This is a genomic window from Jannaschia seohaensis, assembly GCF_900116765.1.
Classification (GTDB): domain Bacteria; phylum Pseudomonadota; class Alphaproteobacteria; order Rhodobacterales; family Rhodobacteraceae; genus Jannaschia; species Jannaschia seohaensis.
In genome coordinates this window covers 283,828-474,792 of the sequence record NZ_UETC01000003.1, presented here as the reverse complement: position 1 = coordinate 474,792, position 190,965 = coordinate 283,828, and the positions used below count along the sequence as shown (strand labels likewise).

Genomic DNA, 190,965 nt, shown 5'->3' with positions numbered 1-190,965 from the left:
ACGCGCCGCCGCAGCCCTCCCGCTCATCCCCTCCCCGATCAGACGCGCGAAGCGACGCCGCACATCCATCGACAACGTTCTCGCCATGACAAGACACCCGACAGAGGGAGCCACGGGACCGCCGCCAACGCAAAATGTGACTCGGAGATAACGTCCGGTGCTTTAGCGGCGTGATAGCCGAGCGGGCCGCGCGCCGTATCTCCGTCGAAAGCGGCGTCGCCGCGATCCTGAACGCGCTGTGCGTCCTGGGCATCGCAGAGACGTAACCGGTCGCGACCGAGCCAGCCGAAGAGGTCGCAGCGCTGCCCTCTCTCGTGCAAGGGAGCAGGGCGTGACCCGACGACGCCGGACCAGCGTGATGTTGTCCGGATCGCTGCCTCAAGTCCCCATGCTTTGGCGCATTCAGTGCCGGCGACGGGTCAGGACGCTTCGGCCGCGGTCTCGCGGGGTTCGATACGGGTTCCATCCTCGATGGAGGAGCCGGGATAGGCGATCACCCGCGCGCCTTCCGGGACGCCCGAGACGATCTCGGCCCAGTCGCTGGACATATGGCCGACCTTCACGGACCTTTGAGCCGCCCGCCCGTCCTCTTCCACGAACAGCGCCCATTCGCCCGCCGAACGGAACAGCGCGCTTTGCGGCACCTGGAGCACGTCCTTCCCCTCCCAGGTGACGAGGGTCACATAGACGCGGTAGCGGTCGCCGAGGCCCACGCGCTCTGTCGCCGGTGACAGGATGTCGAGGACGACCGGCACGCGTTGTTCCTCGATGCCAAGGGCCGAGACGCGCGTGAAGGCCGAGGGTTCGATCTGCCGGACTTCGGCATCGAGCACCGTGTCACCGCCCCAACGCTCGACGCGGGCGCGGGTCCCGAGGACCACGCCGATCGCGTCGTTCGACAGAAGGTCGACATGGATTTCGAGATCCTCCGGATCGCCGATCATCAGGAGGGTTTCGCCCGCGGTGACCAGCCGCGCGCTCTCGTCCACGAGGTCGAGAACAACGCCGGTGCGCGGCGCGGTGATCTCGACGCAGCAATCGGCGGACCCGTCGAACGCGAGCGTCTCCGGTCCTTCCAGTTGCGCCTCCATCCGAGCAAGCGTGGCGCGCCGCATGTCGAGATCGGACTGAGCCACGTCCCGCGCCGCGCGCGCCGAGAGCGCGGCCTGCTCGGCATCCTCCAGCATCGCCTGCGCGAGCGTGCCGCGGTCGGTCAGCGCGCGGGCCCGGTCGAGTTCGGCCTCGAAATGCATGAGTTCGGTCTCGGCCCGGAAAAGGCTCGCCCCGGCCAGACGCACCGCGGCCTCGGCCTCCACAACGGCGGCCTCGGCCAGCCTGCGGGCGCGCGCATCGAGGAAAGGCGGCTCGGCCGGCTCGATCGCCGCGACGACGGTCTCGCCCGCCGTCACGGCGTCGCCGACATGGACGGGTGAGCGCCTTGCTTCACCGGTGACGGGCGCAGTCACAAGCCAGGTGTCGCGGACGCGGGTGATCCCTTCCGCCGAGACGGTGACCTGCATCGGCCCCCGCCGCACGGCGACAAGATCGACGCGCACCCGCGCGGGCAGCAGCGCCCAGATTAGCCCACCGGCCACCAGGGCGGCGATCAGCGCGACGGAGACGGTTCGGGCGGATCGGAACACGGTTATTCCTTCTGCTTGAGCGAATGAACGATATCGATGCGGTCCAGCCTGCGCCGCACAACGAGGACGGAGGCAAGCGCCGTCAGGATGACGATCAGGGTGGCAACGGCGTAGGTCCGGCGGGTGACCACCACCGGGATCGTGACCACCTCGGTGGAAAATCCTTCCGCCATGAGCATGCAGAACCCGTATCCGAAGAGCCAGCCCGCCGGAATGGCGGCGAGGGTCAAAAGCATCTGCTCGGCCATGAGCACATAGGCCACTTCGCTGCGGCGGAACCCGAGCACCCGGAGAGACGCCAGTTCGTAGGCGCGTTCGGCCAACTGGATCCGGGCGGCATTGTAGACGACGCCGATGGTTATGAGCATCCCGAGCGACGCGAAGATCACGGTCATCGTCGCCAGGCTTTCGTCGAGCGTCTCCTCGAACTGCCGCCGTATTTCACTCCAGAGCGTGAAGCGCGCGATGGTGGGTGTCTCCTGCACCTTGGCCTGAAGCTCGGGCAGCCTGTTCCGGTCGATGGCCAAGTGGAGCATGTTGACCTGCGGCGCCTCTCCAATCAGCTGGAAGAACGCGTCCCGGTTCATATAGGCGTCCTGTCCCAGGCTCTGGCGGATGACGGCGGAGACCGGGATCTCCCAGGTTCCGCGTGGGGCACTCAGGAGATCTACCCGGATCCGGTCGCCGGGCTCCACCGCGAGGGCATCGGCCAGACCCGCCGCAAGCGCGAGGCCGGCCGTGGGCATCTGCAAAGCCTCACCATCGGCATCGAGCAGCCGCGAGAGCCGGGCGTCCGGCGCGCGCGCCTGCAGGCTCACCAGCCGCGAGCGCGTGCCGTTCACGAGCCGGACCGGCGCGGCGTAAAGACCCTCGACCGCCATGACGCCTGGCAGAGCAAGCGCATCGAGCTCGGCGCGCGCATTGACCGGATGGGCAAGCGTTACCGTCGCATCCTGCCGGTTGGCGCGCTCGAACAGCTCGTCGAGGATCAGGTCGATCGCGTCGAAGGTAAAGAAGGACGTGACCAGCACGGCGACCGATCCGGAGACACCAAAGAGCGTGACGGCCGCGCGTCCCGGCCAGCGCACCAGCGAACGCAGGATCATCATCGTCGTTTGCCGGAACCGAAGCCGTCCCCCCAGCCGGTCGAGCCAGCCGCGATGGTAGACCGGGGGGGCCGCCGGCGACATGGCGACCGCCGGTGGAAGACGCGTCGCGGACCGCACCGCGCGAAGGCCGCCGAAGACCGCCGCCGCCATCCCGAGCAGGCCCGAGATCGCCATCGGCGCGGCACCCGGCCGATAGAGCAGGCTGGGGAAGCGGAAATAGCGCGTGTAGATTTCCGTCAGCCCGTGTCCCAGCCACCAGCCGAAGGCCCAGCCGAGCAGGATGCCGACAAGGCCGATTCCGACTGTCATCTTCGTGTAATGCGCCGAGATCGCCCGCGTCTTGTAGCCGACTGCCTTGAAGAGCCCGATCTGTCCCCGGTCGAGAGCCACGAGCCGCCCGAGGACCATGTTCACGAGAACCGCCGAGACGGCGAGGAAGATCGGCGGGAGCACCGTCGCCATGGCGCCGAGCTGCTTCAACTCGCCCTCGATGAACACGTTCGAGGGCTGCCGGTCGCGCCCGTAGGCGCCGGTTCCGCCATAAGGCGCAAGGAGGCGGTCGACGCCCGCAATGACCGCCCTTTCGTCGGCACCGCGCGCCAACGTCAGCGTCAGGTCGTTGAACGCGCCCGAAAGGTCCTTGGCCGAGGCTGCGGCGCGTTCGCTGAGCCAGAGAATACCGAAATTCTCGTCGTCAGGCTCGATCGCACCGGACCCGACCGTGTAGATGTATTCGGGCGATATCACCAGCCCCACGACCCGCAGGGGCCGCATCTGGCCGTTCAGAACGGCGCGGAAGCTGTCGCCGGGCCGCAATCCGTTGGCTTCGGCGAAGGCCTCCGAGACGGCGACCTCCTCCAGATGGTCGGGCCGGGGCATGCGCCCAAGGCGCACCACTGGCACATTCAGCACCGGCTCGCCGCTCGGCGGGACGGAGATGACGATGGCCGCAGCGGGCTCTGGCTTGCCCTCGAGATCGATCATGGCGGTGAACACGACGCGCCCTTCGACCCGGGCCACGCCATCGAGCCGCGCGATCTCGGCCAGCAGGCTGCGGGGCGCTCGGGTGAGGGTCGCGAAGACGTCGGCAAAGCGGTTCTGCTCGTAATAAGCCGCCCGCGTGGCTTCGAGCGACCGCTGCGTCCCGGTCGCCAGGATCAGCACCATGATCCCGCACCCCAGCACCAGTGCGATGGCGAGGCACTGCACCCAGATCTGCCGCAAGTCGCGCAGGAGCTTGCGGTCCAGCATCCGCATCACCAGCTCACCTCCGAAGGCGCCACGCGGGCTTCGTTCTCCTCAACACGGGTGATCCGACCGTCCGCCATGTAGACGACGCGGTCGGCGATGCGCCGGATCTCGACGTTATGCGTGATGAGCGCGGTGGCCGTCCCAAGATTGCGGTTGACCTCGATCAGCGCGTCGAGAACCGTTACGCCGGTTGTGCTGTCCAGCGCGCCGGTCGGCTCATCGCAGAGCAGGATCTCGGGGCGCTTGGCGATGGCCCGTGCGATCGAGACGCGCTGTTGCTCACCCCCCGAGAGTTCCGAGGGGAAATGATCGAGCCGCGCCGAAAGGCCTACCTGCTCCAGCGCCTCTTCCGGGCGCATCGGGTTCTCGGCCACCTCGGTCACGAGCGCCACATTCTCGCGCGCCGTCAGGCTGGGCACGAGATTGTAGAATTGGAAGACAAAGCCCACATGCGCGCGCCGGAACTCGGTCAGCTCCTCGTCATCGAGGTTCGTGAGCTCGCGGTCACGGAAGAAAATGCGACCGGATGTGGGACGGTCGAGCCCTCCGAGGATATTCAGCAGCGTCGATTTTCCCGATCCCGATGCGCCCAGAAGGGCGACGACTTCGTGGGGATAAAGGGCGAAGTCGATCCCGCGTAGTGCGTGAACGGCGACCGCACCCGTGCGGTAGACTTTCGTGACCGCTGCAGTGCGCAGGATCGCTGGGTGTCCCGAGGCCTCTTCTGACATGCGGAAAGACTAGCGACAGCGGCGTGGCTTGCGCCTTGATCGTTGGCAATCGCAGTCAATTACCTGGCCCGCGGGCCATGGACCGCGGGCGCGCCTCCTGTCTCCGCTTCCCGCGACAACTCGATCCGGGTCTTGGCGATCCCTGATCGATCCTGTTCGCCGGGTTCCCATCGAGACCGGAGAACGTCCGGCCCCGGCCTGCTCTCCTGTCCCACCTGTCCTCGTGAACCGGGCCGCGTGCAATCCGGCTGCGGCCAGATTTGTGGGGTCCCTTTTCATGTTGATCCGTGCGGAGGCCCCTCTGCGTCCTTCGACCGTCTCGTTGGTGAACGCGGGCGCGAGACTCTTCTTGAACGCCCGGCGAAGGCCCCGCGGAGCGTTCTGGTTGCCAGCCGGCGGTGGCAGTCGTGCCTGCGCCCTGCCCCCGCCGGCGCGCCGGTCACTCGCCCCGGAACCGTGGCTGCCGCTTTTGCAGAAAGGCCCGGACGCCCTCGGCGTAATCGGATGTCGCCCCGGCCTCCGCTTGCGCGCGGGCTTCCGCCGAGATTTGCTCGTCGAGCGACGCCCCGGCGGATGCCAGCAGCGCCTCCTTCGTGAGGCCGAGGGCGCGTGTTGGACCCGCCGCAAGCGAGGTCGCGAGCGCCCGCGCCTCTGCCGCAAGATCCGGATCGGGAACGGATTTCCAGATCATACCCCAAGCTTCGGCCTCCGCCGCCGTGACCGGGCGGCCCGTCAGGCAGATCGCCCGCGCCCGCGCCAGACCGATCAGCCGCGGCAGCACCCATGTGCCTGCGGCATCCGGGATCAGGCCGACCCGGGAAAAGGACTGGATGAAGCGCGCAGTCTTGGAGGCCAGCACGATGTCGCAGGCCAGCGCAAGGTTGGCCCCTGCCCCGGCCGCCACGCCGTTCACGGCACAGACCAGCGGCTTGGGAGAGCGCAAGATGGATTTGATGAGCGGGCCGTAGACCGTCTCGACACTGGCGCTCAGGTCCGGCGGCCAGTCCGGCCCATCCGGATTCCGGCGCCCGAGATCCTGACCCGTACAGAAGGCGCGCCCCGTCCCGGTCAACAGGATCGCCCGCACCTCCGGATCCGTGCTGGCCTGTTGGATCGCATGGGTGAGCCCCGTCACGGTCTCCGTCGTCAACGCGTTGAGCTTCTCCGGACGGTTCAGCGTCAGATGCAGACAGGCTCCGTCCTGTCGGACGAGCAGATGGTCCGCGCCGCTCATGCGGTCACCGAATCCAGCATGGTCGAGAGCCGCCATTCGCCGGGCGCGCACCGCGTGACAGCTTGCATCCACTCCGCCACTATGTCGTTCCCTACTGTCTCCGCGTAATGGATCGGACCGCCCCGCCACCGCGGGAAGCCGAAGGCCCTGACGGCGATCACGTCGACCGCGGCGGCGCCTCTCACCTGCCTCTCTTCGACACAGCAGGCACATTCGTTGGTGAGCACCGCGAGAAGCCCTTGCAGGACCGGTCCCGGTTGTGCCGCGGGGTCGGGCAGACCAGGTTCGAGGCCGCCGGAGACCTCCGGCGGCGCGATAAGGGCATTGTCCTGCCCGCCGAAACGACGCCACGCCTCGGCGATGTCCGCGGCGGTCGTGCCGCAGGCCGCGCGGTGGCGCGCAACCGCCTGGGCGATCCGCGCCATCACCAGGCCCGGGCCAGGGACGGAGAAGACCGGCGTGAGGCGAAGCCGCCTTGCCAGAGCGAGCGACAGAGCGACGGACGCGGGCGGCGCATCGGGGCCGGCTGCGATCTCCATCGCCTCTGCGCCCGATGGCCCCAGGCAGAGCACGACATCGGACCCACCCCCTGCGAGCGCGGGCGCCGTCCCGGGCTCCAAGGCCCGAAGCACGGGCACATCCGCCAGATCGGCCTCCGCGACGACATCCTCGGATCCGGTCAGCAGGATCAGGTTCGGGCGGGGCGCCTCGGGGCGCGGCGCCTCGATGACGTCAACGCCCGCGCGCGCCAATGCGCCGCGAATCCGGTCCGCGAGGCGGTCGGTCCCGGGCAGCAGGACGGAAGCGAGCGCGGGCCGGGCCAAGGGCAGCGGGACGGGCGGCCGTGCCGCCGCGCGTTCGGCGAGGAAAAGATGCCGCAGCGCCCGTGACTGCGGGGCGACCCGAAGCGCCAGATGACGCGCACGCTCAAGCGGCTGCCCCTCTTCGAAAGGGAGATCGGCGGCTTTTGCGATCAACTGGAAATTCTCCAACGGCCCGACGGCGCCGCCGGCCTCTTTCGCGATCGTCTCCCTCTGATCGGCCCACCACGACGGCGGCATCGGCGCGACCGTCCCGGACCGGACCGGAGCCGGGCGCGTGTTCAGACCACGCGCGAAATTGAGCAGTGTCGGGTCTTCGAGATCGGGCAGCAGGGCCGTCAGCCCGCCCGCCTCGTGGAACGTCTCGCCCGTCACCGGCGCGCCGCTGCTTGCCATCCGCAGCGCAAGTGCCGCGCCCACGAGGCGCGGCAGCCGCTGGGTTCCGCCCGCCCCTGGTACGATGCCCAGCGTCACCTCCGGAAGCGCGAAGCAGGTGCCGGGAACGGCGACCCGCCACGCGCAGCCAAGCGCGATCTCCAGACCCCCGCCGAAGACGCTGCCATGCATCGCGGCGATCCACGGCACCGGACAATCCTCGATCGCGCGGATCACGTCGGGCAGGTCCGGCGGGACCGGCGGCGCGTCGAACTCGGTAATGTCCCCCCCGGCCACGAAGGTCCGCCCCGCGCATCGCAGCACGGCGGCGGCGACCGGCATGCGTCCGACCGCATCCACGGCCTCCGCGAGCGCCTGCCGGACGGCAGCCGATATGGCGTTGACGGGCGGGTTGTCGATGGTGACCCAGGCCAGCCCTTCGGATTGCGCAATGTGGACGGGCCCCTTCACCGCTCGCCCGCCTCTGCGCGTTCTAGGACCAAGGCGATCCCCTGCCCGACACCGATGCACATGGCGCAGAGCGCATACCGCCCGCCCGTCCGGCGCAGCTGGAACGCCGCCGTCAGCGCGAGCCGCGCCCCGCTGGCGCCGAGCGGATGGCCGAGCGCGATCGCCCCCCCATTGGGGTTCACCTGCGGGGCGTCGTCGGGTAGCCCGAGCGCGCGGGTGACGGCCAGCGCCTGCGCGGCGAAGGCCTCGTTGAGTTCGATCACGTCCATCTGCCCGATGCCGAGCCCCGTCATGGCCAATACCTTGCGGATGGCGGGCACGGGGCCGATCCCCATCACACGTGGCGGCACGCCGGCGGTGGCCATCGCGACCACGCGCGCAAGTGGGGTGAGCCCGTGTTTCGCCGCAGCCGCCTCGCTGGCGAGGACCAGCGCGGCCGCCCCATCATTCACGCCCGAGGCGTTGCCGGCCGTCACGGTCTTGTCCGCCCCGTTGAGCGGGCGCAGGTTGCCGAGTTTCTCCACCGTCGTGCCGGCGCGGGGATGCTCATCGACCGAGAACAGGATCGGGTCGCCCTTTCGGACGGGCACCTCCACCGGGACGATCTCTTCGGTGAAGACCCCGGCTTCGGCGGCGGCGGCATAGCGCGCCTGCGACCGTGCGGCGAAAGCATCCTGGTCGGCGCGCGCGATGCCGTGTTCCTCGGCCACGTTATCCGCCGTCTCCGGCATCGAGTGGGTGCCATGCGCGGCAGCCATCGCCGGGTTCACGAAGCGCCAGCCGATGGTCGTGTCGTATATCTCGGCCGTCCGCGCGAAGGCCGCCGAGGCCTTGGCCATGACGAAGGGCGCGCGGGTCATGCTCTCGACGCCGCCGGCGATCAGGAACTCTGCGTCCCCCGCGCGGATCGCCCGGGCCGCCGTGCCCACCGCGTCCAGGCCCGAACCGCACAGGCGGTTGATGGTGACGCCCGGCACATCCACCGGCAGCCCGGCGAGCAGCGCGGACATGCGCGCCACGTTGCGGTTGTCCTCGCCGGCCTGGTTGGCGCCACCGTAGATCACGTCGTCGAGCGCCGCCCAGTCGGCCCCCGGCGCCCGCGCCATGAGCGCCCGGATCGGCAAGGCGCCAAGGTCGTCGGGCCGGATCCCGGCAAGCGCTCCGCCATAGCGGGCAAAGGGCGTGCGCTGTCCGTCGCAGATGAATGCGTGCATGTCTGCCTCCTCCCTCGGTTCGTCTCAGCGCCGGATGAACGGGTTGGCGACCGCTCTCGGTTCGGCCAGCCACACGGATTTGGGCTGTAGATACTCCATGATCGCCTGGCTGCCATTTTCCCGGCCCAGCCCGCTCAACTTGTAGCCGCCGAATGGCGTCGTGTAGCTGGTGGAACGGTAGGTGTTGACCCAGATCGTGCCCGCCTGAAGCCGGCGCGACATCGACAACGCGCGGTGCAGGTCGTTGGTCCAGACACCCGCCGCGAGGCCGTAGAGCACGTCGTTGGCGATCGCGACAGCTTCGTCCTCGTCGGAAAATGGCATGATCGACAAGACCGGGCCGAACACCTCTTCCTGCGCGATGCGCATGTCGTTGCGCACGTCGGTGAAGATCGTGGGCTCGACGAAATAGCCCGGCGCGCCGCCGGGGCTTGCCGCCTTGCCGCCAAGCACGCAAGTCGCGCCCTCGGCCTTGGCGATCTCGATATAGTCGAGGATCTTGCGGTGCTGCGCTTCGGTCGCGACCGGCGAGATGTTGGTATCCGCCTCCATCGGATCGCCGAGCTTCGCCGCCCGAGTCATCTCCAGCAGGCGTTCGAGAAAGGCGTCGTAGATGCCATCATGGAGCAGGAGCCGCGAGCCCGCGATGCAGGTCTGGCCGGAGGCGGCGAAGATGCCGGAGATGGCGCCGGGCACGGCCGCGTCGAGATCGGCGTCGTCGAACACGATGTTGGGCGATTTGCCCCCCAGCTCCAGCGTCACCTTCTTGAAGTCGCGCGCCGCGGCCTCGTTGATCGCACGGCCCGCCGCCTCGCCGCCCGTGAACGCGACCTTCCGCACCAGGGGATGCGTCACCAGCGGCATACCCGCCTCGTCTCCAAAGCCGGTGACGACATTGACCACGCCCGCCGGAATGCCTGCCTCCTCGACCAGCGCCATGAGTTCCAGCGTCGAGGCGGAGGTGTATTCCGAGGGCTTGATGACGACGGTGTTGCCGGCGGCCAGCGCGGGCGCGAGCTTCCATGCGAGCAGCAGCAGCGGCGAGTTCCATGGCGTGATCAGCGCGCAGACGCCCAACGGCTCGTAGGTCACCATGTTGAGCACGCCGGGCTTGTCGATCGGCGGCACGAGGCCTTCGACCTTGTCGGCCAGCCCGCCGTAATAGGCATACCAGTTCGCCATGTAGCGCGCCTGGTTGGACATCTCCGCGAAAAGCTTGCCGTTGTCGCGCACCTCGATCTCGGCGAGCCGGTCGGCATGTTCGGTCACGAGCGCCGCGAGGCGGACAAGCGCCGCGCCGCGCGCACTGGCGGTCCAGGTCGGCCAGTCTCCATCGGTGAAGGCCGCGTGGGCGCTCCGGACCGCGTGATCGACATCATCCGCCGAGGCGCGGGGGAACCGCGCCCATTCCTCCCGGGTGTAGGGATTGGTCGAGGTGAAGCGCGCGCCCGACGCCGCCTCGCACGGGGCGCCACCGATCCACATGTGGTAGTCCTTCATCGCGCTATCCTTTCGTCTCACCGAGGCTCAGACCGAGTGTCGCGCGCTGGCGCAGCCATTGGCTCGGCCGGTATCGCGGGTCTCCGGTCAGCGCGGAGAGCCGGGTCAGGATGTGCATGATCCGCGCCGGGCCCACGGCGTCGCCGAAGGCGAGCGGCCCCTTCGGATAACCGAGGCCAAGCCGCACGCCGTCGTCGATATCGGCGGGGGTGGCGATCCGGAGTTGGGCGATCTCGCAGGCGATGTTCACGATGACGGCGAGGATACGCTGCGCGATGAAACCGGGGCTGTCCCCGATCGCCGTGACGTCCCGCCCGGAGGCGCGCAGCGCGGCATGAACCCCGTCCAGCAGCGCCGGGTCCGTGGCGGGCGTGCCCATCAGCGTCACCCGGTCCGCCGCCTGGGTCAGCGGGTCGATCGCGATCACGCGCGCGGCATCGAGGGCCAGCCGTTGCGCCGTCTCCGTGGCGTCGTCTCCCCATGGCGCCACCAGAAGCGCGCCGTCCGGGGGCGCGTCGGCGCTCTCGTCGATGGCACAGCCCGCTTCGCCGAGCGCGGGCAGGATCGCCGACAGGTCGTCGCGCATCCGGGGTGGAACCCAGACGCGCTGGGGCGGCTGGCCATCTGGCGCCGCTTCGTCCGGATCGCGCCGCACCCCGTCGGGATAGGCATAAAATCCCTCGCCGGATTTGCGCCCGTAGAGTCCCGCGGCCACCCGCGCGGCGAGATGCACACCGGGCCGATAGCGCGGATCCTGGAAGAACTGGTCGTAGATCTGGCGAAAGACCGGCAGTGACACATCGAGCCCGGTCAAGTCCAAGAGCTCGAACGGCCCCATGCGAAATCCGAGGCCCTCGCGCATCACGCGGTCCACATCGACCTCGGCCGCCAGCCCCTCCTGCACGATGCGCAGCCCCTCGGTCGTCAGCCCCCGTCCCGCGTGGTTGATCAGAAAGCCCGGCGCGTCCCGGCACTGGATCGCGCGATAGCCCATCTGCGCCGCCACCGAGAGCGCGGCTTCGGTCGCCGCCTGCCCGGTCTTGAGGCCCGCGATCACTTCGACGACCTTCATCAAGGGAACCGGATTGAAGAAATGCAGGCCGACGACGCGGTCGGGATCGCGCATGCCCGCCGCGATGGCCGCGATGGAGAGCGAGGAGGTGTTCGTCGCGAGGACCGCGTCGGGGGCGAGCAGCTCTTCCAGCCGGGCGAAGAGCGCCTGCTTGACGTCGAGCATCTCGGCCACGGCCTCGATCGCCATGGCTGCCGGGGCGAGATCCTCCAGCGCACCCGCGACAGAGATGCGCCCCTGTGCGGCCTCTGCCGCCACCGGATCCATGCGGCCCTTTTCGGCCGCCCGCCCGAGCATGCGGATCGCGAAATCCGCGCCCGCCCGCGCCGCGTCGGCGCTCTGGTCGTGGACCAGCACGCGGAAGCCGGCGGAGGCCAAAGCCTGCACGATCCCGCGCCCCATTGTGCCCGCGCCGATGACGGCGATTGTCGCGCCGGCCTCCATTACGCCGGCGCCTTCGGCGCGCGCTGCGAGAAGCGGCGCTCGAAGATCCCCTCGGCGATGCGGTTGCGCATCATTTCCAGCGATCCGCCCGCGATCTGCCAGCCGCGCGACTTGCGGAAACAGAATTCCACGAGGGACTCGTCGCAATAGCCGAGCCCACCCATGGCCTGCATCGCCTCGTTGCACGCCTCGAACCCGGCCGTGTTGCAGGCCAGTTTCGCCAACGCGGTCTGCTGCCCGTCGGGCAGGCCCCGGTCGGCGCTTACTGCGGCGCGGTAGAGCAGCAATTGCGCCGCCTCCAGCTTCATCAGCATGTCCGAGAATTTCCATTGGAGACCCTGGAACTCGGCCAGCGGGCGGCCGAACTGGGTGCGCTCCAGCGCGTAGTCCCGGGCGGTGTTGAAGGCGAAGCGGCCCAGGGCCTGCGCCCGCGCGGCATTGCCGATCCGCTCGGCGTTGAACCCGGTGATCTGCTTCTTGAAGCCGCCGGGCCCGAGCAGCACGTTCTCGCGCGGCACATAGACATTGTCGAAATAGAGCGCGCACCACCGCTCGCCGTTCATGTAGGTGCTCGGCTCCCCGAAGGAGAAGCCGTCCATGCCGCGCTCCATGATGACCGAGCCGATCCCCGAGAGCCCCGGCCCGAAGCGCAGGTAGACGAGGAAGGTGTCGGCCTCGACGGAATGGCTGGTGAAGACCTTGCCGCCGGTCACACGGTAGCCGTCGCCGTCCTCGCGCGCCTCGGTGGTCAGATCCGTCACCGCGGAACCCGCACCGGCCTCGGTCATGCCAAGGCCGATCACGCTCTCGCCGCGCAGGAGCGGCCCGAGATATTTCTCTTTCTGGGCGGGTGTGGCGTATTCCGCGAAGGTCCGGATGGCGCCGAAATTGCCCGCCTGGATCGCGTCGGCGCTTTTCGGACAGACGAGCGCGACCTGCTCGATGGCGAGCACCGCATCCATGAGCGTGCCGCCCATGCCGCCTTCGGCCTCGGGGATCGTGATGCCGAAAAGCCCGTTCTCGGCCATGAGCTTTGCCGCATCGAAGGGAAACTCGGCCTTCCGGGCGCGCTCGAGCGCGCCGACCCGGAGGTGCCGGTCGGCGAATTTGCGAACGGTGTCCTGAAAGAGCTGGCGTTCCGGTTCGAGTGTGAAGTCCACTTTTCGTTCCTGGGTCTGTTTGATGTCTGGCGTGATCTTTGATCGGGGAGAGACCTCTCCCCGATCCTGCTTCAGTCGGAAAGGTCGATGACCAGGTTGCCGTGCACATCCGGCACGGCCACGGCATGGGGCGGCACGATGATCGTAGACTCGCGCTCCTCGAAGAGCGCGGGCCCGTCGATCCGCGCGCCGGCTTTGACGCGGTAGCGGTCATAGACGGGCGTATCGACGAAACCGCCGGCTTCGCTGAAATATACCGCGCGATGGCCCTTGAGGGCCGGCCCCTCGCTCAGCGCCGCGGTCGGCTCGAGCACCGGCTTGGGGCCGGAGACGAGCACGCGCCAAGAGATCACCTCGATATCCATCGCTTCCGTCCGGCCAAAGAGCTGCGCGTATCGGGCCTCGAAAAGGCGGGCGATCTCGCCCGTGTCCCGCGCCACAACGACGCTGCGCGGCACCGACACCTCGACCTCGTAGCCCTGCCCGACATAGCGCATCAGCGCGCCGACCGAAGTCGTCGCATCCTCGGGCGCCACACCGGCGGCGGTCACCAGCCGCCGCCCCTCTTCCTCGAGTTCGCCGATCATCGCGTCGATGCGTTCGAGATCGAGCGCCGCGACCGGTTCGATGGCGGCGCGCACGAATTCGAAGGAGGTCGGGGAGGCGAGGAAGCCGAAGGCCGAGGCCACACCGGCCCCGAGCGGACAGATCACCCGCCGCACGCCCATCCGCCGCGCGAGGTTCGACGCATGGACCGGACCGGCCCCGCCGATGGCCAGCAGCGTGAAGTCCTGAACCTTCCGGCCGCTTTCGAGAGCGTGGATCGTCGCCGCCTGCGCCATGCTTTCGTTGACGGTCTCGTAGATCCCCCAAGCGGCATCGACGACCGAAAGACCCAGCGGCTCGGCCAGCTCCCGGCGGATCGCATCCTCGGCCGCCTCCTTGCTGAGCGCCATGTCGCCGCCGAGGAACGACGCCGCATCGAGATAGCCTAGCACGAGATCGGCATCGGTCACCGTCGGGCGCGCGCCGCCGAGCCCGTAACAGGCCGGGCCGGGCTTGGAGCTGGCGCTTTCGGGGCCGACGCGGATCAGGCCGAGCTTGTCGACCTGCGCGATGGAGCCGCCTCCGGCGCCGATCTCGATCATGTCGATGACCGGCACCTGTAAGGGAAGGCCGCTGCCCTTGGCGAAGCGGAACACCCGCGCGACCTCGAAATTGTCGGTCTTGAGGGCCTCGCCGTCCTGGATCAGGCAGGCCTTGGCGGTCGTCCCGCCCATGTCGAAACACAGGATGTCGGGCTCTCCGGCGAGCCGCCCGAACACCGCCGCGGCCTGCGCGCCCCCGGCCGGGCCGGACTGAACGAGGCGGATCGGATAACGCACGGCCGTGTCGTGATGCACGGTGCCGCCATCGGCCAGCATCAGGAACAGGTCCTCGGGCAGTTCCAGCCGCGCCATCTCGGCGACGAGCCGGGCGATGTAATTTCCGAAGATCGGCTGGACGAAGGCGTTGGCGACGGCGGTCGAGGTCCGTTCGTATTCGCCGATCTGGGGCATCACCTCGAAGGAGGTGCAGATCGTTACGCCGGGGAGCGCCTCGGCGAGCTGCGCCTTCACGGCGCGCTCGTTTTCGTCGTTGCGGAAGGCGTGCAGGAAGACGACCGCCACCGCCTCCACACCGGCGGCCCGCAAGTCGTCGGCCAGCGCCGACACGGCCGTAGGATCGGGCGCTCGCAGAACCGTGCCGTCGCTCGTCATGCGCTCATCGATCTCGAAGCGCAGGCTGCGCGGCACGAGGGGCGTCGGCGTGTCGATGAAAAGATCGTAGATCGAATAGCGCAACTCGCGCCCGATCTCGAGTACGTCCCGGAAGCCCTTGGTCGTCACGAGGGCGGTCTTAACCCCTTTGCGCTCGATCAGGGCATTGGCCACGAGCGTCGTGCCGTGGATCACGGTCTGGACCGACGACGCCTGCGCCGCGCCCGTGGACAGAATGCGCGTCACCCCGTTGAGCACGCCCTGCGACGGATCGTCGGGCGTGGTGAGGACCTTTTCGTTCAACAGCTTGCCTGTTGCGGGGTCGAGCATCACGACATCGGTGAACGTGCCGCCGATATCGACTCCGATCCGGTAGGATGCGGCGATGGGCGCATCTGGGTTCTGAATATTCATGCTTCGTATCCGTAGTGCTTTTTGGCGAAGGCCGGGGTCACGAGACCGCTGGCCAGATCCGCACGGATCGCGTCAGGGGACCGATCCGCGGGCGAGCCCATGCCGCCGCCGCCCGGGGTCTGGAAGGTCACCGTGTCGCCCTGGGCGATCACGTTGCGGGATTTGGCGGGGATGCGTTCGCCGTTTATCATGTCGATCCCGCCCGCGCCGGGCTCACCACCCAGCAGGCCGCGCGGCGGGTTGTCGACGCGCTCGTGGCGGATGGTTACGGTGATCGGCGCCTCGCCCAGATTGCGGAAGGTCAGGCGCTGCGCGTTGCCGCCCCGGAACCGTCCCGCGCCGCCGGTATCGGGGACGAGCGTCTTTTCCTCCACCAGCATCGGCACCTGGTTCTCGAACTGCTCGATGGCCTGGTTCGACACGTTGGAGGGAAAGCTCAAGCAGCCCGGTCCGTCCTGGTTCGGGCGCGCGCCATGTCCGCCATTCATGAAGAACATCTTCACGAACGGCCGGTCCGCGTCCTTGCGGCGGCCCTTGAAATAGACGTTCCAGAGCGGCGAGCCGCAATCGGCGATGACCTTGTCGGGCGCGACCTGGCTCAGGGCGCCGTAGATCGCGGGCGGCATGTAATGCCCCGACAGGTGCCGGCCCCAGACCGGCGCGGGGCGCTTGGGGTTCACCAGGCACCCCTCCGGCGCCTTGACGGTGATCGGCCGGAACGCCCCGTCATTGATCGGCGTGCCCGGATCGAGCGCGCATTTGATGGCGTAGCAGCTATAGGCCTGCGTGAAGGTCAGCGGCGAGTTCACCGGGTGCTCGATCTGGTCGGTCGTGCCGGCGAAATCGACCTCGATGTCGGAGCCGCGGATCGTGACGCTGACATGGATGTCGAGCGGATGGTCGAAGCCGTCGGCGGTCAGAACGTCGGAATAGGTTCCGTCCGGGATCGCCGCGATGGCGCTGCGCAGGCTCGCCTCGGAGCGGTCGAGCACATCGTCCGAGAAGGCTTCGAGATCGGGCAGCCCCTCGTCGTCGAGCAGGCGGAAGAGCCGCGCCGCGCAAGCGTGATAGGCGGCGAAGCCCGAACGGATATCGCCCAGCGTCTCCTCGGGCTCGCGCAGGTTGGCCTCGAGAATGTCGACGAGGATCTGGTTTTCCTCCCCGGCGATCAGGATCTTCGAGACGGGGATATTGAGCCCTTCCTCGTAGCAATCCTTCGCCGCGGGCGACGGCGCGCCGCCGATATCGACGGTGTGGAAGATCGACCCGATGAAGCCGATATGCCGCCCGTCCCGGAACAGCGGCTTGATCATCGTGATATCGTTGAGATGCCCCGTGCCGAGCCAGCCGTCATTTGTGATCATCACGTCACCGTCCGACAGCGTATCGATCGGGAACTTTTCGAGCATGGCCGTCAGCGTGCGCGACATGGTGCCGATGAAGGAGGGCACGCTGCGCCGGCTCTGCGCGATCTGCCGGCCGCGCTTGTCGAGCAGGCCGATGGCGAAATCGTAGTTCTCGCGCACGACGGAGGAAAAGGACGTGCGCACGCAGGTCTCCCCGACCTGGTCCATCAAGCCGCTCAGGCGCTCCCAGACGACGCCGACCTTGACCGGGTTGAGTGTTGCCGGGTTCCGCTCCGTCATTGCGGTGTCTCCTTCAAGTCGGGGATCGGGCTGAGCCATTGCGCGGGTGCGTCCCGCCCGCCGCGGACGATGGCGAAGTAATCGTCTTGCAGGGCCCGGGTGATCGGGCCGCGTGCGCCGGAGCCGACGGTCAGGCGGTCGATGCCGACGACGGGCACGACCTCCATGCCGGTGCCGACGAGCATGACCTCGGACGCGGCATACAGCTCGGTCCGGTCGACCGGACGCTCCACCACATCGTCCACGATCCCAAGCGCGCGGGCGCGCCGAAGGATCGTGTCTCGCGTCAGGCTTTCGAGGATGCCCGAAGTGACCGGCGGCGTGATCAGGACGTTGTCGCGCACCATGAACAGGCAGGCGCCGGGCGCCTCGGACACGGTGCCGCTCTCGGTCAGGATCAGGGCGGTATCATAGCCGTCAGCCTTGGCCTGCAACCCCGCGAGACGGCTGTTGAGATAATTGGCGGCGGCCTTCGCACGCACCGGGCTCGCATTGTCGGTGTTGCGCCGCCAGCTCGACACCTGGCAGCGAATACCGTTGGCGAGCCGGTCGGCCAACTGCGGACGCGGGCGGGCGAGGATCGCCAGCCCGGTCGGTCCCCGCGCCGTCATCTCGCCATCGCCGCCGAGATAGACTTGGATGCGGATATAGCAGTCCTCCCGCACCCCGTTTCGCGCCATCAGGCCAAGCGTGACCTCCCCCATCTCCTCGGCCGAGGGGATATCGTCGAGACCCAGGATCTGCGTCGAGCGCACGAGCCGCTCCATGTGTTCCCCGAGCCGGAACAGGTTCACTCCCTTGCCGGCATGGTCGACATAGCCGCGAACGCCTTCGAAGACCGAGGCGGCGTAGGTGACGCCCGGCGCCAGCAAGGGCAGCCGCACGTCTCCGGCCGGGATGTAGGCACCGTCGAGATAGCCCACCGGATAGATCGCTCCTCCCGCCATGTCAGCCGCCGCTTCTCAGTCCGGCCGCCCGGGCGGCCTCCCGGTCCCGAAGGATTCGGCGCATGACCAGCACGAGCAGCAGGAACATCACGACCAGCAACGTGACGAAGGCGGGCCGCCCGAGGAAATAGGCAAACGGGTTGGGAACCGAACCCGCTATGAGCATCGATACCCGCAGGTTCGATTCCAGGATCGGCATCAGGATGAAGCCGATGAGCAGCGGCACGGTCGGAAAGGCGAGCTTGGTCAGCCCCCAGCCCAGCAGGCCGAACAGGAACACGAGCTGCACGTCGAAGATCGAGCCGCGCATGGCGTAGGCGCTCGCCGCCGCGATCACCAGGACGACCGGGAACAGGATCCGCTTCGGAACCGTCACCACGCGGCGCGCCATCTTGATGAGGCCGTGACCGAGGATGAGGTTGAAGAAGTTGGCCAAGAGCAGCGCCGTGAAGATCGCATAGATCGGCTCCGGATTGTCGCGGAAGACGACCGGCCCCGGGGTGATGCCCTGGATCAGCAGCGCCGACAGGATCAGCGCAGCGGCGATGTCGCCGGGGATGCCGAAGGCCATCAGCGGGATCAGGTTCGCGCCGGAAACGGCATTGTTGGCGCTCTCGGGGGCCGCGATGCCGTTCAGCTCGCCCTTGCCGTATTTCTCGGGGTTCTTCGAGGAGCGCTTGGCCTCGTTGTAGGCCAGGAAGGCGGCAACGGTCGCCGAGATGCCGGGCAGTGCCCCGACCGCGGTGCCGAGCGACGAGGACTTCAGCAGGGTCGGCAGCACGCCCTTGAACTCGAGCCACGAGACGCGGCGGTCTGCGGGATCGTCGGAGAAGGACACGGTGCTGGTGGCGAGATGTTTCCGGGGCAGTTCCATCTGCCGCATGACCTCGGCCACGGCGAGAAAGCCGATCAGCATCGGGATCAGGCCGATGCCCTCCTCGAGTTCGAGGAAACCGAGCGTCAGCCGCGGGCTCGCGGTGACCGGATCGAGCCCGACGATGCCCAGCAGCATCCCCAGAAGCATCGCGAAGAGGCCCTTCCAGATCTTGGCGCCCGAGACGAACCCCATGGTCAGCAGCGAGAAGGCAACCAGGAGCGTGTATTCCGCCGGGCCGAACTTGAGCGCGATCGCCGCGAGGAAGGACGCGCCGAAGATCAGCACGATATCGGAAAAGCTGTCACCGAAGACAGAGCTGTAGAGCGCCATCTTGCACGCCTTTTCGCCCTTGCCCTGCTGCGCCATCGGATAGCCGTCCAGCACTGTGGCGGCGGCGGCTGGCGTGCCGGGCGTCTTGACGAGGATCGCCGTCACCGAACTGCCGAACAGCGAGCCCTTGAACATGCCGACCAGCATCGGGATGCCGACCCAAGGGTCGAGATAGTAGGTATACGGGATGAGCAGCGCGACCGTCATCGTCGCGGTCAGGCCCGGAATCGCGCCGAGAAGCTGCCCGGCCACGATGCCCGCGAGCACGGCCAAGATGGATTGCCACGTGAGCGCGAGCGCTACGCCCGCGAGAATACTATCCATGGTCTCCATGGTCTCAGCCCTCCAGGGCGTCGCCGAGCAGCCCGTCGGGCAGGCGCACGCTCAGCAGTTGTTCGAATAGAAGATAGGTGAAGGCTGCCGCCGCGACGGCGATGACCGCACAGACCCAGATCCGGCTCTCGCCCAGCCTGCGCACGAGGTAGGTCACGAGGCAGATGCTCGCGATGTAGAAGCCCAGGACCGGGATCAGCACGAAGGCGTAGAGGTTCGACACGAAATTCAGAACGCCGCCCCGCCGGGTCTCTTCGGCCGTGCCGAGTTCGCCGATCAGATCATCCGCGAGATCGTCGACGGTGCCGCGCATCATGGCGATTCCGATCTGGAGCAGGCGCCCGATCATCGCGGCGGCCATGAGGCTCGCGAGCAGATAGGGCGCGAACCGCGGCGATATCTCGCTATCCGCACCGAAGCCTTGCGGCGCGTCGATCGACAACGGCACGAACCAGAATGCGAAGAGCGCGACTGCTGGCAGCAGGATGGCGATCAGCCATAACTCGAGGCGCACATGGGCGGGCATGGTCGGTTCCTTCGGACGTGCAGGAGGTCGGCCGGCAGCGCCGAGGCTGCCGGCCGCGTTTCAGGGTGTGGGATCAGTTGGCGAGGCCGTAGGTCTGGGTCGCCTCGCCCATGGCCTCGAAGTCCGCGCGCACCCTTGCGGTAAAGTCTGCGGAGTTCAGGTAGGCGCCCTGCCCCTTGATCCGGTCCATCAGCGTCTTGAATTCTTCGCTGTCGGTGATCTGCTTCATGGTGTCGTCCCAGGTCGCGATCACCTCCTCGGACAGACCCGCGGGGGCCGCGAGGGCGAAGAAGGACGCCAGTTCCAGCGGATAGCCCAGCTCGCTCAGCGTCGGCGCGTCGGGCGCTTGCGGGTTCCGTCCAGGGCTCGTCTCGGCCAGGATCTTGATCTCGCCATTATCGAGCGCGGGGCCGTAATCCGAGATCACCGCCAGATCGATCGTGCCCGAAAGCAGGTTCGCCAGCTCCACCGCGCCGCCCTTGGACGGCAGGAAGGTAGTCACCGCATCCTCGGCGCGGAACATCGCCTCGGTGGCGAGATGCGGGCCGCCGCGCGGCACGGCCGCCGACCAGCGCAGCTGTCCGGGGTTTTCCTTGGCGAAGGCGATCACGTCGTCGATTGAGTTGAATTTGCCGTCGTCCCGCACGATGACCGGCTGCTTGGACAGCATGAACTGGCCGAGATAGGTCAGGTCGGTCATGGGATCGTAGGGCGCCTCGATAACATGCGGGCGCACGGTGATCGGGCTCGTGGAGATGAAGCAGATCGTGTAGCCGTCCGGGTCGGCATTGGCGCAGCTGTTGATGCCGATGAAGGCGCCGCCGCCCGCGCGGTTCTCGACCACGAAATTCACGCCCATGATGTCGCTCGCCTTGTCGGCGATGAAGCGCGAGGTGATGTCACCGTTGCCGCCGGGCGAATAGGGCACGATCAGCGTGATCGACTCGGAGGGATACTCGTCCGCATGCGCAAGGCCGGCGGTCAACGCGAGCGCCAACGCGCCCTTGACAAGGTGTTTGATCATGGTTGCTCTCCTGTTGAATGCGCTTTCTGCGCGGCGAATGCACCCATCCTTGCGAGGCGGAGGTCACGGCCGGTCAAGCGACCGGAACCGAACCCTGCCGTCGGGGCGGAATGGATGCTTTTGCGATGCCTTGCGTGCCTTTCCGGGCACGCGGCAGCATCGAAAAGGGAGGGATCGGCGTGGCCGACGGAGACGTTCTGGACGTAAGGGAAAGCCTCGAAATGGCCTCGGCGGCCGAGGTGCGGGGCGCGATCCGGAGCGGCCGCTGGCGCGGCACGACGCATGGTCTCGCCAAAGGGCACGTCCAGGCGAACCTCGCCATCGTCCCCGAGGAATTCGCCCTCGATTTCATGCGCTTCTGCCACCGCAACCCGAAGCCCTGCCCGCTGCTCGACGTCACCGATACGGGCGACCCGGAATTCCGGCAGATCGCGCCCGGCTCGGATGTGCGCACCGATCTTTCGGGCTACAGCGTCTATCGCAACGGCGCGCTCAGCGCGCAGGTGGGCGATCTGCGCGATCTCTGGCGCGACGATCTCGTGGCCTTCGCGATGGGATGCTCGCTCTCCTTCGATGCGGTGCTGCTCGCCAACGGGCTCGACGTGAAGCATCTGCGCGCCCCCGGTGGACGGATCGCGGTCTACACCTCGGGCCTCGCCTGCGCGCCCGCCGGTCCGTTCGCCGGACCGATGGTCGTGTCCCTGCGGCCGGTGCCGAACGACCAGGTCGCGCGCGTGACCGAGGTCACCAGCCGCTATCCCGCGACCCATGGCGGCCCCGTTCACATCGGCGACCCGGCCGAGATCGGGATCACCGACGTGGCCGCCGTCGATTGGGGCCTGCCGCCGGAGATCGGTCCGAACGAAACCTGCATGTTCTGGGGATGCGGCGTGACCCCACAGGCGGTGGCCATGGCGGCGAAGCTGCCCTTCATGATCACGCACACCACAGGTCATATGTTTCTCTCTGACCTGAAACTGGAGGACATCACTCTATGACCGCCCCGCTTCGCGAAAGGCTTGAGAGCCGGCCCTGCTTCGGCGTGAGCTGCCGGCTGACCCGCACCACCGATATCGCGCCGATGCTGCGGGATGCGGGCTATGACTGGATGTTCCTCGACCTCGAACACGGGCCCCTGAGCTTCGACCAGATCACGCAGATGGCGCTGGCCGGCGTCGAGGCGGGCGTCACGCCGATGGTGCGGATGGCGGACGCGTCTCCCGGGCCGATCCATCGCGTGCTGTCCAACGGCGCGATGGGCGTCATCGTCCCCCATGTCGACACGCCCGAGACCGCCGCCGCCGTCGCGCGGCAGTGTCGCTTCCCGCCGCTGGGAGAGCGCTCCGTGCCGGGGCTCGTGCCGCAGCTGGGCTACACGCCGCTGAGCTTTGCGGAAGCCGCCAAGCGGCTCGATCCGGTCACGCTCTGCGCGGTCATGATCGAGAGCGCCGCCGCCGTGGACGCGGTCGACGAGATCGCCTCGGTCGACGGGGTGGACATCCTCTTCGTCGGCGCCTCCGACCTGACCTTCCAGCTTGGTGTGCCGAGCGTCTACGACGACCCGAAGGTGGTGGACGCCATGAAAAAGGTCGCGCAGGCCGCGCGGCGCCATGGCAAGATCGCGGGCTTCGGCGGCGTGGCCGATGCCGGAATGGCCCAACGCTATATCGGTCTGGGCATGCATTTCGTTCTCGCCGGCAATGACGTGACCATGTTCATGGCCGGCGCTCGGGCGCGGCTGAGCGCGCTCAAGGGAGACTAGAGACATCGCCCTCACCCCCGCATCGCCTTGAGCTGCGCGGCGTAGCCCTTCGGGTCGAGCACCACGTCGATCAGGGACGGCCCCTTCGTCTCGCGCGCCGCCGCAAGCGCCGCGTTATACTCCTCGACGGTGGAGACCCGCCATGCCGCGCAGCCGAAGCCCCTGGCGACGGCCGCGAAATCCGTGCGGGGCCAGCGGACGCCAGCCGGCGCGAGGCCGCGGCTCTGCTGCTTCAGATCGATCATCGTGAGCGCGCCGTCGTTGAACACGATGACCGTGACATCGGCCTCGTATTGCACGGCGGTCGCGAGTTCGCCGATGCACATCTTGAGCCCGCCATCGCCGGTAAAGGCCAGCGCCCGCGTGCCCGGCTCGGCCAACGCGGCCGCGATGCCGGCCGGCAAGGCGAAGGCCATGGAGGCCAGCCCGTTGGAGATCTGCACATCGTTGGGACGCATCGCGGGCCAGAAGGCGGTGGCGCTCAGCATGTGGGCGCCAGCATCGACCGTGATCCGCGCCTCGGGGCCAAACGCCTCGGCCGCCTGCTCGACGATGGTCTGCGCGGTGATCCCGGTGCTGCCTGGAAACCCGATCTTCGCCCGCTGCCCCTCGCGCAGCGCGGCGATCTCGTCCATCGACCAGCCGCCCGACGCGTTGCGCCCCGCAAGCGCCGTGAGAACCGGCGCCAGAGGCCCGTGCAGCTCGGCGGTTGCCTCGACATAATGCGGTCTGTGGCGGTTCTTGGCGATGTCGAGCACCGGCACCTCGTAGCGCCAGGGCTGAAGGATCAGCTCGACCGGATCTAGGCCCACAAGCACGATCAGATCGGCTTGGTCGATGGTCGGCGCCTCGGCCGCGCCCCCCGTGAAGAGACCGACGCGCGCGGGATGATCGTCCGGGATGATCCCCTTGGCCTTGTAGGTCGTCAGGACGGGGCAGCCCAGGGACTCGACGAAGGCGAGGGTTTCCGGGGCCTCGCCGCGGGCTTCGAGCCCGACCACGACGACCGGCCGCTTCGCCTGCGCGAGAAGCGCGTGCGCCTGCGAAAGATCCGGCAGCGCGGCCGAGTCCTCCGGGCTGGACGGGCGCGCGGCGACGGGCACCACGCGCCGCGCCGCCGCCCCCGTCAGCTCGATATGCACCGGCCCCTGTACGCCCGCCTGCGCCGTGTCGATCAGCGCCGCGATCTCGCCCGCCGGGTCGTCGCTTTCGAGCCGGCTATAGCCTTTGACGACCGGCGCGCTCATCGCCTTCTGGTCGAAGACCTGATGCGTGACGTAGCGCGCCAGCGCCTCGGAAAACCCGTCTGTGATGACTACGACCGGCGCGCGATCGAGCGCGGCATGCGCGATGCCGTTCATCGCCTGGGCGAGGCCGGGCCCCTTGGTCGTCAGCACCGCGCCAGGCGCGCCGGTCAGGTCCGCATCGGCCGCCGCCATCATCACCGCGGCGTTCTCGGTCCGGGTGAGAACGAAGGTCATACCCAGGGCCTCGGCCGCCGCGATCAGGTCGAGGCTGGAGCCGCCACCGGGCACGCCATAGATGCGTTGCGTGCCCCGCGCATGCAGCGCACCGATCAGGACCTCGGCAAGCGTTTGCTCTGTCGCCACGGATATGTCTCCACCCTTGTTCATCGCAGGCTCGGCGCCAGACCGGCGCAGAGATGCGCCAACTGCGGACCGAGTTCCTGTTCGAGCTTCGCGCGTTCGACGCGGAAGGCCGGCGCACCGCACATCATCGACATGACCGCGCTGCCATTGGAGGCCACGAGGGGGGTTGCCACCGCGCGCATGCCGCGGTGCCATTCGTCCTCCACGTAGCAGTAGCCCCGCTCGTCCACCTGGGCGATCGCATCCTCGACGCGCGGCCGCAGATCGGACCATGCCTCCTTGCCGAGCCGCTCCTCGAAGCGCTCGAAGAAGAAGGCGCGCTCATCGCCGGTCACGCCGGCGAGGAAGGCCCGACCCACAGCGGTCGAGGGCATCGGCACGCGCGAGCCGACGTCGAGATGCAGTGTCGACAGGAGCCGGCTTTTGCAGACATCGACGAAAATCATGCTGAGCCGGTCGCGGGAGGCGAGCCCGACCGAGACGTCATGCTCCAGAGCCAGCTCCATCATCGGGTCATGCGCCACCTGCCGCACCACGAGGTTGGAGATCACCGAATAGCCGAGCGCGAGGATCGCCTCGGTCGGCTCGTATTTTCCCTCGGGTTTGAGGTGCCGCAGGTAGCCCAGCTCTTCGAGCGTGTGAGTCAGCCGCGTGACGGTCGCCTTGGGAATGCCGGTCGCGACCGAGAGCTCCTGGTTGCCGAGCGCGCCGCCGCCCGGCTGGAACGCGCGGAGGATCTCGAAGCCGCGCGCGAGCGCCGTGATGAACTTGCGATCCCCGGAGGGGTCCACAGCCGTCTCCTGCAACTCACCCGCGACTTTGCTCATCCGTGTCTCGCTCCACAGCTGCTACGGCATGTCGCAGAGTGTTGCGCGGAAAATCCGTTCTGGCAATTCAAAAATGATTTCGTAAAACCGTTCTGCGGAACACGGGATCGCGTTTTGACCATCTTCGCGCATGTTTCGGCCTAGTCTTGAACCGGAACTCGCTCAGCAAAGCGCTATCATCTTTCTGCTTTTGAACGGGAAAAACGATGTCAATTCTTCTTTTGTCCTGCTGGGCCCAGCCAAGGCCGTCGCGCATCCGCGCGCCGGCGCGCCGGCGATGAGCGGCTCCGGCGTTGTTGAGGCGCGGCCCGTGCTCGGCGCGGTGGCGATTCTCGCGAACACGATCCTCGTCCCGATCATCGGCGTCGCGGTGAAGATGCTGGCCGAGCTCGGCGTCGGACCGCTCGAACTTCTGGCGGGTCGCGGCTGGCTGACCTTCCTGCTGCTGCTGCCGTTTCTGGCGCTCGGGGCGAACCGACGCGCCGTGCTCCGGGCCGACCTGAAAGCCCATGCGATCCACGCCGCCTTCGCCGTGACGACGATGGCGTGCTTCTACTATGCGCTGCGAACCCTGCCGCTGGTGACGGTCACGGCGATCAACTTCACCTCTCCGGCCCTGACGGTCCTGCTCGCCGGTCTGCTGTTCGGGGACCGCGTCCGACCGCTCGGCTGGGCCGCGCTGATCCTGGGTTTCATCGGCACCCTGCTGGTGCTTCGACCGGGCGTGGAGGAGATCGGGCTCGACATGGTCGTCGTCTTGATCGGCTCGATCCTCGCCGCCGGCATGAACCTTGCGGTGCGGCGCATCCCGGCGCGCAGCAGCAACTATGCTGTCCTGTTCTATTTCAGCCTCGCCGGCGCCGTGATCTACGGGGCCATCGGCGCGTCGAGTGTCACGGTTCCGACGCCGACCGAGGCGCTGTGGTTTCTCGTGCTCGCCGCGACGGCGATCCTCGTACATGGCTGCATCGCGCTGGCCTATCGTGTCTCCTCGACCGTGCTGGTCGGCGGGCTGGATTACGGCCGGATCGTCGGCGCGGCGCTGCTGGGTTATGTCCTCTTCGCCGAAGTGCCGACGCTTCTCGATAGCGTAGGGATCGCGTTGATCGTGCTGAGCGGCGCGATCGTGCTCCGGGTCAGCACCACCCGCGTGCCGGCCAAGAGCCCGGCATAGATCAGGCCGGACCAAGGTCGAAGCCGGGGGTGGCGGTCTCGAAAGCATGCGCGATCCGCAGCGCGAGGCCGTCGCAGTCTCGCGCCGCCATCACCTGGAACGCCATCGGAAAGCCCGCCGGCGACCGGCCGCATCGCACGCTGGCCGCCGGGAACCCCGCGACATTGGCCGGTGTCGTGAACATCGGCGCCTTGCTGTAGTCCAGCGGCCTGATGCCGACGCGGCGCGGCGGATCGCCTGCGGCCACGGGCAGTAGCACGGCATCGACACCAGCCATCGCCTCGGCGGTGCGGCGGGCGAGCGCCTCGCGCCAAATCCGCGCCTCCGGCAGCAGGGCGACCCTTGACGCGCCTGCCCGGATCCGGGTCCGGGTGATATGGCTGATCCTGTCGGGGTGCCGGTCGATGTCGCCGCCGAGAAAGGTGTAGGCCTCTCCCAGCATGAGCGTCAGCGCGCAGTCGAAATAGGCGCCGAGCGGCGGCAGGGCGATCTCCGCGATGACCGCGCCGAGATCGCGGAACACGGCCAGCGCATCCTCCAGCACAGCGCGCCACGCCTCCGGCGCGAGCGCCAGCATGGCGGGATCGACCGCGAGGCGGAGCCCGTCGAGCAGGTCGGTGAGACCGGCCGCGTGGCCCCCTACCCCGGAGAGCGCATCCATCAGGATCGCACAGTCCCGACTGGTGCGGGCCATCGGGCCGACCTGATCGAGCGACGGTGCCAGCGGGCTGACGCCGCTCGCCGGCACGCGGCCATCGGTCGGCTTGAGACCCGCCACTCCGCAGAAGGCGGCCGGAAGCCGGATCGAGCCGGCTGTATCGGTGCCGAGCGCCGCCGGGAACAGGCCCGCTGCCAATCCCACGGCCGAGCCGGAAGACGACCCGCCCGGGCTGTGATCGGGGTGAAATGGGTTCACGGGCCAGGGAAAGGCGTCGTCCGGGCCGGGGGCGCCGAGGCACAGCTCGGCGCAGTGCACGAGGCCCAGCGGGATCGCGCCCGCCCGGCGCAGACGCGCCACCGCCGCCGCGTCATCGGTGGCGGGACTCGCCGCGCGAAGGCGGGAACAGGTCGTCGTGACGCAGCCCTCGACATCGATGGCAGCTTTTACGCCGAAGGGAATGCCGTGCAGCGGTCCGCGCCAGTCCCCGGCGGCGATCTCGCGGTCGGCCTCCCGCGCCGTGGCCCGCGCGGCCGCGAAGCACGGGGCGACATGGACGTGAGGCGCGGCGTCGGCCCGCTCGATCAGCGCATCGACCAGCTCCAGCACGCCGAGCTGGCGGCTCTGCAACAGCCCCGCAAGCGTCGCGATATCGAGCCGATGCAGGCCGCTCATTCCCCCCCCGACATCAGCTCCGCCGCACGCTCCGCCACCATGATGGTCGGGGCCGCCGTGTTGGTCGACGGGATCGACGGAAACACCGAGGCATCGGCGACGCGCAGCCTCTCGATACCGCGGACCCGCAGCTCGGGATCGACCACGGCGCCCGGATCGGTCCCCATCCGGCACGTGCCGCAGGCATGGTGCACCGTGTCCGCCGTCTGCCGCACCCAGTCGGCGATGGCCCTGCGTCCCCGGACCGCCTCGCCCGGCCCGACCTCGCGGCGGCGATAGGGATCGAAGGGCTTGCGGGAGAAGACGTCCCGCAGGATCTCGACCCCGTCGACGAGTTGGTCGATGTCGCGCGGGTCCGAGAGGTAGTTGAACCGGAGGTCCAGTGGATCGCCCGGCCCCGCGCCGGTCAGCCGCAGCCGGCCCCGGCTGGCCGGGCGCATGATCGATGCGTTGGCCATGAAGCCCGCGCGGAGGTTCGGCGGCGGCGCGAACGGGTTGAACCGCACGGTCGCGCTGGTGAGCGCGGGCAGGAAATGACTTTGAAGGTTCGGCCCGTCGGCCCCAGGCCCGCGCAAATACGCGCCCGCCTCCAGCGGGAAGATCGACATCGGCCCGGTGCCGAGAAGCCATGCCCGCAGGAAAGCCAGCCCGGCCCGGTCGGCCCGGGTCAGGCCATGCAGCGTGGCCTCGGGCGGCGCCTCGTGACCCACTCGGATCAGGACGTGGTCGTGCAGGTTCTCACCCACGCCGGGGCGGTCCGCGACGACCTCGACGCCCACCGCCCGGAGATGATACGCCGGACCGATCCCGGAGCGCATCAGCAGCGCGGGCGAACCGAAGGCGCCGCCACAGAGAACGATCTCTTCGCTCGCATGATACGTCGCGCCTCCGGCCGGGCCGGAGACATCGACCCCGACGGCGCGCCCCGCCTCGACCCGGACCCGGCGGACGGACACCCCGGACAGGACGGTCAAATTGCTCCGCGCGCGGACCGGATCGAGAAACGCGGTCGCCGCACTTTCGCGCCGCCCCTGGCGGATCGTGAAGTGATACCGCCCGAAGCCCTCCGCATCCGGCGCGTTGAAGTCGGCGCAAGCCGGATAGCCGGCGGCCAGCCCCGCCTCGAGGAAGGCATCCGAGAGAGGGCTCGGCACGACCGGCGGCCGCGACACTCCCAGCGGTCCGTCCTGGCCATGCCCCTCCGGGTCGCCCGGTCCGGCGAAGCGTTCGGATTTGAGAAACAGCGGGCGCACCTTCTCCCAGGACCACCTCGGCATCCCGGCCTGCGCCCAGCCGTCATAATCCCGCGGCAGGCCGCGCACATAGACCATCCCGTTGATCGCCGTGGACCCGCCGACGACCACCCCGCGCGGCAGATCGACCCTCCGGCCGCCAAGCCCCGGCTCCTCCTTGCTGCGAAACCGCTCCGTGTGCCGGCGGCCGCGCAGCAGAATGGCCGACATCATCGGGACCTTGAGCATCGGGTCGAACCGCGGGTCCGCCCCCGCCTCGATCACCAGCACCCGGAGATCGGGGTTCGCGGAGAGGCGCGCGGCCAGCACGCAGCCCGCCGCGCCGGCGCCGACGACGATATGCGTATGACCGCCCGTCTCGGTCACGAGACGCCGGATGCTTCGTCGAAGCCGCCCTGCCCGCTCAGCCGGGCCCAGGCCGCGAAGGCGTCGCTCGCCTCGACCTTGCCGTCGAGGATCAGGGTCTTCCAGATATCGCAGGCATCGACGAAATTCGGCACGCCGCCGGGGAACATCGCGAGCGCCAGCCCTTCGGCGATCGCCCGTTCCGTGGCCCCGGCCCGGTATGCGCCCGCGATATGCTCGCCGACCCATTCCCAACGCCGGTGGCACTGATGCGCGGCGGCAAGGCCGATCTCGGCGACCCAGGGCTCGACGGGATGGCGCTCCATCAGCGCCGCGAGGCCCGACCGATAGCTTGCGACCGCGTCGAACCCGTCGAGATGGGCCGCCCAATGGGTCTGCACGAAACGGTGGCGGCTCGCACCATCGGCCCAGGCCGCCAGCGCCAGCGCCGCCGCGACCTCGGCTTCGCCACCGCCCGCCTTGCGCAGCCGGTCGATGTGATGGGTCGCGATGGCCTCGCCGGTCGAGACCAGGATGATGAGCCAGATGACCTCTTTTTCATGGAGCGTCAGCACGCCGTCCTTCAGGGTCAGCTCCGAATAGAGCGTGTCATAGGCCGAGAGCAGCGCGGGATTGGCGACCGCGAGCAGGCCGTGATGCGGCAACAGATAGCCGCGCTTGTCGCGGATCGACGTGAGCCGCTCCTCGACGTCTGCGACGGTCTTGGGCGGGGTCGTGTCTGCCATGCTCGGCTCTCCTGCTAGGCTCCCCGGTCCGCCGCTTGTGCTGCCTCGCACAGGCTCCTATCGACGACGGAAACGCGGAGGAGGGATGGGTCAATGGGTCGTCTGGAGGGAAGGATTGCATTGGTGACCGGCGCCGGTCGGGGGATCGGCAAGGCCATCGCGGACCGGTTCGTGCAAGAGGGCGCGACGGTCGTCCGGCTCGACCGGGAGGCGGGGGACGGCATCCTCTGCGCCGACGTGACCGACGAGACCGCGGTGGAGCGCGCCGTGCAGGACGCGGTCGCCGCGCATGGCCGGATCGACGTGCTCGTCAACAATGCGGCGGCGTCGAACACCAAGGCGGCCTTCGCCGATCTGACGCTCGCGGACTGGCGGCTCAGCATGGGGGTCAATCTGACGGGCGTGTTCCTCGTCAGCCGCGCCGTGATCCGCGCGATGCGCAAGACGCAGGGCGGTGTGATCGTGAACATCGCGTCGCAACTCGGCAGCGTCGCCGTGCCGGGCCGGTCCGCCTATTGCACCACCAAGGGCGGCATCCTGCAAATGACCCGCGCGATGGCGCTGGATCACGCGGAGGACGGGATCCGGGTCAATTCGCTCTCGCCCGGCGCGGTGCTGACGGAACGGCTGGTCGACACCTACGGCACGCAAGAGGCCGCGACGGCCGCGCTCGCCCCGAAACACCCGATCGGCCGGATCGGTCTGCCGCGCGACGTGACCGGCGCGGCGGTGTTTCTCGCCTGCGACGAGTCTGCCTTCATGACGGGCTCGGATCTCGTCGTCGATGGCGGCTATACGGCGCAATAGGCGCGGCCCGCGCGGCGCAGCGCGGTCAGGCATCGGACGGCATCCGCAGATCGTAACCCGCCTTCCACTGCGTCCCATCGAGCCAGGGCACGAGCCCCTCGCGCGAGGGCGCCGCGCCGGAGAGCGCGAGCGCGGTGCGCCAGGCAAGGGCCAGATTGGGGGTCAGGATCGGAACTGGCTTTCCCGCGAAGGCGAGCAGACAGCGCAGGGTCGGCAGACCCGTCCCGAGGATGACGATGGCGTCGAGCCCGTCCGCGCCCATCGCCTCGACGCCGCGGATCGCCGCATCGCTGCCCATGCCATAGATCGGGTGGAAATCCTTGTCGTTCCCCGAAAGCCGCTCGGTGCGGCGGATATCGAGCCCGCGCGACGCCCAGAACTCCATGCCCTGCCCGTGCAGCGGGTCGCCGTAGGGAGACAGGATGCCGACACGGCTGGCCTCCAGCACGTCGAGCGCGGCGAGGATCGAGGCGGCCGCCGTCAGGACGGGATAGCCGCGCGCCTGCTCGATCCGGTCGAACGCGGCCCGTTCGTGTTCCTCCGAGACAAGGTAGGACATCCCCGTACAGGCCAGCGCCACCGCGCCCAGCGGCGCATTGGCGAATTGAGTCACCGTTTCCTCGAGCCGGTCCACGTAATCGGCGAGCCGCGCCTCCATGCTGGGCTTGGTGCTGGTCATGCGCGCGGTGAGCGGCACCATGCCGGGCGGGCAGATCATCTGGATCTCCGGCTCGGCGGTGGTGTTCGCCTGGGGCGTCAGCAGGCCGAAGAGGCCCCGATACGCATATTCTGTCATTTCTCAGTCCCCTCGTTCTCGCTCAGAACCGCGGCGGTGTCGGCCCCAAGCGCTGGCGCCGGCCGCGCGGGCAGATCCGGGTGGCCGGTCATCCGAAAGGGCGCGCGCGGGGTCAGGACCGGGGCGACGCCCGGATGCGCGATCCGCTCGAACAGTGGGTTCGACGTGCTGGCTCTCGGGTCTTCGTCCAGCATCTGGCGCGCGTCGCGATAGGGGCTCCAGCAAACCGCGGTTCCCTCGAAGGCCCGCGCGACGGCTGCGAGATCGCGCGCGCCGGCCCAGTCCTGCACCAGCGCCGCGATGGCGTGGCGGGCGCGGTAGCGGCCCGTGTCGTCGTCGAGCGCCGTGCCGAAAGCCTCGCCGATCCGCTCCATCGCGGCCCCGAGTCTGGTCGCCTCAAGAAGCGCGCGCCACTGCTTGCCGGTCACCACCGCCAGCATGAACCGCCGGCCGCAGGCGGTCGAGAAATCCCGGCCGAAGCTGCCATAGATCCAGTTCCCCTGCCGCGCCCGGGCCTGGCCCGTCAGTTCGGCCTCGGGCAGGATCCCGACATTTGCCACGGCCTCCATCGCGATGTCCGACAAGCTCAGGGCGATGTGCTGCCCCCGGCCGGTTCGCCTGCGCTCCAGCTCGGCCGCGAGCAGGCCCATGGCGAGGCTGCGCCCCGCGATCACGTCCCAGAAAGGCACCGCGTTGTTGACCGGCGCGTCGAACGCCTCGGGCCCCGCCATGATGGCGGCGCCGCAGGCCGCATGCACGGTATAGTCGATCGCCGTGGCGCCGTCGGGGCTGCCGTCGAGCGTGACGACGATCGCGTCCTTGCGCCGCTCCAGCAGCGCCTCGGGGGCGAGCGCGCCGCGCGCGGGCAGGTTGGTGACGAAGATGCCGTCGCCCTCGCAGATCAGCCGCGCCGCCGCCTCGCGCCCGGCCTCCTCGCGCAGGTCCAGCGTCACCGACCGTTTGCCGCGGTTGAGCATGGTCCAGTAGAGGCTCGCCCCCTCCTCCGAGAGCGGCCAGCGTGTGTAATCCAGCCCGCCGCCCGGCGGGTCGAGCCGGATGACCTCGGCGCCCAGTCCCGCAAGGCTCATCGTTGCGAGCGGCGCGGCGATGAAGGCGGTGGACTCGACGATCCGCAAGCCGCCGAGCGGGCCCGCGCTCGGGGATGCCGTGGCCGCGCTCATCGGCCGCTTTCCAGCGTAGACATGCCCCGGCTCACACCGCCGCCGCCTGGGCGGACGGGGCGTAGCGCGCGTCGAGTTCGCGTGTGACATAGGCGAGGCTTTCGACATCGGCGAATTTCATGTCCATGTCGAAGAGGCTGCCCCTATGCGCCGCCGGGCTGCGGTCGCCCACCGCCTCCTCGACCACGATCACGCGGAAGTTGTGGGAAAAGGCGTCGGTCACCGCCGCCCGCACGCAGCCGCTGGTGGAGATGCCCACGACGACGAGCGTATCCACCCGGTCATATCGCAGGAACGACTCGAGCGGGGTCTGGAAGAAGCAGGAGGGCTTGTTCTTCTGAACCACGACATCGGCCTCGGTCGGCGCGTAGGCCTCCGGCCATTCGTCGGCGCGCGGATCGCGCGTGTAGCCGTGGCTTTCGGCGACCGACAGCTTGAGGTTCCAGATCCCACGGCGCACCGGGTGGCTGCGGTCGTCGCGGCGGCTGTAATAGATCGGCAGGCCGAGGCGCCGGAACTGCGCGGTCAGATCGGTGACCGCCTGCATCAGCTCCGGCATCTCACGTCCGCACATGTCAAAGGCGGGGTCGACGAACATCCAGGTCGTGTCGATATTGAGCAGCGCCACGCGCTCGCCGAACCCGATCCGCTCGCCGAAGCCCCCCTTGCGGTAGGTCGCGAGTTCCTCGTCGGGAACCTGCCCCTGCCATTTCGCCAGCTTGTCGTTCATCGCTGTCTCCCTGTCGGTTCGAAGCCCGGGGATGCGCGCCCCGGACCGGCGGCGCATCGCGGCCCCGCCGCGGCCAAGGCGGCTCGCCCGCGCATCCCCCGTGGCAAAGGGCATCCGCCGGACCGGCCGGCGGATGCGTGTCCTCAGTTCGAGACCGGCTCGATCAGTTCGTTGGTGAAGGCCGCGTCCAGGTCGAGGCCCTCGAAGCTGCGATCGGAGAAGGTTTCGAGGAAGGTGACCACGCGCTCCATCTGCTCGCGGCTGATCGCCGGCGAGGTCGGATAGGCCGGCACCACGGAGGTCCAGGCCCTGTCAAAAAGCGCCTTGTCGAAATTCTCGAAATAGGCGGCATGCACCTTGTCGCGCGCTTCGATGGTCAGATCGGGATCGTGCATCGCCTGCTGCGCCCGCTGGATCGCGGACATCATGCGCTTTGCCAGTTCGGGGTTCTCGTCGAGCCAGGCGCGGCGGGTGTTGACCGAGATATAGAGGTGGCCGTCGAGTTCCGGCAGCGCGCCGGCCGCCGTGTTGAAGAGAAGGAAGCCGTTATAGTCCGCGATCGCGGTGTCGCTGGTGGGGTTCGACAGGGTGAACACGTCGATCCGGTCGCGCGAGAACGCGGCGAGGATTTCGCGGCTGCCGCCGACGAAGACGACGGTGGCGTCGCGCTCGGGATCGAGACCGGCCTCGGTCAGCATGTAGAGGGCAAGCTGGTGCGTGCCGCTGCCCGCGCCGGTCACGCCGATACGCGCGCCTTCGAGCGCGGCGAGACGTTCCTCGATGGTGCTCTCCTCGGTGAGGCCCTTCTCGGCCGCGTATGCTCCGCGCATCACCACGTTCGAGGCGTATTGCGTCATCAGCGCGCCGGCGATCACCGCATTAGTGTCCTGCGAGGCCGCCCGCAGCGCCGCCGAGGCCGAGCCGATATAGACGTCCATATCGCCGCCGAGGACCGCCGCCATCGAGGTGCCGCCGCCGGCCTTGAAGACCTGAAGGTTGGCGTCGATGTCTTCGTCTGCGAAATAGCCCATCGTGTCGGCCACGTAGACCGGCAGATAGAGCATGCCGACGCTCGGCATGGCGAAGTTAATCCTATCAGCGGCCATGGCGCCGCCCGCCGCGAGAGCCAGCGCCCCCGCCGCGGCGACACGCACCGCACTCCGTCCGAACTTCTCTAGCAGAGTCATGATTTCAGTCCTCCCATTGTTGGAATGCGGCCTGCCTTCGCAGCCGCTGGCTGGCCCGTGCCTGGACGGCACGGGGACAGATCGGTGTCAGATCGACATCTCGCGCTTGGAGTTGGTTTCGCGCCACGGCATCGCCTTGATCTCCAGAAGCTTGACCGCGGCATTGAGGCAGAACGCCATTATCATGATGCCGATCAGCGCCGTGAAAACGCCCGTCGTGTCGAATTGCCCGGCCGAGTCCGCCAGCAGGTATCCAAGCCCGCGGTTCGAGGCGATCAGCTCGCCCACGATGGCACCGATCAGCGCATAGGGCACCGAGAGGCGCAGCCCGGTGAACACCCAGGTCACCGCCGAGGGCAGCACCACCTTGAAGAGCACGTGACGCTCGTTCGCGCCCATCAGCCGCAGGATGGCGATCTGCTCGCGGCTGACCGCGCGTACGCCCGTGTAGGTGTTCAGGAACACGAGGAAGAACACGATGGTCGCCGTCAGCAGGATCTTCATGTCGATCCCGATGCCGAACCACAGCACGAACAGCGGGGCGAGCGCGACCTTCGGCAGGCTGTAGAACATCATGATGAACGGATCGAGCACCTCAGCGACCAGCTCCGCCCGGCCGAGCCAGACGCCGATGATCATCCCGATGAGCCCGCCCAGCAGGAAGCCCGCAACCGCCTCCAGCAGCGTGATCGCACCGTGATAGAAGATCTTGCCCGAGACCACCCAGTCCCAGAACATCGCCGCGATGGCCGTCGGCCGGCTGATGAAGAATTCCGACGCCAGCCGCCCCGACGACAGCTCCCAGCTGATGAGGACGAAGGCCAGGAACAGCCCCCGCAGCACCCAGACCCGCGTTCTGCTCAACTCCTCCACGATCACTCCTCCATCGCGACAGCGGGCGCGAGAACGTCCCACAGGGTTGCGGTGATTTCCTGGTAGGCGCGATCCTTGCGCAGTTGCAGGATGTCGCGATCCGGTGGCAGCGGCACGTCCACCACGCGGTCGATCGTGCCCGGGCGGCCGGTGAACACCACGCAGCGGTCGCCGATCGCCACGGCTTCGTCGAGATCGTGCGTCACGAACATCACCGTCTTGCCGAGCTGTCGGCACAGCGTCCGGATCTCGATCTGCATGCGCATCCGCAGCATCGCGTCGAGCGCGGCGAAGGGCTCGTCCATCAGCAGCGTCTCGGGGTCATAGGCCAGAAGCCGCGCCAGCGCGCAGCGCTTGCGCATGCCGCCCGATAGCTGGTTGGGATAGCTGCGGCCGAACCCGCTCAGCCCGACCGTCTCCATCAGCGTTTCCACCCGGGCGTCGATCTCGCCCTTGGGCAGGCCCTTGATCTCAAGCGGGATGGCGATGTTGCCGGCGACATCCCGCCACGGCAGGAGGTGGTCGCTCTGGGTCATGTAGCCGACGGCGTGGTTATAGGGCTGCACCGGCGCACCGCGATAGATCACCTCGCCCGCGGTCGCCTCGAAGAGGCCCGCCGCCATGTTGAGCAGTGTCGACTTTCCGCATCCCGACGGGCCCACCAGCGTCAGGATCTCGCCCTCACGCACCTTGAGGTCGATATCCTGCACGGCTTGCAGCGGCTCGCCCTTTACCATGAAGCGCTTGCCGACCCCCCGGAATTCGATCAGCGGCGTCGTATCCGACGATCCGTCGCGATCGGTCATGTTGTCTTCCTCCCTGCCCCGCATCGGGCGCGCTCCATCCATCGGCATCTAATCGGCACGGCGCATGGCGAGTGCATCAAGCGCCCGCACGCCGCGGCCTTCCTCCAAAACCAGAAGCGGATTGATCTCCGCCTCGGCCACGTCCTCGCAGAGCGCCAGTCGAGACAGGCGCGTCACCGCCTCCGCCAGCGCATCCAGATCGCCGCTCGGGCGATTGCGGAACCCGCGCGCGGCGCGCAAGAACGTCACCGCGTCGAGCATTCGCAGCGCCTCGACCTTCGTCACCGGCGCGACGCGGATCGCGGTGTCGCGCATCACCTCGGCCAGAACACCGCCCGCGCCCAGCATGACGACCGGGCCGAGTTGTGGATCGCGCCGGAAGCCCACCAGCGCCTCCGCGACGCCGCGCTCCATGCGCTGAACGAGGACGCCGCGCAGCCGCGCCTCCGGATGCGCCGCGCGCTGGGCCTCCATCAGCCGGTCGAACGACGCCTCCACCTCCGCGCCGGTCGCGAGCCCGAGTATCAGCCCGCCGCTATCCGATTTGTGCGGGATGTCCGGCGACACGATCTTGAGCGCCACGGCCGCTCCGCCAAGTCGGTCGAAGGTCTCGCCCGCTTCGGCGGCGGAGCGCGCGAGCCCGCCCTCGGGGCCTTCGATCCCCAGCAGATCGCAGACCCGTCGGGCCTGCACCTCGTCGAGCGTCGTCGCTTCGGCTTCGTCGAAGACAGCGTGGACGGCCGTCGCAAGCGCCGGGTCGGGCGCGGCCTCGGGCGGCGGCGGGCGGCGCTCCAGCCGCGCGCGCAGCCCCTCGGCACAGGACTCGGCGGTGCGGAAGACAGCCAGCCCTTCCTCCGTGAGCAGCCGCCGGGAGTCCTCGGCCGCTGGCACGAGATACACACCGAGGGGCTTGGCGCTCTGGGCAAACCCGCGGAGCGGCGCGACCGCGAGTTCCGGGTGAAACTGCGAGGAGGACCCGATCACCATGGCGATCGCGTCCACCGCGTCGCTGGCCTGAAGGGCCTCGATCACCGCGCGGACAAGCGCCGGGCGCGTCCCGGCCAGGGTCAGGTCGATCAGGCCCGCCGGGCTGCCCCCCACGCCGTGCTCGGCCAGGATCGCGGCGACCTCCGGCAGGGGCGGCGCCATCTCCATCCCCAACGAGGCCAGCGCATCGACCACCATCGCCCCGCCGCCACCGGTCGTCGACACGACCGCAACGCGCCGGCCCTCGGGTTGCCCCGAGCCCAGAAAGAGCGGCGGCGCCTCGAACAGCGTCTCAAGGATCCGCACCCGCGCGATGCCGAGATGCGCCAGGAGCGCGTCGGCCTGCGCGTCATTGCCGGCAAGCGCGCCCGTATGCGTCGCCGCCAGCGCCTGCCCCGCCTTGGACCGGCCGAGCTTATAGGCCAGCACCGGCTTGCCCGCCGCCTCGGCCGAGCGGGCGAAGCGGGCCAGCGCGGCGCGGTCCCGGATCGCTTCGAGAAACAGCAGGATCGCCTCGCAGCGCGGATCGGAGAGCATCGCCTCGCCGATCTCCCCCACGGTCAGGTCGATCTCGTTGCCGACCGAAACGAGGCTGGAAAACCCGATCCCGCGCGCGGCCCCTTGCGACAGCAGCGCACCGATCATGCTGCCGCTCTGGGAAATGACCCCGTAGCGGCCGCGCGGCAGCGTCTCCATGGCGAGCGCCGCGTTGGCGCTGCACGCAAAACCCGCCGTGTCGATCACTCCGATGGAGTTCGGACCCAGAAGTCGGACCCCGCCCTCCCCCGCCGCGCGCGCGACCGCCTCCTGGCGGGCGACGCCCTCCGGCCCGGCTTCAGCAAAGCCGTCGCTGAGGATCGTGGCGCAGCGGATGCCCCGATCGGCGCAGGCGCGGACCGACTCCTCGACCGCGTCGGCCCCGACCATGATGAAGGCGTGGTCGATCTCCGCAGGCGCGTCGGCCAGCGAAGGCCATGCGCGGACACCGTCTATCACCTCGGCGCCAGGATTGATCGGGAAGATCCGCCCCTCATAGCCATGCTTGCGCAAGTAGCGCAGCGGCCGCGCCGTATTCTTCGCCGGGTTCGAGGACGCACCGACCAGCGCAACCGACCGAGGCGCGAAAATCGCCTGGGCCAGCTCCGTCGCCACAGAATCGCGCCTTGCGAACTTCACGGCCACGCACTCCGACGCAGACGCCCGGCTCCCGCAACATGCCGGCAGACCCGGCCACAAGCCTGGTGAGGCTGGAGCGCCATACAATCCTCCCCAATCGATAGGTGCTAATGTTAGGTTGACTACATCTTAATACCTTTGCAATAGTTTTTTCTGAGCCGGGTCTCGTTGCATAATATTTCGTAGCGCAGGTGAGGCTTGCCTTGATCCGGCAGCTCCTGTTCAGACCTCCGGGCGACGGGTCGTGAGGGAAAATGGAGTCAGTTGTCGATGATGGATCCCACACCGCTCTACCACCGGATCTACCTCGTCCTTCGGGAGCAGATACTCGACCGCAAGTTCGCACCGGACAAACCCATGCCCAGCGAGAACGAGCTCGCCAGCGCGTATAACGTCTCGCGCGTGACCTTGCGAAAGACCATGGAGCGGCTGGAACGCGAGGGGCTCGTCCTGCGCCAGCGCGGGCGTGGAACCTTCGCCGTGCCGCCCGCGTCTCAAACCTCGGTCCAGGCCGATGTGAGCGGGCTGGTGGAAAACCTGCTCGCCATGGGCCTGAGCACGACGGTGAAGGTGCTCGAATTCGAGTATACCGAAACCCCGCCCGACGCCGCCGCCGACATGGAACTGGAGCCCGGCACCGTTTCACAGCGCGCCGTGCGTCTGCGCAGCCTCTCGGGCCGGCCCTTTTCCTACGCGGAGACCTATGTCCGCGAGGATATCGGGCGCAACTTCACCGCCGAGGACATGGAGACGACCCCGCTGCTGAGGCTGTTTGAACTGGCGGGCGTGAAGATCGCGAGCGCGCATCAGAGGGTGACCGCCCGGGCCGCCGACAACGTCGTGGCCGATCTGCTGGGGGTCGAGGTCGGCACGCCGCTTCTGTGCATCAGGCGGGTCGTGCGTGACGACACGGGCGCGGTGATCGAACGCATCCGCGCGCTCTACCGCCCCGATATCTACGAGTTCGAGCTGAACCTGACCCTCGGGCAAGGGCCGGACGGCACGCTTTGGCAGCCGGTGCAGGGCACGCCATGACCGTCCCATTCTGCCGGCAACGGCCCGGCTTGCGATGAACGCGGCGCTTGAGCGCTTCGTCCTGCGCCGTCCGATCGTTGCCATCGCTGCTTTCCTCCACCTCGCGGGCGTGCTCGGCACGCGCCCGCTCGTCCCGCTCTACGCGACCGAACTGGGCATCGGCCCCTCCGAGATCGGTGTCCTCGTGGCGCTCTTCGCCGTGCTTCCCCTGTTTCTCTCGCTGGGAGCGGGACGCTGGCTCGACGTCTATGGCAGCCGCCCCATGCTTCTGTCTGGGACGCTGCTGGCGGGGCTGGGCTTGATGCTGCCCGACCTGCTGGCCGGGCGGGCGGGGCTCTATGCGTCGCAGGTCGTGACGGGCAGCGCCTCGACGCTGTTCGTGCTGGCCGCACAGCGCAGCATCGGCAGCCAGTCCTCCGACGCCATGTCGCGGGAGCGGAACGTCGCGGTCTTCAGCCTCGGCGTTGCCCTCGCCAGCCTGGCCGGCCCGGTCCCCGCGGGCTTCATCGCCGAGCGCTTCAGCTTCGAGACGGCGTTCCTGTTGCTGGGCGGCGTGACGCTGCTGTCGCTGCCGGTCTGCTCTGCCTTGGCGAAAGACCGCCCGGCCCCTGCAGAAACCGGCGGCACGCGCCCCGCCGGCAATCCGCTGCATGTGCTCGGCTACAATCCCTATATGGGCCGCGCCTTCCTGATTTCCGCGCTGATCCTGATGGCGAAGGACATGTATATCGCGTTCTTCCCGCTCTACGCGGCCTCTGCCGGGCTCTCCGCCGGGGCCATCGGCCTCATCATCGGGCTGCATAATGGCGGCGGCGTCGTGATGCGTCTGGCGCTACTGCCGCTGGTGAAGGCGTTCGGCAAAAACCGCGTGGTCCTGTCCTCGATATTGCTGGGCGGGATGCTCTTTCTCGTCCTTCCCGTCGTCGAGGGCGTCGTGCTGTTGACGCTGGCCTCGCTCGGCATCGGCATGGCGCTCGGGCTTGGTCAGCCGCTGTCCATCTCGACCACCATCGCGCTGTCGCCCTCCGACAAGCTCGGCCACGTTCTGGGTGTGCGTCTCGGCTTCAACCGCCTGACGCAGGCCGTGGCGCCGCTCGGCTTCAGCGCCGCCCTGCTGATGACCGGGATCGCGGGGATCTTCGTCCTCGTGGGCGCCGTGCTCTGCCTCGGCGCGACGCGGCTGGGCATTCCCGACGAGCAGAGCAGCTAGAGCGCGGTCGGTCGCGCCCATGATGACCACCTCCGAGAGGCTGGGCGCGCCGAACACCCCGCGCCGGACGCCCGGTCAGAGGCATTGCGTGCTGCCAATGCCACCTGCACAGGCTTGGGCAGGATGCTCCTCATTCGCATCACGGAAGGGCGCGACCAGCGGCAAGCAACTGAGACAGGACATCATCGACGAGCTGGACTTCGACCCAAGCATCGATGCCGACGAGATCGAGGGGCGTCCGCTCGGCATGCATATCACCGCCGCCGACGAAATCGCGCAGCGGGTCGTCAATCCGCTGAAAACGAAACACCTCGGCTCCCGGAGGGAAGGTGCATGTCACCGTTGCGAAGGGGCGCGCGCCGCCCTTTCGGGCCGCGTGGCCCACGGGCTGACTGACGCGCATATCGCGCGCTCCCACGGCCTTCCGCGCGACCTCGTGGCGGAGCTCGGGGCGCTTTGGCGCTTCCCGCCCGCGCCGTGACGGCTCACGCCGGCGATCCGTCCGCAGGCGTGGGCGCGCTGCCTTCGTCAGTGGCCACGTAGTATCGACGGCACTCGTCTTCGCGCCCGCGCACGACGCGCTTTCCGGCCAATGGGCCCTGTCGTTCGGTAACGACCGTCGCGCGGCCTTCGGGGTGGTCGTCCTGGTGGAAATAGATCACGACCCAGTCCTGCGTCCGGCCCAGGTCATGGGCTTGCGCGGTGTTCGAATAGAGCACGGTCAGGTGCCAGTCTCCGCGCCGGGCATGCAGGATCGGCAGCCAGGCCTCGCCGGTCGGGTTGAACCGTTTGGGGGCGATCCGCCGCAACTCACCGGCTTCGGCCTTGGCGCGGTAGAGCGCGTCCGCGTCGAGAAGGAGGGAGATCGGCGGTGCGCCAGGGGCGGACGCCGGTCCCGCCTCGCGCCGGAGCCGGGCAAGTCTCTGATCGAGCGTGGCGAGGATGGCCGCGCGCCGTCGCGGACCAATCCCGGGGACGGGCGTGTCGCCGAGCCGAAGCGCCGTTTCGAGATCCTCCAGGGACTCGACATCCAGCGTGTCGACCAGCCGCCGGGCGAGTTCCTCGCCGATCCCTGGAATGGTGCGGAACAGGGCCTCGGGGGTCAGGGTGCCCTTCAGCCGATCCAGCTGTCGCCAATGTCCCGTCGTCAGCATCTCGACAATCGCCGCGGCGATGCCCTTGCCGATGCCCGGCAGATCGACCAACGCGCGCGTGCCGCCGCGATCGAAGATCTTCCGCAGGGGCTCCGGCAGCGCGCCGATTTCCCGTGCCGCGTTGCGATAGGCCCGAACGCGGAAGCCATCCGCGCCCTGGACCTCGATGAGGTCGGCATATTCGTCCAGGCGCGCCGCAATCAGCCCGTCTTCGGCCGAGACGGACGGCACCTTTGGCGCCATCTCGTCAGACATAGCCTTCGAGCCTCGGCTGCGCCTGCTTGTCCTGTTCGTCCGAAATTTCGGCCATCGTCGCCTCGGTCAGCAGCAGCGTCCCGACAACGGAAACCGCGTTCTCCAGCGCAATGCGCACGACCTTCGTGGGGTCGATGATGCCGGCTTCCAGCAGATCGGTGAAGCTGTTCTTGGCCGCATCGAACCCCCACGCGCCGGTCCCCTTGCGCATCTCCGCAAGCACGACCCCGCCATCCACGGCCGAGTTCTCGGCGATCTGCCGGGCCGGCGCGCCAAGCGCCCGGGAAAGACACAGCACGCCCGTGCGCCGATCCCCCTCGGTCTGATCGGCCAGGGCCTCGATCGCCGCGATGGCCCGAACCAGCGCCAGACCGCCACCGGGAACAATGCCTTCCTCGACGGCCGCCTTCGTGGCGCTGATCGCGTCGTCCAGCGCTTCCTTGCGCGACTTGAGCTCGGCTTCCGTCGCCGCGCCCGCGCGTATGACGGCCACGCCTCCCGACAGCTTCGCGAGACGCTCGCGCAGCTTTTCGCGGTCGTAATCCGATGTGGTCTCCTCGATCTTGCGCTTGATCTGAGCGATACGCGCTTCGATCTCCGCAGCCACTCCGGCCCCCCCAACGATCGTCGTGCTTTCCCGGTCGACCCGCACCGAGGTCGCCCGGCCGAGATCATCAAGGGTCAGCTTCTCGACGTCCAGACCGAGATCGGGCGAGACCAGGCGGCAGCCGGTTAGAGCGGCGATGTCCTCCATTATGGCCCGCCGCCTGTCCCCGAAATCCGGCGCCTTGACCGCCACGACCTTGAGCGTACCCCGCAAGCGATTGACCACGAGCGTCGCCAGCGCTTCGTCGTCGAGATCCTCCGCGATGATGAGAAGCGGGCGCCCGGCCTGCATGACCTGTTCGAGCAGCGGAACGAGAGGGCGCAAACCGCTCAGTTTCTTTTCGTGCAGCAGGATCGCCGGATCCTCGAGACGTGCGGTCAGCGTGTCCGCGTCCGTAACGAAGTAGGGCGAGATGTAGCCGCGATCGAATTGGAGTCCCTCCACCACCTCTAGGACGGTCTCGGTCGTGCGCGAATCCTCGACCATGATGGCGCCGTCGTCGCCGACTTTCTCCATGGCCTCGGCCACGAGGTTTCCGATCTCCTGATCCCCATGGGCCGAGATTGCAGCCACCTGCCGCTTCTCCTTGACCGAGGCCACCGGCCGCGACAGATCGCGCAGGACCTCGACCGCGGCGGCCAGGCCGTCCTCGAAGCCGCGCCTCAGATCGACGGCCGACGCACCGGCGGTCACATTGCGCACACCGTCCGCGAAAAGCGCATGGGCGAGGATGGTCGACGTGGTCGTTCCGTCGCCCACGGCGTCGCCGGTCATTTCCGCCGCTTGGCGCAGCAGTTGCGCGCCCATATCCTCTTCGGGCACCTTCAGCCGGAACTGCTTCGCGATCGTCACGCCATCGTCGCAGACGAGGGGGGCGCCGAAGCTCTTCTGGATCAGAACGGACTTTGAGCGCGGTCCGAGTGTCAGGCGGACCGCATCCGCCAGCGCCCCCGTGCCCCGAAGAAGGCTCTCGCGGGCCTCCGAGCGAAAGAGCAGTTTCGTATAGGTCATTGTGCCCTCTCATTCGACTTCGTCCGACACGCGCTCCGCAACAGACGGACCGCTGAATCGCAGCCTTGTGCGGGCCGAACGCCAGTTCGGGATATGCTGTGATCCGACTTTAGGGAGGGCGGATTCCGCTTCATTGATGACGGTCAAGGAGACGGGCCGCCTCGCTATACGCCGGCACGCCCGACCATGCGCGCCTCAACGCGATCGCTTGGGGCCTCCCCGCGTGAAGACTTTGGCCGCCGGAGGCGCATTGCAGCGCCGCTTTGCCCTGGAGCACAGAAGAGCGGCCGTCGATTTCCGGCACCAGGCTGGCTCGCATGTGTCCGTCCCGCCTCGGAGGTTCAGCGAGAGATTGGGCAGAGACATCCGTGCCGAGTCGCCGCGGAGCCGCGACATCGACGCGGCGACGGCATTCGGGCCAAGCTGGCCCGTCAGCTTCGCGGCTCGCGGTACAGAGGTCCGCAAGCGGCGAAAGAGGTGCCCCGGCAGCGAAAATTACGGGGACGAGGCTGCCGGGGCGAGTCCGCGCCTCCTTGGGGCCGGAGGCGCCGGAACAATTGGGGAGACGCAGGGCTCAGGCGGCGGTACTCACCTTGATCTTGCGCTCCTTCTGTTTGGCTTCCTGGGTTTTCGGCAGCGTCACGGTCAGGACACCATTGGCGAATTCGGCCTTCACGCCGTCGGCATCGATCCCCGACGGCACGGAGAGGGTGCGGTGGAACGCCCCATAGCGGCGCTCGCTGACGAGATAGTCCTCTTTCTCCTCCTTCTTTTCTTCGGACTTTTCGCCGCGAACGGAGATCGTTCCGTCGCTCAGCTTGATGTCGATATCTTCGGCGGTCATGCCCGGCAGCTCGGCCGTCAGCCGATACTCGCCATCGCATTCCACGAATTCGGTCGCGGGTTGCAGCGGCCAATCCGCGCTGGCCGGCAGAAGCGCATGCATCCGGCGCGAAAGCGGCTCGCGCCAGCGACCGGCCCCGAAATCGTCGAACAGGCGGTCGATCTCGTTACGCAGCGAGGTCATCGACGGCCAGCCTTCGACAGACGCGGGCGCCGGCTCCTTGCGCACGTCAATTTCGGACTTCTTCTTGCTCATCGCTTGATGTTCCTCCGCTGAAAGCGCGCGCATGCGCGGACAAGGGGATCTTTTATGCGGTCAGGATATTCCGCGAAGGCTGCGCCGCATTGACGTTTGTCATCGCCATCCGGAATTTTTCGCCCCCGCAGGGGGGCACGGGCTTTCGGAGCGCTCTGCGGCGAAAACCTCCCGGCGGGGCGGCTCCACGCCCGCCAACAGAGCCAGCCGGTCCAGGTCGTGAATCCGAAATCGGTATTGCGCGAGGCTAGTGACGAGCGCTTTCTCTTCAAGATAGCGCAGCGTCCTGCTGATGGTCTCCAGTGCCGTGTTGGTCAGGTCCGCCCAATCACGGCGCTCGATCTTCATCGTCAGGTCGAGGCTACCGTCGGGCTGCGGCTCGGTCGGCAGGAATTCGGTTGCCATGACCAGGAAGACGATGATTCGCTCCCGGCTGCTCAAGGTGCCGTAGCGCCAGATACCGCCCAGAACCCTATCATGCTGGCTTTGGATTTCCCGCAGCAGCATCTTTCGGAACCGCGCATTCCCTGCGAGCTGTCGCCTCAGCAGAGGGGCCTCGTAGATACAGAACTCGAGATCGGTCAGCGCCTCCACGTCGCAAGCCGATCTCTGATCGGGAAATCCGCCGACGATGTCGCCGGGAACGGCAAGGCCGAAAAGGACGCGCTTGCCGTCGACCCGCATCTTCGCGCAGCAGGCATAGCCGCGGCGGATCACGCCGAGAAAGCCGACAGGCGCTCCCCGTTCGAGGATCAGCCTGCCCTTGCGATATTGGCGAACTGGCGGGGGGAAGGCGCCGGACGCGCCCTCGCCGCAAATCGCCTCGCAGAATTCGGCGCCGCGCAGATGGCAGTCCGGGCAATGTGCCGCCGTTTCAAGCGCCGAGGAGGACGGGCCGTCCCGCGCTGAATAGAGGTTTCGTTCGCCCTGGATCATGCCTCGCGTTCCTCCTGCAACGCGCCGATCACGGCATCGCGGAGCTCTGCCTCGGGCAGGTTGATCAGGTTCAGATCCCGTTCGAGGACGAGGACATCGCTGAGGGAGGCCGGCATTTTCTTGCGTAGAACCCCCAACATCTTCGGGGCGGCGAAGATCGCCAGCCGCGTCAGGTGTCCGGCCCGCAGTTCGGCTTCGAGGGTGTCCAGGGTCTCCTGCGCGAACTCTTCCATGTCGCTCAGAATCGGGTCCGATCCCGGTTCCATCGCCGAGCGGCGCCCGCTGGCATCCGATGAGAAACTGCGGCCCGGTCTGTCCGACAGGATGTCCCTGAGATGGGGGGACTCGCCCTTGGTGAAGAGCTCCATCCGATCGGCGATCTCGCCACCATCCAGCCCGCTCAACAGTCGCGCGTGAACGCCGTTGGTCACCAGAGCCCAAGTCTTGTGTTGCGCCATAACAGTCTCCAAGGATACGTCTTTCGGCCAGCATTGAACTCACCCCGTGAGGAAAGATCATTGATAACTGTCAACGCTGGTTCGTGCCGGACGGATGCGCGCCCGTTGACGATTCCTGTAGGCATTGCCGCCGACGGGCATGAACCTTTGGCCCGGCGCTCCCGCCCGGAAGTTCAGGAGGGCACACTGGATGACGAGAGACGCCGACAAAAAGGCCCAGGACCTCAAGCGTTACCTATCCGCCTTTCATGGGATTGACCCCCGCACGAGAGCCACGCTGGACGTCATGTGCCGCGTCCGGTCCTACCGGGCCGGCACCACGGTCGTCCGGGAAAGGGAGACCGCCGAAATCGTGGGATGCGTCCTGTCGGGCATATTGCGCATGCAAAAAACGCTCGTCGATGGCCGCCGGCACATCGTCGGGCTCCTGGTGTCGGGCGATCTGTTCGGTCGGGTTTACGAGGGCCCGGGGGAGTTCTCGATCGAGGCCGCGACGGAGGCCCATGTCTGCACGTTCCCCAAAGCGGAGTTCGAGGCGTTTCTGAAGCGGTCGCCGGATCTCGAACGGGCGGTGATGCTCAACATCCTCAACGAGCTCGACCGGGCCCGCGACTGGATGATCATCCTGTCCAACCAGAAGATCTCCAGCCGCATCGCCGGTTTCCTGCTGTTGCTGCGGTCGCGGTTCGCATCCCTCGATGACCTCGTCGAAGAGGCCATCGATGGAACAAAGGTTCGGATCCCGATCAGCCGGACCGATCTGGCTCAACTCCTCGGCACGAGACCGGAATCCGTCTCTAGAGCCTTGCACGCCCTGCAGGACGACGGCGACATTCGAATCCTGGAACCGAACCTCGTCTTCGTGCGCAACTTTCACGCGCTGGCACGCAAGGCCGGGGAACAAGATATCGGTGGCATGTCCAGCGTGAAGGACATCTTGCAGGAAGAAAAGCGGAAGCGCTGATCACGCGCGCTCGGCGATGGTCACGCCGGTGGCATAAGGCCCCTTCTCTCCGATCATCTCGCGGAACCTGAGACGGGTTCCCGTCTGCAGACGATCCCAGTCCTGCGAAGTCAGGCCGTCGCGCTGGAAATAGACCCGCCGCCCGTCATCGGCCTCCAGCCAGCCATGACCCAGCTCGGGCTCCAGTTCGACGATCGCGCCATGCAGCACCGGCGGGTGATGTTTGACCTCGATCCCGGCCATGACCTTCTTGCGCTTCTTCAACGCCTTCTCCGCCGCGCTGAACGCCCGGTTCACGGCGAGGATCAGATCGTCCTGCGCGCTGCCTTGCGAGATCTCGCGTGAGATCGAGAGATCGGGACCGGGCATATGAAGGTTGAGCCGGACGCGGAAGACGCGGCCATGCCGCATCTTCTTCTGCGGCGCCTCGAGGGTGACCTCGCAGCCCGTGATGCGGTCGTCGCGCTTTTCGAGCATCGCAATGCGCCGGTGCACAAGCTCGTCGACCGCCGGGGAGCGGTCGACATTGTGATAGGAGAGGATCGGTTCGATTTGCATTGGACCAGCCAGAGGTTATCGGTCAGCAGGGAGCGGTGAAATAGGTGCCGTCGCCGCGCGCATAGGCGCACCGGTTCGTCGCGGAATTCTGGGCCACGAGGGTTCCGGCGGCGGCTCCGGCCAGCGCCGCGATCAGGCGCCAGTCGTCATCGGCCTTGAGCGCGTCAGCCGTGATCAGGCCCGCCGCCGCTCCGGCCGTGACACCGACGACCGTGCGCTGTTGCGGTGTCAGGTTTTCGCAGCCCGCTGCCAGGAACGCTCCGGCGATGGCGACTGCTCCGATGGCTCTTTTGATCATGTTCGCTTCTCCTTCTGTTCATCCTCGAACGTGTCTCGCGGCCGGGCCTTTCACCGCGCGATCAGGGATGATGATCGGCCACCGCATGCAGAAGCTCGCCCGAAAGCTCCCGGCTGACCGTGTGGGAAATGTCGCCGAGGCTGAGCATGCCAACGAGCCGCTTATTGTCGTCGAGCACCGGCAGGCGACGGATTTTCTTTTGATCCATCAGGTGGATGGCATCCTCGACCGTCTCGGTCGTCCGGCAATAGACGAGGCCCTCGGTCATGATCTCCTCAGCCGTGGTCTTCTCCGGGTTGCGGCCCGCGGCCACCACGCGCAGCGCGATGTCCCGGTCCGTGATCATGCCGATGAGCCTGTCCTCCTTGCCCACCGGGACCGCGCCGATATCGTCTTTCTGCATCATCTTGGCGACTTCGCTCACCGGGGTGTCTGCGCTGGCCCAGTCAGCATGCGGATGCATTGCCTTCGCGATTTCCATCTAAGCGCCTCCTCCTGCACGGCTGTGCCCCGGAGAATTGCCCGCCGGCCGCGCGTTGTCATTGACGACCGTCAAGCAGCGCTGCGGGTGAGGCGCGGGGCGCGCGCTCCGGACGATGCAGCCGTGCGATTGCTTCGGCGATGAGGGGCACACATGAGACCAGGCGCAGCCGGTCGCCGAGCGCATCTTTTGCGGCCGCGACCGCCGCGACGCTGTCCGTAAGCGCGATGCTGTCGAGCACCGCGCTGTCAGCCAAGGACGCGATGGCGGCATCGGTGAGCAGGCCGTGCGTCGCGATGGCGTGGACCTCGGCGGCCCCGTGGGCGCGCACCGCCTCCGCGGCGCGCAGGATCGTCCCGCCGCCGCAGATCATGTCATCGACGACAAAGACGACCCGTTCCGCGACGTCTCCCGCGAAATGAGAGCCGGACACCACGCCCGCGCTGCGTCGCTTCTCCATGAGTCCGAAGCCGACGGGGCCGCCGGTCGCCTCCTCCAGCGCTTCGCGGACAAGTTGCGCCCGTTTCACACCGCCCGGGTCGGGCGAGACGATCGCCAGCGGCCGGTCCCGGACCCGTCCCGCGATATGAGCGGCGAAGAGCCGGTCGGTCGCAAGGTGCAGCGTCCGGCAGCGAAAGGCGTTCTGGAAGGCCATGAGATTGTGGACGTCGAGCGTGAGGACCATGTCCACGCCCGCCGCCTCGAACAATTGTGCGACGATACGGGTGCTGACCGGGTCACAAGGTTTCGTCTGCCGGTCCTTCCGAGAGTAGGCCAGATAGGGTGCAATCGCCGTGACGCGCGCCGCGCCATGTTCCCGGCATGTCGCCAGAAAGAACAGAAGACGGACGAGTTTGTCATTCGCCGACGCGTGCCCGTCGCCCTCGAGGGAGTGCATGACGAAGACATCGCGATCGCGGATCTCGACGAGCGGCCGCGCCTTGTGCTCGCCCCCGTCGAAGTCTCGCTCCTCGTGGGGCGCGCGGACGTATCCGCCGGCAGCGGCGACCCGATCGCCAAGCTCTTGCGAGCCCTGTAGTGCGAAGAACAGCATGGGTCAGGTCTCCCTGACCTCGCGGGAGCTGGCATTGACCCCGGTCAATGCATAGGGGCCGTCTACGCCATTAGCTAGGAGATGCCGTATTTCAATGAGGAAGGTCTCATGGCTGTCACTGGTATCAAGACCCTTGATCACGCGCCGCAGGTCTTCGCCGAATGGCTCAACGAACTCAGCGATGATCTGGGCTGGGATAGGGCGCGGACCTATCGCTTGCTCACGGAGACGCTTTATGCCGTTCGCGACTTCTTGACCGTGGACGAGGCGGCGGACCTCGCCGCCCAGCTTCCGGTTCTGGTCCGTGGGATGTTCTACGAAGGCTGGGATCCGTCGCGCACGCCGGTCAAGCCGCGCAGCAAGACCGACCTGCTGAAGCGGATCGAGGCGCGGTTCGAGACCGACCCCATGGAGGACCCGGAACGGGCGGTCGCGGCGGTCTTCGACCTGCTCCGGCGCCATGTGTCCTGGGGCGAAATCCAGCAGGTCAAGAATGCGATGCGCAAGCCGATCCAGGAGCTCTGGGACTGACGACGCTCCGAGGGAGCGCAGCATGCCGTCGGCCAAGGCGGGAGCCGAGGCAGGCCCCCTGCCCGGCTTCGCCGACAAGCGCGCGTTTCTCGAAAGCGGGGCTCCGTGGCCCGATGAGCCTCCGCCGGATTGCATCGAGACCCACGCCTCTATCGTCTGTCTCACCCGCGACCGGGCCTGGAAGCTCAAGAAGCCGGTGCGCCTCGTCCATATCGATCAGCGCGCGCTCGAGGACCGGGAACGGTTTTGCCGAGAAGAGCTGCGGCTCAACCGCGAATTGGCCGGAGAGGTCTATCGGGGCCTGACCCCATTGGTGCAACGTGCCGACGGCGGCCTGGCTCTTGGCGGAGAGGGCGTGGTCATCGACTGGGTGATCGAGACCCTCCGGCTTCCGGCGGACGAGATGCTCGACCGGCGCCTCGCCGCCGGCCCGGCGCCCACCACCGAGGAGATCGCCGTGCTGGCAGAGGTCTTGCTCGGCTTTTACGGGCGGCAACCCCGCCTGCGACGGGCGGGCGATGTGTTTTGGCGCCGTTTGACGCGCGACGCGGCGCTCTCGGTTCGGCATCTGCGGGAGATGGCAGCTCTTGCCGGTATCGCGCCGTCGGACCGCACGCTGGACTACGCGACACGCGCGGTCGAACAGGCCCGCGGCGAGATTCTGGAGCGGGCAGCCCGGGGGGAGTTGATCGAAGGGCACGGCGATCTTCGTGCGGAGCATGTCTGTCTCACCCGGCCGCCCGTCGTCTTCGACCGCCTAGAGATCGACGGCGCGCTCCGGCGGCTCGATCCGTTTTTCGAGGTGAACGCCCTCGGTCTGGAGTGCGGGCTTCTGGGAGGCGGATGGATCAGGGCGCAGCTTCTGGCCCGGCTCGCGCAAGCCTTCGCGCCTCCCTCCGAGCAGTTGCTGTCGATCTTCGGCGTGGTTGCCTGCGTCACGCGCGCGCGCATCGCCGCAGACCACTTCAGGGATGCCGAGGTCGCCAAACCCGAGAAATACCGCGCGGCCGCTCGCGCCTACCTTAAGCTCGCGGCGGATCTGGTTGACGCCGCCCAGGACAGATGAAGCGGCGGCCCCTCGGCGCCCGGACGTTCTCGCTTCGCATGCCGCTCGTTCCAACCCGCTATGTGTATGGCCTACTCGGGCGCGGCATGGTTCTGTGTCGCATGGCGATGGAGGATGGTCGCGACCTCCGCGTCTGTCACCTGCCGAAAATCACGGTAGTGCAGCCCCACCGCTTGGAAGAAGTCGGGGGTTTCCAGGCAGATCACCTCATCGCACTCGCGGCGCATCTCCTCGACCGTGTCTCTCGGCGCGACCGGCACGGCCGCGACGAGCCGCGCGGGACCTTCGTCCCGGATCAGGTGCAAGGCCGCCCGCATCGTCGCGCCCGTCGCGATGCCGTCATCGACCACGATCACGTTTTTCCCGGCGAGCGGCACCGGCGGCCGCCCTTTCAGATAAACCTCCCGGCGGCGACGGAGTTCCGGCAGTTCTCGCTCGGCGAGTTCCCGAATGGCCGCGTCGTCGAGCCGGGCCATGCGCGCGACGTCCTTGTTGACGGTGATCCTCGGATCGTCCCCATCGGTGACGGCCGCGACGGCGTATTCGGGCTGCGAGGGGACTCCGACCTTTCGGACGAGCGCGATATCGAGCGGCGCGCCGAGCCCCTCCGCGACCACATCCGCGACCGGCAATCCGCCACGTGGGAGCGCCACGACCACCACATCGTCGAGATCGAGCGCCTGCAGACGCGGCAGCAACCTCTCTCCGGCCTCTTTTCGATCGATGAACACGAGTAACCTCCCCTGCGACGCCGGGTGCAGCGGAGGCCGTGCCCGGTGCTTTCCCCAAACCCTAGCGCAACCGCGGCGCAGGACGCATTGCGCGGGGTCAATCCACTGTCCCGCTCGGGACGGCCTCCCTTCCCGCCGCCGCCCTCCCCTTGCGGGCGACGCGCCCCCGAAGTCGATAGGCGCCGGAACCGGGCCCCTACTGACAGCGGGCGTTCGCTGGCCGGTCGCTGTCGGACAGGGCCCTGGCAAACGCGGCCGAGAACCAGGACGCCGCCAGATCGACGACCTGCTCGAGGGCGCCCGGTTCCTCGAAGAGATGCGTTGCGCCCGGCACAACCTCCAGGCCCTTGCGGCAGTTCAGGCGGACGAAAGCCTGGCGGTTCAACTCAAGCACCTCGCGATCCGCCCCGCCAACGACCAGAAGCGTCGGGCATCTGACGCGGGACAGATGGTTTCCGGCCAAATCGGCGCGGCCGCCGCGGGACACGACTGCGGCGATGGCAAGCCGCGGGTCGGCGGCGGCCACGAGGGCCGCCGCGGCGCCGGTGCTCGCACCGAAGAGCCCGATCGGTATGCCGATGGTCTCCGCGTTTCGTCTTGCCCAGGCGACGGCCCCGGCGACCCGCTGTGCGAGCAGGTCGATATCGAAGACCCGGGCCCGGTCCCGAGCCTCCTCGTCGGTGAGCAGGTCGAAGAGCAAGGTGCCGCAGCCGCGCGCTTGGATCTCCGCGGCGACAGCCCGGTTGCGCGGACTCAGACGGCTGCTGCCGCTGCCATGCGCGAAGATCACAAGTCCGCGCGGGTTCTTCGGAAGGCCAAGGGTTCCTGGCAGGCGGAGGCCGTCGCTCAACACGATGACCTCCTCACGGGGAGTAGACGGAGTATCAGACATCACGGTTGCCGGTCTCCTTTAGCTGAGCGCTTGCGAGCGCCGCCGACAGAATGGACCGCGACAGGCGCAGCGTGCGTCCCCAGCGCGAGAGCGGGCGCCAGACCCCAAGCGCAAGGGCCGCGGCCGCTGACGCCGCGATCGCCGCGACATGCAAGGCGGTGGCCGCGCCACGCGGCGACTGGGGCGTCAGGACCAAAGGCGCCGCCACAGGCAGCCCGCCCGTCCACACGCAAGGCGATCCCATCTCGCAGGTACGATCGTTCCAATATCCCTGCCTCTCGACGTGATTTCATCTCGGGCCACAGTCCCGCATTGCGCCGGGTCTGCATTGACGATGCTCAATCCTGTCCATCCTGCTGGCCGTCATGCTCTTGGAAGTCGAAAGCGGCCGCTTGGGGCTGCCCCTGCCCGTCCACGCGTCGCTTGTCGGAATGCCTCGTCTACCTACGGACCGTTCGTCGCGTGGGTCACATGCGCGGCTATTCCGCCGTTGTCGGGGTCGGGGCCTCGGCGATCCTGGTGCACCCGCTCCTGGACCCGGTCGCCTGGTTTCCCTTGAGGTTCGTGCTCGACTTCTGCTTCGCGGCGGTCATCATCGTGAAGGAGAGCTGGCTCAAACGGGCGTCACCCACGCCGAGCGGGGCCTGACGCTCGGCGTCTACCTGGCCGATACCTGTATCGGGCTGAGCGGCGGGAAAATGCCGTATCCGGTCAAGCCATATGAGAGCTTCGAGCCGCTCACACTCGCGGCGGTCGCCCTCGCCCTGTCGGTCGTGCCGGTCGCGCTCGCCTATGCAACCCCGCCCGCGATCCCCGAGCATGTGGGAGCGCCTGGACGGCTCAAGCGGACGGCGCCGCTGTCCGTCGCGGGGTGTTTCGCAATCGGCCTCGCCAATGGCGCGTTCCGGAGCTTCGCGCCGATCTACGCCGACGCGACCGCCCCGACTCCTCTCATGGTGTGTCTTTCCATATCTGCCCGTATCGCAGGCGTGGCCCTCAGCCAGGGGCGATCGGAACCTGCGGCGCGCGGCCAGCCTTGCGGGGGTGAGGCTGGAATACGAGATACTGCCCCCGCTCGTCGCGACCGCCGTGTTCGATGCGCCCGCGCTTCGGTGCACACCGTCATGGCATTGGCGACGGGTGTCGCCTTGCTGCGAAAGCCTGCGGTTGCGGAAGAGGGGCGCGCGGCCTTCGCGGCACTCCCGCCGGTCGGGCATGACGCCCCGGCGCTTGCGGAACTTCGAGGCGCCTTAGCGGAAACTTGGCCGGAACCGCTGCCGGAGCCGAACGCGCATGGCGTGCCGTCCTGATCCGGCCAAGGCTGCGCGGCGGGCGCGCGGAAACTTGGCCTGCGGCTTCTGTTCCCGCGACGGCCATCGAACGCTGTCACCGGAAGCCGCGTCGCCCATGACCAAGTCCGGTTCGACCCGCATGCTCCATGGCATCGCGCGCGGCGGCGCGCCTCGGTCCTTCCCGGCGGACGGAGTCATCGCACCGTGACCGCCGCTCCGACGACGATCCGGGTGATCGGTTGGCGATGTGCCGAAGAGGCATTACAGCTTCTTCAACCGAGATCTTCGTCATGATCCTCGACACCATCTTTGCCGCTGGAGGCCCTACACTTCGATGCACGCGCTTGCCGAACTGCAGGACGTCGCCGACGCTCTGGAGCCAGTCGACTGGGCGGCGACCGAACTCGGACCGGTATCCGACTGGGACCTGCGGCTCAGAACCCTTGCGGGCCTGGTCCTTCGACAATCCGCGCCCGCCTGCCTGTTCTGGGGAGCGCGAGGCACGATGATTTTCAACGGTGCCTGGAAAGAGGCGCTTGGCCCCTTGCAGGCCGCGGCCTTCGGCCGGTCGGTGGACACGGCGTCGGAGGGCGTGGCGCACGTCTATCGGACGGCACTCTCCGGGGGGACGGACGAGACGTGCCTGGCCTTCGCGGATGCGCTGATGCCGATGATGTGGCGCCTTCTCGTGGATGCGGGGAGCGCCCGTCTCTCCTGCATCCCCGTCCCGGGCGCGGATGGCGCGGCCATGGGGTTGCTGGTCCAGCACAGCATCGAACGCCGGGGCGCAACGGAACCCGCGACCGGCGTGCCGGACCGTGTCGGGTTCCTTCTGCGCCTGAGCGACGCGCTGCGGCGTCTCAATGATCCCGAAAGGATCCAGACCGTCGGAACGCACATGCTGGACGAGGTCTTGCGCGCGGACTGGGCGACATTCACGGAGATCGACCCAGAGGAGGCCGGCCGCGCGAAAGCGCCGCCCGACGGCCGGGCCGTCTCCCCGACGCCTGCGGTTTTGGCCTCGCACGACCTTGGGGACGCGGGCTCGGCATGGAGGATGCTCGGAGAAGGCATGCCCCTTGCGGTTCGGGATGTCCGTGATCCGTCCGGCGTGCCTTTGGGCGCTCTCGGCGACGTGGTGGCCGATCCCGACCTTGCCTCGTTCCGTGCGCGCCTGACCGTTCCCGTCCTGCGCTCGGACAGGCTTGCCTCGGTCATGACCGTTTGCTTCGAGGATCCCCACGACTGGAGCGTGGATGAGATCGCCATTGCCCATGAGGCTGCCGTCAGGATCTGGGAGTCGGTCGAGCGCGCCCGGGCCGAAAGCAGCCTGCGTCTGAACGAGGCGCGCCATCGGGCGCTGTTCGAGTCGATCGACGAGGGCGTGTGCCTCTACGAGCGTCTGCCTCTGCGGCCCGACGGTTTGCGCGACTATCGCTACATCAACATGAACCCCGCCATGCAGGAGATGTTCGGCATCCCGGACCTCAGCGGGCAGTCGATCCGCGACAATTTCCCCGACGAGATTGAGGCCTGGTACGACGATTACGACCGCGTGCTCGACACCGGCGAACCGATCCGGGTCGTCCGGGAGTCCGACCCGCAAGGCATGGTCCTCGAGATGTTCGTAACACGCGTCGAGGACCAGTCGCGCAAGGTGCTGCTGGCCGTGATGCAAGAGGTCACCGCCCGGGTGCGGGCCGAAGCGGTGCTGCGGGCGGAGGAAGCCCGCAAGGCGTTTCTGCTGCGTCTCAGCGATGCGATCCGGCCGCTTCGGGATCCCCGGGAAGTGATGCATGTAGCCACGCAGCTGACCGGGGCTCATTTCGGAACCGCAAACGCAGAATTCGCTATGATCGAGCATCAGGACGGCGAAGACTGGTATGTGGTCGAGGGCAGCTATGCCGCGCCCGGCCATGCCAGCGTCGATGGGCGCTACCGGGTCGCCGACTTTCCCGGCGTGACCGATACGCTGCTCGGCGGAGAGAGCCTTGTCGTGCACGAGGTCGCCGCGGATCCTTTTTTGACGGAGGATGAAAAGGCCAGTTACAAGACGATCGGCGTGGCCTCCTTCGCCCAGGTGCCGCTGGTTGCTGACGGCCGGCTCGTGGCCCTGCTGACCGCGCATGATCCCGAGCCCCGAGACTGGACCGACGACGAGGTCGCGCTCCTGGAAGATATCGCGGGACGGACCTGGGGCGCGGTCGAACGTGCCCGAGCTGAGGATGCCCTCCGCGAAAGCGAGCGCCGCCTCCGGAAAGTGCTGGACGGCATGGGCGAAGCCTTTGGCATTATCGACCGCGATTTCCGGATCATCACCCAGAACAAGGCGGCGCTGGATCTCGACGGGCGGTCGCTGGACGAGATCCGAGGCCGGACCCACTGGGAGGTCTATCCCGGCACGGAACACTCCGAAGTCGGCGCGCTCTACCGGCGCGTGCTGGCCGAGCAGGTGCCGGTCACGCTCGAGCACCACTACACTTATCCGACCGGCGGAACGAGTTGGCTGGAGATGCGCGCCTTTCCGGTGCCCGAGGGGCTGGCCGTGTTCTGGCGCGATATCACCCCGCGGAAGAAGGCCGAGGAGGCGCTGCGGCAGTCCGAGCGTCGGCTGAGAATGGCCCAGAAGGCGGCGGGCGTCGCGACCTTCGACTGGGAGATTGGCAGCCACGCCGTCAGGTGGAGTCCCGAGGCCCTCTCGATGATGGGCCTGCGCCCGGGCGCCTTGGGCGGAACCTACGAGGACTGGATCGCGATGATCCACCCCGACGACTTGTCCCGTGCGACCCAGGAAATCGAATGGGCTCTGGAAGACGGCGAACTGGAGGGTGAATGGCGTATCGTCCGCCCCGACGGGAGCACCATCTCGGCGCTGGTGCGCGGCACGGTCGAACGGGACGACCAAGGCAGAGCCGTCCGCCTCACCGGCGCACAGCTCGATGTCACCGACATGAGGCTCTCCGAGGAGCTCACGCGCCTGAGGATCGACCATCTGAGCGACCTGATCGACGAGTTCCGCCGTCGTCTCGACAAAGGCAGCGCCTGAGGCGCGGCTCCGCCGGGTCGCTGGCGTCCGACAGGTCGCCAGCATCCACGCCCAAGAGCAGAATGCCCATCTCCGCGGGGTGTTCACCGGCCATATTGCCGTCTGTGTCGACGTAGAGAACGGTGTCCGCCCTCGCATTCGCCATGGCCGGGCGCATCCTGCGCGGCCTTGTAGACGAAGACGTCCGGTCCGTTGCCGCCGGTGAGCATGTCCGTCCCGCGTCCGCCCACCAGGATGTCGGCGCCATTACCGCCGCCATCGCTCGGGTCGAGGTGGCGGGAAGGCGCCGTCGTTGGCGTCGTCGAGCAGTCGGCACATGTTCGCGGCATTCATCGACGAGCAGGCCGCGAGGCTCAGCCCGTGGAGGTAGAGGCAGGGCCGCGCGTCCGAAGGGAGGTTCCTCCAGTGGGTGTGCACCACGTCCTGAAGCGCGGTCGCCTGTTCGAGATCGGCGCTTGTCTTGAGGATCTGGGCCAGCGGCGATTGCAGATAGGAAGAATGAGCATACACCGTCGCGACGTCGCCGCCATGCATGTGTTCGACCAGATCGTGGCAACCTGGATCCATCCAGCCGGTGCCGGTGGGTATCGCCACGATCAGAACGGCGGGCGCGAAGGTGCCCTGCCGGATCAGTTCGGCCCTCTCCTGCCGCGTGACGCGACTGGCGCGCCCGACATGGACGAGGATCGGACCCAGCGCCGGCGCTGGCCAGTGAAGGCCGCGATATCCTCGGCGGTGGGGCCGGAGACGTAGAAATCTCGCCCAGGCTTGCCTATCGCCGCCAAGTCAATCAGCGACCCCGCGCTGCCGGTCATGCGGGGGGTGCCTGGACGTGGCGGCGTATCCTGGAACAGCTCCTGGGCCGCCTCGTAGCTTTCATCGAGGCCGGTCACCGCATGCTCGACGTTCCCGTCGGGCGTCACCACGAAAAGGATCAGGACGACCGCGACGAAACCCGGCAGGGTCGCGCGCCGCAGCGGCATGATGCGATGGAATCTACGCCCGGATCAGGCGGAACAGCGTAGCGACGAGGCGTCCAAGGCCCGGGGCCCGCTCCGAGCACCCTGAGAAAGGACGCGAAGAGCGGGATCGAGACCACCGAAGTCAGCACCTAGACCGGCCGCCCGGAGACCCGCGGAAGATCGGCCGCCCGCCAGAGCAGCGCGACGATCTGCCCGATCAGATAACCGATCGCCACGGCCAACCCGCCGAGGAAGCCTTGCGTGGCCAGCCCCGCGTGGGATGAGGGGCGGTGTCAGCACCGCCGCAAAGAACAGCAGCCCGAGCTGGATGCAGGGCACGGAGAGCGTGCCGACGACCTTGATAAGGCGCCCGTTGTTCACGTCGCCCCTCCGCTCCCGTGTTTCTCCTCTCGGCCGCAGCGGCGTCGCATGGCGGTTCGACGCGTAAAGGAATTGCGAAACGCCGGACCCCTCTGTTTTTCTTCCGATGAATGAAAGAGTCGACCGCCCGCCAGATGAAGCGCCTGCACGAGACCCTCTGCTGTCGCGGCGAAGGCGCGGGGCGCAGACGCCGCGGCTCTGGCTTCGATGACCGCGCCAGCGTCATGTCGCGGGGCTGAAGATGTCCTCGCCGGCTTTCGCTCGATTGGTCCGCGCGATCCTCTGCGTCGCCGCGTCCTGCGGCGCGTTCCCCGCGCCGTCTACGGCCCAGACGGAGATTCAGACCTTGGAATTTCCCTATATCACCCTCCGCAACAGGACAGGCTCCGAAGATCCAAGCGCGTTCTACGGAGGCGAACGCAGCGATCTGAAGGCCGGTATCTGCCGGGTCGAGGAACTGGACCTCGGCGTTCTCGCCCCGCTTGCCGACGTGGCCCCGAATTTCCTGCGCGAAGAACTCCTCCGCGTGCAATCGGTGGAGGAAGCGGAGCCGGACGCCATCCTCGACGGGGTCGAAGAAACGGCCGGCGCGCGTGGCCCGGCCCTCTATGTCCACGGCTACTATATCGGGTTCGAGAAGGGCTGTCGCCGCGCGGCGCTCTTGCAGCAGAACGCGGACCTTGCGGGACGACTCCTTTGGTTCAGCTGGCCCTCGGACGGGGCTGCGGCCTCCTACACCCATGACGAGGCCGACCTGTATTGGAGCCTCCCGGACCTGGCGGACACGATCGTCGGCCTGGAGCGTCGGTTCGGCTCCGCGACGGTGGATGTGATCGGGCACAGCCTGGGCGCGCGCGGCGTCGTCCTGGCGCTCGCCGAGGTCGCGAACCGGCGTCCAGAGATCCGGCTTCGCCATGCCGTCCTGCTCGCGCCGGACATGGATGTCGGGATCTTCGAACGCATCCTGCCGCGGTTCCGGCCCATCCTGGAGAGCATAACGGTCTACGCGACGAGTGGGGACAGGCCGCTGGCGCTCTCGGCGCAGTTGCATGGCTACAGGCGTCTTGGAGAGGCGGGAGAGGAGATGACCGGCTTTCCGGGCGTCGAGATCATCGACCTCAGCGACCTGCCCAGCGAAGGTCCGACCGGTCATCTCTATCACATCTACAGCCGAGCCGTCGGCAACGATCTTCGCCGGCTCCTGCACTCGGGCGAACGCGCCGGGGCGCGTCAGCACCTTGTCGCGCAAGGCGACGGGATTTGGCGTCTCCGACCCGCGGCAGGCGAATGACCGCGCTTCGGGTCAGCGGCTAAAAAGTTTGACGACCGACAGAAGCCCGCCCTCGTGCCAAGAAATGGGAGAGGAGGTCGCCAAAGGCCTTGGACGGGGGGATTGCCCGCCCAAGCGAGAGGCTCAGCACCAGGAGCGCGCCATAGATCCTCCCGCAGGCCGCCCGTCTGTCGGCTTGTCGCGCGCCCTGCCCCGTCGCGACGCGCGACCAGGCCACCGCCGCGACAGGAAAGGCCAGAAGTAGCCTGGACATCTCGGGATCCCGTCCGATCCATCGCCGCGCAGCCCACCAACGACACGGGACAGGAACGGCAGGGCGATGAAGGCCGGGAGGACGATCCCGAGATCCAAGGCCGCCGCCCAGCCGCCGTCGGTTCGCATAGGCCCTGACCTGAAGACGATCGCGCACGCTCTACGGCAGGCGAGGCTGCGGCCGGATCGACTTGCTGCGAAAGCGCCGGGCCGGAAAGGAACGGGATGGGAGACACGCGAGAGCCGATGACGTGGTGCACATCGCCTGACATGAGGTGCCGCAGGCCGTCGAAACTGCTGCAAATCTCGATATGCAGCAAGATGTCGGGCTTGGGCCGACGGAACCCGTCGACCGTCCGACGGACAAGGAGCGGCCACCAGGCTTGGCCGCAGCCGATCTTCAGCGACGGCCGATCGAGGCGTTTCCGCGCCCGGATTTCCGCACTGGCAGGGGCATCCAGCCGCGCCATCACGCGGGGGGCGCGTAGAGACTCGGGCCGTATTCGGTCAGCACGATGCCGTGGGGCTGCGCTGGAACAGGACGACGCCGTGGGCCTCCTCCAGCTTGCGGATCTTCACCGAGACCGGCGGCTGGGACAGGTTCATCGCCTCCGCGGCGCGCGAGGCATTCCCGGTTTCGGCCACCGCCAGAACCTGTCGAAAGCTCCGGTCCATGCCTCGCTCCCGGAGGATTTCCTGATATTTTGAGCCTTCAATCGTGTTTCAATAATGAGTCCGCATTCGCTAGGCCGCTCCCGCAGAGGCGTGAAAACGCCCAAAGATGGGAAGAAGAAAGAGACCTCCAACAGGGCGACATGCACCGCCCTGATGATCGGACTTGCCGAGACGGCGGGCGCACAGAATGGCCTGCTTTTCCCGCCCGGAGAGGGGCCGTATTCCTGGGCCAGCATCAGGAAATTCGCCGCGGCGCATGACTATCCCTGGCAGGAGGTGACCCTCGCCTCGCCCAGGCTCTGCGGCGGTTCCGGCCTAATTCGATGGGGCCACCGGCGCCGTCATGCGCGGGAATGGGTCGGACGCCTTCGAGCGGCAGATCGTCATCGATGTCGAGGCGGGGTCGCCTCCGAATATCGCGGTGTCCCCGGAGCCCGGGCTGTTGTGCGACCCGGCCCTCCGGGGGCGATTGGCCGATCTGGGCGGCGGCACCGCGTCCTGGATGACCGAGACCGATGCCGCCGGATCCCCGTGGACGGCCTTGGGCCTCCATGCCGGCTTGGAGGCCTTCTTCGGCTCTTCCTATAACGTGAACGTAAGGCCGTTGGTCTGGTCCAGGTCAGAGACCTTCGACGATCTCGACTATGGCCTGCTTCGCTCGATGGGAGAGCGCCGCGCCTCGACCGAGCGGATGGTCGAGGACGAAGCCATGCCTCGGTGCATCGGGATCGGGTCCGGCGCGACCAGTGGGTAGTCCGGGACGGATGGGGTCGAGCAGATGTTGCTGCGCCCGCAGGCGCCCGAGGGCTATGACGCCTGGATCAGTAACCCGATCCCCTTCGACGCCCCGTGCATCGTCGCCGAGATCGAGGAATTCGGCTGGTTCGCCCGAAATGACGCCTTTCGTAAGCGGCGGCGCAAGCGCCATGTCGACGACCGATTTCCGCGACAGCCCGCTGGGGCTGTTCTCGGCCCCGCCGCAAGGCATGATGCACCGGCAGGCGTCGTTCATTCCGGCCTTCTTCTGCGAAGGGACGGGGGTCGGCGAAGATGTCGATTTCTTCTACGTTCCGTCATATGCCCATGAGGAGCTGGGTAATCCCGTCCTCGGGGCCGAGCATGCTGGTGTCGATCACGGACGACTCACGCGCGCCGCACGCGGCCTTATCGCGTTCCTGGAGACGCTGATCGCACATGAGCTTTGGATGGCATTCGAGACCCAGGGCTGTCTGCCCCCGTATGCCGGCGTGCCCCGTTCCAGATCGTCTTCCGCATCAAGGTGCCGCAGATCACCGGCACCATCGTGGTGGTCTGGACCACGATCACCTTCCTGGTGCTGAAGGTGCTCGACATCGTCTTCGCCATGACCAACGGCCATTGGGAAACCCCGGTCCTGGCCAATGACATGTATGACAAGTTCTTCCAGGCCGGCGCCGGGGGCGTTGGGTCGGCCAGGGCGATGGTGATCATGCTGATGGTCATGCCCCTCCTGGTCTGGCCCTTGCAGGTGTCGGCTCTGGAGCTGGTGGTGCCGCGCGTGTCGCCGACCCTGGAGCTTCTCGTCTCTTCGCTCCGAACCAATGAACAGATCCGATCCGCGGGCTGGCGGGCGACATTCTTTCCGGCGGCCCAGACCGAGATCCCGCGCAAGGGCCGATCCGGACACGGCCCGGGTTTCGACCGCCGAGGGGCTCTTCGCGGTGGAGGGCAACCCTTTCGCCGGGGGCGCCGCCGAGAGCGCCGCTCCCGCCGGAGCCGTCATCGCGTGGGGCGTGTCGTCGCGGGATGTCACGGCCTACGGCCCCGGCGAGCGCGCCGCTCTTCGGCCTGGCGAGACGCTCGCCGTGGGCCCGGATGGCGGCTATGTCTGGACCGGATCGGCCGATCAATTGACGGGCCGGAGGTAGCGCGTTTTCGTCACCGCGCTGGTACCGCTCAGCTTCACGCTCGACAATTACCGGAGCGTTCTGCCCGCCGCGAACAACCGCGAGCGCATGGCACGCGCCTCCTTCAACACGCTGACGGTCGCGATCCCGGCGACGGTGATCCCGATCCTGATCGCGGCCTTCCCGGCCTGTGCCCTGGCCTGGATGGAGTTCCAGCCCCCCCCCATCTCGTGGCGGCCATCGCCGCGTCGCTGGTGGTTACGCTCCTACTGAAGCTCGTTCCCCGGCTTAGCCTGCTGCACAACGCCGTATGGATCGGAAAAGGATATGTCGGAGTTTGGCTGGCCTATACGGCCTTCGGTCTGCCGCGCGAGATCGTCGACTGCGCGGGTCGACGGGGCGACGGAGTTCCAGATCTTCACCTGCATCGTGCTGCCGCTCTGCGTCCCGGCCCTCACGAGCTTTACTGTCTTTCAGTTCCTGTGGACCTGGCACGACCCGCTGGCGGCCATGGTCTTCCTGATCGACACAACCGGGCGAGACGACCGTCATGACCCGCCAGATCGTCGGACTGAAGGGCACCCGCGGCGGCGACTGAGAGATGCTCGCCACCTCGGGCTTCGTGTCGATCGTGGCGCCGCTGGCGGTGCTCCTCACCCTGCAGCGCGTTCTCGTCCGCGGCTCGCTTGCCGGGTCGATCAAATGAGCAGCCCAACCCTTCGCCCCAAGGCCGAGCCTGAGACCATCGGCCAAGACCAGATGACGAACGCCATGACCCTCTGGTGAGGAACCAGCACCGGCTACCCGATCCATCCGCGCAGCTTCCGCGACTGCAACGGCGACGAGATCGGCGGAATTCCCGCGATCATTTTGAGATTCGATCATCTCGCCGATCTGGAAAGAGGCCTCTTCTGGCTGTCGCCCGTCTATACGTCGCCCATGCGGGGCAATGGTTAAGACTTCGCCGATCACTATGCGATCGCACCGAAATTCGGAACCCATGCCGATTTCGACGCGCCGGTGGACGAGGCCAATCGACCGGCTCGACCAGTTTCAGGACATCGAGCCGCTGGGCCAACATGCCGAGATAATGCACGCGGGGAAGCGAGGAGGATTTCATCGCCGGAGCCAATGCGAACGCCTAGGACTATGCGCGCACGCCGATGCATTGGACGAGCAGCCCAGCGGGCAGCTTCTCGGATAGCAGGCCCTGGATGGCCATGAACCCGAACTATCGCCGGATCGGAGTGCGGGCGGATCGCATCGCCCCGAACGGAGTGTTTGCCGGGTGTCAGTCGCTGATCCGGCTTCGGCAGTCTCTTCCGATGACCACCGAAGGACAGTTCGAGATGCTCTTGCCCTAGCATCCCGAGATCTGTGCCTATGTCCGGCGCACGAGAAGGCCCGGCTTCTGGGGGTCGGATCCTACGGTGAGGCGCCGGTCGTCCTTCCGCCCGATGCGATCCCCGATGGGGCGTGGCGCAGCCTGTTCTGCAATATCGGCGATGACGTCGGGCCGGCGGACCATGCGACGCTTCCGCCGGTCATCGCTGGCGTCTGGATCGACGCCCTGAAGGTTGCGGGCCAAGGCCGGAAAACGGGGGGTGGGCGCGAAATGAAGGAGCTGAGACTTCTCTTGGCGCGGCAAGATGGCCTGATGCTTCTTTTCATCCGTCCCGTCAGCCCTGTGCTGCGACGGGTGGTCGGTCTGTCGTCGGTCTCCTGGCCGATCCTGATGCTGCCCCTCCCGATGCTGGCATAGGGGCCATCTGGCCCTCGGTCCCCGGGGCGCGCGCCAACGCCTTCGATGACGCCCTTGCTTCAGATGGCAGCCTTCGACGTGTCCGTGCTGGCCGTCGGCGTGGCCGGCGGTCTTCCATCCGCGTTCTTCTGGCCGGTGGGACTTGGGGAGCTCGCGGTCAGACTCATCGGAGACGGCCTGCTGCTGAGGGAACCCCCATAAGTCGGCGCGCTTTCGCTGACAGGAACCTGATCGGCCTCGCGGATCCCAGCCATGTCCTGATCCTCCGGGCTTTGACGCTGATCCCTGTCTTCGTGGCCAACCCGGATGTGCCCTTCGTCAACTTGCTTCCGCTGGCGGGCGTGCCGCTTCTTATGTCCCTTCATGTCCTCGGACTCAGGTATAAGCGCGGAACGCTCGAAACTGTCTGAGACGCGCTTCGGACGGAAGACCGGGGGGCCGTACGGCGCCGCTAAACTGGCCAGATCGCATGGGCTGGAGGCTGGTCGGCCTTTAAGCGCGGGCCGTGACCCGTGTGCCCGGACGTCCGCCAGCAGGCTCCATCCCGAGCGGGCCACGGCCCCTGCCCGCCCGCCCGGGTCGCGTATACCGAACCGACATCATCGCCGAGCCGAACGGCGCCACCTCAGCCCGCGTTCTTCATCGCGGGGGCGCCGGTCGACATATCCGTCCCACGATAGGGGAGGCCTGCTTGTTTCCACGCGGCCATGCCGCCCTCCATATGGGCCAGCGGCGTGATCCCCGCGTCCAGCGCGCGCGCTCCGACCTTGCCGGACCGGGCGCCGGAGCCACAATGCAGCACGATCCGCTTGCCCTCCTGCGACGGGAGGGCGCGGGGGTCGAAGAACGCCATCGGGAGCAGAAGCGCTCCGTCGATATGCTCCATCATGTATTCCTGAGGGGTTCTGACGTCGATCAGAACGATTGACCCCGCGTCGAGCGCCTCTCGGACGCGGTCCGGGCTCCAGTTTTCCAGCTCCGCCATGGCGATTCGTCCTCGATCTTGTTCCTCGGTCTTTCCAGCTAGCTTGGCCGATCCGCTTCCGCCAAGGGGGCATCGCCACCACCGAGGTCGAACCTCGCGGAGCGGCCGGCGCGGACTCCACTGTCCCCACGCGATCGATCGGCGCCGCCGGGCGCGTTTCCGCGTCGGGGCGGCTCGGTCGGCCCATGCCGCCCCCAGCCTATCGCCCTCAAGGACCCTCGGCCATCCAGAGCCGCGAGACACAGCTTCCCGGACCGCGCGAAACAGGTCACGGGGCCGGCTGCGCCGCTGCCTTCTCGACCGCCTGCGGCGCGGTCAGGGTCCGCCAGGCGTCGTATTGCGACAGGAAGACCTGACCGTTCAGTTCCTCCAGGAAATGCGACCGCTTGAGACGATCCATCACCGGGCCCTTCACTTCTGACAGGTGCAGCCCGACGCCCATGTCCTTGAGGCGCTGATTGATGGCTTCGAGGCTCTCCAGGGCGGAGTAATCGACCTCGTTCACGGCCGAAAACATCAGGATGACGTTCTGCACAGCGCAGCCGATGGTGACCCGCTTCTGGATCAGATCCTCCAGAAAGCGCGCATTGACGAAGTAGAGGCTCTCATCGACCCGCAGCGTCACCAGGGTCGGATCGGTCTCGACCTTGTGGCGATGGATATTGCGGAAGTGTTGGGTATCGGGAACGAGACCGACCTCGGCCACGTGGGGGCGCGACGTCTTGTAGAGATGGAGCAGCACCGAGATCGCCACGCCGGACGCGACGCCGATCTCGACGCCAAGACCCAGCGTCAGCAGGATCGTCGCGGCGACGGCCGTGAAGTCGGCCCGGCTATAGCCCCAGGTCTTCTTCAGGATCGACAGATCCACGAGGCTGAGCACCGCAACGATGATGGTCGCGGCGAGCGTCGCGTTGGGAAGGAAATGGACCAGCGGCGTCAGGGCGACCGCGGCGATGGCGAGACCGATGGCGGTGAAGGCCCCGGCGGCGGGGGTTTCGGCCCCGGCATCGAAATTCACGACCGAGCGGGCGAAGCCCCCGGTCACCGGATATCCGCCGGTGAAGGCGGCGCCCAGATTGGCGGCGCCGAGGCCGATCAGCTCCTGGTCAGGGTCAATCCGCTGGCGCTTCTTGGCGGCGAGGGTCTGCGCGACGGAAACGGATTCGACGAAACCGATGATCGAGATCAGGATCGCCGGGATCAGGAGCGCGCTCAGAAGGTCCGGCGCGAAGCCCGGTAGGGTCAAGGGCGGCAGGCTCTGCGGCACCTCGCCCACGATCTTCACGCCCCGGTCGGCAAGCCCGAGCGCCCAGACGGCGACGGTCGTGGCAACGACGGCAGCCACCGGACCGGCCTTGGTCAGGATGTCGGCCAGCAAGGGCGGCACGCCAAGCTTGCGGAGGGACGGCTTGAGGTTCTTGCGCACCCAGAACAGGAATGCCGTCGCGGTGACGCCGATCAGCAGCGTGATCCAGTTGACCTCGCCCAGATGCGCGAAGATCGACCCGAGCATCTCGGGGAGGGTGTGCCCATGGGCGCTGACGCCCAGGATATGCTTCAGCTGGCTCGTGGCGATCAGGATGCCCGACGCCGTGATAAACCCCGCGATCACGGGGTGGCTGAGGAAATTGGCCAGAAAGCCAAGCCTCAGAACGCCCATCAAGACCAGAAACCCCCCCGACAGGAACGCCAGCGTCAGCGCCGCCACCGCATAGCCCGCCGTGCCCTGCTCGGCGACCTGCCCCACCGCCGAGGCGGTCAGCAGCGACACCACCGCCACGGGTCCGACCGCCAAAGCCCGGCTCGTCCCGAAAATCGCGTAGAGGATGATCGGCGCGATCGACGCGTAAATGCCCGCCTCCGGCGGGAGCCCCGCGAGCAGCGCATAGGCGAGCGATTGAGGGATCAGCATGATCGTGACGATCACCGCCGCGATCAGGTCGTTGGACAGCGCTGACCTGTCATAGGTGCGGCCCCATTCGAGGATGGGAAAATACTGGCGGAGGCTGGGCATCGGCATATCGCAATCGAAGGTTTGCGCTCAGGGGCCGGGGCCACCGAGCGCCGGGTTCAGGGTCGGACAGGGCGGGACCGACCGCGGCGACGAAGGCGGACATGCCCGCCTCCAACGGGAGGTAAGCCGCGCTATTCGGCCGCGGCTTTGAGCTGTTCGGGCTTGGCCATCCATTCCTTCCCTTTCAGCATGGCCTGCCAATAGATCGGTGGGAGCATCTTTTCCTTCAGGAACCAGGCGGCCCGGCTCGGGGTGGCTCCATCGATCGCCCAAGCGGGGAACGAGGGCTTGAGCACGCCGCCATAGCCGAATTCGGCCAGCACGATCTTGCCGCGCTCCACCGTCAACGGACATGATCCATAGCCGTCATAGGCCGCCACGGGCGACCGGCCCGCGATGTCGGCGACGATGTTCTCGGCCACCGTCGGGGCCTGTTTGCGCGCCGCCGCAGCCGTCTTGGCGTTGGGGGCGTTCGTCACATCCCCCAGGGACCAGATGTTGTCATAGGTCTTGTGCCGCAGGGTGGCCTGATCCACGTCGACCCATCCCGCTGCATCGGCCAGCGGCGAGACGCGGATGAAATCCGGCGCGACCTGTGGCGGGCAGACATGGATCATGTCGAAGTCGACGGTGACATCGGTCGGGGCCGTGTCGGGCTTGGCCACCTTGAACGTGGCCGTCTTCGCCGACCCATCGACCGCGATGAGATCGTGGAAGAAGTTCAGCGTCGCGTCATACTTCGCGACATATTTCATGAGCGCGGGAACGTAGTCATTCACGCCGAAGAGGACGCCGCCGGCATTCATGAACTGGATGTCGATATTCTTCAGCACGCCGCGGCGGAACCAGGCGTCGCCCGACAGATAGAGCGCCTTTTGCGGCGCACGCGCGCATTTGATCGGCATCGGCGGTTGGGTAAAGAGCGCACGGCCGGACGTCATCTCCTGCACCAGTTGCCAAGTATAGGACGCGAGGTCGTAGCGGTAATTCGAGGTCACGCCGTTCCGGCCCAAGGTCTCTTCCAGCCCCTCGACCTTGTCCCAATCGAGCTTCAGCCCCGGGCAGACGACGAGACGGTCATATTTGAAGACGCGGCAGCCATCGAGGATGACGGCGTTGTTCTGCGGCTCGAAGGCAGCCACGGCGGCCTTGATCCATTTCACGCCGCTGGGGATCAGGCTGCCCATCGTCTTGGCGGTCTGTCGGGCCTCGAAGATGCCGCCGCCGACCATGGTCCAGCCGGGCTGGTAGTAATGGATGTCGGCCGGGTCGATGACCGAAATGTTGAGGCCGGGCTTTCGCGACTTCAGGCTGGCGGCGACGGAGATGCCGCCCGCGCCGGCGCCGACGATGACCACATCGAAGCTCGCATCCCCGGTATCCGTCGGCGTCTTGCCGCCATTGACGATGCGCCGCGCCACGCCGTTCATGTCGTAGCCCGCCGCCTTGGTCGCGGCGAGGATCTCCGGCATCGGCCGCTTCTTGGCCTCATGGAAAGACCAGAGCGTCGCCGAGCGGGTGCCCGTCCGGCAGTAGGCCAGGATCGGACGGGGCACGTCGCTCAGCGCGGCGCCGAACGCCGCCACATCGTCATCCGTCACCATGCCGGATTTCACGGGCACATAGCGCGCCTCGATGCCCGCGGCCTTGGCCGCGGCCTCGATCTCCTGGAAGCTGGGCTGATCCGCCCCCTCGCCGTCCGGGCGGTTGCAGATGATGGCGCGGAAACCGGCTTCGCTGATCGCCGCCATGTCGTCCGCAGTGATCTGCGGCGAGACCGAAACCTTGTCGGTAAGTCTCTTGATTTCCATGGTATATGCCTTCCTACAATCCCAGTCAGCGGCGCCCGAGCGCGCGTCCGACGATCCAGGTCGTGCCGCTAGACGGCTTGCCCTTCGGTTTGTGTCAGCGAAACGAGCTTCGCGCTGTAGGCCTGCTCCCCGATCCGCTCGATCAGATCGAGTTGCAGCTCTAGCCAGGCCTTGTGGCCTTCCTCGTCCACGGCGATCTTCTCGAAGAGCAGACGCGATCCGACATCGTTGGCCTCATAGGCTTCGCGCGCCGCCTGCGTGTAGAACACGATGGCGTCCTGTTCGTCGGCCAGGTCGGACTCGAACATTTCCTTTAGGGTTTCGGCACGCTTCGGCGGCTTCGCGAAAGCGATCTCGGGCGTCCCTTTGAGAAACAGGACGCGCTCGATGAAGAGGTCGGAATGCCCGACTTCCTCGGCCTGCTCCTCGCGCATCTTGTCGGCGAGCAGGTTGAGGCCCCAATCGTCAAGCACATGCGCGTGCAACTGGTACTGGTGTGTGGCGCTCATTTCCATCTGCAACGCCTTGTTCAGGTTCTCTATCGTTTTGTTGTTGGACAACGGAGCCTCCTAATTTCTGTGGCTGGGTGCCGGCGCTCTCGTGTCAGAGGCCGTTCACCGGAACCTTGAGCATCTGCCGCCCGTCCTTGTCGGTCGGGATCTCGCCTGCGCGCATGTTCACCTGAAGCGACGGGATGATCAGTCTCGGCATGGCCAGCGTCGCGTCGCGCTCGGTGCGGAACTTGACGAATTCTTCCTTGGTCTTGCCGCCGCCTACATGGATGTTGTGCGCCTTCTCTTCGCCCACCGTGGTCTCCCACTGGATGTCGCGACCGTTCGGGCCGTAATCGTGGCACATGAAGAGCCGCATCTCGTCAGGCAGCGCCAACACCTTCTGAATGCTGTCGTAGAGCGTCGCGGCATCGCCACCGGGGAAATCGGCACGGGCCGAGCCGCCATCGGGCATGAAGAGCGTATCGCCCACGAAGGCCGCATCGCCCATCACATGCACCATGCAGGCCGGCGTATGGCCAGGCGTGTACATGGCGAAGGCGGTCATATTGCCGACCTGATAGGTGTCGCCATCCTCGAACAGAGCGTCGAACTGGCTGCCGTCGCGCTGGAATTCGGTGCCTTCGTTGAAGATCTTGCCGAACGTGTCCTGCACGATCAGGATCTTCGATCCGATGCCGATCTTGCCGCCCAGCTTTTCCTGGATGTAGGGCGCGGCGCTCAGATGGTCGGCGTGGACATGCGTCTCGATGATCCATTCGAGCTTCAGCCCCCGGGCCTCCACCTGGCGGATCAGCTCGTCGGCGTGATCGTAGGTGATGCGGCCGGCGGCGTAGTCGATATCCATCACGGAATCGATGATGGCGCAGGCGTTCGAGCTGGGATCCTTGACGATGTAGCTGATCGTGTTCGTGGCTTCGTCGAAGAAAGCCTGAACATCGGGTTTGACGTCCATGTTGACGGGATAGGTGGTCATCGAAAAATCTCCTCTCAGATATTGGATCGCCCGTCAGTGACGGCGCTGCTGTTGCATCATCATGTCGTGAACCGCGGCCATGCCGCGGTCGGCCATGTCGGTCACTTCGGCCGCGTGAACCTGAAGCGCCTCGACCATCACGGGATTGTCCGACGTTTGTATCACAACGAGACCTTCGTCGGTCACTTCAACCTCGGAGCGGATTTCGTCGCCGCGCAGGAAGAAGACGTCGAGCGTCGGGCTCTGGATGAAGATCTTCGGATCGTCCTTGCGCCCGACCCGGTCGATCATGCCGACGGCATGGCTCACGAGCACATCCATCACCTCGGGGTCCGAGGAGCGCGTCACCGTGCGAATGCCGTTCGGCAGGTTCTCGACCTCGCGGGTGATGGTGTCGAAGTTGCGGAACATGACCGCCAGTTCGGCGCTCTCCTGCTGCGTGGCGTTTTCGCCCCGCAAGCCGGGCATGTTGGTCTCGTCATGCATCCCGAAGCCGTGTCCGTGGACAAAACCGTGGCCGGAGCCATGGGCAGGACCGTGCATGCCCTGAGCGAGGCTGAGACCGGCAAGCCCTGCAACGCCCAAGGTCGTCGCGAAGGCGGCCGCGTAGAGCAATCTCCTGGTCATGACGTCGACCCCTTGGGCGTGACCGTGAGCAGAACGCGGCGCAGGAAGAAGCCAACGACGACCGCAATGAGGAACAGCACGACTTCCCAACGGCCGGTGCCGAGCGCCGGGATCGCAGCACCGGGGCAGAAGCCCGCGATGCCCCAACCCACGCCGAAAAGCGCGGAGCCGCCGATGAGCTTGGCGTCCAGATCGGTGGAGGTCGGCAGCTGGAAGCGACCGCCAAAAAGCGGAGCCTCGCGGCGCCAGGCCAGCCGGTAGCCGACGAAGGTCACCACCAGGGCGCCGCCCATCACGAAAGCGAGGCTGGGATCCCAGGTGCCGGCGAGATCGAAGAAGTTCAGGACCTTGGCCGGGTCCATCATGCCGGAAATCGCGATACCGGTGCCGAACACGAGCCCGGTCAGGAGAGCGAATACCAATTTCATATCGTTACCCTCCGAAAACGTGACGGATCAGGAAGACCGTGATCGCAGCCGTCGCCATGAAGGTCGGCACTGCGACAAGCGAGCGGATGGACAGGCGCGACAGACCGCAGACCCCATGGCCCGAGGTGCAGCCGGAGCCGAGGCTGGCGCCGAGCCCGACGATGACACCGCCGATCACGATCATTGCCGGGCTGACCGGCACGTTGAGAGTCGGCATCGCGCCAGTCACCACGTAGATCAGGCCCGGTGCCAGAACCATGCCGAGGATCAGAGCGAGCCGCCATGCGAGTTCCTCGCGGTTCTCCACAAAGACCGTGCCGGACAGGATGCCGGTCGCACCGAAGATGCGTCCAAGGCCCAGCATCAACAGAACAGCGCCAAGCCCGATCAGCAGACCGCCACCGAACGACGTCAAAGGAGTGAAAGCCGTCTCCATCTCAGCACTCCCGGCAGGTCTTGAAGCCGAACAGGCTGTAGAGCGGGCAGGTCCGGAGCGCCGACGTCGCCAGCATGACGCCCCCTATGGCCGCCGCGCCATATTTGGCGAGCGATCCCTCGAATAGCGGCAGGCCGCTGACCAGCGCCAGGTAGAGCAGCCCCAGCCCCAAGGCCGCGCGGAGAATGCGGTCGATGGTTCCTATATTCTTCGTCATGGTGTCCTCCGTTTCCTCCGAGTCGGAAAGTTAACCATGAGGTATAAGTTCCGATCGCGCAGGTCAGTGATAATGTCACCCAATGAGCAAGAAAGCCGATGAGGCAGGCGTCCCGACGCACAGGACATATCGGCGGCTGTTATGGGCGCTTCTGATCGCGTCGGTGCTCGGCACCGCCCTTTTCGCTGTCCGCGGCATCGTCCAGCTTGTCTATTGGTCAGACCCCGCGCATCAGGATCAGGCGCTTGAGCCGTGGATGCCGGTCGGCTTCGTGGCGAGATCCTACGGTGTCGAGCGCGAGGCGCTCGCCGCGTCGCTCGGCCTTGACCCAGAGGCGAACAGAGGGCTGTCGCTGAAAGAGCTCGCCAAGATGCGCGGCCAGACCTTCGAAGAAACCAGCCGTGAGGTCGAGGCCGCCATCCAGGACATCCGGTCGCGATGACCGAATTGCTGCTGGATGCCCTGCCGACCTACGGGTTGCCCGCGCTCTTTGCGGCCATCGTCCTCGCATGCCTTGGCCTCCCCCTGCCCGCCTCGATGCTTCTTCTGCTGTCAGGCGCCTTTGTCGCGTCCGGCGATCTGCCTCTGGTGGCAACCGTGCTGACCGCGTTCGCATCGGCGGTGATCGGCGATAATGTCGGCTTTCTTCTGGGACGATACGCGTCGACATTTCTCGCCGGTCACACGGAAGCGACGGAGAAGGTTGGGCGTTATCTCCAGGAGCGCGGCACCTGGGCCATTTTCCTCAGTCGATGGCTGGTCGCGCCCCTGGGTCCGGCCGTCAACCTCGCGGCGGGGGCCGGTGCAACCTCCTGGCGCCGGTTCCTCCTGCCCGAACTGGCCGGAGAGGTCGTCTGGGTCGGCCTCTACATCTCGCTCGGTGCGGCCTTTGGGCACGCGCTGGCGATGATTTCCGACGCGCTCTCCACCCTCATCGGGTTGGCAACGTCGCTCACGCTGATGGCCGTCGCGCTCAAGCTGCTGTGGCGCCGCGGAACCAAGGACCGACCGTCAATCGGACTCAGCAAGGGCCCTTAGCTTGGGTTTGTCCAGAACCGCGATCCGTCCGCGCGACTGAGCGACCAGCCCCCGCTTCTGAAAATCGTTCAGAACCCTGGAGATGACTTCGCGCGCGGTCCCCAGCTCGCTGGCGATTTGCTGATGGGTCGCGGCGATTTCCTTGTCCCCGCCGGCGAGCGCGAGAAGCCGGTCGGCGAGCCGCACGTCGATCCGGCCGAAAGCGACATCGTCGACCACGCGCAACAGATCGATAAGGCGCCGGGAATAGGCCGCGAAGACGAAGTTCCGGAAGGCCAGCTCATCCGCCACGAGCGCGTCGAAGGCCAATTTCGGCAGCATGACGATCTTGATATCCGTCTCGGCAATGCCCTCCGCGTTATAGGCCTCCTCGGCCAGCATGCAGGCCGTGGTCAGAACGCAGCTCTCCCCGGCATCGACCCGGTAGAGGACGATTTCCCGTCCGTTTTCCGAGGATTGAGAGACCCGGATCGTGCCCTCGACGAGGAACAGAAGGCTGTCAGGTACATTGCTGGGACCGAAGACCTGATGCCCCTTGGGATAGGTTCGGACCTGTGCGACCTGCAACAGCCGATCCCGCACCTGGCGCGGCAGCGCTCGGGTCCCTTGAAACCGATCGGTCCAATCCTCGCCGCTCATCGGGCCAGCCGCATCGGAGCCACGATGCCCTCTTCGATCGGCGCGATCCGCGCCAGAAGCTCCCCCCGGTTCGCGGCGATATCGGCCAGCGTCAGATCATCGAGCACCGCCATGAACGCGTTGGTCGCCGCTTTCAGCGCCCGCGACAGCTTGCAGATGCCGATCAGCGGGCAGGTGTTCCGCTCGGGATTGAAGCACTCGACGATATCGAGCGGCCCCTCTGTCAATCGAACCACGTCACCGATCACGATGTCCTCCGCCGGTCTCGCGAGCCGAAAGCCGCCGCCCCTGCCGCGCACGGTTTCGAGATAGCCGGCGCGCCCAAGCTCGTGAACGATCTTGACGATATGCGGCCGCGCCAACCCGTGCACGCGCACAACGTCATCGACGCGGATCAACTCGGGCGCCTTGAGAGCCGCCAGCTGCAGCGAACGCAGCGCGAAATTGGAATAGGATGTCAGCTTCATACGGGCCTCCAGAGAATTCCTCTATCCCGCGTATAAGTTTTCCGCAACAAGGGGGATCTGGTCACTGCCGCGCGCAAGGGCAAGGGATGGCGCCTCGATCAGCCCTCGGAAATTGCGCCTGCCGTCAACTCTGCATCCCGCCCGCAGCCGACAGAACCAGCGACACGTTCGCCCCGCGAGACGGATCCAAAGGTTGCGAGAAAAGCCACGCCCCTCTCAACGCCCTTCTCAACGCCATCCCGAACTCAGGCGCGCCCCCGCTCCGCGCGCTGTCGCCAGGGCGGGAGCTTGAAGCGCGCGGCCAGCATGTCCAGCGCGGCACGCGTGCGCGCCGGAAGGCGCGGCGCGTCGCCATAGACGACATGGATGCCCCGGATGCCGGAGGGAAAGCCGGAGAGAACCCGCTCCAGCCGGCCGGCCGCGATGTCGGGCCCGACGATGTAGTCCGGGCACAGGCACAGCCCGTCCCCGCGCAGCGCCGACAGCCGGACGGCGGCCGCGCTGTTGACCCGCATCCGCGCCGTCACCGGGACCGCGCGGACCTGTCCGGCGATCTCGAACGGCCATGTCGGCCCGCCGCGGATATTCGCGTCGCGGATGCAGACATGGTCCCGCAGGCCGTCCGGATGCGCGGGCCGCCCCGCCCGCGCGAAATAGTCCGGCGACCCGACGACGATCAGCGCGGTCTCCCCGATCCGCCGGGCGCGGAGCGCGGAATCCTCCAAGGCGCCGATCCGCAAAGCCAAGTCGAACCCTTCGGCCGCGAGATCCACGAAGCGGTCGTTCAACTGCAAATCGATCGACAGCGCGGGATGTTCCGCCGCGAAATCGGAGAGCACATCGTGGAGATACAGCTCCCCGAACGCGACAGGCGCGGCGATGCGCAGCGTCCCGCTCAACCCCTGCTCTTCGGCGCGGGTCTCGGCCAGCAACTCGTCGAAATCCGCCAGCAGCGCCACCGCTCGGGGATAGACGCGCTCGCCGGACCGGGTGAGGCCCAACGACCGCGTCGTGCGGCTCAGCAACCGGGTGCCGAGCACCGTTTCGAGCTGACCCACATATTTGCTGACGAGCTTCTTGGAGATACCCAGCCGATCCGCCGCGGCCGTGAACGACCCGGCTTCGACAGCGGCGACGAATGTGCGGAGCCCTTCGATCCGATCCATGGATTTGGAACATATCCGCGAAAATCATTCGCCACTAGCGATATTTTTCGAACCAATCCGATGCGCCAAATGCGGGTCATCGACGGGACGGCCCGTGGATCGGGCACGAGGCCCGGTTCGACCGCCCGCGCCAATGACAGACCCCAAGGACCTCGACCCATGATCGATACCCGTACCGCGCCTTATGCGGCCCTCGCGCTCCGCGTCATCACCGGCGGCCTCTTTCTCGCCCACGGCCTGCTGAAAGTGTTCGTCTTCACCCTCCCGGGCACCGTCGCCTTCTTCGAAAGCCTCGGCCTGCCCGCTCTGCTCGCCTATGCGACGATCTTCGCCGAGATCTTCGGCGGCCTCGCGCTGATCGCCGGGGTCTATACCCGCGCGGTGGCTCTGGCGCTGATCCCGGTGCTGCTGGGCGCGACCTGGGCGCATGCGGGCTATGGCTGGCTCTTCAGCAACGAAGGCGGCGGCTGGGAATTCCCGCTGTTCTGGACGGTCGTGCAGGGCGCGGTCGCGGCGATGGGCCCGGGCGCCTATGCGCTGCTGCCCGAGGGGCGTCCGGGCCAGGCCGTCGCTGCCTGAAGCGCTTAACCCACCTCCAGACATCGGCCCCGGCCCGTGCAGCCTGCCCCGATCGGGCAGGCTGCCGCGCGCGTTTTGCGTCCCGGCCCGCGCCGGCCTTATCCGCGACGCGCCCGCGTCTCCCGCGTGGGGAGGATCAAGGTGCACCGCCGGTTCGGTCCTCGCCCATCCACAAGGACAGCAGCGCCGTCACCGTGTCCGAGCCGGAATCCGCATAGACCGCCGTCTCCAACGGCTCCGATCCGAACCTGTCGGCCAGCGAGACGAGCGCGCCGCGCGCCAGGTCGCGGCGGACCATGCTGCTCGGCAGCCAGGCCACGCCGATCCCGGCCAGCACCATCTCCCGGATTCCTGCCGAGAAGGCCGTCTCGCAGACCACCGAGCCGGCCTGCGCGGCGGTGCCATAGCGCCGCTCCCGCCGGGACAGCACCGCGCCGAAATAGCTCTCCTGCGGATAGACGATGGCAGGCAGGTCGTCGACATGCGGCGCATCGCGCAGCGCGCCCCCGACCACGGGGATCAGACCGTCCGTGCCATATTGCACCCGCCGCACGCCGGAACCGAAGCGCAGCGGCGCGGCATTGGCCGCTTCATGGCACAGGAGCATCTCGACATCGCCGCGCAGGAGCCGATTCACACAGTCGTCTAGATTCCCCGCGCGCACCCGTAGACGCAGCCCCGGAAAGGCCCGGCGCGCGCGATCCGCCATGTCGGGGAGCTGCGAGACGAGCGCGGCATGCTGGGCCGCGATCCGCAGAGTGGTCGCGTTCGGATCATGATGCACGATCCTTAGGCGTAGCTCCGATATTTGTGAGACCAGAGCCCGGATCTCCGCCTCGTTCGCCGCCAAGGCCGGGTCGATCTCGATCCGATTGGGGCCCCGACCGAGGATCGGCCGACCGAGCCAGTCCTCGAAACCTCTGATACGGCGGGAAAACGCGGGCTGCGTCACGTTCCGTCGCTCTGCGGCACGCGTTAGATTCCGCTCTTCCAGGAGGGTGAGGACGTCGTCCAGCCAGTTCGTTTCCATGTCCGATTCTCGCGTTGCCCATACCAATTGTATGGGCAGCCGTAGAAATCGGCACTTTGAATCCGCTCTGTCACGCGGGACGTCTTGGCACAGTTGCGGACCGGGGGGAGAGACCATGGCAGTGATGGATCATTTGGAACGAGAAACGACACCGGGATCGAAAGCGCGGGCCGCGCTGGCCGACGCGCTCGGCCGAGCGCCGCGGGTGAAGCTGGGGCATCTACCAACCCCGTTGGAGCCGATGGACCGGCTGTCCCAGGCGCTGGGCGGCCCCCGCCTTTGGGTCAAGCGGGACGACTGCACCGGGCTCTCCTCGGGCGGCAACAAGACCCGCAAGCTGGAATATCTGATGGCCGAGGCGCTCTCGCAGAAGGCCGACACGATCATCACCCAGGGCGCGACGCAATCGAACCACGCACGCCAAACCGCCGCCGCGGCCGCCAAACTGGGGATGGAGTGCCATATCCTGCTGGAGGACCGGACCGGCGCGACCGATCCCGACTACACGCTCAACGGCAATGTCCTGCTGGACCGGCTGCACGGGGCGACGGTGTCCAAGCGCCCCGGCGGCGCGGACATGGCCGCCGAAATGACCGATCTGGCGGAAAAGCTGACGGCCGAGGGGAAGACGCCCTACGTCATCCCCGGTGGCGGATCGAACCCGGTGGGCGCGCTGGGCTACGTCAACTGCGCGCTCGAATTGACCGACCAGGCCGCCGCGATGGACCTGAAAATCGACGCTCTGGTCCACGCCACCGGCAGTTCCGGCACCCAGGCCGGGCTCGTCGCCGGGCTCGCCGCGCTTGAGAGCGACATTCACCTGCTGGGCATCGGCGTCCGTGCGCCGCAGGAAAAGCAGGAGCAGATGGTCTTCGACCTGGCCCAGCGGACGGCAAGTCATCTGGGCCTGGGCACCGAGATCGCGCGCGAGACCGTCCGCGCCAATTGCGACTATGTCGGCCAGGGCTACGGCATCCCGACCGACGGCATGGTCGCCGCGCTCAAGATGCTGGCGCGGACCGAGGGGTTGCTCTTCGACCCGGTCTATTCGGGCAAAGGGCTCGACGGGCTGATCGACCAGATCGGCAAGGGATATTTCGACGGCATGGAGAATGTCGTCTTCCTGCACACCGGCGGCAGCGCCGCCCTATTCGGATACCCGGAGGCGTTCGACCTCCCGGGATACGTCGCGTGAAGAACGAAAAGAGGGAGAGACCCAAGATGACGTTCAAGACGAAGCTGCTGGCCGCCACGCTGCTGGCCACGACCGCCGCGCCCGCCTGGGCGGAAGAAGTCAAGATCGGTGTGCCCTCCTGGACCGGGGCGCAGGCCATCGCCCATGTGCTGGGCGAGATCGTCACCTCGCGCATCGGCGGCGAGGTCGAGTATGTGCCCGGCAACAACGCCACCATCTTCCAGGCGATGGACCAGGGCGAAGGCGATATCGACGTCCACCCCGACGTCTGGCTGCCCAACCAGGAGGCCTTCACCAACGAATATGTCGACGGCAAGGGGACCGTCACGCTGTCGTCGAACCCCTATCAGGGCAACCAGGGCTTCTGCGTGAGCCAGGACTTCGCCGCCGCGATGGACATCACCGACATCGCCGATCTGGGCCGCCCGGACGTGGCCGCGGCCATGGATAGCGACGGCAACGGTCTGGGCGAGATGTGGATCGGCGCGCCGGGCTGGGCCTCGGCCAACGTGAACGAGGTCAAGGTCCGCGACTACGGTCTGCTCGACTTCATCGAGCCGATCCGCGCCGAAGAGGCGGTCAAGACCGCGCGCATCAAGGACAGCATCGCCAAGGGCGAGGGCTATGCGTTCTACTGCTACGAGCCGCACGCCGTCTGGTTCATGTTCGACGTCGTGATGCTGACCGAGCCGGCCTACGACCCCGAAAAATACGTGATGTATCAGCCCTCCGACGATCCGGACTGGTATGAGAACTCGATGGTCGCCAGTAAGGACGCGCTCAAGGACGTGCAGATCGCTTGGTCCAACAGCCTCGTCGAGCGCTCGCCCGCCATCGCGGAATTCTTCCAGAACTTCGCGCTGGACGCCTCGGACGTGAGTTCCCTGGCCTTCGAGATCAGCGCCAATGGCCGCGACCCGTCCGAGGTGGCCGCCGAATGGGTCGCCGCGAATTCCGACCGCGTCGACGCGATGCTGGGTCTCTGATCCATCCCGCCGCGCCCGGGGCCTGTCCCGGGCGTGGCCCTGCCAGACCTCGCCGGAAAGGGACCCGCATGTCGGACCGCGTCATCGACGTCACCAATGTCTGGAAGATCTTCGGCGCCCGCCCCGAAGAGGCGCTTGCCGCCATCCGCGAGCGTGGCCTGGGCAAAGCCGAAGTGCTTGCCGAATTCAATGCCGTGGTCGGCGTCGCCGATGTCAGCCTCTCGGTCGACCGGGGCGAGATCTTCTGCATCATGGGCCTGTCGGGCAGCGGCAAGTCCACCCTCGTGCGCCATTTCAACCGGTTGCTGGAACCCACCGCGGGCAAGATCGAGATCGAGGGGACGGATGTCACCGCCCTGAGCGCAGGCGCCTTGCGAAAATTCCGCAACCGCAAGATCGGGATGGTGTTTCAGAACTTCGCGCTGATGCCGCACCGGTCGGTGCTGGACAATGTCGCAATGCCGCTGGAGATCCGCGAGGTTCCCAAGAACGAGCGAATGCGCCAGGCCGCAGCCATCCTCGACATCGTGGAGTTGGGGCCCTGGGCCTCCAAATTCGCCCACGAACTCTCGGGCGGCATGCAGCAGCGCGTCGGCCTCGCCCGCGCCCTCGCTGCCAACCCGGACGTGCTGCTGATGGACGAGCCCTTCTCGGCCCTCGACCCGCTGATCCGGCGGCAATTGCAGGACGAGTTCATCCGGCTCTCCAAGATCCTGAAGAAAACCACGATCTTCATCACCCACGACCTCGACGAGGCCGTCCGCATCGGCGACCGTATCGCCATCATGCGCGACGGCCGGATGGTCCAGACCGGCACCGCCGAGGATATCGTAATGCACCCGGCCGACGACTACGTGGCCGATTTCGTCGCGGGCATTTCGCGGCTGAAAGTCGTCCATGCCCATGCCGTGATGCGACCGCTGGACGAATACACCGCCAAGCACGGCCCCCTCCCCGCCGACCTGCCGCAGGTGGACGAGGGCGAGACACTGAGCCGCCTCATTACCCTGGCCATCGACGACGACCGCCCCGTCCTGGTCCAGGAGGGTGGCGAGACGCGCGGCATCATCACCCGGGCCGACCTGCTTCGGACGGTCATCGAAGGGACGGAGGTCTCATGAAGGACGACAGCGCCATCGACGACGACGGGGTGAACCCGCTCGAAGACACCGAAAGCGCGGCGGCCGTGGCCTATGCCGATGAACGGCGCGACAATATCCGCGAATTCGTCGAGACCAGCCCGGATTACTACATCCGCAATTTCGAGCGGGTCGGTGCATCGGCCCGCTTCACGCCCACCTTCAACGCCGCCGCGGGCCTCATGGGGCCGGTCTGGTTCGGGGCACGGGGGCTCTGGTCCTGGGCCTTGCCCTTTCTGATCCTCGAAGTCCTCGCCCTGGTCCAGATCGCGCGCGGTCTGTTCGGCGACCTCGCCGCCGACGCCATGGCCCGGATCGAGAGCATCGAGGGCACGCTGGAATTGCGCCGCCAGCAGCTTCAAGCGGCCATCGACAGCGGCTCGGATCGGGTGGAGGCCTTCCAGCGGACGGTGGAGTCGCTCGAGGCCAATATCGACGGCATCCGCGCCGAGGCGGAAGCCATCGCCGCCGGCGGCCCGGCCATCGCGCTGGGTGGCTTGATCCTGCTCCTTGCCGTCAAGGCGGTGCAGGCCGTGGTGGCGAACTGGGCGCTGGAGGCGCGGTTCTCCGAATGGCTGTCCGACCGCTCGGTGCGCTCCGGGATGCCCCGCCAACAGGTCGCCTTCTCGGCGATCTTCATGGCGCTCATCGTGCTGGTCTCGATGGTCCATTACAGCTTTCCGGGCCGCTTCGCCGTGCTGTCGGACTTCCCGACCCCGCCGGAAATCCGGCTCACCGCGATTGCCTGGGTCGAAGCCTTCTTCAACTGGGCGGTGCTGAACGGCGAGGCGCTGTTCGACGCGATCACGGCGGGCATCCGCATGGTGCTCGACGCGCTGGAACTGGTCTTCGTCGCCACGCCCTGGATCGTGGTGGCCGCTCTGATCGTGCTGCTGACATGGCTGACCGCCGGGCTGCGGATGGCGATCTATTCGGGCGCGTTCCTGGCCTATATGGGCTTCCTCGGCTTCTGGGAGAAGGCGATGACCACGCTCGCCCTCCTGGGCACGGCGGCCTGCCTGTCGATCGTCATCGGCATCCCTCTGGGCATGTTCGCCGCCCGCCGCCCGCGCTTCTATAAGGCGATCCAGCCGATCATGGACTTCATGCAGACGATGCCCGCCTTCGTCTTCATGATCCCGGTCATCGCCTTCTTCGGCACCGGCAAGCCCGCCGCCGTGGTGGTTACGATGATCTTCGGCGGCACGCCCGTGGTGCGCCTGACGGTGCTGGGCCTGCGCGGCGTGCCGGCGGCGGTGCGCGAGGCCGCGATCAGCTTTGGCGCGAGCAAGTGGTATCTGCTGACCAAGGTCGATCTGCCGCTGGCCGCGCCCTCGATCCGGGCCGGGATCAACCAGACGATCATGCTGTCGCTCGCCATGGTGGTGGTCGCCTCTCTGATCGGCGCCAAGGGCCTGGGCGAGGATGTGCTGGAGGCGCTGCAATACGCCAATGTCGGTCAGGGCATCCTGGCGGGTCTGTCGATCCTGTTCTGCGCGATGATCCTAGACCGAATCGTACAGGGTCAGAGATCGTGACGCCGCTCGTCCTGGTCCACGGCTTTCTCGGCGGCGCCGCGCAATGGGCGGGCCAGGTGGGACGGCTGGGCCGGGACACGGTAACGCTGGACCTTCCGGGGTTCGGCGCGCGGGCCGATGAGGCGCCGCTCGACCGGATCGAAGCCTATGCGGACTGGGTCATTGCCGAAATCACCCGCCTGGGCGTCGATCGCTACGACCTGCTGGGCCACTCCATGGGCGGCATGATCGTGCAAGAGGTCGCGCGGCGCGACCGCGCGCGGGTCGGGCGGCTCGTGCTCTATGCGACGGGCGCGCAGGGGCTGCTGCCGGGCCGCTTCGAGACCATCGCCGAGAGCAAGCGCCGCGCCGAAGAGGACGGCGCCGGCCCCACCGCCCGCCGCATCGCTGCCACTTGGTTCCGCGACCGGGAGGCCGCCCCCGCCTACCCCGCCTGCGCCGCCATCGCGGAACAGGCCGGCCTGCCCGCCATCCATGCCGGGCTCGACGCGATGGAGGCTTGGTCGGGCGGCGACCTGCTATCGGAGATCGCCGCGGACACGCTGATCCTCTGGGGGGACCGGGACCGCACCTATCAGTGGCCACAGATCAAGCGGCTCTGGACGGGCATTCCGCGCACCCGCCTTGCCGTCGTCCCCGACGCCGCCCATGCCGTTCACCTGGAGAAGCCGGAGCTGTTCGACGCGCTCCTGCGCGACTTCCTCGGCCCGGGCTGACTCAGATCTTCAAATCGAGCCGCGGCTTCCAGAACGGGCGGAAGAGTTCGATCTTGGGGCAGCGGTCCATCACCACTTTGAGTCCCGCCTCTTCGGCCAGGGCCGCCGCGCGGTCGTCATAGACGCCGATCTGCCCCCAAAGCACCTTGGCCCCGATTGCGATGGCCTGCTCCGCAATGCCGTAGAGCTCCTCCTTGGGGCGGAAGACCTCGACCATGTCCACGGGCCGGTCGATCTCCGCCAGAGAGCGATAGACCTTCAGCCCCCGGATCTCGGTCACGCGCGGGTTGGGATTGACCGGGATCATGTCATAGCCGGTCTCGTGCAGCACCCGCAGCACGCCATAGCTGAACTTGGTCTTGTCCGCGCTGGCCCCGACCATGGCGATGGTCTTCACTTCCCGCAGGATCCCGCTGAGATAGGCTTGGTCGTAGTCGTAGCGATGGGCGATGACGTCGGACATTCACGGCTCCTTCGGGGTAGCGATGTCGGCCTTGAGCTCATGCGGCTCCAGCGGGTCGAGGAAGGGGTTGCGATAAAGCTTGTCGTGGCTTTCGACGCCGATCTCAAGTGTGCAGTCGGTGACGGGCCGCGCGACGCAGAGCAGAACGTAGCCATTGGCGAGCTGCCGGTTGTTGAGCGCCACCTGCCGCCGCTGATCGACCTCTCCCTCGACCAGCTTGGCCGCGCAGGTGATGCAGCCGCCATATTTGCAGCCATAGGGCAGATCAACCCCCTGCGCGCGCAGCGTATCGAGCAGGGGGCGGCGGGCGTCCACGGTATGGACGGCCCCGCCGCAATTGGCGAGCGTGATGCGCCGCGTCTCCGTCACAGCCAGATGTCGCTGGTGCAGTCGCCGCCAGGATAGCGCGTCTCATGGCAACGCGAGGGACCGTTCGGCTCCTTCCCGAAATCGACGATGAAATCCTCGTTGATCTTCATGCCGCCATTCTCGGGATCGCAGTCGATCCTCACCATGACCCCGCCCTTTTGGCGGATCTCGGGGTAGAACTGGTTGTCCCAGGTCGAAAACAGCGAAGTCGTCACATAGAGCCGCCGCCCGTCGAGGCTGAGCTGGAACATCTGCGGCCCACCCGCCACGTCCACGCCGTTCACCTGCGGCGCCTTGCCCAGCAGCCCGCCCATCCAGACCTGCCCCGTGAGCTTGGGGTTATGCGGGTCGCTGATGTCGTATTGGCGCATGTCGCCATGCAGCCAGTTGTTGAGATAGAGATATTTGTCGTCCATCGAGACCAGGATCGCCGACATCACGCCCGGCACCGGGATGGGCCATTCGGGATGCGGCTCGTTCTCGACGTCGATGACCTTCTCCCACTCCCACTTGCCGTCGCCGTTCTTCCAGAAATGGATGACGTTGGAGCTGAGCGCCGCGCCGCAGAAGCCATGGGTGCTGTCGGGGTCGTGCAGAAACTTCACCTCCAGCGGGATCAGCCCGTCCTCGCCGAGATACATCGACTCTACGGGCTCGCGCTTTTCGAAGTTCCAGATATGCAGGCGGCGGCCGTATTTCAGGTGCCCGACCTCCTCCAGATCGAAGCCCGGCATGAAGGTGTTCGGCGCGGCCCATTCGGAGCTGACCATCACGTTGTGGCGGGGCTGATACCAGAAATCGTAGCCGAACGGGATGTCGCCCATCGACGCCTCCCAGCGGCCGACGATCTCGAAATCCTTGTTGAGATGCAGATAGCCGCCGGGCGCCTCGCCCTTGGCGTCGCCCAGGAAGGAGATGATGATCTCGGAGCCCAGGCAATGCACGGTGTGCGGCCCGCTGAGATTGGTCTTGGCCTTGATCTCCGCCCCGTCGATCACCTTGTGCAGACGCGGCGCGCGCGGATCGGTGGCGGTGTCGACGACATGGATGTTGTTGGAGCGCACGCCCGGCACCAGCAGATACTTGCGCGACATGGAGCTGTCGTCGTGACAGGACGAACAGGCGTTCCAGCCCATGTGATGCAGCTCGTCCCCGATGCCGGGCATCTCCAGCCGGTGGATGACCTGGCTATAGGTGGGGCTGTCCGGATCGGCGTCGATCGTCGTGAGATAGTCGGGCTTCTGAATGCCCGTGCCGGTATAGATCGCGATCGTGTAGAGCAGCTTCTCACGCGGTGCGCGGATCGCCTCGGCCGGGCTGGCATAACCCGGCCCGCAACATCCTCCGTCCATGTCGCTCTCCTCCCGCATGAGCCGTTCTTCTTACGGCTAACGTGACCGGGTCTGTCGGGGAATGAGGGATGCGAAGCAGAACGGCCCGAATGCGACGCCGGGCCCTCCGGTCGACAGACCTGGCCTGTCGGGGCATGATGAGGAGACCACCGCAAAGGGAGCCCTCATGACAGTCCGACCGCTGCCCCTGCTCGCCCTTCCGCTGCTCATGGCCTGCGTCGCGGAGGAGCCTGCCCCCGCGCCCGCCGCCCCCGCGCCGCTGGATCCGGTGCTTGGGCCCATCGCGCTGGCCGAGCAGGGCTGCCTGCGCGCCGTGGCCACGGCCGCCGGGTCCTCCGAGGTGACGGTCATCAATTCGGACTTCTCGGAGGCCGGAACGGTGTTTCAGATCGGCGTGGGGCTCGTGCAAAGCCCCTGGCGCTGCATCGGCTATTCAGATGGCAGCACCACGGATGTGCGCCCTCTGGCCTGAGGGCGCGCAGGACGGGGTTACTCTTCCGCCTGGAGAATGGACACGACCTCCGGCACGAGCGTCTGCTGCATCTCGGTCAGGCGCGGGCCCATCCGGGCCAGAAAGTCCGCCATCATCGGCTGCATCTTGGCCATTACCGAGGCGCCGGCTTCGGTCTCGTAGAAGGCGATCAGCGCCTCCAGCTCCGGCGCGTCGAATGTCGCGGAGGAGCTTTCGACCATGGCCCGCTCCAATTCCGGGCGCATCTCGTTCATGGCCTCGGCCATCAGTTCGCCGATCTGGGCCTGCTTGGCCTCCGACACCTCGACCGAGGGCGGGATCTGCGACATGAACTGCGTCACCAGCGCCTCGGCGGAGAACATGTTGTCCATCATCGCCTGCACGCCGGGCAGCGCGACATAGGTCCGGGCCAGCGTCTCGGTGTCTTGCGCGGCGGCGGGGGCGGTCAGCGCTAGGCAGAGCGCGCCGGCCAGAAAATGAGTCTTCATCTCGTCCTCTCGATCAGGATCAGGAGTTCCCCCCAGGTCTACGCGCCGAGCCACTCGGACGAAAGGGGGCCCGCTCTTCCGCCCGACTCGGGCGTCATCGCTCGCTGTCGTCCTTCTTCCAGGGGCGCGTCCACATCTCGCGCAGCGCGCGGGGGAGCGTCACCAGGCCGATCCCGGCCAGCGCCAGCACAATCCAGCCGAAAGGCCCGAGGGAGGCGAAGAACTCCGCCATCGCTCAATCGTCCAGCGTGATCGAGATGCGGCGGTTCTGCTTGCCCTTGTTTTCGAGCTTGCCCACCCGGACCTGCCCGATCTCGGCGGTGGAGCGGACATGGGTGCCGCCACAGGGCTGCAAATCGACGGTCTTGGCCCCGCCGATGCGCACCAGGCGGATCATTCCGGCCCCGCGGGGCGGCTTGACCGACATCGTCTTGACCAGATCCGGGTTGGCGTCCAGCGCCTCCTCGCTGATCATGCGTTCCGATACGGCGTGATCCTCGGCGATCAGCGTGCCGAGCCGGGCCTGGATCACCTCCCGCTCATGGGTGATCTCGGGCATGAGGAAGTCGAGACGGGATTTCTCGGCCCCGATCTGTCCGCCGGTGACCGGCAAGGGCACCACGACCGACAGAAGGTGCAGCGCCGTGTGCATCCGCATAAAACGATGCCGCCGCTCCCAGTCGAGCCGCATCTCGACCCGCGTGCCTTCCCTCGGCATCACGCCCGGCTGGGCCGGGACCAGGACGATGCCGATCCCGTCCGCCGCCTTGACCGTCGAGGCGATCTCGCAGCTCCCCCCGTCCCAGACGAGCTTCCCGCTGTCGCCCGGCTGGCCCCCGCCCTGCGGGTAGAAGATGGAGCGGTCCACCACCAGCCCGCCCTCGGCGGTGCGGGCGACGATCTCGGCGGTGGCGGATTTCAGATAGGCATCGCTGCGAAAGAGGGGCTCGGTCATGGATGGTCCATCTCTGGCGGGTCGGGTCGGTCCGGGATGTCGATGGGCTCGCCGGGCTCCAGCGTCTCCTGCGGGTCGCCCTGCCGGGCGGGGGTGCCTCCGACGGGGCGCGGCGGCGTCCCGCGCAGCGCCTCGGGATTGCGCAGCCAGACATCCCGCTGGGCGAACGGGATCTCGATGCCCTCGGCGGCGAAGCGCTCGGCGATGGCATGGTTGATCTCGGACCGGACGATCACCTTCCACAGCACGTCGCGCAGCACCGCGCGGCAGAGAAAATCGAGACTGTCGGCGCCGAACCCCTCGAAGGTGATGACCGGCGCGGGATTCAGCATCACCATCGGATGGGCTTCGACGATCTCGCGCAGGATGGCCTCGACCTTGCGCGTATCCGTGCCGTAGGCCACGCCGACCGGGATCAGCACGCGCCCCGACATGTCGCCCAGGGTGTTGTTGGTAACGACGCCCGCGATCAGGTCGGCATTGGGAACGATCACGTCCTGGCGGTCGAATGTCTCGATCCGGGTGGAGCGAACCGAGATCTCGCGGACGAAGCCCTCGATCCCGCCCACGGCCACCCAGTCACCCAGCTTGATCGGTCGTTCGATCAGCAGGATGATCCCCGAGACGAAGTTCTGCACGATGTTCTGCAGGCCGAAGCCCAGGCCGACCGAGAGCGCGCCCGCGACGATGGCCAGCCCCGACAGGTCGATCCCCGCCATGGTGACCGCCAACAGGGCGGCAACGGTGATGCCGATATAGCTGGTCCCGGACAGGATCGCGTTGGTCCCGCCCACATCCAGCTTGGTCTTGGGCAGCACGCTGGTGCGCAGCACGCCGCGCACCAGCCGGGTCGCGAGGAAGCCCAGGGCGAAGACCGCGGCGAAGGTCAGCAGGTTCGCGGGCGACAAGGTAAAGGCGCCGATCGAGAAGCCGTCCAGGAAGGTCCGCCACCACTCCGTCAGGGTGTGCCAGCGCACCCCCCAGATGAGCGCAAAGGCCGGGACCGCGGCGACCGCCAGCAGGAAGGCCACCAGCGTCGGCGCCAGCGCATCGCGCGCCATCTCCGTCCGTCGGGTGATCGCGGCATAGAAATCGAAAACGACGTTCTGCAACACCCCGATCAGCACCAGCAGGCCGAGCGACAGGACCGTGGGCCAGACTATCGCCGTCCCGAGATTGACGAAGCCCACGGCGATCAGGGCCGGGCCGACCACGCCGACGACCAGAAGGGCGCGCCCGAGCATCCTCAGGACCTGCGCCCAGATCCCGGCTTCGCCCTCGTCCCTGGCGGAACGCCCTTCCGACAGCAAGAGTTGCCCGAGACGGAGCAGCGTAAGACCGGTCACGAGGGTGATCGCGAAGTGCAGCACCCCCCGCGCGTCCATCACCGCCGCATCCGTGTCGGCGACCGCCTGCACGGCGAGCCCAAGGGCAAAAGTCACGCCGAGGGTCAGGGCGTGCAAGCGCCCCTCGCGCCGCCGGGCCTCGCCCACGGGCAATAGCGAGGGCGTATCGGGTCGCGGCGGAAAGGCTTGGCCGCCCAGCCAGTTGGCCGCCAGAACGATGCCGCCCATCACCGGAACCAGGATCACGATCAGGTCGATCAGGGGACCCTCGGCCCCGGCCACGACAAGGCTCCGCGTCAGGGCGACCAGCCCCACCACCGGCAAGAGCAGGCGCACGACCGACACGCCCAAAAGGCCCAGGCGCGCCAGCGGTGACGTCGCCTCGATCGGCGTCAGACGATCGCGGGCCGCGTTCAGCCAGCGCCCGGAGCGCAAGATGAGCAGCGCCGCAACGACCAGCAAAAGCCCGATACGCAACCCTTCATCGGTCAGCGACGCCCGCCCGCCCTTCGACAGAAAGGGGGCGGTGACTTGCACCGAGAGATCGGAAAACCAGCCGCTGACCGCCAGGAGCGCGGGCGGCCAGGCAACCGGGTTGATCGGCAGCGCGTCCTGGCGGAAGAGCGCCTCGGACCGCATCTGCTCGATCCGCTCGTCGGTCTCGTCGATCAGCCCGTTGGCGGCGTTATAGGCGGCCTCGGCGGCGCGCTGCGGAACCAAAAGCTCGTCCAGGCGGCGGCGCAGATCGGCGCGCAGGTCCGCGACCTCGGCCGGTTCGCTCTCCCCCTCGACCGGGACGGGGCCCAGCGCCTCGATCTCGCCGCGCAGGGTGGCGATCCGGCCCGCATTCGCCCCGCGCGCCTCATCGAACCGGGCGCGCCAGCCGTCCAAGGTGTCGCGCAGCGTGTTGAGCGCCTCTTCCGAGGCGATGGGCGACTGGAGCACCGCCGTCGCCCGCTGCTGCACACCGGTCCATTCCGGTGGGATCGCCCCGTCCTCCGCGGCGAGCGGCAGAGCCGTCGCGACGACGAGCAGAAGCGCGGCGAGAAGCCGGATCATCCCAAGAAGACCGATGGGATCTCACGGCGGGACCCGTCCAGCCAGGCGGGCACGGGCAGGTTCTTGGTGCGCAGGAAGGCCGGGTTCCAGACCTTGGACTGATAGCGCGTGCCGTAATCGCACAGGATCGTCACGATCGTGTGCCCCGGCCCCATCTCGCGCGCCATCTTGACCGCGCCGGCCATGTTGATCGCCGTCGAGCCACCCATGCAGAGCCCTTCATGGGCGAGCAGGTCGAAGATCAGAGGCAGCGCCTCCTCATCGGTGGCCTGGGCCACGAAATCGGGGGCATAGCCTTCGAGGTTGGCGGTGATGCGCCCCTGCCCGATCCCTTCGGAGATGGAGCCGCCCTCGGAGGCCAACTCCCCCCGCGTGTAGAAATTATAGAGCGCGGAGCCCAGCGGATCGACGATCCCGCATTTCACGCCCTTGGGCTGGAGCGCGGCCGCCACCCCCGCCGCCGTCCCGCCCGAGCCCACGGCGCAGACGAAGCCGTCGACCTTGCCGTCGGTCTGCTCCCAGATCTCGGGGCCGGTGGTCTCGATATGGGCCTGGCGGTTGGCCACGTTGTCGAACTGGTTCGCCCAGACGGCGCCGGCCTCATCGACCTCGTTCAGCTTTTCGGCAAGGCGGCCCGAATAGCGGACGTAATTGTCGGGATCGCGATAGGGCTTGGCGGGCACCTGGATCAGCTCCGCCCCCGCGAGGCGCAGCATCTCCTTCTTTTCCTCCGATTGGGTCTCGGGGATCACGATGACCGAGCGGAACCCCATCGAGGCGCCGACCAGCGTCAGCCCGATGCCGGTATTGCCCGCGGTGCCCTCCACGATGGTGCCGCCCGGCCGCAACGCCCCGCGCGCGACCGCATCGCGGATCATGAAGAGCGCCGCACGGTCCTTGACCGACTGCCCGGGGTTCATGAACTCGGCCTTGCCGTAGATCTCGCAACCCGTCGCCTCGGAAATGGCGTTGAGCCGGATCAGAGGCGTGTTGCCGACAGCCTCGGCCAGGTTGGAATGGACATGCATGGCGGGCCTCCCGGATCTGAGCAATCCCGGGTGTAGACCTCGCTCAATCCGCCTTCAACCGCTCCCGGTTCAGCGCGATCCATTGCAGCGACAGGATTAACGGTGCGTTCGCCGCCTCGCCCGTGGCGATCATCGACAGCGCGTGGTCGAGATCGACGAGATGCGAGCGGATGTCCTCGGCCTCGTGGTCGAGCCCGTGAAGCCCGCCCGTGCCCTCCGGCAGATCGGCTAGAGCGACGAAAGAATAGACGATCTGCGCCAGCCCGCCGGGGCTGGGATAATAAGTGGCGACGGGGTGCAGCGCCTCCGGGCCGAGTTCCAGCCCCGCCTCCTCCCGCGCCTCGCGCAGCGCGGTGGAGGCGGCCGTCTCGCCCGCGTCGATCAGCCCGGCGATGGGCTCCAGCATCCAGGGCGCGGCCTCGCCCTTGGCCAGGGCGCCCAGGCGAATTTGTTCGACCATAAGGACGCGGTCGCGGACTGGATCGTAGGGCAGGACCGTCGCGGCATTCGTGACATGGGTCAGCGTGCGATGGATCTGGCCGGAGCGGCTGCCATCGAAATGCGGATGGTCCAGCACCCATTCCTCGACCCGAAGGAAGCCTTCATAGGGGTAATCGACCCGCGCGACCTCGATCCGGCCCGGCGGCGGGCCGCCCACGGTCACGGGGCGGCGGTCTGCTTGCGCCATCAGCATCCCGTGGGCGCGGGCGTGGATCATCGGACGCCGGGCCTGGAGCGCCTCGGGGCTGACCCGCCCATGGGCGCGCATCACCTCCTCGGCGGCGAGGCGGGTGCGGGCGCCATGGCGCTTGATCCAGGCCGCCAGATCCCAAGGCTCGCCGGAGCCGCCCCCGCCGACTTCCCGATAGACCAGGGCCGGGATCGCGCCGTCGCTCTCGACCTCGACGGCTTCGGGGACATAGCCGAACGCGACTTCGTACCAGTCCAGCCGGGCGCGGGCCGCGTCGCTCAGCAGTTCGGTCAGCAGCCCCTCAGCCCGGCCGCCGGGCACGAGCACCGGCCAATCGCCCGCTGCCGCCCGCTCCACATGCCAACCGTCCAGACGGGCTGGACGGCAGGCAACCGGTTCTCCGGCAACGGTTTCAAGCAGATCAGGCCAGCAGAGGGTTCCGAACAGAAAAAGGCGGCTCACTGAAGGGTCCGGCCCGCTACGCCTCCGACCAGGCCGACAACCGCCGCGCCGCCAAACATCGTGCCCAGAACCATCGGGTTGGCGATGGTCATCGCATCGCTCCACATGAAGTCCATCCAGGCCTCGGCCGCCTGCCCGACCTCGGTGTATCTGCTGGTCAGCGAAATCGAGATCATCTTGACGAAGCTGTTCAGGATTAGTCCGCCGATGGTGAGGATGACGGCGCCCCCGATCCCGGCGGTGATCGCCTTGGTTACGGTGGTGCCCCGGTTCGTCGGCCCCGAGACGCGCACGCCAATCACTCTCCAGCCGATGATGAGCCCCGCCAGAGCCACCCATTCCCGGAACCGCCCCACCACCATGCCGTCGGGCAGCGCGTGGACGCGGATGGTCTCGGCCGTCCACCAGGCGAGGGCGGCGAAGAGAAGGGCGGAGATGAGCTTGGCGGGGGTGGGCATCAGCCGGGTTTCCTCACGATCATTTGGATGACGTCGCAGTTGCCGTATTCGAACGCGCCCGCGCAGGAGGTGAGGTAGGTGTTCCACATCCGCCGGAACCGCTCATCGAAGCCCTGGGCCGCGACATCCGCCCAGCGCTCATTAAAACGGTCGAACCAGCGCCGGAGCGTCAGCGAATACCCCTTGGCGATCGAGATCGAGGAGCCCTCGATCAGCCCCGCGCGCCCGATCTCCTCGGTCAGGCGGAAGGGCGCGGCCAGGAAGCCGCCGGGGAAGATGTATTTCTGGATGAAGTCGACCGAGCCGCTGTAGATCTCCCAGCGGCGGTCCGGCACCGTGATGATCTGAAGGCTCGCCTGCCGTCCTGGTCGCAACCGGTCGCGGAGCGTGGCGAAATAGGACGGCCAGTAGCGCTGGCCCACCGCCTCGAACATCTCGATGGAGGCGATCCCGTCATAGATGCCGGTTTCGTCGCGGTAATCCTGAAGCTTGATCTCGACGCGGTCCGACAGCCCCTCGCGCGCCATCCGCTCCACGGCGTAATTGCGCTGCTCCTCGGAGAGCGTCAGGCAGGTGACGCGCAAGCCCCGCTCCTTGGCGGCATATTCGGCGAACCCGCCCCAACCGCAGCCGATCTCCAGGATGTGCTCGCCGGGCGAGACCTCCATCCGGTCGACGATGCTGGCATATTTCGCCATCTGCGCGGCCTCGAGCGATTCTTGTCCGGTCTCGAAGATCCCGGCCGAATATGTCATCGTGTCGTCGAGCCAGAGGCTATAGAAAGAATTTCCAAGATCGTAATGGGCCTGGATGTTCTTCTTCGCCTGCCCCTTGGTGTTGCGCTGCATCCAGAAGCGGAGCTTTTCATAGGCGCGCAGCAGGGCCAGCCCCTTCTGCTGCTGGATCAGGCTGTCCCCCTCCTTGTTGATGAGGTCATAGAGCGCCATCAGGTCCGGGGTGGACCACTGGCCTTCGAGATAGGCATCGGTGAAGCCCAGATCGCCCTCGCGGACGAGGCGGGCGAACACGGTCTCGTCATGGACGACGATCTCCCCCACAGGCCCCGGCTCTCCGCCTTCATGCCGAAAGCGCCGGCCGTCCGGCAGAACGATATCCATGCGCCCGCTCTTGGTGCGCTCCAGCATCTCCCAACAGGATGCGAAATAACGGGGTAGTTTTGTCTGCCCCTCCAGAGATGTGATTACGGTCATGGCTTCCCCCTGGCGTCCTGAATGACGAAAGCATTCAATCCCCTCGCCCGCAAGTTGCGGGGTCTCACTCCGTCGCGTCGCGCTGCGCATATGCGTCAAGCGCGCGCTGCCGCCCCTCCGACAGCCCGACGATCGGGGCCGTAGGGTAGGCGTCACCCGGCCCCATGTCCCAGCTGCGCGGGATGGCGTCGTAGAAGGCCAACGCGTCGGCGTTCTCCGGGCCGGGCAATTCCGCGACCCAGCGGCGGCGATAGCGACCCTTGGGGTCGAACTTCTCGCCCTGGGTCTCGGGGTTGAAGATGCGGAAGAAAGGCGCCGCATCAGGGCCCGAGCCGGCCGCCCATTGCCAGCCCATCGCGTTCGAGGCCGGATCCCAGTCGATCAGGCAATCGGCAAACCAGTCGCAGCCGACGCGCCAATGGGTCATCAGATGCTTGGTCAGGTAGGAGGCGACCAGCATCCGCGCCCGGTTATGCATCCGCCCGGTCACATACATCTCGCGCATTCCGGCATCGACCACCTCGATCCCGGTGCGCCCGCGACGCCAGGCCTCGGCCTGGGCATTGTCGCCGCGCCAGGGGAAGGCGTCCCATTCCGGACGCCAATTGCCCGAGGTCAGATGGGGCGTGTGATAGGCGAGGTGATGGGCGAAATCGCGCCAGACGACCTCCTTCAAAAAGGTCTCCGCCCCGGCCTTGCCCTCCGCCATCGCCCGCTGACCCGCATGCCAGCAGGTGCGGGCGCTGATCTCGCCATAGGTCAGGTTCTCGGAGAGGCCGCTGGTGCCGTCCTCGGCCAGCATGTCGCGGGCGATGTCGTAGCCGTCGATCTTATGGGCGATGAAGGCGCCCAGGCGCGCTTGCGCCGAGCTCTCGCCGACATGGACATGCTGCGCGACCACATCCGCGCCCCGTCGCATGGCGCGGCCCAAATCCCAGTCGTCCAGCGCATCGGTCTCGGGCCAAGCCTCCGGCGCGGGGATGGTCGCGGGCGCGGCCAGCGTCTCGCCCGGGTCACGGTCGCGCACATTCTTCCAGAACGGCGTGTAGACCCTGTAGAAGCCGCCCGAGCCGGTCTCCACGGTCCAGGGCTCGAACAGAACATGGCCGTTGAAGCTCCGCGCCGTCAGGCCATCGCCCCGGAGGGCCTCCTTGACCTCGGTGTCGCGCGCCCGCTCATCGGCGGTGTAGAGCCGGTTCCAGACGACCGTATCCGCGCCCGTCTCGGCGACCAAGCCGCGCAGGGTGTCCAGGGCGGGTCCACGCCGCAGGGTCAGCCGCGATTCGACCGCCTCCAGGGCGGCGGCATGGGCCTCAAGCCCCAGCCCGAGACGCCAGCGCGGAGCGGCGCCCCAGCCCTCGACCACCTGGTCGAGCAGAAAGACGGGAATAATCGGCCGTCCCTGTGCCTTAGCCCAGGTCAGCGCGGGATTATCGCTCAGCCGCAGGTCGCGGCGGATCCAGTAGAGTATCGGTGCCATAGGCCCGATCTAGGGCCGCAGCCCGGAAGGCAAACGGGGGCCCGAAGGCCCCCGCTCCCGTCACTCGGCGGCGACGGTTTCCTTGACCGCGTGTCGCTCGGTCCGCAGTCCCATGAAGATCGCGACGCACATCACCAGAAGCACCGCGCAGAACAGCAGACCGGTCGAGATGACCATGGCCTGAAGGCTCTCGAGACCCGCCGTGCCGGCCGCGCCCAGCAGCAGCACCGCCGCAACCGCGCCCTCGAAGATGCACCAGAAGACACGCTGGACGACCGGCGCGTCGACCTTGCCCCCCGCGGTGATCGTGTCGATCACCAGCGAGCCCGAGTCCGACGAGGTCACGAAGAACACGATGACCAGCACGATGGCCAGCGTCGAGGTGATCGCCGCCAGCGGCAGCTCGCCCAGCATGGCGAACAGAGCGATCTCCGGCTTGTAGCTGGCAATCACGTTTTGGAACACGCTCGACTCGGCCGGACCGCTGACGACCTGGCTGATCGCCGTGCCACCGAAGGTCGCCATCCAGAAGACGCAGACCAGCGACGGGATCAGCAGCACGCAGACCACGAATTCCCGCACGGTGCGGCCGCGCGAGACGCGGGCGATGAACATGCCGACGAAGGGCGACCAGCTGATCCACCAGGCCCAGTAGAACGTCGTCCACCCGTGAAGGAAGCCGGTATCCTCGCGCCCGAACGGGTTCGACAGCGGCACGATATTGGCGGCGTAAGCGGCCAGGCCGCCGAAGAAATCGCCGAGGATCGCGCCAGTCGGCCCGACCAGGAAGACGAAGACCAGCAACAGCGCCGCGAGCACCATGTTGACCTCCGACAGGACCTTCACGCCCCCGTCGAGACCGCGCACGACCGAGATCAGCGCCACGGCGGTGATGCCGGCGATGATGAGAACCAGCAGCCAGGAACTGTCGTTCTCCGCTTCGGCATTGCCCCAGAGGAAGCCCGCGAAGTTGCGCGTGCCCTCTTCGGCCACGCCCGATCCGAACACCTCGGTGAGGCCCGACGCCACCTGCGTCGCGCCGATGCCGAGCGAGGTCGCGAGGCCGAACAAGGTCGCGAACGCCGCGATCGTGTCGATGGCGTTGCCCCAGAAGCCCCAGACACGCTCGCCCAGGAGCGGGTAGAAGGCAGAGCGCAGGGTCAGCGGAAGGCCCTTGTTGTAGGCGAAAAGCGCCAGCGCCAGCGCGACGATCGCGTAGATCGCCCAGGGGTGCAGGCCCCAGTGGAAGATCGTTGCGGCCATCGCCATGGACCGGGCGGCCTCGACCGAGGCCGCATCCTGCACCTCGCCATCGACCACGCCCAAGGGACCGCCCAGCGGATTATCCCCCCAGGGAGAGCCGAAATAGTAGACCGGCTCCAGCACGCCGAAGAACATCAGGCCGATGCCCATGCCCGCCGCGAAGAGCATCGCGAACCAAGCCGGGTAGCTGTAGTCCGGCACCGCCTCGGAGCCGCCCAGCCGCACCGAGCCCCAAGGCGTGACGATGAGCAGCAGCGCGAAGATCACGAAAATGTTCGCGGAAAGAAGGAAGAACCAATCGAACTGGCTCTTGACCCAATTCCGCGTCGCCAGGAAAGTCTCTTTCGACCAGTCGGGGGCAATCAGTGCCAGCAGCACGAAAGCCACGACCAGAACGGCCGAAATGATGAAGACCGGGTTGTGGATGTCCAGCTTGAAGAATCCGACCTGGGGTTCGATGTTGTCTTGACCGATTTCATAATCGGTCTCGATCAGGTCGACCGTGCCTTCTGGCTCCGGGATCGCCTGATCCGATGGTGAATCTGTCATTGAGTACCTCTTCTCTTGGGTCTGCCGCCTGAGTGGTGGCTCAGCCCTGGTCGCGGACGACGAAGACGGAGGCCTTCGAATGTCCGGCGAGCGTGCCCCCATTGGAGGGCCAGATGTAGTCGCTCAGTCCGGGCACATGCGATGCCATGACGATCAGGTCTGCGCCCATCTCGTCGGCGGCCCGCATCAGCTTCCCGTCGAGATCGACGGCCGGATCATTGGCGACGATCATCTTGGCATCGGCCGTGATTCCATGCGCCGCAGCCTGCTCCGACGCGAAGGCGTTGAGCTTCTTCTCGAACTCTTGGGGGGTGTGAGCCAAGCTCCCGGGCGCGTCGCTCGTGACCGATACGTAAGTGACCGGCGCGCCCTCCGACCGCGCCATCACGGCACCCGCCTTCAACGCTTTTTCAAGCGTTTTCAGATGGGCGAGATCGACTGGAATCATGATCCGTTTGAACATGGGGGCTCCTTGGTTGCGCGTCCGCTTCCAGGCCCGCCAGAGGACGGCCCCGGAGGTAGAGGCTAACATGGAATGCCCCAGCCCGCGACCCCGGGGCCGGATCAGGGGGTCGGTCAGGCGTTCAGATCGACCACGACACGGCCGCGCACCTGGCCTTTGAGGATGTCCGCGCCCAACCGTGGCAGGTCCTCCAGGGTCGCCGGGACAACCATCTCTTCCAGCTTCTCCATGGGCAAAAGCTCCGCGATACGGGCCCAGGCGCGCACCCGATTCTCGTAAGGCTGCATGACCGAGTCGATGCCCAACAGGTTCACGCCGCGCAGCAGGAAGGGAATCACCGTCGCGGGCAGCGCCGCGCCACCGGCAAGGCCAACCGCGGCGACCGAGGCGCCGTATTCCATCTGCCCCAGCACACGGGCCAGCATCGCGCCGCCCACCGCGTCGACGCAGCCGCCCCAGGTCTCGGATTCGAGCGGGCGCTTGACCGTCTCCGCCAATTCGGCGCGCGGCACGATCTGCGTCGCGCCCAGGTCGCGCAAATACGCCTCCTGCTCCGGGCGGCCGGTGACCGCGGCGACCTGTTTGCCCATGGCCGCCAACAACGCCACCGCGACCGAGCCGACACCGCCCGCCGCGCCCGTCACCAGCACCGGCCCGGCCTTGAAGCCATGATCCTCCAGGGCCTGCACCGCCAGCATGGAGGTAAAGCCCGCCGTGCCCACCGCCATCGCCTGCCGCGTCGTCAGACCCTCGGGCAACGGCACCAGCCAGTCGGCCCGCACACGCGCCTTCTGGCTGTAGCCGCCCCAATGCGCCTCGCCCACGCGCCAGCCGGTCAGAACGACCTTGTCTCCGGGCGAATAGCGTGGATCGTCAGAGGCTTCCACGGTGCCGCTAAAGTCGATTCCGGGGATATGCGGGTATTTGCGAACGAGGCCACCGCCCGGCCCGATGCACAGCCCGTCCTTGTAGTTGACGGTCGAGTATTCGACCGCGACGGTCACCTCGGCCTCGGGCAGGCGGTCCAACTCCATGTCCTGGACCGACGCGCTGGTCCCATCCTCGGTCTTCTCGACCACCAAAGCTTTGAACGTCATCGCGTATCCTCCTGCTATCGCCAGAATTTCTCTCGCAGCCGACCGCGCTTGGGTCCGTCCTGCGTCTCGATCACGACCTCTTGTCCGGCCGTCCATTTCCGCCCGATCATCCCGATCGCCACGCCGCAGCCGAACTCGATCGACTCCGCCGCGGAGCTCACGACCCCGATCTGACGGTCGCCCACCTTGACCGGCCAGAGCCGCTCGCAGGCGGGCACGGGCTTTTCCATCTCCAGGGCCATCAGCCGCCGGGTGGAGACATGCCGCTTGAGCGCCGCGCCCCCGATGCAGTCAAACCGCTGCACGTACTTTTCGAGCCCGACCTCGAAGGGCGTGTCCGCATCGGTGATGTCGTTGCCGTAGGAGAGCATGCCGCCCTCGATCCGCTCGATCAGGTTGGGGCAACCGGCGCGGACGTCCAGATCCCGCCCCGCCTCGAAGAGCGCCTCCCAGAGCGGCATCGCATGGCGCTGCTCTTCGACATAGATCTCAAAGCCGCCCTGCTTGGAATAGCCGGTCCGGCTGACGATCAACTCTGTATCCTGAAACGGCAGCCTTTTAAACCGGAAGAACCGGATGCTCCGCACCTCTTCGCCGAAAACCCGCGCCGCGAGGTCGTCGGATTTCGGACCCTGCACGGCCAAGGGCTGGCAATCGACCTCGCGCACATAGGCGTCATAGCCCCCCGCCTCGACCATCCCCTCGATCCAGAGCCGCAGCTCTCCATCGGCGAGGCTGACCCACCAGACGCCGGGACGGGGGCGCAGCGCGACCGGGTCGTTGAGCATCCCGCCATTGCGGTTGCAGATCGGAACATAGGCGCAGCGATCCGCGGCGAGGCCGTCCAGATCGCGGGGCGTGAGGCGCTGCATGACCTGATCCGCATGGGGTCCACCGATCTCCACCTGCCGCTCGCAGGCGACGTCCCAGACCTGGACCGCGCGCTTGAGATGCGCGCAATCGATGGCGGGGCCGCCGAAAGAGGCAGGCAACATCATGCGGTTATACACCGTATAGGCCTTGCACCCGGCCGCATCGGTGGCATCGGTCCACCACGTCCGGCGGACCCGGTTGGACCGGGCGAGTTCGGTCATGTGGCGGCCGGCATGAAAGGAATGTCGGTGACCGGGGTCTCGCGCCCCATGGCGGTAAGCATGGCGTGCATCTGCCCGCGATGATGGGTCGCGTGGTTGAACAAATGTGTGACGACCTCTGCCAGCGGCGCGCGCATGTCCCCCGCGAGGACCGAGACCCATTCCAGGTCGCCTCGAAGATCCGCATCCCGCAGCCCAGCCGCCCAGCGGGACAGATCCGCGTCCGCCTTGGCCCGCTGCGCCGCCCAGTCGGCGCGCGTCGCCGCGATGTCCAGGCCCACCCCGCTCGCCGCCGGCGCCTGTCCGCCGCCCAGGCGCGACAGCCAGATCTTGTCGGCCCACAGGATATGGTTTGCGGTGACCCCCAACGACTTGAAGAAGGCCCCGCGATCGGCCCACCAATCGGCTTCGGAGAGGTCGGCGGTCAACGCCGCGTAGGACGCGTTCTGCCAGGCCGCGTAGCGCGCCATCATCCGAACCCAATCGGCACCGATCACCGCGGCACCTCGGGACCCGACCAGTCGATCTGGCAGATCTCGGCCGAGCGGCCATCGAAATCCCACACCCGGCCAAAGGCGCGTACCCGGCCCTTGGTGGCGGTGGCGACGGTGATGTCCGCGCCCATCCAATACTCGGTATTGGTGGCGACGATGTCGCGCTCCCGGTCCTTGCCCTTCACCGGCACGACCTCGCCCTGGATCTTCTTGCCCACCATCAGCCGCCGGGTCTTGCCTTCGGTCTCATAGCTGATCGTCGCGCGCTCGGCCCCCAGGAACTCGCTGACAAGCAACTTGAACAACCCGGTGGTTCCCTTTGCCCGGCCGGAGAAAATCTCGATCAGGCCGAGATAGGCCGCTTGGCTCGCGCGATCGTCGATAAAGGCCGCGGCCTTCCAGTTACCCCGCGCCATCAGCCCCGGGATTTCCAGCAGCAGCCCGACATTGAGACCGGAGAGGTCCGCGTCGCCGTAATGCCCCTCGTCGATGCGGATGCCGGACCAGGCCTGGCAATAGCCCTCGGTCGGGGCGTGCTTGCCCAGGGACACGACGCAGGGGCAGAACACGGTGCAGTTGCAGTTCAGGATCAGTTCGCCCTTGATCGCCCAGGGCGTCTGCGCACCGCCCGTCCTGGGCTGCATCCGGCTCGACACCACAGGCGCCGCGATCTTCACACTCATATCCATCCTCCGATCAGAAAGCCCGCGCCGCCCAGGCAGCCGAGCGCGATTGCGACCGGGACAGCGCGTCCCGTAGTCAGTTTTTCCAGCGTCATCAATACGGTGGCCAGCGCCATGAAGCCCAGGCTCATCGCGCCGCCGATGAGCCCCAGCGCCATCAGCGCCCAGCAGCAACCCAGGCAGACCGCGCCCAGGCGCAGCCCCATGCGCCAGGGGCCCGCATCCCAGTGCTGCATGAAGAAGGTAAGCGGTTGGCGGCACTTGCTGAGGCACGCCTCTTTCAGGGGCGAGATTTGATAGGCCGCAGCCAAGATCAGCAGGAGCGGCGCCAGCCATGGCGCGTCAACGCGGTCGCCCACCGCCATCTGCACGAGGGCGGCCATCGCCGAAAACCCCACCCAGACAGTGATATAGCCCCCGACAAGCGCGCCGCCGCCGCGCAAACCCTGCGCCGTCGCGATCTCGTCATGGGTAGCGAAGGCCGGGAGCGCCGTCGGCAGCATCATCGCCGCTGACATGATCAGCCACATCGCCAGCAGACCAAACGCCGTCGCCTCTCCGGCGGGGGTGAGACAGAGGTCGCGCAGGGCGCTCGCGAAGGTGCCAGGGGCCGACATCGACCAGACCAGCGCCCAGGCCGCCAGCAGCCCGGCATAGAGCGCCAGCCAATGCGGCGCGGTCATGCGGGACAGATGACGCATCGAGCCCTCCCCGGCCTTGTGCGACGTGACACTCTCGCGTATCCGAATGTCAGACCTTAAATTGTCTGACAATAGAAAACTGATGCCCTCCACGCCCCTCTCCACGGACATCTCCGAGCAGATCGCGGCCCGTATCGCGTCGGGCGATCTCGTGGCCGATGACCGGCTGCCCTCGGAAGCGGAGTTGGCGGCGCAATTCGACTGTTCCCGCGCGACCGTGCGGGAGGCGCTGAAGCGGCTCGCCGCCCGCAACCTGATCCGCACCAAGCGGGGCAACACGGGCGGCGCCTTCGTCAATCGGCTCACCTTCGAGGCCGCCATCGAGAGCCATGTCGCCACCTCGACCCTGCTGCTGTCGATGAACGCCGTCGATTTCGAGACCGCCGCCGAGGCGCGCTTCGCGCTGGAGCGGGCCTGCGCCGATCTCGCCTGCGCCAACCATGTCCCCGCCGATCTGACCGCGATGCGCGACGCCCTGACCCGTCTCACGCAGCCTTGCGACGACGTGGCTTTCTGCGCGGCCGACGTGGCCTTTCATCGGGCCTTCGTCGATGCCGCGCATAACCCGGTTCTCTCCTATCAGCTTGCAGGGGCCGTCGAGGCGATGCAGCCGCTGATGAACATGATCACCTTCCCCGACCGCGACCGCACGGAAATCGCCGCGCTCTACCGCCGACTCGCAAATGCCGTGCGCGCCCGAGATGCGGGCGAGGCGTGCCATATTCTGACCGAGTTGGAGGCACAGATGGTCGCGCTTTTCCACCGCGGACAGGTCCGGCGCGAACGGCGCTGAGCGCCCATTGCGGCGCCTCCGCGTCAGCCCTAGATTGCGCGGCAAAACAAGGTCCAACACGGGAGAGACCGATGACCCTGAAAGCCACCCTGCTGGGCGGGGCCGCGACCCTGATCGCCCTGCCCGCCGCCGCGCAGATGACCGTCTTCGACTATGCGGGCTTCGAGGATCCCGCCTTCCATGCCGAGTATGTCGAAAAGCACGGTGAGAGCCCCAGCTTCGCCTTCTTCGGCGACGAAGACGAGGCGTTTCAAAAGCTGTCCTCCGGCTTCCGCGCCGACGTGACCCATATCTGCGCCGGGTCGGTCAACAAGTTCGTCGATTCGGGCATCGTCGAGCCCTGGGATCTGTCTCTGATCCCCGAATGGGCCAACCTCAGCACCGACCTGACCGGCACCGAGGTCGACACAAACGAGGACGTGTTCTTCCTGCCGGTCGATTACGGCTCCACCGCGATCGCCTACAATGCCGAGGACGTCCCGGCCGAGGACGTCGCCACCCTGAACGTCTTCACCAACCCCAAATATGCGGGCCGCATGGCGCTGCCGGACAATGTCGACGACGCTTATGCGCTGGCCTATCTCGCAACCGGCACGACCGACTGGTCCGCGGCCACCGACGCGCAGTTCGAGGCCGCCTCGGCCTGGCTGCGGGAGGTGCACCCGAACCTGCGCACCTACTGGACCGATCCGGCCGAGCTGTCGCAGCTGCTGGCCTCCGGCGAGGTGCTAGTGAGCTGGGCGTGGAACGAGACGCTGCCCACCATGGTCGAGGAAGGCTTCCCGATCGGCTTCCAGCGCGAGGCGGCCGAAGGCTCGTCGCTGTGGCTCTGCGGCTATGTGAACATGCGCGAGGGCGAGGGCGAGGAGCAGCTGGCCTACGACTACGTCAACGCGATGCTCGCCCCCTCCGCGACCGTGCCGCTGCTTGAGGCGGGCTACGGCCAGTCGAACCAGGCGGCGATGGCCAGCCAGGGCGAAGAGGCGCTGGTCGCCGCCGGCCTGGGCCAGATCGACGCGCCGGTGCTGGCGCAGCTGCCGATGGACGCGGCTCTGCGGGAAAAGCAGAACGAGACCTTCGAGCGCATCAAGGCCGGCTTTTGATGACCCTTGCGCGGCCGGAGGCTCCGGCCGCGCAGACCCGCCTGCGCAAATGGTATTTCTGCGCCAACGACGGCGCGCTGGGCGGGGATAATTTCCGGCTGCTGCGGGCGGCGATCCACTCCTGCCTGCGGCACACCGACCTGCTGCCCCATTGCCTCTATGTCGGCCGCACGCGGCCCGCGCTGGACAAACTGCGGGAGATGGGCGTGACGGTGATCCGCCACATGCCGTCTTTAGAGCCCGAGCTGCGCCGTGCTTATGGCGCCGATTACGAGACCTTCGCGGGCCATTGGCTGCGGCTGGACATCCCCCGGATCGAGACCGAGGACGCGGTCGTCCTCTACACCGATATCGATGTGCTCTTCCGCCCGCTCCCGCCGCGTCTCGCGCGCCCGCGCCTGCTGGCCGTGGCGCCCGAGCGGTGGCGGGCCGCGCGCAGTCATTTCAATTCCGGTGTGATGCTGATGAACCTCGACGGGCTGCGCGGGGTGGATGACGCCTTTCGCGCCGCCATCCGAGCGCGGCTCGCGGGCGATTTCACCTGGCCCACCCACGACCAGGCCAGCTTCAACGCCTTCTTTCGCGGCCGGACGGATCCGCTGCCGCTGGAGATGAACTGGAAGCCCTATTGGGGCGTCGGGCCCGAGACTGGGATCGTCCATTTCCACGGCCCCAAACCCCGCATCGCGGCCGCCCTCGCGCAAAACGGCCCTGCCGGGCTGGACCCGACGCAGGCGCGGCTGCACGCCTTGGCCCCGGCGGCCTATGCGCATTACGGCGCGCTCTATCGCAGCGAGCTTGCGGAGCCGCCGGCCACCGGCGATGCCCCGCCGGTCTATGTCGTCGATGACGGCGGCCCGACAACCGAACCCGCACTGCGGGCGGTCCTGCGCGATGCACGCCATTGGGCGGAGGACGGGCTGCGCGCCGGGCTTGGACGCCTTCGAGAGATTCGGAGCGCCCGCCGCGTCTGAGCCCCGGCGGGGAACCCACCCCCCGCCCCTCCGTGTTGCATAGCCAAAGCAAGCCGCCCGCGCGGCCCCCTATTTGCGGAGAGACGGATGGACCTGATCAACATGCTTCTCGCGATCGTCACGATCGGCTTCGGCACGGCCGGATGGCTGGCCCCGGCCTGGACGATGGAAAAGGTCGGCCTCGCCGATACCGGCAGCACCATGGGCTATTCAGAGATCCGGGCCGCGTCCGGGGCGCTCTTCGTGGTGGCGGGGCTGGCGACGCTGTTCCTCGCCTCGCCCATATCCTACGCGATGCTGGGCTTCGTCTGGTTGGGCGGCGCGCTGGGCCGCGTCACCTCGCTGCTGATGGACGGCACGACCGCGCGCAAATGGACCTTCTTCGGCACCGAGATCGTGGTCGGCCTGATGCTGGTTCTCGGCAATCTCTGGTTGGCCTGACCCTTGATCCCCGGGACGCGCTCCCCTACCTAACGGGTGTCCCCTCGGGGACTATGGCGATAAACGCACCTGTAATAAGCGGCTCGGACCCGGGGGCGGTACCCGGCGGCTCCACCAAGATCCTCGTTGGGGACATTTGGGGCCGAAATAGGATCGACGAACGTCTAAAGAGGCCAGCTTTCGCTCGGTGAGGTACCACCGTTATCGGTCCGAAACGTACAGTTGCCAACGACAACCGTGCTCCGGTGGCGATGGCTGCGTAAGCAGTCGGATCTACCGAAACTTAAGTCCTTGCGCCTAGCAGTGTAAGGCGGGGTTCGCAGGCACCTGGCAACAGAAGCCTGCACTTCCTTCCCCATTTCCATCGCCCAGCCGCGCGGCCCCGCGCCCTCCGCTTCGGCGCGATTCGGCGATCCGCCATGGCGTGCGCACCAGTAAGGATGCGCCCCACCGCCACCTTCTGGCCCGGACGGGATTTCCGTCCCGGCGCGGCGCGGGGCCTTGTCCCCTCCCCGCGCCTCTGTTCTATCTTGGATGACGGCACTTCGGGGGCTGACCATGGCGGACTGGCAAAGCATCGACTACGGCGCGAGGATGCATGACGCGATGCGCGGGCTGATCGCGGATCTCCTGCGTCGGGTCGCGGCCGAGGGGCTGCCCGGCGAACATCACTTCTTCATCTCCTTCGACACCCGCCATCCCGGGGTCGAGATCGCCGACTGGCTGCGCGACCGCTATCCCGAGGACATGACCATTGTGCTCCAGCACTGGTTCGACGGGCTGGAAGTCGAGGACGACCGGTTCTCGGTCACGCTGAATTTCGGCGACAGCCCCGAGACCCTGGTCGTGCCGCTGCGCGCGCTCCGCACCTTCGTCGACCCCTCGGTCGAGTTCGGCCTCCGCTTCGAGGAACAGGACGCGGACCGCGACGACGAGATGGACGACATGGACGAGGAGGCGCCCTTCGCCGACCTCTCCGACGAACCCGAGGAAGAGCCCCGGCCGCGCCACGAGGCCGAAGTCGTCAGCCTCGACAAGTTCCGCAAATAGCCGCCCACGGCGCCACGCCCCCCGCCTCTCACGTCGCGCACCGGCCCGGCTGCGCGCCCTCCGGCTATGTCCGCGAAAGGCCCATCCGTTAGCGCCACCGCCCGTGGACGCCCCCTGACCCCTGGGCTAAACCCGGTCCCGGACAGACCAGGAGCGCCCCATGAGCACCCGCACCGAAACCGACAGCTTCGGACCGCTGGAGGTCCCCTCCGACAAGTATTGGGGCGCGCAGACGCAGCGCTCGATCATGAACTTCCCCATCGGGTGGGAGCGTCAGCCGGTCGCCATCATCCGCGCCCTGGGCGCGATCAAGAAGGCGGCGGCCATCGTCAACGAAGACTTCGGCGATCTGGACGCGGACCGCGCAAAGGCCATTCAGCAGGCCGCGCAAGAGGTCATCGACGGTAAGTTCGACGACAACTTCCCCCTCGTCGTCTGGCAGACCGGCTCGGGCACGCAGTCGAACATGAACGCCAACGAGGTCATCGCCAACCGCGCGATCGAGATCATGGGCGGCACCATCGGCTCCAAGGACCCGGTGCACCCCAACGACCATTGCAACATGGGCCAGTCGTCCAACGACACCTTCCCCACCGCGATGCATGTCGCCATCGGCATGATGGCCCGCGACACGCTGCTGCCCGGCCTGCGCAAGCTCCACGCCGCGCTGGAGGTGAAATCCGAGGAATTCAAGGACATCATCAAGATCGGCCGCACCCACACCCAGGACGCGACGCCGCTCACGCTTGGCCAGGAGTTCGGCGGCTACGCCCATCAGGTCGCCAAGGGAATCGAGCGGGTCGAGGCTTGCCTGCCGGACATCTACGAGCTGGCCCAGGGCGGCACGGCGGTGGGCACGGGGCTGAACACCCGCAAGGGCTTCGCCGAGAAGGTCGCCGCCGAGATCGCTTCGATCACCGGCCTGCCCTTCGTCACCGCGCCCAACAAGTTCGAGTCGCTCGCCGCCCATGACGCCATGGTGATGTTTTCCGGCGCTCTCAAGACCGTCGCCGCGAGCCTCTTCAAGATCGCCAACGACATGCGCCTGCTGGGCTCCGGCCCCCGCTCCGGCCTGGGCGAGCTGATCCTGCCGGAGAACGAGCCCGGTTCCTCGATCATGCCCGGCAAGGTCAACCCGACCCAGGCGGAAGCGCTGACGATGGTCTGCGCCCATGTCATGGGCAACGACGCCGCCGTCGGCTTCGCCGGCAGCCAGGGCCATTTCGAGCTGAACGTCTACAACCCGATGATGAGCTATAACGTGCTCCAATCGATGCAGCTTCTGGGCGATGCGGCCGGCAGCTTCACCGACAACATGGTCGTCGGCACTCAGGCGAATGTGGAGCGGATCGACAAGCTGATGAAGGAATCGCTGATGCTCGTCACGGCGCTGGCCCCCACCATCGGCTATGACAACGCCACCAAGGTCGCCAAGACCGCCCACAAGAACGGCACGACGCTGAAGGAAGAGGCCATCGCCCTGGGCCTCGTCGACGAGGAGACCTTCGACCGCGTGGTCCGGCCGGAGCTGATGATCGGCCCAAAGGACTGACCCACGGCCGCCCAAGGCCATCGCCCGCAGGCCGGTCCGGAGGATTGATCCGGGCCGGCCGTTCCGCCAGCCAGTGCAGGCTTTTTGAGCGCGGTGGCTCTGGTCCGGGCTGGATCGCCGAGACACGCAGGCACTACCTAGCCGCGCGCGCCGGACGCCCCTAAAGTTCCCGCATGTCCAAGGTCGTCAATCTCCGCCAAGCCCGTAAGCAGCGCGCCCGCGCCGAAAAGGCCGCGCAGGCCGACGCCAATGCCGCGCGCCACGGGCGCAGCAAAGCCGCGCGGGAGCTCGAAAAGACCACGGCGGAAAAGGCGCGGCGCGACCTCGACGGGCATCGCCTGGAATGAGCGACGCCCGCCCCCGAAAACGCTCCCTGACGCTCGACGGCCACCGCACGAGCGTGTCTCTGGAGGACGCGTTCTGGGTCGCCTTCGTCGACATGGCCCGGGAGGAGGGCCTGTCCGTCAACGCCCTCGCCGCCCGGATCGACCGGGAACGCGGGGTCTCCGCCGGTCTCGCCTCCGCGATCCGGGTCGCGGTGCTGCGGCGGCTCCAGGCATTAGCCGATCGTTAACCCCAATGCGCGATAACGGGCGCATGGATCCCTTGCTCTCCAAACGCCAGGCGCATTGGCTCAACGCCGTGTTCTCCGCCAAGGCGGCGCGACCGTGCGCCGCTCGCTCCGAGATATCGAGGCGATGGTGACGCGGCAGGTTTTCCTGGCCGCGATCCGCCGCCGCGGATGGACGGCGGTGAAGAATGGCGGTCAGATCGTGGTGTTCTGCAACCGAGAGTCGATCCGCCGCGTCGTCTGAAGAGCTTTCAACGAAAGCTCTTGGCCGACCGTTCGAGCACGTCGATCACCGCCGCGCGCGGCACCGCATCGGTCACGAAGGCATCGCCTATTCCCCGCGCGAGAATGAAACGCAGCCGGCCCGCCACGACCTTCTTGTCCTGCCCCATCAGATCCAGCAGCGCTTCCGGCCCGGGCAACTCCCCCGGGATGTCGCTCAGATCTCGCAACATTCCCATCTCCTGGAGATGCCCGCGCACCCGACTCGGCGCCTCCTGCGAGCACAGATCCAGCCGCGCCGAGAGGTCGAAGGCCAGAGCGCAGCCCACGGCGACGCCCTCGCCATGGAGCAGCCGGTCGGAATAGCCCGTCGCCGCCTCCAGCGCGTGGCAGAACGTGTGCCCGAGGTTCAGCAGCGCCCGATCCCCGCGCTCCGTCTCGTCGCGCACGACGATATCGGCCTTCATCTGGACCGACCGCCGCACCGCCTCGACCCGTAGGCCCACATCGCTGGCCAGACGCGGCCCGTTCTGTTCGAGCCAAGCGAAGAACCGTTCGTCGCCGAGCAGCCCGTATTTCGCGACCTCTCCATAGCCCGCCAGGAAATCGCGCGGCGTCAGCGTCTCCAGCACCTCCACGTCGGCCAGAACCAGGCTGGGCTGATGGAACGCGCCGACCAGATTCTTGCCGTGCCGCGTGTTGATCCCGGTCTTGCCGCCGACCGACGAATCGACCTGCGCCAGAAGCGTCGTCGGCACCTGAACGAAGCGCACCCCTCGCCGCAGGATCGCCGCCGCGAATCCCACGAGATCGCCGATCACCCCGCCGCCCAGGGCCACGACAACGTCGCCCCGTTCGCAGCGGCCATCGAGCAGCCACTCCACCACGCGGGTCAGGTTGGCCCAATCCTTCGTCCCCTCCCCAGGCGGGAGGACCAGAACCTCGGCCGAGATGCCGCCGAGCCCCGTGCGAAACGCGTCCAAATGCAGCGCCGCGACCCGCGACTCAGTCACCACGAAGACCCGGGGCCGCGACAGAAGCGGCGCGATCCGAGTCTCTGCCTGGGCGAGCAGGCCAGGCCCCACGAGCACGTCATAGGCCCGCGCCCCGAGCGGCACATGCACCGTTTCGATCATTGCACCACACCCGCCTTGCGCAGCGCGTCTTCGACCCGCGCCGCCATGTCGGCGATGGAATACTCCGGCGCCGCATCGACCGCCAGCGCGGCCTTGGCATAGAAGGGCTCCCGCGCGGCCATCAGTTCGTTCAGCGTCCGGCGCGGATTGTCCGTGCGCAGCAAGGGCCGCGAATTGCGGTTGCGCACCCGCGACCAGAGCAAGGGCTCGGACGCGCGCAGCCAGACCGACAGCCCGTGCGCCGCGATCGCGTCCCGATTCTCTGCGCGCAGAAAGGCCCCGCCGCCGGTGGACAGCACGCCGGGCCCCTGCTCCAGCAGGCGGCGCAGCACTTCGCTCTCGCGTGCGCGGAAAAACGCCTCACCATCGCGCGCGAAGATCTCGGCGATGGACATGCGCGCCGCCGCCACCAGGGCTTCGTCCGTGTCGCGGAACGGCACGCCAAGCCGTTCGGCCAGGGCCATCCCGACCGACGTCTTGCCGCATCCCGGCATTCCCACCAATACGACCGGCACGGTCAGACCCGTTCCAGCCTGCTGCCTCTCGCCCACATCCGTCATGCCCTTTGAATGGACGGTTGCGCCCCGGATTGCCATCGCTATCTCCGGCGGACAGACTGTCACGGACCAAGACGCACGGACGGCCCATGTTTCGACTGATCAAATACCTCCTGATCCTGGCCGTGCTCGGAGCCATCGGCCTGTTCGGCTACTCCTATCTGTTGGAGCCCGAGGAAGCCCCTGTGACCGAGACCATCGAGATCGATGCGGGCTAGCCTCCTGCTCATCCTGATGGGGCTGCCGGCGGTGGCGCAGGAGCCGCCGCAATCGGTGATCCCATGGCTCAGCGACTCGATCGCGTCGCGGATTCCGCCTGACGGGCGGATCGTGGACGAGCGGACGGTGGAGCAGCTCCCCGACCCGACCATCGGCGAGCCTCCGGTCACCGCGCCCACCGAGACGACGATCACGACGCAGCCGCTGGGCACCACCCGCCGCGACGCCGTGGGGCTGATCAGCCCCGCGCGCAGCGGCCTGCCGGCCGATGCCGTCGCCGGCAGCGATCCGGCGCGGCTGGCCGATCTGCTAGCGCGCCAGCCGGCGGACGCCCTTCCGGCGATGCAGGATCTGCTGCTCACGCTGCTCCTGGCCGAGCTGAACCCGCCCCGCGCCGCCGCCGACCCCGATGCGCTGTTCTTCGCGCGCATCGACACGCTGCTCCGCTTCGGCGCGCTCGATCAGGCCCAGGCCCTGCTGGAGCGGGCGGGCGCGACTGACCGGCAGGCGTTCCGGCGCTGGTTCGATACCTCGCTGCTGACCGGCTTCGACGCCCGAGCCTGCGATGCGATGACGGCGAACCCCTCGGTGGCGCCGACCCTGCCCGCGCGCATCTTCTGCCTCTCGCGCACCGGAGACTGGCCCGCCGCCGCGCTGACACTGGAGACCGGCCGCGCCCTGGGCCGCATCACCCCGGCCGAGGACGAGCTGTTGGCGCATTTCCTCGACCCGGACCTCTTCGAAGGCCTGCCGCCGCCGATCCCGCCGCGCCCGATGACGCCGCTGGCGTTCCGCCTGCTCGATGGGATCGGCGAGACGCCGGATACCCGCGCCCTGCCCCTGGCCTTCGCGGTGGCCGATCTGCGCCCGACCTCCGGCTGGAAAGCCCAGATCGAGGCGGCGGAGCGTCTGGCCCGCATCCAAGCGCTCGCCCCCAATCGGCTGCTCTCGCTCTATACGGAGCGGCGGCCCGCCGCGTCCGGCGGGGTGTGGGACCGGGCGGCCGCGATCCAGGCCCTCGATGCAGCCCTGCTGGCGGGGCGGCCCGACGCGGTCGCCGACGCGCTGCCTGAAGCCATTGCCCGCATGGAGGAAAGCGGCCTTCTGGTGCCCTTTGCCGAGCTCTATGCCGACCCGCTCGCCCGGATGCGCTTGCCGCCCCATGCGCAGGCCCATGCCGCGCGGATCGGCCTGCTCTCCGATGATTATGAGAGCACGGGAGAGACCCATCCCGGCAGCTTCGCCGCCGCCATCGCCCGGGGCGCGCCCGATCTGGTCCCGCCCCGGACGGGTCTTGAGCAGGCCATCCGCGACGGCTTCACCAACCCGCCGCCGGATCGTCTGTTGCGGCTCGCGGCCGATGACCGGCTGGGCGAGGCCCTGCTCGAAGCGGGGCTTTTGCTGGCCGACGGCGCGCGCTCCGACCCGCAGGGCATCGCCGACGCCCTGGCCCTGCTCCGGGCCGCCGGCCTGGAGGAAACGGCCCGCCGCACCGCCCTGCAACTGCTGCTGACATGACCGCCTGGATCGACCGCTTCCTGGAGGCGCAGGCCGCCGAGCGCGGCGCCGCGCTCAACTCTCTTCTCGCCTATCGCCGCGACCTGGAGGACTATGCAGCCCATCTCGCGGCCCGTGCCCTGTCGCCCGAGACGGCCCGCCGCGCCGATATCGAAGCCTATCTCGTGTCCTGCGAGGCCCAGGGCCTCGCCGCCTCCACCCGCGCGCGCCGCCTCGCCGCGATCCGGGGGTTCTACCGCTTCGCCCACGAAGAGGGCCTGCGCGCGGACGATCCGGCGATCCGCATCAGCGGCCCGTCCAAGCGGAAATCCCTGCCCAAGACGATCAGCCCCGAAGCGGTCGACGCCCTGCTCGCCGCCGCCGAAACCATGGGCGCCACCGAAGCCGAGCGCCTGCGCGACACCTGCCTGATGCAGCTGCTCTATGCCACGGGCATGCGCGTGACCGAACTCGTCTCCCTGCCGGTCGCGTCGGCGCGGGGCGATCCCCGGATGCTGCTGGTGCGCGGCAAGGGCGGCAGGGAACGGCTCGTGCCCCTCTCGCCCCCGGCCCGCGCCGCCCTGACCGCCTGGCTCGCCCATCGCGACGCCGACGAGGCGAAGAAGCGCGCGGAGCGCGGCACCCCCGCCTCCCCGGCGCTCTTTCCGTCCCGGGGCAAAGCGGGGCATCTGACGCGGATCTGGTTTCACACGCGAATCAAGACGCTGGCGGCCCATGCCGGCCTCGACCCCGGGGCCATCTCGCCGCATGTCCTGCGCCACGCCTTCGCCACGCATCTTCTGTCGGGCGGGGCGGATCTGCGGGCGATCCAGGCGATGCTCGGCCATGCCGACATCTCGACCACCGAGATCTACACCCACGTGCTGGAATCCCGCTTGCAGGAGCTGGTTCTGACCCACCATCCGCTCGCGAAACCCTAGCTTTCTCATCTTGCTCAAAATACCTCGGGGGGAGTCGCCCATGGCGACGGGGGGCAGAGCCCCCCTAACCCCGCTTGAACCGGGCGCGCCCGCTCCCCATAACGCGCTCCATGGAACCCGCCATGCAAACGATGACAAGCGGGGCGATCTGGGGGACGGCCGCAGCCATCCTCTTCCTGCTCGCCCTCTCCGCCTTTTTCTCCGGCTCGGAGACGGCGCTCACGGCCGCGTCGCGCGGCAAGCTCCGCTCCCAGGCGGACAAGGGAAATCTGGGGGCCAGACGGGCCCTCGCCGTGACCGATGATAGCGAGCGCCTGATCGGCTCCGTCCTGCTAGGCAACAACATCGTCAACATCCTCGCGGCCTCGCTGGCCACCGCGCTCTTCACCGCGCTCTTCGGCGAGGGTGGCGTGGCCATCGCGACGCTGGTGATGACCGCGCTCGTGCTGATCTTCGCAGAGGTCATGCCCAAGACCTACGCGATCTCGAACCCCGAAGCGGCCGCTTCCCGCGTGGCGCCCGTGATCGCGCTGGTGGTGCGCGCCTTCGCGCCCATCGTCTCGGTCGTGCGGGCGCTGGTTCGGGCGGTGCTGCGCGTCTTCGGCGTCGATATCGACGCGGATGCGGCGATCATGTCGGCCCGCGACGAGATCGTGGGCGTCATCACCCAGGGCCACACCGAGGGCGGCGTCCAGAAGGAGGACCGCGACCGCCTGCTGGGCGCGCTCGATTTGGGCGACCGCTTCGTAGAAGAGATCATGCTCCACCGCTCCGGCATCGAGATGGTCGATGTGGACGCGGCTCCTGCCGAGATCCTCGACCAGTGCCTCGCCTCGCGCCACACCCGCCTTCCGGTCTATGAGGGCGAGCCCGAGAACATCATCGGCCTGATCCATTCCAAGGACATGCTGCGCACCATCGACCGCCTCGTGCGCGGCGAAGGCGGCGGGGTCGAGGCCATCGCCAAGTTCGACGTGCGCGAGGCGATGATGGAGCCCTATTTCGTCCCCGAGACGACGACGCTCGACGACCAGATGCGCGAATTCCTCAAGCGCCACACGCATTTCGCCCTTGTGGTGGACGAATACGGCGCCCTGCAGGGCCTGATCACGCTCGAAGACATCCTGGAGGAAATCGTCGGCGAGATCACCGACGAGTTCGACCAGCCCGACGATCCGATCCTGACGCCCGACGCCGATGGCAGCTATCTGATCGACGGCGCGATGACGATCCGCGACCTCAACCGCGCGACCGATTGGGGCCTGCCCGACGACGAGGCGAACACCGTCGCGGGCCTCGTCATCCACGAGGCGCAAGCGATCCCGACCAAGGGCCAGGTCTTCAGCTTCCACGGCTTCCGCTTCGAGGTCGCCGCGCGCGAGGCGCACCGCATCACCCAGCTGCGCATCCGGCCGCTGGGCTGAAGCGCGGTGCTCCGGTCGAGCGGTACACGCGTTTCGCCTTTCGCTGCTAACGCAGGGTAAAGGCGAAACGCTTTAGCGGACGGCCTCGGCGGACCAGAGCGGCACCGCCCCGTCCGCCCAGTCGCCCTCTGCGCTCGGGTGGAGCGCCTCGCTCGGATCCAGCCCGACCTCCCGCCGCTCCCGCCACAGAAAGAAGATCCCAAAGCCCCGCCAGGATCCGACCGGCCGGGCGGTCTCGTCGGCAGGGAAGCGCGCCCGCCAGTCCCCCGGCAATTCCAGCCCGACCGCCTGCAGGCGCTCCAGCATCCAGACAGCCGAGACATTGGCCTGCGGCCGCGCCCAGAGATAGCCCGACAGATGCCCGCCCACATCGCCGTGGCCGCCCTTGAACCAGACCTGCTCGACGCGGTTGGGGTCGCCCGGCCGCGTCTCCCACCGGTCGGGCGCATAGGCGCGGCGGGTCTCGTGCAACGCCAGCGCCTGAAATCCGTTCTCCGTCGTCGGCCCCAGGCGATGGGAGTGAAAGGCATGCACCTCTGGCAGCAGACGCCAGATCACCGGCCACTTCACCCCGACCGCGCTCACGGTGTCGTAAACCCCGACCGCCGTGATGGAGACCTTGGCGTGGCAGAGTTCTTCCTGAAACGCCCGCGCCGCAGGGCCGTCCGCATCGTCGCAATAATACGACCAAGCCTCCCGCGTGCGGTCATGGGTCAGGGTCGCGTCGCGCAACAGACCCACCTTATCGATCATCCCCGCCAGCGCCCGCACCGCATAGGCCCCGCGCGAATAGCCGACCAGGAACACCTTGTCCCCCGGCCGGTAGCGATGCGCGAGGAACATGTAGGCGCGGCGGATCTGCTTGTTGATGCCATAGCCGGAGATCAGACCGGGCAAGCCGCGTAGCCCCTCCCATTCCATCCCCGGCTCGTAATAGAGGCAATCATGCCCGTCATCGCGGAGCAGCTTGAAGGTCAGGCCGACGCTGGTCTCCTGCCCCTCCTCCAGCGACGAGAGCGTCCCGTCCAGCAGCACCACATGGGCCTGCGGCGCCTCGACCGGAAGTTCCGCCGGCCCGTCGGCGCCGCCGAAGACGCGGCGCCAGAACTGGGTGAGGCGATTACTCTGCGGCAATCGCTGCGTCCGCCTCCTGCAAGTAGGCCCAGACGCGGGACGGCGTGAACGGCATGTCGACCTTGCGCAGGCCCAGCGGCCACATCGCATCGAGCGCCGCATTGGCCACGGCCGCCATCGCGCCCACGGTCCCGGCCTCGCCGCAGCCCTTCATGCCGAGCACGTTGGCCGTCGAGGGCACCGGCTCGGAGTAGAAGGCAATGAAGGGCAGGCCCTCGGCGCGCGGCATCCCATAATCCATGAAGGACGCGGTCAAGAGCTGTCCGTCCTCGTCATAGACGACCCGTTCGGACACGGCCTGGCCGATGCCCTGCACGACCCCGCCATGGACCTGGCCCTCGGCCAGCATCGGGTTCATTAGATTGCCGAAATCGTCCACCACCGTATATTTCACCACCTCCAGGTTCCCGGTGTCGCGGTCGATCTCCACCTCGCAGAGATGGCAACCATTCGGGTAGGACCGGCCCGGCAGCTTGGTCGTCTCGCGCGTCTTGAGCAGGTCTTCGCGCCCCGCCTCGCGGGCGGCGGCGGCGGCCTCCAGCACGGTCATGACCACGTTCGAGCCGGGCGAGCGGAACTGCCCTTCCTCGAACTCGACCTCATCCACATCCAGTGTCTCGGCGACGAAGGGGGTGAACTTCTCGACGACCTTCGCGGCGGTGGCCCGGTTCGCGGTGCCCTGCGTCGTGACCGAGCGCGATCCGCCGGTGCCGCCCCCCGTGGCGATCCGGTCGCTGTCGCCCTGAACCACGTCGATCATGTCCTCGGAGATGCCGAGATCGGTCGCCAGGAACTGCTTGTAGACCGTGTCATGGCCCTGCCCGTTGGACTGCGTGCCGACATAGAGCGAGACGCGGCCATCGGCGCCGAACTCGATCTCGGCGCTCTCCTCCGGGTTCCCGAGGATGGATTCGATATAATAGCAGACGCCCAAGCCCCGCAGCTTGCCCTGCGCCGCGCTCTCGGCGCGCCGCGCGTCAAAGCCCGCGACATCGCCCTCCTTCATGGCGCGGGTCAGCACCTTGTGGAAATCGCCCACGTCGTAGGTCTCGCCGGTGGCCGAGACATAGGGGAACTTGTCCTCCGGGATGAAGGACTTGCGGCGCAGCTCGAACGGATCGACCCCAAGCTCTTTCGCGGCGTAGTCCATCGCCCGCTCCAGCACGAAGATCGCCTCGGGCCGCCCGGCCCCGCGATAGGCATCGACCTGGGTGGTGTTGGTGAAGACGCCGGTCGAGGTCATGCAGGCATCCTGCACGTCATAGACCCCCATCATCACCTTGGAGAACAGGTCCGACTGGATGTTCTGGGCAAAGCCGGAATTGTAGGCGCCCATATTGGCGACGTTGGTGGTGCGGTAGGCGATCAGCTTGTAATCGGCGTCGAAGCCCATCTCGGCGGTCTGCGTCAGGTCGCGGCCGGCATTGTCCGAGAGCATCGATTCGGTGCGGTCGCCCATCCAGCGCACGGGCTGGCCGAGGTCGCGGCAGGCATGAGCCACCAGGAAGGTCTCGGGATAGGCCATCGCCTTCATCCCGAACCCGCCGCCCACATCCGGGTTCGTCACGCGGATCGCCTCTTTCGGCATCCCCAGCACGCGGGCCAGATCGCCCTTCATGCCCCAGACGCCCTGCCCGTTCACGCAGACATGCAGACGCCCGTCCTCGATCCCCTCGGCGAAGCAACCCCGCGGCTCCAGCGAGGCGACCATGATGCGGTTGTCCTCGACCTCAAGGGTGACGCGATGCGCGGCCCCGGCCAGCGCCGCCTCGACCTTGGCCTCGTCGCCCATCTTCCAGACATAGGCCACGTTGTCGGGCGCCTCGTCATAGAGCGCGGGCCCGCCGGGGGCCACGTCCACCTTCACCGGCAGCTCATCGATATCGACCATGATCGCCTCGGCCGCGTCGCGCGCCTGCGCCAGGGTCTCGGCGATCACCATCGCGATGCCTTCGCCGACGAAGCGCACCCGCCCCTTGGCCAGCAAGGGCCGCTCGGGCGTGACCCCACGCCGCCCATCCACCGGGCTCTTCGCCGGCGTGGTGCCCAGCGTCGCGTCGAGTCCGTCCAGCCGGTCGGCGGTCAGCACCATCTTCACGCCGGGCATCTCTTCGGCGTCAGAGACGTCCAACTCCTTGATCTCGCCATGCGCCACCGTCGAGCGCAGCATGTAAGCATGCAGCGCCCCCTCGGGCGCGAGATCGTCGACATAGGCCCCGCCGCCGGTCAGCAGGCGCGGGTCCTCGGTGCGGCGATTGGGCTGGCTCAGGCCAAACTTGTCCATGGGGGCTCTCCGAATTCGTCTCGCGCGGACGATAGCGGCGCCACGCGCGCTGTCCACCACCCTTCCCCTCGCCCGGGCACCGCGTTAAGCCCCAATCCGACACGGACCGGAGCCCCGAGACCCATGGAAAAGACCTTCGACGCCGCCGAAGCAGAGGCCCGCATTAGCCGCGCATGGATCGACGGCGGCTATTTCCGAGCGGGCGCGAACGCCTCGCGCCCCGAAACCTTCTCGATCGTGATTCCCCCGCCCAACGTCACCGGCTCGCTGCATATGGGCCACGCGTTCAACAACACCTTGCAGGACATCCTCGTCCGCTGGCACCGGATGCGCGGCTTCGACACGCTCTGGCAGCCGGGCACCGACCATGCCGGCATCGCCACCCAGATGGTGACCGAGCGCGACATGGCCGCCAACGGAGAGCCCACCCGCCAGGAGATGGGCCGCGCGGCCTTCCTCGACCGCGTCTGGCAGCAGAAGGCCAAGTCCCGCGGCACCATTATCGGCCAGCTTCAGCGCCTCGGCGCCTCCTGCGACTGGGAGCGCGAGGCCTTCACCATGGGCGGCGCCCCCGGCGATCCGGACCCGACGGAGCAGAACTTCCACGACGCCGTCATCAAGGTCTTCGTGGAGATGTACGAACAAGGCCTGATCTATCGCGGCAAGCGCCTCGTGAACTGGGATCCGAAATTCGAGACGGCGATCTCCGACCTGGAGGTCGAGAACATCGAGACCCCCGGTTTCATGTGGCATTTCAAGTACCCGCTCGCCGGTGGAGCGACCTACGAGTATGTCGAGCGCGACGAGGACGGCAACGAACTCTTCCGCGAGACCCGCGACTACATTTCCATCGCGACCACCCGGCCCGAGACGATGCTGGGCGACGGCGCCGTCGCCGTGCACCCGGACGACGCGCGTTACGCGCCGATCGTCGGCCAGCTCTGCGAGATCCCCGTCGGGCCCAAGGAACACCGCCGCCTGATCCCGATCATCGCCGACGAATACCCCGACCCGAATTTCGGCTCCGGCGCGGTCAAGATAACCGGCGCCCATGACTTCAACGACTACGAGGTCGCCAAGCGCGGGAACATCCCCCTCTACCGCCTGATGGACAGCCAGGCCGCGATGCGCGCCGACGGCGCGCCCTATGCCGAAGCGGCCGCCATCGCGATGCAGGTCGCCAAGGGCGAGCGTACGCTCACCGAGGCCGACGCCGATGCCGTCAACCTCGTCCCCGACCACCTGCGCGGCCTGGACCGCTTCGAGGCCCGCAAGAAGGTCGTCGAGGAGATCACCGAAGAGGGCCTCGCCGTCATGGTCCCGGCGACCGACCCCCGTCTGGGCAAGGTGGCAAAACCCACCGCCCCGGAGGAAGGCGGCGAACCCCGCACCGAGCCCGAGGCTCTCGTCCCGCTGGTCGAGCCCAAGCCGATCATGCAGCCCCATGGCGACCGCTCGAAGGTCGCCATCGAACCGATGCTGACCGACCAGTGGTTCGTCGACACCGACAAGATCGTCGGCGAGGCGATCTCGGCGGTCGAGGACGGCATCGTCCGCATCCTCCCGGAGGCGGACAAGAAGGTCTATTTCCACTGGCTCCGCAACATCGAGCCGTGGTGCATCTCCCGGCAACTCTGGTGGGGCCACCGGATTCCGGTCTGGTACACGCTGGATCCCGACGGCGATGCCGACTGGCTGCCCGTCTGCGCCCCCAACGAGGCCGAGGCGCTGCGCCATCTGCGCCTCATCCACGGCGAGGACGCCGATATCCGCTTCGTCGACACCGAGGCCGAGGCGCTCGACATCATCGGTGACGATCTTGCGGGGCTCGACACGCGCACCGAGGGCATGATCCGTCAGGCGCAGGGCCCGCAGACGATCCCGGCCTTCCGCGACCCCGACGTTCTCGACACATGGTTCTCTTCCGGACTCTGGCCGCTCGGCACGTTGGGCTGGCCGGACGATACGGAAGAGCTGCGCAAATACTTCCCGACCTCCGTCCTGATTACCGGCTTCGACATCCTCTTCTTCTGGGTCGCCCGGATGATGATGATGCAGACCTCCGTGTTGCCCAAGGACCTCCCCCTTGAAGCACGTATTCCTTTCAAAGACGTTTACGTGCACGCGCTCGTCCGGGACGAGAAGGGCAAGAAGATGTCGAAATCGCTCGGCAACGTGCTCGATCCGCTCGACCTCATCGACGAGTATGGCGCCGACGCCGTCCGCTTCACCCTCGCCGCCATGGCCGCCATGGGCCGCGACCTGAAGCTATCGGCGGACCGCATCAAGGGCTACCGCAATTTCGGCACCAAGCTCTGGAACGCGGTCCGCTTCGCCGAGATGAATGGCGTGCTCGACGTCATGACCGATGTCACGACCGAGATCACGACGCCGGATTCCCTCACCCAGACGGTCAATCGCTGGATCGTCGGAGAGACCGCCCGCACCCGGGAAGAGGTCGACGCCGCCCTCGACGCCTATCGCTTCGACGAGGCCGCGCACGCGCTCTACCGGTTCGTCTGGAACGTCGTCTGCGACTGGTATGTCGAGTTCTCCAAGCCTCTCCTCCAGTGCGAAGACCTTGATGCAAAAGCGGAAACGCAGCGCACCATGGCCTGGGTTCTGGAGCGGTGCATGACCATGCTGCATCCGTTCATGCCCTTCATCACCGAGGAACTCTGGCGCGTCACCAGCCATGACGGGATGCTCGTCCACGGCCACTGGCCCGAGACCCTCACCTCCGAAGCCGTTGATCCCGCTGCGGAAACCGAAATCCGCTGGGTCATCGCCTTCATCGAGGCCGTCCGCTCCGCCCGCGCTCAGATGAACGTGCCGGCCTCGGCGCGCATTCCCGTCATCGCGGTCGAATGGTCAAAAGACGCGGCGCAAGCATTTGAAAACAATGCGCCGCTGATTCAGGCGATGGCCCGGATCGAAGGTCTCACCGAAGGCGACGCCCCCAAGGGATCGCTCGCCGTGACTGTGGGCACCGACCGGTTCGCCCTGCCCTTGGGCGACGTCATCGACGTGGCCGCCGAGATGGCGCGCCTGACCAAGTCGGCGGCCAAGTTGGACAAGGAAATCCAAGGGTTGCAAGGCCGCGTCAATAACCCGAACTTCGCCGCCTCAGCCCCGCCGGAGGTGGTCGAGGAAGCCCGCGCCAATCTCAGCGCGCGGCAAGGCGAGCGGGCCGCGCTTCAGACCGCGCTGGACAGCCTCGCCGAGTTGGATTGAGCTTCAACATCCTGATAATAGGCCAAAAGGGCCGCCTCCAGCACGAGGCGGCCCTTTTCGCAGCCACCCTCCGCCACGGCTCGCCGCGCTTCTCCGGGCGCCTCATCGTAGCCGAACCGACCGGCCCCCTCTGGCCCGAAGACCCGCGCATCCCGACCGGCCCCCAGCGGTCGCTGCTCGAAGAGCTGGGCGCGGAGTTCATTCCGTTTGAAAACAGACATTTCGGTGCCGCCTATCCGCATGGCAACAAGATCGAGGCGCTGGCCGCTCTCCCGGCCGGGCCGTTCCTCTTCTTCGATACGGACACGGTGATCACCGGGGAACTGGCCGAACTTGAGATCGATTTCGCCCGCCCCTCGGCCAGCATGAAGCGCGAGAACACCTGGCCGCGCGTGGATATTTATGGCCCTGATCTCAGAGAGATATGGCGCGACCTTCACATCCGTCGAGGCGGGCGCCTGGAGGACACGGAAGATCGAGATTGGCCCGTCAACCATTGGCGTCGTTATCTCTACTTCAATGCGGGCTGGTTCTTCGGGGCCGATCCACGGGCGTTTCACGCCGCCTTCCTCGACGCCGCCCTGATGATCCGCGACGACCCTCCCCCAAGCGCCGTCGCGCAGGAGCTCGACCCCTGGCTCGATCAGGCCGCACTGCCTCTGGCGATCCACGAACTCGGCGGCGGGCGGCCGGGGAAAGGCGGCGGAGTCGCGACTGACGTTTTCGACGGAAGCCATTCGTTTCACTACAGATACATGCCGCTCCTCTACGCCACGGCACCGGACCACGTGATTGAGAGCCTCCAGAGCGCCACGGCCCCGAACCGGATCAAGAAAGTCCTGAAACGGCACGAGCCGTTCCTGCGATTTCTCTACCAGGGCAAGGGCGAGCGCGCGCGTGCGCTGTTCGACCGGGAGAACCTGCCCAAGCGGGAACAGGCCATCCGCAATCGGCTCCGCCGCGAAAACCTCTGGCAGCGCTAGAAGTTAGACAGGCTGGACGCCGCGGCGGCGGCGAAACGCTCGACCAGAACGTGGTCCCACATCTCGGCCAGATCGGCGGCGTCGGTGTCGTGGGTCAGCGTCACGCGGGTGCCACCCGGCTCCTCCGCGAAGCCGATCACGACGGTCGAGCCGTCGGGCGTGCCCAAGCGCCAATCCAGCACCAGCCGGGTTCCGTCCGCCTCTCGAACCTCGGCCCAGACCGCCTCGGTCCCGTCGAACAAGACCTCGCGCCAGACACCGCCCGCCCGCGCGTCCAGCACTACGGCTTGCGGCAAGGCCCCTTCCGTCCGCCCCGAAACCGAGACGGTCGCGACCGGCCACCACAGCGCGAGATCCTCGCAGAACAGGTGCCATGCCTCGTCCGGACTGAGCCGCAAGGACACAGCCCGCGTCAGCCCCGCGCCCGCCTCGGACGAGGCGAAGGGCGCCGCGAGTTCTGTCAGGCCGCCCAGCCAATCGACCAGCGGCAAGGCGCCGCCGGGAGCGAGAGAATAGAGGTTCCGACGGCCGGATGGCGTCATCGTCACCAGGCCCGCCGCCGCCATGTGCTTGAGATGTTGCGACACCGCCGGACGCGAGACCGGCAACCGTTCTGCGATGGCGCCAACAGCGGTCGGCCCCTCCCGCAAGCGGTCGAGGATCGCCCGTCGCGTCGGATCGGCCAGAGCCACGAGGATGGGTTCGTGTCGCATCGTTAACGGAGTAATCCTCCCCGATCTGACCGGTCAACACCGACTGACGCGACAGGGCCGCATCGGCGATTGCTTGAAGCCCCCCGGCCACGGCCATAGGTTCGCGGTGGAACGCCCACCGCGACAGGCGCGGATCGGGTGAAGAGGGCAGACCCTATGCGAGATCCAGTCGAACACTTCCAGAACAACCTCGTCCCCATGGTGGTCGAGCAAACGTCGCGCGGCGAGCGCGCCTATGACATCTTCAGCCGCCTCCTGAAGGAGCGGATCGTCTTCGTGAACGGCCCGGTCCATGGTGGCATGAGCCAGCTTGTCGTGGCGCAGCTGCTGCACCTCGAAGCCGAGAACCCGAGCAAGGAAATCTCGATGTATATCAACTCGCCCGGCGGCGAGGTGACGGCGGGCATGAGTATCTACGACACGATGCAGTACATCCGGCCGGCCGTCTCGACGCTGGTCTGCGGGATGGCGGCGTCGATGGGCTCGGTGATTTCGGTGGGCGGCGAGAAGGGCATGCGCTTTGCGTTGCCCAATTCCGAGATCATGATCCACCAGCCCTCGGGCGGCGCGCGCGGCATGGCCGACGACATCCTGATCTCGGCCCGCCACATCGAACAGACGCGCGAGCGACTCTACCAACTCTACGTCAAGCATACGGGCCAGGACTACGAGACGGTTCAGAAGGCGCTGGATCGCGACAAGTGGATGACGCCGCAGGAAGCCAAGGATTGGGGCCATATCGACGAGATCGTGACCTCGCGCGACGACGCCTCTGCCGCATCGAGCGACTAAGGGCCGCAGGCCTCGCGGGCAGCATCCCGCGGGGCCCCTTCCAATGAGCCATTTTTTTGGCATTGTGGCCCCAGGACGAGGGCCCTAGGGTGCTCCAAACCGAAGGAGTCTAGCGGCCCGGATGTTCGATGCCCCGGGCCGGCGGCCCTAGGCAAGGGCCCGCGAACCAGGAGGCAAGAGCATGGCCAACAATGCGTCCGGGGACGGCAAAAACACCCTCTATTGCAGCTTTTGTGGCAAGTCCCAGCACGAGGTGCGCAAGCTGATCGCGGGGCCAACCGTGTTCATTTGCGACGAATGCGTCGAGCTGTGCATGGACATCATCCGCGAGGAGACGAAAGCCGCCGGTCTCAAGACCGCGGACGGCACGCCGACCCCGCGCGAGATCTGCAAGGTTCTCGATGATTACGTGATCGGGCAAGAGCATGCGAAACGCGTGCTCTCGGTGGCGGTGCACAACCATTACAAGCGGCTCGACCACGCGTCCAAATCCGACATCGAGCTCGCCAAGTCCAACATCATGCTGATCGGTCCCACGGGCTGCGGCAAGACGCTGCTGGCGCAGACGCTGGCGCGGATATTGGACGTGCCCTTCACCATGGCCGACGCCACGACGCTGACCGAGGCGGGCTATGTCGGCGAGGATGTCGAAAACATCATCCTCAAGCTGCTCCAGGCCAGCGAATACAACGTGGAGCGGGCACAGCGCGGCATCGTCTATATCGACGAGGTCGACAAGATCACCCGCAAGTCCGACAACCCGTCGATCACGCGGGACGTCTCGGGCGAAGGCGTGCAGCAGGCGCTGCTGAAGATCATGGAAGGCACCGTCGCCTCCGTGCCGCCCCAGGGCGGGCGCAAGCATCCCCAGCAGGAGTTCCTGCAGGTCGACACGACCAACATCCTCTTCGTCTGCGGCGGCGCCTTTGCCGGGCTCGACAAGATCATCGCGCAGCGGGGCAAGGGCTCGGCCATGGGCTTCGGCGCCGAGGTCAAAGCGCCCGAGGACAAGACCGTCGGCGAGGCCCTGAAGGAACTGGAGCCGGAAGACCTGCTGAAATTCGGCCTAATCCCGGAATTCGTCGGTCGACTGCCGGTGATCGCGACCCTGACCGACCTGGACGAGGACGCGCTGGTCACCATCCTGACCCAGCCCAAGAACGCGCTGGTCAAGCAGTATCAGCGGCTGTTCGAGCTGGAAGGCGTGAAGCTGACCTTCACCCAGGACGCGCTCCAAGCCGTCGCCAAGCGCGCGATCGAGCGCAAGACCGGCGCCCGGGGCCTGCGCTCCATCATGGAGGACATCCTGCTCGACACCATGTTCGAGCTGCCCGGGATGGACACGGTCGACGAGGTCGTCGTCAACGAGGAGGCTGTCCGCCGCGAGGTCAAGCCGCTGCTCATCTACTCGGAGGAGAAGTCCGAGAAGGAGCCGGCATCCGCCGGGTGACCCACCGAAGCACGCAAGCAAGATCGGCCCGCCTCGGCGGGCCTTTTGCATTTGATCGGATGAAGCGCCAACGCGGCACCCTGCGCCCCATTCATGCCACAATTGGACCGCATTCGAGGCATGATTGTCTTGGTTAACCGGCGCGCCCTGGATTAGCGCTCAATGAGAGAGGAGTTTTTTCCAGGGAATTGAGAGATGGGTCATCGCCTCCACGACGATCTGCGGCATCTCACGCAGCAACTCTACCATGCCAGCGATTCCATTCAGCTGGTGGATCCCGACGGGCGGATCCTTTGGCTTAACCAGCAAAGCGTAGATCAACTCGGCCTACCGTTTGATGCGGCGGGTTCGATGCTTTCGGCGCATTGGCCCGATGACGAGAGCAGGATGATCCGCGACGCGCTCCAGAAGCGGCCGCGGGCCGCCACCCATTTCACGGCGCGGCGGCAGGCCGGGGACGGAAGCAGCGCATGGTGGGACGTCGCGGTCGTTCCGGTCAGCTTCCTGGATGGGAAGCGATGCCATTTCGTCGTGACATGCCACGACGTCACCCGGCGCGAGACCCGCAACAGCGCCCGCGACATCCTGCTGGAAGAGATGCGCCACCGCCAGGGCAACACCCTGGCGCTCGCCTCGACGCTCATGGCGCTGCATGCCAGGGGCCAGCCGGAACTGGATGTCTTCGTCGACGAGATGGGGAAACGGCTTGCGGCGATGGGTCGCGCCCAAGCCATCGTCGCGCGCCAGACGGCCAGCGACGATCGCGTGACGGAACTCTCCGGCCTACTCGAGACGCTGGTCCGCCCGCTGGTCGGTCCGGCCTGCGACCTCGTCATCGATGTGGAGCCGAACGTCACCTTGCCGGCGGACAAGATCGACGTCGTCGGGATGGTCCTGTCCGAGCTTGCGGTGAATTCCGCCAAGCATGGCGCATTCCTCCATGGCGGCCGGCTGGCGCTCAGCGTGTTTCGGACCGATGACGGGATCGAATTCGCCTGGCAGGAACGCAGCAACGAAGATGTCAGCGCGCACCATCGCAAAGGGGGGCTGGGGCAGACGCTGATGGATCGCTTTGCCTCGGTGAACGACGGCAATTTCGACGTGACCTGGCGGCCGCGGGGCCAAACGGCGCGACTGATCCTGAGAGACGTGGGTCTCGACGTTCCCGCTGCCTGAGCCCGGGATACCGGTGGACGGAAGGCGTCGCGGGACTACCTGCCGCCCATGGTTCAACTGGCTCTCTTTCCCGGCACCGACAACGGCACCCTGACCCCGTCCCGCGCGGCGGGCCTCGACCGGCTCCGGGCGTTCGTGCCCCGCGCCGGGCGGGACTATGCCGGCAAGCGAAACAGCGACCTGCCCGGGCATCCGCATGTGTCGCGGCTGTCCCCCTGGACGCGCCACCGCGCCGTCACCGAGGCGGAGATCGCCGCTGCCGTGCTGGAGCGTTTCGCCCCCTCGACCGCTGAGAAGTTCCTGCAGGAAGTGCTCTGGCGCACCTATTTCAAAGGCTGGCTGGAGCGGCGCCCCGGCGTCTGGGCCGACTACCGCCGTGGCCTTGACGCCGCCCGCAATCGGCTGGCCACCGAATCCGGCCTTCGACGTGCATGGGAGCAAGCCTGTCTCGGCGAGACCGGGATCGCCCCGTTTGACCATTGGGCGAGGGAGTTGGGCGAGACCGGCTATCTGCACAACCACGCGCGGATGTGGTTCGCGTCGATCTGGACCCATACGCTCGACCTGCCCTGGGAATTGGGCGCCGATTTCTTCCTGCGCCACCTGCTGGACGGCGACTCCGCCTCGAACACGCTGAGCTGGCGGTGGGTGGTCGGGCTGCACACGCAGGGCAAGACCTATCGCGCGCGCGCGTCCAACATCGCGAAGTTCACCGGTGGTCGATGGGACGCGGCCACGCTTGGGCACCAACTCGCCCGGGAGGATCAGGTTCATATCCCCGACGCGCCGCCGCATCCCGATCTGGGGCCCGTCCCCGAAGATGCCGACTGGGATCGAGGCAAGCGCACAGGGCTCCTGCTGCATGAGGACGACCTGCACCCCGACTATCTCTTTGCCCGGGGCCTCGCGCCCGATGCCGCAATCGTCCTGATCGCGCCCGAAGACCGCTCGCCCCTGGCGGTGTCCCCCAATGTCACCGCCTTCACCGAAGCGCTGGCGAAGGACGCGGCCACGCGGTTGCGCGATCGCTGCGGGGACATGCCCGTGGCGACCGCCCCCGAGGCGGTGGTCGCCTGGGCCGAGGCCGCCGGGCTGGAGCAGATCGTGACGCCCTACGCGCCCGTCGGCCCCGGACGCGACGCGCTCGACCGGGTGGCGGCAGCGCTGGACCTCCCGGTGATCCGGCCGCTGCGCGCCTGGGATCAGACGGCCTGGCCCTATGCCACGGCCGGATTCTTCAAGGTAAAGTCCAAGATGACCCGTATCCTGGAGGCCATCCCCCAGGACCTCGGCTGACGCGACGGCTTCACAGAAGCGCCCGCCTGCGTTACGTTCCCGCCATCGCAGGTCCGGTCAACGGGCCGCATCTTGGTAAAGCAGACATCGGGGCGCAGGACTGTGCGACAGGCAACCATCGGCGCGCGGGCGCCTTCTACTTCCATTCGTGTTGTTTCCACCGTGGCCACAATGGCGCTCTTGGCGGGCTGTCAGACCAGCGCCGTCGGCGACGGAGATGCAACCCGCCGCACTGCCGTGAGCTCCGGCAATGTTCAGATGGTCGAGCGAGATGTAGAGGCGCCGGAGGTGTTCCAGACCACGGACCTGGCGCTATGGGACGGCCGGCCCAGCCTGGGCGGCGTCTGGGTCGCCTCGCCCGATGTGCGCGAGCCCGAGCGCGTCATCATCCGCAACCAGGAAACCGGCGAATTCGTTGTGGGAGCGCTGTTCAAGCGGGAGCGTCTGGGCCCCGGGCCGCGGCTTCAGCTCAGCTCCGACGCGGCGGCCGCTTTGGGCGCGCTCGCGGGGGCACCTGTGATGCTCGAGGTGGTGGCATTGCGTCGGGAGGAAGCGCCCGAGCCCGCTCCGGTCTTCTCGGAGCCCGAGGCCGTGGCGGAAGCCGAGGCCGAGACCTCTGACGTGGAAACCGAAATCGCCGCCGCACCGCCTCCCGAGCCTGAGAACGCGGCAGCCGAGGGCGCGCCGATCGAGGCCGCCGAGGAGGAGCTGCCGCCCGGAACCGAGCGGGTCGATGTCGCTCTGATCGCGGCCCGCGCCATGGCCGCGCGGCGCGCCGCCGAGGAAGCCGCCCGTGCCGCCGAAGAGGCGGCCGCTGCCGAGGCCGCCGCGGCGGAGGAGGCCGCCGCCGAAGGCGCGGCCATCCCGGAGATTTCCGCGACCTCGCTTGATGCTCCCGACGTCGAAGCTGCCGCCTTGTCCGAGCAAGCCGTCATCGCGCCCACGCAACCGCGCTTCGGGCTGGCCGCCTTCTTCTCGCGGCGCGACGAGATCTCCACGCCCGAGCCGCTGCCGGCCGCCGCGACCGTGGCGGCGGGCGGTCCGACCGCGGTCTCCTTCGTACAGGTCGGTCTCTTCTCGCAGGAATCGAACGCCCGCGCCGCCACCAGACAATTGGCGGATGAGGGCATCATGAGTTCGATCGTGCCGAACGGCACCAGCTGGCGCGTCCTCATCGGCCCCACGCCCGAAGCCGACCGAGCGGCGATTCTCCGCAAGGCGCGCGAGTTGGGCTATGAGGACGCCTATCCCGTGACCGGCTGACGCCTTATATGACGCCGAACGCTCACAACCGGAGAAGCTGCCAGATGCTCCGTTCCGCGATCGCCGCCCTCCTGCTCAGCACTGCGTCTCTCGGGGCGCAGGAGTTTCAGACCCGTGCCGGCTCGGCCATCGTCATCGACCACAATACCGGCCAAGTCCTGATGTCGAAGAATGCCGACATCCCGCTGCCGCCGGCTTCGATGTCGAAGCTGATGACCCTGCTGATGACCTTCGAGGCGCTGAAGGACGGCCGGCTGTCGCTGGACACGGTCCTACCGGTCTCCGAACATGCGTCGAGCTTTGGCGGCTCGACCATGTTTCTCGATCCGCGGGACCGGGTCTCGGTCGAGGACTTGATCCGCGGCATCGTCGTGATGTCCGGCAATGACGCGACGGTCGTGCTGGCCGAAGCGCTCAGCCCCGACGGCACCGAAGAGGGCTTTGCCCGCATGGCGACGGAACGGGCCCGTGAGTTGGGCATGATGGACAGCGTGTTCCGCAACGCCTCGGGCTGGCCCGCGCCGGGGCATGTGATGTCGATGCGGGATCTGGCGACCCTGGCCGAGACCATCATCACCGAATACCCGGAATATTATGACTATTTCGACGAGACGGAATTCGCTTTCGACGGCCGTTCCTCGGCCAATCGCTTCAACCGGAACCCCCTGCTGCGGCTGGGAATCGGGGCGGATGGCCTGAAGACGGGCCACACCCAGGAAGCGGGATACGGCCTCGTCGGCTCGGCTGTGCAAGGCGACCGGCGGGTGACCTTCGTCGTCTCCGGCCTGGAGACCGAGGAAGCCCGCGCCGAAGAGAGCGAGCGCATCGTCAACTGGGCCTTCCGCCAATTCGCCGAAGAACGCCTGCTGGACGATCCCAGCGAGCCGGTCATGCAGGCCGAGGTCTTCATGGGCGAATCCGCGACCGTGCCCCTGGTGCCCGAGGACGGCGTGACCCTGCTGCTGCCGGTGACGGGGCGGGAGAAGGTCACGGGCGAGATCACCTATGACGGCCCGATCCGCGCGCCCGTGACCGCCGGAACCCGGCTGGCGACCCTGACGCTGAGCCATCCGGGCGTGCCGCCGGTCGAGATCCCCCTCGTCGCGGGCGCAGATGTGCCGCAGGCAGGCCCCTGGCGGCGCATCCAGATCACCGGGGCGGAGGTCGCGAGCATCCTGATCGGCGAGGCGATGGAGCGGTTCCAATAGGGCGGGCCGCCCGCGCGGGCTTTTCGATTTCACATCGGGGCGTCGCGCGGTAAGGCTTCGGTGCCCCGAGCCACGGTCGCGCGCGCCGAGATCGTCGGACCGGGGGCTCTGCCCCCGGACCCCCGGGATATTTGAACAGGGAAGAAGGAGGCGCGCGGGGCTCGATGGCGCGTTTCCTTCAAATTTGACAGGAATTCTCGGCCGCCCTCCATGTTCATCTCTTTCGAAGGCATCGACGGCTGCGGGAAGTCGACCCAAGCGCGGCTTCTGGCGCGGCACCTGGAAGCGCAGGGCCGGCCGGTCCTGCTCACGCGGGAGCCGGGCGGCTCGGAGGGGGCGGAGGCCGTTCGCGCCCTGCTTGTGGAAGGCGATCCCGGCCGTTGGTCGCCGGTCACCGAACTGCTTCTCTACATGGCAGCCCGCAGGGACAATCTCGAACGCCGAATCGCGCCGGCCCTGGCGCGGGGCGATTGGGTGGTCTCGGACCGGTGGACCGATAGCACCCGCGTCTATCAGGCGACGCGGGGCGGCGACCGGGTCATGGTCGATGCGCTCCAGGATCTGGTCATCGCGCGGGAGCCGGACCTGACCTTCGTCATCGACATGGAGCCGGAGCGTGCGCTGGCCCGTGGCCTTGCGCGGGGCCATGAGGAGGACCGGTTCGAGCAGCTCGGCCTGGACTTCCAGCACACGGTGCGGGCGGGCTATGCAGCGCTGGCCCGGGACTATCCCGACCGGATTCGGGTCGTCGACGGCGATGCCGATGCGGACACCGTCGCGGCGCGGGTCCGCGCCCTCCTGCCATGAGCGACCTGCCGCCCGAGCCGGACCGCCTGGGCGACGCGCCCCACCCGCGAGAGACGGCGCGGCTGTTCGGCCAGGACGCGGCGGAGGCGACCTTTCTGGACGCATGGAACTCGGCCCGGTTGCACCATGGCTGGCTGCTGACCGGGCCGCGCGGCGTGGGCAAGGCGACGCTGGCCTGGCGGATCGCGCGGTTTCTGCTGACCGATCCGCCTCTGCCCGCCCCCAGCCTCGATCCGCCGGCGGGGCACCCTGCCCTGCCGCGCATCGCGGCGCTGTCGGAGCCGGGGCTGATGCTGTTGCGCCGTCCCTGGGACGAGAAGGCCAAGCGGCTCAAACAAGATATCACCGTCGATGAGGTTCGGCGGCTGGGGGGCTTCTTCGGCCTCTCGGCGGGGGGCCGACGAGTCGTGCTGGTGGATGCCGCCGACGATCTGAACCCCTCGGCGGCCAACGCGATCCTGAAGCTCTTGGAGGAGCCGCCGAAGCGGGCGACCCTGCTGCTGGTTGCGCAAAAGCCTGCCGGCCTCTTGCCGACGATCCGCAGCCGGTGCCGGGTGCTGCGGCTCGGGCGGCTGGACGGTGCGTCGCTGGCCCAGGCCGTGGCGCAGGCGGGCGGAGACGAGTCGGGGCTCGCCCTGGCGGATGGCTCGGTCGGAGCGGCGCTGTCTCTGGGCGCGGGCGGGGCGGAGATCTATGCGCAGCTGGTCGCGCTTTTCGCGAGCCGTCAGATGGACCGGGGCGCGGCGCGGCGGATGGCCGATGCCTGCGCGGGGCGGCAGGGGTCCGACCGGCTGCAACAGACGCTCGACGCTATCGACCGGCTGATGCATCGCGCCGCGCGGGCCGGGTTGCTGGGCATGCCGGAGGGCGCCGATTCCACCGAGAGCCAAGCCTTGGCCCGCCTTTCGCCCCATGACGTGGCCGCCCGCGCCTGGGCGACGCTGGCGCAACAGATCGCGGACCGTGCGGCCCATGCCCGGGCCGTCAATGTGGATGCCGCCGCGATCGTCTGGGACGCGTTGGCCGCCATAGACGTCCAGGCGCGCAAGGTCTGAGCTTGCACCCGGGGCCGGGCCGCCCTAGCAGCCCGCCCATGGAACCGCGCATCACCGACAGTCATTGCCACCTGGACTTCCCGCAATTCGATGGAGAGCTGCCCGATCTGCTGGACCGGGCCGCCGCAGCGGGGGTGCACCGGATGGTCACCATCTGCACCAAGCTGCGTCAGGCCCCCACGGTGCGAGCCCTGGCCGAGGCCCATGCGCCCGTCTTCTGGGCGGCGGGCACCCATCCAATGTCCGCCGCGGACGAGCCGATGGCGACGGTGGAAGAGCTGGAGAAACTGGCGGAGCATCCGAAGATGGTCGGGATCGGCGAGACCGGGCTCGATTATCACTACACCGCCGACAGCAAGGACGTGCAGCAGGAGAGCTTGCGCCTGCATATCGAAGCCGCACGCCGGACCGGTCTGCCGCTCATCATCCATGCCCGCGACGCCGATGAGGACATGGCTTCGATCCTCGCGGAGGAACATCACGCGGGCGCCTATTCCTGCGTGATGCATTGCTTCAGCAGCGGGCCGGGGCTGGCCGAGGCGGCGCTGGAACTCGGCTTCTACCTCTCGATGTCGGGGATCGCGGCCTTTCCCAAGTCGCAGGCCCTGCGCGACATCTTCGCCGCCGCTCCGCGCGACCGCATCCTGGTGGAGACCGACGCCCCCTATCTCGCCCCGCCGCCCCATCGCGGCAAGCGCAACGAGCCGGGCTTCGTCGCCCATACTGCGCGGGTCGGGGCGGAGGTGTTCGAGATGGACTATGCGGACTTCGCCGCTCAGACCGAGGCGAATTTCCAGCGGCTGTTCTGGAAGGCCGCGGGCGGCTCTCGGGCCGGCACGTAGAGCCCCTCGCCCATCGGCAGACTGGCCGAGAGGGGACGCGGTTCAGGCGTACCATCGAGACGTCGCCAAGGCGTTCGTCCCAGGCAATCACCGTTCGGTTGCGCCCCAGACCCACAGCGCCAGCGGCTGAGCGCGGCGGGGAGCCTTGGTAGAGGTGACGGGAGGCGCCGCTCTTGGAGGCGGGATAGACGCCGCCCAGGTTGGGCCACCTCTGAGGCTGCGTCATCTCGCAGGACGGCGTCGGAAAGGCGCTAGCAGCCTCCAGGTCCGAGACGCGGTTCCCCGCCCAACCGATGGCAGTGACAGGCGCGGTGCTGTCGAGGCTCTCCGCCTTTTCCCGCTGAGACGGGCGAGAGAACCATGTCTCGGCAGACCGCTCCCGACGACCTTCCGTCAGGAGTCGAAGCCGCCCTCCTGGCGGATGAAGGCGACGATCTCGTCGACGCCGGTGCCGTGCCGTAGGGCAGCCATGACATAGGGCCGCCCGGCCCGCGCCACGTCCAGATCGGCGCGGGCCTGATCGAGATCGACGCCAACATGGGGCGCGAGGTCGGTCTTGTTCAGGATCAGCAGGTCGGAGCGCGTGACCCCGGGCCCCCGCTTGCGCGGTATGTCCTGGCCTGCCGCCGTGTCGATCACATAGAGCGACAGATCGGCCAGTTCGGGTGAGAAGGTCGCGGCGAGGTTGTCGCCGCCGCTTTCGATCAGCACGATGTCCAGATCCGGATGCGCCGCCCGCAGATCGGCGATGGCCGCGAGGTTGATCGAGGCGTCCTCGCGGATGGCGGTATGCGGGCAGCCGCCGGTCTCGACCCCGCGGATACGATCCTGCGGCAGGGCCTGGGCGCGCATCAGGAACTCGGCATCCTCCCGGGTGTAGATGTCGTTGGTGATGACGGCGATCGAGAGGTCTTGCGCCAGCGCCCGCGCCAGCCGCTCGGTCAAGGTGGTCTTGCCGGCGCCGACGGGGCCACCGATGCCGATGCGGAGGGGGCCGTGGGGAGAGGTCATTCTGGGCGCTCCATGATCAGGGGTGGGCGGGTTTGGCCCTTGGGTCGCTCATGCCACACTCCCGAGGGAGGCGGCCAGCACCGCAAGCGCCAGACAAAGCGGGCCAAAAGCGGCCCGGTCCAGACGGCGGAACGGCTCCTCCGGGGTCAGGCGGGCCCAGGGGCCGGTGAAGGGCGCGAGGCCGCGCAGGAAGAACACCACGGAGAGCGCCAGGAGGGCCGCGCGCTGCAAGCCGAACGCCGCCCACCAGGGCAGCGTCGCAGCCAGTCCAAGCGCCAACGCGACGGCGGCGCAGAGGACGGGCCCCGGCATCCGCTCGACGCCTGCGGTGCCGACGACGGCGCGGGCCAGTTCTGCTTCCTCGCGGATGGAGAACCAGATGCGGGCGGCCCAGAGCAAGTGGAGGGTCGCCAGATCGGCCAGCACGACGGACCAGATGATAGCCGCGACGATCACCCTGTCCCGGCCCCCCGACAGAAGCGGCGGATCACGTCCGGAAGATCCGGGGCTGCAAGGTCTCATGCGCCATCGCGTCGAGCTCCGCCAGGAGCGCCCCGCCCACGGGCGGCTCCAGCGCGTCAAGGGCGGCGATCTCGGCGATGACCGGGTGCAGGTCGCGCAGCACCGCCTGCGCTTCGGTCTGCCCCAGGGGAAGGAACCGGGTGGCGGCCGAGACGATCTGCGCGGCCAGCGATTGCAGGTAGAGCGCGGCGACCGTCTCCGCTTCCATGCCCCGCGCCCGCAGGGCCAGCGCGACAGGCAGCGGGTGCGTTCCGCGCTCCGGCTCCCCCATCGCCGTGGCGGCCGCCTCGAAGGCCGCGCCCATGTCGCGCGTCTCCGTCCAGCGCTCGGCACAGCCGGCGCGGGCCCGGATCACGTCGGCCACCTCCTCCGGGTCGTCCCCGGCCAGAACGCGCCGGATCGCCCAGGCGTCGAGCGCGCCGGTCCCCCGGCGCAGCACGGTCTCGGTCCAGGCGCGGCACGTCTCCGCGTCCCGCACCCGGCCCTCGGCCATCGCGGCCTCCAGCCCGTGGGAATAGGCGTAGCCCGAGAGCGGGAAGGCCGGGGACAGCCATTGCGTCAGGCGCAGAAGGTCAGTGATCATGGCTGTGCCCGTGATCGTGACCCATCGTCCTGCCGTGACCGTAGGCGCCACCCTCGGGGTGGAACGGCCGGGCGTCTTCCTGGATCTCGGCGCCGAGACCTTCCAGCATCCCCCGCAGCACATGGTCGTCCCGGATCACCAGATGGTCGCCGCCCATCTGGCAGGGGGTGTGGCGGTTGCCGATATGCCAGGCCAGCCGAGGCAGATCGCCACGGATCACCAGAACGGGCTCGGGCGCGGCCTCCAGCGCGATCTCGGTGCCGTCAGGCAGGCGCAGACCGGCGTAATGCGACAGGTCGGTCAGTTCGGGCAGGTCGAGATGCACGGCCCGCCCGCCCTCAGTCACCAGCCGTTTCCGCCGCACCAGACGCGCGTCGTAGTCGAGGCGGATCGTGTCGGCGGGCGCGTGGAGATGATCCAGCAGCTTCACCGTTTCTTCACCATCCATGCGCGATCCTCCCGTCATCTCTCCCAAGGCTCCATCCCCCGACAGCGCCCGAATGACCAGACGGCTCGGGCGCTCGGGAGGGACGCCCTCGGCCGCCGCCGCCGGGCCTGCCCGCGAATGGCCCAGTTGTTAACCCAATCTTTACGCATTTCTTGGCAGCCTGTTGCCATGCTCGACCTGCCCCGTCCTGAGACCCCGCAAGCGACCCTGGCCCTCCTGTCGGATGTCCAGTCCCGTATCGACGCGCTCTCGCAGGAGGCCAACGCGCTCCGCGCCCATCTGCTCCGTCTGGCGGACGAGCATCGGCAAGCGCCGCCGCCGTCCGATTGACCGGTAAGGCAGGGTCGCCTTTGGGTCTCCGACCCACGGCAATGGCGCGGCAGGCGGCCGATCACTCCGCTGGTCTCGACTTGGCATCTCGGGAGAGGTCTCAGCGCATCGCCTCGATCTTCGTCAACGCAAAGCTCTCCATCGGCGCGCCTGGATCGCTGACGCCCGACACATGGCCGAACCCCAGGTCCGGGAAATAACGGACCCGCTCGACCCCGATCGGACCTGTGCTTTGCTCACGCAATAGCTTGACCTCGAACGCACGGAGCAGGCAGTCGCCCACGGTCACATCCGTCGCGGCCCCAGCCGTATAGCTCTCGTGCACGGCCGTCGGATCGTCTCCGAACCGTTCCGTCGTGTCGAAGCGCACCGTCAGCCCCGGCGCCGGGCGCGGAAGGTCGGCGGGCGCATGGCCGTAGTCGACCGTCAGCACGTCCTCCGCCGCGCCCCCCGAAACAGGCCCGGAGCGGAGCAGGTACAACCCATGGCCCAGCATGTCGCGATGCGGCGTGCCGTTATCATCGTAGCGCACCTCCACCTCGCCGGGCGTGACGCGGCGGAATATCTCTTCCGTCCCGTCCTGATAGACGATGCGGATCCCCGTCTCGATATCCCCCGCGACGGGACAGCCCGCCGCGACGGAGGGGACGAGCAGGAAGGCCAGCGCCAAGGCGCGCATCAGAATAGGAAATACCGCTGCGCCATGGGCACCACCTTCGCCGGCTCGCAGGTGAGCAATTCGCCGTCGGCGCGGACCTCGTAGGTCTCGGGGTCGACCTCGACCTTGGGGGTCAGGTCGTTGAGGATCATGTCCTTCTTTCCGATCCCGCGGATGCCCTTCACCGGCAGCACGTCCTTGGCTAGGCCGAGCGCCGCGCCGATCCCCTCGTCGACCGCCGCCTGCGACGCGAACAGAACCGCGCCCCGCTCCACCGAGCGGGCCATCGTACCCCACATGGGCCGGGAATAGACCGGCTGCGGCGTCGGGATTGAGGCGTTCGGATCGCCCATCTGCGCCATCGCGATGGAGCCGCCGACCAGCACCATCTCCGGCTTGACCCCGAAGAAGGCCGGGTTCCAGAGGCAGAGATCGGCGCGCTTGCCTTCCTCGATGGAGCCGATCTCATGGGCCATGCCATGGGCCAGCGCGGGGTTGATCGTGTATTTCGCGATGTAGCGGCGCACGCGCAGGTTGTCGTTGTCGCCCGTCTCTTCCGAGAGTCGGCCGCGCTGGCGCTTCATCTTGTCGGCGGTCTGCCAAGTCCGGATGATAACCTCGCCCACGCGCCCCATCGCCTGACTGTCCGAGGCGATGATCGAGAAGGCGCCCATGTCGTGGAGGATGTCCTCGGCGGCGATGGTCTCCTTGCGGATGCGGCTCTCGGCGAAGGCCACGTCCTCGGGGATCGATTTGTCGAGGTGATGGCAGACCATCAGCATGTCGAGATGCTCTTCCAACGTGTTGACCGTGTAGGGTCGCGTCGGGTTGGTGGAGGACGGGATCACGTGGTCCAGTCCACAGACCTTGATGATGTCGGGCGCGTGCCCGCCGCCCGCGCCCTCGGTGTGGAAGGCGTGGATCGTGCGGCCCTTCATCGCGGCGACGGTGTTCTCGACGAAGCCGGACTCGTTCAGCGTGTCGGTGTGGATCATCACCTGGATGTCCATCGCGTCGGCGACCGAGAGGCAGGTGTCGATGGCGGCCGGCGTCGTGCCCCAATCCTCGTGCAGCTTCAGCGCGCAGGCGCCCGCGCGGACCATCTCCTCCAAGGGGGCGCGGAGCGTGGCGTTGCCCTTGCCAGACAGCGCGAGGTTCACCGGCATCGCATCCATCGCCTGGAGCATCCGCCCGATATGCCAGGGGCCCGGCGTGCAGGTCGTCGCCAGCGTGCCATGGGCCGGGCCGGTGCCACCGCCGAGGAAGGTGGTCACGCCCGAATGCAGCCCGTCCTCCATCTGCTGCGGGCAGATGAAGTGGATATGCGCGTCGAAACCACCCGCCGTGAGGATGCGCCCTTCGCCCGCGATGGCCTCGGTGCCCGGGCCGATGACGATATCGACGCCGGGCTGGGTGTCGGGGTTGCCGGCCTTGCCGATCTTGTGGATGCGCCCGTCCCGCAGGCCCACATCGGCTTTGATGATGCCCGTGTGGTCCACGATCAGCGCGTTGGTGATGACGGTGTCGACGGCGCCCTCGGCGCGGGTGCGCTGGGACTGGCCCATGCCGTCGCGGATGACCTTGCCGCCGCCGAACTTCACCTCTTCGCCATAGGTGGTCAGGTCGCGCTCGACCTCGATGAAGAGCTCCGTGTCGGCGAGGCGGACCTTGTCGCCCGTGGTGGGGCCGTACATGTCGGCATAGCTGCGGCGGGAGATCGTGGCGGGCATGATGCGGCTCCGGTAGTGTTGGCGCGATTGGACAGTCCGCAGCGCGGCTTGTCCAGCGCGGGCATCGCCGGTGCCTAAACCTTGGGCGGGGCGGGGACGAAGGAGCCGGCTTCGGGCCGCCAGTGGAGGCGGAGCGCCCGGCCTCAGTCGCTCCGCGTCACCTGAAAGGCCGCGTCCGGCGCCACGCCGAGGGCCGTCACCAACCCGTTGGTCTGCATCGCCATGCCGATCACGGCCAGGAGTTCCCCGTGCATCGCCGTATCCATGCCCTTGGCCTTGGCCGCCGTCGTATGGCTGTGGACGCAATAGGCGCAGCCGTTCGCCGTCGAGACCGCCAGATAGACCATCTCCTTGACCAGAGGATCCAGCGCGCCCGGCGCCATCACCGCCGACAGACGGTCCCAGGTGGCGCGCAGCGTCGCCGGGTCATGCGCCAGGGCGCGCCAGAAATCGTTGACGTACTCCGTGCCGCGGGCGGCGCGGATCTCGGCGAAGACCTCCGCGGCCTCGGGCGAAAGCTCCGCATCGGTAAGCAGGGTCACGGTGGCCATTGTCAGTCCTTTCGGGGGTCAGTGCATCGCGCGCAACTCTGCGTTGCGGGCGATGGTCAAGCGGTCCATGCATTGCCAATAAATCATCGCCGCGATGGAGCCGCCGGCATACTGGTCGCGCTCGCCCTCGCAGGTCCGGTCGCGCAGGCGCAGCCAGGCGCGCTGTTCGTTCAGGAGCGACTGTCCCTGGCCGCGCCGGTCGGCGGCGGGCTTGACCTCTTTCCAGAGCCGGTTGAGTTCGGCGTCCGACACGGCCCACCCGTCCCGCGCGCAGAAATTCAGCTCCGTCTGCGTCATCAGGTTGGAGCATTCGATCGAGGTTTGTGCCGTGGCAGGCGCGGCGGCCAGGACGGCCGCCGCAAAGAGACTCCGCACGTCTCAGACCATCGCGAAGATGCGCGCCGGCCCGCCGCTGCCGCCCTTATGGACGGGCGCCCCGACCACGAGCGTCGCGCCCGCGGCAGGCACGTCGGCGAGTCCGGCGATGTTCTCGATCCCATAGCGTCCGGCGGGCAGCCAGGCGTAATGCGTGGCGAAATCCGGCGACGGGCCATGGTCCAGCGAGAGCGTATCCACCGCCATCGCAGAGGCGGAGGTCGTCTCCAAGAGCATCTGCGTCGCCTCGATGTGGAAACCCGGGAAGTGCAGCACACCGCCGTCGTCGGCGCCGCGGAAAGCGGGGGTGGCGACCTTCTCGGCCCAACCCGAGAGCATCGCCACGCAGGCGCGATCGGGAATGTCGCCATTGGCGGCGATCCAGGCGGCGAGGTCGTCGGGCGTCACCTGCGCGTCCGGGTCGGCATCGGCCTTTTCGCGGATGTCGATCACGCAGAGCGGTACGACGAGGTTGCCGACCTCGATCTCGTCGACGGATTTGCCATCGGCAGAGAAATGCAACGGCGCGTCGACATGGGTGCCGGTATGCTCGTTGATCGAGAGGTTGAACAAGTTGAAGCCGTTATCGGCGAAGTTGAACGCCTGCTCCATCGTGATGCCGGGCACACCGAAGAAGGTAGGGAAATCAGGACCATAGGCATGGGTCATATCCCGGACCGAGCCGTGGCCGCCGGCCAGGGCGGGCGTGCCGGTCAGGGCCGCGGCGGCACCGGCCACACCGGCGGCGGCACCGCCCCGGAACAGGTCGCGCCGACTCAGCATCCGGTCCTTGACGGCATTCATAACGCAGACATCGCACATGGCTTGGTTCCCTCTTCATTGGATGAAACGAGGCTGGGGCGCGCGAGGCCGCTCTGTCAATCTTTGCTATTCGAGCCCGCCAAAGACCGCGAGGTCGGGAGCCCGCCTGCGCGTGAGGCGCGCGGCGCAGATCACGCCCGCCACCGGCTGGGCCGTGCCACCCATCGCGACGGCTTCGGCCTCGCGGGCTCTGGCGCGGAAGGAAAGGAATGCGGCCTGTGCGTCGCGCAGTGCCTGGCGGCGGAGGGCGCAAGCAGCAGCAGGAGCGCCGCGGCTCTCAGCGGCGCGGACGTCGCCCCGGGCGTCCGGAGGTGTCAGACATCGTCCGCCGCGCCGACTGCTTCGCAAGCCCGACGGGCGTCCCGCCCCGGAGCATGGCCTGGGTTCCGTCGATCCAAGCCCGGGCAAAAGCGGATTGGGTCCGCGCGACCCGGCGCAGGGTCTCCCCCTGGGCCTTGGGCACCAAGCCCGCCATGCCGATCATACGCAGACCGATCACCGTCTGCGCCTCGGTCATCACGCGCGTCGTCTCCATCTGCAGGCGAAAGAGATGCAGCATGTCAAAGGTCTCCGTTCACCTTTCCGTTGAAGCCGAAGACGCGCCGGTCGCCCGACAATGGCACCAGCGTCACGTTCCGCGTCTGCCCCGGCTCGAAGCGGACAGCCGTGCCCGCCGCGATGTCCAGGCGCCGGCCATGGGCGGCGGCGCGATCGAAATCGAGCGCCGGGTTCGTCTCGGCGAAATGGTAATGGCTGCCGACCTGCACCGGGCGGTCGCCGGTGTTGGAGACCTCCAGCGTGACGGCCTCGGCGCCCTCGTTCAGAGTGATCTCGCCAGAGGCGCACAGGATCTCGCCGGGGATCATGCCGCCGCCTCCGCCGCGCGGATCGGGTGGTGGACCGTGACCAGCTTGGTTCCGTCGGGAAAGGTGGCCTCGACCTGGACGTCATGGATCATTTCGGGGATGCCCTCCATGCACTGATCGGCGGTGATCACATGCGCGCCCGCCTGCATCAGGTCCGCGACGGAGCGTCCGTCCCGCGCGCCCTCGACAACGAAATCGGTAATCAGTGCGATGGCCTCGGGATGGTTGAGCTTCACGCCACGTTCCAGCCGGTTCCGGGCCACCATGGCGGCCAGGCTGACCAGCAGCTTGTCCTTCTCGCGGGGGGTCAGGTTCATGCGCGGGCCTCTCAGACGTCGGATTGCCAGACGCGGGGGATCGGCCGCCCCCGCAGAGATACGATGGCGCGGATCAGCGCGCGGCGCAACGGGGCGGGCGATCCCGCGAGCCGCGCCACCAGCCGCCCGTCCCAAGCGGAGGCATACCCGTCCGCGCCGAGCGCGGAACGCACGTTTTCCAGGCGGTCCGCCGCATCCGGTGCCAGATAGATGAGCGTGGCGAAGGCCCGATGCGCGCCCCGCGCCATCGGGTCGGCCAGCGTCTCGGGGCCCAGGCACAGATGCTCCTGATGGATCAGGCGCCCCTCCCGGCGGATGCTGCGAAGGTCGTCGAGCCGGGCGCGCGTGACGGTTTCTCCGTGCGCGGCGCGGCCGAGGATGACGGATTCGACGCCCAGGAAGGTCGCGCCCGGGGCCAGCGCGACCTCCGTCTCGCGGCGCAGATACGCACCTTCGAACAGGATCACCTCTTGAGGGAGCCAGTCCAGATGGGCCTCCGCGTCCAGCGCGATCTGCGTCGCCACCACGCCGGGCGCGTCCCCCGTGGCGCGATAGGCCCGCTCCGCCGTCTGGGTCGCGCCTGTCGCCCGGGCGCCCGCCCCCAGCGTCAGCGCGTAATCCAGCCGGTCGCCACCGGTCACGCCGCCAGCGGTATTGAGGAAAACGACCTCCGGGTCGGGGTCGTCGGTGCGCGGCAGCATGGCCTTGGCGCTGCCCTGCTGGCGCAGATCGGCCAACCCGGACCGGGTCAGCCGCACCAGGGCCTGGCCGCGCACGCGCTGCATGAGAGGAGCAGTTTGCATGTGCGAAGAGGTGCCCCGGCGGGAATCGCTGGTCAAGCGCGCATCGGACACGCTAGGCCCTGCCCTATGGACAGCCTCACGATCCGCCGCCCCGACGACTGGCACCTGCATCTGCGCGATGGCGAGATGCTGTCGCTGGTCGCCCCCGAAAGCCGCGACTTCGCCCGCGCGATCATCATGCCGAATCTCGTTCCGCCCGTGGTCACCGGCGCACAGGCCGCGAGCTACCGAGACCGGATCGTGGCGGCGGGCTTCGCACAGCCGCTGATGACGCTTTACCTGACCGAGCAGACGGACCCGGACGATGTGGTCGCGGCCCATCGCAACGGGGTCATCACGGCGGTGAAGCTCTATCCCGCCGGGGCCACCACCAACTCCGCCTCGGGCGTGCGGGATTTCGACGTCGTCCGCCCAGTCCTGGCGGCGATGGAGGAGGCGGGCGTGCCGCTTTGCATCCATGGCGAAGTCACGGATCCCGACATCGACATCTTCGACCGAGAGGCGGTGTTCCTGGACCGCGTGCTGACGCCGCTGCGCGCGGCGCATCCGGGGCTGAAGATCACGCTGGAGCACGTGACGACCTCGGATGCCGTCGACTGGGTGCGCGCCCATGACAATGTCGGCGCGACGATCACCGTCCAGCACCTGATGAAGAGCCGCAACGACATGCTGGCCGGCGGGATGCGCCCGCATCTCTACTGCCTGCCGATCCTCAAGCGCGACACGCATAAGGCGGCGCTGCGGGCCGCCGCGACCTCGGGCGAGGCGCGCTTCTTCCTCGGCACCGACAGTGCGCCGCACCCGACCCATGCCAAGGAGGCGGCCTGTTGCGCGGCGGGGTGCTTCACCGCGCCGATCGCCCTGCCCTGCCTGGCCCATGTCTTCGAGGAGGAGGACGCGCTGGACCGGCTGGAAGGCTTCGCCTCGCTGCATGGGCCCGCGCATTACGGGATGCCGGTGAACCAGGAGACCGTGACCCTGACCCGGACCTCGCCCTATCCGACGCCCAGCGCGGTGCAGCGCGGCGACGTGTCGGTCACCCTGTTCGATCCCGGCCATCCATTGCACTGGACCCTGAGCTGAGCCCAAATTCTTTGGGAAAGAATTTGATCAGAGTTTTCATGAAAACTCTGACCCCACCCGAAAGGCACGCCCCATGATCCCGACCGCCCATCCCCCCGCCGCCGAGATGGCCCGTCTCACCGCGCGCGCCCTTCTGGAGGTCGGTGCCGTGCATTTCAACGCGCGGGAGCCTTTCACGCTGGCCTCCGGCAAGCCGTCCCCGACCTATATCGATTGCCGCAAGCTGATCTCTTACCCGCGCCTGCGCGCGACGCTGATGGATTTCCTGGCCGTGACCGTGATGCGGGACGCCGGCTTCGAGGCCTTCGACAATGTCGCGGGCGGCGAGACGGCGGGCATCCCCTTCGCCGCCTTCATGGCGGAGCGGCTGGCCCTGCCCATGACCTATGTCCGCAAAAAGCCCAAAGGCTATGGCCGCAACGCCCGCATCGAGGGGCTGATGACCGAGGGGCAGCGCGTGCTGCTGGTCGAGGACATGACGACCGATGGCGGCTCGAAGCTGTCCTTCGTGGACGCGATCCGCGAGACGGGGGCCTCCTGCGCGCATACCGCGGTGATCTTCAGCTACGGCATCTTCCCCGAGATCGGGAAGACGCTGGGGGATCATGGCGTGACCTTGCACGCGCTCGCGACCTGGTGGGACGTACTGGCCGAGGCCAAGGCCCAGGGCGTGTTCGACGCAGAGACGCTGAGCGGGGTGGAGGCGTTCCTGCACGACCCGCGGGGGTGGCAGGCGCAGCGCGGCGGGTAGCGATCGCGCGGGACCCGGCCCGCCCTGCGGGATTGCGCCCTGCGCCGGCGCGGCTAGGCTGTCTGCCAAGGCGCAGCGCCGCGCCGCATCCGCCGCGAGGACGACCATGCGCCGTATCCTTCCGCTGTTTCTGCTTCTCACCGCCTGCGGACCCTCGCCGCAGGAAGCGCGGATCGAGGCGCGACGGATCAACGGGCTCTCGACGGCCGAGCTCTGGCGCATCCAGGCCACGACCGAGGACGAGATCGAGCTGTACCAAGTCGAGGCGGAGTTGGGCAGCCGAAACCAGTTCCGCTCGGGTGCCGCCTATCTCGGCAAGCGGAGCCTTGCCCTGGCCCGCCCGGGCCGCTGGCGCAGGCCCAGGCAGGACGACCCGGACCTCGATGCGATCGACTGCTCCGATTTCGTGCTGGAGGCCGCCGCGCAGGCCGAACTGATGGGCTCGGGCGGCCCCCGCAACGACCGCCACCGTCTCGACGAGGATGGCGACGGTCTCGCCTGTGGCTGGCGCTCGGAGTTGGAACGCTCGGTTGCGGCGGCCCGGCGCGGCTAATCCGGCGAAGCTGTCCCCGCTTTCCACAGGGTCGGGGCGTTGATGCGGCGGGCGCGCGCCGGTAGGATCGTCGGAACACCGAAACCGGGGGCGGGCAGATGACCGAGGTGATGCGACTCGACCAGGCGGCGCCTGAGTCGGCGGAAGGAGCGCTTCCACATAATATCGAAGCGGAACAGCAGCTTCTGGGCGCACTTCTGACCGATAACGATCTCTACGACCGGGCCGCGTCGATCGTCCGGGCGGAACATTTCTACGACCCTGTACATGCCCGCATCTGGGAGACCTGCGCCGCGCGGATTCAGAAGAACGCACTGGCGTCGCCTGTGACGCTGAAGCCCTTCCTGGAGGAGGACGAGGGGCTCCGCGCGCTGGGCGGTCCCAAATATCTGGTCACGCTCGCCGCCGCCGCCGTCGCGGCCTATGCGGTGCGAGACTATGCGCAGATGATCTATGACCTTGCCGTCCGGCGGGAGCTGATCTCGCTGGGCCGCGATATCGCCGCGCAGGCCAACGACGTGACCGTCGAAAAGGAACCCTCCGAACAGATCGTCGATGCCGAGGCCAAACTCTACGCCCTGGCCGAGCAGGGGCGCAGCGAGGGCGGGTTTCAATCCTTCCTTTCGGCGATCAAGCAGGCCGTGGACGTCGCCAATGCCGCCTATCAGCGCGACGGCGGGCTGGCGGGCATCTCGACGGGCCTCATCGACATGGACAAGAAGCTGGGCGGGCTGCATCGCTCGGACCTGCTGATCCTCGCGGGGCGGCCGTCGATGGGGAAGACTTCGCTGGCCACGAATATCGCGTTCAACGTGGCGAAGGCCTATCGGCGCGGCACCACACATGATGGGCGCGAGGGCGCGATCGAGGGGGGTGTCGTCGGCTTCTACTCCCTGGAGATGTCGGCCGAGCAGCTGGCCGCGCGCGTGCTCTCCGAGGCGGCGCAGGTGCCCTCGGAGCAGATCCGCAAGGGCGACATGACCGAGGCGGAGTTCCGCCGCTTCGTCGAGGCCGCGAAGGAGCTGGAATCCTGCCCGCTCTATATCGACGACACGCCGGCCCTGCCCATCGCCCAGCTGGCCGCCCGGGCGCGGCGGCAGAAGCGCACCCATGGGCTGGACCTGCTGATCGTGGACTACCTGCAACTCGTGAAGGCGCCCGGCCATGGCGAGAGCCGCGTCAACGAGGTCTCGGCGATCACGCAGGGCCTCAAGGCCATCGCCAAGGAACTCGACATCCCTGTCATCGCGCTCTCGCAGCTGAGCCGTCAGGTCGAGAGCCGGGAGGACAAACGGCCTCAGCTGAGCGACCTGCGGGAATCGGGTTCGATCGAGCAGGACGCGGATGTGGTGATGTTCGTCTACCGCGAAGAATATTACAAAGAACGGGAAAAGCCGGGCGACCACCAGCTCGACAAGATGGCCGAATGGCAGGCCGCGATGGAGGCGGTCCACGGCAAGGCCGAGGTCATCATCGGCAAGCAGCGCCACGGGCCCATCGGCACGGTGGAGCTGTCCTTCGAGGGGCAGTTCACCCGGTTCGGCAACCTCGCGAAGCCCTGGCAGGAGGGGCGGTAGGGTCCAGGCTCTCGGGCGTCTTTCAGGGTTCCGGGTCTGTGCGGGCGGGTGCGAGTGCGCCCGGGGCTCGGCCCGCGCGCTCCGCAGGTATTTCAGGCAAGATGAGGACGGCGTCGCGTCGCCCCACGTCACGCCCTGTGAGAGCGGTCGCGGGAGGACGCGGCTGGGCAAGCTGCTCCGCAGGTCGCTGACCCGTTCGGCGCGCTAGAAGCGCCCCGTCGCCACGATCGCGGCCCGTCCCATCGCATCCCGCCATTGCGGCCAAGCGGGCGGCGCGGAGAGAGCGGCCTCGGGATCGGTCTCGATTGCCATCAGGGTCACGCGGACCGAGGCCAGCGCCGCCAGGACGGGGCGCGCGGCCCGGTCGACCCCGGCGCGCCGGGCCTCGTCCAGCGCCGCCCGCCCCGATTGGGCCAGGGCGCGCATCTCGGACGGGGCATCGCCAGGGGGCAGCGGATGGCGGCCCTTGGCGACCAGTTCCGGGACGGCAGCTAGATAGGCGGCGGCGCCCTGGGCCCGGCCCGCCGCGCGCAGCGCCGCCTCGGCTCGCGACCCGGCCATGCGTCCCGCCTGCCAGAGCAGTTCTCCGGCGGTGGCGTCCAGATAGGCCTGCAGGCTGTCCCGTCCCTCATGCGGGCGCGTCTCGATATCGGCGCGCCGCGCGGCGATCAGCCCGTCGAGCGCCCGCGCCCCCTCGGCATCGAGCGTGGCGGCCAGCGGGGTGACGACCTCGTGGCGGCGCACGGCGCCACCCGCCGAGATTTCCTCAAGCGCATCGCGCCACCATTGCAGACGCATCTCCGCGATCATCGGCTCTTGCGTGACCCAAGGCGCGCGGGCGACTTCCAGGTTGAAGGCGTAGAGCGGCAGCAGCCCGCGCCGCAACGCCAGGGGCGCCGCCATGGCCGCGCGGAACCGGTGGGGATCTCCGCGATCCAAAAGCCCGGCACAGGCGGTGAGATCGTCCTCCAGGCTCATCGCGGACGCACGACCCGGAGCGCGTAGCCCACCCTGTCGCGCAGGCGCGACCAGTCGGCCGCCTCCTGGCGGGCGCCGGCGATCACCACGGCCAATTCAGCATCCTGGACCCGCTCCAGGGCGTCGCAGCGGGCCAAGACGCCTGCGTAATAGGCCTCCCAACCGGCGTCCGGCACCCGGCCGCGCGCGACGATCCCATAGCCCGCCGCCGCGATGGCGATGTCGAGCGTCGCCTCGGTGTCGGCCGCGTCTCCGCCCCAAAAGGCGGCGGCTTCCGCGTCGTCCTCCGCCGAGACCGGCGCCGAGAAGGCCACCGCGCCCCCGAAGCTGAGCGCATCGCGCCAATGGCGCAGGCTGGGGCCAACCCCGTCGAAATAGATCGCCCCGGCGGACCAGATCAGGTCGAACGGCCCCTCCGTCACGGGGTCGCGCCCGCCCTCGCCCGCGATGCCCACGCCGCGCAGGGCTCGAATGCTCGGATCGTCCAGCCGCGTCTGCGCCGCGACGACGAGGCCGAGATCGGGATCGAGCCCCACGATCTCCGCCTCGGGCGCGGCGGCCCGCAGCGCGGCGAAGTCTGCACCGCTGCCGCAGCCGACATCGCAGATGCGCGCATCGGGTTCCAGCTCGGTCCTAGCGCAGGCCCAGGCGACATCCTCGGGCGTTCCCGGCCCCTGGCGCGGGATCGGCCCATAGACCTGCATGAAGGCGCTCATTGCAGAAGCTTCCAGCGCACGGCGTCGAGCAGCGCCTCGAAGCTCGCGTCGACGATGTTTGGGGACACGCCCACGGTGGACCAGCGGCGGCCCTGGCTGTCCTCATGGTCGATGATGACGCGGGTCACGGCCTCGGTGCCGCCCTGCATGATGCGCACGCGGAAATCGGCCAGACGGATGTCGTCGATCTGCGACTGATAACGCCCGAGATCCTTGAACAGCGCCTTGGAGAGCGCGTTGACCGGCCCCCGGTCGGCGCCGGTCTCGTCCATGGACTCGCTGACCGACAGCTTCTTCTCGCCATCGACCTTCACGACGACCACCGCCTCGGAGAGGGTGATCATCTCGTTATACTTGTTCTTCCGCCGCTCAACCGTCACGCGGTAGCGCTTGACCTCGAAGAACTCGGGCATGAGGCCCAGCTCCTCGCGGGCGAGCAGCTCGAAGCTCGCCTGCGCGCCGTCATAGGAATATCCCTTGTCCTCCCGCGCCTTGACCCGCTCCAGGATGCGGCGCAACGCGGCGGTGTCCTCACCGGGCAGGCCCGCCTCGGCCAGTCGGCGGCGCAGGTTCGAGAGCCCCGCTTGGTTGGACATCGGCACGACCCGGACGTTGCCGACGGACTCGGGCGGGACATGCTCGTAGGTGGTGGGATCCTTGAGGATCGCCGAGGCATGAAGCCCCGCCTTATGCGCGAAGGCCGAGGCGCCGACATAGGCCGCCTCGCGCCGGGGGACGCGGTTGAGGATCTCATCGAGGCGGCGGGAGATGCGCAGCAGGTCGTGCAGCGCCTCCTCGGTCACGCCGGTCTCGAAGCGCGAGCGCCAGGGCTCCTTCAGGATCAGCGTCGGGATCAGGCTGGTGAGGTTCGCGTTGCCGCAGCGCTCGCCCAACCCGTTGAGCGTGCCCTGGATCTGGCGCACGCCGGCCTCGACGGCGGCGAGGCTGCCCGCGACGGCCTGTTCGGTGTCGTTATGGGTATGGATGCCCAGCCGGTCGCCGGGCAGGCCGGGCCGGTCGGGCGTCCCGGCGATGAGGTCGCGGACCACGGCGCCGATCCGGGCGGGCATGGTGCCGCCATTGGTGTCGCAGAGCACGATCCAGCGCGCGCCCGCCTCATGGGCCGCGTCCAGGCATGCGCGGGCATAGGCGGGGTCGAGCTCGTAGCCGTCGAAGAAATGCTCCGCGTCGAACAGCGCCTCGCGGCCCTGGGCCACGACATGGGCGATGGAGGCGCGGATATTTTCCAGGTTCTCGTCCAGGGTGATGCCCAGCGCGTTCTCGACATGGAACGGGTTGGTCTTGCCCACGAGGCAGACGGACGGCGTGCCAGCATTGAGCACGGCGGCCAGCACATCGTCATTCTCGGCCGACCGCCCGGCGCGCTTGGTCATGCCGAAGGCGGCGAGCGTGGCGTCGAGCTTGGGCGCCTGCTCGAAGAACTCGCTATCGGTCGGGTTCGCGCCGGGCCAGCCGCCCTCGATATAGTCGAGGCCGAGGGCGTCGAGCATCCGGGCGATCTCGGTCTTCTCGGCGGCGGAGAACTGCACGCCCTGGGTCTGCTGCCCGTCCCGCAGGGTGGTGTCGTAGAGATAGAGACGCTCTGTCATGCCAGCCCCGCAAGCTTGCTCGGGTCGAAGCCCGGCCCGGCCTCCCAACCCTTGCCCTTCCCGTCGGTGACGACGACCCCCGCCGCCGTCAGCGCGTCGCGCAGCGCATCGGCGCGGGCCCAGTCCTTGGCGGCGCGGGCTTCGGCGCGGGCGGCGAGGACCGCCTCGACCGCCGCGTCGTCCCCGGCCTCGGCCCAGGCGCCGAGCTCCGGGCCGAGAAGGCCCAGAAGGGCCGCCGAGGCGCGCAAGGCCGCCCCATCCCCGGCCTTGGCCAGCCGGTGCAGGACCGCGATGGCCCCCGGCGTGTTGAGATCGTCGCGCAGCGCGTCGAGCAGCGCCTCGTCGGGCGCTTGCGCTCCCTCCTCGGCCGGGACGGCGCGCCAGCGGCGCAGGGTCGCCTCCGCCTCCCGCGCCTTCTCCTCCGTCCAGTCCATCGGCTTCGAGTAATGCGTCGAGAGGAACACGAAGCGGATCACCTCGCCCGGCACGCCCCGATCCAGCAAATCCCGCACTGTGAAGAAGTTGCCCAAGCTCTTGGACATCTTCCGGCCCTCGACCAGCAGCATCTCGTTATGCAGCCAGACCTGCGCGAAGCCCGCGCCCGGGTCGGCGCAGCAGCTTTGCGCGCGCTCGTTCTCGTGGTGCGGGAACATCAGGTCGTTGCCGCCGCCATGGATGTCGAAGCTCGTCCCCAGCAGCGCCTTCGACATGGCCGAGCACTCGATATGCCAGCCCGGGCGCCCCCGGCCCCAGGGCGAGTCCCAGCCCGGCGTCTCCGCGTCGGACGGCTTCCAGAGCACGAAATCCATCGCGTCGCGCTTGTAGGGCGCAACCTCGACCCGGGCGCCGGCGATCATGTCCTCGACCGAGCGGCCAGACAGCGCGCCGTAATCCGGGAAGCTCGCCACCGAGAACAGGACATGGCCCTCGGCCTCGTAGGCGTGGCCGCTTGCGATCAGCCCTTCGATCATCGCGATCATCTGCGGGATGTAGTCGGTCGCGCGCGGCTCGTGGTCGGGCGGCAGGTTGCCCAGCGCTTCCATGTCCTCGTGGAACCAGTCGAGCGTTTCGGCGGTCACGTCGGCGATGCTGCGGCCGGTCTCGGCGGCGCGTGCGTTGATCTTGTCGTCGACGTCGGTGACGTTGCGGACATAGGTCACGCGCGGCCAGTCATGGCGTAGCAGCCGCGCCAGCACGTCGAACAGGATCACGTTACGCGCATTGCCCAGATGCGCGCGGTCATAGACCGTAGGGCCGCAGAGATAGAGGCGCACGTGATCGGGGTCGAGCGGTTTGAACGTCTCCACCCGGCGGGTGGCGGAGTTGCGCAGGCGCATCTCAGGGGGCACGGCGGCTCTCCTCTTGGGGCGGGATGGCGGCCGGGCGCACGGCAGGCCACCAGAGGCCCGCCGATCCGATGGTCAGCGGGCGCGGCGGATGCAGATGATGCAGGTCGCGCGGGTCATGCGGGCGGGCTAACATGCGCGTCGCGTCCGGGCAACCATTTGACAGGGGCACCCGCCGGGTGTCCGGTGGCGCCCATGGCACGCATGTCGGACAGGATTCGCAGCATCGCCCCCGGCGGCGACGACGGGTGGGGCATCTTCCACGCGGCCCGCGCGCTGGAGGAGGCCGGCGTCGAGATCGTCAACCTGACGGTCGGCGACCACGACATCCGGACGGACCCGGCGATTCTCGCCGCGATGGACGACGCGGCGCGCGGCGGGGCCACGGGCTATGCCGCGCTGCATGGAATTCCGGAGTTGCGCACCGCCATCGCCAAGCGCGTGCAGGAGCGCACCGGCGTAGCGACCTCCCCGGCCAACGTCCTGGTAACAACCGGCGGACAGGCCGCGCTGTTCTACGCCGTGATGGGCGCCGCCGAACCCGGGGAACGGGTGCTCTACCCCGATCCTTACTACGCGACCTACCCAGGCACCGTCCGCGCCGCGGGCGCCGTGCCCCTGGTCGTCCCGACCCGGGCCGAGGCCGGGTTTCAGCCCGAGCGGTCGTCCCTGGAAGCCGCGGGCGAGGCCGCCGCGATCCTCATCAACTCGCCCAACAATCCGACTGGTGCGATCTATTCCCGCGACACGCTCGACACCTTGGCCGAGGTCGCGCGCGCGGGCGACATGTGGGTGATCTCCGACGAGGTCTATGACACGCAGATCTGGTCCGGGGCGCATCTGACGCCCCGCGCGCTGCCCGGCATGGACGCGCGCACCCTGGTCGTCGGCTCCATGTCCAAATCCCACGCCATGACCGGCAGCCGGATCGGCTGGCTGGTCGGCCCGGAGGACGCGATCGAGGCGCTGAGCGCCGCCGCCGTTCACACCACCTACGGCGTCGCGGGTTTCGTGCAGGCGGCGGCGCTCTTCGCCCTAGGGCTGGGCCCCGACTTCGAAACCCGCGTCGCCGCGCCCTTCGCCGCGCGCCGCGATGTCTGCCTCGCGGCGTTGGAGCGCACGTCGGTTCGAGCGGTCCCGTCCGGCGGCGCGATGTATCTGATGCTCGACATCCGCGCCTCGGTGCTCGACGCGCCCGCCTTTGCCGCGCGCCTGCTGGACGAGAAACGCATCGCGGCGATGCCCGGCGACAGCTTCGGCCGCGCCGCCGAAGGGCACCTGCGCATCGCCCTGACCCGCCCCGAAGCGGAGCTGACCGCCGCGATTGCCCAGATCGCCAACCTCGTGGAGGAAACCCGCCCATGACATTTCTCGAGCTCCACCGGCCCGGCGACCCGTTCGTTCTCGCCAATGCCTGGGACCTGGGCTCCGCACGGCTGCTGGCCGCGATGGGGGCCAAGGCCATCGCCACCTCCTCGGCGGGCTATGCCTTCACCCGTGGCGTCGCCGACACACAGATCGGCCGCAGCGAAGCCATCGCCCATGGCCGCGCGGTGGTCGAAGCCGTTTCCGTCCCGGTCTCGGCCGATCTGGAAGACGGCTACGGCCCCACCCCCGAGGATTGCGCGACAACCGTCCGCGAGGCCGCGGAGGCCGGCCTCGCAGGTTGCTGCATCGAAGACGTCTCGGCGGCGCGCGAGGCCTATGGCTTCGACCTCGCCGTCGACCGGATGCGCGCGGCGGTCGAGGCCGCGCCCCCGAACTTCGTCTTCTGCGCCCGCACCGACGGGGTGATGCACGGACTCTACGATCTGGACGAGGCGATCCGACGGTTGCAGGCCTTCCAGGCGGTGGGCGCGCATGTGCTCTACTGCCCGTTTCCGGGCGACCCCGAAGATCTGCGACGGCTCGTCGGGTCGGTCGCTGCGCCCGTCAACGCGCTCTGCTCCGGGCCGCTCGCCAGACTGTCGCTGGCCGAGATGGGCGCGATGGGCGTGGCGCGCGTCTCTTTGGGGGGCGCGCTCGCACGCGCTGCGCAGAAGGTCGCGATGGAGGCCGGAGCCGCGGCGCTGGCGGGTGATTTCACCCAGCTTGGGGGGCCGGGCGCCGAGATCGACGCGCTGGTGGCAAAGGGCGCGGGATGAACCACGACGACCTCCCCGCCTGGTCCGCCCGCGCGGCCGAGTGGATCCGCGCCTATCACGCCGGCCTGCGCGACCGCCCCGTCCGCGCCCAGGTCAAGCCGGGCGACGTGCTCTCGGCCCTGCCTCCCGCCGCGCCCGAGACGGCCGAGGCGCCCGATAGGATCTTCGCCGATTTCGAGCGGCTGATCCCCGGCGCCCTGACCCATTGGCAGCATCCCCGCTTCTTCGCCTACTTCCCCGCCAACGCCGCCCCCGCCTCGATCCTGGCCGAACAGCTGATCGCGGGCATCGGGGCGCAGGGGATGCTGTGGCAGACCTCCCCGGCGGCGACCGAGCTGGAGCAGGCGATGATCGGCTGGCTCATTCGCGCCACCGGCTTCCCCGAGGGCTGGACCGGCACGATCCACGATTCGGCCACGGTCGCCACGCTCTGCGCCGTGCTGACCATGCGCGAGAAGGCGCTGGGCTTCACAGGCCTGACCGAGGGGCTGTCCGGAGCCCCCCGCCTGCGCCTCTATGCCAGCGCACAGACCCATAGCTCAGTCGACAAGGCCGCGCGGCTCGCGGGGATCGGGCAGGAGAACCTCGTGAAGGTGCCGACGCGGTCCGACCTGTCGATGGACCCCGATGCGCTCGCGGCGGCCATCGAGGCCGACCTCGCGGCAGGCCACATGCCCTGCGGGGTCATCTTCTGCGCCGGCGGCACCGCGGTCGGGGCGTTCGACGACATCGCCGCCTGCCTGCCCGTGGCCCGCGCCCATGGCCTGCCCACTCATGTCGACGCCGCCTGGGCCGGCTCCGCCCTGGTCTGCGAGGAACTCCGGCCGCTCATGGCAGGGGCGGCAGACTGCGATTCCATCGTCTTCAACCCGCACAAATGGATGGGCGCGCAGTTCGACTGCGCGGTCCAATTGCTGCGCGACCCGACCGACCAGATCCGAACCCTGGGCCTCAGGCCCGACTTCCTCCAGACGCTGGAGGAGGACGCGGTCACGGATTTCAACGAATGGACCGTGCCGCTCGGCCGCCGGATGCGGGCGCTGAAGCTATGGTTCGTCCTCCGCGCCTACGGCCTCGACGGTGTCCGGACCCGCTTGCGGAACCACGTGGCCTGGACCCGGCGTCTCTGCGAAAGCCTCCGCTCCGAACCCAGCATCGACATCGTCACCGAGCCCCGCCTGTCGCTCTTCACCTTCGCCTTATCCGAGGGCGACGCCGCGACCGAGGCCCTTCTCACCCGCGTCAACGCCGAGGGCCGCATCTACCTCACACAGACCCACCACGCGGGCCGCTTCGTCATCCGCTTCACCTGCGGCACCTGGGACTGCACCGAGGCTGATGTGATGGAGGTCCGCGACGTCCTGCGCGCGGCCATAACCTGACCCCCGCGCACCCGACCGCCAAACCGGATCGCCCCCGTGCTCAGCTTCTTCTGGCCACAAATACTCAAGGCGCGACGCCGGCCCCACTTGCCTCGTCCGATCCGGAGCGCCCGGCCCGCGGCCGGGGGTCCGGGGGGCGTCCCCCGGCCCTCTCCGCTGGCAAGGACGGAAAACGACATACGGCCGTCGCTCAATGACGGGTGCCCAGGCGGCGGCCCCCTAGCCTCGGACGCGGACCAACGGGAGATCGGACCATGCAGGACACGGCACGAGTCGTCGTCATCGGGGGCGGCGTGGTGGGCTGCTCGGTGCTCTACCACCTGGCGAAAGGCGGCTGGAGAGACGTGCTGCTGCTGGAGCGGTCGGAGCTGACCTCCGGGTCGACCTGGCACGCGGCGGGCGGCTGCCACACGATCAACGGCGATCCGAACGTCGCCAAGCTGCAGAAATACACGATCGAACTCTACAAGGAGATAGAGGAGCTGTCGGGCCAGGCGACCGGCTTTCACATGACCGGCGGTGTGCTGCTGGCCTCGACGCCCGAGCGCTTCGACTGGCTCAAGACCACCGCCGCCGCCGCGCGCATGAACGGGATCGAAGCGGAGATCGTCTCGCCAGAGGAGGCCGCCGAAGCCTTCCCGCTCATGGACCCGTCCAAGTTCATCGGCGCCGTGCGCACGCAGGTCGATGGCCATCTCGATCCCTCGGGCGTGACCTATGCCTACGCCAAATCGGCCCGCAAGCTGGGCGCGACGGTCGAGACCCATACCAAGGTCGAGGCGATCCTGCGCAAGGGCGATGGCTGGCTGGTCAAGACGAACAAGGGCGACGTGACCTGCGAGCATGTCGTCAACGCCGGCGGACTCTGGGCCCGTGAGGTCGGGCGCATGGTGGGCATCGAACTGCCCGTGCTCGCCATGGAGCATATGTATCTTCTGACCGAGGACATGCCCGAAGTCGCGGAGATCAACCGCACCACCGGCAAGGAGGTGATCCACGCCGTGGACTTCGACGGTGAGCTCTATCTCCGGCAGGAACGCGGCGGGATGCTGATGGGCACCTACGAGAAAGCCTGCGTGCCCTGGTCCCCCCGCGAGACCCCCTGGGAGTTCGGGCACGAGTTGCTGCAACCCGATATCGACCGCATCGCGCCCAGCCTGGAGGTCGGGTTCGAGCATTTCCCCGCCTTCCAGACCGCCGGGATCAAGCAGATCATTAACGGCCCCTTCACCTTCGCCCCCGACGGCAACCCGCTTGTCGGCCCGGTGCGCGGTCTGCCGGGCTTCTGGTCCGCCTGTGGCGTCATGGCAGGGTTCTCCCAAGGCGGCGGGGTTGGTCTGGCGCTCGCCAACTGGATCATCGAGGGCGATCCGGGCTTCGACGTCTGGGCGATGGACGTGGCGCGCTACGGCGACTGGGCGACGCTGGCCTATACCAGCCCCAAGGTGCAGGAGAATTACTCCCGCCGCTTCTCGATCCGCTTCCCCAACGAGGAACTCACCGCCGCCCGCCCCCACAAGACCACGCCGATCTACGACCGGATGCTGGGGCTGGGCGCGCAGATGGGCGACAATTGGGGGCTGGAGGTGCCGCTCTGGTTCTCGCCTGATGAGACCCGCGACGTGTTCTCCTGGCGCCGCTCCACCGACTTCCCCCATGTCGCCGACGAGGTCCGCGCCTGCCGCGAAGGCGTGGGCGTGATGGAGACGAGCGGGTTCAGCAAGTTCTGGATCCGCGGGCCGGGCGCGCGAGACTTCCTCGACCGGGTGCTCGCCTGCAAGATCCCGGTGGCGGGACGCATGGCGCTGGCGCCGATGCTCAAGGAGGACGGCAAGCTGCAAGGCGACCTGACCGTCTCCTGCCTGCCCGAGGCGGGGGGCGAGGCGTTTCTGCTGGTCGGCTCGGGCATGGCCGAGGTCTTCTACGCCCGCTGGTTCGAGCGCTTCCTGCCCACGGACGGCTCCGTCACGTTGGAGGTCGTCGGGCTGGGGATGGTCGGGCTGTCCGTCGCGGGACCGAAGTCGCGCGCGCTGATGGAGGCGGTGACGGGTCAGGATATGTCCAATGACGCGCTGCGCTTCATGGGGGTCCGGCGGATGGATGTGGGGCTCGCGCCCGCCATCGTGGGCCGGGTCAGCTTTACCGGCGATCTAGGCTACGAGATCTGGATGAAGCCGGAATACCAGCGCTCGGTCTTCGACCGGATCCTCGCCGCCGGGGAGCCTCTGGGCCTGCGCCCATTCGGCTCCCGTGCGCTCAACGCCATGCGGCTGGAGAAGAATTATGGCGGCTGGGGCTCGGAGTTCCGCCCGCTCTACGGGCCGGTCGAGGCCGGGCTCGACCGCTTCGTCGCCTATTCCAAGGAGGCCGATTTCGTCGGCAAGGCGGCCGCGCTGGCCGAGAGGGAGCATGGCGGCGCCAAACGCCTGCGCGCCTTCGTGGTCGAGGCCGTGGATGCCGATGTCATGCATGACGAGCCGATCTGGCTGGGCGACCGGCGGGTGGGCTATGTCACCTCGGGCGGTTTCGCCCATAATGCGGGGCTGTCGATGGCGCTGGGCTATGTCGACCGTGCCGTGGCGGATGCGGACGGGCCCTGGACGATCGAGCTGCTGGGCGAGCACCTCCCCGCCCGGCTCCAGCACGCGCCACTCTTCGATGCGAACGGGTCGCGGCAGCGGGGCTGATCGGCACCGCGGGACCGCCCAAATCGGGCGGTCCCGTTGCGGTCGGGCTCCGCCTGGGGATGGGGCTGGCATGGCGCTCTGCGATGGTCCGAGGGCACCGGGTTGCGGCCCCTGCACAGGGTTCCGCCAGGCCTCGCGTCAGGTGCCTGTCGCGAGGACTCTCGCCGCCGAGGCGATCCGGGACGTGGCTTCTAACCCGGCGGGCGCGCCTCGTCTCCTGGCCGTAGCATGGCTGCATCGGAACCGGAGCTTTTGAACGTCCGCGAGATGCGCTTCAAGGCCGCTGCCGCGACCGGCCAAGTCGGGATGGCGCGTCCCGCATTGCCCCAACAATCCGCAGACCGTCCCATGCCCCGTTGCGAGTGAAGGCAGGAACTCCCGTATGACGACGTCGTCAGACGCGCAGGTCCTCGAATGGTTGGGTGTGACCTAGAAGACCATCCTGAGTAAAAGAGACAGTGGCGGAGCGATGTTCATCATGGACAGCACGTCCCCGCCGGATAGCGGACCTCCGCGGCATGTCCATCACGCGGAGGACGAGACCTTCGTGATCCTCCCCGGCCGCTGCCGCATCTGGAGCGACGGCGAGGAGCGGATCGCCTCCGCCGGGGAGACCGTCTTCATCCCGCGCGGCAAGGAACACAGCTTCAAGGTGACGGGTGAGGCGCCCTGCCGGCAACTCGTCATCCTGACGCCGGCGGCTTCGAGGGGGTCTTCGCCGACATGGCCGCGGGCCAGTTCGCCATACCGGAGGACATGGCCGCCATCGAGGAATCCGCCAAGCGGCACCACCTCTCCTTCACCGGCGCGCCGCTAGACCGAGGGCGCCCTCCGGCGGCCAAGCGGAGGACGATCCGGGCCGGCCTGTCCGTCGGCGGGCCCGGCACGCGCGCCAGAGGATTTGGCGCTACTCAAGCTTCTGGAGCGTGACGCGGAAGCTGCCTTCGACAGGGCCACCGGCGGCAAGATCGATGTCGCGGCCGAAATTCTCCGACGTGCCGAGCGCGCCCGAGACGCGGCCGGTCAGGGTCAACAGCTCGCCCTCCATCTCGTGGCTGTCGAGCGTCACGGCGACACCGCCATCCTCCGCGTCGTGGCCGCCAAAGAGCTTCTGCACCGCCGCGCCATCCTCGTAGCGGGTGACGCGCATCTCTTCGAGGTCGGGGATCCAGTTCCCGGCATCGAAACCGAGCGTGACGACAAGCGGGTCTTCGCCATCCGCGTTGAAGGCGCGCGCATAGATGTTGATCGAGGGATAGGTGTCGCTGCCGCTCCAATCGCTCTGGCTGCCCCAGAGGGGCACGGCGATCTCCTCTCCGTTCATCTGGAGGAGCAGTTCTCCGGTGCTTTGCGCGAGTGCGGGCGGCGCCGCCATCGCAAGCCCGAGCGTCAGGGCCGGCAGGGGGAGCGACTTGATTGGCATCCTTCGTCCTTTCATTGACGGGTGGTCCCAGGCTAGAGACGGGCGCCCCGGCGGCTCAAGGGGAGGGCCCCGGGCTTCCGCCCCACCGGCGATGTTCCGCGCGGGTCAGTCACCCCCTACGGGGCGGTCATGGCCACCGCCGCGACCGGCCAGGACGGACGGGCTGGCCCGGCAGGCTGCCCTGTGGGCTGGGGGCTTGGAGAGGCACGTCCGGCGGCAGGCTCCCGAGGGCGTCAGACCGATCCACCGCGGCGACCGTCTCGACCTCTTCCCCCCTCCGGATCGTGGCGCTTGGTGGGCGCAGGCTCCTGGAGTAGTCTGGCAGCGACGGATGGGATTGAGGGGATCGCGGATGGCACAGGGCATGCATGACTGGATCGTCTTCCACCGGGTGCGTTTCGCGACCCCCATCAACGGCACCGGCGCCCCGCTTCCGGGTCCGGCCGGTGCGACCTGCTGGCGGTTTTACCCAGCCTCGCCACTGGGACCGGACGGGATGCGCACCAACGTCTCGGCGGAATGGGGCGGTTTCGGGCTCTATCCCAGCCGCGAGGCCGCCGAGGAGGTCTTTGCCGCGCCCGAGCGGCACTTGCCCTTCCTCGCAGAGGCCGAAGAAGCCTATCACCTGCTGCTGGTTCCTTATGCCCATCGCGGTCAGGTCAACTGGCGCGGATCGGTGCTGGACGGAGAGACCCTCGCCGTCGCCCCGGAGGATCCGAAGGGGCCCTTGGTCGTGTTCACCTCGGCCGGCTACGACAATCCGGGGCCCGAGGATGTGCCCCGAATCAAGACCTTCCTGCGCGAGGTCGACAACGTCGTTTCCTATTACGGCACCCTGCCCGGCAACCTGCGCCGCGCGGTCTATAGCGGTCCGGGCGTGGACGGCCATGACGGGATGACGGTTTCCCTGTGGCGGAGCGATGCGGCGATGCTGGCCGCCGCCTACAAGGACGGGCACCATCGCGACCAGATGGAGTATCAGCGCGATCCCGGTCACTTCGACCGCAGTTCCTTCACCCGCGCGCGGGTGCTGTCGAGCCTGGGCAGCTGGGACGGCGCCGACCCCGTGGCGGAATTGGCGTCCTAGCGCCGCGCGCGCAGGGGCAGATCCGGGGATGCGTCCCGGCTGAGCCTCGTCTAGATCTCTCGCCATGCGCCCCGCCCCCGCCATTCTGGTCCTCGCCGCCGGTGCGTCTTCCCGCATGGGAGGCCGCGACAAGCTGCTCGAAGAGATCGACGGCACGCCCCTGATCCTGCGGGCGGTGCGCGCCGCTTGCGCCGCCTCGGACGAGGTGCTGGTCGCCCTGCCCGCCGCCGACCGCAGCCGCCGGGCCTGGCTGGGCGACTCGCCCGCGACCCTGCTCGACGTGGAGGACCGGGCGATGTCCGCGTCGATCCGCGCCGGGGTCGCTGCCTGTCGCGCGGAGGCTCTGCTCATCCATCTGGCGGATATGCCTGAGATAACAGCAGCCGACCTGTCGGCGATGGCCGATGCCTGGACGCGCAGCGACTGTGCGATCATGCGCGCGACATCCGAGGACGGCCGGCCCGGCCAGCCGGTCATTTTCGACCGCAGGCATTTCCCCGAACTGATGACATTGCGGGGCGATCTCGGGGCCCGTGCTCTTTTGCGCGAACATCCCGTGGCACAGATCCCACTGCCGGGCCGGCGCGCCCTGATCGACTTGGACACGCCCGATGCCTGGACGGAATGGCGCGCAAGGAGAGACGTGAATTGACATCGTGGCAACTTGCCGCACTTCTCCGCAGAGACAGTCAGGAGACCGCTATGAAACTCATCCCCCTCGCTCTCGCCTCAGCGCTTGTCGTCGGCGGCACTGTCGCGCTCGCGCAATCGGACGTGCCGGCCGCAGTGAAGGCCCGGCAAGGCCAGATGCAGATCCAGGCCCTGTCGATCGGAATCCTTGCCGGCATGGCTCGCGGAAACATTGAATACGATGCCGAGTTGGCCGCCGGCGCGGCGCATAACCTCAAGTCCTCCACCGAGATGAACCTCGCGATCATGTGGCCCGAGGGCACGTCGAGCGACGAGGTCATGTCCTCCAGGGCGCTGCCGGTCATCTGGGAAGACTGGGCCGGGTTCGAGGCCGAATGGGCCAGCTTCACCGTCGCGGTCGACGCGATGGAGGCCGCCGCGCCTCAGGGTTTGGAGGCGCTCCAGGGCGCGATCGGCGGGGTCGGCCGCGGCTGCGGCAGCTGCCACGAGAACTGGCAGCTTTCGAACAACTGAGACGATGCGCAAGGCCCTCCTGACCCTCGGTGCGTGTGCGGTGGCGGGCGTTGCCGCCGGCCTGTGGCTCACCCGGGCGGAGGGCCTGCCGGCGGCGGCGCAGGCCGCCATCGCGGACGCCCCCGCCGATACGGACCGGGGCGCGCGGGTGTTCCATGCCGCGGGCTGCGCCTCCTGCCACATGGCGCCGGAGGCGGAGCCATCGGACCTCCCGGTGCTGGCCGGGGGGCACGCCCTCCAAACGGAGTTCGGCACGTTCTACGCCCCCAATGTCTCGATGCATCCCGAGGCCGGGATCGGGGGCTGGACGCTGGCGCAATTCGCGGACGCGGTGCAGGCCGGAGTGTCGCCTAGCGGCGCGCATTACTACCCGGCCTTCCCCTATGGCAGCTACCGGCTGGCAACGCCCGGCGATGTGGCGGACCTTTGGGCCTTCTGGCAGAGCCTGCCCGCGTCGGACACGCCCAGCCGCCCCCATGACCTCGCCTTCCCCTACTCGATCCGCCGCACGGTCGGCGTCTGGAAGCGGATGGCCCTGCCCGACGGCTGGTATACCCCCACGCCCGACGACCCGGAGGCGGCCCGGGGCCAATATCTGGCCGAAGCGCTGGCCCATTGCGGCGAATGCCACAGCCCGCGCGACGCGCTGGGCGCCATCGACACCGCGCGCTGGTTCCAGGGCGCGCCGAACCCGTCGGGACGGGGGAACATCCCGCCGATCAACGCCTCCGAACTGGGGTGGAGCGAGGCCGAGATCGCCAATTACCTCACCGACGGCTTCTCCCCCCAGTTCGAGCCGGCGGGCGGCAGCATGACCAGCGTGGTGCGCAACACCGCACGCCTGCCGGAAGAAGACCGCCGCGCCATCGCGGCCTACCTGGCACAGGTGGAGTGACGCGGATCAGTCGGCCGGCGCCTCTTGCGCCTGGGCGGGAACCGGCTGCGCGGCCATGGCCCTGACCTCCGGCGTCAGGAAGCGCTCGAATCCGACCGTCGGCGCCCGGCCGGGCGAGGCGAACGGGTTCGAGAACGCGATGATGATATAGAGCACGACCCCGGTGAACGCCGAAAAGCCCGCGATGAGCCCGAGGTTCAAACGCGTCGGAGCCCAGGGAAAATAAGCGGCGGAAACCAGGATCACACCGATCAGCGCCGCGAAGACGAAGACCGTCGACACGCCCGCCTGCGCCACGTTCCCCCGCGTGTCGCGCAACTCCGACAGGAGGCGGATGTCGGTCAGCATGATGCCGTGGAGCCTCTCCTGGCGGGCCGTGGCCGGGGTCGCGTCCAGAAGCAGGTGGTAGGCCCGCTCCCAGGTACCCCAGGCCTCGGGGAGCAGTCGGCGCTGCTCGGCCAGCCGGGGCCATTCCTCTTCGGCCACGAGCAGGCCGTAATGCGCCATCGCGTGCTGGATCGCCGCGCTCTCCGGCCCGGCATAGCGGCCCGCGTCGTAATAGATGTCCGCCACCAGAGTCGCCTCATGGGCGGCGGAGACGGAGACGTCGCGGAGGTTCGCGAGATCCTGCGCGAAGACGAGCGCCAACACCAGACCGTGCAGCGAGGCGATGCGGAACAGGACCGATCCGGCCAGGTCCCGCGTGTCCTCGTCCATATGGCCGCGCAACAGCCGACGGGTCAGCCCATAGGCGGCCATGGAGATGCCGACGATCAGCAAAACGAACGCCGGTGCGGCGAGAATCGAGCCAGTCATGCGCGAAGCATCATCCGGGGCCGCCGCCCCCGCAAGCCACGGCGAAGCCGCCTAAGGCGCCAAGGTGACCGTCACCTCACGCCGGTCGCGTCCGCGGCGAACCTTGAGCGCGACGGCCTGCCCCGCCCGTTTGGTGTCGAGCACCGCCAGCAGATCGTCGATGTTGCGCACCGGCTCCCCGTCGATGGCCTCGATCACGTCACGGGGGATGAGACCTTCATTGGTGAGGCGCGCAGGCTCCAGCCCCGCGCGGGCCGCCGGTCCGCCCGAGGCGACGTCCAGCACCATCACCCCGCTCTCGCCCAGCATCATGTCCGCGCGGCGATCCGCGCTGATCCCCAGGGAGGGCGGCGCGTAGGAACCGGTGGCGATCAGCTGCGGCACCACCCGAGCGACCGTGTCCACCGGCACGGCAAAGCCGATGCCCGCGCTAGCCCCCGAGGGTGAGAAGATCGCGGTGTTCACACCGATCAGCCGTCCGGCGCTGTCCAGCAGCGGCCCGCCGGAATTGCCCGGGTTGATGGCGGCATCGGTCTGGATCAGCCCGCGGATCGTCAGCCCGTCCTCACCCGGGATCTCCCGGTCGATGGCCGAGACGATGCCCGTGGTCAGCGTGAAGTCGAGGCCGAAGGGATTGCCGATGGCGAACACGCTCTGTCCGACCTGCAAGTTTGCACTCCGCCCCAGCGGCAAGGGCCGCATGCCCATCCCCGAGACCCGCAGCACGGCGAGGTCGTGCCGCCTGTCCAGCCCGACCAGCCGCGCCGGCACGGCCCGCCCCCCCGGCAGCCGCACCGTGGCCGAACTCGCGCCGCGGATGACATGCGCGTTCGTGATGATATGGCCCATGTCGTCCCAGACGAAGCCGGAACCCGTGCCGGAGGGCATTTCGATGCTGCCGCGGAACAGGTCCATCCCGCGGGTCGTGGTCGAGATGAACACGACCGAGCTCTGCGCCGCCTGGAACAGCTCGACCGTCGCGCGCTCCGACGCGCCAAGATCGCCCCGCGGCGTGACCACCACCGGGGCGGGCGCGGGTCGAATGAGCGCAGGGATATAAGGCGAAAGCGCCGCCCCCAGCATCGCGCCGAAGGCGACCAGAAGGACCGCGAGCAGCCCCCTCATGCCTTGGCGAGCGCGGCCTCCCGCGCGGCGCGGAGCCGCTGGAAATCGTCGCCCGCATGATAGGAGGAGCGCGTCAGCGGCGTGGCCGAGACCATCAGGAACCCCTTGCCCCAGGCGGACTTTTCATAGCCCGCGAATTCCTCTGGGGTGACGAAGCGGTCGACGCGGTGATGCTTGGGCGTGGGTTGCAAATACTGGCCGATGGTCAGGAAATCGATATCGGCGGCGCGCATGTCGTCCATCACCTGAAGCACGGCCTGCCGGTCCTCGCCCAGCCCGACCATGATGCCGGATTTGGTGAAGATCGACGGGTCCAGCTCCTTCACCCGTTGCAGCAGCCGCAGGGAGTGGAAATAGCGCGCGCCGGGCCGGACCTCGGGATAGAGGCCGGGCACCGTCTCCAGGTTGTGGTTGAAGACGTCCGGTTTCGCCGCGACCACGACCTCCAGCACGGATGGATCGCAGCGCAGGAAGTCGGGGGTCAGGATCTCGATTGTCGTGCCGGGGGCGCGGTGGCGAATGGCGCGGATGGTCTGGGCAAAATGCTCGGCGCCGCCATCGCTCACGTCGTCGCGGTCGACGGAGGTGATGACGACGTGATTGAGGCCCAGTTTCTGCACCGCATCGGCGACGCGCCCCGGCTCGAAGGCGTCGAGCGGCTCGGGCGGCTTGCCGGTGGCGATGTTGCAGAAGGTGCAGGCGCGGGTGCAGACCTCGCCCATGATCATCATCGTGGCGTGGCCCTGGGACCAGCATTCGCCCACATTCGGACAGCCCGCCTCTTCGCAGACGGTTGTCAGCTTGTGGTCCCGCATGATCTTGGCGGTCTGCTTGTAGCCCTGGCCCACCGGCGCCTTCACGCGAATCCAGCTGGGCTTCTTGGGCTGAGCCTGGTCGGGCCTGCGCGCCTTCTCGGGGTGGCGCTGCGCGGGGATCTTAAGGTCGCGCGGCGGGCGCGCGGCACGGAGGTCGTCGGGCATGGGCCGGTCCTTCCATTTCGTCTTGACGGCGACTTAGCGCGTTCCGCGCCGCACCGAAAGCCGCCCTTGGGTCGCAGGTGGGCGCGCGCCGCCCCTCGGGCAAGCGCGTGGGGGCGAGGTGGGAGGGGGCTCTGCCCCCACGCCTTCGGCGCCCCCCGGAGTATTTTCGGCCAGAAGAAGGGACGAAGCGAGGATCCGGGCGCCGCCCGCCGCTACCCTTCGACCCGCGTATACGTCCCCTGGCCCTGGAGGATCGCCTTGAAGCCCCCGGGGGCGTCCAGGGAGAAGACGATGATCGGCAGCCGGTTCTCGCGGGCGAGGGCGATGGCGGAAGCATCCATGACTTTCAGATGCTTGGAGAGCACTTCGTCATAGGTGACGCGGTCGTAGCGGACGGCGTCCGGATGGATGCGCGGGTCCTTGTCATAGACCCCGTCGGTGCCGTTCTTGCCCATCAGGATCGCTTTGCAGGCCATCTCGTTGGCGCGCAGCGCGGCGGCGGTATCGGTGGTGAAATAGGGGTTTCCGGTGCCGGCGGCGAAGATGACGATGCGCTTCTTCTCCAAGTGCCGGACGGCGCGGCGGCGGATATAGGGCTCGCAGACTTGATCCATGGGAATAGCGGATATGACGCGGGTGTGCAGCCCGAGCGCCTCGAGCGCCCCCTGCATGGCGAGCGCGTTCATAACCGTGGCGAGCATCCCCATATAATCGGCCGTGGTCCGCTCCATCCCCTGAGCCGAGCCCTGCAGTCCGCGGAAGATGTTGCCGCCCCCGATCACGAGGCAGACCTCGACGCCCATGCGCTGAACGGCGGCGACTTCCTCGGCGATGCGCTGGACGGTGGGGGGGTGCAGGCCGAAGCCCTGATCGCCCATCAGCGCTTCGCCGCTGATCTTGAGCAGAACCCTGGAATAGGCCGGCGCCGCCGTCTCGGTTTCACTCGTCATCGCCCTACCCCTCTGCTTGCTGCCGGGCGTATAGCTGTCAGATTAGCGCGGGCGCGGCAACCGGGCAGGAGTGTCGCGCGGGATGGATGAGGAACGGCCTGTAAGATGTTGGACACGCTAGATATAATTGATCCGGAGCGGCCGGTTCTGATCGCCGGGCCCACGGCGAGCGGGAAGTCGGCCCTCGCGCTGGCCATCGCGGAGCAGCAGGGCGGGCGGATCGTGAACGCGGATGCGCTTCAGGTCTTCGGCGACTGGCGGGTGCTGACCGCGCGCCCTTCCGAGGAGGAGGAGGCGCGGGCACCCCACGCGCTCTATGGCCATGTCCCCTGGGATCGGGCCTATTCCGTCGGCGACTGGCTGCGCGATTTCGCAGCCCTGCCGCCAGGGCCGCGCCCCATCGTCGTCGGCGGCACCGGGCTGATCTTTCGCGCGCTGGCAGAGGGGCTGGTGGATATTCCCCCGACGCCCCCCGAGATTCGCGCCGAGGGCGCGGCGCAGCTTGCGGCGCGGGGGCTTCCGGCCATGGTGGCGGAGCTCGATCCCGACACGAGAGCGGGGCTCGACACGCAGAACCCGATGCGCGTGATGCGCGCCTGGGAGGTGGCCCGCGCCACGGGGCGCTCGATCCGGGACTGGCAGGCGGAGACACCGCCTCCGCTCCTGCCCCTTTCGGCCTGCACGCCGCTGGTGCTGGAGGCCTCCAAGGACTGGCTTTCGCCTCGGATCGAGGCGCGCTTCGACCTGATGCTGGAGGCCGGCGCGCTAGAGGAAGCGCGCGCCGTCCTGCCCCGCTGGGACCCGGCGCTCAACGCCGCGCAGGCGATCGGCGCGCCGCAGCTCATCGCGCATTTGCGCGGCGAGATGTCGCTGGACGAAGCGCGCGCCGCAGCGATCACGGCCACACGGCAATACGCGAAGCGGCAGCGGACCTGGTTTCGCGCGCGGATGCGCTCTTGGCGTCGGATTTCCGCCCCCGGCGCGGAATAGACGGCAGGAGCCCCTTGCTGCAAAGGGGCCAGCCCTGTTGGCACGGCTCGAACATTCCCCTGCGTCAATCAGGATGAAAGCGTCGTTCGCGACATCTTTCCGTCGCTTTTCTTCCCGCAGACCCCGCTCATCGCGTTGACCCTCTCGGAATAACCCCCATCATGTGGGCCATCTCGATTCCGACCGAACCCGGTCGCAAACAGAACATTCGGTCTCACGCAGAACCGAGCCGTCAACAGGGAGAAGACGACACATGACGAAGCATGACGTGAAGAACATGCAGGGCGTCCATCACGGCGCTTTGATGTACGCGCAGGAGTACAAGGACGGTCTGATGGACCGCCGCGAATTCCTGAGCCGCGCGACGGCGCTCGGTGTGACCACCGCGACGGCCTACGCGTTGATCGGCTCCGAGCCGGCCAAGGCCGCGGCCCACGCCCAGCAAGGCGGGACGCTGCGCTACCAGATGGAAGTCCGCGCCCCCAAGGACCCGCGCACCTTCGACTGGACCCAGCTGGCGACGGTCACCGCGGGCTGGCTGGAGTATCTCGTCGAGTACAACTCGGACGGCTCCTTCAACCCGATGCTCCTGGAGAGCTGGGAGGCCAACGACGACGCGTCCGTCTACACGCTCAAGGTGCGTCCGGGCGTGACCTGGAACAATGGCGACCCGTTCACCGCCGAGCATGTCGCCTTCAACTTCACCCGCTGGGCCGACGGCACCGCCGAGGGCAACTCGATGGCCGCGCGCGTCGCCTCGCTGGTCGACCCGGAGACGAACCAGGCCGCCGAGGGCGCGATCGAGGTCGTGGACGACCTGACCGTCCGCCTGAACCTGCTGAACCCGGACATCACGATCATCCCGGGCATCTCGGACTATCCGGCGGCGGTGATCCACCCCGATCAGGATCCGAACAACACGATCGGCCAGCAGCTCGGCACCGGTCCTTACCTCTGCACCCAGCACGAAGTCGGCGTCCGCGCCACGCTGGAGCGCAACACCGACCATGACTGGTGGGGTTATGCCGCCGGCAAGGGCGCCTATCTCGACCGGATCGAATTCATCGACTACGGCACCGACCCGTCGGCCTTCGTCGCGGCCTACGCCGCCGACGAGATCGATCTCAACTGGGAGTCGGTCGGCGAGTATGTGGAACTGTTCGACGGGCTCGGCCTCGTGCGGTCCGAGATCCCCTCGGGCTTCACCATCGTGATCCGTCCGAACCAGCTGGCAACCGATGCCGACGGCAAGGTCATCTTCGAGGACAAGCGTGTGCGCCAGGCCATCGCCATGGCGGTCGACAACGAGGTCTGCCTGGAGCTCGGCATGGCCGGCTACGGCATCCCCGCCGACAACTGCCATGTCGGCCCGATGCACCCGGAGCATGCGCCTGAAGTGACCCGGATCCCCTACGATCCGGAGCGGGCGTTCGAGCTGCTGCAAGAGGCCGGCATGGCCGATTACGAGTTCGAGCTGATCTCGATCGACGACGACTGGCGCCGCAACACCACCGATGCCGTCGCCGCGCAGCTGCGGGACGCCGGGTTCAACATCAAGCGGACCATCCTGCCCGGTTCGACCTTCTGGAACGACTGGACGAAATACGCCTTCTCGTCGACCAACTGGAACCACCGCCCGCTCGGCGTGCAGGTTCTGGGTCTGGCCTATCGCACCGGCGTGGCCTGGAACGAGTTCGGGTGGTCCAATCCCGAGTTCGACGCGCTGCTGAACGAAGCGAACGCGATCGCCGACGCGGATGCTCGCCGTGAGGTGATGGCCAAGATCCAGGCCATCGTCATCGAGGAAGGCGTCACGATCCAGCCGTACTGGCGGAGCGCCATCCGGCACCACAAGCCGGGCTTCGTCGGCCTGGAGCGGCACGTCGCCGACCTGCCGCAGCTCTACAAGATGGGCATCGCCGCATCCTGACCTGACCACCGCCGGCCGCGCCCTCTGGACGCGGCCGGTCTTCTTGGAACCGATCGAAAAGGCCCGCGCGAGATGGGCCGCCGGTTCCGTAACCGCATAACGGGGGCTCCAATGGGTCTGTTCATCCTGCGACGGCTCGGGGTGATGATACTGACGGCTTTGTGCCTGACCTTCATCGTCTTCACGCTGACAAACCTCGAACCCAACCTTGAGAAGCTGGCCAAAAACCAGGCCAACGCCCGGATGACGGACGACCAGGTGATCTCCTGGCTGGACAATCGGGGCTACAACGACCCGATGCTGATCAAATACGGCCGCTGGTTGGGGGTCCTGCCGCATTTCACCCGCGAAGAGGACGGCGAGGTTGTCTATTCCCGCTGCGCCACGCCGGGCACGACCATCGAAGAGGCCGGCAGCTTCTGCGGCGTCCTTCAAGGCAATTGGGGCTGGTCCACGGTCTTCCAGAACGAGGTGCTCGAGATCCTGGGCGTCCGCGGCTGGCAGACGGCCAAGCTGATGTTCTTCGTGATGCTCGTGATGGTGCCCGGCGCGCTGATCGTGGGCGTGCTGGCCGGCATGAAGGAGGGCTCGAAGCTCGACCGCTCGCTCTCCACCTTCTCCATCGGCACCACCGCGACGCCGGAATACGTCTCGGGCGTCATATTCATCTCGCTGCTGGCCTCACCGATGATCGGGCCGAACTGGTTCGTCGGCTCAGCGCAGACCGCGATGGACAACATCACCTTCGAGAACTTCACCCTGCCCGTGCTGACCATCGCGCTTTACGGCATGGGATATATCGCCCGGATGACGCGGGCCTCGATGACCGAGGTGATGACCGCCCAGTATATCCGGACGGCCCGCCTCAAGGGCGTCTCCTTCCAGCAGATCGTCCTCAAGCACGCGCTGCGCAACGCGCTGATCGCCCCGTTCACGGTCATCATGCTCCAGCTTCCCTGGCTGCTGAACGGCGTCGTCATCGTCGAGACCCTGTTCAACTTCAAAGGCTTTGGCTGGACCCTGGTCCAGGCGGCCGGCAATAACGACATCGAGCTTCTGCTCGGCGTGTCGATCATCTCCGTCGTGGTCGTCCTGGTGACGCAGCTGATCTCCGATATCGGCTACGTTTTCCTGAACCCGCGCATTCGTATCGCCTGAGGAGGAGACGGACATGGAACCCCTCACCTGGACCGGAAATATGGGCGATGTGCTCGATCCCATCCTCGGGATCACCGCGATCGCCCTCCTGCTCACCTCGGTGCTGGCCATCGTGATGAGCTTCGCCACCACGACCGAACGCGTCACCGTCAACCCCGACGGCACCATCGCCGCGCAGCCCGGGCTGCGCGGGCTGACCGCCAAGGCGCAGGTCTATTCGCTCTACGCCTTCCTGGCCACGGTCGTCGCCTATATCGTCACCGGCATGGTTGTCGGCTGGCAGGGCGGCGGGATCGTCGGCGGCGCCATGCAGGCCTTCACCCCCGTTTGGATCTCGCTCGTCGTGCTCTTCGTCGCGAGCTTCTACTACAAGCGGAAGCTGGGCCTCTACGGCAAGCTCTTCGACTCGACCATCGGCATGATCGGCTTCGGCCTCGTCATGTTCTGGGTGTTCACCGCTTTCTACGCGGGCATCTTCGACATGATCTACATGCACGACCCGCTGACGCAGGTCTCGGGGATGAAGAACAAGGTTCCCGGCACCCCGATGCCAGATGTCGATGCCGCGCCCTACCCGTTCTACCTGCTGGGCGGGGACAACCTGGCCCGCGACGTGTTCAGCCGCATGGTGCTGGGCTCGACCATCGTCATGCAGATCGCGCCGCTGGCGACGCTCTTCGCCTTCATGGTGGGCATCACCCTGGGCCTGCCCGCCGGCTACTACGGCGGCAAGCTGGACACGGTGCTGTCCTTCATGGCGAACCTGATCCTGGCCTTCCCGGTGATCCTGCTGTTCTACCTGCTGGTCACGCCCGAAATCGTGCTGACCGGCCTGCCCAACTACATGGCGCTGATCCTGTTCATATTCCCGTTGATCTTCGTGGGTGTGCTGATCAACTCGCGCTACCGGACGCAGCCCAAGACGCGGAACCTCTATCTGGGGATCGCGATGGCGGTGGGCGGGCTGATCTACCTGTCGCTGGTGATGGATCAGGGCGCGCCCAAGCCGATCTTCCGGCTCTGGCCGGGCGGGCTCGACCTGTTCGACATCCCGGGCCAGGTGCTGATCGTCTTCGTGTCGGTGGTCTTCGTGAACTCGCCCACGGTGTTCCGCATCGTCCGGGGCCTGACGCTGGACATCAAGACCCGCGACTACGTCGCCGCCGCCCAGACCCGGGGCGAGACGCCGTGGTACATCATGCTCTGGGAGATCCTGCCCAACGCGCGCGGACCGCTGATCGTCGATTTCTGCCTGCGCATCGGCTACACCACGATCCTTCTGGGGACGCTGGGCTTCTTCGGCCTGGGCCTGCCCCCCGAGAGCCCGGATTGGGGCACGACCATCAATGACGGGCGCCGCCTGCTGTCGGTCTTCCCGCATCCGGCCATCGTGCCCGCCGTCGCGCTGCTGAGCCTGGTGCTGGGCCTCAATCTCCTGGCCGACGGCCTCCGAGAAGAGAGCCTGAGGGACTGAACATCCTCATCTTGCCAAAAATACCTCGGGGGTCCGGGGGCAGAGCCCCCGGCGCTTTCCGACAAGAGGGACGCACAGAATGAAGCAGAACCCCGACTACCAGGGCCCCATCCTCGAGATCGACAAGCTCTCGATCTCTTTCTTCACGCGCCTGCGTGAGATCCCCGCGGTGATGGACTTCTCCGTCAGCGTCGAGCCCGGCGAGGCCGTGGGCCTCGTGGGCGAGTCGGGCTGCGGCAAATCCACCGTCGCGCTGGGCGTGATGCAGGATCTCGGCAAGAACGGCGCCATCGTCGGCGGCTCCATCAAGTTCAAGGGCCGCGACCTGGGCGAGATGTCCCAGGAGGAGTTGCGCGACATCCGCGGCAACGAGATCGCGATGATCTACCAGGAGCCGATGGCCTCGCTGAACCCGGCGATGCGGATCGGCAAGCAGCTGATGGAAGTGCCCCTGCTGCACGACAACGCCACCGAGCAAGAGGCCTACGACCTCGCGCTCCAGGTCGTCACCGACGTCAAGCTGCCGGACCCGAAGCGGATGCTCGACAGCTACCCGCACCAACTCTCGGGCGGGCAGCAGCAGCGGATCGTCATCGCCATGGCGCTGATGTCGAAGCCCGCGCTCTTGATCCTGGACGAGCCGACGACGGCGCTCGACGTGACGGTCGAGGCGGGGATCGTCGATCTGGTGAAGGATCTCGGCAAGAAATACGGCACGTCGATGCTGTTCATCTCGCACAATCTCGGCCTCGTGTTGGAGACCTGCGACCGGGTCTGCGTGATGTATTCCGGCGAGGCGGTGGAAGACGGCAAGATCGAAGAGGTCTTCGACCGCATGCGCCACCCCTATACCCAGGCGCTGTTCCGCTCGATCCCGCTGCCGGGCGCCGACAAGAACGCCCGGCCGCTCGTCGCCATCCCGGGCAACTTTCCCCTGCCCCATGAACGGCCGCCGGGCTGCAATTTCGGCCCGCGCTGCGATTACTTCGAGGCCGGCCGCTGCGACCAGGGCGTGATCCCGATGCGGGACGCGGGCCCGGGCCACCACTCGCGCTGCGTCAAGTTCGAAGAGATCGACTGGGACGCGCCCATCGCCGCAGCGACGGAAACGAAATCGCGCGAGATCGGCGACCCGGTGCTGAAGGTCGGCAACCTCAAGAAGTATTACGAGGTGGCCGCGAACGCGCTCTTCGGCGGCGGCGAGGAGAAGGTCGTCAAGGCGAACGAGACGCTCGATTTCGAGGCGCGCGAATCCGAGACGCTGGCCATCGTGGGCGAGTCGGGTTGCGGCAAGTCGACGCTCGCCAAGGTGCTGATGGGGCTGGAGACGGCGACCGATGGCACGATCACCATGGGCAACAAGGAGATCCAGTCGACCCCGATCGAGAAACGCGGCACCAAGCAGGTCGCCGAGATTCAGATGGTGTTCCAGAACCCGTTCGACACGCTGAACCCGTCGATGACCGTCGGCCGCCAGATCATCCGCGCGCTGGAGGTGTTCGACTACGGTGCCAACGACGCGGAGCGGCGCGAGCGGATGCTCCAACTGCTCGACCTCGTGAAACTGCCCCGCGAATTCGCCGACCGGATGCCCCGGCAGCTCTCGGGGGGCCAGAAGCAGCGGGTCGGGATCGCCCGGGCCTTTGCGGGCGACGCGAAGATCGTCGTCGCGGACGAGCCTGTCTCGGCCCTGGACGTCTCGGTGCAGGCGGCCGTGACCGATCTGCTAATGGAGATCCAGCGGGAGCAGAAGACCACCCTTCTCTTCATCTCCCACGACCTGTCGATCGTCCGCTATCTCAGCGACCGGGTCATGGTCATGTATCTCGGCCATGTGGTCGAACTGGGGACGACCGATCAGGTCTTCTCCCCGCCCTACCATCCCTACACGGAGGCGCTGCTCAGCGCGGTGCCAATCGCCGATACCAGCGTCCAGAAGAAGCATATCGTGCTCGAGGGCGACATTCCCTCGGCGATGAACCCGCCCCCGGGCTGCCCGTTCCAAACGCGCTGCCGCTGGAAAGAGAAGGTGCCGGGCGGCCTTTGCGAAAAGGAGGTGCCCCCGGTGCGCCGCCTGGAAGGCGGCCATCAGATCAAGTGCCACCTGTCGGATGCGGAACTTGCCGCGATGGAGCCGGTCATCGTCGTCCACGCCGCCGAGTGACCGGGGCCCGGCGCGTCTGCCCGGAGCGGGCGGCGGGGAAATCGCCTCGCGGAACCGAGAACGGGTCGCGCCGTTAACCTAGGGTTAACCGCTCGGTCCGAGAACTTGCGCCATGGCGATAGGCCGCCCCTCTCGGCGGCCGTTGCGCCCCGCGGCCGGACCACCGGCTGCGCCCCCTTGCCGGCGGGGTGCGATGCTCCTTGCACCTCGCCGGCTCTTGCCCGATCCGTCGTCGATGCGCCCGCACCTGTCGCCCAATGGCCACCAATCGCTCATAAGACGTTGCGCGGGCGCCAGGGTCGTGCAATCTGAATATGACTAGAAACTAGACCGATAGGTTCAGATTTCACATGACCGCGTCACAGCCGCTCCGCACAATGATGGTCGACACGCAGATCCGCCCGTCGGACGTCACCAAGTTCCCGATCATCGCCGCGATGCTGGACGTTCCGCGAGAGGAATTCGTTCCCATGGCGGCCCGTCCCGTGGCCTATATGGACGCGCCGGTGCCGCTGGGCGATGGCCGCGAGATGCCCGAGGCGCGGACCTTCGCCAAGATGCTCGACGCGCTCGATCTCGTCGCCGAGGACGAGGTGCTGATCGTCGGTGGCGGCTATGGCTATTCGGCCGCGGTCCTGGCCCGCATGACCGGCTCGGTCGTGATGGTCGAAGAGGACCCGTCGATGGTCTCCGAGGCCGAGTCGACGCTGGCCGCGCAGGGTGTCGACAACGCTGCCGTCATCTCGGGCGCCCTGGCCGAGGGCGCGCCCAAGGCGGCGCCCTTCGACGTCATTTTGATCGAGGGCGGGGTCGAGACCATCCCCGCGGCATTGACGGACCAGCTCAAAGAAGATGGGCGCATGGTGGCGCTCTTTCAGAAGGGCGCGCTGGGCGAGTGCCGGGTGGGCCACAAGTCCGGCGACCGGGTGGCGTGGCGCTTTGCCTTCAACGCGGCCGCGCCGGTTCTGCCGGGCTTCACGGCGGCGCGCGCCTTTACGCTTTGATCCGAACGCGCCGTCCGGCCGGGCGGCCCCAAAACCGACGGCAGCTGGCCCGAGAGCCCATGCGAGGGAGCAGAAACATGCAGGCATGGAACCGACCCAAGCGGCGCAAGGCAAAGCTTTTGCGCGCCTGGATGGCGGGCGTTGCCCTCTCGGCGCTGACAGCGACGAGCGTCTGGGCCGAAAGCCTGGCCGACGCCTTCGTGCAGACCTACCGCACCTCTCCGCTTCTGGAGCAACAGCGCCTGCTGCTGCGCACCCTCGACGAGGACGTGGCCGTCGCGACCGCCGCCCTGCGGCCCGCCATCAACGGGCAGGTGAACCTGTCGCGCACGCTTAATGGCGGCTCGGCTCCCAACGTCACCAGTTCGTCCCTCTCGCTGATCCTGGACTACACGCTGCTCGATGGCGGCCAGCGCCTGTTCCGTCTGGGCGCCGCGAAAGAGGCGGTTCTGGCCGGACGCTACCGTCTGATCCAACAAGAGCAGCAATTGCTGCTTCAGGCGGCGCAGGCCTATCTCAACTTGCTCCAGGCCACGCGGAACGTGGATCTGCGCGAATCGAACCTGCGGCTGCTCAACGAGCAATTGCGCGCCGCGGAGGATCGGTTCGAGGTCGGCGAAGTGACCCGGACCGATGTCACCATCGCCGAAGCGCGTCTCGCCGCCGCGCAATCGCTGCTGGCGAATGCTCGCGGACAGGTCGATATCCAGCGCGAGACCTATCGTCTGATCACCGGCGCTTTCCCTTCCGGCAGCCTCGACCAGCCTCCCGCCTCGCCCGAATTGCCGCCCTCGCTGGCGCAGGCCAAGGCCATCGCGCTGCAGATCCACCCGCTGATCACCGCCGCGCAGCATGACGTCACGGCGGCCGACCTGATCGCCAACGCGGCCGAAGCCGATCGCCTGCCTTCGATCGCCTTCCGGGGCACGTTGGGCACGTCGCGCAATATCGGCGGCGATCCGAGCCTGTCGGCCTCGATCACCGGCTCGGTCCCGATCTACAATGGCGGTCGGCTCTCCGCGCTGAACCGCCGCGCCATCGCGAACGCACAGGCCGCGCGCAGCGCGCTGACCGCCGACGCCCGCACCGTGACCGACGGCGTCGGACAGGCCTGGGCCCTCCTACAGATCGCGCGTGCGCAGATCACCGCATCGCAGCAGCAGGTGCGCTCCGCACAACTCGCCTTCGAGGGCTTCCGGGAGGAGGCGCTGCTCGGCGCCCGAACGACGCTGGATGTGCTCGACGCGGAGCAGGAACTGCTCGATGCGCGGACCTCCGCGCTTCAGGCCGAGATCGACGCGCAACTGGCAGTCTACCAGGTTCTCGCGGCCATGGGTCTGATGACGACCGATCATCTCGGACTCAGCGTGGAGCGCTACGATCCCTCCGCCTACTACAACCAGGTCTCCACTGCGCCCGCAATTTCACCTTCGCCACAAGGGGGACGGCTCGACAGCGTGCTCCGGCGCTTCGGGCGCGAGTGAACGCTTTGGCGGTTCCCCGCCCCTTGTGCTAAAAAGACCGCGACGGGCAACCAAGGATATGTGAGATGGCGCAGCGCAACGATATCGAGGATGTTCTTTCGTCGATCCGGCGCCTCGTCGCCAGCGAAGTGCGCCCAGCCGTGAACGCGGCGGCGACGGCCTCATCCCAGGCGCTGGTCCTCGAACAGGCGCAGCGCGTGACCGACCCGGACGATCCGTTCCAGACGATCGCCGAACTGCGAGAGCCAGAGCCGGAGCCCGCCCAGGCGATCGCGCAGGCGGCGCCCCATCCGGTCGAAGACGAAGCGCCCGCCCCCGTGGTCCTGGACAGGACCAAACAGGCTGCGTCCGAGCGGCCCGAATCGGAGGATGAAGACGACGCGCCGGACCCGAACGGGGATGACTTCGTCGATCTGTCAGACCTCTCCGAGGCGATCCAATCGGACGACGCCCTGCGGGATCTCATCGCCGAGATCGTGCGTCAGGAACTGGCAGGGGCCTTGGGGGAGCGAATTACGCGGAACGTCCGCAAGCTGGTCCGCCGCGAGCTGCGCCAAATCATGTCGGGCGAAGAGTTCGACTGACGCGTCCCGGCGCCCCGCCCGCGTCAGGTCGGCGCGGCCCAGATATCCGAAGGCATGAAAAAGGCGCCGGACCGAACTCGGTCACGGCGCCTTTTTCCTGTTGTGTCGAGATTAGGCCGCTTCCGCCGCCAACTCCGCAGCCTGACGACGCTCGCTCTCCTCGCGCGACAGCGCGACAGACGTCCGCACACCGCGCCCGACGAATTCCATCAGACCGGCAACGACACGTTCGTTCGGGTCGATCCCAGCGCACGACAAGACTTCACGCCCGTCGCGCGACCGCGCCCAGCGCGCGATCTGCTCGGGGCCGTTCCCGTACTTCTTGTCATCCGAGATGGCATCGTCGAGCGCGGCGAGAACAACGGCCGCGAACAGCTTGCGCGCGCGTTGCCCCTGTTCGAAGTTGAACGCTGTCGCATCGACAAAATCGGTCATCCCGTACTCCTACGTAGTTTCTCTCTCGTCCCGGTGGGTTCGCCTATCAGACCTGACCGCCAGATCGCCATGATAATTTGACATACCACACATGCACCCAGCGCATAGCTCTTCGCAGTGTGGAACCAAACCTACCGTTTCTCTTTTGACTGATGCCCACATATGGGAGCCGACGTCTCGCGATCAAGCTTTTGTCACCTTTTTGCCGCATTTGGCACCTTGAGCCGGCCGGCGTTCTGCGCTTAACCATCCGGCCCGCCCAAACCGCGTGCTTGCGGCGGGATGCGCTGGGCCGTAATCCCCGCCCAAACCCAGTCCTCCCTCGGAGTCCGCTCGACATGCCCAAGATAAACGGCAACGAAATCCGCCCCGGCAACGTGCTGGAGCATGACGGCCACCTTTGGTCCGCGGTCAAGGTCGAACATGTGAAGCCCGGTAAGGGCGGCGCCTTCGCCCAGGTAGAACTCCGGAACCTGCGGAACGGTTCCAAGCTGAACGAGCGGTTCCGCTCCGCCGACAAGGTCGAGCGCGTTCGCCTCGAGCAGAAGGACCAGCAGTTTCTTTACGAAAGCGACGGCAAGCTCGTCTTCATGGATACCGAGACCTACGAGCAAGTCGAACTCGATGCCGAGATCCTGGGCGAGCGGCGCCCCTTCCTGCAGGACGGGATGATGGTCCAGATCGAGTATTACGAGGACGAGGCGCTGAACGCGACGCTGCCCCAAAAGGTCACCTGCAAGGTCGTCGAGACCGAGCCGGTGGTGAAGGGACAGACCGCCGCGAACTCCTTCAAACCGGCGCTGCTCGACAACGGCGTGCGCATCACGGTGCCACCCTTCGTGGGGCAGGACGAGGACGTCGTCGTCAACACCGAGACCATGGAGTATTCCGAGCGCGCGTGACCGAGCGGGCAAAGACTTTTCCACGAAAAGTCTTTCAAAAAGTCTTCGCGGAAGACTTTTGGGCCCCGACCGCGCCGAGCGCCATCTGCGCATAGAGCGTCTCGACTTCCCCGCGCTCCAGCCGTCCGCCCTCGCGATACCAAGTGGTCACGCCGGTCAGCATCGCGATCAGCGCATTCGCCGCCAGGGGCACGTCGGCGACCTGCATCTCGCCGGCGGCCACACCGGCGGCGAGGATGTCCCGGAGGATCGCTTCGTAGCGGCGGCGCAGCGTTTCGATCACGGCGAAGTTGTCCGGCTCCAGCGCGCGCAGTTCCATATAGGCGATGAAGACCGCTTCGGGGCGGTCGAGGTGGAACTGGATGTGGAACCGCGCGAACGCGTCGAGCCGGTCCGCCGGCGCGCCCTTGGGATCGGTCTCGGCCCAGGCCGCGATCACCTCTTCTAGATGGGCCCGCATCAGTTGAAAGAGCAGCGTCTGCTTGTCCGGCGTGTAGTGATAGAGCGCTCCGGCGCCGATCCCCACCTCGGCGGCGATCGCTCGCATGGAGACGGCCGCATAGCCATGGGCCGCGAACAGCCGTTCGGCCGCGTCGCGCACACGCGGGCCGGTCACGCCGGCATCGGATCCGCTGGGTCTCGCCATGGGGGGATATGAACCGAACGAGCGTTCAATTCCAAGGCTTGCCGGGGCCTCGCGCCGCGCCTACGGTCCAGGCGATGTATCGTGCTCTTTTCCTTTTGCCCCTGCTCGCCGCCTGCGCGGCGGAGCTGCCATCCGTCGAGGGCAGCATCTCGGAGGCGGCGCGCGCCGCTCCGGCGCCGCGATTGATCCCGACCGGGCCGGTCCTTGCCGCGCGCGACGCGCCCGTCCGCGCCCAGTCCGCCGAAGTGGAACTGACCGCGCGTGCCGCGCGGTTGCGCCAGGCCGTCGCGGGCGCCGCCCCGCTGCCCGGCCCGACCCTGGAGGCGCGCGGGGCCGATCTACGCCGCCGCGCCGACGCGCTGCGCGCCGCGCCGCTTTGACGGCGTTGCACCGCCTCGGCCGACCGGCTACCCGTCCCACCACTGACCCATCGAGGAGCGCGCGCCATGACCACCCCCCTCCGCCTCGGGATCGCAGGGCTCGGCACTGTCGGGGTCGGCGTCGTCCGCATCGTTCAGACCCATGCGGACATGTTGGCCGCCCGCACCGGCCGCGCCATTTCCATCTCCGCCGTCTCCGCGCGCACCCGTGACAAGGATCGCGGCGTGGATCTGTCGGCCTATGCCTGGGAGGATGACCCGGTCGCGCTGGCCAAGCGGGAGGATGTCGATCTCTTCGTCGAGCTGATGGGCGGCTCCGACGGCCCCGCCAAGGCCGCGACCGAAGCGGCGCTGGCTGCGGGCAAGCCGGTCGTGACCGCCAACAAGGCGATGCTCGCGATCCACGGTCAGGCGCTTGCCGAACTGGCCGAGTCGACCGGCGCGGCGCTCCGCTTCGAAGCGGCGGTGGCGGGCGGCATCCCCTGCATCAAGGCGCTGACCGAGGGGCTGGCGGCCAACGAGATCACCCGCGTCTCGGGCGTCATGAACGGCACCTGCAACTACATCCTGACCCGGATGGAGGCGTCCGGGAAGCCATATGACGAGATCTTCGCCGAAGCCGACGCGCTGGGCTTTCTGGAGGCGGACCCGACGCTCGACGTGGGTGGGATCGATGCGGGCCACAAGCTGGCGCTGCTCTCGGCCATCGCCTTCGGCACCCAGGTCGATTTCGAGGGCGTCCAGCTCCAGGGCATCCAGGAGGTGTCGATCGACGACATCCACCGCGCCCGCGACATGGGCTACCGGATCAAGCTGCTCGGTGAGGCGCGGCGGACCGAAGCCGGGGTGGAGCAATCCATGCGCCCGACGCTCGTCCCTGCCGACAGCCCGCTGGGCCAGCTGGAGGGCGGCACCAACATGGTCGTCATCGAAGGCGACTCCGTCGGCCAGATCGTGCTGCGGGGAGCGGGCGCGGGCGAGGGTCCGACCGCCAGCGCGGTGATGGGGGACGTAGCCGACATCGCGCGCGGGCTCGACATCCCGCCCTTCGGCCAGCCCGCCGCCACGCTCGCCCCGGCGCAGCGTGCCAATTCGGCCACCGAATGCGCGCATTACCTGCGCCTCAGCCTGACCGACACGCCCGGCGCCCTGGCGCGCGTGGCGACGGTGCTGGGCCAGAACGGCATCTCCATCGACCGGATGCGCCAATACGACCATCCCGGCGAGGACGCGCCCGTTCTCATCGTCACCCATCCCTGCGCGCCCTCGGCGCTGGCCACCGCGCTGGAGGGCGTCACCGCCACCGGAGTGGTCACCGCCGATCCCATCGCGCTTCAGATCCAGACGCCGTAAGGAGACCCCATGGCCCGTAAGCCCAAGGTGTTCGAACCGCCCTACCGCCCCGCCGCCGACCGCTACGAGCGCATGGTCTATCGCCGCTGCGGCCGCTCGGGCCTGAAGCTGCCCGCGATCTCGCTGGGCCTGTGGCACAATTTCGGGGACGACACGCCCCACCAGGTCAAGCGCGACATCTGCCGGACGGCCTTCGATCACGGCATCACCCATTTCGACCTGGCCAACAATTACGGCCCGCCCCCGGGCAGCGCCGAGATCGCGTTCAAACGCCTGATGGACGAGGATTTCGCGCCCTTCCGCGATGAGCTGATCATCAGCTCCAAGGCGGGCTACGACATGTGGCCCGGGCCCTATGGCGAATGGGGCAGCCGCAAATATCTGATCGCCTCCTGCGATGCCTCGCTGAAGCGCACCGGCCTGGAGTATTTCGACATCTTCTACTCCCACCGCTTCGATCCCGAGACGCCGCTGGAGGAGACGATGGGCGCGCTCGATCAGATCGTGCGCTCGGGCAAGGCGCTCTATGCCGGGATCAGCAGCTACAACTCCGAGCGCACCCGCGAGGCGGCGGCGATTCTCCGCGAGATGGGCACGCCCTGCCTGATCCATCAGCCGAGCTACAACATGCTCAACCGCTGGGTAGAGCGGGATGGGTTGCTGGATACGCTGGAGCAGGAGGGGATCGGCTCCATCGCCTTCACGCCGCTGGCGCAGGGCCTGCTGACCAAGAAGTATCTCGGCGGCATCCCCGAAGGCAGCCGCGCGACGCAGGGCAAGTCACTCGACCCCGACGCGATGCTGACCGAGGACACGCTGGCGGCGCTGCGCGGCCTCAACGATATGGCGGAGGCGCGGGGCCAGACCCTGGCGCAGATGGCCATCGCCTGGGTGCTGCGCGGCGGGCGGGTGACCACGGCGCTGATCGGGGCCTCGCGGCCCGAGCAGGTGGTGGATTGCGCCGGCGCGGTCGGAAACCTCGAATTTTCCGACGAGGAACTGGCCCGGATCGACGAGTTGTCGGGTGACAAGGGCCTGAACCTCTGGGCGGCGTCGTCGGAAGAGGTATGACGGAGGTCGGCTTCAAACCCGAAGCTGTCGTATCCCCCACCGAGTTTGCCACACACGTCGAAAGGCATTACTCTCTTTCTCGCTTAGTATATTGGCGTTTTCGAGAAAGTTGGCATGCATCTAGAGACTGAACGGCTAGTTCTTAGACCTGTGACTTTGGCGGACAGCGCAGAGATCGCCGAAACCATCTTTTCTGATCCTAACGTTGTCGGAATGCTAGCTCACAATACTAAGACTGCAGACGACGCACTTCTTGAGGCCGAACGCTGGACATCGATTATGGGTATCGATGGCAGCGGAGGCATCTGGGAAAACGGCGGCATGGGGTTGTTCGCTGTCTTGCCCAAAACAGCAGAGGACAGGCTTGCCGGTGTTGCAGGCTTCTACATGGAAAAGAATGAGCGCGATCTTTGGACAGGCGAATATTTCTATGCACTTGGTTCTGATTGGCACGGCCGAGGACTGATGAGCGAAGCCGCCGACCTTTTCGGCAAGAAGCTTAGAGAGATGAAAGACCTTGGCGTGATTTACGCTGGCTATTGGGACCTGATTAACGAGGCATCCGGTCGGCTATTGATGAGAACGGGGCTCAGGCCGAAAGGAAGAAAGCCTGTCACCGAAGAATACAGCCCCGAACGTTGCCTTCGGATGTTTGACTATGATCTGTGGCGCTTACAAGAGGCCGACTCTCCTCGTCAAAAAGACGATATTTTGCTGCAAGCGGCGAGACGGGCGGGTGCCTTCGTGGCAGAAGATGTGTTGGACAAGGATATCGCCATTAGGTTCTTGGAGGACAGCTACGGCTCAACTTTGACAAAGGATGCGCTAACGATGCTAGAAAAGGCAATCGCTCAACCGGGTATGTCATACCTCGAAATCAGAGGCCCCCGCGAGTCCGGTACCCCGGTCAATCGACTGCGATAGAACGTCACGAACACGTTGAAGGATGCAGCGTCACCTGCGTGATTGATAGGCGCACGCGTTCGGTTGGCCAAGTGAGACAATGGCGGCTTCGTCCGCACAGCAGACATGACCTCCCACCCGAAGGTTAGCGCAACCGCGCCCTTCCCCATCGCCCCCCGTTCGCGCTAATCCTCGCGCAACCAACAGGAGAGCCCCGATGGCGAAGACCGACTTCAACGACCGCATGCTATCCCTGGGCCTTGCCCGCGTTTCGGAGGCGGCGGCGCTGGCCTCGGCGGGATGGATCGGTCGCGGGGACGAGAAGGCCGCCGACCAGGCCGCCGTCAACGCCATGCGCGACCAGCTCAACAAGCTCGACATCCGCGGCACCGTCGTCATCGGCGAGGGAGAGCGGGACGAGGCGCCGATGCTCTATATCGGCGAGGAAGTCGGCAGCGGCACCGGCCCCGAGGTGGACATCGCCCTCGACCCGCTGGAGGGCACGACGCTGACCGCCAAGGACATGCCCAACGCGCTCTGCGTGATCGCGATGGCGCCGCGGGGGACGCTGCTGCATGCGCCGGACGTCTACATGGAAAAGCTGGCGATCGGCCCGGGCTACCGCAACGGCGTCGTCACCATGGACATGAGCCCGTCGGAGCGGGTGAACGCCCTGGCCGCGGCCAAGGGATGCTCGACCCATGACATCACCGTCTGCGTGCTGGAGCGGCCGCGCCACGAGGAGATGATCGCCGAGTTGCGCACGACCGACTGCGCCATCCGGCTCATCACCGATGGCGACGTGGCCGGCGTGATCCATTGCGCCGAGCCGGACAAGACCGGCATCGACATGTATATGGGCTCCGGCGGCGCGCCGGAGGGCGTGCTGGCGGCGGCGGCGCTCAAATGCATGGGCGGGCAGATGTTCGGACGGCTGACCTTCCGCAACGACGACGAACGCCAGCGCGCCAAGAACGCGGGCATCTCGAACCTGGACCGGGTCTATACCCGGGACGACATGGTGACCTCCGACGTGATCTTCGCGGGCACCGGCGTGACCGACGGCTCGATCCTGGCGGGCATCAAGCGCGAAGTCGGCTATCTGACGGCGGACACAATCCTGATGCGCTCCAAGACCGGCTCCGTCCGCCGCATGAGCTACCGCAACCCGGTCTGACGCCGGGCCGGCACCGCTCAGTCGGCGCGAGGCCCGGGGCGCGCCTGCACCCCGGGCCTTGCGCCCGAGCGCCGCGCGCGCGACAGGACGGGCCATGTCCTATCTCGGCGTTTCCCGCTCCGTCACCGGCCGCCGCTGGGTCGGCCTCGACCCGGCGACCGAGCGCATGGCCGAGGCCATCGCCCAGACCGGCCAGCCCCTGGCGCTCGCCCGCCACCTCGCCCGCCGGGGCGTGGCCCCGGGGGACGCCGCAGGCTTCCTTGCGCCCAAGCTGCGCGACCTGCTGCCGGACCCGCTGAGCTTGCGCGACATGGAAGCCGCCGCGCGCCGTCTGGTGGCCGCCGTCGCGCGGGGCGAGCGAATCGCGATCTTCGCCGATTACGACGTCGATGGCGGCAGTTCCGCCGCGTTGCTGGTCTGGTGGCTGCGGGCGTTGGGGCGCAGCGCCACGGTCTATGTCCCCGACCGCATCGAAGAAGGCTATGGCCCCAACGCCCCCGCCATCGCCCGCCTGGCCGAGACCCATGACCTGATCGTCTGCGTCGATTGCGGCACCCTCTCTCACGGGGCGCTGGCGGCGGCGGAGGGGACTGACGTGGTCGTGCTCGACCACCATCTGGGCGCCGAGACTCTGCCCCCTGCCCTGGCCGTCGTGAACCCGAACCGGCAGGACGAGGACGGCGCGCTGGCGCATCTCTGTGCCGCCGCCGTGACCTTCCTGGCCTTGGTGCAGGCCAACCGCCTGCTGCGCGAGGAGGGGCGCGCGGGGCCGGACCTGATGGCGATGCTCGACCTCGTGGCGCTTGCCACCGTGGCCGATGTGGCGCCGCTGGTGGGAGTGAACCGCGCGCTGGTGCGCCAGGGGCTGACGGTGCTGGCCCGGCGGTCGCGCCCGGGCCTGCGGGCGCTTGCGGATGTGGCGCGGCTGGACGGGCCGCCCACGGCCTATCATCTCGGCTATCTGCTTGGACCGCGCATCAACGCGGGCGGGCGAATCGGGGCTGCCGATCTGGGCGCGCGTCTGCTCTCGACCGACGATACGGCCGAGGCCGAGGCGCTGGCCCAGCGCCTCGACATCCTCAACGCCGAGCGCCGCGCCATCGAAGCCCGCGTGACCGAGGCCGCCCGCGCCCAGGCCGAAGCGCGGCTGGAGGCGGGCGGAGCGCTGGCCTGGGCCGCCGGCGAGGGCTGGCACCCGGGGATCGTCGGCATCGTCGCCTCGCGTCTGAAGGATGCGCTGGGGCGCCCGGCGGTGGTGATCGGGCTGCGCGAGGACGGGCTGGGCCAGGGCTCGGGCCGGTCGGTCGGCGGCGTCGACCTGGGCGCGTCGGTGCAGCGCCTGTCGGCCGAGGGCGTCCTGGTGAAGGGCGGCGGGCACCGCATGGCCGCGGGGTTGACCGTCGAAGCCGCCCGCCTGGAGGAGGCGATGGCCCGCCTCGACGCCCTGCTCGCCCGCCAGGGCGCCGGCGACGACGGGCCGCGCGACCTGACCCTCGACGGCACCTTGATGCCCGGCGCCGCGACGCTGGAGCTGGTGACGGCGCTGGAGACGGCGGGTCCCTTCGGCCAGGGCGCCTCCGCCCCGCGATTCGCCTTTCCGGACCTGCGCGTGGCCCATGCGCGCACCGTGGGGGACGGCCATCTCAAACTGACCCTGACCGATGGCGGCCGCACACGCCTCGATGCCATCGCCTTCCGCGCTGGGCCCTCCGGTCTGACCGATGCCATCGACCGCGCAGCGGGCGCGCCGCTGCATGTGGCCGGTCGTTTGGAGTGCAATCGCTGGCAAGGACGGGAGAGCGTGCAGCTCAATGTGACGGATATCGCGCTCGTCTCGGAGACGACCTAACGGCAACTGATAAAAACCCCTTGCGACCCCCGACAGCCTCTTCTAAGAGACCCGCACGCCAGCGTCCGCCCCGTTCGTCTATCGGTTAGGACGCCAGGTTTTCAACCTGGAAAGAGGGGTTCGATTCCCCTACGGGGTACCACGCTGGCGCGTCCCTCCCCCTTCTAATCGAAAATGTCAAAGCGAGCGTCACCGCCGTGTTCGCGGTCGCGTGCGGGGTTTCGGATCAGACCGGTTCGAACCGAACCTGCGGCGCGCCGAGCCGCGTGAAGGCCCTCTGGCGGCAGCTCAGCACCAGGATCTGGATATCCCCCGCCGCCCGGTGGAGCGCGTCAAACATCTTCTCGATGCGATCGTCGTCGGAATAGACCAAGGCGTCGTCCAGAATCAGCGGCGCCGGCCGCCCGGCCCGCGCCAGCAGCCGCGCGAAGGCGAGGCGGACGAGAAAGGCAATCTGTTCCTGGGTGCCGCCCGAGAGGATGTCGAGCGGCTCCTCCGCGCCCCGGCGGCGCAGCGCAACGGGCAGCAGGGTGTCCTCGGACCACTCCAGCTCCGCCTCGCCCCAGAGATCGGCCAGGAGCGGCCGCAACTCCCGCGCGACGGGGGCGAAATAGGCGTCCCGTGCCTCGCTGCGCGCCTCCTGCAAGGCATCCCGCAGGCAACGCAGCGTGTCGCGTTCGAAGAGAATCCGGTCCAGCCCCGCCCTTGCGTCCTCAGCGCGCGTCTCCGCCTCGGCCAGCGCCTCTTCCAGCCCCGCCTCGCCCCCCTGGTCGATTCGTTCCCGCAGGCGCGCGCGGGTCTCGCGCAGCGTGGCGATCTGCCGCTGTCGCTGTTCCGCCATGGACAGAAGTCGTGCGTGCCGGGCTTCGGTCGCTTCCAGGTCGGGAGCTTCGGCCAAAAGCGCGTCATGGACGGCCTCCGCCTCGGCCAGAGCCGCTTCGCGGGCTTCGAGATCGGTGGGCGGGTCGGGGAGTTCCGCGACGGCACGCCGAGCGGTCTCCAGGCGGGAGCGGGCGGCCCGAAGCTCCGCCGCCGCCTCCGCCGCGGCGATCCGGGCGGCTTCGCCCGCCGCGCGCGCCCGCGCGGCGGCTTGCTCGCCGGCTTCGGCCTCCGCCCGGGCGGCATCGGCGGCCGCCTCCAGGTCCGCGAGATCCTGGAATTCCTCTTCCTCATCGGCGGAGATCGGCTGCGGCAGCCGCGCCAAGGCCTCCCGCAGTGCCGCGATCCCGTCGGGCGCCAAGGCCTCGCGCGTGCGCCGCTGCGCCTCCGCTTCGTTCGCCGCGTCCGCCGCCGCGCGGGCCGCGCGGCGCAACGCTTCGATATCGGGCCAGTCTCCCTCCGAGAGGGCGCGCCGCAGCGCGGCCTCCGCCTCCGCCAAGGCAGATCCGCCGGTCTCGGGCACTGCGATCCGCAAACGGCCGAGGCCAGCGAGACCGATCTCGGCATGGGTGGACAGGGATACGGCCTGCCCCGGCTCCAAGGGCTGGCCGTCCAGCGTCACGGCGCCGTCCGGCGCGCCCTCGAAAGTCACCGTCGGCGCCGCGGCGGCGCGGAGCGCGCGCTGGGCATCGCGCCGTTGCAGTAGTCCCTCGACCTCGGCCAAGCGGCGCGCGTCGGGCCCCTGCGCCGCACGGGCGGCCGCAGCGATTCGCGCGTCCTCGGCAGCATCGGCCCGGTCGAGTTGCACGGAAAGGCGGGCGCGGGTGTCGGCCGCGGCCATGGCAGCGGCGCGCTTGCGCGCCGCATTGAGCCGGTCCTCGGCCGCGCGGGCGGACTCCCCCGCCAGAGCGGCCGCGCGCTCCGCCTCCGCGATCGCGCTGGCGCCGCTGTCGGCGCGGGCGCCAGCGGCCTCCGTGGCCGCAGCGAGCCGCGCCTCCGCCTCCGTAGCCTCCGCGAGGTCCGCCCGCGCCGCGCGGTCCCGCGCCAGCGCCTGCGTCCCCGCCTCCAACTCGCGCCGAGCGAGCCGCGCCGTGGCCTCCGCGCCGGCAACCCGATCCGCGTGGCGGCGCGCCGCCTCCAAGGCCATAGCAGCCTCGGCCAGTTTGCGGCGCCGCTCCGCCTCGGCGCCCTCATCCTCGAGCGCCGCCAAATCAACGCCGGTCCGACGCATCTCGTCCAGCGCCTCGCGGAACATGGCCACCTGCGCGCGCAACTCCTCCCGGCGGGCGTCCCAGTGCGCAACGGACGCCTCCGCCTCGGCCCAGGCGCCCCCTGCCTTGGCGCCCCGCTTCGTCTCCAGCGCGGCAAGCTCCGCCGTGACGTCGGACAGGGCCCGGTCCATACGCTCGCCTCCCGTCACGTCGTCCATCGCCCCCGAGATCGCGGTCAGCAGATCCCGGCGCGCGTCCTGCTCCTCCGCCGAGGCGGCCTTGTCGCGCTTGTCGACATCCACCCGCACGCGCCCCTGCCGAACCCAGAGCAAGCCCGCAGGCCCGCCCTGCGCCCCGGTGATGCGCGCGTGCAGCCAGTCCTCGACCGCATCGCCCTGCGCCTCCAGCGCCCCATCGCGCCAGAGTCGCGCCTCCCCGCCACTGCCTTTCTGCCATTGCTTCCTGAGCCGCCAGGAAACGCCGTCGATCTCCATCTCGCAACCGACTGCGACCTTGCCGCCGGAGCGCGGTTGCAGCCCCTGCACCTCTTTCGGCCAGCCCGTGTGGCGCTGGAAGAACAGCGCATGGAGCGCGTCGAACAGCGTCGACTTGCCCGCCTCGTTGGGCTCGCAGAGCAGCGACACGCCATCGCTCAGGGGACCGATCTCGACCGGTTCGGAGAAGCGGCGCACGTTCTCCAGACGGATCCGGCGGAGCTTCATTGCGCCGCCAGCCCATGCAGGCGCCGGAGCGCGGCGGCGGCAACGGCGCGCTCCCGCTCCGACAGGGCGGGATCTTCGGCGCGCGCCACGAGCGCGTCCCCAGCCTGGCGCAACGCGCCCGCGGGGGCGATGGCGTCCAGATCGACGGCCTCGACCTCGGTGGCGAGGGCGGCGTCGCGGAGTTCGAAATGAGCGAAATCGGGGGCGAGCGCGGCCGCATAGGCGGCGAGCGCCGACGCCTCGCGCAACGGGACGCGCCCCCGCGCCTCGATCTGCAGCATGACGTCTCGGCGCGCGCTCTCGGGCAAGACCGCGTCCAGGCGCGCGCAGCTGTCATCCTGCGGCACGAGGTCGAGCACGAGGCGGCGCCAGTCGAAAACCCCGGTCTGAATCGGCGTCACCTTCGGCGTGGTTCCGGGTTCGGAGACCTCGACCGAGAGGCAGACACCCGGCCCCGCATGGCGGAAATCGGTGCGCTCGGGCGCGCCGCTATAGCGGGTCCGCTCCGACAGGTCGATCATGCCGTGCCAGTCGCCGAGCGCGAGATAGTCCAGCCGCGCGCGCCGGTCGCGGTCGGGCGCGATCACCTCCGCCCCCTCGCCCTCGCCGAAGCTGCGAACCGGCCCATGAGCCAAGCCGATGCGCAGCGCGTCCGGCGGCGTCTCGCAAGCATCCATCCAGGCGGTCGGGTCGTCGATCCCGCGCCGGGAGGCGACCGGGGCCGGCAGCAGCACGGCCCCCGGGCGCATCTCGACCGGCTCGGGCCGGTCCAACACCCGAAGGTTCCCATGGCCCAGCGCCGCGATCCCCTCCCAGGTGGCGCGGCCTTCGCGCAGGTTGTCGTGGTTGCCCGGCAGCAGCCACCAGGTCAGGTCCGCCGCCTCCGCCATCTCGGCCACAGCCTGCCGCCAAGTAGCCGCCGAGGGGTTCGGCGTCTCGAACAGATCGCCCGCGACCAGGATGTCGTGCGCCCCCGCCTCCCGCGCGGCGGCCGTCAGCCGCGCGACCACCGCCCGGCGCGCCACGCGCAGCCGGTCGGCCTCGGCATAGCCGCCGAAGCTCTTGCCCAAATGCAGATCGGCCGTGTGAATGAATCGCAGCGCCATCGGGTTCGGATGGTGACGCCCCCCTCCGCAAGCGCAAGCCCCCGATTGACAGGTCCGCAGGTGGCCCTCCAACCTGCGCCCATGATCGACCGCCCGCGCATCGACGCCCTGCAATACTGCAACTGGTCCCGCCCCGTCTTTGAGCAGATGCGCGAGGGCGGCCTGGATGCCGTCCACGTCACCATCGCCTATCACGAGAGCTTTCGCGAAACCGTGCTCAACGTCGAGGCGTGGCACCGCATGTTCGAGCGCCACGGCGATCTCATCCTGCATGCCCGCGACGTGTCGGATATCGACCGGGCGCGGGAGACGGGGCGCACCGGCATCCTTTTCGGCTTTCAAAACCCGTCGCCCATCGAGGACGATATCGGCCTGCTCCAGGTCTGGCGCGATCTGGGCGCGCGGGTGATGCAGCTGACCTATAACAACCAGTCGCTGCTGGCCTCGGGCTGCTATGAGGACGACGACACCGGCCTGACCCGCATGGGCCGCGAGGTCGTGGCGGAGATGAACCGCCTCGGCATCCTGATCGACATGAGCCATTCCGGCGACCGCTCCACCATCGAGGCGGCGGAGCACTCGACCCGGCCCATCGCCATCACCCATGCCAACCCCGCCGCCTGGCATCCGGCGCTGCGCAACAAGTCCGACGACGTGATCCGGGCCGTAACAGGGGCGGGCGGGATGCTGGGCTTTTCGCTCTACCCGCATCACCTGAAGGACGGGTCGGATTGCACGCTGGAGAGCTTCTGCGAAATGGTCGCGCGGACGGCCGAAGCCTATGGCGCCGATCGGCTCGGGATCGGGTCGGATCTGTGCCAGGGCCAGCCGGACAGCGTCGTCGAATGGATGCGGACCGGGCGCTGGACCAAGGCAGTGGATTACGGCGAGGGCTCCGCCGACGCGCCGGGCTTTCCGCCCCAGCCGGACTGGTTCACGGACAATCGGGACTTCCCGGGGCTCGCCACGGGCCTGCGGGCCGTGGGCTTCTCCGAGCAGGAGGTCGACGGGCTGATGGGCGGCAACTGGTATCGCTTCTGGGCGGACGCGCTGGTGCCTGCGTGATCGCGCTGCGCCCTCCGTCCGAGGTGATGCGGCTGGAGCGCCTGGGCTGCTTCCACCAGACGCGGCTGAGCTTCATGCGGCAGCTGACGCGCCGGATGGCGTCGGAGGCCTGGCGCTTCGCCCGCCCCGTCTGGGAGATCGGGACGGACGGGGTGGGCCATGCCGTCTATACCGCGACCGGCCCCAAGCGGACCTATTCCCTGGTGGCCTTCGCCCACGACCTGCCTGACGAGAAGCGCACGGATCGTGTGATTGCAGAGGCTTGGGACGCGACCTTCACCTTGTTCGACGGCGTGCCGGACGCCGCCGACATCGCTCGCCTGGCCCGGAATGTCCCGTTGCAGGAGGCCGGGCGCGTCGATGCAAGGTCACTCACGCTGAGCCGGGCGAACCGTTCCACGCGGGCCTGGGAGATGGTCGTCGGCGCGCTCGCGGCGGGGCGGCAGCCGGACGCGGCGCGGCTGGCCGAGATCGGCTATCTGATGCGCACCACGGCGGTCTACGGCTCCGGCAAGTTCGGCGCGGCCGACCGGGAGAGCTATGCCGACCGGCCGGAACTGGCCGCGCCCTTCCAGGCCGAGATGCTCACGGTCTACCTGATCCGCGCCTTCGTCCGTGACCTGGCCGAGCACGCGGCGCGGACCCGCAACCCCACCGCGCCCCGCCTTCACGACGCGCTGGCCACCGCGCTTGGCATCGGCAATTCGACCGGGCTGGGCATGGCCCCCTTCCTGGTCAACCACCCGGGCTTGATCCACAACTGGATCGCCGCGCGCGAGACGGCGATCGCCCGCATCCGCGCCCTGCCCGAAGCCGCGCCCGAGGCGCGCGCCCTGTTTCTTGACCTGCTGGACCGCGCCCGCGCCGATCTCGCCCGCTGGACGACGGTCCATCCACGGCAAGCCCGCCGGGTCACACAGCTTCGGCGCGATCTTGCCTGGCTCTCGCGCCAACCGGGTCTCCTGGCCGGCCCCGCTCCCTGGGACGCGCTGTGCCGACTAGCCGCCCGGCTCTCGCCCGAGGCGAGCGAGCTGATCCACTCCCTGATCCTGGAGCCCTATCCGGAGATCGTCGATCCGCTGGCGACGGGCATGGCCTGCGCCGAGGACGGGGCCGAGCCGCTCGACGCGGGCATGCCGGTCGGCCGACTGCGGACCCTCCTGCGGGAGATCTACGGCCCCGCGCTCGATCTCGACTGGGACGCGCCGGAGACCTGCGCCCGCCTCTGGTATGTCTCCGCCGAAAAACAGGAACCGCGCCTGGGCGAACGCGCGACCGAGCCGCTGGACGCCTGGGAGCAGCCGTTGGCCCCGGCGCGGGACGCCGCGCGGCTCTGGTCTGTGATCGACGGCCAGCCGGACGACGGGCCTGTCGCGCATCTGCTGCTGGACGCGCCTGAGCACCGCGCCGCCATCCGCCGCGCCCAACTGATCGCCCGCGCGCCCTATGGCGAGATCCGCGACAACACCCTGGCAGCCGCCATGCAGCCCATCGACATGCTGCGGGCCAAGCTCAGCTTTTTCGGCGCGACCCGGTTCGACCCGCGCTCGGACCGCTGGCTGCGCATCTGCATGTTCGCCGGCGCCCCGACCCCCGAGGCGCTGACCACAGAGATGGCCGATCTCTGGGTCTATCCGCCCGCGGCATGACGGAGCTGTCGCTGAACGAAGCCGCAGCGCTGGCGCGCAAGGCAACCCGCGGCGCCGGGTATGACTGGGGCCTCGCCACCGAGGCCGCCCGCGCCGTCCGGTGGCTGGCGATGCGGGGGCAGCCGGCACTGGACGCGCTCGACGCGCTGCTCGCGTCGGAGACCGCCGCGCCCCGGCTGGAGGGGGATCGGCTTTGGGCGGAGGGGCCGCTCTGCGCGCTGCGCGCCGGGGCGGTGGCCGGCGATCTGGCGGCGCTCCCCGGCCTTGCGGGCCTCCGGCTGGAACGGGTCCGCGTGCCGCTCCTCGTTTTGCCCTTCGCCGCGGGCACCGGCCGGCCCATGCGCGTGTCCGGCCATGGCGTGGCGCACGTCGCCCCGGAGGCGCTGCACCTCACTGGCGACTGGCGCGGCACGCAGGATCTGCGCCTCGCGCCCTGCGACGACGCCCCCGCGCCGACCCCGCCGATCTTCCGCGCCGACGTCTCGCCCGACGCGCTCACCCGGCTCGAAGCGCTGGCCCAGCGCACCTATGCCCCCGCCACCGACGCCTCGCGCCGCCTGGGCGCGGGCGAATGAAGGAGACCCCATGCCCGTCCTCACCCTGACCGAGATCGAAGACCTGGCCTTCGACGCCTTGACCGCTGCGGGCACCACCGCGGCCAATGCCCGCCCGCTGGCGAAGGCCACCGCCGAGACCGAGGCCGAGGGCATCGCAAGCCATGGGCTGGCCTATATCCCGGTCTATTGCGAGCATGTCCGCTGCGGCAAGGTCGATGGCGCGGCCGTGC

At 68.0% G+C, this 190,965-nt stretch carries 187 protein-coding genes, 1 tRNA gene, 1 other RNA gene and 3 pseudogenes (1 of these 192 only partly in view); 86 read left to right on the top strand and 106 right to left on the bottom strand.

Going from position 1 to position 190,965, the window contains the following annotated elements:
• Window positions 1–419: 419 nt before the first annotated feature.
• From DTQ71_RS10170 to DTQ71_RS10100, 15 genes are all read right to left on the bottom strand, one after another.
• Window positions 420–1,643, bottom strand: a complete 1,224-nt coding sequence (locus DTQ71_RS10170; protein WP_245947390.1) for an efflux RND transporter periplasmic adaptor subunit — start codon at window positions 1,641–1,643, stop codon at window positions 420–422.
• A gap of 2 nt (window positions 1,644–1,645) precedes the next feature.
• Window positions 1,646–4,009: an ABC transporter permease gene (locus DTQ71_RS10165; RefSeq protein ID WP_109564171.1), complete on the bottom strand. Its 2,364-nt coding sequence runs from the start codon at window positions 4,007–4,009 to the stop codon at window positions 1,646–1,648.
• On the bottom strand, window positions 4,009–4,734 hold the full coding sequence (locus DTQ71_RS10160; RefSeq protein ID WP_109564170.1) for an ABC transporter ATP-binding protein: 726 nt from the start codon (window positions 4,732–4,734) through the stop codon (window positions 4,009–4,011). The genes DTQ71_RS10165 and DTQ71_RS10160 overlap by 1 nt, the downstream gene beginning before the upstream one ends.
• A gap of 439 nt (window positions 4,735–5,173) precedes the next feature.
• On the bottom strand, window positions 5,174–5,968 hold the full coding sequence (locus DTQ71_RS10155; protein ID WP_109564169.1) for an enoyl-CoA hydratase-related protein: 795 nt from the start codon (window positions 5,966–5,968) through the stop codon (window positions 5,174–5,176).
• Window positions 5,965–7,635: an enoyl-CoA hydratase-related protein gene (locus tag DTQ71_RS10150; protein ID WP_170125392.1), complete on the bottom strand. Its 1,671-nt coding sequence runs from the start codon at window positions 7,633–7,635 to the stop codon at window positions 5,965–5,967. The genes DTQ71_RS10155 and DTQ71_RS10150 overlap by 4 nt, the downstream gene beginning before the upstream one ends.
• The gene (gene pcaF, locus DTQ71_RS10145) at window positions 7,632–8,849 is read right to left on the bottom strand and encodes a 3-oxoadipyl-CoA thiolase (RefSeq protein ID WP_109564167.1); all 1,218 of its coding nucleotides are present in this window, start codon (window positions 8,847–8,849) and stop codon (window positions 7,632–7,634) included. The genes DTQ71_RS10150 and pcaF overlap by 4 nt, the downstream gene beginning before the upstream one ends.
• A 24-nt stretch (window positions 8,850–8,873) precedes the next feature.
• Window positions 8,874–10,349: an aldehyde dehydrogenase gene (locus DTQ71_RS10140; RefSeq protein ID WP_109564166.1), complete on the bottom strand. Its 1,476-nt coding sequence runs from the start codon at window positions 10,347–10,349 to the stop codon at window positions 8,874–8,876.
• A gap of 4 nt (window positions 10,350–10,353) precedes the next feature.
• Window positions 10,354–11,865, bottom strand: coding sequence for a 3-hydroxyacyl-CoA dehydrogenase (locus tag DTQ71_RS10135; protein ID WP_109564165.1), 1,512 nt, complete (start codon window positions 11,863–11,865; stop codon window positions 10,354–10,356).
• Window positions 11,865–13,025 carry an acyl-CoA dehydrogenase family protein gene (locus DTQ71_RS10130; protein WP_109564164.1) on the bottom strand — a complete coding sequence of 387 codons (1,161 nt, stop codon included), beginning with the start codon at window positions 13,023–13,025 and terminating at the stop codon, window positions 11,865–11,867. The genes DTQ71_RS10135 and DTQ71_RS10130 overlap by 1 nt, the downstream gene beginning before the upstream one ends.
• Before the next feature lie 71 nt (window positions 13,026–13,096).
• Window positions 13,097–15,199 (bottom strand): hydantoinase/oxoprolinase family protein, encoded by a 2,103-nt coding sequence (locus DTQ71_RS10125; RefSeq protein WP_109564163.1) that lies wholly within the window; start codon window positions 15,197–15,199, stop codon window positions 13,097–13,099.
• Entirely contained in the window at window positions 15,196–16,845 is a 1,650-nt protein-coding gene (locus DTQ71_RS10120; RefSeq protein ID WP_109564162.1) for a hydantoinase B/oxoprolinase family protein, read from the bottom strand. The genes DTQ71_RS10125 and DTQ71_RS10120 overlap by 4 nt, the downstream gene beginning before the upstream one ends.
• A complete protein-coding gene (ilvE, locus tag DTQ71_RS10115) occupies window positions 16,842–17,792 on the bottom strand; it encodes a branched-chain-amino-acid transaminase (protein ID WP_109564161.1) in 951 nt (316 codons plus the stop codon). Before ilvE ends, DTQ71_RS10120 begins: the two co-directional genes overlap by 4 nt.
• A gap of 1 nt (window position 17,793) precedes the next feature.
• Complete coding sequence (locus DTQ71_RS10110) at window positions 17,794–19,323, bottom strand: tripartite tricarboxylate transporter permease (RefSeq protein WP_109564199.1); 1,530 nt, start codon at window positions 19,321–19,323, stop codon at window positions 17,794–17,796.
• A 13-nt stretch (window positions 19,324–19,336) separates the two neighbouring features.
• Complete coding sequence (locus tag DTQ71_RS10105) at window positions 19,337–19,858, bottom strand: tripartite tricarboxylate transporter TctB family protein (protein WP_109564160.1); 522 nt, start codon at window positions 19,856–19,858, stop codon at window positions 19,337–19,339.
• Window positions 19,859–19,931: 73 nt separating this feature from the next.
• Window positions 19,932–20,882: a tripartite tricarboxylate transporter substrate binding protein gene (locus DTQ71_RS10100; protein ID WP_109564159.1), complete on the bottom strand. Its 951-nt coding sequence runs from the start codon at window positions 20,880–20,882 to the stop codon at window positions 19,932–19,934.
• Between the two features lie 179 nt (window positions 20,883–21,061).
• Between DTQ71_RS10100 and DTQ71_RS10095 the strand changes: the two genes are divergently transcribed.
• Window positions 21,062–21,880: a putative hydro-lyase gene (locus tag DTQ71_RS10095; RefSeq protein WP_245947389.1), complete on the top strand. Its 819-nt coding sequence runs from the start codon at window positions 21,062–21,064 to the stop codon at window positions 21,878–21,880.
• Window positions 21,877–22,644 (top strand): HpcH/HpaI aldolase family protein, encoded by a 768-nt coding sequence (locus DTQ71_RS10090; RefSeq protein WP_109564158.1) that lies wholly within the window; start codon window positions 21,877–21,879, stop codon window positions 22,642–22,644. Before DTQ71_RS10095 ends, DTQ71_RS10090 begins: the two co-directional genes overlap by 4 nt.
• Window positions 22,645–22,655: 11 nt before the next feature.
• On the opposite strand, the gene DTQ71_RS10085 is transcribed toward DTQ71_RS10090, so the two are convergent.
• Both DTQ71_RS10085 and DTQ71_RS10080 read right to left on the bottom strand, forming a co-directional pair.
• The gene (locus tag DTQ71_RS10085; protein ID WP_170125391.1) at window positions 22,656–24,254 is read right to left on the bottom strand and encodes a thiamine pyrophosphate-binding protein; all 1,599 of its coding nucleotides are present in this window, start codon (window positions 24,252–24,254) and stop codon (window positions 22,656–22,658) included.
• Between the two features lie 20 nt (window positions 24,255–24,274).
• Window positions 24,275–25,081 carry an IclR family transcriptional regulator gene (locus DTQ71_RS10080; protein ID WP_109564156.1) on the bottom strand — a complete coding sequence of 269 codons (807 nt, stop codon included), beginning with the start codon at window positions 25,079–25,081 and terminating at the stop codon, window positions 24,275–24,277.
• 277 nt (window positions 25,082–25,358) lie between these two features.
• Here DTQ71_RS10080 and DTQ71_RS10075 point away from each other — a divergent pair, with 277 nt between their 5' ends.
• A complete protein-coding gene (locus tag DTQ71_RS10075) occupies window positions 25,359–26,255 on the top strand; it encodes a DMT family transporter (protein ID WP_170125390.1) in 897 nt (298 codons plus the stop codon).
• Window position 26,256: 1 nt separating this feature from the next.
• Here the strand turns inward: DTQ71_RS10075 and DTQ71_RS10070 are convergent, their stop codons facing one another.
• Genes DTQ71_RS10070 through DTQ71_RS23150 form a run of 3 tightly spaced genes read right to left on the bottom strand, consistent with a single transcriptional unit; the run spans window position 26,257 to window position 29,932 of the window.
• Window positions 26,257–27,588 (bottom strand): amidase, encoded by a 1,332-nt coding sequence (locus tag DTQ71_RS10070; RefSeq protein WP_109564154.1) that lies wholly within the window; start codon window positions 27,586–27,588, stop codon window positions 26,257–26,259.
• On the bottom strand, window positions 27,585–29,207 hold the full coding sequence (locus tag DTQ71_RS10065) for a GMC family oxidoreductase (RefSeq protein WP_170125389.1): 1,623 nt from the start codon (window positions 29,205–29,207) through the stop codon (window positions 27,585–27,587). The genes DTQ71_RS10070 and DTQ71_RS10065 overlap by 4 nt, the downstream gene beginning before the upstream one ends.
• Entirely contained in the window at window positions 29,204–29,932 is a 729-nt protein-coding gene (locus DTQ71_RS23150; protein ID WP_146204836.1) for a carboxymuconolactone decarboxylase family protein, read from the bottom strand. Before DTQ71_RS23150 ends, DTQ71_RS10065 begins: the two co-directional genes overlap by 4 nt.
• Window positions 29,933–30,055: 123 nt before the next feature.
• Between DTQ71_RS23150 and DTQ71_RS10055 the strand changes: the two genes are divergently transcribed.
• Window positions 30,056–30,739, top strand: a complete 684-nt coding sequence (locus DTQ71_RS10055; protein ID WP_245947386.1) for an SDR family NAD(P)-dependent oxidoreductase — start codon at window positions 30,056–30,058, stop codon at window positions 30,737–30,739.
• A 25-nt stretch (window positions 30,740–30,764) separates the two neighbouring features.
• Here the strand turns inward: DTQ71_RS10055 and DTQ71_RS10050 are convergent, their stop codons facing one another.
• From DTQ71_RS10050 to DTQ71_RS10020, 7 genes are all read right to left on the bottom strand, one after another.
• Window positions 30,765–31,535 (bottom strand): maleate cis-trans isomerase family protein, encoded by a 771-nt coding sequence (locus tag DTQ71_RS10050; RefSeq protein WP_109564151.1) that lies wholly within the window; start codon window positions 31,533–31,535, stop codon window positions 30,765–30,767.
• On the bottom strand, window positions 31,532–32,716 hold the full coding sequence (locus DTQ71_RS10045; RefSeq protein WP_170125388.1) for a CoA transferase: 1,185 nt from the start codon (window positions 32,714–32,716) through the stop codon (window positions 31,532–31,534). The genes DTQ71_RS10050 and DTQ71_RS10045 overlap by 4 nt, the downstream gene beginning before the upstream one ends.
• A 31-nt stretch (window positions 32,717–32,747) precedes the next feature.
• On the bottom strand, window positions 32,748–33,446 hold the full coding sequence (locus DTQ71_RS10040) for an isochorismatase family protein (RefSeq protein WP_170125387.1): 699 nt from the start codon (window positions 33,444–33,446) through the stop codon (window positions 32,748–32,750).
• 143 nt (window positions 33,447–33,589) lie between these two features.
• Window positions 33,590–34,633, bottom strand: a complete 1,044-nt coding sequence (locus DTQ71_RS10035) for an ABC transporter substrate-binding protein (protein WP_109564148.1) — start codon at window positions 34,631–34,633, stop codon at window positions 33,590–33,592.
• 87 nt (window positions 34,634–34,720) lie between these two features.
• Complete coding sequence (locus DTQ71_RS10030) at window positions 34,721–35,506, bottom strand: ABC transporter permease (RefSeq protein ID WP_211317124.1); 786 nt, start codon at window positions 35,504–35,506, stop codon at window positions 34,721–34,723.
• Window positions 35,507–35,508: 2 nt separating this feature from the next.
• Window positions 35,509–36,312, bottom strand: a complete 804-nt coding sequence (locus tag DTQ71_RS10025) for an ABC transporter ATP-binding protein (RefSeq protein WP_109564196.1) — start codon at window positions 36,310–36,312, stop codon at window positions 35,509–35,511.
• A 48-nt stretch (window positions 36,313–36,360) separates the two neighbouring features.
• The gene (locus DTQ71_RS10020) at window positions 36,361–38,475 is read right to left on the bottom strand and encodes an acetate--CoA ligase family protein (protein ID WP_146204835.1); all 2,115 of its coding nucleotides are present in this window, start codon (window positions 38,473–38,475) and stop codon (window positions 36,361–36,363) included.
• Between the two features lie 270 nt (window positions 38,476–38,745).
• On the opposite strand from DTQ71_RS10020, the gene DTQ71_RS10015 reads away from it, so the two are divergent.
• From DTQ71_RS10015 to DTQ71_RS10005, 3 genes are read left to right on the top strand one after another with little or no spacing between them, the layout of a single operon-like run.
• Window positions 38,746–39,510 (top strand): GntR family transcriptional regulator, encoded by a 765-nt coding sequence (locus tag DTQ71_RS10015; RefSeq protein ID WP_109564146.1) that lies wholly within the window; start codon window positions 38,746–38,748, stop codon window positions 39,508–39,510.
• A gap of 34 nt (window positions 39,511–39,544) precedes the next feature.
• Window positions 39,545–40,720: an MFS transporter gene (locus DTQ71_RS10010; protein ID WP_109564145.1), complete on the top strand. Its 1,176-nt coding sequence runs from the start codon at window positions 39,545–39,547 to the stop codon at window positions 40,718–40,720.
• Window positions 40,721–40,739: 19 nt separating this feature from the next.
• Window positions 40,740–41,201, top strand: a complete 462-nt coding sequence (locus DTQ71_RS10005) for a hypothetical protein (protein WP_109564144.1) — start codon at window positions 40,740–40,742, stop codon at window positions 41,199–41,201.
• Between the two features lie 4 nt (window positions 41,202–41,205).
• Here DTQ71_RS10005 and DTQ71_RS10000 read toward each other — a convergent pair whose 3' ends face one another.
• The 5 genes from DTQ71_RS10000 to DTQ71_RS09980 form a co-directional block, all read right to left on the bottom strand.
• Window positions 41,206–42,129, bottom strand: coding sequence for a helix-hairpin-helix domain-containing protein (locus DTQ71_RS10000; RefSeq protein WP_211317123.1), 924 nt, complete (start codon window positions 42,127–42,129; stop codon window positions 41,206–41,208).
• Entirely contained in the window at window positions 42,122–43,747 is a 1,626-nt protein-coding gene (groL, locus tag DTQ71_RS09995) for a chaperonin GroEL (protein WP_109564143.1), read from the bottom strand. Before groL ends, DTQ71_RS10000 begins: the two co-directional genes overlap by 8 nt.
• Before the next feature lie 574 nt (window positions 43,748–44,321).
• Complete coding sequence (locus DTQ71_RS09990; protein ID WP_245947385.1) at window positions 44,322–44,879, bottom strand: Hsp20/alpha crystallin family protein; 558 nt, start codon at window positions 44,877–44,879, stop codon at window positions 44,322–44,324.
• A gap of 66 nt (window positions 44,880–44,945) precedes the next feature.
• Window positions 44,946–45,782, bottom strand: a complete 837-nt coding sequence (locus tag DTQ71_RS09985) for a Crp/Fnr family transcriptional regulator (RefSeq protein ID WP_109564142.1) — start codon at window positions 45,780–45,782, stop codon at window positions 44,946–44,948.
• A complete protein-coding gene (locus DTQ71_RS09980) occupies window positions 45,779–46,240 on the bottom strand; it encodes a host attachment protein (protein ID WP_109564141.1) in 462 nt (153 codons plus the stop codon). Before DTQ71_RS09980 ends, DTQ71_RS09985 begins: the two co-directional genes overlap by 4 nt.
• 139 nt (window positions 46,241–46,379) lie before the next feature.
• On the opposite strand from DTQ71_RS09980, the gene DTQ71_RS09975 reads away from it, so the two are divergent.
• Complete coding sequence (locus tag DTQ71_RS09975; protein WP_245947384.1) at window positions 46,380–47,204, top strand: Crp/Fnr family transcriptional regulator; 825 nt, start codon at window positions 46,380–46,382, stop codon at window positions 47,202–47,204.
• On the opposite strand, the gene DTQ71_RS09970 is transcribed toward DTQ71_RS09975, so the two are convergent.
• The 4 genes from DTQ71_RS09970 to DTQ71_RS09955 form a co-directional block, all read right to left on the bottom strand.
• On the bottom strand, window positions 47,205–47,762 hold the full coding sequence (locus DTQ71_RS09970; protein WP_109564139.1) for an HPF/RaiA family ribosome-associated protein: 558 nt from the start codon (window positions 47,760–47,762) through the stop codon (window positions 47,205–47,207).
• Between the two features lie 22 nt (window positions 47,763–47,784).
• Entirely contained in the window at window positions 47,785–48,060 is a 276-nt protein-coding gene (locus DTQ71_RS09965) for a glycine zipper 2TM domain-containing protein (RefSeq protein WP_172500051.1), read from the bottom strand.
• Window positions 48,061–48,121: 61 nt separating this feature from the next.
• Window positions 48,122–48,541, bottom strand: coding sequence for a CBS domain-containing protein (locus DTQ71_RS09960; RefSeq protein ID WP_109564138.1), 420 nt, complete (start codon window positions 48,539–48,541; stop codon window positions 48,122–48,124).
• 58 nt (window positions 48,542–48,599) lie between these two features.
• A complete protein-coding gene (locus DTQ71_RS09955; protein ID WP_109564137.1) occupies window positions 48,600–49,595 on the bottom strand; it encodes a ribose-phosphate diphosphokinase in 996 nt (331 codons plus the stop codon).
• 108 nt (window positions 49,596–49,703) lie between these two features.
• Between DTQ71_RS09955 and DTQ71_RS09950 the strand changes: the two genes are divergently transcribed.
• Together DTQ71_RS09950 and DTQ71_RS09945 are read left to right on the top strand one after the other, a co-directional pair.
• Entirely contained in the window at window positions 49,704–50,126 is a 423-nt protein-coding gene (locus DTQ71_RS09950) for a DUF2267 domain-containing protein (RefSeq protein ID WP_109564136.1), read from the top strand.
• A 22-nt stretch (window positions 50,127–50,148) separates the two neighbouring features.
• Complete coding sequence (locus DTQ71_RS09945) at window positions 50,149–51,192, top strand: hypothetical protein (RefSeq protein WP_109564135.1); 1,044 nt, start codon at window positions 50,149–50,151, stop codon at window positions 51,190–51,192.
• Window positions 51,193–51,263: 71 nt separating this feature from the next.
• Here the strand turns inward: DTQ71_RS09945 and DTQ71_RS09940 are convergent, their stop codons facing one another.
• Window positions 51,264–51,923: a phosphoribosyltransferase gene (locus tag DTQ71_RS09940; protein WP_211317122.1), complete on the bottom strand. Its 660-nt coding sequence runs from the start codon at window positions 51,921–51,923 to the stop codon at window positions 51,264–51,266.
• A 196-nt stretch (window positions 51,924–52,119) separates the two neighbouring features.
• Window positions 52,120–52,773 carry a dienelactone hydrolase family protein gene (locus DTQ71_RS09935; protein WP_211317121.1) on the bottom strand — a complete coding sequence of 218 codons (654 nt, stop codon included), beginning with the start codon at window positions 52,771–52,773 and terminating at the stop codon, window positions 52,120–52,122.
• A gap of 513 nt (window positions 52,774–53,286) precedes the next feature.
• On the opposite strand from DTQ71_RS09935, the gene DTQ71_RS23145 reads away from it, so the two are divergent.
• The gene (locus DTQ71_RS23145; protein ID WP_146204834.1) at window positions 53,287–53,463 is read left to right on the top strand and encodes an MFS transporter; all 177 of its coding nucleotides are present in this window, start codon (window positions 53,287–53,289) and stop codon (window positions 53,461–53,463) included.
• A 978-nt stretch (window positions 53,464–54,441) separates the two neighbouring features.
• Window positions 54,442–57,153 (top strand): PAS domain S-box protein, encoded by a 2,712-nt coding sequence (locus tag DTQ71_RS09920; protein ID WP_109564131.1) that lies wholly within the window; start codon window positions 54,442–54,444, stop codon window positions 57,151–57,153.
• 83 nt (window positions 57,154–57,236) lie between these two features.
• Here the strand turns inward: DTQ71_RS09920 and DTQ71_RS24875 are convergent, their stop codons facing one another.
• Genes DTQ71_RS24875 through DTQ71_RS24220 form a run of 3 tightly spaced genes read right to left on the bottom strand, consistent with a single transcriptional unit; the run spans window position 57,237 to window position 58,136 of the window.
• Window positions 57,237–57,482, bottom strand: a complete 246-nt coding sequence (locus tag DTQ71_RS24875) for a hypothetical protein (protein WP_407066400.1) — start codon at window positions 57,480–57,482, stop codon at window positions 57,237–57,239.
• A complete protein-coding gene (locus DTQ71_RS24225) occupies window positions 57,400–57,783 on the bottom strand; it encodes an alpha/beta-hydrolase family protein (RefSeq protein ID WP_245947406.1) in 384 nt (127 codons plus the stop codon). The genes DTQ71_RS24875 and DTQ71_RS24225 overlap by 83 nt, the downstream gene beginning before the upstream one ends.
• Complete coding sequence (locus DTQ71_RS24220; protein ID WP_245947381.1) at window positions 57,783–58,136, bottom strand: alpha/beta-hydrolase N-terminal domain-containing protein; 354 nt, start codon at window positions 58,134–58,136, stop codon at window positions 57,783–57,785. The genes DTQ71_RS24225 and DTQ71_RS24220 overlap by 1 nt, the downstream gene beginning before the upstream one ends.
• A gap of 706 nt (window positions 58,137–58,842) precedes the next feature.
• Between DTQ71_RS24220 and DTQ71_RS09910 the strand changes: the two genes are divergently transcribed.
• Window positions 58,843–59,787: an alpha/beta hydrolase gene (locus tag DTQ71_RS09910; protein ID WP_245947380.1), complete on the top strand. Its 945-nt coding sequence runs from the start codon at window positions 58,843–58,845 to the stop codon at window positions 59,785–59,787.
• Window positions 59,788–60,546: 759 nt separating this feature from the next.
• Here the strand turns inward: DTQ71_RS09910 and DTQ71_RS09905 are convergent.
• Window positions 60,547–60,714, bottom strand: a complete 168-nt coding sequence (locus DTQ71_RS09905; protein WP_109564129.1) for a helix-turn-helix domain-containing protein — start codon at window positions 60,712–60,714, stop codon at window positions 60,547–60,549.
• A gap of 343 nt (window positions 60,715–61,057) precedes the next feature.
• Between DTQ71_RS09905 and DTQ71_RS09900 the strand changes: the two genes are divergently transcribed.
• From DTQ71_RS09900 to DTQ71_RS25035, 5 genes and pseudogenes are all read left to right on the top strand, one after another.
• Window positions 61,058–61,468, top strand: coding sequence for a hypothetical protein (locus DTQ71_RS09900; RefSeq protein WP_109564128.1), 411 nt, complete (start codon window positions 61,058–61,060; stop codon window positions 61,466–61,468).
• Window positions 61,469–61,912: 444 nt separating this feature from the next.
• A pseudogene (locus DTQ71_RS24215) lies at window positions 61,913–62,212 on the top strand (hypothetical protein); the annotation flags it as partial.
• Window positions 62,189–63,306: pseudogene (locus tag DTQ71_RS24870) on the top strand (carbohydrate ABC transporter permease). The pseudogenes DTQ71_RS24215 and DTQ71_RS24870, both read left to right, overlap by 24 nt.
• Before the next feature lie 101 nt (window positions 63,307–63,407).
• A complete protein-coding gene (locus DTQ71_RS25040; RefSeq protein WP_455429247.1) occupies window positions 63,408–63,557 on the top strand; it encodes an alpha-amylase family glycosyl hydrolase in 150 nt (49 codons plus the stop codon).
• 200 nt (window positions 63,558–63,757) lie between these two features.
• Window positions 63,758–63,964, top strand: a pseudogene (locus DTQ71_RS25035) (alpha-amylase family glycosyl hydrolase); the annotation flags it as partial.
• Between the two features lie 1,023 nt (window positions 63,965–64,987).
• On the opposite strand, the gene DTQ71_RS09890 reads toward DTQ71_RS25035, so the two are convergent.
• The 9 genes from DTQ71_RS09890 to DTQ71_RS09850 all read right to left on the bottom strand — a co-directional run bounded on the left by DTQ71_RS09890 (window position 64,988) and on the right by DTQ71_RS09850 (window position 72,371).
• Entirely contained in the window at window positions 64,988–65,347 is a 360-nt protein-coding gene (locus DTQ71_RS09890) for a rhodanese-like domain-containing protein (protein WP_109564127.1), read from the bottom strand.
• A gap of 268 nt (window positions 65,348–65,615) precedes the next feature.
• A complete protein-coding gene (locus DTQ71_RS09885; protein ID WP_109564126.1) occupies window positions 65,616–67,364 on the bottom strand; it encodes a SulP family inorganic anion transporter in 1,749 nt (582 codons plus the stop codon).
• 131 nt (window positions 67,365–67,495) lie between these two features.
• Window positions 67,496–69,175: a bifunctional protein tyrosine phosphatase family protein/NAD(P)/FAD-dependent oxidoreductase gene (locus DTQ71_RS09880; protein WP_109564125.1), complete on the bottom strand. Its 1,680-nt coding sequence runs from the start codon at window positions 69,173–69,175 to the stop codon at window positions 67,496–67,498.
• A gap of 68 nt (window positions 69,176–69,243) precedes the next feature.
• Window positions 69,244–69,735, bottom strand: a complete 492-nt coding sequence (locus tag DTQ71_RS09875) for a bacterioferritin (RefSeq protein ID WP_109564124.1) — start codon at window positions 69,733–69,735, stop codon at window positions 69,244–69,246.
• A gap of 43 nt (window positions 69,736–69,778) precedes the next feature.
• Window positions 69,779–70,663: an MBL fold metallo-hydrolase gene (locus DTQ71_RS09870; RefSeq protein WP_109564123.1), complete on the bottom strand. Its 885-nt coding sequence runs from the start codon at window positions 70,661–70,663 to the stop codon at window positions 69,779–69,781.
• 33 nt (window positions 70,664–70,696) lie between these two features.
• Window positions 70,697–71,290 (bottom strand): hypothetical protein, encoded by a 594-nt coding sequence (locus DTQ71_RS09865; RefSeq protein WP_245947378.1) that lies wholly within the window; start codon window positions 71,288–71,290, stop codon window positions 70,697–70,699.
• The gene (locus DTQ71_RS09860) at window positions 71,287–71,718 is read right to left on the bottom strand and encodes a DUF6691 family protein (protein ID WP_109564121.1); all 432 of its coding nucleotides are present in this window, start codon (window positions 71,716–71,718) and stop codon (window positions 71,287–71,289) included. Before DTQ71_RS09860 ends, DTQ71_RS09865 begins: the two co-directional genes overlap by 4 nt.
• Window positions 71,719–71,722: 4 nt before the next feature.
• Window positions 71,723–72,154 carry a YeeE/YedE family protein gene (locus tag DTQ71_RS09855; protein ID WP_109564120.1) on the bottom strand — a complete coding sequence of 144 codons (432 nt, stop codon included), beginning with the start codon at window positions 72,152–72,154 and terminating at the stop codon, window positions 71,723–71,725.
• Window position 72,155: 1 nt separating this feature from the next.
• Window positions 72,156–72,371: a YgaP family membrane protein gene (locus tag DTQ71_RS09850; protein ID WP_109564119.1), complete on the bottom strand. Its 216-nt coding sequence runs from the start codon at window positions 72,369–72,371 to the stop codon at window positions 72,156–72,158.
• 82 nt (window positions 72,372–72,453) lie between these two features.
• Between DTQ71_RS09850 and DTQ71_RS09845 the strand changes: the two genes are divergently transcribed.
• The gene (locus tag DTQ71_RS09845; RefSeq protein ID WP_109564118.1) at window positions 72,454–72,813 is read left to right on the top strand and encodes a hypothetical protein; all 360 of its coding nucleotides are present in this window, start codon (window positions 72,454–72,456) and stop codon (window positions 72,811–72,813) included.
• On the top strand, window positions 72,810–73,409 hold the full coding sequence (locus tag DTQ71_RS09840) for a DedA family protein (RefSeq protein WP_109564117.1): 600 nt from the start codon (window positions 72,810–72,812) through the stop codon (window positions 73,407–73,409). Before DTQ71_RS09845 ends, DTQ71_RS09840 begins: the two co-directional genes overlap by 4 nt.
• Here the strand turns inward: DTQ71_RS09840 and DTQ71_RS09835 are convergent.
• The 3 genes from DTQ71_RS09835 to DTQ71_RS09825 all read right to left on the bottom strand — a co-directional run bounded on the left by DTQ71_RS09835 (window position 73,383) and on the right by DTQ71_RS09825 (window position 75,681).
• Window positions 73,383–74,048 (bottom strand): Crp/Fnr family transcriptional regulator, encoded by a 666-nt coding sequence (locus tag DTQ71_RS09835; protein WP_109564116.1) that lies wholly within the window; start codon window positions 74,046–74,048, stop codon window positions 73,383–73,385. The genes DTQ71_RS09840 and DTQ71_RS09835 overlap by 27 nt on opposite strands.
• A complete protein-coding gene (locus DTQ71_RS09830; protein ID WP_109564115.1) occupies window positions 74,045–74,515 on the bottom strand; it encodes an Rrf2 family transcriptional regulator in 471 nt (156 codons plus the stop codon). The genes DTQ71_RS09835 and DTQ71_RS09830 overlap by 4 nt, the downstream gene beginning before the upstream one ends.
• A 245-nt stretch (window positions 74,516–74,760) precedes the next feature.
• Window positions 74,761–75,681, bottom strand: coding sequence for a LysR family transcriptional regulator (locus tag DTQ71_RS09825; protein ID WP_109564114.1), 921 nt, complete (start codon window positions 75,679–75,681; stop codon window positions 74,761–74,763).
• A 159-nt stretch (window positions 75,682–75,840) separates the two neighbouring features.
• Between DTQ71_RS09825 and DTQ71_RS09820 the strand changes: the two genes are divergently transcribed.
• Window positions 75,841–76,260 (top strand): DoxX family protein, encoded by a 420-nt coding sequence (locus tag DTQ71_RS09820; protein WP_109564113.1) that lies wholly within the window; start codon window positions 75,841–75,843, stop codon window positions 76,258–76,260.
• Between the two features lie 136 nt (window positions 76,261–76,396).
• Here DTQ71_RS09820 and DTQ71_RS09815 read toward each other — a convergent pair whose 3' ends face one another.
• The gene (locus tag DTQ71_RS09815) at window positions 76,397–77,290 is read right to left on the bottom strand and encodes a LysR family transcriptional regulator (protein ID WP_109564112.1); all 894 of its coding nucleotides are present in this window, start codon (window positions 77,288–77,290) and stop codon (window positions 76,397–76,399) included.
• Between the two features lie 115 nt (window positions 77,291–77,405).
• On the opposite strand from DTQ71_RS09815, the gene cuyA reads away from it, so the two are divergent.
• From cuyA to DTQ71_RS09790, 5 genes are all read left to right on the top strand, one after another.
• Entirely contained in the window at window positions 77,406–78,485 is a 1,080-nt protein-coding gene (gene cuyA / locus DTQ71_RS09810) for a D-cysteate sulfo-lyase (protein ID WP_109564111.1), read from the top strand.
• A gap of 26 nt (window positions 78,486–78,511) precedes the next feature.
• Complete coding sequence (locus DTQ71_RS09805; protein ID WP_109564110.1) at window positions 78,512–79,471, top strand: ABC transporter substrate-binding protein; 960 nt, start codon at window positions 78,512–78,514, stop codon at window positions 79,469–79,471.
• 68 nt (window positions 79,472–79,539) lie between these two features.
• A complete protein-coding gene (locus tag DTQ71_RS09800; protein ID WP_109564109.1) occupies window positions 79,540–80,592 on the top strand; it encodes a quaternary amine ABC transporter ATP-binding protein in 1,053 nt (350 codons plus the stop codon).
• Window positions 80,589–82,148 (top strand): ABC transporter permease, encoded by a 1,560-nt coding sequence (locus DTQ71_RS09795; RefSeq protein WP_109564108.1) that lies wholly within the window; start codon window positions 80,589–80,591, stop codon window positions 82,146–82,148. Before DTQ71_RS09800 ends, DTQ71_RS09795 begins: the two co-directional genes overlap by 4 nt.
• Window positions 82,145–82,864, top strand: coding sequence for an alpha/beta fold hydrolase (locus DTQ71_RS09790; RefSeq protein ID WP_109564107.1), 720 nt, complete (start codon window positions 82,145–82,147; stop codon window positions 82,862–82,864). Before DTQ71_RS09795 ends, DTQ71_RS09790 begins: the two co-directional genes overlap by 4 nt.
• 1 nt (window position 82,865) lies before the next feature.
• Here the strand turns inward: DTQ71_RS09790 and DTQ71_RS09785 are convergent, their stop codons facing one another.
• Genes DTQ71_RS09785 through DTQ71_RS09775 form a run of 3 tightly spaced genes read right to left on the bottom strand, consistent with a single transcriptional unit; the run spans window position 82,866 to window position 85,066 of the window.
• Window positions 82,866–83,327: a CoA-binding protein gene (locus tag DTQ71_RS09785; RefSeq protein WP_109564106.1), complete on the bottom strand. Its 462-nt coding sequence runs from the start codon at window positions 83,325–83,327 to the stop codon at window positions 82,866–82,868.
• Window positions 83,328–83,696, bottom strand: a complete 369-nt coding sequence (locus DTQ71_RS09780) for a 2Fe-2S iron-sulfur cluster-binding protein (RefSeq protein ID WP_109564105.1) — start codon at window positions 83,694–83,696, stop codon at window positions 83,328–83,330.
• Window positions 83,693–85,066, bottom strand: a complete 1,374-nt coding sequence (locus DTQ71_RS09775; protein WP_425452097.1) for a selenium-binding family protein — start codon at window positions 85,064–85,066, stop codon at window positions 83,693–83,695. Before DTQ71_RS09775 ends, DTQ71_RS09780 begins: the two co-directional genes overlap by 4 nt.
• A gap of 148 nt (window positions 85,067–85,214) precedes the next feature.
• Between DTQ71_RS09775 and DTQ71_RS09770 the strand changes: the two genes are divergently transcribed.
• Window positions 85,215–85,520 (top strand): hypothetical protein, encoded by a 306-nt coding sequence (locus tag DTQ71_RS09770; protein WP_109564104.1) that lies wholly within the window; start codon window positions 85,215–85,217, stop codon window positions 85,518–85,520.
• A gap of 17 nt (window positions 85,521–85,537) precedes the next feature.
• Here the strand turns inward: DTQ71_RS09770 and DTQ71_RS09765 are convergent, their stop codons facing one another.
• From DTQ71_RS09765 to DTQ71_RS09700, 16 genes are all read right to left on the bottom strand, one after another.
• Window positions 85,538–86,008, bottom strand: a complete 471-nt coding sequence (locus DTQ71_RS09765; RefSeq protein WP_109564103.1) for a DUF2059 domain-containing protein — start codon at window positions 86,006–86,008, stop codon at window positions 85,538–85,540.
• A gap of 94 nt (window positions 86,009–86,102) precedes the next feature.
• Window positions 86,103–86,240, bottom strand: a complete 138-nt coding sequence (locus DTQ71_RS23470) for a hypothetical protein (RefSeq protein ID WP_170125386.1) — start codon at window positions 86,238–86,240, stop codon at window positions 86,103–86,105.
• A gap of 3 nt (window positions 86,241–86,243) precedes the next feature.
• Complete coding sequence (locus DTQ71_RS09760) at window positions 86,244–86,963, bottom strand: alanyl-tRNA editing protein (protein ID WP_109564102.1); 720 nt, start codon at window positions 86,961–86,963, stop codon at window positions 86,244–86,246.
• Window positions 86,960–89,368: a mechanosensitive ion channel family protein gene (locus DTQ71_RS09755; RefSeq protein WP_109564101.1), complete on the bottom strand. Its 2,409-nt coding sequence runs from the start codon at window positions 89,366–89,368 to the stop codon at window positions 86,960–86,962. Before DTQ71_RS09755 ends, DTQ71_RS09760 begins: the two co-directional genes overlap by 4 nt.
• Window positions 89,365–90,396, bottom strand: a complete 1,032-nt coding sequence (locus DTQ71_RS09750; RefSeq protein ID WP_109564100.1) for a cysteine synthase A — start codon at window positions 90,394–90,396, stop codon at window positions 89,365–89,367. Before DTQ71_RS09750 ends, DTQ71_RS09755 begins: the two co-directional genes overlap by 4 nt.
• A 43-nt stretch (window positions 90,397–90,439) precedes the next feature.
• Window positions 90,440–91,549, bottom strand: a complete 1,110-nt coding sequence (locus tag DTQ71_RS09745; RefSeq protein ID WP_146204833.1) for an NUDIX domain-containing protein — start codon at window positions 91,547–91,549, stop codon at window positions 90,440–90,442.
• Window positions 91,546–92,007, bottom strand: a complete 462-nt coding sequence (locus tag DTQ71_RS23140) for a TrgA family protein (RefSeq protein WP_146204832.1) — start codon at window positions 92,005–92,007, stop codon at window positions 91,546–91,548. The genes DTQ71_RS09745 and DTQ71_RS23140 overlap by 4 nt, the downstream gene beginning before the upstream one ends.
• On the bottom strand, window positions 92,007–93,218 hold the full coding sequence (locus DTQ71_RS09740; protein ID WP_109564098.1) for an SAM-dependent methyltransferase: 1,212 nt from the start codon (window positions 93,216–93,218) through the stop codon (window positions 92,007–92,009). The genes DTQ71_RS23140 and DTQ71_RS09740 overlap by 1 nt, the downstream gene beginning before the upstream one ends.
• 64 nt (window positions 93,219–93,282) lie before the next feature.
• Window positions 93,283–94,698, bottom strand: a complete 1,416-nt coding sequence (locus DTQ71_RS09735) for a cryptochrome/photolyase family protein (protein ID WP_172500050.1) — start codon at window positions 94,696–94,698, stop codon at window positions 93,283–93,285.
• A gap of 60 nt (window positions 94,699–94,758) precedes the next feature.
• On the bottom strand, window positions 94,759–96,510 hold the full coding sequence (locus tag DTQ71_RS09730; RefSeq protein ID WP_109564096.1) for a BCCT family transporter: 1,752 nt from the start codon (window positions 96,508–96,510) through the stop codon (window positions 94,759–94,761).
• Between the two features lie 40 nt (window positions 96,511–96,550).
• Complete coding sequence (locus DTQ71_RS09725) at window positions 96,551–96,973, bottom strand: universal stress protein (RefSeq protein ID WP_109564095.1); 423 nt, start codon at window positions 96,971–96,973, stop codon at window positions 96,551–96,553.
• A gap of 113 nt (window positions 96,974–97,086) precedes the next feature.
• Complete coding sequence (acuI, locus tag DTQ71_RS09720) at window positions 97,087–98,070, bottom strand: acryloyl-CoA reductase (protein ID WP_109564094.1); 984 nt, start codon at window positions 98,068–98,070, stop codon at window positions 97,087–97,089.
• A 14-nt stretch (window positions 98,071–98,084) separates the two neighbouring features.
• Entirely contained in the window at window positions 98,085–99,164 is a 1,080-nt protein-coding gene (locus DTQ71_RS09715; protein ID WP_109564093.1) for a dimethylsulfoniopropionate demethylase, read from the bottom strand.
• Entirely contained in the window at window positions 99,161–99,661 is a 501-nt protein-coding gene (locus tag DTQ71_RS09710; protein ID WP_109564092.1) for a DinB family protein, read from the bottom strand. Before DTQ71_RS09710 ends, DTQ71_RS09715 begins: the two co-directional genes overlap by 4 nt.
• The gene (locus DTQ71_RS09705; RefSeq protein WP_109564190.1) at window positions 99,658–100,302 is read right to left on the bottom strand and encodes a DUF1326 domain-containing protein; all 645 of its coding nucleotides are present in this window, start codon (window positions 100,300–100,302) and stop codon (window positions 99,658–99,660) included. Before DTQ71_RS09705 ends, DTQ71_RS09710 begins: the two co-directional genes overlap by 4 nt.
• A 35-nt stretch (window positions 100,303–100,337) precedes the next feature.
• Window positions 100,338–101,042 carry a DUF2182 domain-containing protein gene (locus DTQ71_RS09700; protein WP_245947376.1) on the bottom strand — a complete coding sequence of 235 codons (705 nt, stop codon included), beginning with the start codon at window positions 101,040–101,042 and terminating at the stop codon, window positions 100,338–100,340.
• 82 nt (window positions 101,043–101,124) lie between these two features.
• Between DTQ71_RS09700 and DTQ71_RS09695 the strand changes: the two genes are divergently transcribed.
• The 10 genes from DTQ71_RS09695 (at window position 101,125) to DTQ71_RS09650 (ending at window position 107,770) form a co-directional block, all read left to right on the top strand.
• Window positions 101,125–101,835, top strand: coding sequence for a FadR/GntR family transcriptional regulator (locus DTQ71_RS09695; protein WP_109564091.1), 711 nt, complete (start codon window positions 101,125–101,127; stop codon window positions 101,833–101,835).
• A gap of 71 nt (window positions 101,836–101,906) precedes the next feature.
• Complete coding sequence (locus DTQ71_RS09690) at window positions 101,907–102,938, top strand: ABC transporter substrate-binding protein (protein WP_109564090.1); 1,032 nt, start codon at window positions 101,907–101,909, stop codon at window positions 102,936–102,938.
• The gene (locus DTQ71_RS09685; protein WP_109564089.1) at window positions 102,938–103,912 is read left to right on the top strand and encodes a glycosyltransferase family protein; all 975 of its coding nucleotides are present in this window, start codon (window positions 102,938–102,940) and stop codon (window positions 103,910–103,912) included. The genes DTQ71_RS09690 and DTQ71_RS09685 overlap by 1 nt, the downstream gene beginning before the upstream one ends.
• A gap of 87 nt (window positions 103,913–103,999) precedes the next feature.
• Complete coding sequence (locus DTQ71_RS09680; RefSeq protein ID WP_170125385.1) at window positions 104,000–104,353, top strand: DUF4345 family protein; 354 nt, start codon at window positions 104,000–104,002, stop codon at window positions 104,351–104,353.
• Window positions 104,353–104,701: a transfer-messenger RNA gene (ssrA, locus tag DTQ71_RS09675) on the top strand. The genes DTQ71_RS09680 and ssrA overlap by 1 nt, the downstream gene beginning before the upstream one ends.
• Before the next feature lie 186 nt (window positions 104,702–104,887).
• A complete protein-coding gene (locus tag DTQ71_RS09670; protein ID WP_245947375.1) occupies window positions 104,888–105,403 on the top strand; it encodes an SspB family protein in 516 nt (171 codons plus the stop codon).
• A gap of 160 nt (window positions 105,404–105,563) precedes the next feature.
• The gene (fumC, locus tag DTQ71_RS09665; RefSeq protein WP_109564088.1) at window positions 105,564–106,955 is read left to right on the top strand and encodes a class II fumarate hydratase; all 1,392 of its coding nucleotides are present in this window, start codon (window positions 105,564–105,566) and stop codon (window positions 106,953–106,955) included.
• 173 nt (window positions 106,956–107,128) lie between these two features.
• A complete protein-coding gene (locus DTQ71_RS09660; RefSeq protein WP_109564087.1) occupies window positions 107,129–107,302 on the top strand; it encodes a DUF4169 family protein in 174 nt (57 codons plus the stop codon).
• On the top strand, window positions 107,299–107,529 hold the full coding sequence (locus tag DTQ71_RS09655) for a ribbon-helix-helix domain-containing protein (RefSeq protein WP_109564086.1): 231 nt from the start codon (window positions 107,299–107,301) through the stop codon (window positions 107,527–107,529). Before DTQ71_RS09660 ends, DTQ71_RS09655 begins: the two co-directional genes overlap by 4 nt.
• Window positions 107,530–107,623: 94 nt before the next feature.
• On the top strand, window positions 107,624–107,770 hold the full coding sequence (locus tag DTQ71_RS09650) for a hypothetical protein (RefSeq protein ID WP_245947373.1): 147 nt from the start codon (window positions 107,624–107,626) through the stop codon (window positions 107,768–107,770).
• A gap of 7 nt (window positions 107,771–107,777) precedes the next feature.
• Here DTQ71_RS09650 and aroB read toward each other — a convergent pair whose 3' ends face one another.
• Window positions 107,778–108,884, bottom strand: coding sequence for a 3-dehydroquinate synthase (aroB, locus tag DTQ71_RS09645; protein WP_109564085.1), 1,107 nt, complete (start codon window positions 108,882–108,884; stop codon window positions 107,778–107,780).
• On the bottom strand, window positions 108,881–109,444 hold the full coding sequence (locus DTQ71_RS09640) for a shikimate kinase (protein ID WP_245947402.1): 564 nt from the start codon (window positions 109,442–109,444) through the stop codon (window positions 108,881–108,883). Before DTQ71_RS09640 ends, aroB begins: the two co-directional genes overlap by 4 nt.
• An 86-nt stretch (window positions 109,445–109,530) precedes the next feature.
• Between DTQ71_RS09640 and DTQ71_RS24600 the strand changes: the two genes are divergently transcribed.
• The 4 genes from DTQ71_RS24600 to DTQ71_RS09625 all read left to right on the top strand — a co-directional run bounded on the left by DTQ71_RS24600 (window position 109,531) and on the right by DTQ71_RS09625 (window position 113,522).
• Window positions 109,531–109,659 (top strand): hypothetical protein, encoded by a 129-nt coding sequence (locus DTQ71_RS24600; RefSeq protein ID WP_281271233.1) that lies wholly within the window; start codon window positions 109,531–109,533, stop codon window positions 109,657–109,659.
• Window positions 109,649–111,178 carry a hypothetical protein gene (locus DTQ71_RS09635; protein ID WP_109564083.1) on the top strand — a complete coding sequence of 510 codons (1,530 nt, stop codon included), beginning with the start codon at window positions 109,649–109,651 and terminating at the stop codon, window positions 111,176–111,178. Before DTQ71_RS24600 ends, DTQ71_RS09635 begins: the two co-directional genes overlap by 11 nt.
• Window positions 111,175–112,098 (top strand): site-specific tyrosine recombinase XerD, encoded by a 924-nt coding sequence (locus DTQ71_RS09630; protein WP_109564082.1) that lies wholly within the window; start codon window positions 111,175–111,177, stop codon window positions 112,096–112,098. Before DTQ71_RS09635 ends, DTQ71_RS09630 begins: the two co-directional genes overlap by 4 nt.
• Before the next feature lie 122 nt (window positions 112,099–112,220).
• The gene (locus DTQ71_RS09625; RefSeq protein WP_407066399.1) at window positions 112,221–113,522 is read left to right on the top strand and encodes an HlyC/CorC family transporter; all 1,302 of its coding nucleotides are present in this window, start codon (window positions 112,221–112,223) and stop codon (window positions 113,520–113,522) included.
• A 72-nt stretch (window positions 113,523–113,594) separates the two neighbouring features.
• On the opposite strand, the gene DTQ71_RS09620 is transcribed toward DTQ71_RS09625, so the two are convergent.
• Both DTQ71_RS09620 and DTQ71_RS09615 read right to left on the bottom strand, forming a co-directional pair.
• Window positions 113,595–114,656, bottom strand: a complete 1,062-nt coding sequence (locus DTQ71_RS09620; protein ID WP_170125384.1) for a DUF2235 domain-containing protein — start codon at window positions 114,654–114,656, stop codon at window positions 113,595–113,597.
• Complete coding sequence (locus tag DTQ71_RS09615; protein WP_109564079.1) at window positions 114,643–116,940, bottom strand: xanthine dehydrogenase family protein molybdopterin-binding subunit; 2,298 nt, start codon at window positions 116,938–116,940, stop codon at window positions 114,643–114,645. Before DTQ71_RS09615 ends, DTQ71_RS09620 begins: the two co-directional genes overlap by 14 nt.
• A gap of 123 nt (window positions 116,941–117,063) precedes the next feature.
• Here DTQ71_RS09615 and DTQ71_RS09610 point away from each other — a divergent pair, with 123 nt between their 5' ends.
• The gene (locus DTQ71_RS09610) at window positions 117,064–120,174 is read left to right on the top strand and encodes a valine--tRNA ligase (RefSeq protein WP_109564078.1); all 3,111 of its coding nucleotides are present in this window, start codon (window positions 117,064–117,066) and stop codon (window positions 120,172–120,174) included.
• Window positions 120,171–121,157, top strand: coding sequence for a hypothetical protein (locus DTQ71_RS09605; RefSeq protein ID WP_109564077.1), 987 nt, complete (start codon window positions 120,171–120,173; stop codon window positions 121,155–121,157). Before DTQ71_RS09610 ends, DTQ71_RS09605 begins: the two co-directional genes overlap by 4 nt.
• Here DTQ71_RS09605 and DTQ71_RS09600 read toward each other — a convergent pair.
• Window positions 121,154–121,870, bottom strand: coding sequence for an ArsR/SmtB family transcription factor (locus tag DTQ71_RS09600; protein ID WP_109564076.1), 717 nt, complete (start codon window positions 121,868–121,870; stop codon window positions 121,154–121,156). The two genes, DTQ71_RS09605 and DTQ71_RS09600, sit on opposite strands and share 4 nt — an antisense overlap.
• A 156-nt stretch (window positions 121,871–122,026) precedes the next feature.
• Here DTQ71_RS09600 and DTQ71_RS09595 point away from each other — a divergent pair, with 156 nt between their 5' ends.
• The 9 genes from DTQ71_RS09595 (at window position 122,027) to DTQ71_RS09555 (ending at window position 131,759) form a co-directional block, all read left to right on the top strand.
• On the top strand, window positions 122,027–122,662 hold the full coding sequence (locus DTQ71_RS09595; RefSeq protein WP_109564075.1) for an ATP-dependent Clp protease proteolytic subunit: 636 nt from the start codon (window positions 122,027–122,029) through the stop codon (window positions 122,660–122,662).
• A 181-nt stretch (window positions 122,663–122,843) separates the two neighbouring features.
• Complete coding sequence (gene clpX / locus DTQ71_RS09590) at window positions 122,844–124,112, top strand: ATP-dependent Clp protease ATP-binding subunit ClpX (protein WP_109564074.1); 1,269 nt, start codon at window positions 122,844–122,846, stop codon at window positions 124,110–124,112.
• A gap of 195 nt (window positions 124,113–124,307) precedes the next feature.
• A complete protein-coding gene (locus tag DTQ71_RS09585; protein ID WP_109564073.1) occupies window positions 124,308–125,288 on the top strand; it encodes a PAS domain-containing protein in 981 nt (326 codons plus the stop codon).
• 48 nt (window positions 125,289–125,336) lie between these two features.
• Window positions 125,337–126,584, top strand: coding sequence for an FAD-binding domain-containing protein (locus DTQ71_RS09580; RefSeq protein ID WP_109564072.1), 1,248 nt, complete (start codon window positions 125,337–125,339; stop codon window positions 126,582–126,584).
• Window positions 126,585–126,842: 258 nt separating this feature from the next.
• Complete coding sequence (locus tag DTQ71_RS24770; protein ID WP_342768115.1) at window positions 126,843–127,847, top strand: SPOR domain-containing protein; 1,005 nt, start codon at window positions 126,843–126,845, stop codon at window positions 127,845–127,847.
• A gap of 44 nt (window positions 127,848–127,891) precedes the next feature.
• Complete coding sequence (locus DTQ71_RS09570; protein ID WP_109564070.1) at window positions 127,892–129,055, top strand: D-alanyl-D-alanine carboxypeptidase family protein; 1,164 nt, start codon at window positions 127,892–127,894, stop codon at window positions 129,053–129,055.
• 210 nt (window positions 129,056–129,265) lie between these two features.
• On the top strand, window positions 129,266–129,862 hold the full coding sequence (gene tmk / locus DTQ71_RS09565) for a dTMP kinase (RefSeq protein WP_109564069.1): 597 nt from the start codon (window positions 129,266–129,268) through the stop codon (window positions 129,860–129,862).
• Window positions 129,859–130,917 (top strand): DNA polymerase III subunit delta', encoded by a 1,059-nt coding sequence (locus DTQ71_RS09560; protein ID WP_109564068.1) that lies wholly within the window; start codon window positions 129,859–129,861, stop codon window positions 130,915–130,917. The genes tmk and DTQ71_RS09560 overlap by 4 nt, the downstream gene beginning before the upstream one ends.
• Before the next feature lie 38 nt (window positions 130,918–130,955).
• Window positions 130,956–131,759 carry a TatD family hydrolase gene (locus tag DTQ71_RS09555; RefSeq protein WP_109564067.1) on the top strand — a complete coding sequence of 268 codons (804 nt, stop codon included), beginning with the start codon at window positions 130,956–130,958 and terminating at the stop codon, window positions 131,757–131,759.
• A 393-nt stretch (window positions 131,760–132,152) separates the two neighbouring features.
• Here the strand turns inward: DTQ71_RS09555 and ureG are convergent, their stop codons facing one another.
• From ureG to DTQ71_RS09535, 4 genes are read right to left on the bottom strand one after another with little or no spacing between them, the layout of a single operon-like run.
• Complete coding sequence (gene ureG, locus DTQ71_RS09550; protein WP_109564066.1) at window positions 132,153–132,770, bottom strand: urease accessory protein UreG; 618 nt, start codon at window positions 132,768–132,770, stop codon at window positions 132,153–132,155.
• A gap of 48 nt (window positions 132,771–132,818) precedes the next feature.
• Window positions 132,819–133,226 carry a DUF3995 domain-containing protein gene (locus DTQ71_RS09545; protein WP_170125383.1) on the bottom strand — a complete coding sequence of 136 codons (408 nt, stop codon included), beginning with the start codon at window positions 133,224–133,226 and terminating at the stop codon, window positions 132,819–132,821.
• Between the two features lie 31 nt (window positions 133,227–133,257).
• Window positions 133,258–133,875, bottom strand: a complete 618-nt coding sequence (locus DTQ71_RS09540; protein WP_109564064.1) for an urease accessory protein UreF — start codon at window positions 133,873–133,875, stop codon at window positions 133,258–133,260.
• Window positions 133,865–134,323, bottom strand: coding sequence for an urease accessory protein UreE (locus tag DTQ71_RS09535; protein WP_109564063.1), 459 nt, complete (start codon window positions 134,321–134,323; stop codon window positions 133,865–133,867). The genes DTQ71_RS09540 and DTQ71_RS09535 overlap by 11 nt, the downstream gene beginning before the upstream one ends.
• Before the next feature lie 168 nt (window positions 134,324–134,491).
• Between DTQ71_RS09535 and DTQ71_RS23465 the strand changes: the two genes are divergently transcribed.
• Entirely contained in the window at window positions 134,492–134,653 is a 162-nt protein-coding gene (locus tag DTQ71_RS23465; protein ID WP_170125382.1) for a hypothetical protein, read from the top strand.
• A gap of 100 nt (window positions 134,654–134,753) precedes the next feature.
• Here DTQ71_RS23465 and DTQ71_RS09530 read toward each other — a convergent pair whose 3' ends face one another.
• The 10 genes from DTQ71_RS09530 to DTQ71_RS09490 form a co-directional block, all read right to left on the bottom strand.
• Complete coding sequence (locus DTQ71_RS09530) at window positions 134,754–135,332, bottom strand: hypothetical protein (protein ID WP_109564062.1); 579 nt, start codon at window positions 135,330–135,332, stop codon at window positions 134,754–134,756.
• Window positions 135,332–137,041, bottom strand: a complete 1,710-nt coding sequence (gene ureC, locus DTQ71_RS09525; RefSeq protein WP_109564061.1) for an urease subunit alpha — start codon at window positions 137,039–137,041, stop codon at window positions 135,332–135,334. Before ureC ends, DTQ71_RS09530 begins: the two co-directional genes overlap by 1 nt.
• Before the next feature lie 143 nt (window positions 137,042–137,184).
• Entirely contained in the window at window positions 137,185–137,592 is a 408-nt protein-coding gene (locus DTQ71_RS09520; RefSeq protein ID WP_109564060.1) for a carboxymuconolactone decarboxylase family protein, read from the bottom strand.
• A gap of 18 nt (window positions 137,593–137,610) precedes the next feature.
• Window positions 137,611–137,967 carry a lysozyme inhibitor LprI family protein gene (locus tag DTQ71_RS09515; protein ID WP_109564059.1) on the bottom strand — a complete coding sequence of 119 codons (357 nt, stop codon included), beginning with the start codon at window positions 137,965–137,967 and terminating at the stop codon, window positions 137,611–137,613.
• Window positions 137,968–137,970: 3 nt separating this feature from the next.
• Window positions 137,971–138,789, bottom strand: a complete 819-nt coding sequence (locus DTQ71_RS09510) for a cyclase family protein (protein ID WP_109564058.1) — start codon at window positions 138,787–138,789, stop codon at window positions 137,971–137,973.
• 66 nt (window positions 138,790–138,855) lie between these two features.
• A complete protein-coding gene (locus DTQ71_RS24865; RefSeq protein ID WP_170125381.1) occupies window positions 138,856–139,137 on the bottom strand; it encodes a lysozyme inhibitor LprI family protein in 282 nt (93 codons plus the stop codon).
• Complete coding sequence (locus DTQ71_RS23460; protein WP_170125350.1) at window positions 139,067–139,348, bottom strand: antifreeze protein; 282 nt, start codon at window positions 139,346–139,348, stop codon at window positions 139,067–139,069. Before DTQ71_RS23460 ends, DTQ71_RS24865 begins: the two co-directional genes overlap by 71 nt.
• Before the next feature lies 1 nt (window position 139,349).
• A complete protein-coding gene (locus DTQ71_RS09500; RefSeq protein ID WP_109564056.1) occupies window positions 139,350–139,655 on the bottom strand; it encodes an urease subunit beta in 306 nt (101 codons plus the stop codon).
• On the bottom strand, window positions 139,652–139,972 hold the full coding sequence (locus DTQ71_RS09495; protein ID WP_109564055.1) for an urease subunit gamma: 321 nt from the start codon (window positions 139,970–139,972) through the stop codon (window positions 139,652–139,654). The genes DTQ71_RS09500 and DTQ71_RS09495 overlap by 4 nt, the downstream gene beginning before the upstream one ends.
• Before the next feature lie 11 nt (window positions 139,973–139,983).
• Window positions 139,984–140,775: an urease accessory protein UreD gene (locus DTQ71_RS09490; protein ID WP_109564187.1), complete on the bottom strand. Its 792-nt coding sequence runs from the start codon at window positions 140,773–140,775 to the stop codon at window positions 139,984–139,986.
• 66 nt (window positions 140,776–140,841) lie between these two features.
• Between DTQ71_RS09490 and pyrC the strand changes: the two genes are divergently transcribed.
• From pyrC to DTQ71_RS09470, 4 genes are all read left to right on the top strand, one after another.
• Window positions 140,842–141,858 (top strand): dihydroorotase, encoded by a 1,017-nt coding sequence (pyrC, locus tag DTQ71_RS09485; protein ID WP_109564054.1) that lies wholly within the window; start codon window positions 140,842–140,844, stop codon window positions 141,856–141,858.
• 73 nt (window positions 141,859–141,931) lie between these two features.
• On the top strand, window positions 141,932–142,609 hold the full coding sequence (locus DTQ71_RS09480; RefSeq protein WP_109564053.1) for an orotate phosphoribosyltransferase: 678 nt from the start codon (window positions 141,932–141,934) through the stop codon (window positions 142,607–142,609).
• Between the two features lie 106 nt (window positions 142,610–142,715).
• Window positions 142,716–143,162 carry a hypothetical protein gene (locus tag DTQ71_RS09475; RefSeq protein WP_109564052.1) on the top strand — a complete coding sequence of 149 codons (447 nt, stop codon included), beginning with the start codon at window positions 142,716–142,718 and terminating at the stop codon, window positions 143,160–143,162.
• A 98-nt stretch (window positions 143,163–143,260) separates the two neighbouring features.
• Window positions 143,261–144,739: a replicative DNA helicase gene (locus DTQ71_RS09470; protein WP_109564051.1), complete on the top strand. Its 1,479-nt coding sequence runs from the start codon at window positions 143,261–143,263 to the stop codon at window positions 144,737–144,739.
• A 204-nt stretch (window positions 144,740–144,943) separates the two neighbouring features.
• On the opposite strand, the gene DTQ71_RS09465 is transcribed toward DTQ71_RS09470, so the two are convergent.
• From DTQ71_RS09465 to cysS, 4 genes are read right to left on the bottom strand one after another with little or no spacing between them, the layout of a single operon-like run.
• A complete protein-coding gene (locus DTQ71_RS09465; RefSeq protein WP_111785597.1) occupies window positions 144,944–145,717 on the bottom strand; it encodes a squalene/phytoene synthase family protein in 774 nt (257 codons plus the stop codon).
• On the bottom strand, window positions 145,714–146,433 hold the full coding sequence (locus DTQ71_RS09460; RefSeq protein WP_109564050.1) for a class I SAM-dependent methyltransferase: 720 nt from the start codon (window positions 146,431–146,433) through the stop codon (window positions 145,714–145,716). Before DTQ71_RS09460 ends, DTQ71_RS09465 begins: the two co-directional genes overlap by 4 nt.
• Window positions 146,430–148,043 (bottom strand): citramalate synthase, encoded by a 1,614-nt coding sequence (gene cimA, locus DTQ71_RS09455; protein ID WP_109564049.1) that lies wholly within the window; start codon window positions 148,041–148,043, stop codon window positions 146,430–146,432. Before cimA ends, DTQ71_RS09460 begins: the two co-directional genes overlap by 4 nt.
• A complete protein-coding gene (cysS, locus tag DTQ71_RS09450; protein WP_109564048.1) occupies window positions 148,040–149,380 on the bottom strand; it encodes a cysteine--tRNA ligase in 1,341 nt (446 codons plus the stop codon). Before cysS ends, cimA begins: the two co-directional genes overlap by 4 nt.
• 204 nt (window positions 149,381–149,584) lie before the next feature.
• Here cysS and DTQ71_RS09445 point away from each other — a divergent pair, with 204 nt between their 5' ends.
• The 5 genes from DTQ71_RS09445 to DTQ71_RS09425 all read left to right on the top strand — a co-directional run bounded on the left by DTQ71_RS09445 (window position 149,585) and on the right by DTQ71_RS09425 (window position 156,419).
• Window positions 149,585–150,754 (top strand): pyridoxal phosphate-dependent aminotransferase, encoded by a 1,170-nt coding sequence (locus DTQ71_RS09445; protein WP_109564047.1) that lies wholly within the window; start codon window positions 149,585–149,587, stop codon window positions 150,752–150,754.
• Window positions 150,751–151,533, top strand: a complete 783-nt coding sequence (locus tag DTQ71_RS09440; RefSeq protein ID WP_109564046.1) for an isocitrate lyase/PEP mutase family protein — start codon at window positions 150,751–150,753, stop codon at window positions 151,531–151,533. The genes DTQ71_RS09445 and DTQ71_RS09440 overlap by 4 nt, the downstream gene beginning before the upstream one ends.
• Window positions 151,530–152,915: a pyridoxal phosphate-dependent decarboxylase family protein gene (locus tag DTQ71_RS09435; protein ID WP_109564045.1), complete on the top strand. Its 1,386-nt coding sequence runs from the start codon at window positions 151,530–151,532 to the stop codon at window positions 152,913–152,915. The genes DTQ71_RS09440 and DTQ71_RS09435 overlap by 4 nt, the downstream gene beginning before the upstream one ends.
• Window positions 152,916–153,169: 254 nt before the next feature.
• Window positions 153,170–155,602 carry a GcvT family protein gene (locus DTQ71_RS09430; protein WP_109564044.1) on the top strand — a complete coding sequence of 811 codons (2,433 nt, stop codon included), beginning with the start codon at window positions 153,170–153,172 and terminating at the stop codon, window positions 155,600–155,602.
• 469 nt (window positions 155,603–156,071) lie between these two features.
• On the top strand, window positions 156,072–156,419 hold the full coding sequence (locus tag DTQ71_RS09425) for a cupin domain-containing protein (protein ID WP_342768114.1): 348 nt from the start codon (window positions 156,072–156,074) through the stop codon (window positions 156,417–156,419).
• A gap of 90 nt (window positions 156,420–156,509) precedes the next feature.
• Here the strand turns inward: DTQ71_RS09425 and DTQ71_RS09420 are convergent, their stop codons facing one another.
• Window positions 156,510–157,025, bottom strand: coding sequence for a hypothetical protein (locus tag DTQ71_RS09420; protein WP_109564043.1), 516 nt, complete (start codon window positions 157,023–157,025; stop codon window positions 156,510–156,512).
• 352 nt (window positions 157,026–157,377) lie between these two features.
• Here DTQ71_RS09420 and DTQ71_RS09415 point away from each other — a divergent pair, with 352 nt between their 5' ends.
• From DTQ71_RS09415 to DTQ71_RS09400, 4 genes are all read left to right on the top strand, one after another.
• Window positions 157,378–158,112 (top strand): hypothetical protein, encoded by a 735-nt coding sequence (locus DTQ71_RS09415; protein WP_109564042.1) that lies wholly within the window; start codon window positions 157,378–157,380, stop codon window positions 158,110–158,112.
• 64 nt (window positions 158,113–158,176) lie between these two features.
• The gene (locus tag DTQ71_RS09410) at window positions 158,177–158,764 is read left to right on the top strand and encodes a nucleotidyltransferase family protein (RefSeq protein WP_109564041.1); all 588 of its coding nucleotides are present in this window, start codon (window positions 158,177–158,179) and stop codon (window positions 158,762–158,764) included.
• Between the two features lie 50 nt (window positions 158,765–158,814).
• Complete coding sequence (locus tag DTQ71_RS09405) at window positions 158,815–159,276, top strand: c-type cytochrome (protein ID WP_170125380.1); 462 nt, start codon at window positions 158,815–158,817, stop codon at window positions 159,274–159,276.
• Between the two features lie 4 nt (window positions 159,277–159,280).
• Window positions 159,281–160,171, top strand: a complete 891-nt coding sequence (locus DTQ71_RS09400; RefSeq protein WP_109564039.1) for a cytochrome c — start codon at window positions 159,281–159,283, stop codon at window positions 160,169–160,171.
• Between the two features lie 6 nt (window positions 160,172–160,177).
• On the opposite strand, the gene DTQ71_RS09395 is transcribed toward DTQ71_RS09400, so the two are convergent.
• From DTQ71_RS09395 to pyrH, 4 genes are all read right to left on the bottom strand, one after another.
• A complete protein-coding gene (locus DTQ71_RS09395) occupies window positions 160,178–160,987 on the bottom strand; it encodes a bestrophin-like domain (RefSeq protein ID WP_109564038.1) in 810 nt (269 codons plus the stop codon).
• Window positions 160,988–161,038: 51 nt separating this feature from the next.
• Window positions 161,039–162,112 (bottom strand): S1C family serine protease, encoded by a 1,074-nt coding sequence (locus DTQ71_RS09390; RefSeq protein WP_109564037.1) that lies wholly within the window; start codon window positions 162,110–162,112, stop codon window positions 161,039–161,041.
• The gene (gene lipA / locus DTQ71_RS09385; RefSeq protein ID WP_109564036.1) at window positions 162,109–163,092 is read right to left on the bottom strand and encodes a lipoyl synthase; all 984 of its coding nucleotides are present in this window, start codon (window positions 163,090–163,092) and stop codon (window positions 162,109–162,111) included. Before lipA ends, DTQ71_RS09390 begins: the two co-directional genes overlap by 4 nt.
• A 212-nt stretch (window positions 163,093–163,304) precedes the next feature.
• On the bottom strand, window positions 163,305–164,042 hold the full coding sequence (gene pyrH, locus DTQ71_RS09380; protein ID WP_109564035.1) for a UMP kinase: 738 nt from the start codon (window positions 164,040–164,042) through the stop codon (window positions 163,305–163,307).
• Between the two features lie 105 nt (window positions 164,043–164,147).
• Between pyrH and miaA the strand changes: the two genes are divergently transcribed.
• From miaA to DTQ71_RS09340, 8 genes are all read left to right on the top strand, one after another.
• Window positions 164,148–165,032 carry a tRNA (adenosine(37)-N6)-dimethylallyltransferase MiaA gene (gene miaA / locus DTQ71_RS09375; RefSeq protein ID WP_109564034.1) on the top strand — a complete coding sequence of 295 codons (885 nt, stop codon included), beginning with the start codon at window positions 164,148–164,150 and terminating at the stop codon, window positions 165,030–165,032.
• A gap of 253 nt (window positions 165,033–165,285) precedes the next feature.
• Window positions 165,286–166,962 (top strand): ABC transporter substrate-binding protein, encoded by a 1,677-nt coding sequence (locus tag DTQ71_RS09370; RefSeq protein ID WP_109564033.1) that lies wholly within the window; start codon window positions 165,286–165,288, stop codon window positions 166,960–166,962.
• 111 nt (window positions 166,963–167,073) lie between these two features.
• Window positions 167,074–168,120 carry an ABC transporter permease gene (locus DTQ71_RS09365; RefSeq protein WP_109564032.1) on the top strand — a complete coding sequence of 349 codons (1,047 nt, stop codon included), beginning with the start codon at window positions 167,074–167,076 and terminating at the stop codon, window positions 168,118–168,120.
• Between the two features lie 13 nt (window positions 168,121–168,133).
• On the top strand, window positions 168,134–169,594 hold the full coding sequence (locus DTQ71_RS09360) for an ABC transporter permease (protein WP_109564031.1): 1,461 nt from the start codon (window positions 168,134–168,136) through the stop codon (window positions 169,592–169,594).
• Between the two features lie 79 nt (window positions 169,595–169,673).
• Complete coding sequence (locus DTQ71_RS09355; protein WP_109564030.1) at window positions 169,674–171,758, top strand: dipeptide ABC transporter ATP-binding protein; 2,085 nt, start codon at window positions 169,674–169,676, stop codon at window positions 171,756–171,758.
• Window positions 171,759–172,108: 350 nt separating this feature from the next.
• Window positions 172,109–172,762 carry a protein-L-isoaspartate O-methyltransferase family protein gene (locus DTQ71_RS09350; protein WP_109564029.1) on the top strand — a complete coding sequence of 218 codons (654 nt, stop codon included), beginning with the start codon at window positions 172,109–172,111 and terminating at the stop codon, window positions 172,760–172,762.
• 77 nt (window positions 172,763–172,839) lie between these two features.
• Window positions 172,840–174,246 carry a TolC family outer membrane protein gene (locus tag DTQ71_RS09345; RefSeq protein ID WP_245947371.1) on the top strand — a complete coding sequence of 469 codons (1,407 nt, stop codon included), beginning with the start codon at window positions 172,840–172,842 and terminating at the stop codon, window positions 174,244–174,246.
• Window positions 174,247–174,311: 65 nt separating this feature from the next.
• Window positions 174,312–174,830 carry a hypothetical protein gene (locus tag DTQ71_RS09340; protein WP_109564028.1) on the top strand — a complete coding sequence of 173 codons (519 nt, stop codon included), beginning with the start codon at window positions 174,312–174,314 and terminating at the stop codon, window positions 174,828–174,830.
• Window positions 174,831–174,941: 111 nt separating this feature from the next.
• Here the strand turns inward: DTQ71_RS09340 and DTQ71_RS09335 are convergent, their stop codons facing one another.
• Entirely contained in the window at window positions 174,942–175,265 is a 324-nt protein-coding gene (locus DTQ71_RS09335) for a DUF6280 family protein (RefSeq protein WP_109564027.1), read from the bottom strand.
• 338 nt (window positions 175,266–175,603) lie between these two features.
• On the opposite strand from DTQ71_RS09335, the gene efp reads away from it, so the two are divergent.
• Entirely contained in the window at window positions 175,604–176,167 is a 564-nt protein-coding gene (gene efp, locus DTQ71_RS09330) for an elongation factor P (RefSeq protein ID WP_109564026.1), read from the top strand.
• A 34-nt stretch (window positions 176,168–176,201) separates the two neighbouring features.
• Here the strand turns inward: efp and DTQ71_RS09325 are convergent, their stop codons facing one another.
• Window positions 176,202–176,813 carry a TetR/AcrR family transcriptional regulator gene (locus tag DTQ71_RS09325; protein WP_109564025.1) on the bottom strand — a complete coding sequence of 204 codons (612 nt, stop codon included), beginning with the start codon at window positions 176,811–176,813 and terminating at the stop codon, window positions 176,202–176,204.
• Between the two features lie 74 nt (window positions 176,814–176,887).
• Here DTQ71_RS09325 and DTQ71_RS23135 point away from each other — a divergent pair, with 74 nt between their 5' ends.
• The 7 genes from DTQ71_RS23135 to DTQ71_RS09290 all read left to right on the top strand — a co-directional run bounded on the left by DTQ71_RS23135 (window position 176,888) and on the right by DTQ71_RS09290 (window position 183,688).
• On the top strand, window positions 176,888–177,193 hold the full coding sequence (locus DTQ71_RS23135) for a hypothetical protein (RefSeq protein ID WP_109564024.1): 306 nt from the start codon (window positions 176,888–176,890) through the stop codon (window positions 177,191–177,193).
• Window positions 177,194–177,259: 66 nt separating this feature from the next.
• Entirely contained in the window at window positions 177,260–178,546 is a 1,287-nt protein-coding gene (locus tag DTQ71_RS09315; RefSeq protein WP_109564023.1) for a homoserine dehydrogenase, read from the top strand.
• Window positions 178,547–178,555: 9 nt separating this feature from the next.
• Complete coding sequence (gene mgrA / locus DTQ71_RS09310; protein WP_109564022.1) at window positions 178,556–179,617, top strand: L-glyceraldehyde 3-phosphate reductase; 1,062 nt, start codon at window positions 178,556–178,558, stop codon at window positions 179,615–179,617.
• 114 nt (window positions 179,618–179,731) lie between these two features.
• Window positions 179,732–180,541, top strand: a complete 810-nt coding sequence (locus DTQ71_RS09305) for a GNAT family N-acetyltransferase (protein ID WP_109564021.1) — start codon at window positions 179,732–179,734, stop codon at window positions 180,539–180,541.
• A 196-nt stretch (window positions 180,542–180,737) separates the two neighbouring features.
• Complete coding sequence (gene glpX, locus DTQ71_RS09300) at window positions 180,738–181,697, top strand: class II fructose-bisphosphatase (RefSeq protein ID WP_109564020.1); 960 nt, start codon at window positions 180,738–180,740, stop codon at window positions 181,695–181,697.
• Window positions 181,698–181,791: 94 nt separating this feature from the next.
• Window positions 181,792–183,546, top strand: a complete 1,755-nt coding sequence (gene recJ / locus DTQ71_RS09295; RefSeq protein WP_109564019.1) for a single-stranded-DNA-specific exonuclease RecJ — start codon at window positions 181,792–181,794, stop codon at window positions 183,544–183,546.
• A gap of 67 nt (window positions 183,547–183,613) precedes the next feature.
• Window positions 183,614–183,688 (top strand) — tRNA-Glu (locus DTQ71_RS09290).
• A gap of 84 nt (window positions 183,689–183,772) precedes the next feature.
• On the opposite strand, the gene DTQ71_RS09285 is transcribed toward DTQ71_RS09290, so the two are convergent.
• Window positions 183,773–186,358, bottom strand: coding sequence for an AAA family ATPase (locus tag DTQ71_RS09285; RefSeq protein WP_109564018.1), 2,586 nt, complete (start codon window positions 186,356–186,358; stop codon window positions 183,773–183,775).
• Window positions 186,355–187,464: a metallophosphoesterase family protein gene (locus DTQ71_RS09280; RefSeq protein ID WP_109564017.1), complete on the bottom strand. Its 1,110-nt coding sequence runs from the start codon at window positions 187,462–187,464 to the stop codon at window positions 186,355–186,357. Before DTQ71_RS09280 ends, DTQ71_RS09285 begins: the two co-directional genes overlap by 4 nt.
• Window positions 187,465–187,545: 81 nt before the next feature.
• On the opposite strand from DTQ71_RS09280, the gene DTQ71_RS09275 reads away from it, so the two are divergent.
• The 4 genes in view from DTQ71_RS09275 to DTQ71_RS09260 are tightly spaced (at most 26 nt apart) and all read left to right on the top strand, a layout consistent with a single transcriptional unit that may run on beyond the window.
• Window positions 187,546–188,529, top strand: coding sequence for a membrane dipeptidase (locus tag DTQ71_RS09275; RefSeq protein ID WP_172500048.1), 984 nt, complete (start codon window positions 187,546–187,548; stop codon window positions 188,527–188,529).
• Between the two features lie 26 nt (window positions 188,530–188,555).
• Window positions 188,556–190,178, top strand: coding sequence for a hypothetical protein (locus DTQ71_RS09270; RefSeq protein ID WP_109564184.1), 1,623 nt, complete (start codon window positions 188,556–188,558; stop codon window positions 190,176–190,178).
• Window positions 190,175–190,753 carry a DUF3726 domain-containing protein gene (locus tag DTQ71_RS09265; protein ID WP_109564016.1) on the top strand — a complete coding sequence of 193 codons (579 nt, stop codon included), beginning with the start codon at window positions 190,175–190,177 and terminating at the stop codon, window positions 190,751–190,753. Before DTQ71_RS09270 ends, DTQ71_RS09265 begins: the two co-directional genes overlap by 4 nt.
• A 10-nt stretch (window positions 190,754–190,763) precedes the next feature.
• Window positions 190,764–190,965 carry the 5' end (the start) of an Ldh family oxidoreductase gene (locus DTQ71_RS09260; protein WP_109564015.1) on the top strand. The gene runs 794 nt beyond the window's last position, so 202 of the gene's 996 nt are visible here — the first part of the coding sequence; its start codon is at window positions 190,764–190,766; its stop codon lies beyond the right edge, outside the window.

Coding starts and splice junctions, on each gene's coding strand:
- DTQ71_RS24875 (WP_407066400.1), bottom strand. CDS start 57,482: ATGCCGCGAACATGTGCCGACTGCTCGACGACGCCAACGACGGCGCCT.
- DTQ71_RS09825 (WP_109564114.1), bottom strand. CDS start 75,681: ATGGATCGGATCGAAGGGCTCCGCACATTCGTCGCCGCTGTCGAAGCC.
- DTQ71_RS09870 (WP_109564123.1), bottom strand. CDS start 70,663: ATGACCACCTATCCCGTCAACATGGACGTCAAACCCGATGTTCAGGCT.
- DTQ71_RS10120 (WP_109564162.1), bottom strand. CDS start 16,845: ATGACGGAGCGGAACCCGGCAACACTCAACCCGGTCAAGGTCGGCGTC.
- tmk (WP_109564069.1), top strand. CDS start 129,266: ATGTTCATCTCTTTCGAAGGCATCGACGGCTGCGGGAAGTCGACCCAA.
- DTQ71_RS09530 (WP_109564062.1), bottom strand. CDS start 135,332: ATGCGCGCCTTGGCGCTGGCCTTCCTGCTCGTCCCCTCCGTCGCGGCG.
- DTQ71_RS09570 (WP_109564070.1), top strand. CDS start 127,892: ATGCTCCGTTCCGCGATCGCCGCCCTCCTGCTCAGCACTGCGTCTCTC.
- DTQ71_RS09600 (WP_109564076.1), bottom strand. CDS start 121,870: ATGCGACACGAACCCATCCTCGTGGCTCTGGCCGATCCGACGCGACGG.
- DTQ71_RS09305 (WP_109564021.1), top strand. CDS start 179,732: ATGCATCTAGAGACTGAACGGCTAGTTCTTAGACCTGTGACTTTGGCG.
- cimA (WP_109564049.1), bottom strand. CDS start 148,043: ATGACAGAGCGTCTCTATCTCTACGACACCACCCTGCGGGACGGGCAG.
- cysS (WP_109564048.1), bottom strand. CDS start 149,380: ATGCGCCTGCGCAACTCCGCCACCCGCCGGGTGGAGACGTTCAAACCG.
- DTQ71_RS09970 (WP_109564139.1), bottom strand. CDS start 47,762: ATGCAAATCGAACCGATCCTCTCCTATCACAATGTCGACCGCTCCCCG.
- DTQ71_RS09470 (WP_109564051.1), top strand. CDS start 143,261: ATGACCGAGGTGATGCGACTCGACCAGGCGGCGCCTGAGTCGGCGGAA.
- DTQ71_RS09410 (WP_109564041.1), top strand. CDS start 158,177: ATGCGCCCCGCCCCCGCCATTCTGGTCCTCGCCGCCGGTGCGTCTTCC.
- DTQ71_RS23465 (WP_170125382.1), top strand. CDS start 134,492: ATGCTCGACCTGCCCCGTCCTGAGACCCCGCAAGCGACCCTGGCCCTC.
- DTQ71_RS09345 (WP_245947371.1), top strand. CDS start 172,840: ATGCAGGCATGGAACCGACCCAAGCGGCGCAAGGCAAAGCTTTTGCGC.
- DTQ71_RS10025 (WP_109564196.1), bottom strand. CDS start 36,312: ATGACCGATCGCGACGGATCGTCGGATACGACGCCGCTGATCGAATTC.
- DTQ71_RS09445 (WP_109564047.1), top strand. CDS start 149,585: ATGGCACGCATGTCGGACAGGATTCGCAGCATCGCCCCCGGCGGCGAC.
- DTQ71_RS23150 (WP_146204836.1), bottom strand. CDS start 29,932: ATGGCAGACACGACCCCGCCCAAGACCGTCGCAGACGTCGAGGAGCGG.
- DTQ71_RS09390 (WP_109564037.1), bottom strand. CDS start 162,112: ATGAGGGGGCTGCTCGCGGTCCTTCTGGTCGCCTTCGGCGCGATGCTG.
- fumC (WP_109564088.1), top strand. CDS start 105,564: ATGAGCACCCGCACCGAAACCGACAGCTTCGGACCGCTGGAGGTCCCC.
- groL (WP_109564143.1), bottom strand. CDS start 43,747: ATGACCTATACGAAACTGCTCTTTCGCTCGGAGGCCCGCGAGAGCCTT.
- DTQ71_RS10070 (WP_109564154.1), bottom strand. CDS start 27,588: ATGAGCGGCCTGCATCGGCTCGATATCGCGACGCTTGCGGGGCTGTTG.
- DTQ71_RS09955 (WP_109564137.1), bottom strand. CDS start 49,595: ATGCTGTTCTTCGCACTACAGGGCTCGCAAGAGCTTGGCGATCGGGTC.
- DTQ71_RS10100 (WP_109564159.1), bottom strand. CDS start 20,882: ATGATCAAACACCTTGTCAAGGGCGCGTTGGCGCTCGCGTTGACCGCC.
- DTQ71_RS09405 (WP_170125380.1), top strand. CDS start 158,815: ATGAAACTCATCCCCCTCGCTCTCGCCTCAGCGCTTGTCGTCGGCGGC.
- DTQ71_RS10165 (WP_109564171.1), bottom strand. CDS start 4,009: ATGCGGATGCTGGACCGCAAGCTCCTGCGCGACTTGCGGCAGATCTGG.
- DTQ71_RS10105 (WP_109564160.1), bottom strand. CDS start 19,858: ATGCCCGCCCATGTGCGCCTCGAGTTATGGCTGATCGCCATCCTGCTG.
- DTQ71_RS09795 (WP_109564108.1), top strand. CDS start 80,589: ATGAAGGACGACAGCGCCATCGACGACGACGGGGTGAACCCGCTCGAA.
- DTQ71_RS09360 (WP_109564031.1), top strand. CDS start 168,134: ATGGAACCCCTCACCTGGACCGGAAATATGGGCGATGTGCTCGATCCC.
- acuI (WP_109564094.1), bottom strand. CDS start 98,070: ATGACGTTCAAAGCTTTGGTGGTCGAGAAGACCGAGGATGGGACCAGC.
- DTQ71_RS23470 (WP_170125386.1), bottom strand. CDS start 86,240: ATGGCGGAGTTCTTCGCCTCCCTCGGGCCTTTCGGCTGGATTGTGCTG.
- DTQ71_RS09785 (WP_109564106.1), bottom strand. CDS start 83,327: ATGTCCGACGTCATCGCCCATCGCTACGACTACGACCAAGCCTATCTC.
- DTQ71_RS10160 (WP_109564170.1), bottom strand. CDS start 4,734: ATGTCAGAAGAGGCCTCGGGACACCCAGCGATCCTGCGCACTGCAGCG.
- DTQ71_RS10005 (WP_109564144.1), top strand. CDS start 40,740: ATGATGACCACCTCCGAGAGGCTGGGCGCGCCGAACACCCCGCGCCGG.
- DTQ71_RS09425 (WP_342768114.1), top strand. CDS start 156,072: ATGTTCATCATGGACAGCACGTCCCCGCCGGATAGCGGACCTCCGCGG.
- DTQ71_RS09840 (WP_109564117.1), top strand. CDS start 72,810: ATGACCGAATTGCTGCTGGATGCCCTGCCGACCTACGGGTTGCCCGCG.
- DTQ71_RS09430 (WP_109564044.1), top strand. CDS start 153,170: ATGCAGGACACGGCACGAGTCGTCGTCATCGGGGGCGGCGTGGTGGGC.
- DTQ71_RS24770 (WP_342768115.1), top strand. CDS start 126,843: ATGGTCGAGCGAGATGTAGAGGCGCCGGAGGTGTTCCAGACCACGGAC.
- DTQ71_RS09355 (WP_109564030.1), top strand. CDS start 169,674: ATGAAGCAGAACCCCGACTACCAGGGCCCCATCCTCGAGATCGACAAG.
- DTQ71_RS10015 (WP_109564146.1), top strand. CDS start 38,746: ATGATGGATCCCACACCGCTCTACCACCGGATCTACCTCGTCCTTCGG.
- DTQ71_RS09350 (WP_109564029.1), top strand. CDS start 172,109: ATGACCGCGTCACAGCCGCTCCGCACAATGATGGTCGACACGCAGATC.
- DTQ71_RS09700 (WP_245947376.1), bottom strand. CDS start 101,042: ATGCGTCATCTGTCCCGCATGACCGCGCCGCATTGGCTGGCGCTCTAT.
- DTQ71_RS09815 (WP_109564112.1), bottom strand. CDS start 77,290: ATGGAAACGAACTGGCTGGACGACGTCCTCACCCTCCTGGAAGAGCGG.
- DTQ71_RS09325 (WP_109564025.1), bottom strand. CDS start 176,813: ATGGCGAGACCCAGCGGATCCGATGCCGGCGTGACCGGCCCGCGTGTG.
- DTQ71_RS09820 (WP_109564113.1), top strand. CDS start 75,841: ATGATCGATACCCGTACCGCGCCTTATGCGGCCCTCGCGCTCCGCGTC.
- DTQ71_RS09975 (WP_245947384.1), top strand. CDS start 46,380: ATGAACCTTTGGCCCGGCGCTCCCGCCCGGAAGTTCAGGAGGGCACAC.
- DTQ71_RS09900 (WP_109564128.1), top strand. CDS start 61,058: ATGCGCGGGAATGGGTCGGACGCCTTCGAGCGGCAGATCGTCATCGAT.
- DTQ71_RS09370 (WP_109564033.1), top strand. CDS start 165,286: ATGACGAAGCATGACGTGAAGAACATGCAGGGCGTCCATCACGGCGCT.
- DTQ71_RS09945 (WP_109564135.1), top strand. CDS start 50,149: ATGCCGTCGGCCAAGGCGGGAGCCGAGGCAGGCCCCCTGCCCGGCTTC.
- DTQ71_RS10090 (WP_109564158.1), top strand. CDS start 21,877: ATGACCGCCCCGCTTCGCGAAAGGCTTGAGAGCCGGCCCTGCTTCGGC.
- DTQ71_RS09560 (WP_109564068.1), top strand. CDS start 129,859: ATGAGCGACCTGCCGCCCGAGCCGGACCGCCTGGGCGACGCGCCCCAC.
- efp (WP_109564026.1), top strand. CDS start 175,604: ATGCCCAAGATAAACGGCAACGAAATCCGCCCCGGCAACGTGCTGGAG.
- DTQ71_RS09715 (WP_109564093.1), bottom strand. CDS start 99,164: ATGACCGAACTCGCCCGGTCCAACCGGGTCCGCCGGACGTGGTGGACC.
- DTQ71_RS09845 (WP_109564118.1), top strand. CDS start 72,454: ATGAGCAAGAAAGCCGATGAGGCAGGCGTCCCGACGCACAGGACATAT.
- DTQ71_RS10040 (WP_170125387.1), bottom strand. CDS start 33,446: ATGAACGACAAGCTGGCGAAATGGCAGGGGCAGGTTCCCGACGAGGAA.
- DTQ71_RS23140 (WP_146204832.1), bottom strand. CDS start 92,007: ATGCCCACCCCCGCCAAGCTCATCTCCGCCCTTCTCTTCGCCGCCCTC.
- DTQ71_RS09960 (WP_109564138.1), bottom strand. CDS start 48,541: ATGGAAATCGCGAAGGCAATGCATCCGCATGCTGACTGGGCCAGCGCA.
- DTQ71_RS10010 (WP_109564145.1), top strand. CDS start 39,545: ATGAACGCGGCGCTTGAGCGCTTCGTCCTGCGCCGTCCGATCGTTGCC.
- DTQ71_RS10080 (WP_109564156.1), bottom strand. CDS start 25,081: ATGAGCAAAGTCGCGGGTGAGTTGCAGGAGACGGCTGTGGACCCCTCC.
- DTQ71_RS09765 (WP_109564103.1), bottom strand. CDS start 86,008: ATGAAGACTCATTTTCTGGCCGGCGCGCTCTGCCTAGCGCTGACCGCC.
- ureC (WP_109564061.1), bottom strand. CDS start 137,041: ATGCCCGCCACGATCTCCCGCCGCAGCTATGCCGACATGTACGGCCCC.
- DTQ71_RS09735 (WP_172500050.1), bottom strand. CDS start 94,698: ATGGCACCGATACTCTACTGGATCCGCCGCGACCTGCGGCTGAGCGAT.
- pcaF (WP_109564167.1), bottom strand. CDS start 8,849: ATGCACGCATTCATCTGCGACGGACAGCGCACGCCCTTTGCCCGCTAT.
- DTQ71_RS10125 (WP_109564163.1), bottom strand. CDS start 15,199: ATGAATATTCAGAACCCAGATGCGCCCATCGCCGCATCCTACCGGATC.
- DTQ71_RS10110 (WP_109564199.1), bottom strand. CDS start 19,323: ATGGATAGTATTCTCGCGGGCGTAGCGCTCGCGCTCACGTGGCAATCC.
- DTQ71_RS09400 (WP_109564039.1), top strand. CDS start 159,281: ATGCGCAAGGCCCTCCTGACCCTCGGTGCGTGTGCGGTGGCGGGCGTT.
- DTQ71_RS09800 (WP_109564109.1), top strand. CDS start 79,540: ATGTCGGACCGCGTCATCGACGTCACCAATGTCTGGAAGATCTTCGGC.
- DTQ71_RS09740 (WP_109564098.1), bottom strand. CDS start 93,218: ATGACCGTAATCACATCTCTGGAGGGGCAGACAAAACTACCCCGTTAT.
- DTQ71_RS09435 (WP_109564045.1), top strand. CDS start 151,530: ATGAACCACGACGACCTCCCCGCCTGGTCCGCCCGCGCGGCCGAGTGG.
- DTQ71_RS09755 (WP_109564101.1), bottom strand. CDS start 89,368: ATGATCCGGCTTCTCGCCGCGCTTCTGCTCGTCGTCGCGACGGCTCTG.
- DTQ71_RS09705 (WP_109564190.1), bottom strand. CDS start 100,302: ATGCAGCCCAGGACGGGCGGTGCGCAGACGCCCTGGGCGATCAAGGGC.
- DTQ71_RS09490 (WP_109564187.1), bottom strand. CDS start 140,775: ATGCAAACTGCTCCTCTCATGCAGCGCGTGCGCGGCCAGGCCCTGGTG.
- DTQ71_RS09880 (WP_109564125.1), bottom strand. CDS start 69,175: ATGGAAATCAAGAGACTTACCGACAAGGTTTCGGTCTCGCCGCAGATC.
- DTQ71_RS09315 (WP_109564023.1), top strand. CDS start 177,260: ATGACCACCCCCCTCCGCCTCGGGATCGCAGGGCTCGGCACTGTCGGG.
- DTQ71_RS24600 (WP_281271233.1), top strand. CDS start 109,531: ATGTTTCGACTGATCAAATACCTCCTGATCCTGGCCGTGCTCGGAGCC.
- DTQ71_RS10075 (WP_170125390.1), top strand. CDS start 25,359: ATGAGCGGCTCCGGCGTTGTTGAGGCGCGGCCCGTGCTCGGCGCGGTG.
- DTQ71_RS09855 (WP_109564120.1), bottom strand. CDS start 72,154: ATGGAGACGGCTTTCACTCCTTTGACGTCGTTCGGTGGCGGTCTGCTG.
- clpX (WP_109564074.1), top strand. CDS start 122,844: ATGGCCAACAATGCGTCCGGGGACGGCAAAAACACCCTCTATTGCAGC.
- DTQ71_RS09610 (WP_109564078.1), top strand. CDS start 117,064: ATGGAAAAGACCTTCGACGCCGCCGAAGCAGAGGCCCGCATTAGCCGC.
- DTQ71_RS09630 (WP_109564082.1), top strand. CDS start 111,175: ATGACCGCCTGGATCGACCGCTTCCTGGAGGCGCAGGCCGCCGAGCGC.
- DTQ71_RS09685 (WP_109564089.1), top strand. CDS start 102,938: ATGACCCTTGCGCGGCCGGAGGCTCCGGCCGCGCAGACCCGCCTGCGC.
- DTQ71_RS09500 (WP_109564056.1), bottom strand. CDS start 139,655: ATGATCCCCGGCGAGATCCTGTGCGCCTCTGGCGAGATCACTCTGAAC.
- DTQ71_RS10155 (WP_109564169.1), bottom strand. CDS start 5,968: ATGAGCGGCGCGGACCATCTGCTCGTCCGACAGGACGGAGCCTGTCTG.
- DTQ71_RS09695 (WP_109564091.1), top strand. CDS start 101,125: ATGCCCTCCACGCCCCTCTCCACGGACATCTCCGAGCAGATCGCGGCC.
- DTQ71_RS09285 (WP_109564018.1), bottom strand. CDS start 186,358: ATGAAGCTCCGCCGGATCCGTCTGGAGAACGTGCGCCGCTTCTCCGAA.
- DTQ71_RS09640 (WP_245947402.1), bottom strand. CDS start 109,444: ATGACGGATGTGGGCGAGAGGCAGCAGGCTGGAACGGGTCTGACCGTG.
- DTQ71_RS10000 (WP_211317123.1), bottom strand. CDS start 42,129: ATGTCTGACGAGATGGCGCCAAAGGTGCCGTCCGTCTCGGCCGAAGAC.
- DTQ71_RS09690 (WP_109564090.1), top strand. CDS start 101,907: ATGACCCTGAAAGCCACCCTGCTGGGCGGGGCCGCGACCCTGATCGCC.
- DTQ71_RS09985 (WP_109564142.1), bottom strand. CDS start 45,782: ATGATCCAGGGCGAACGAAACCTCTATTCAGCGCGGGACGGCCCGTCC.
- DTQ71_RS09465 (WP_111785597.1), bottom strand. CDS start 145,717: ATGAGCCTGGAGGACGATCTCACCGCCTGTGCCGGGCTTTTGGATCGC.
- DTQ71_RS09850 (WP_109564119.1), bottom strand. CDS start 72,371: ATGACGAAGAATATAGGAACCATCGACCGCATTCTCCGCGCGGCCTTG.
- DTQ71_RS09535 (WP_109564063.1), bottom strand. CDS start 134,323: ATGGATGGTGAAGAAACGGTGAAGCTGCTGGATCATCTCCACGCGCCC.
- DTQ71_RS09265 (WP_109564016.1), top strand. CDS start 190,175: ATGACGGAGCTGTCGCTGAACGAAGCCGCAGCGCTGGCGCGCAAGGCA.
- DTQ71_RS09725 (WP_109564095.1), bottom strand. CDS start 96,973: ATGTTCAAACGGATCATGATTCCAGTCGATCTCGCCCATCTGAAAACG.
- DTQ71_RS09270 (WP_109564184.1), top strand. CDS start 188,556: ATGCGGCTGGAGCGCCTGGGCTGCTTCCACCAGACGCGGCTGAGCTTC.
- DTQ71_RS09830 (WP_109564115.1), bottom strand. CDS start 74,515: ATGAAGCTGACATCCTATTCCAATTTCGCGCTGCGTTCGCTGCAGCTG.
- ureG (WP_109564066.1), bottom strand. CDS start 132,770: ATGACCTCTCCCCACGGCCCCCTCCGCATCGGCATCGGTGGCCCCGTC.
- DTQ71_RS09750 (WP_109564100.1), bottom strand. CDS start 90,396: ATGCATGTCCATTCCAACCTGGCCGAGGCTGTCGGCAACACGCCTCTG.
- DTQ71_RS09440 (WP_109564046.1), top strand. CDS start 150,751: ATGACATTTCTCGAGCTCCACCGGCCCGGCGACCCGTTCGTTCTCGCC.
- pyrC (WP_109564054.1), top strand. CDS start 140,842: ATGGACAGCCTCACGATCCGCCGCCCCGACGACTGGCACCTGCATCTG.
- DTQ71_RS09580 (WP_109564072.1), top strand. CDS start 125,337: ATGGTTCAACTGGCTCTCTTTCCCGGCACCGACAACGGCACCCTGACC.
- DTQ71_RS10140 (WP_109564166.1), bottom strand. CDS start 10,349: ATGAAGGACTACCACATGTGGATCGGTGGCGCCCCGTGCGAGGCGGCG.
- DTQ71_RS09965 (WP_172500051.1), bottom strand. CDS start 48,060: ATGATCAAAAGAGCCATCGGAGCAGTCGCCATCGCCGGAGCGTTCCTG.
- DTQ71_RS09990 (WP_245947385.1), bottom strand. CDS start 44,879: ATGCGCGCGCTTTCAGCGGAGGAACATCAAGCGATGAGCAAGAAGAAG.
- DTQ71_RS09280 (WP_109564017.1), bottom strand. CDS start 187,464: ATGGCGCTGCGATTCATTCACACGGCCGATCTGCATTTGGGCAAGAGC.
- DTQ71_RS09635 (WP_109564083.1), top strand. CDS start 109,649: ATGCGGGCTAGCCTCCTGCTCATCCTGATGGGGCTGCCGGCGGTGGCG.
- DTQ71_RS09760 (WP_109564102.1), bottom strand. CDS start 86,963: ATGACCGAGCCCCTCTTTCGCAGCGATGCCTATCTGAAATCCGCCACC.
- DTQ71_RS09335 (WP_109564027.1), bottom strand. CDS start 175,265: ATGACCGATTTTGTCGATGCGACAGCGTTCAACTTCGAACAGGGGCAA.
- DTQ71_RS09805 (WP_109564110.1), top strand. CDS start 78,512: ATGACGTTCAAGACGAAGCTGCTGGCCGCCACGCTGCTGGCCACGACC.
- DTQ71_RS09905 (WP_109564129.1), bottom strand. CDS start 60,714: ATGGACCGGAGCTTTCGACAGGTTCTGGCGGTGGCCGAAACCGGGAAT.
- DTQ71_RS09495 (WP_109564055.1), bottom strand. CDS start 139,972: ATGAACCTGACCCCCCGCGAGAAGGACAAGCTGCTGGTCAGCCTGGCC.
- DTQ71_RS09885 (WP_109564126.1), bottom strand. CDS start 67,364: ATGCCCAGCCTCCGCCAGTATTTTCCCATCCTCGAATGGGGCCGCACC.
- DTQ71_RS10045 (WP_170125388.1), bottom strand. CDS start 32,716: ATGAGCGCGGCCACGGCATCCCCGAGCGCGGGCCCGCTCGGCGGCTTG.
- DTQ71_RS09420 (WP_109564043.1), bottom strand. CDS start 157,025: ATGCCAATCAAGTCGCTCCCCCTGCCGGCCCTGACGCTCGGGCTTGCG.
- DTQ71_RS09555 (WP_109564067.1), top strand. CDS start 130,956: ATGGAACCGCGCATCACCGACAGTCATTGCCACCTGGACTTCCCGCAA.
- DTQ71_RS09275 (WP_172500048.1), top strand. CDS start 187,546: ATGATCGACCGCCCGCGCATCGACGCCCTGCAATACTGCAACTGGTCC.
- DTQ71_RS09510 (WP_109564058.1), bottom strand. CDS start 138,789: ATGTGCGATGTCTGCGTTATGAATGCCGTCAAGGACCGGATGCTGAGT.
- DTQ71_RS09770 (WP_109564104.1), top strand. CDS start 85,215: ATGACAGTCCGACCGCTGCCCCTGCTCGCCCTTCCGCTGCTCATGGCC.
- DTQ71_RS09950 (WP_109564136.1), top strand. CDS start 49,704: ATGGCTGTCACTGGTATCAAGACCCTTGATCACGCGCCGCAGGTCTTC.
- mgrA (WP_109564022.1), top strand. CDS start 178,556: ATGGCCCGTAAGCCCAAGGTGTTCGAACCGCCCTACCGCCCCGCCGCC.
- DTQ71_RS09340 (WP_109564028.1), top strand. CDS start 174,312: ATGGCGCAGCGCAACGATATCGAGGATGTTCTTTCGTCGATCCGGCGC.
- DTQ71_RS09670 (WP_245947375.1), top strand. CDS start 104,888: ATGACGGCACTTCGGGGGCTGACCATGGCGGACTGGCAAAGCATCGAC.
- glpX (WP_109564020.1), top strand. CDS start 180,738: ATGGCGAAGACCGACTTCAACGACCGCATGCTATCCCTGGGCCTTGCC.
- DTQ71_RS09980 (WP_109564141.1), bottom strand. CDS start 46,240: ATGGCGCAACACAAGACTTGGGCTCTGGTGACCAACGGCGTTCACGCG.
- DTQ71_RS09595 (WP_109564075.1), top strand. CDS start 122,027: ATGCGAGATCCAGTCGAACACTTCCAGAACAACCTCGTCCCCATGGTG.
- DTQ71_RS09660 (WP_109564087.1), top strand. CDS start 107,129: ATGTCCAAGGTCGTCAATCTCCGCCAAGCCCGTAAGCAGCGCGCCCGC.
- DTQ71_RS23460 (WP_170125350.1), bottom strand. CDS start 139,348: ATGCTGCATCTCTTTCGCCTGCAGATGGAGACGACGCGCGTGATGACC.
- pyrH (WP_109564035.1), bottom strand. CDS start 164,042: ATGACGAGTGAAACCGAGACGGCGGCGCCGGCCTATTCCAGGGTTCTG.
- recJ (WP_109564019.1), top strand. CDS start 181,792: ATGTCCTATCTCGGCGTTTCCCGCTCCGTCACCGGCCGCCGCTGGGTC.
- DTQ71_RS09865 (WP_245947378.1), bottom strand. CDS start 71,290: ATGACCAGGAGATTGCTCTACGCGGCCGCCTTCGCGACGACCTTGGGC.
- DTQ71_RS09460 (WP_109564050.1), bottom strand. CDS start 146,433: ATGAGCGCCTTCATGCAGGTCTATGGGCCGATCCCGCGCCAGGGGCCG.
- aroB (WP_109564085.1), bottom strand. CDS start 108,884: ATGATCGAAACGGTGCATGTGCCGCTCGGGGCGCGGGCCTATGACGTG.
- DTQ71_RS23135 (WP_109564024.1), top strand. CDS start 176,888: ATGTATCGTGCTCTTTTCCTTTTGCCCCTGCTCGCCGCCTGCGCGGCG.
- ilvE (WP_109564161.1), bottom strand. CDS start 17,792: ATGGCGGGAGGAGCGATCTATCCGGTGGGCTATCTCGACGGTGCCTAC.
- cuyA (WP_109564111.1), top strand. CDS start 77,406: ATGGCAGTGATGGATCATTTGGAACGAGAAACGACACCGGGATCGAAA.
- DTQ71_RS23145 (WP_146204834.1), top strand. CDS start 53,287: ATGCGCGGCTATTCCGCCGTTGTCGGGGTCGGGGCCTCGGCGATCCTG.
- DTQ71_RS10050 (WP_109564151.1), bottom strand. CDS start 31,535: ATGACAGAATATGCGTATCGGGGCCTCTTCGGCCTGCTGACGCCCCAG.
- DTQ71_RS09775 (WP_425452097.1), bottom strand. CDS start 85,066: ATGCGGGAGGAGAGCGACATGGACGGAGGATGTTGCGGGCCGGGTTAT.
- DTQ71_RS09540 (WP_109564064.1), bottom strand. CDS start 133,875: ATGATCACTGACCTTCTGCGCCTGACGCAATGGCTGTCCCCGGCCTTC.
- DTQ71_RS09615 (WP_109564079.1), bottom strand. CDS start 116,940: ATGGACAAGTTTGGCCTGAGCCAGCCCAATCGCCGCACCGAGGACCCG.
- DTQ71_RS09520 (WP_109564060.1), bottom strand. CDS start 137,592: ATGGCCACCGTGACCCTGCTTACCGATGCGGAGCTTTCGCCCGAGGCC.
- DTQ71_RS24220 (WP_245947381.1), bottom strand. CDS start 58,136: ATGCCGCTGCGGCGCGCGACCCTGCCGGGTTTCGTCGCGGTCGTCCTG.
- DTQ71_RS09920 (WP_109564131.1), top strand. CDS start 54,442: ATGCACGCGCTTGCCGAACTGCAGGACGTCGCCGACGCTCTGGAGCCA.
- lipA (WP_109564036.1), bottom strand. CDS start 163,092: ATGCCCGACGACCTCCGTGCCGCGCGCCCGCCGCGCGACCTTAAGATC.
- DTQ71_RS09730 (WP_109564096.1), bottom strand. CDS start 96,510: ATGACAGATTCACCATCGGATCAGGCGATCCCGGAGCCAGAAGGCACG.
- DTQ71_RS09625 (WP_407066399.1), top strand. CDS start 112,221: ATGCAAACGATGACAAGCGGGGCGATCTGGGGGACGGCCGCAGCCATC.
- DTQ71_RS10135 (WP_109564165.1), bottom strand. CDS start 11,865: ATGGAGGCCGGCGCGACAATCGCCGTCATCGGCGCGGGCACAATGGGG.
- DTQ71_RS10035 (WP_109564148.1), bottom strand. CDS start 34,633: ATGACTCTGCTAGAGAAGTTCGGACGGAGTGCGGTGCGTGTCGCCGCG.
- DTQ71_RS09415 (WP_109564042.1), top strand. CDS start 157,378: ATGGCACAGGGCATGCATGACTGGATCGTCTTCCACCGGGTGCGTTTC.
- DTQ71_RS09655 (WP_109564086.1), top strand. CDS start 107,299: ATGAGCGACGCCCGCCCCCGAAAACGCTCCCTGACGCTCGACGGCCAC.
- DTQ71_RS09680 (WP_170125385.1), top strand. CDS start 104,000: ATGGACCTGATCAACATGCTTCTCGCGATCGTCACGATCGGCTTCGGC.
- DTQ71_RS09480 (WP_109564053.1), top strand. CDS start 141,932: ATGATCCCGACCGCCCATCCCCCCGCCGCCGAGATGGCCCGTCTCACC.
- DTQ71_RS09395 (WP_109564038.1), bottom strand. CDS start 160,987: ATGACTGGCTCGATTCTCGCCGCACCGGCGTTCGTTTTGCTGATCGTC.
- DTQ71_RS09835 (WP_109564116.1), bottom strand. CDS start 74,048: ATGAGCGGCGAGGATTGGACCGATCGGTTTCAAGGGACCCGAGCGCTG.
- DTQ71_RS09475 (WP_109564052.1), top strand. CDS start 142,716: ATGCGCCGTATCCTTCCGCTGTTTCTGCTTCTCACCGCCTGCGGACCC.
- DTQ71_RS09890 (WP_109564127.1), bottom strand. CDS start 65,347: ATGGCGGAGCTGGAAAACTGGAGCCCGGACCGCGTCCGAGAGGCGCTC.
- miaA (WP_109564034.1), top strand. CDS start 164,148: ATGTTGGACACGCTAGATATAATTGATCCGGAGCGGCCGGTTCTGATC.
- DTQ71_RS09585 (WP_109564073.1), top strand. CDS start 124,308: ATGGGTCATCGCCTCCACGACGATCTGCGGCATCTCACGCAGCAACTC.
- DTQ71_RS09365 (WP_109564032.1), top strand. CDS start 167,074: ATGGGTCTGTTCATCCTGCGACGGCTCGGGGTGATGATACTGACGGCT.
- DTQ71_RS09860 (WP_109564121.1), bottom strand. CDS start 71,718: ATGAAATTGGTATTCGCTCTCCTGACCGGGCTCGTGTTCGGCACCGGT.